The 215,538-nt window shown below is 64.6% G+C and carries 196 protein-coding genes, 2 tRNA genes, 1 pseudogene and 2 riboswitches (1 of these 201 cut by a window edge); of the genes and pseudogenes, 108 read left to right on the top strand and 91 right to left on the bottom strand.

What is annotated here, in order from left to right:
* Positions 1-195: 195 nt before the first annotated feature.
* Together R2N11_RS10605 and R2N11_RS10600 are read right to left on the bottom strand one after the other, a co-directional pair.
* Entirely contained in the window at positions 196-1,056 is an 861-nt protein-coding gene (locus tag R2N11_RS10605; RefSeq protein ID WP_316681072.1) for a CHAD domain-containing protein, read from the bottom strand.
* Positions 1,057-1,180: 124 nt separating this feature from the next.
* Positions 1,181-1,960 (bottom strand): DeoR/GlpR family DNA-binding transcription regulator, encoded by a 780-nt coding sequence (locus tag R2N11_RS10600; protein ID WP_316681059.1) that lies wholly within the window; start codon positions 1,958-1,960, stop codon positions 1,181-1,183.
* Between the two features lie 153 nt (positions 1,961-2,113).
* Between R2N11_RS10600 and glpD the strand changes: the two genes are divergently transcribed.
* The 8 genes from glpD to glpK all read left to right on the top strand — a co-directional run bounded on the left by glpD (position 2,114) and on the right by glpK (position 11,517).
* The gene (glpD, locus tag R2N11_RS10595; RefSeq protein WP_316681058.1) at positions 2,114-3,691 is read left to right on the top strand and encodes a glycerol-3-phosphate dehydrogenase; all 1,578 of its coding nucleotides are present in this window, start codon (positions 2,114-2,116) and stop codon (positions 3,689-3,691) included.
* Positions 3,692-3,769: 78 nt separating this feature from the next.
* Positions 3,770-4,888 (top strand): ABC transporter ATP-binding protein, encoded by a 1,119-nt coding sequence (locus R2N11_RS10590; RefSeq protein ID WP_316681057.1) that lies wholly within the window; start codon positions 3,770-3,772, stop codon positions 4,886-4,888.
* Complete coding sequence (locus tag R2N11_RS10585; RefSeq protein ID WP_316681056.1) at positions 4,875-5,984, top strand: ABC transporter ATP-binding protein; 1,110 nt, start codon at positions 4,875-4,877, stop codon at positions 5,982-5,984. The genes R2N11_RS10590 and R2N11_RS10585 overlap by 14 nt, the downstream gene beginning before the upstream one ends.
* Positions 5,981-6,871, top strand: a complete 891-nt coding sequence (locus R2N11_RS10580; protein WP_021197336.1) for a carbohydrate ABC transporter permease — start codon at positions 5,981-5,983, stop codon at positions 6,869-6,871. Before R2N11_RS10585 ends, R2N11_RS10580 begins: the two co-directional genes overlap by 4 nt.
* A complete protein-coding gene (locus R2N11_RS10575) occupies positions 6,864-7,691 on the top strand; it encodes a carbohydrate ABC transporter permease (RefSeq protein ID WP_316681055.1) in 828 nt (275 codons plus the stop codon). The genes R2N11_RS10580 and R2N11_RS10575 overlap by 8 nt, the downstream gene beginning before the upstream one ends.
* 22 nt (positions 7,692-7,713) lie before the next feature.
* Positions 7,714-7,995, top strand: coding sequence for a DUF2160 domain-containing protein (locus tag R2N11_RS10570; RefSeq protein WP_199032466.1), 282 nt, complete (start codon positions 7,714-7,716; stop codon positions 7,993-7,995).
* A gap of 171 nt (positions 7,996-8,166) precedes the next feature.
* Entirely contained in the window at positions 8,167-9,903 is a 1,737-nt protein-coding gene (locus R2N11_RS10565; RefSeq protein WP_199032467.1) for an ABC transporter substrate-binding protein, read from the top strand.
* 114 nt (positions 9,904-10,017) lie between these two features.
* Positions 10,018-11,517, top strand: a complete 1,500-nt coding sequence (gene glpK, locus R2N11_RS10560) for a glycerol kinase GlpK (RefSeq protein ID WP_316681054.1) — start codon at positions 10,018-10,020, stop codon at positions 11,515-11,517.
* 67 nt (positions 11,518-11,584) lie between these two features.
* Here the strand turns inward: glpK and R2N11_RS10555 are convergent, their stop codons facing one another.
* Entirely contained in the window at positions 11,585-11,956 is a 372-nt protein-coding gene (locus R2N11_RS10555) for a hypothetical protein (protein ID WP_316681053.1), read from the bottom strand.
* Positions 11,957-12,150: 194 nt separating this feature from the next.
* On the opposite strand from R2N11_RS10555, the gene R2N11_RS10550 reads away from it, so the two are divergent.
* The 6 genes from R2N11_RS10550 to R2N11_RS10525 all read left to right on the top strand — a co-directional run bounded on the left by R2N11_RS10550 (position 12,151) and on the right by R2N11_RS10525 (position 15,727).
* Positions 12,151-12,777, top strand: coding sequence for a DUF1415 domain-containing protein (locus tag R2N11_RS10550; protein WP_430715430.1), 627 nt, complete (start codon positions 12,151-12,153; stop codon positions 12,775-12,777).
* A gap of 226 nt (positions 12,778-13,003) precedes the next feature.
* Positions 13,004-13,363, top strand: a complete 360-nt coding sequence (locus tag R2N11_RS10545; RefSeq protein ID WP_316681051.1) for a PAAR domain-containing protein — start codon at positions 13,004-13,006, stop codon at positions 13,361-13,363.
* Positions 13,356-13,952, top strand: coding sequence for a PAAR domain-containing protein (locus R2N11_RS10540; RefSeq protein ID WP_316681050.1), 597 nt, complete (start codon positions 13,356-13,358; stop codon positions 13,950-13,952). The genes R2N11_RS10545 and R2N11_RS10540 overlap by 8 nt, the downstream gene beginning before the upstream one ends.
* Before the next feature lie 232 nt (positions 13,953-14,184).
* Positions 14,185-14,514: a hypothetical protein gene (locus tag R2N11_RS10535; protein ID WP_316681049.1), complete on the top strand. Its 330-nt coding sequence runs from the start codon at positions 14,185-14,187 to the stop codon at positions 14,512-14,514.
* Position 14,515: 1 nt separating this feature from the next.
* Positions 14,516-15,037, top strand: coding sequence for a hypothetical protein (locus R2N11_RS10530; RefSeq protein ID WP_316681048.1), 522 nt, complete (start codon positions 14,516-14,518; stop codon positions 15,035-15,037).
* Positions 15,038-15,271: 234 nt separating this feature from the next.
* The gene (locus R2N11_RS10525) at positions 15,272-15,727 is read left to right on the top strand and encodes an OmpA family protein (protein WP_316681047.1); all 456 of its coding nucleotides are present in this window, start codon (positions 15,272-15,274) and stop codon (positions 15,725-15,727) included.
* Positions 15,728-15,895: 168 nt separating this feature from the next.
* Here the strand turns inward: R2N11_RS10525 and R2N11_RS10520 are convergent, their stop codons facing one another.
* On the bottom strand, positions 15,896-17,521 hold the full coding sequence (locus tag R2N11_RS10520) for an OpgD/OpgG family glucan biosynthesis protein (RefSeq protein ID WP_316681046.1): 1,626 nt from the start codon (positions 17,519-17,521) through the stop codon (positions 15,896-15,898).
* 200 nt (positions 17,522-17,721) lie between these two features.
* On the opposite strand from R2N11_RS10520, the gene R2N11_RS10515 reads away from it, so the two are divergent.
* Positions 17,722-18,981 carry an AGE family epimerase/isomerase gene (locus R2N11_RS10515; protein WP_316681045.1) on the top strand — a complete coding sequence of 420 codons (1,260 nt, stop codon included), beginning with the start codon at positions 17,722-17,724 and terminating at the stop codon, positions 18,979-18,981.
* An 8-nt stretch (positions 18,982-18,989) separates the two neighbouring features.
* Positions 18,990-20,291, top strand: coding sequence for an MFS transporter (tcuC, locus tag R2N11_RS10510; RefSeq protein WP_199030913.1), 1,302 nt, complete (start codon positions 18,990-18,992; stop codon positions 20,289-20,291).
* Positions 20,292-21,232: 941 nt separating this feature from the next.
* Here the strand turns inward: tcuC and R2N11_RS10505 are convergent.
* Positions 21,233-22,420, bottom strand: a complete 1,188-nt coding sequence (locus R2N11_RS10505; protein ID WP_316681044.1) for an ABC transporter substrate-binding protein — start codon at positions 22,418-22,420, stop codon at positions 21,233-21,235.
* Between the two features lie 191 nt (positions 22,421-22,611).
* On the opposite strand from R2N11_RS10505, the gene R2N11_RS10500 reads away from it, so the two are divergent.
* On the top strand, positions 22,612-23,415 hold the full coding sequence (locus tag R2N11_RS10500; RefSeq protein WP_199030911.1) for an AraC family transcriptional regulator: 804 nt from the start codon (positions 22,612-22,614) through the stop codon (positions 23,413-23,415).
* Here R2N11_RS10500 and R2N11_RS10495 read toward each other — a convergent pair.
* Both R2N11_RS10495 and R2N11_RS10490 read right to left on the bottom strand, forming a co-directional pair.
* Complete coding sequence (locus R2N11_RS10495; RefSeq protein ID WP_316681043.1) at positions 23,412-24,710, bottom strand: ATP-binding protein; 1,299 nt, start codon at positions 24,708-24,710, stop codon at positions 23,412-23,414. The genes R2N11_RS10500 and R2N11_RS10495 overlap by 4 nt on opposite strands.
* Positions 24,711-24,713: 3 nt before the next feature.
* Complete coding sequence (locus tag R2N11_RS10490; protein ID WP_199030919.1) at positions 24,714-25,445, bottom strand: response regulator; 732 nt, start codon at positions 25,443-25,445, stop codon at positions 24,714-24,716.
* 201 nt (positions 25,446-25,646) lie between these two features.
* On the opposite strand from R2N11_RS10490, the gene R2N11_RS10485 reads away from it, so the two are divergent.
* Positions 25,647-26,468: a MipA/OmpV family protein gene (locus R2N11_RS10485; RefSeq protein ID WP_316681042.1), complete on the top strand. Its 822-nt coding sequence runs from the start codon at positions 25,647-25,649 to the stop codon at positions 26,466-26,468.
* A gap of 12 nt (positions 26,469-26,480) precedes the next feature.
* Here R2N11_RS10485 and R2N11_RS10480 read toward each other — a convergent pair whose 3' ends face one another.
* Positions 26,481-27,422 (bottom strand): alpha/beta hydrolase family protein, encoded by a 942-nt coding sequence (locus R2N11_RS10480; protein WP_316681041.1) that lies wholly within the window; start codon positions 27,420-27,422, stop codon positions 26,481-26,483.
* A gap of 114 nt (positions 27,423-27,536) precedes the next feature.
* Here R2N11_RS10480 and R2N11_RS10475 point away from each other — a divergent pair, with 114 nt between their 5' ends.
* Complete coding sequence (locus tag R2N11_RS10475; protein WP_316681040.1) at positions 27,537-28,463, top strand: helix-turn-helix domain-containing protein; 927 nt, start codon at positions 27,537-27,539, stop codon at positions 28,461-28,463.
* Between the two features lie 90 nt (positions 28,464-28,553).
* Positions 28,554-29,366 carry a PepSY-associated TM helix domain-containing protein gene (locus tag R2N11_RS10470; RefSeq protein ID WP_316681071.1) on the top strand — a complete coding sequence of 271 codons (813 nt, stop codon included), beginning with the start codon at positions 28,554-28,556 and terminating at the stop codon, positions 29,364-29,366.
* Between the two features lie 12 nt (positions 29,367-29,378).
* On the opposite strand, the gene R2N11_RS10465 is transcribed toward R2N11_RS10470, so the two are convergent.
* The gene (locus tag R2N11_RS10465) at positions 29,379-30,242 is read right to left on the bottom strand and encodes a MurR/RpiR family transcriptional regulator (RefSeq protein WP_199030907.1); all 864 of its coding nucleotides are present in this window, start codon (positions 30,240-30,242) and stop codon (positions 29,379-29,381) included.
* A 262-nt stretch (positions 30,243-30,504) separates the two neighbouring features.
* Here R2N11_RS10465 and R2N11_RS10460 point away from each other — a divergent pair, with 262 nt between their 5' ends.
* On the top strand, positions 30,505-31,551 hold the full coding sequence (locus R2N11_RS10460) for a porin (protein ID WP_316681039.1): 1,047 nt from the start codon (positions 30,505-30,507) through the stop codon (positions 31,549-31,551).
* A 280-nt stretch (positions 31,552-31,831) separates the two neighbouring features.
* On the opposite strand, the gene R2N11_RS10455 is transcribed toward R2N11_RS10460, so the two are convergent.
* Positions 31,832-34,090, bottom strand: a complete 2,259-nt coding sequence (locus tag R2N11_RS10455) for a mechanosensitive ion channel family protein (RefSeq protein WP_316681038.1) — start codon at positions 34,088-34,090, stop codon at positions 31,832-31,834.
* 87 nt (positions 34,091-34,177) lie between these two features.
* Positions 34,178-35,455: an MFS transporter gene (locus tag R2N11_RS10450; RefSeq protein WP_316681037.1), complete on the bottom strand. Its 1,278-nt coding sequence runs from the start codon at positions 35,453-35,455 to the stop codon at positions 34,178-34,180.
* Between the two features lie 111 nt (positions 35,456-35,566).
* Here R2N11_RS10450 and R2N11_RS10445 point away from each other — a divergent pair, with 111 nt between their 5' ends.
* Positions 35,567-36,283, top strand: a complete 717-nt coding sequence (locus R2N11_RS10445) for a glutathione S-transferase (RefSeq protein WP_199030903.1) — start codon at positions 35,567-35,569, stop codon at positions 36,281-36,283.
* Between the two features lie 65 nt (positions 36,284-36,348).
* Here the strand turns inward: R2N11_RS10445 and R2N11_RS10440 are convergent, their stop codons facing one another.
* Positions 36,349-36,576 carry a hypothetical protein gene (locus R2N11_RS10440; RefSeq protein WP_199030902.1) on the bottom strand — a complete coding sequence of 76 codons (228 nt, stop codon included), beginning with the start codon at positions 36,574-36,576 and terminating at the stop codon, positions 36,349-36,351.
* Positions 36,577-36,634: 58 nt separating this feature from the next.
* Complete coding sequence (locus R2N11_RS10435) at positions 36,635-36,856, bottom strand: hypothetical protein (RefSeq protein ID WP_199030901.1); 222 nt, start codon at positions 36,854-36,856, stop codon at positions 36,635-36,637.
* A 281-nt stretch (positions 36,857-37,137) separates the two neighbouring features.
* Between R2N11_RS10435 and R2N11_RS10430 the strand changes: the two genes are divergently transcribed.
* Entirely contained in the window at positions 37,138-38,355 is a 1,218-nt protein-coding gene (locus R2N11_RS10430) for a hypothetical protein (protein WP_316681036.1), read from the top strand.
* Here R2N11_RS10430 and R2N11_RS10425 read toward each other — a convergent pair.
* Positions 38,352-39,497, bottom strand: coding sequence for a cation diffusion facilitator family transporter (locus tag R2N11_RS10425; protein WP_199030899.1), 1,146 nt, complete (start codon positions 39,495-39,497; stop codon positions 38,352-38,354). The two genes, R2N11_RS10430 and R2N11_RS10425, sit on opposite strands and share 4 nt — an antisense overlap.
* Positions 39,498-39,725: 228 nt before the next feature.
* Between R2N11_RS10425 and R2N11_RS10420 the strand changes: the two genes are divergently transcribed.
* From R2N11_RS10420 to R2N11_RS10395, 6 genes are all read left to right on the top strand, one after another.
* Positions 39,726-40,394: a response regulator gene (locus R2N11_RS10420; protein WP_199030898.1), complete on the top strand. Its 669-nt coding sequence runs from the start codon at positions 39,726-39,728 to the stop codon at positions 40,392-40,394.
* Positions 40,395-40,442: 48 nt separating this feature from the next.
* A complete protein-coding gene (locus R2N11_RS10415) occupies positions 40,443-44,765 on the top strand; it encodes an ATP-binding protein (RefSeq protein WP_430715435.1) in 4,323 nt (1,440 codons plus the stop codon).
* A 153-nt stretch (positions 44,766-44,918) separates the two neighbouring features.
* Positions 44,919-46,541 carry a flavin-containing monooxygenase gene (locus tag R2N11_RS10410; protein ID WP_199030896.1) on the top strand — a complete coding sequence of 541 codons (1,623 nt, stop codon included), beginning with the start codon at positions 44,919-44,921 and terminating at the stop codon, positions 46,539-46,541.
* Between the two features lie 30 nt (positions 46,542-46,571).
* Positions 46,572-47,462: an SDR family NAD(P)-dependent oxidoreductase gene (locus tag R2N11_RS10405; protein ID WP_199030895.1), complete on the top strand. Its 891-nt coding sequence runs from the start codon at positions 46,572-46,574 to the stop codon at positions 47,460-47,462.
* 43 nt (positions 47,463-47,505) lie between these two features.
* On the top strand, positions 47,506-48,525 hold the full coding sequence (locus tag R2N11_RS10400) for an alpha/beta fold hydrolase (protein WP_316681070.1): 1,020 nt from the start codon (positions 47,506-47,508) through the stop codon (positions 48,523-48,525).
* Entirely contained in the window at positions 48,522-49,418 is an 897-nt protein-coding gene (locus R2N11_RS10395) for a metal-dependent hydrolase (RefSeq protein ID WP_199033156.1), read from the top strand. Before R2N11_RS10400 ends, R2N11_RS10395 begins: the two co-directional genes overlap by 4 nt.
* Positions 49,419-49,509: 91 nt before the next feature.
* Here R2N11_RS10395 and R2N11_RS10390 read toward each other — a convergent pair whose 3' ends face one another.
* Positions 49,510-50,331, bottom strand: a complete 822-nt coding sequence (locus R2N11_RS10390; protein ID WP_316681033.1) for a MerR family transcriptional regulator — start codon at positions 50,329-50,331, stop codon at positions 49,510-49,512.
* Positions 50,332-50,418: 87 nt separating this feature from the next.
* Here R2N11_RS10390 and R2N11_RS10385 point away from each other — a divergent pair, with 87 nt between their 5' ends.
* Together R2N11_RS10385 and R2N11_RS10380 are read left to right on the top strand one after the other, a co-directional pair.
* Entirely contained in the window at positions 50,419-51,570 is a 1,152-nt protein-coding gene (locus tag R2N11_RS10385) for a hypothetical protein (protein ID WP_316681032.1), read from the top strand.
* A complete protein-coding gene (locus tag R2N11_RS10380; RefSeq protein WP_316681031.1) occupies positions 51,567-52,640 on the top strand; it encodes a DUF2993 domain-containing protein in 1,074 nt (357 codons plus the stop codon). Before R2N11_RS10385 ends, R2N11_RS10380 begins: the two co-directional genes overlap by 4 nt.
* 7 nt (positions 52,641-52,647) lie before the next feature.
* Here the strand turns inward: R2N11_RS10380 and R2N11_RS10375 are convergent, their stop codons facing one another.
* Together R2N11_RS10375 and R2N11_RS10370 are read right to left on the bottom strand one after the other, a co-directional pair.
* Positions 52,648-53,070, bottom strand: a complete 423-nt coding sequence (locus R2N11_RS10375; protein ID WP_430715429.1) for a surface-adhesin E family protein — start codon at positions 53,068-53,070, stop codon at positions 52,648-52,650.
* A 171-nt stretch (positions 53,071-53,241) separates the two neighbouring features.
* The gene (locus R2N11_RS10370; RefSeq protein WP_316681030.1) at positions 53,242-54,123 is read right to left on the bottom strand and encodes a c-type cytochrome; all 882 of its coding nucleotides are present in this window, start codon (positions 54,121-54,123) and stop codon (positions 53,242-53,244) included.
* Between the two features lie 367 nt (positions 54,124-54,490).
* Between R2N11_RS10370 and R2N11_RS10365 the strand changes: the two genes are divergently transcribed.
* The 4 genes from R2N11_RS10365 to kdpE all read left to right on the top strand — a co-directional run bounded on the left by R2N11_RS10365 (position 54,491) and on the right by kdpE (position 57,265).
* Positions 54,491-54,566 (top strand) — tRNA-Arg (locus tag R2N11_RS10365).
* A 193-nt stretch (positions 54,567-54,759) separates the two neighbouring features.
* Positions 54,760-55,827, top strand: a complete 1,068-nt coding sequence (gene hisC, locus R2N11_RS10360) for a histidinol-phosphate transaminase (RefSeq protein WP_316681029.1) — start codon at positions 54,760-54,762, stop codon at positions 55,825-55,827.
* A gap of 346 nt (positions 55,828-56,173) precedes the next feature.
* Entirely contained in the window at positions 56,174-56,485 is a 312-nt protein-coding gene (locus R2N11_RS10355; RefSeq protein ID WP_021197298.1) for a high-potential iron-sulfur protein, read from the top strand.
* 75 nt (positions 56,486-56,560) lie between these two features.
* Complete coding sequence (gene kdpE / locus R2N11_RS10350; RefSeq protein WP_199030645.1) at positions 56,561-57,265, top strand: two-component system response regulator KdpE; 705 nt, start codon at positions 56,561-56,563, stop codon at positions 57,263-57,265.
* A gap of 13 nt (positions 57,266-57,278) precedes the next feature.
* Here the strand turns inward: kdpE and R2N11_RS10345 are convergent, their stop codons facing one another.
* Positions 57,279-58,277 carry a Bug family tripartite tricarboxylate transporter substrate binding protein gene (locus R2N11_RS10345; protein ID WP_316681028.1) on the bottom strand — a complete coding sequence of 333 codons (999 nt, stop codon included), beginning with the start codon at positions 58,275-58,277 and terminating at the stop codon, positions 57,279-57,281.
* 146 nt (positions 58,278-58,423) lie between these two features.
* A complete protein-coding gene (locus R2N11_RS10340) occupies positions 58,424-59,554 on the bottom strand; it encodes a porin (RefSeq protein WP_199030643.1) in 1,131 nt (376 codons plus the stop codon).
* Positions 59,555-60,052: 498 nt separating this feature from the next.
* Here R2N11_RS10340 and R2N11_RS10335 point away from each other — a divergent pair, with 498 nt between their 5' ends.
* On the top strand, positions 60,053-60,337 hold the full coding sequence (locus R2N11_RS10335; protein WP_199030642.1) for a hypothetical protein: 285 nt from the start codon (positions 60,053-60,055) through the stop codon (positions 60,335-60,337).
* A gap of 211 nt (positions 60,338-60,548) precedes the next feature.
* Here R2N11_RS10335 and R2N11_RS10330 read toward each other — a convergent pair whose 3' ends face one another.
* A complete protein-coding gene (locus tag R2N11_RS10330; RefSeq protein ID WP_199030641.1) occupies positions 60,549-61,859 on the bottom strand; it encodes a M20/M25/M40 family metallo-hydrolase in 1,311 nt (436 codons plus the stop codon).
* A gap of 196 nt (positions 61,860-62,055) precedes the next feature.
* Between R2N11_RS10330 and R2N11_RS10325 the strand changes: the two genes are divergently transcribed.
* Both R2N11_RS10325 and R2N11_RS10320 read left to right on the top strand, forming a co-directional pair.
* Positions 62,056-62,850: a DUF1835 domain-containing protein gene (locus R2N11_RS10325; protein WP_199030640.1), complete on the top strand. Its 795-nt coding sequence runs from the start codon at positions 62,056-62,058 to the stop codon at positions 62,848-62,850.
* A 169-nt stretch (positions 62,851-63,019) separates the two neighbouring features.
* Entirely contained in the window at positions 63,020-63,784 is a 765-nt protein-coding gene (locus tag R2N11_RS10320; RefSeq protein WP_316681027.1) for a cellulose 1,4-beta-cellobiosidase, read from the top strand.
* Positions 63,785-63,811: 27 nt separating this feature from the next.
* Here the strand turns inward: R2N11_RS10320 and kefC are convergent, their stop codons facing one another.
* Together kefC and kefF are read right to left on the bottom strand one after the other, a co-directional pair.
* Positions 63,812-65,752 (bottom strand): glutathione-regulated potassium-efflux system protein KefC, encoded by a 1,941-nt coding sequence (kefC, locus tag R2N11_RS10315; protein WP_199030639.1) that lies wholly within the window; start codon positions 65,750-65,752, stop codon positions 63,812-63,814.
* Between the two features lie 38 nt (positions 65,753-65,790).
* On the bottom strand, positions 65,791-66,348 hold the full coding sequence (gene kefF / locus R2N11_RS10310) for a glutathione-regulated potassium-efflux system oxidoreductase KefF (protein ID WP_316681026.1): 558 nt from the start codon (positions 66,346-66,348) through the stop codon (positions 65,791-65,793).
* Between the two features lie 398 nt (positions 66,349-66,746).
* Between kefF and R2N11_RS10305 the strand changes: the two genes are divergently transcribed.
* The 9 genes from R2N11_RS10305 (at position 66,747) to R2N11_RS10265 (ending at position 73,371) form a co-directional block, all read left to right on the top strand.
* Entirely contained in the window at positions 66,747-67,442 is a 696-nt protein-coding gene (locus tag R2N11_RS10305) for a GNAT family N-acetyltransferase (RefSeq protein WP_048933405.1), read from the top strand.
* A 277-nt stretch (positions 67,443-67,719) separates the two neighbouring features.
* Positions 67,720-69,339: a methyl-accepting chemotaxis protein gene (locus R2N11_RS10300; RefSeq protein WP_430715434.1), complete on the top strand. Its 1,620-nt coding sequence runs from the start codon at positions 67,720-67,722 to the stop codon at positions 69,337-69,339.
* Positions 69,311-69,997: an adenylyl-sulfate kinase gene (cysC, locus tag R2N11_RS10295; protein ID WP_430715433.1), complete on the top strand. Its 687-nt coding sequence runs from the start codon at positions 69,311-69,313 to the stop codon at positions 69,995-69,997. Before R2N11_RS10300 ends, cysC begins: the two co-directional genes overlap by 29 nt.
* The gene (locus R2N11_RS10290; RefSeq protein ID WP_199030637.1) at positions 69,994-71,100 is read left to right on the top strand and encodes a sulfotransferase family protein; all 1,107 of its coding nucleotides are present in this window, start codon (positions 69,994-69,996) and stop codon (positions 71,098-71,100) included. Before cysC ends, R2N11_RS10290 begins: the two co-directional genes overlap by 4 nt.
* Positions 71,101-71,455: 355 nt before the next feature.
* On the top strand, positions 71,456-71,875 hold the full coding sequence (locus R2N11_RS10285; RefSeq protein WP_316681068.1) for a VOC family protein: 420 nt from the start codon (positions 71,456-71,458) through the stop codon (positions 71,873-71,875).
* Between the two features lie 26 nt (positions 71,876-71,901).
* Positions 71,902-72,069 carry a hypothetical protein gene (locus R2N11_RS10280; protein ID WP_233176935.1) on the top strand — a complete coding sequence of 56 codons (168 nt, stop codon included), beginning with the start codon at positions 71,902-71,904 and terminating at the stop codon, positions 72,067-72,069.
* The gene (locus R2N11_RS10275; protein WP_316681023.1) at positions 72,060-72,482 is read left to right on the top strand and encodes a hypothetical protein; all 423 of its coding nucleotides are present in this window, start codon (positions 72,060-72,062) and stop codon (positions 72,480-72,482) included. Before R2N11_RS10280 ends, R2N11_RS10275 begins: the two co-directional genes overlap by 10 nt.
* A gap of 17 nt (positions 72,483-72,499) precedes the next feature.
* Positions 72,500-72,949, top strand: coding sequence for a hypothetical protein (locus R2N11_RS10270; RefSeq protein ID WP_316681022.1), 450 nt, complete (start codon positions 72,500-72,502; stop codon positions 72,947-72,949).
* 32 nt (positions 72,950-72,981) lie between these two features.
* Complete coding sequence (locus tag R2N11_RS10265) at positions 72,982-73,371, top strand: SgcJ/EcaC family oxidoreductase (RefSeq protein ID WP_316681021.1); 390 nt, start codon at positions 72,982-72,984, stop codon at positions 73,369-73,371.
* A gap of 303 nt (positions 73,372-73,674) precedes the next feature.
* On the opposite strand, the gene R2N11_RS10260 is transcribed toward R2N11_RS10265, so the two are convergent.
* Together R2N11_RS10260 and R2N11_RS10255 are read right to left on the bottom strand one after the other, a co-directional pair.
* Complete coding sequence (locus R2N11_RS10260) at positions 73,675-74,613, bottom strand: 5'-nucleotidase (RefSeq protein ID WP_199030632.1); 939 nt, start codon at positions 74,611-74,613, stop codon at positions 73,675-73,677.
* Positions 74,614-74,636: 23 nt separating this feature from the next.
* Positions 74,637-75,125, bottom strand: a complete 489-nt coding sequence (locus tag R2N11_RS10255; RefSeq protein ID WP_021197282.1) for an Lrp/AsnC family transcriptional regulator — start codon at positions 75,123-75,125, stop codon at positions 74,637-74,639.
* 170 nt (positions 75,126-75,295) lie between these two features.
* Between R2N11_RS10255 and hppD the strand changes: the two genes are divergently transcribed.
* Positions 75,296-76,402 (top strand): 4-hydroxyphenylpyruvate dioxygenase, encoded by a 1,107-nt coding sequence (hppD, locus tag R2N11_RS10250; RefSeq protein WP_021197281.1) that lies wholly within the window; start codon positions 75,296-75,298, stop codon positions 76,400-76,402.
* Positions 76,403-76,462: 60 nt separating this feature from the next.
* On the opposite strand, the gene R2N11_RS10245 is transcribed toward hppD, so the two are convergent.
* From R2N11_RS10245 to R2N11_RS10225, 5 genes are all read right to left on the bottom strand, one after another.
* A complete protein-coding gene (locus tag R2N11_RS10245; protein WP_316681020.1) occupies positions 76,463-76,771 on the bottom strand; it encodes a nitrogen fixation protein NifQ in 309 nt (102 codons plus the stop codon).
* A gap of 12 nt (positions 76,772-76,783) precedes the next feature.
* On the bottom strand, positions 76,784-77,047 hold the full coding sequence (locus R2N11_RS10240) for a hypothetical protein (RefSeq protein WP_316681019.1): 264 nt from the start codon (positions 77,045-77,047) through the stop codon (positions 76,784-76,786).
* Positions 77,048-77,055: 8 nt separating this feature from the next.
* Positions 77,056-77,475, bottom strand: a complete 420-nt coding sequence (locus R2N11_RS10235) for a TOBE domain-containing protein (protein WP_316681067.1) — start codon at positions 77,473-77,475, stop codon at positions 77,056-77,058.
* A 163-nt stretch (positions 77,476-77,638) separates the two neighbouring features.
* Positions 77,639-78,241: an EF-hand domain-containing protein gene (locus tag R2N11_RS10230; protein WP_199030630.1), complete on the bottom strand. Its 603-nt coding sequence runs from the start codon at positions 78,239-78,241 to the stop codon at positions 77,639-77,641.
* Between the two features lie 140 nt (positions 78,242-78,381).
* On the bottom strand, positions 78,382-79,065 hold the full coding sequence (locus R2N11_RS10225) for a type II secretion system protein N (protein ID WP_316681017.1): 684 nt from the start codon (positions 79,063-79,065) through the stop codon (positions 78,382-78,384).
* Between the two features lie 175 nt (positions 79,066-79,240).
* Here R2N11_RS10225 and gspG point away from each other — a divergent pair, with 175 nt between their 5' ends.
* The 12 genes from gspG (at position 79,241) to gspF (ending at position 92,598) form a co-directional block, all read left to right on the top strand.
* Positions 79,241-79,720 (top strand): type II secretion system major pseudopilin GspG, encoded by a 480-nt coding sequence (gene gspG, locus R2N11_RS10220; RefSeq protein WP_199030628.1) that lies wholly within the window; start codon positions 79,241-79,243, stop codon positions 79,718-79,720.
* Positions 79,721-79,746: 26 nt separating this feature from the next.
* Entirely contained in the window at positions 79,747-80,247 is a 501-nt protein-coding gene (locus tag R2N11_RS10215; protein WP_199030627.1) for a GspH/FimT family pseudopilin, read from the top strand.
* A complete protein-coding gene (gene gspI, locus R2N11_RS10210; RefSeq protein ID WP_199030626.1) occupies positions 80,244-80,663 on the top strand; it encodes a type II secretion system minor pseudopilin GspI in 420 nt (139 codons plus the stop codon). Before R2N11_RS10215 ends, gspI begins: the two co-directional genes overlap by 4 nt.
* On the top strand, positions 80,644-81,384 hold the full coding sequence (locus R2N11_RS10205) for a PulJ/GspJ family protein (RefSeq protein WP_316681015.1): 741 nt from the start codon (positions 80,644-80,646) through the stop codon (positions 81,382-81,384). Before gspI ends, R2N11_RS10205 begins: the two co-directional genes overlap by 20 nt.
* A 1-nt stretch (position 81,385) precedes the next feature.
* The gene (gspK, locus tag R2N11_RS10200; protein WP_316681014.1) at positions 81,386-82,456 is read left to right on the top strand and encodes a type II secretion system minor pseudopilin GspK; all 1,071 of its coding nucleotides are present in this window, start codon (positions 81,386-81,388) and stop codon (positions 82,454-82,456) included.
* A gap of 164 nt (positions 82,457-82,620) precedes the next feature.
* Positions 82,621-84,048, top strand: coding sequence for a type II secretion system protein GspL (gene gspL, locus R2N11_RS10195; protein ID WP_316681013.1), 1,428 nt, complete (start codon positions 82,621-82,623; stop codon positions 84,046-84,048).
* 10 nt (positions 84,049-84,058) lie between these two features.
* Positions 84,059-84,625 (top strand): type II secretion system protein M, encoded by a 567-nt coding sequence (locus tag R2N11_RS10190; protein WP_316681012.1) that lies wholly within the window; start codon positions 84,059-84,061, stop codon positions 84,623-84,625.
* Between the two features lie 10 nt (positions 84,626-84,635).
* Positions 84,636-85,487 (top strand): type II secretion system protein N, encoded by an 852-nt coding sequence (locus R2N11_RS10185; protein ID WP_316681011.1) that lies wholly within the window; start codon positions 84,636-84,638, stop codon positions 85,485-85,487.
* 37 nt (positions 85,488-85,524) lie between these two features.
* Entirely contained in the window at positions 85,525-87,939 is a 2,415-nt protein-coding gene (gene gspD / locus R2N11_RS10180) for a type II secretion system secretin GspD (RefSeq protein ID WP_316681010.1), read from the top strand.
* A 21-nt stretch (positions 87,940-87,960) separates the two neighbouring features.
* A complete protein-coding gene (gspE, locus tag R2N11_RS10175; protein WP_199033075.1) occupies positions 87,961-89,520 on the top strand; it encodes a type II secretion system ATPase GspE in 1,560 nt (519 codons plus the stop codon).
* A gap of 191 nt (positions 89,521-89,711) precedes the next feature.
* Positions 89,712-91,370 carry a DUF4153 domain-containing protein gene (locus tag R2N11_RS10170; protein ID WP_316681008.1) on the top strand — a complete coding sequence of 553 codons (1,659 nt, stop codon included), beginning with the start codon at positions 89,712-89,714 and terminating at the stop codon, positions 91,368-91,370.
* A gap of 16 nt (positions 91,371-91,386) precedes the next feature.
* The gene (gspF, locus tag R2N11_RS10165) at positions 91,387-92,598 is read left to right on the top strand and encodes a type II secretion system inner membrane protein GspF (RefSeq protein ID WP_316681007.1); all 1,212 of its coding nucleotides are present in this window, start codon (positions 91,387-91,389) and stop codon (positions 92,596-92,598) included.
* Between the two features lie 581 nt (positions 92,599-93,179).
* Here gspF and R2N11_RS10160 read toward each other — a convergent pair.
* Positions 93,180-94,091, bottom strand: coding sequence for a DMT family transporter (locus tag R2N11_RS10160; RefSeq protein ID WP_316681005.1), 912 nt, complete (start codon positions 94,089-94,091; stop codon positions 93,180-93,182).
* A complete protein-coding gene (locus R2N11_RS10155) occupies positions 94,088-94,780 on the bottom strand; it encodes a pyridoxamine 5'-phosphate oxidase family protein (protein ID WP_316681004.1) in 693 nt (230 codons plus the stop codon). The genes R2N11_RS10160 and R2N11_RS10155 overlap by 4 nt, the downstream gene beginning before the upstream one ends.
* Before the next feature lie 93 nt (positions 94,781-94,873).
* Between R2N11_RS10155 and pdxR the strand changes: the two genes are divergently transcribed.
* Entirely contained in the window at positions 94,874-96,349 is a 1,476-nt protein-coding gene (gene pdxR, locus R2N11_RS10150; RefSeq protein WP_316681003.1) for a MocR-like pyridoxine biosynthesis transcription factor PdxR, read from the top strand.
* A gap of 25 nt (positions 96,350-96,374) precedes the next feature.
* On the opposite strand, the gene R2N11_RS10145 is transcribed toward pdxR, so the two are convergent.
* Both R2N11_RS10145 and R2N11_RS10140 read right to left on the bottom strand, forming a co-directional pair.
* Positions 96,375-97,040 carry an N-acetyltransferase gene (locus tag R2N11_RS10145; protein ID WP_316681002.1) on the bottom strand — a complete coding sequence of 222 codons (666 nt, stop codon included), beginning with the start codon at positions 97,038-97,040 and terminating at the stop codon, positions 96,375-96,377.
* Positions 97,037-97,903 (bottom strand): hypothetical protein, encoded by an 867-nt coding sequence (locus tag R2N11_RS10140; RefSeq protein ID WP_316681001.1) that lies wholly within the window; start codon positions 97,901-97,903, stop codon positions 97,037-97,039. Before R2N11_RS10140 ends, R2N11_RS10145 begins: the two co-directional genes overlap by 4 nt.
* A 695-nt stretch (positions 97,904-98,598) precedes the next feature.
* Between R2N11_RS10140 and R2N11_RS10135 the strand changes: the two genes are divergently transcribed.
* Positions 98,599-102,159 carry an indolepyruvate ferredoxin oxidoreductase family protein gene (locus tag R2N11_RS10135; protein ID WP_316681000.1) on the top strand — a complete coding sequence of 1,187 codons (3,561 nt, stop codon included), beginning with the start codon at positions 98,599-98,601 and terminating at the stop codon, positions 102,157-102,159.
* A gap of 68 nt (positions 102,160-102,227) precedes the next feature.
* On the opposite strand, the gene sbcB is transcribed toward R2N11_RS10135, so the two are convergent.
* Entirely contained in the window at positions 102,228-103,667 is a 1,440-nt protein-coding gene (gene sbcB, locus R2N11_RS10130) for an exodeoxyribonuclease I (RefSeq protein ID WP_316680998.1), read from the bottom strand.
* Positions 103,668-103,758: 91 nt separating this feature from the next.
* Entirely contained in the window at positions 103,759-105,279 is a 1,521-nt protein-coding gene (exaC, locus tag R2N11_RS10125) for an acetaldehyde dehydrogenase ExaC (protein ID WP_199030687.1), read from the bottom strand.
* Positions 105,280-105,549: 270 nt separating this feature from the next.
* Between exaC and R2N11_RS10120 the strand changes: the two genes are divergently transcribed.
* Both R2N11_RS10120 and R2N11_RS10115 read left to right on the top strand, forming a co-directional pair.
* On the top strand, positions 105,550-107,430 hold the full coding sequence (locus tag R2N11_RS10120) for a sigma-54-dependent Fis family transcriptional regulator (RefSeq protein ID WP_316680997.1): 1,881 nt from the start codon (positions 105,550-105,552) through the stop codon (positions 107,428-107,430).
* 40 nt (positions 107,431-107,470) lie between these two features.
* Positions 107,471-108,466: a 2-hydroxyacid dehydrogenase gene (locus tag R2N11_RS10115; RefSeq protein WP_199030685.1), complete on the top strand. Its 996-nt coding sequence runs from the start codon at positions 107,471-107,473 to the stop codon at positions 108,464-108,466.
* On the opposite strand, the gene R2N11_RS10110 is transcribed toward R2N11_RS10115, so the two are convergent.
* Positions 108,467-109,090 carry an HD domain-containing protein gene (locus R2N11_RS10110; RefSeq protein ID WP_199030684.1) on the bottom strand — a complete coding sequence of 208 codons (624 nt, stop codon included), beginning with the start codon at positions 109,088-109,090 and terminating at the stop codon, positions 108,467-108,469.
* Positions 109,091-109,273: 183 nt separating this feature from the next.
* On the opposite strand from R2N11_RS10110, the gene R2N11_RS10105 reads away from it, so the two are divergent.
* From R2N11_RS10105 to R2N11_RS10095, 3 genes are all read left to right on the top strand, one after another.
* Positions 109,274-109,966 carry a Crp/Fnr family transcriptional regulator gene (locus R2N11_RS10105; RefSeq protein ID WP_316680996.1) on the top strand — a complete coding sequence of 231 codons (693 nt, stop codon included), beginning with the start codon at positions 109,274-109,276 and terminating at the stop codon, positions 109,964-109,966.
* 110 nt (positions 109,967-110,076) lie between these two features.
* Positions 110,077-111,303: an MFS transporter gene (locus R2N11_RS10100; RefSeq protein WP_316680995.1), complete on the top strand. Its 1,227-nt coding sequence runs from the start codon at positions 110,077-110,079 to the stop codon at positions 111,301-111,303.
* A 106-nt stretch (positions 111,304-111,409) separates the two neighbouring features.
* Positions 111,410-112,312: a ferritin-like domain-containing protein gene (locus tag R2N11_RS10095; RefSeq protein ID WP_316680993.1), complete on the top strand. Its 903-nt coding sequence runs from the start codon at positions 111,410-111,412 to the stop codon at positions 112,310-112,312.
* Between the two features lie 73 nt (positions 112,313-112,385).
* On the opposite strand, the gene R2N11_RS10090 is transcribed toward R2N11_RS10095, so the two are convergent.
* The 3 genes from R2N11_RS10090 to R2N11_RS10080 form a co-directional block, all read right to left on the bottom strand.
* On the bottom strand, positions 112,386-113,486 hold the full coding sequence (locus tag R2N11_RS10090) for a porin (protein ID WP_316680992.1): 1,101 nt from the start codon (positions 113,484-113,486) through the stop codon (positions 112,386-112,388).
* A gap of 497 nt (positions 113,487-113,983) precedes the next feature.
* A complete protein-coding gene (locus R2N11_RS10085) occupies positions 113,984-114,568 on the bottom strand; it encodes a response regulator transcription factor (RefSeq protein WP_316680991.1) in 585 nt (194 codons plus the stop codon).
* Positions 114,569-114,752: 184 nt separating this feature from the next.
* Entirely contained in the window at positions 114,753-116,741 is a 1,989-nt protein-coding gene (locus R2N11_RS10080; RefSeq protein WP_316680990.1) for a methyl-accepting chemotaxis protein, read from the bottom strand.
* 184 nt (positions 116,742-116,925) lie between these two features.
* On the opposite strand from R2N11_RS10080, the gene R2N11_RS10075 reads away from it, so the two are divergent.
* A complete protein-coding gene (locus R2N11_RS10075; protein WP_316680989.1) occupies positions 116,926-117,885 on the top strand; it encodes an alginate lyase family protein in 960 nt (319 codons plus the stop codon).
* Between the two features lie 7 nt (positions 117,886-117,892).
* On the opposite strand, the gene R2N11_RS10070 is transcribed toward R2N11_RS10075, so the two are convergent.
* Both R2N11_RS10070 and R2N11_RS10065 read right to left on the bottom strand, forming a co-directional pair.
* Positions 117,893-120,637 (bottom strand): bifunctional glycoside hydrolase/polysaccharide deacetylase family protein, encoded by a 2,745-nt coding sequence (locus tag R2N11_RS10070; protein ID WP_316680988.1) that lies wholly within the window; start codon positions 120,635-120,637, stop codon positions 117,893-117,895.
* 158 nt (positions 120,638-120,795) lie between these two features.
* The gene (locus R2N11_RS10065; protein ID WP_199030677.1) at positions 120,796-121,584 is read right to left on the bottom strand and encodes an SDR family NAD(P)-dependent oxidoreductase; all 789 of its coding nucleotides are present in this window, start codon (positions 121,582-121,584) and stop codon (positions 120,796-120,798) included.
* Positions 121,585-121,868: 284 nt separating this feature from the next.
* Here R2N11_RS10065 and R2N11_RS10060 point away from each other — a divergent pair, with 284 nt between their 5' ends.
* Positions 121,869-122,366: a MarR family winged helix-turn-helix transcriptional regulator gene (locus R2N11_RS10060; protein ID WP_316680986.1), complete on the top strand. Its 498-nt coding sequence runs from the start codon at positions 121,869-121,871 to the stop codon at positions 122,364-122,366.
* Positions 122,367-122,397: 31 nt separating this feature from the next.
* Here R2N11_RS10060 and R2N11_RS10055 read toward each other — a convergent pair whose 3' ends face one another.
* The 5 genes from R2N11_RS10055 to R2N11_RS10035 form a co-directional block, all read right to left on the bottom strand.
* Positions 122,398-124,899, bottom strand: coding sequence for an ATP-binding protein (locus tag R2N11_RS10055; protein WP_316680985.1), 2,502 nt, complete (start codon positions 124,897-124,899; stop codon positions 122,398-122,400).
* Positions 124,896-125,600, bottom strand: coding sequence for a response regulator transcription factor (locus tag R2N11_RS10050; RefSeq protein WP_316680984.1), 705 nt, complete (start codon positions 125,598-125,600; stop codon positions 124,896-124,898). The genes R2N11_RS10055 and R2N11_RS10050 overlap by 4 nt, the downstream gene beginning before the upstream one ends.
* Before the next feature lie 222 nt (positions 125,601-125,822).
* The gene (locus R2N11_RS10045; RefSeq protein WP_430715428.1) at positions 125,823-126,767 is read right to left on the bottom strand and encodes a S1C family serine protease; all 945 of its coding nucleotides are present in this window, start codon (positions 126,765-126,767) and stop codon (positions 125,823-125,825) included.
* A complete protein-coding gene (locus tag R2N11_RS10040) occupies positions 126,764-127,345 on the bottom strand; it encodes a hypothetical protein (RefSeq protein ID WP_199030522.1) in 582 nt (193 codons plus the stop codon). Before R2N11_RS10040 ends, R2N11_RS10045 begins: the two co-directional genes overlap by 4 nt.
* A 162-nt stretch (positions 127,346-127,507) precedes the next feature.
* A complete protein-coding gene (locus R2N11_RS10035; RefSeq protein WP_199030523.1) occupies positions 127,508-128,116 on the bottom strand; it encodes a TetR/AcrR family transcriptional regulator in 609 nt (202 codons plus the stop codon).
* A gap of 122 nt (positions 128,117-128,238) precedes the next feature.
* Between R2N11_RS10035 and R2N11_RS10030 the strand changes: the two genes are divergently transcribed.
* The gene (locus tag R2N11_RS10030) at positions 128,239-129,693 is read left to right on the top strand and encodes an MFS transporter (protein WP_316680982.1); all 1,455 of its coding nucleotides are present in this window, start codon (positions 128,239-128,241) and stop codon (positions 129,691-129,693) included.
* A gap of 8 nt (positions 129,694-129,701) precedes the next feature.
* On the opposite strand, the gene R2N11_RS10025 is transcribed toward R2N11_RS10030, so the two are convergent.
* Positions 129,702-130,301 (bottom strand): undecaprenyl-diphosphatase, encoded by a 600-nt coding sequence (locus tag R2N11_RS10025; RefSeq protein WP_316680981.1) that lies wholly within the window; start codon positions 130,299-130,301, stop codon positions 129,702-129,704.
* A gap of 295 nt (positions 130,302-130,596) precedes the next feature.
* On the opposite strand from R2N11_RS10025, the gene R2N11_RS10020 reads away from it, so the two are divergent.
* Positions 130,597-131,976: a sensor domain-containing diguanylate cyclase gene (locus R2N11_RS10020; RefSeq protein ID WP_316680979.1), complete on the top strand. Its 1,380-nt coding sequence runs from the start codon at positions 130,597-130,599 to the stop codon at positions 131,974-131,976.
* A 550-nt stretch (positions 131,977-132,526) separates the two neighbouring features.
* Here R2N11_RS10020 and R2N11_RS10015 read toward each other — a convergent pair.
* From R2N11_RS10015 to R2N11_RS26390, 4 genes are all read right to left on the bottom strand, one after another.
* Entirely contained in the window at positions 132,527-133,405 is an 879-nt protein-coding gene (locus R2N11_RS10015; protein ID WP_199030527.1) for a lysophospholipid acyltransferase family protein, read from the bottom strand.
* A 96-nt stretch (positions 133,406-133,501) separates the two neighbouring features.
* Complete coding sequence (locus tag R2N11_RS10010) at positions 133,502-133,714, bottom strand: hypothetical protein (protein WP_316680978.1); 213 nt, start codon at positions 133,712-133,714, stop codon at positions 133,502-133,504.
* Between the two features lie 68 nt (positions 133,715-133,782).
* Complete coding sequence (locus R2N11_RS10005) at positions 133,783-134,037, bottom strand: translation initiation factor 1 (RefSeq protein WP_199030528.1); 255 nt, start codon at positions 134,035-134,037, stop codon at positions 133,783-133,785.
* A gap of 81 nt (positions 134,038-134,118) precedes the next feature.
* Positions 134,119-134,355: an isochorismatase gene (locus R2N11_RS26390; RefSeq protein WP_430715427.1), complete on the bottom strand. Its 237-nt coding sequence runs from the start codon at positions 134,353-134,355 to the stop codon at positions 134,119-134,121.
* A 682-nt stretch (positions 134,356-135,037) separates the two neighbouring features.
* Here R2N11_RS26390 and R2N11_RS10000 point away from each other — a divergent pair.
* From R2N11_RS10000 to R2N11_RS09970, 7 genes are all read left to right on the top strand, one after another.
* The gene (locus R2N11_RS10000; RefSeq protein WP_199030530.1) at positions 135,038-135,241 is read left to right on the top strand and encodes a cold-shock protein; all 204 of its coding nucleotides are present in this window, start codon (positions 135,038-135,040) and stop codon (positions 135,239-135,241) included.
* A gap of 390 nt (positions 135,242-135,631) precedes the next feature.
* Positions 135,632-135,958, top strand: coding sequence for a hypothetical protein (locus tag R2N11_RS09995; protein WP_199030531.1), 327 nt, complete (start codon positions 135,632-135,634; stop codon positions 135,956-135,958).
* A 185-nt stretch (positions 135,959-136,143) separates the two neighbouring features.
* Positions 136,144-136,518, top strand: coding sequence for a hypothetical protein (locus tag R2N11_RS09990; protein WP_316681064.1), 375 nt, complete (start codon positions 136,144-136,146; stop codon positions 136,516-136,518).
* Positions 136,519-136,685: 167 nt separating this feature from the next.
* Entirely contained in the window at positions 136,686-136,823 is a 138-nt protein-coding gene (locus R2N11_RS09985) for a hypothetical protein (RefSeq protein WP_199030532.1), read from the top strand.
* Between the two features lie 127 nt (positions 136,824-136,950).
* Positions 136,951-137,268 (top strand): hypothetical protein, encoded by a 318-nt coding sequence (locus R2N11_RS09980; protein WP_199030533.1) that lies wholly within the window; start codon positions 136,951-136,953, stop codon positions 137,266-137,268.
* 165 nt (positions 137,269-137,433) lie between these two features.
* Complete coding sequence (locus R2N11_RS09975) at positions 137,434-137,718, top strand: hypothetical protein (RefSeq protein WP_199030534.1); 285 nt, start codon at positions 137,434-137,436, stop codon at positions 137,716-137,718.
* A gap of 96 nt (positions 137,719-137,814) precedes the next feature.
* On the top strand, positions 137,815-138,675 hold the full coding sequence (locus tag R2N11_RS09970) for a transglutaminase-like domain-containing protein (RefSeq protein WP_199030535.1): 861 nt from the start codon (positions 137,815-137,817) through the stop codon (positions 138,673-138,675).
* A 15-nt stretch (positions 138,676-138,690) separates the two neighbouring features.
* Here R2N11_RS09970 and R2N11_RS09965 read toward each other — a convergent pair whose 3' ends face one another.
* Positions 138,691-138,951 carry a hypothetical protein gene (locus R2N11_RS09965; RefSeq protein WP_199030536.1) on the bottom strand — a complete coding sequence of 87 codons (261 nt, stop codon included), beginning with the start codon at positions 138,949-138,951 and terminating at the stop codon, positions 138,691-138,693.
* Positions 138,952-139,785: 834 nt separating this feature from the next.
* Between R2N11_RS09965 and R2N11_RS09960 the strand changes: the two genes are divergently transcribed.
* From R2N11_RS09960 to R2N11_RS09950, 3 genes are all read left to right on the top strand, one after another.
* A complete protein-coding gene (locus tag R2N11_RS09960) occupies positions 139,786-140,184 on the top strand; it encodes a cupin domain-containing protein (RefSeq protein WP_316680976.1) in 399 nt (132 codons plus the stop codon).
* A gap of 348 nt (positions 140,185-140,532) precedes the next feature.
* Positions 140,533-140,832, top strand: a complete 300-nt coding sequence (locus tag R2N11_RS09955; RefSeq protein ID WP_316680975.1) for a 2Fe-2S iron-sulfur cluster-binding protein — start codon at positions 140,533-140,535, stop codon at positions 140,830-140,832.
* A 22-nt stretch (positions 140,833-140,854) separates the two neighbouring features.
* Positions 140,855-141,559 carry an NAD(P)-dependent oxidoreductase gene (locus tag R2N11_RS09950; RefSeq protein WP_199030539.1) on the top strand — a complete coding sequence of 235 codons (705 nt, stop codon included), beginning with the start codon at positions 140,855-140,857 and terminating at the stop codon, positions 141,557-141,559.
* Positions 141,560-141,677: 118 nt separating this feature from the next.
* Here R2N11_RS09950 and R2N11_RS09945 read toward each other — a convergent pair whose 3' ends face one another.
* The 15 genes from R2N11_RS09945 to R2N11_RS09875 all read right to left on the bottom strand — a co-directional run bounded on the left by R2N11_RS09945 (position 141,678) and on the right by R2N11_RS09875 (position 151,986).
* Entirely contained in the window at positions 141,678-141,947 is a 270-nt protein-coding gene (locus R2N11_RS09945; protein WP_316680974.1) for a hypothetical protein, read from the bottom strand.
* A 229-nt stretch (positions 141,948-142,176) separates the two neighbouring features.
* Positions 142,177-142,249: transfer RNA gene (locus R2N11_RS09940), tRNA-Ala, on the bottom strand.
* 47 nt (positions 142,250-142,296) lie between these two features.
* Positions 142,297-144,024 carry a thiosulfohydrolase SoxB gene (gene soxB, locus R2N11_RS09935; RefSeq protein WP_316680973.1) on the bottom strand — a complete coding sequence of 576 codons (1,728 nt, stop codon included), beginning with the start codon at positions 144,022-144,024 and terminating at the stop codon, positions 142,297-142,299.
* Entirely contained in the window at positions 144,021-144,530 is a 510-nt protein-coding gene (locus tag R2N11_RS09930) for a TlpA family protein disulfide reductase (protein WP_316680972.1), read from the bottom strand. Before R2N11_RS09930 ends, soxB begins: the two co-directional genes overlap by 4 nt.
* Positions 144,531-144,538: 8 nt before the next feature.
* The gene (soxX, locus tag R2N11_RS09925) at positions 144,539-145,186 is read right to left on the bottom strand and encodes a sulfur oxidation c-type cytochrome SoxX (RefSeq protein WP_316680971.1); all 648 of its coding nucleotides are present in this window, start codon (positions 145,184-145,186) and stop codon (positions 144,539-144,541) included.
* On the bottom strand, positions 145,183-146,013 hold the full coding sequence (soxA, locus tag R2N11_RS09920; RefSeq protein ID WP_316680970.1) for a sulfur oxidation c-type cytochrome SoxA: 831 nt from the start codon (positions 146,011-146,013) through the stop codon (positions 145,183-145,185). Before soxA ends, soxX begins: the two co-directional genes overlap by 4 nt.
* Positions 146,014-146,032: 19 nt before the next feature.
* Positions 146,033-146,488 (bottom strand): DsrE family protein, encoded by a 456-nt coding sequence (locus R2N11_RS09915; RefSeq protein WP_316680969.1) that lies wholly within the window; start codon positions 146,486-146,488, stop codon positions 146,033-146,035.
* 19 nt (positions 146,489-146,507) lie between these two features.
* Entirely contained in the window at positions 146,508-146,819 is a 312-nt protein-coding gene (soxZ, locus tag R2N11_RS09910; protein WP_316680968.1) for a thiosulfate oxidation carrier complex protein SoxZ, read from the bottom strand.
* A gap of 28 nt (positions 146,820-146,847) precedes the next feature.
* Entirely contained in the window at positions 146,848-147,318 is a 471-nt protein-coding gene (soxY, locus tag R2N11_RS09905) for a thiosulfate oxidation carrier protein SoxY (RefSeq protein WP_021197223.1), read from the bottom strand.
* 14 nt (positions 147,319-147,332) lie between these two features.
* Entirely contained in the window at positions 147,333-147,680 is a 348-nt protein-coding gene (locus R2N11_RS09900) for a c-type cytochrome (RefSeq protein WP_199030548.1), read from the bottom strand.
* A 167-nt stretch (positions 147,681-147,847) separates the two neighbouring features.
* Positions 147,848-148,735 (bottom strand): EamA family transporter, encoded by an 888-nt coding sequence (locus R2N11_RS09895; protein WP_199030549.1) that lies wholly within the window; start codon positions 148,733-148,735, stop codon positions 147,848-147,850.
* 267 nt (positions 148,736-149,002) lie between these two features.
* Positions 149,003-150,295, bottom strand: a complete 1,293-nt coding sequence (locus R2N11_RS09890; protein WP_316680967.1) for an NAD(P)/FAD-dependent oxidoreductase — start codon at positions 150,293-150,295, stop codon at positions 149,003-149,005.
* The gene (locus R2N11_RS09885; RefSeq protein WP_316680966.1) at positions 150,292-150,639 is read right to left on the bottom strand and encodes a c-type cytochrome; all 348 of its coding nucleotides are present in this window, start codon (positions 150,637-150,639) and stop codon (positions 150,292-150,294) included. The genes R2N11_RS09890 and R2N11_RS09885 overlap by 4 nt, the downstream gene beginning before the upstream one ends.
* 122 nt (positions 150,640-150,761) lie before the next feature.
* Positions 150,762-151,556 (bottom strand): BON domain-containing protein, encoded by a 795-nt coding sequence (locus tag R2N11_RS09880; protein WP_316680965.1) that lies wholly within the window; start codon positions 151,554-151,556, stop codon positions 150,762-150,764.
* 37 nt (positions 151,557-151,593) lie between these two features.
* The gene (locus tag R2N11_RS09875) at positions 151,594-151,986 is read right to left on the bottom strand and encodes a YraN family protein (protein WP_316680964.1); all 393 of its coding nucleotides are present in this window, start codon (positions 151,984-151,986) and stop codon (positions 151,594-151,596) included.
* 35 nt (positions 151,987-152,021) lie between these two features.
* Here R2N11_RS09875 and rsmI point away from each other — a divergent pair, with 35 nt between their 5' ends.
* Complete coding sequence (gene rsmI, locus R2N11_RS09870) at positions 152,022-152,924, top strand: 16S rRNA (cytidine(1402)-2'-O)-methyltransferase (RefSeq protein ID WP_048935616.1); 903 nt, start codon at positions 152,022-152,024, stop codon at positions 152,922-152,924.
* Here rsmI and R2N11_RS09865 read toward each other — a convergent pair.
* Positions 152,921-153,643 (bottom strand): septal ring lytic transglycosylase RlpA family protein, encoded by a 723-nt coding sequence (locus tag R2N11_RS09865; protein WP_316680963.1) that lies wholly within the window; start codon positions 153,641-153,643, stop codon positions 152,921-152,923. The genes rsmI and R2N11_RS09865 overlap by 4 nt on opposite strands.
* Positions 153,644-153,844: 201 nt before the next feature.
* Between R2N11_RS09865 and R2N11_RS09860 the strand changes: the two genes are divergently transcribed.
* From R2N11_RS09860 to R2N11_RS09850, 3 genes are all read left to right on the top strand, one after another.
* A complete protein-coding gene (locus tag R2N11_RS09860; protein WP_316680961.1) occupies positions 153,845-154,501 on the top strand; it encodes an MBL fold metallo-hydrolase in 657 nt (218 codons plus the stop codon).
* The gene (locus R2N11_RS09855) at positions 154,498-155,214 is read left to right on the top strand and encodes a 3'-5' exonuclease family protein (protein ID WP_316680960.1); all 717 of its coding nucleotides are present in this window, start codon (positions 154,498-154,500) and stop codon (positions 155,212-155,214) included. The genes R2N11_RS09860 and R2N11_RS09855 overlap by 4 nt, the downstream gene beginning before the upstream one ends.
* Before the next feature lie 275 nt (positions 155,215-155,489).
* A complete protein-coding gene (locus R2N11_RS09850; protein ID WP_316680959.1) occupies positions 155,490-155,753 on the top strand; it encodes a hypothetical protein in 264 nt (87 codons plus the stop codon).
* Positions 155,754-155,877: 124 nt separating this feature from the next.
* On the opposite strand, the gene arsC is transcribed toward R2N11_RS09850, so the two are convergent.
* The 5 genes and pseudogenes from arsC to alc all read right to left on the bottom strand — a co-directional run bounded on the left by arsC (position 155,878) and on the right by alc (position 160,789).
* Positions 155,878-156,228: an arsenate reductase (glutaredoxin) gene (arsC, locus tag R2N11_RS09845; RefSeq protein ID WP_316681063.1), complete on the bottom strand. Its 351-nt coding sequence runs from the start codon at positions 156,226-156,228 to the stop codon at positions 155,878-155,880.
* A 232-nt stretch (positions 156,229-156,460) separates the two neighbouring features.
* Positions 156,461-157,712 (bottom strand): annotated as a pseudogene (locus R2N11_RS09840) (IS256 family transposase).
* A 184-nt stretch (positions 157,713-157,896) separates the two neighbouring features.
* The gene (locus R2N11_RS09835) at positions 157,897-159,171 is read right to left on the bottom strand and encodes a M20/M25/M40 family metallo-hydrolase (protein ID WP_316680956.1); all 1,275 of its coding nucleotides are present in this window, start codon (positions 159,169-159,171) and stop codon (positions 157,897-157,899) included.
* Positions 159,172-159,254: 83 nt separating this feature from the next.
* Positions 159,255-159,782 carry an ureidoglycolate lyase gene (locus tag R2N11_RS09830; protein ID WP_316680954.1) on the bottom strand — a complete coding sequence of 176 codons (528 nt, stop codon included), beginning with the start codon at positions 159,780-159,782 and terminating at the stop codon, positions 159,255-159,257.
* Positions 159,779-160,789, bottom strand: a complete 1,011-nt coding sequence (gene alc / locus R2N11_RS09825) for an allantoicase (protein ID WP_316680952.1) — start codon at positions 160,787-160,789, stop codon at positions 159,779-159,781. Before alc ends, R2N11_RS09830 begins: the two co-directional genes overlap by 4 nt.
* Before the next feature lie 333 nt (positions 160,790-161,122).
* Between alc and R2N11_RS09820 the strand changes: the two genes are divergently transcribed.
* Genes R2N11_RS09820 through R2N11_RS09810 form a run of 3 tightly spaced genes read left to right on the top strand, consistent with a single transcriptional unit; the run spans position 161,123 to position 163,791 of the window.
* Positions 161,123-162,463 carry a C4-dicarboxylate transporter DctA gene (locus tag R2N11_RS09820; RefSeq protein WP_316680950.1) on the top strand — a complete coding sequence of 447 codons (1,341 nt, stop codon included), beginning with the start codon at positions 161,123-161,125 and terminating at the stop codon, positions 162,461-162,463.
* Between the two features lie 37 nt (positions 162,464-162,500).
* Positions 162,501-163,196, top strand: coding sequence for a GntR family transcriptional regulator (locus tag R2N11_RS09815; protein ID WP_316680949.1), 696 nt, complete (start codon positions 162,501-162,503; stop codon positions 163,194-163,196).
* Between the two features lie 7 nt (positions 163,197-163,203).
* On the top strand, positions 163,204-163,791 hold the full coding sequence (locus R2N11_RS09810) for an IMPACT family protein (protein ID WP_199030652.1): 588 nt from the start codon (positions 163,204-163,206) through the stop codon (positions 163,789-163,791).
* Between the two features lie 8 nt (positions 163,792-163,799).
* Here R2N11_RS09810 and R2N11_RS09805 read toward each other — a convergent pair whose 3' ends face one another.
* Positions 163,800-164,711, bottom strand: a complete 912-nt coding sequence (locus R2N11_RS09805; protein WP_316680948.1) for a LysR family transcriptional regulator — start codon at positions 164,709-164,711, stop codon at positions 163,800-163,802.
* A gap of 346 nt (positions 164,712-165,057) precedes the next feature.
* Here R2N11_RS09805 and gcl point away from each other — a divergent pair, with 346 nt between their 5' ends.
* The 4 genes from gcl to pyk all read left to right on the top strand — a co-directional run bounded on the left by gcl (position 165,058) and on the right by pyk (position 170,831).
* Complete coding sequence (gcl, locus tag R2N11_RS09800) at positions 165,058-166,830, top strand: glyoxylate carboligase (protein WP_199030654.1); 1,773 nt, start codon at positions 165,058-165,060, stop codon at positions 166,828-166,830.
* 50 nt (positions 166,831-166,880) lie between these two features.
* Positions 166,881-167,663 carry a hydroxypyruvate isomerase gene (gene hyi / locus R2N11_RS09795; protein ID WP_316680946.1) on the top strand — a complete coding sequence of 261 codons (783 nt, stop codon included), beginning with the start codon at positions 166,881-166,883 and terminating at the stop codon, positions 167,661-167,663.
* 629 nt (positions 167,664-168,292) lie between these two features.
* Complete coding sequence (gene glxR / locus R2N11_RS09790) at positions 168,293-169,204, top strand: 2-hydroxy-3-oxopropionate reductase (RefSeq protein ID WP_199030656.1); 912 nt, start codon at positions 168,293-168,295, stop codon at positions 169,202-169,204.
* A gap of 154 nt (positions 169,205-169,358) precedes the next feature.
* Complete coding sequence (gene pyk, locus R2N11_RS09785; protein WP_316680944.1) at positions 169,359-170,831, top strand: pyruvate kinase; 1,473 nt, start codon at positions 169,359-169,361, stop codon at positions 170,829-170,831.
* A gap of 6 nt (positions 170,832-170,837) precedes the next feature.
* On the opposite strand, the gene hemN is transcribed toward pyk, so the two are convergent.
* Entirely contained in the window at positions 170,838-172,322 is a 1,485-nt protein-coding gene (gene hemN, locus R2N11_RS09780) for an oxygen-independent coproporphyrinogen III oxidase (protein ID WP_316680942.1), read from the bottom strand.
* A 238-nt stretch (positions 172,323-172,560) separates the two neighbouring features.
* On the opposite strand from hemN, the gene R2N11_RS09775 reads away from it, so the two are divergent.
* Positions 172,561-173,673, top strand: a complete 1,113-nt coding sequence (locus R2N11_RS09775) for an ABC transporter substrate-binding protein (RefSeq protein WP_316681062.1) — start codon at positions 172,561-172,563, stop codon at positions 173,671-173,673.
* A gap of 71 nt (positions 173,674-173,744) precedes the next feature.
* Here R2N11_RS09775 and R2N11_RS09770 read toward each other — a convergent pair whose 3' ends face one another.
* Complete coding sequence (locus R2N11_RS09770; protein WP_199030659.1) at positions 173,745-175,865, bottom strand: UvrD-helicase domain-containing protein; 2,121 nt, start codon at positions 175,863-175,865, stop codon at positions 173,745-173,747.
* Between the two features lie 459 nt (positions 175,866-176,324).
* Between R2N11_RS09770 and R2N11_RS09765 the strand changes: the two genes are divergently transcribed.
* From R2N11_RS09765 to R2N11_RS09730, 8 genes are all read left to right on the top strand, one after another.
* Positions 176,325-178,967 carry an ESPR-type extended signal peptide-containing protein gene (locus R2N11_RS09765; RefSeq protein ID WP_316680940.1) on the top strand — a complete coding sequence of 881 codons (2,643 nt, stop codon included), beginning with the start codon at positions 176,325-176,327 and terminating at the stop codon, positions 178,965-178,967.
* A 233-nt stretch (positions 178,968-179,200) separates the two neighbouring features.
* Positions 179,201-179,527 carry a hypothetical protein gene (locus tag R2N11_RS09760; protein WP_199030661.1) on the top strand — a complete coding sequence of 109 codons (327 nt, stop codon included), beginning with the start codon at positions 179,201-179,203 and terminating at the stop codon, positions 179,525-179,527.
* Between the two features lie 161 nt (positions 179,528-179,688).
* Positions 179,689-179,786, top strand: a riboswitch (glycine riboswitch).
* Between the two features lie 13 nt (positions 179,787-179,799).
* Positions 179,800-179,930: riboswitch (glycine riboswitch) on the top strand.
* Between the two features lie 127 nt (positions 179,931-180,057).
* Positions 180,058-181,185 (top strand): glycine cleavage system aminomethyltransferase GcvT, encoded by a 1,128-nt coding sequence (gcvT, locus tag R2N11_RS09755; RefSeq protein WP_316680939.1) that lies wholly within the window; start codon positions 180,058-180,060, stop codon positions 181,183-181,185.
* Between the two features lie 41 nt (positions 181,186-181,226).
* Positions 181,227-181,610 (top strand): glycine cleavage system protein GcvH, encoded by a 384-nt coding sequence (gene gcvH / locus R2N11_RS09750; protein WP_199030663.1) that lies wholly within the window; start codon positions 181,227-181,229, stop codon positions 181,608-181,610.
* A gap of 64 nt (positions 181,611-181,674) precedes the next feature.
* Positions 181,675-184,614 (top strand): aminomethyl-transferring glycine dehydrogenase, encoded by a 2,940-nt coding sequence (gcvP, locus tag R2N11_RS09745; RefSeq protein WP_316680938.1) that lies wholly within the window; start codon positions 181,675-181,677, stop codon positions 184,612-184,614.
* A gap of 156 nt (positions 184,615-184,770) precedes the next feature.
* A complete protein-coding gene (locus tag R2N11_RS09740; RefSeq protein ID WP_316680937.1) occupies positions 184,771-185,889 on the top strand; it encodes an alginate lyase family protein in 1,119 nt (372 codons plus the stop codon).
* A 98-nt stretch (positions 185,890-185,987) separates the two neighbouring features.
* Positions 185,988-187,364, top strand: coding sequence for an L-serine ammonia-lyase (locus tag R2N11_RS09735; protein WP_199030666.1), 1,377 nt, complete (start codon positions 185,988-185,990; stop codon positions 187,362-187,364).
* Between the two features lie 170 nt (positions 187,365-187,534).
* Positions 187,535-189,589, top strand: a complete 2,055-nt coding sequence (locus R2N11_RS09730) for an OPT family oligopeptide transporter (RefSeq protein ID WP_316680936.1) — start codon at positions 187,535-187,537, stop codon at positions 189,587-189,589.
* Between the two features lie 11 nt (positions 189,590-189,600).
* On the opposite strand, the gene R2N11_RS09725 is transcribed toward R2N11_RS09730, so the two are convergent.
* The 8 genes from R2N11_RS09725 to R2N11_RS09690 all read right to left on the bottom strand — a co-directional run bounded on the left by R2N11_RS09725 (position 189,601) and on the right by R2N11_RS09690 (position 204,093).
* A complete protein-coding gene (locus R2N11_RS09725; protein WP_199030668.1) occupies positions 189,601-190,734 on the bottom strand; it encodes a YbdK family carboxylate-amine ligase in 1,134 nt (377 codons plus the stop codon).
* A 9-nt stretch (positions 190,735-190,743) separates the two neighbouring features.
* Entirely contained in the window at positions 190,744-191,967 is a 1,224-nt protein-coding gene (locus tag R2N11_RS09720; protein ID WP_199030669.1) for a cation:proton antiporter, read from the bottom strand.
* 201 nt (positions 191,968-192,168) lie between these two features.
* Entirely contained in the window at positions 192,169-193,302 is a 1,134-nt protein-coding gene (locus tag R2N11_RS09715) for a branched-chain amino acid ABC transporter substrate-binding protein (RefSeq protein WP_199030670.1), read from the bottom strand.
* A gap of 130 nt (positions 193,303-193,432) precedes the next feature.
* Positions 193,433-197,419 carry a trifunctional transcriptional regulator/proline dehydrogenase/L-glutamate gamma-semialdehyde dehydrogenase gene (gene putA / locus R2N11_RS09710; RefSeq protein ID WP_316680935.1) on the bottom strand — a complete coding sequence of 1,329 codons (3,987 nt, stop codon included), beginning with the start codon at positions 197,417-197,419 and terminating at the stop codon, positions 193,433-193,435.
* Between the two features lie 191 nt (positions 197,420-197,610).
* Positions 197,611-199,929: a primosomal protein N' gene (locus tag R2N11_RS09705; RefSeq protein WP_316680934.1), complete on the bottom strand. Its 2,319-nt coding sequence runs from the start codon at positions 199,927-199,929 to the stop codon at positions 197,611-197,613.
* A 585-nt stretch (positions 199,930-200,514) separates the two neighbouring features.
* Entirely contained in the window at positions 200,515-201,609 is a 1,095-nt protein-coding gene (gene hemE, locus R2N11_RS09700; RefSeq protein ID WP_316680932.1) for a uroporphyrinogen decarboxylase, read from the bottom strand.
* Positions 201,610-201,691: 82 nt separating this feature from the next.
* A complete protein-coding gene (locus tag R2N11_RS09695; protein ID WP_199032398.1) occupies positions 201,692-202,165 on the bottom strand; it encodes a cupin domain-containing protein in 474 nt (157 codons plus the stop codon).
* Positions 202,166-202,290: 125 nt separating this feature from the next.
* Positions 202,291-204,093: a methyl-accepting chemotaxis protein gene (locus R2N11_RS09690; protein ID WP_316680930.1), complete on the bottom strand. Its 1,803-nt coding sequence runs from the start codon at positions 204,091-204,093 to the stop codon at positions 202,291-202,293.
* A 283-nt stretch (positions 204,094-204,376) separates the two neighbouring features.
* Between R2N11_RS09690 and R2N11_RS09685 the strand changes: the two genes are divergently transcribed.
* The 3 genes from R2N11_RS09685 (at position 204,377) to R2N11_RS09675 (ending at position 206,434) form a co-directional block, all read left to right on the top strand.
* Positions 204,377-204,814, top strand: coding sequence for a hypothetical protein (locus R2N11_RS09685; protein ID WP_199032400.1), 438 nt, complete (start codon positions 204,377-204,379; stop codon positions 204,812-204,814).
* 97 nt (positions 204,815-204,911) lie between these two features.
* Positions 204,912-205,859, top strand: a complete 948-nt coding sequence (locus R2N11_RS09680) for a sterol desaturase family protein (protein WP_316680928.1) — start codon at positions 204,912-204,914, stop codon at positions 205,857-205,859.
* 89 nt (positions 205,860-205,948) lie between these two features.
* The gene (locus R2N11_RS09675; RefSeq protein WP_199032401.1) at positions 205,949-206,434 is read left to right on the top strand and encodes a hypothetical protein; all 486 of its coding nucleotides are present in this window, start codon (positions 205,949-205,951) and stop codon (positions 206,432-206,434) included.
* Positions 206,435-206,444: 10 nt separating this feature from the next.
* Here R2N11_RS09675 and R2N11_RS09670 read toward each other — a convergent pair whose 3' ends face one another.
* Positions 206,445-207,326, bottom strand: coding sequence for a LysR family transcriptional regulator (locus R2N11_RS09670; RefSeq protein ID WP_316680926.1), 882 nt, complete (start codon positions 207,324-207,326; stop codon positions 206,445-206,447).
* A 117-nt stretch (positions 207,327-207,443) separates the two neighbouring features.
* Here R2N11_RS09670 and gstA point away from each other — a divergent pair, with 117 nt between their 5' ends.
* On the top strand, positions 207,444-208,049 hold the full coding sequence (gstA, locus tag R2N11_RS09665; protein ID WP_199032407.1) for a glutathione transferase GstA: 606 nt from the start codon (positions 207,444-207,446) through the stop codon (positions 208,047-208,049).
* A gap of 12 nt (positions 208,050-208,061) precedes the next feature.
* Here gstA and R2N11_RS09660 read toward each other — a convergent pair whose 3' ends face one another.
* From R2N11_RS09660 to R2N11_RS09650, 3 genes are read right to left on the bottom strand one after another with little or no spacing between them, the layout of a single operon-like run.
* Positions 208,062-208,754, bottom strand: coding sequence for an aquaporin (locus R2N11_RS09660; protein ID WP_316680924.1), 693 nt, complete (start codon positions 208,752-208,754; stop codon positions 208,062-208,064).
* Between the two features lie 5 nt (positions 208,755-208,759).
* Positions 208,760-209,254 (bottom strand): arsenate reductase ArsC, encoded by a 495-nt coding sequence (locus R2N11_RS09655; RefSeq protein WP_199032404.1) that lies wholly within the window; start codon positions 209,252-209,254, stop codon positions 208,760-208,762.
* Between the two features lie 13 nt (positions 209,255-209,267).
* The gene (locus tag R2N11_RS09650) at positions 209,268-209,591 is read right to left on the bottom strand and encodes an ArsR/SmtB family transcription factor (RefSeq protein WP_316680921.1); all 324 of its coding nucleotides are present in this window, start codon (positions 209,589-209,591) and stop codon (positions 209,268-209,270) included.
* A gap of 263 nt (positions 209,592-209,854) precedes the next feature.
* Between R2N11_RS09650 and pstS the strand changes: the two genes are divergently transcribed.
* Positions 209,855-210,916, top strand: coding sequence for a phosphate ABC transporter substrate-binding protein PstS (gene pstS / locus R2N11_RS09645; protein ID WP_316680920.1), 1,062 nt, complete (start codon positions 209,855-209,857; stop codon positions 210,914-210,916).
* 194 nt (positions 210,917-211,110) lie between these two features.
* Positions 211,111-211,314 (top strand): DUF3562 domain-containing protein, encoded by a 204-nt coding sequence (locus tag R2N11_RS09640; RefSeq protein ID WP_199032290.1) that lies wholly within the window; start codon positions 211,111-211,113, stop codon positions 211,312-211,314.
* A 7-nt stretch (positions 211,315-211,321) separates the two neighbouring features.
* Here R2N11_RS09640 and R2N11_RS09635 read toward each other — a convergent pair whose 3' ends face one another.
* The 3 genes from R2N11_RS09635 to R2N11_RS09625 form a co-directional block, all read right to left on the bottom strand.
* Entirely contained in the window at positions 211,322-212,281 is a 960-nt protein-coding gene (locus R2N11_RS09635; protein ID WP_199032289.1) for an alpha/beta hydrolase, read from the bottom strand.
* 210 nt (positions 212,282-212,491) lie between these two features.
* The gene (locus R2N11_RS09630; protein WP_199032292.1) at positions 212,492-212,953 is read right to left on the bottom strand and encodes a CoA-binding protein; all 462 of its coding nucleotides are present in this window, start codon (positions 212,951-212,953) and stop codon (positions 212,492-212,494) included.
* A 20-nt stretch (positions 212,954-212,973) separates the two neighbouring features.
* Entirely contained in the window at positions 212,974-214,128 is a 1,155-nt protein-coding gene (locus tag R2N11_RS09625; protein WP_430715426.1) for an RsiV family protein, read from the bottom strand.
* 575 nt (positions 214,129-214,703) lie between these two features.
* On the opposite strand from R2N11_RS09625, the gene R2N11_RS09620 reads away from it, so the two are divergent.
* Positions 214,704-215,538: the start of a DUF6600 domain-containing protein gene (locus tag R2N11_RS09620; protein ID WP_316680917.1), read on the top strand. 1,457 nt of this gene lie beyond the right edge of the window; only the first 835 of its 2,292 coding nucleotides appear in the window; the start codon lies at positions 214,704-214,706; its stop codon lies beyond the right edge, outside the window.

The raw sequence follows: 215,538 nt of genomic DNA, 5'->3' as shown, positions 1-215,538 counted from the left end.
ACCGCGACACCCACCCGATCAACACCACCAATCGGCCGGAAACCCGCACCACATCTACTTCTCCACCGCCTCGACACCACCGCCTCAACCTGCGTTTCGGCGCTGCGTCGTGCAGCGAGGGGCGAACTATATGCAGGTTTTCCGAACTGTGCAAGCCCTTTCTTTTCGTGGGGTCTTTCCGCGCTTTTTAAGGGGCTATGGCGCCGCATGATCGCGTATCCAACGTAGCCGTCGGGCCGCGCGCTTCCGGGCCGAGCGGGCGCGCTTGTGAAACACGCTCACGATAGAAGCTGGTGGCGCACTCCGTGCGACTCCGGCGGCACGCTCCAGGGAGATATCCGCGTCATGCACCTCGCCCAGGGCGTCCTGCAGCTTGCGCAGATGTGCGTGCCAGCGTTTGGGGGCTTGCGCACCGAGCGCCGGATAGAACGCTTCATATAGATAGCGCCATTGCTTGGCAGTGATTCGAGCCCGGTGCAGGCGCGCGGGCGACGCCCGCTTCGGGCCGCGGCCGCGCTGGACGAGCTTCTTTCTGAGCGCCCGCGCCTGAGCATGGGCGAAGTCTACGTATGGGCCCGCCTCAGCCTCCAACCGGAAAGGAACGACGGCCTTTTCCAGATCGGCAAGCGTGCTCAGCACATCCGGCGACGCCAGCTCCACCCGGAGCGATCGCCAAGATCGGCTGCGCGCGGCCTTGGCCTTGGTGACCGCCATGGCAAGCCATGCGCGCCCGACCTCATCCTCCTCGGCCAGAGACTGCTGAGCGGCCGGAAGCCAATCTACTAGAAGGACATCCCATTCGCGCACGGGGCCCGTGGATGCCGCCAGCGCCCGCAGGCGCGGCTTCCACTCGGCGGCAAATGCGTCGGGCAACACAGGGCCAAAGGTCACCCAGGCCGAACGCAGCCGGCGCAGAGTGACTCGGAATTGATGGAGATCCTCGTCGCTGGGCCTGGGTGCCGACAGTTTGGCCAGGACGTCGCGCAACGCGGCGACGTGTTCGGCGACGATGCCCGCAAAGATCGAAAGGATTGCCGCTTGTGAGTGCTCGCTCACGACGCCCCTCAAGGTGACGACCATGTGGATGGCATTGGGCACACGAGGTGCGCGCCCTGTCATTTCACTGTAGTCGACGGCGGCAAGACTGGGCGGTACGCCAGATCAAGAGCGCAAGAGACGCTCAGGGTTGCCCGGCCTCGCTGGCGACGACAACGTCGACTTCAGCGGCGCGGAAGACGTCAGCCATCGGCTCGGGCACCGGTACGTCGGTGAAGAACTTGTCGATCTGCGAGATGTGACCGAGGCGTACCACGGCGCGACGGCCGAATTTGGAGTGATCGGCGGCAAGCCAGACCTCGCGCGACTGCTCGATGATGGCCTGGGCGACGCGGACTTCGCGGTAGTCGTAGTCGAGCAGGGTGCCGTCTACGTCGATGCTGGAAACGCCGATGATGCCGATGTCGACCCGGAACTGCTTCATGAAGTCGATCGTAGCCTCGCCGACGATGCCGCGGTCGCGGTTGCGCACCAGGCCGCCGGCGACGATGACTTCCGCATCCGGGCTGCCCGACAGGATGGAGGCGACGTTCAGGTTGTTGGTGATGACGCGCAAACCCCGTGGTCCACCCTGGCCCACCAGTGCCTTGGAGATCTCTTCGGTAGTCGTCCCGATGTTGATGATGAGCGAGCGGCCCGGTTCGACGTGGCGCGCGACGGCTTCGGCAATGCTGCGCTTGGCGTCGATATGCAGAACCTGACGCTGGTCGTAGTCGATGTTCTCAACCGACGACGGCAGGCCGACGCCGCCGTGGTAGCGCGCGAGCAGGCGCTCGTCTTCAAGCTGGCGGATATCGCGGCGGATGGTCTGGGTGGTCACGCCCAGCACACGGGCAAGCGCGTCGACGGAGGCATCGCCGTGCTGGCGGACGTATTCAAGGATCTGACGGTGGCGGGGAAGCATCAATTCATCAAATGAACACAAACGAACATATGTGAGCGAATTAGGCGATTCCCTATGTTGCTTTATTTTCGCCTTTCACTACACTATCCGCGAACGCGTCACTATTCGCAAGAATTCGCAAACATTGGCGCGCAAATCAACAGATTCCAACCCATGCAACTCTCTGACGCGTCTCATCTGGACTGTGATCTGCTGGTGGTCGGAGGCGGCATCAACGGCGTGGGTATCGCACGTGACGCTGTGGGCCGTGGCCTGTCGGTGGTCTTGTGTGAAAAGGACGACCTGGCTCAGCACACCTCTTCGGCCTCGACCAAGCTGATCCACGGCGGGCTGCGCTACCTCGAATATTACGAATTCAGCCTCGTGCGCAAGGCCTTGCAGGAGCGCGAGGTGCTGCTGCGCATGGCGCCGCACATCATGTGGCCGCTACGCTTCGTGATGCCGCACGACGCAGCCCAGCGCCCGGCGTGGATGATCCGCGCGGGCCTCTTCTTATATGACCACTTGGCGCAGCGGCGCTTTCTGCCGGGCTCGAAGTCGATCAAGCTGGCGCAGCATCCGTCCGGCAAGCCGCTCAAGCCCGGTTACACGCGTGGCTTCGTCTATTCCGACGGCTGGGTCGATGACGCCCGCTTGGTGGTGCTCAACGCCCGCGACGCGGCTGACCGCGGTGCGCAGATCCTCACCCGCACGCGCTGCCTGAACGCCGAGCGCCGCGCCGATGGCTGGCATGCCTCGCTGGCTGGCCCGGACGGCATCCGCTCGGTGCGCGCCAAGGCCATCGTCAACGCGGCCGGGCCGTGGGCGGCGGACTTTGCCCGCGCGGCCCACGCGCTGCCGAGCACGCGCGGCCTGCGTCTGATCAAAGGTAGCCACATCGTCGTGCGACGGATGTTCGACCACCCGTTCGCCTATATCTTCCAGAACCCGGACGGGCGAATCGTCTTTGCGATCCCGTACCAAAACGATTTCACGCTGATCGGCACGACCGACCTGGAATACAAAGGCTCGGTGGACCAGGTGGCCATTGATGCCGGTGAAATCCAATACCTGTGCGACATGGCGAGCCGCTATTTCACGCAGCAGCTCACGCCGGCCGATGTGGTGTGGACGTACTCGGGAGTCCGCCCGCTGCTGGATGACAGCGCGGCCAACGCTTCGGCCATCACGCGCGACTACCTGGTCGAATGCGAGACCGGCGCCGACGGTAAAAGCGCACCGCTCATCAACGTGTGGGGCGGCAAGATCACGACCTACCGCAAGCTGGCCGAAGAGGCGCTGGACCAACTGGCCCCGCACCTGCCTGCTGCAGGCAAGCCATCGTGGACGGCGACCGCCTCCCTGCCGGGCGGCGACCTGGAAGCACCGGGCCAACTCGTCGCCGAATACACCTTCGACGATTTTGTGGCACGCCTGCAAAAACGTTTGCCGTGGCTGCCGACCTCGCTGGCCACGCGCTATGCGCACCAGTACGGCACCCGCGTGAACACGCTGCTGGCCGGCGCCGCACGTTTGGAAGACCTGGGTACGGAGCTGACGCCGGGTCTGTATGAAGCGGAGATCCGCTACCTGATCGAACACGAATGGGCTCGCACTGCGCAGGACATCCTGTGGCGGCGGACCAAGCTGGGGCTGTACGCCAACGATGCTGAACGCGGCCGCCTGGAAGGCTGGTTGATGCGGCATCTGCCGGAGAACGAAGCCGCCCCGGTGGCAGAACGCGCCCCCTGAGGTTAGCGGCACAGCAGCAAACGGGCCGGGGGGCCCGCACACAGATCAAGACGTAGAAGTAAAAGACGGGAGACACAATTGATTCTGGAACTGGACCAGGTTACGGCCATGGTCGGGGCGCAGACACATCTGTACCCGACCAGCCTGCGGCTGGCGCCCGGCGCGATCAACGTGCTGCTCGGGCCGACGCAAGCCGGCAAGACCACGCTGATGCGCATCATGGCCGGGCTGGACCGGCCGACCACCGGCCGCGTACTGGTCGATGGCAAGGACGTGACGGGCGTAGGCGTACGCGATCGCAATCTGGCGATGGTGTACCAGCAATTCATCAACTACCCGGCGATGACGGTGTACGACAACATCGCGTCGCCGCTGCGCCTGCAGGGCACCAACAAGGGCGAGATCGATACGCGCGTGCGCGCAGTCGCCGCCAAGCTGCACATCGAACACCTGCTGCAGCGCCTGCCGGCCGAGCTGTCGGGCGGCCAGCAGCAGCGTTGTGCGCTGGCGCGGGCGCTGGTCAAGCGGGCGCCACTGGTGCTGCTGGACGAACCGCTGGTGAACCTCGACTACAAGCTGCGCGAAGAACTGCGTGCCGAACTGGCCTCGCTCTTTGCCGATGGCGGCACGACCGTGGTGTACGCCACCACCGAGCCGCAGGAAGCGCTGCTGCTGGGTGGCCACACCGTCGTCATGCATGAAGGCCGTGTGCTGCAGTCGGGCCCAACACTCGACATGTACGAAGTGCCGGTGTCGGTCAACGCCGCCGCCATCTTCAACGACCCGCCGATGAACGTGCTGGACGCCACCGTGGCCGAAAGCAACCACATCCGCTTGCCGCAAGGGATTGACGTGCCGTGGACGCGCCCGCTGCCGATGGCGGCCGGCACGCGCTGCCGCATTGGCCTGCGCCCGAGCCATATCCGCCTGGCGCCGCGCAACGGCGGCAGCGTTGCCCTGCCGGGCGCGGTCGAGCTGGCCGAGTTGTCGGGCTCCGAAACCTATTTGCACGTGCGCGCACATGCCGCCGGCCAGCCGAGCAGCATCGGCCTGGTCGCGCAGTTGCCGGGCGTGCACGAGTTCGAGCTGGGTGCGGCGCTGGATGTGTTTGTCGATCCGGCCGAGCTGTTCCTGTTCGATGAAGCGGGCAAGCTGGTGAGCGCGCCCAAGCAGGGAGACGCACATGGCGCGCATTGAATTCCGCAACCTGGGGCACAGCTACCGCCCCAATCCGCAAAGCCTGAGCGACTACGCGCTGCAGCCGATGAACATGACCTGGCGTGACGGCGGTGCCTATGCACTGCTGGGCCCGTCGGGCTGCGGCAAGTCCACGCTGCTGAACATCATCTCGGGGCTGCTGGTGCCGTCTGAGGGCCAGGTGCTGTTTGACGGACAGGACGTCACGCACGCCAGCCCGCGCGAGCGCAACATCGCGCAGGTGTTCCAGTTCCCGGTCATCTACGACACGATGACGGTGTTCGACAACCTCGCCTTCCCGCTGCGCAACCGCAAGACGCCCGAAGCCGAGGTGAAAAAGCGCGTGGAAGAAGTCGCCGAGATTCTCGAGTTGCAGCACGCGCTCAAGCGCCGCGCCTCGGGCCTGGCGGCGGACGCCAAACAGAAGATCTCGCTCGGGCGCGGCCTGGTGCGCAAGGACGTGGCGGCCATCCTGTTTGATGAGCCGCTCACCGTCATTGATCCGCACCTGAAGTGGCAACTGCGCCGCCAGCTCAAGAAGATTCACCAGCAGCTCAAGCTCACGCTGATCTACGTGACGCACGACCAGGTGGAAGCGCTGACCTTTGCCGACGAGGTGGTGGTCATGACCGAAGGCAAGGTGGTGCAGCAAGGCGGGCCGGAAGCGCTGTTCGAGCGGCCGGACCACACCTTCGTCGGCTACTTCATCGGCAGCCCCGGCATGAACCTCTACCCGGTGACGGTGGATGGGGATGTGATTGCGCTGGGCGACCAGCGCCTGTCCGTGAGCCGCGACACGCTTTCCACGCTCAAGAGCGCAAACGGTTCGCTCAAGCTCGGCATCCGCCCGGAGTTCGTGCAACTGGCTGCGCCGGGCGAAGTCGGCACAGTGGCGGCGGATGTACACCAGGTGCAGCAACTCGGTACGCACCAGTTGCTGACAGCAAGCCTCGGCGCGAATGGCGACAGCACGGTCGGCCTCCCCATCAAGGCCAAGCTGCCTAACGAAGTGAGCGTGACCGATTCCCGCGTGTGGCTGCGCCTGGATGCGCCGCAGACGCTGTATTACAGCAATGACGAGAGGATTGGCCGATGAACAAGCCGCTCAACAATAAGGCCTGGTTCCTGATCCTGCCGGTGTTCCTGTGCGTGGCGTTCTCCGCCATCCTGCCGCTGATGACGGTGGTGAACTACTCGGTGCAGGACATCATCAGCCCCGAGCAGCACGTGTTCGTGGGCGTGGACTGGTTCCGCCAGATCCTGCGTGATGGCGATCTGCAAGACGCCCTCACCCGCCAGTTGATCTTCTCGCTGTGCGTGCTGGCGGTGGAGATTCCGCTGGGCATCGGCCTGGCGCTGGCGATGCCATCCAAGGGCTGGAAAGCCTCGGCCGCGCTGGTGGTGCTTGCCATGCCGCTGCTGATTCCCTGGAACGTGGTCGGCACGATCTGGCAGATCTTCGGGCGCTCGGACATCGGCCTGGCTGGCTACTGGCTCAACCAGATGGGCATCGACTACAACTACACGTCGCACTCGTTCGACGCGTGGATCACCGTGTTGATCATGGACGTGTGGCACTGGACGCCGCTGGTGGCGCTGCTGGCGTATGCCGGCCTGCGCTCGATTCCAGACGCGTTCTACCAGGCCGCCGAGATTGACGGCGCAAGCCGCCTGGCCGTGTTCCGCTACATCCAGCTGCCGAAGATGCGTGGCGTGTTGATGATTGGCGTGCTGCTGCGCTTCATGGACAGCTTCATGATCTACACCGAGCCGTTCGTGCTGACCGGCGGCGGCCCCGGCAATGCCACGACCTTCCTGTCGCAGTACCTGACACAGAAGGCGGTCGGCCAGTTCGACCTGGGCCCGGCGGCGGCGTTCTCGATCGTGTACTTCCTCATCATCCTGCTGTTCTGCTTCGTCCTGTACAACTGGATGCAGCGCATGGGCAGTGCCAGCACGGCCGTGGGAGACGACCATGCGTAATCAAAAGAACGAACATCAACGCAAGATCGCACGCGCCATCACACTCGTCGTGTACGTGGCCTTTGCGGTGCTGCCGCTGTACTGGATGTTGAGCATGTCGCTCAAGACCAACGAGGAGACGCTGGCCGGCTTCTCGATCTGGCCGAAGCTCGTCACGTTCGACAACTACAAGGTCATCTTTACCGACCCGTCCTGGTACTGGGGTTACATCAACTCCATCATCTACGTGACGATGAACACGGTGCTCTCGACCGCGGTGGCGCTGCCGGCGGCCTACGCCTTCTCGCGCTACCGCTTCCTGGGCGACAAGCACATGTTCTTCTGGCTGCTGACCAACCGGATGACGCCGCCCGCGGTGTTCCTGCTGCCGTTCTTCCAGCTGTATTCGACGGTCGGCCTGATGGACACCCACCTGGGCGTGGCGTTGGCACACATGCTGTTCAACGTGCCGCTGGCCGTGTGGATTCTGGAAGGCTTCATGTCGGGCATCCCACGCGAGATTGACGAGACAGCCTACATCGACGGCTACAGCTTCCCCGCGTTCTTCCTGAAGATCTTCCTGCCGCTGATCAAGGCAGGCGTGGGCGTGACGGCGTTCTTCTGCTTCATGTTCAGCTGGGTGGAGCTGCTGCTCGCGCGCACGCTCACCTCGGTCGATGCCAAGCCGATCACTGCCGTGATGACGCGCACGGTGTCGGCCTCGGGCATGGACTGGGGCGTGCTGGCGGCGGCCGGTGTGCTGACGATCATTCCTGGCGCGCTGGTGATCTGGTTTGTGCGGAACTACATCGCGAAGGGCTTCGCGATGGGCCGCGTCTAAAACAAGAACGGGAGACACAGCCATGTTCAGCTGGATGGCCTGGACGCCCGAAGTGGCGATCTTCTTCGGCTGCATCGCCCTGATGCTGGCCGGCATGACGATCTGGGAGGTGACCCGCCCGACGGTGGAGCGCAAGGGCCTGCTGCCCATTGCCACCACGCGCGGTGACCGCCTCTTCATCGGCCTGTTGACGGCCGCTTACATCAACCTGGCGTGGGTCGGCCTGGCATCGGAAGACACCGGTGCCTGGGGCGGCTTCATCGCCTCGATGGTGGTGCTGCTGCTCATCATGTGGCGCGGTTGACGCGCAATCGTTGTATTCGCAGTTGCAAGTCCGGAGGCGTCAGTGCGGGTTGACGCTTCCACGCCCACATTGACGTACGGGCACAGGCATTCCATCACGCTCCCCGCGTCGGAATGCCGGATGTTTTCGCTGCGGGGAGAACAACAAGCCAACAAGCACGAGGAGATACCGATGAAAACATCCTGGCGCATGACGCTTCAGTTCAGTGCCATTGCACTGGCAAGCGCCCTGGCGGTCGGCGCAGCACACGCCGGCGAAGCCGAAGCCAAGAAGTGGGTCAGCAGCGAATTCCAGCCCAGCACGCTGTCGCAAGACAAGCAGATGGCGGAAATGAAGTGGTTCATCGATGCCGCAGCCAAGCTCAAGGCCAAGGGCGTAACCGAGATCCACGTCGTGTCGGAAACGCTCGACGTACATGCCTACGAATCGAAGACGCTGGCCAAGGCGTTTGAAGAGATCACCGGCATCAAGGTCAAGCACGACATCATGCAGGAAGGCGATGTCGTCGAAAAACTGCAGACCTCGATGCAATCCGGCAAAAGCATTTATGACGGCTGGATCTCCGACTCCGACCTGATCGGCACGCACTACCGCTATGGCGTGGTGATGCCGCTGTCGGATTACATGGCCGGCGAAGGCAAGGAGTTCACCAACCCGGGCCTGGACCTGAAGGACTTCATCGGCACGAGCTTTACCACGGCGTCTGACGGCAAGCTGTACCAGCTGCCCGATCAGCAGTTCGCCAACCTGTACTGGTTCCGCGCCGACTGGTTCGCCCGCAAGGACCTGCAGGAGAAGTTCAAGGCCAAGTACGGCTACGACCTGGGTGTGCCCGTCAACTGGACGGCCTATGAAGACATCGCCAACTTCTTCACGAACGACGTGAAGGAGCTGGACGGCAAGCGCGTCTACGGCCACATGGACTACGGCAAGAAAGACCCGTCGCTGGGCTGGCGCTTTACCGATGCGTGGCTGTCGATGGCAGGTTCTGCCGACAAGGGCATCCCGAACGGCCTGCCGGTCGACGAATGGGGTATCCGCGTGGAAGGCTGCGCACCGGTGGGCGCGTCGATGTCCCGCGGCGGTGCCACCAACAGCCCGGCTGCCGTGTACGCCCTCACCAAGTACATCGACTGGATGAAGAAGTACGCCCCGCCCGAGGCGACCGGCATGACCTTCAACGAAGCCGGCCCGGTGCCCGCACAGGGCCACATCGCCCAGCAAGTGTTCTGGTACAGCGCCTTCACCGCGCCGATGACCAAGCCGGGCCCGGTTGTGAACGCCGACGGCTCGCCGAAGTGGCGCATGGCACCATCGCCGCACGGCCCGTACTGGAAGGACGGCATGCAGAACGGCTACCAGGACGTCGGCTCGTGGACGTTCTTCAAGTCCACCCCGTTCGAGCGCCGCTCGGCTGCATGGCTGTACGCCCAGTTCGTCACGTCGAAGACCGTGTCGCTCAAGAAGTCGATTACCGGCCTCACGTTCATTCGTGACTCCGATATCCACAGCGACTACTTCACCAAGAACGCAGCCAAGTACGGCGGCCTGATCGAGTTCTACCGCAGCCCGGCCCGCGTGGCCTGGACGCCGACCGGCAACAACGTGCCCGACTATCCGAAGCTGGCGCAGCTCTGGTGGAAGAACGTCGCCACGGCCGTGACTGCGGAGAAAACCCCGCAAGCTGCCATGGACAACCTGGCCAAGGAAATGGACCAAGTGATGGGTCGCCTGCAGCGCGCCGGCATGAAGAACTGCGCGCCCAAGCTGAACCCCGAAAGCGATCCGGCCAAGTGGCTGTCGACGGAGCACGCCCCGTGGAAGAAGCTCGACAACGAGCGTCCGAAGGGCGAGACGGTGGCCTACGACAAGCTGCTGGCGGCCTGGAAGGAAGGCAAGGTCCGTTAATTTCGGTGCCCGTCTGATCGACGCATCCTCGATCAGCGGGCTACCATGCCTGCTTCCGTTTCACCCACCGCCGGGTTGGTTCGCTCCAGCCCGGCGGTCACTTGAATCTGTCTTATGGAATACCTCCTCGCGCTCGACCAGGGCACGTCCAGCTCACGTGCCATCGTCTTCAATCGTGCCGGCCAGATCGTGGCCAGCGCCCAGCAGGAGTTTCCGCAGCAATTTCCGCAGCCCGGCTGGGTAGAGCACGACCCGTTCGACATCTGGAACAGCCAGCTCGCCACCTGCCGCGCCGCACTCGAACAAGCCAAGCTGACGGCCGCTGACATGGCCGCGCTGGGCATCACCAACCAGCGCGAAACCACCGTGGTGTGGGAACGCGCCACCGGCAAACCCATCTTCAACGCGATCGTGTGGCAGGACCGCCGCACCGAGAGCATCTGCGAACGCCTGCGCGCCGAGGGCCTGGAAGACGAAGTGCGCAAGCGCACGGGCCTCGTCATCGACCCGTACTTCTCTGCCACCAAGCTGCGCTGGATTCTTGACCATGTGGACGGCGCCCGCGAGCGCGCCGCCCGTGGCGAACTCGCCTTCGGCACCATCGACACGTGGCTGGTGTGGCAACTCACGCGCGGCCGCCTGCATGTGACCGACGTGTCCAACGCGTCGCGCACGATGCTGTGGAACATCCATACTGGCCAGTGGGATGCGGACCTCATGCGCGCGCTCGACATCCACCCGAGCCTGCTGCCCGAGGTGCATCCGTCGGCGTATCAATTCGGGCAGACCGATGCCGACTGGCTCGGCGCCTCGCTCACCATTGGCGGCATTGCGGGCGACCAGCAATCGGCCCTGTTCGGCCAGGCCTGCTTCAAACCCGGCATGGCCAAGAACACCTACGGCACCGGCTGCTTCATGTTGCTCAACACGGGCGACAAGGCGGTGCAATCGCACAACGGCCTGATCAGCACAGCCGCGTGCCAGAGCAGCACGAAGCGTAGCTACGCGCTGGAAGGCAGCGTGTTCGTGGGCGGTGCGGTGGTGCAATGGCTGCGTGACGGCCTGCGCGCCATCCAGCGCTCGGCTGACGTGGAAGGCCTCGCCGCCTCGGTGCCCGATTCCGGCGGCGTGGTGTTCGTGCCGTCGTTCACCGGCCTGGGCGCGCCGTACTGGGACCCAACCGCACAAGGCGCCATCGTCGGCCTGTCGCGTGGCACGACCATCGGCCATATCGCCCGCGCGGCGCTGGAGTCGATTGCCTTTCAAAGCACCGCGCTGCTGCAAGCCATGACGCGCGACGCCGTCTCCACCATCTCGGAGCTGCGCGTGGACGGCGGTGCCTCGGCCAACAACCTGCTGCTGCAGTTCCAGGCCGACCTGCTGGGCATTCCGGTGGTGCGTCCCGAGATCATCGAGACCACGGCACTCGGCGCCGCATACCTGGCCGGCATCGCCACCGGCTTCTACCGTGGCGAAGACGAGGTCGCGCAGCAATGGCGCGCCTCACGCACCTTCCACCCGGTCATCAGCCGGGATGAGGCACTCAGCCGCATCGCACAGTGGGAAATGGCTGTTGCGCAGGTACGCCTGCCGACGGCTTCGCGCGGGCACTGAGCACCGCACATCGGCACAAAGAAAAAGGCGACCCTCGGGTCGCCTTTTTCATGATGCCGTCAACCGCTTACTTGCCTTCGCTGACCGGCGTCTGGGCTGGGCCACCCTGCTCGCTCATGGCTTCCTTGCGCTTGGCGGTAGCTTCCTTCTTCTCAGCCTTGCGGTTGGACTTGGCAGCCTTCTTTTCTTCCTTGTAGGCGGCCTTGGCTTCGGACTTGCGCGCCTTGTATTCGTCGTTGGCGGCCTTGTCGTCAATGCGCTTCTGCACCAGCGGGTCCGACGATGACGTCATCGGTGCCGGGTTGCCCGGTGCGGTCTGCACCGTCCCCGTGGTTTGCGGCGACGTCTGGGGTGCGGGTGTCATCTGGGCCAAGGCAGCCGACGCGGCGAGCGTGGCAGCCATGGCGAATGCGTTCTTCAGTACACGCGGTTCGATCATGGTTGGGCTCCTTCTCAGTTCGTTTCGAGGGATGAATTAACCACATAAGCGGTGCCCGAGGCACTCCGAAGTGATCTCGACGCGCCTCAAACGCCGCGCGCCGAATATTGCAAGTCACAACACCCTTTGTGTCGCAAGAAACGCTCCCGAGCCATCGACTACACTGCGCGCTGGTTTCCTCCTCCGTGCCCGCTGTGTCCGACCGCCCCCTGCATTTCGTCCTGCTCGATCCACCCGCCGATGCCCTGCCGCTGAGCGAAGACACCGCCGCCAACCATGTCACCCGCGTGCAGCGCTGGCTGGAAGACGCCGTGATCGGCCTGAACCTGTGCCCGTTCGCCAAGGCCGTGCACGTCAAACGGCAGGTACGCTATGTCGTCAGCCGCGCCACGATGGACGGCGACGTGCTCGACCACCTGCGCGCCGAAGCCGACCTGCTGCACAGCACACCCGCCGCCGACATCGACACCACATTGCTGCTCGTTCCCGCACTGGCCGACTTCTTCGATTTCCACACCCTCACCGAACGCGCCGAGGCGCTGCTCGCCAAAGCCGGCTTCGAAGGCGAACTGCAACTCGCCAGCTTCCACCCCGATTTCGTCTTTGCCGATGCCGACCCAGACGACATCGCCAACGCCACCAACCGCGCCCCCGCCCCGATCCTGCATCTGCTGCGCGAAGACAGCATCGCCCGCGCCGCCGCAGCCGTACCCGATGCAGCGGACATCTACGAGCGGAACATCGCGACAATGGAACGGCTGGGGCCCGAAGGCTGGGCGGAGATGGTGGACAAATTCAGCGGGAAGGCGCGTCGCCGTTGATCCAGCGCGCTTTGCCAAGTCCCGCCCTCTCTCGCAAACATCAAGAGCGATTAACTCTGATTTCAGAAACACGAAATCAAGATCGGACGCGCCCTATATCTGCTTGCCATCGTCTCTGAGAGTCTTCTGCGCGGGGTAAAGGGCCGAGGTTGTGCCATCCGCCATGCGGCTTTCAGCACAAGTGAAGACCTGCCCCATCGATGCGTAAAACAACAACGGAGCAACGATGCAGGAACAGCAGACCAACGCAGTGACGCACGCCTTTGCGACCCTCGCCGCAGAGACGAAGCGCGGCGGGCGTGTGAGCAAGCTGAGCACCAAGGCTGAATACCGCGGACTCGCCCTCGCGCGCGTCGGCGATATCGTGACCTATGACGACGGCACCGAGGCCACCAACATTGACAGTGCAGGCTTCGCAGCCGCCTGGGACGGCAAGCCTTTTGCACCGATCGGCTCACGCCTGAGCAACGGCGACAGAATTACCAAGGGCCTACAGAACGGCTTCGGCATCCTCGTCAACGAAGACAAACCCATCGCCGGTTTGCTTGACCCGGCCTATGTCCTGCCGGAGCGCAACCATGCGTAAGGCCGTGGTCAGGCACGGCGACCCAACCACCACGGGTGGGATGGTCTTCGCCTTTTCGTCCACCTTTTCCGACAACAGAAAGCTGATTGCCTTGAGCGGCGACGAGGCAACCTGCGGCCAGTGCAAAGGCACGTACAAGATTTTTGGCACCGGACAGGGCATCTCCGAGAAAGGACGCGACGCTGTGGTAGACGGTGATCTCGTGCTCTGCCCATGCGGCAAGAACCGCGTGATCGTTGGCGCGAATCCGGGGATTTTTCTTGAGTCCAGAGGGTCGGCGGGGACGGTCAGCCCGTCGATGCCGGCATCTCCCAGCGCAAGCGCCAGCCACCTGACTCGCCCTGCGCCGGTCAACTCACGCTATGACCTGTTTTTCCATGCAAAACATGAAAGAACCGGAGAAGACCTCTGCCACGTGCGTTACCAAATCACCCTTGAAGACGGTAGGCAATTCATAGGGGTAACCGACGAGAAAGGCCATACACAGAAGGTTTCTGCTGACACAGCACTAATCGCAAAAATCGAGATTCCCTACTATGACAACAGCGCAGCTCACACCTCAAGCGAACCAGAGCCCTGCAGTTGTTAGTGGGGGCAACGAGCTAAGCGGCTCGCAATGGGTCGCAAGGTTCCCGGGTAGCAATAGCACGTCGGCTCTGACGCCAGAATTCAGTCAATCCGTGGATCGATTCATAGAAGCCATGCGAGACGCTGGCGCCACGATCACGGTTTCCGCGACGTATCGCCCACCACAGCGAGCTTACTTAATGCATTGGTCGTGGAAGATTGCCCACGGAACACCCCCGTCGGCAGTGCCAACGATGGATGGCGTCAATATTGAATGGGTTCACCCAACGCTGGAAGCTTCTGTTCGAGCCGCCAGAGACATGGTCAACGCATATGGCATGCAAAATCTTCAGATAGCAGCGGCTCTGGTTAGCCGGCATACCCAGCGCAAAGCAATCGATATGACGATCGGTTGGTCGGGCAGCTTGGCCATTAGAAACGCCTCTGACGAATTGATCACGATCTCCTCGACGCCGCGAACTGGCATGAACGCTACCTTGAAGCAAGTCGGTCAAAGCTACGGTGTCATCAAGTTTGTTGGCGGCGCCTCGGATAAACCTCACTGGTCAACGGACGGACACTGAAATGCGCCGGCTCTTATTTTCCGCATTGCTGCTCGTGGCCACTGCTTCCTTGGCTGCCCCACCCAGTGCACGACACCTCGGCTTCTTTACCAATCAGAAAACTGTGGGGAGTAACGACGACCCGCACACTGAAGGGTATGCCCTGGATCTTTACCAAGAAGAGCAAAGAGTTTTTGGCAAGTTCTGCGTATCAACCGGAATCGAAACACCCTGCGGCATCATTGAAGATGCCAAGATCAGACCATCGACAGGCATCATCACGTTTCGAGCAAAGTTATCGACTGGCATAGAGTTCACTCGAGACTCTGGTTCGCAAGGACGTCCCTCGCGGGACCTCTTTGAGTTTGCCGGCACGATTTCCAACGATGCCGTAAAAGGTCGCATTACTCACAGAAGCGGTTATGACTCGGCAAGCGAGGTGCGGAGGGAACGCGTTTCTCTACATCGCATCCACGCCGATACGATGCCAACAAACTACGCCAACTGGGCGAGAGAGCCGGCCAACAAACCTGTTGATTGGTGATAGTCAACCCTGCGCGCACTCTGCGATGGACCGGGCTGATTTTTGTGTAACGCTATGGCCACGTGGTCCACGGTGATGAAACTCGCAATGCGAAGCCTATTGGTATGGCGGTCGTAGTATTCCAACCAGTCTATCCGCACCCATGTTGCCGCAGCCCTGAACCGATCAGCAAACAATGAAGAGGAAAGTACACAGAATTTCCCTGTGCGTTCTTTTCCCGCCACCGCAATATTCATGTCACTAGTAAAAAATATACTCCTGATCATTTCCTTCTTCTACGTAACAACGGCAGCACTCGCCTGCAAGCCAAGCGAGCACTTCTACGCCCATTTTCCAGAGTGGGCGGATCGACTGGAAGGCGGCGAGGCAGCAAGACTCGCCTCGTGGGCCGTAGAAATGAAGAAATATCCCAACCATCAGATATTTGTTCTAGTCGGGTTCAAAGACGTGGGTCAACAAACGGAGGATTTGGCTGAGCGCAGAGCCCAATGGGTGAAGAGCTTCTTGGTTGGCATGGGAGAAGACAGCAATCGCATCGTTTTCGGTGGTGCGGAAAAATATCATTCCGACCCCTATTCGGGAGTCACACCGTCAACACTAATGATTGAATTTGGACCAGGCTGCCCCAATGGCTGTTGCACCGCCGATGGAGAACCCACGATTAAACCCGTGGAACCATCAAATCGATAAAGAAAAGTGGGGGCCATGGAAAAGGCATCGCTGTATATCAACACCGCTTACATCGGGATCAACCCGCGATGCCCGCATGCGTGCTGTCCGGGCCCCACGCCAATTCGACGGTAGCAGACTAGCCTCACCCACCGCCCGGCACTCGCCGGGCGCTCTAATTCTTGAACCTCAAACTGCCCGATCCACCGGCGGCGTCCACTGATACATCCAAGTCTCAGAAAGCAACCGCTCCCCCGACTGCAACGTCAGCGACAGCTCAATCGGCGCATTGCTGGCATCGGGCACCACATCAAACATCGCCCGTACCCCGTCGATACTGGCCAGCGGCCGTGCCGAAGCAATCTCCACCCGCCCGCGCGAGGCGCGTATGACCGGCTCGACGGTCGACCCGGCCGTGCTGCGCCCAAGCCGCGACAACTCCCCGCCCGAGAAATCGACCACGAACCGCCAAGAAAAATACTTACGCGGCTGGCCGACCACACCACCGATCCCCGTGCGCGTTGCCACCACACGTGCCAGTGGCGAAGCGGCGGCAGGCTGCGCGCCCCAGGTCAGCCGATAGCCGAACGCCAATTCCTGCCCAGCCTGCGGCGCCACGGCCGGACGCCAGAAGGCGACGATGTTGTCGAACGTCTCATCGTTGGCCGACAGCTCCACCAGCTCGACCGCGCCCTCGCCCCAGCCGTGCGTGGGCTCAACCCACACGCTCGGGCGCTTCTCGTAAAACACGCCGTCGTCCTGATAGTGGTCGGGGTTGCGGTCGCGCTGCAGCAGGCCAAAGCCGCGCGGGTCGTCATCGGCAAAACGCTGGCTGCGCAGCATGGGCGGATTGGCCAGGGGCCGCCAGATCCATTCGCCCGAACCGCGCCAGATGGCCAGGCCATCGGAATCGTGAATCTCGGGCCGCCAGTCCGACGCGCGCCAGCGGCGGGCGGCGCTGTGGCGATCCCCGGCGCGGTCGGTGCGGTCGTTTTCGCCGTAGAGGAACATGCTGGTGAGCGGTGCGATGCCCAGCCGCTCGATCGGTTTGCGCACGAAGAGCGTAGCGCCCACGTCCATCACCAGCGTGTCGCCGGGGCGGATGTCGAAGCGGTAGACCCCGGCCACGCTGGGCGAGTCGAGCAAGGCATACACCCGCAGCGTCTCGGCGTCAGGCGCTGGGCGCACCAGCCAGAACTCGGTGAAATCGGGAAACTCCTCGGGACGCGACAGGCCGGTGTCGATCGCCAGCCCGCGCGCCGACAGGCCGTACTGCCACTGCCCGCCCACCGCCCGAAAGTAGCTGGCGCCCAGGAAGGCGGCCACATCCCGCGTCGGGTCCGCCTTGGTGGTCAGCCGGAAGCCTGCAAAGCCGAGATCGACCGGCAGCGCCTGGTGGTCCAGCCCGCTCCTGCCGTAGTCGAACATGGCCGGGTCATAGGCAATCAGGTGCGCCTGGCCGTCGACCACCTCGTGCATGCGCACGGGCGACTTGAAGAACAACCCCAGGTGGAAGAAACGGGCCTCGAACGGCAGATGCTGCCCGGCCCAGAGGGCGTGATCGGCACGGTAACCGATGGATTGGTAGCCATCCCACCCCAGGGTGGCCAGCGGCGCAGGAAGCTGCGTGCTGCGTGGCCGATATGGCTGGGCGGCTAGCGTACGGGCACGCGCCAGCAGGCGCGTTTCGTCAAACGGTTCGGGCGCGCCGAGCGGACTGCCGGCGCGATCGCCAGAAGCTATGCTGCGGGACAAACCGGGCGCCAGGGCAAGCAGCCCGGCGGCCAACTGCTTGAGCAGGTCGCGACGATGCATGGGTCTAGGCCAAACCAAGGGTGAGCCATCTTCGCATAAACACCCGCCCAGGCAGCATCCAGCAAGAAACCTTTCATTGGACCCACAACCCTTCACCAAAACCGGGATTGGGGCCGATCCGCGTGGCGCCTATTCTTCAATTGGCGCACAATTCACGCCCTACTGGCCCCAAGCCATTCGCCACGATTCTCACGGCGCACATGTTTCCAACGTTTTCCAAGACTTCGCTGCCTGGCACGGGCCAATCGTCCGACATGACGGTCGCCCTGGAGGCGTTCGATCGTTTCTACGACGACGTCCTGCTGCCCATGTGGCTCGGGCCCGGCTGGAACGCCCAGGCGGGGCTCTGCTATGAGGCGCTGATCGCCGAGAACGGCACGCTGGCGCCCACATCGACGTCGCGCTACCGCGCCATGGCCTGCGCGCGGCAACTGTATACATTTGCGCGCGCCACACAGCTCTCGACGCGACACCAGGCGCTGTGCGCCGAGCGCGCCGCCGCGCTGTGTCACGCGCTTGACACACGCTTTCGCGACACCATCAACGGCGGCTGGCTGTTCTCGATCGACAGCGCGCTCGCCCCGCAGGACACCACCAAGGATCTGTATACGCACGCCTTCGTGCTGTTCGCGGCCGCCCACTGGCTAGCCGTGAGCGATGACCCGCGCGCCGCCGCCCTGATGGACGACGCGCACGAGGTGATTGCACGCCGCTTTGCCCGTGCGGGCACGGATACGAATACCGCCGCGCTGCCGGTGGCCGCCATGGATGCGGCATTTGCCGTGCCCCTGGCCGGCGTTGCGCAAAACCCGGTGATGCACCTGACCGAGGCCTACCTGGCCGCCGCCGCGCTGGGCGAACCGCCCGCCTGGGCTGAAGCCGGCGTGCGCACGCTGGCCGAGGGCATCCTCGCGCGCTTCATCGATACGCGCACGGGCAGCATCACCGAATTGCCCGTCGACGAAGCCAGTCCGGACAACCGCATCGAGCCCGGTCACCAGTTCGAATGGTTCTACCTCGTGCGGGCGCATGCCGACGTATTCACCCGCTCCGACGCTGGCCGCCACCTGGCCGAAACGCTCGGCCGCGCCCTCGACACCGCCTGCAGCCTGGGCGTCGACCCGGACACGCAGGGCGTGTGCCTCGCACTCGGCCTGGATGGCGCCATGCGCGACGCCAGCCAGCGCATCTGGGCGCAGACCGAATACGGTCGAGCCCTCGCGCTATGCACCGAAACCCACGGCGCGATGCTCGCGCACATGCTGCCGGCGTGGTTTGCGCGCTTCCTGCACGCGCACGGCTGGCATGAGGTGATCGACGCCGCCACCGGCCAGTGCCTGCGCGCCGACATGCCGTCGAGCACCCCGTACCACATCACCACTTTTTACGAGGCGGCCCGGGCAACGCGCACCGCAGCGCTGCCCGGTTCACCTTCACGTTGTACCCAAGCTGTTGAGTGAGGCACCCCATGCATACCCATAACCCCAACGAATCCAAGGCCCGCGCCATCTTCCGGGTGGTCAGCGGCAACTTTCTGGAGATGTACGACTTCATGGTCTACGGCTACTACGCCAAGGCCATTGCGGACACCTTCTTCCCTGCAGGCAACGAATTCCTGTCGCTGATGCTGTCGCTGGTGACCTTCGGCGCCGGCTTCCTGATGCGGCCGCTGGGGGCGATCTTCCTCGGCGCCTATATCGACCGCCACGGCCGCCGCGTGGGCCTGATCGTGACGCTGGCGCTGATGGCGTGCGGCACGCTGCTGATCGCGCTGGTGCCGGGCTACGCCACCATCGGGCTGGCGGCGCCGCTGCTGGTGCTGATCGGCCGGTTGCTGCAGGGCTTCTCTGCGGGCGTGGAACTGGGCGGTGTGTCGGTCTACCTGGCCGAAATCGCCACCCCGGGCAAGAAGGGCTTCTTCGTGAGCTGGCAGTCGGCCAGCCAGCAGGTGGCGGTGATGTTTGCCGCGCTGCTGGGCGTGTTGATGTCGTTCCTGTTGCCGCCGTCTGAAATGAGCGCGTGGGGCTGGCGCGTGCCGTTCATCATCGGCTGCCTGATCGTGCCGTTCCTGTTCATCATCCGCCGCTCGCTGCAAGAGACGGAGGAGTTCCAGAAGCGCAAGCACCGTCCGGACCTGGCTGCCGTGTTCCGCTCGATGGGCCAGAACTGGCGCCTGGTGGGCGCGGGCACGCTGATGGTGGTGATGACCACGGTGTCGTTCTACCTGATCACTGCGTACACGCCGACCTTCGGCAAGAGCGTGCTGCACCTGTCGGACATGGACAGCCTGATCGTCACGCTGTGCGTAGGCGCTTCCAACTTCTTCTGGCTGCCGGTGATGGGCGCGGTGTCTGACCGTGTGGGCCGCCGCCCGCTGCTGATCCTCTTTACCGTGCTGATGCTGCTGACGGCCTACCCCGCGATGCAGTGGCTGGTGAGCGCACCGTCGTTCGCCCGCATGCTGACCGTGTTGCTGTGGTTGTCATTCCTGTACGGCAGCTACAACGGCGCGATGGTCGTTACGCTCACCGAGATCATGCCGCCGGAAGTGCGCACCACCGGTTTCTCGCTGGCGTACAGCCTGGCCACGGCCATCTTTGGCGGCTTCACCCCGGCTATTGCCACGTGGCTGATCCACGCCACCGGCAACAAAGCAATGCCGGGCGTATGGGTGTCGTTTGCTGCGCTGTGCGGGCTGATCGCCACCCTGGCAATCGTCAAGCCGGCAGGCAAGCACGTGCACGGCGCGGGCACCGCCCCGGCTGCCTGATCACTGGCGCAGTTTGCGGATGAATCCTCCCCCGGGGCTTGTCTCGGGGGATTTTTTTTGTGGTGTATCGCTTGTTTCACCCCCTGCCGGGGCGGGCCCTGGTGGTCCATCCCTTGTTTCATCCCCTGCCGGGGCTGACTCACTTTCTTTGTCTTGCCAAAGAAAGTAAGCAAAGAAAGGCGCGCCCGATGCGGCGAAAGACTCCTTGAATTTCTGTGACCGTGCGGGGAAGGAGCCAAACTCGCTGCGCTCAGACAAGGCTCCTTCCTTTATCCGCACGCTCACAGAAATTCAAGGCGCCGCATAGGGCAGAGGAAAAGCAAACAATCTCTTGCCTGCGCACAACTTCGTCTTGGGTGCCGCTGCGCGCATCGGCGTCACCCCCGCCTTGGCGCTCACATTCGTTGACCGCCGGTTTGGCCTTTGACTTTCCTGCCCTTGATGGCGCCTTGGATTTTTGTAAGCGGGCGGAAAAAAGACGGGGAACTGTCTGAGCGCAGCGAGTTTTTCCCGTCTCCGCCCGGTTGCACAAATCCAAGGGGAAGTCGCCATCTCGGGCGCGCCTTTCTTTTGCTTACTTTTCTTTGGCAAGACAAAGAAAAGTGAGTCGGCCCCGGCAGGGGACGATACCGGGGATGCACCAACACCAGAAACCCCCACCCTCATTCCGACGAACGCGCGCCAACAAGCCCCCAACCCTCACGTTTCACGCTCAGAGCACCGCCTGCCGAGCACTGAACTCGACCTTCGAAGCAAAAAACCTCACACATGGCTCTCCGATATCCATTCGCCGAGCCAAAAGACGCATGGGTCGAGCTGAAAGCCTCACGTGCCGAGTGATGAACGTCACGATCCGAGCCCAAAGCCTCACACGCGGAGTTCCAAGCTCGACAGTCCGAGTTCAAAGCCTCGCGTTTGAGGTTCGAACCTTGCGCGCAGCGTTACTGAATCACCAGCCCGTTCGGCCCGACCACGCCCAGCTCCACATAGTGCGAGCCCGGTCGTGTGCGATCAGAAAAATCCACCACAAACCCGCCGCCCACATCAAAGTTGCGCAGGTTGGCCAGCTCGCGGCGCACCTGGTCGCGCGTGGGCTTGGAGCCGGCGCGGCGCACGGCTTCGGCCAGCACCTTGGCCGCCACAAAGCCCTCCACCGCGCGGAATGACAGGTCGACATCCTTGGCGCCCACGGCCGTGCGGGCGCGGTTGAATTCACGGATGACGGGGTTCACGCTCTTGCCCGGGTTGGGCATCACCAGCGCCAGCGAGTAGCCTCGCACCGCCTCGATGCCCGCCACCTTGAGCAGGATGCCCGGATCGATGGACGACAGCCCAAGCAGTTGCGCCCCGCCCCCGCGCGCCCGGTACTGCTTGACGAACTGTGCGGCGGGCTCCGCCGTGGCCCCCAGGAAGATCGCCTGCACATCGGTACCCAGCAGCTTGTCCACCGCCGGGCCGACGGCGGCCGTGTTGCGCGGGTACGAGGCCGTGGCAGCAATCGTCAGCTTGTAGGGTTTCAGCGTGCGCTCCACGCCCGCCAGCGCCTCCTTGCCCAGCGCATCGTCCTGATACAGCACACCGATGCGCGTGATGCCGATGGTGACCAGCGCACTCACCATCTTGTCCATCTCCTGCTGGTAGCTCGCCTTGATGGGGAACACCCACGGATCGCCCGTCATGGTGGTGGCGCCAGTGGCCGGGCCAACCAGCGGCAGGTTGGCCTCGGCCAGCACGCCGTTGCGCATGAGCGCTTCCACATTGGCGGTGCCCACGATGGTGAGCGCCGCCACCGGGTTGTCGATCTTGGCCATGTCGCGCACGTTGCGCACGGTCTGCTCGACCTTCTGCTCATCGTCGCGGGCGACCAGGCGGATGTATTCGCCATTGATGCCGCCGTCGAGGTTGAGCCAGTCGAAGTACAGCCGGGCGCCAGCATTGAGCGCGCGCCCCGTGGCAGCCTGTGAGCCGGATAGCGGCAACGATTGGATGACGCTGATGTCGGCGCGGGCGACAGACGCCGCGAGCACCGTGTACAGCGTGAGCGAGACCGCAAGCGCGGCGGCCCACGGCCGGCCGCGCCAGGTTCTTCCGCGCGCCCCCCGGCTACGCGTGTGATTTCCCGTTTGCATTGCTAGCACCCTTCACCGTCACATCTTGGGCAACGGCGTTATTGTCGAGGCCGCCTGGGCGGCCCGCTTTGTCGTTCTGGTCGCGCGGAACATCATTCACGCGGGCGATAGCCTGCCATCGCGCAGGGGCTTCGACAAGTCCTGCCGGGGTCGTTTTAGACTCACGCCACCGCTTCTGTCGCAAACCCGCCATGCCACAGCGCCTCCTGCCCACCGATGTCGAAGGCCGCACGCCGCCCTCTCCGGCGCATCCGGTGCGGTTGTACACGCGGCAGATGGACGCCAACACGCGCTTCCCGCGCCATACGCATCCGTGGGCGCAGGTGGCGTACAGCCACAACAGCGTGTTGCGCGTGCAGGCCGGCGACACAGCCTGGGTGGTGCCGCCCTCACGCGCAATCTGGATTCCGCCCGGCATCGAGCATGAGGTGTGGGTGGTCGAGGCAGCATTCCTGCGCACCCTGTACGCCGACCCGTCGCTGGCGACGGGCACGCTGGCGCAGTGCCGTGTGATGGAGGTGTCACCGTTGCTGCGCGAGCTCATCGCGGCGATGGACGTACGCCACCCGCTGCCGCCCGCGCGCGAGCAGGCGATGGGCGCCCTGATCCTCGACGAAATCCGCCACAGCGCCCCGCTGCCGCTGGATCTGCCCATGCCCACCGACAAGCGCCTGCGCGCCCTCTGTGAGCGCGTGATGGCCGACCCCGGCACGCCACTCACCTTCGATGCCCTGGCCCGTGACGTGGGCGCCAGCGAGCGCACGCTGGCGCGGCGCTTTCGTGAGGAACTGGGTGTGAGCTTTTCTCAGTGGCGTCAGCAGGCGGTGCTCGCCAGCGCCATTCCGATGATGTCGAAGGGGGTGCCGCTCGCACGCGTGGCGCAGGCGCTGGGCTACAACAGCCAGAGCGCGTTCTCGGCGATGTTCCGCCGGGCGTTCGGTCAGAGCCCCAGCGCGTTCCTGCATCGGCCGGGCTCGGAAGGGGACGCCGCTTAGATCGGCGGTATGCTCATCGCCGGCAGCAGCATCGCAAAGCGCGCGCCGCCACCCTCTGCGGCATCGAGCCGGATTTCGCCGCCATGTACCAGCGCGATACGCCGAACGATCGCCAGGCCCAGGCCGAAGCCGCCGGTGTGGCGGTCGCGGCTGGCGTCCAGGCGCAGGAAGGGCTCGAACACGCGTGCACGGTCTGGCGCCGGAATGCCGGGGCCGTCGTCTTCCACGGTCAGGAGCAGCGCACCGGCGTGGCCGGTCTCCACCCGAACGGTGATGGTGTTGCGTGCATAGCGCGCGGCGTTGCGGATCAGGTTGAGCAACGCACGCGCCACCAGGCGCGGATCGCACACATGGTGGGTGGGGGCTGCCTCCGTGTGCACGGCCAGCGTGAGCTGGCGGTCCGCCACATCGTTGGCGACGCTGGCGACCACACTGTCGAGCCACTCGCCCACCGCCACGCGCATCAGCACGAGGTGCGTGGCGCCCTGCTCCAGGCGGCTCAGGGCCAGCAGTTCGCTGACCAGTTCGTCCAGCTCACGCACGTCATGGCGCAGGGCGTCCAGGCGCAGGGTGCGCTGCGCCTCGGGCACGGGGGACTGCAGCAGCGCGATGCCGAATTCCAGCCGCGCGATCGGCGTCTTCAGCTCGTGCGAGATGCCGTTCATCATCTCGCGCTGGTGCTGGATCGATCCCTGAATGCGCTCGGCCATCTCGTTGAACTGGCGCGCCAGGCCGTACACGTTGGAGCGCTTGGGCAACTGGGCGCGCGTCGACAGCTTGCCCGCGCCAAAACCGCGCGCCGCCTCTTCCAACGCACGCAGGTCGCGCCAGTGCAGCCAGACCCAGGCCAGCAGGGGCAACAACGCAGCAATGGCGATCAGCGAGTAGGCGATCAACTGGATGCCGAGGTAGTCCATGTCTGCGCTGTAGGCATGCAACACGGTGCCATCGCGCAGCGGCAGGTAGTAGTCCTTGCCGTTGGTCATCAGGATGAGCTTGTGGTCGGCCAGATCGTGCCGCTGCTGGGCGGACAGATCCGGCACGGTATCCGGGTCGACCAGATCGAACTTCTCCCACGCGTTTTTGTTCAGGCGCGCCAGTGCGGCGTCGCGGCCGGCCGGGCCCGCATGGTCCAGGTAGTCCTGCAGCGTAAAGGCATAGCCCTTGCGCACCTCGCGCTCACCATGCGTGAGGGTGTCGTGAAACAACCAGACAAAGGACTTGTTGACACCAATCAGCGCCAGCGCCGCCGCCAGCACCACCATGGCGTAAAGCTTCAATAGGGACTTGAGCACGGCTCAATCCTCCCAGGCCGATGGGCTGAACAGATAGCCGCGCCCCCAGATCGTCTTGATCTTGTGTGGCTCGGGTGAGGCATCGCCAAAGCGGCGGCGCAGGCGCGAGATGCCCGAATCCACGGTGCGGTCCAGCCCGTCGAACTCGATGCCGCGCAGCTGCTTGAGGATGTCGTCACGGCTGAGCACGGTGCCCGCGGCGCGCGCCAGGATCAGCAACAGGTTGAACTCGGCCGTCTTCAGGTCGACCGGCTGACCGCGCCAGCTCACAGTGCGATTGGGCGGCGAGATGGCCAGCTCGCCAAAGACAAGCGTGTCGTCATGGGGCGCAGCCGGTTCCGAATTCGACATGGCCGGCAAAGCGCGGCGCAGCAAGGCGCGGGCCCGTGCCACCAGCAGGCGCGGCTCGATGGGCTTGAGCACGTAGTCGTCGGCGCCAATCTCCAGGCCTGCCACCTGGTCGTAGGTATCCACGCGCGCCGTCAGGATCAGCACCGGCACGCGTGAGAACCCGCGAATGCGCCGGCACACTTCCATGCCGTCCATGTGCGGCAGCATCAGGTCCAGGATCACCAGCGCCGGCTCATGCTCGCGCACGGCAGCCACGGCGATGTCGCCCCGGCGCACCACCTCCACGGCAAATTCGTAGTTGCTCAGGTATTCACTGATGAGCTGCGCGAGACGGTCGTCGTCTTCGATCAGCAGCACCTTGGTCTTGAGCGGCTCGTCGGTCATCGCCGTCATCGCTCATACCCCCGTTTTTCTTTTGATGGGGCGCAGTGTACGGCGGGCGGCTTGCAAGTGGAGGGCCCGGCGAAACTTGCAAACACTCGCGCACAATTGCGCACAACTTCCTGGCAATTTCCAGACAGACGTGCGCGCGGCCTCTCGCCAGACTGCGGACTCTCTCTCAAGAGGTCCAACAAGAGGTCCTACGTGTCGACTCATCTCTCCCTGCGTCTCCCCCAGCGTCTTGCATCCCGCTTCTCCATTCCTTACCTGGTTCTGCTCTCGGGCATGTGGCTGCCGGCAGCGTCTGCGTATGCCGACGAGGCTTCGTACTCGCTGTCGCTCAACGCAGGCGTGGCCCCGCGCTACCAGGGAGGCAAGCAGTACACCGTGACCGCCGGCCCAGGCTTCCGGGCGGATTTCGGCAACGGCTGGTTCATCGACCCAACCCAGGGCGGTGCGGGCTATGCCATCCGCTTCCTGAACGGCATGTTCGCGTCGGCTGCGCTGTCATATGACCCGGGCCGCTCCGACACCAACCGCTATGGCCGCCCCGGCTCGGACTACCTGAAAGGCATGGGCTCGGTGAAGGGCTCGCTGCTGGGCGTGTTCACGGTGGGCGGCAAGATCGTCGGCGAGACCACGGCTACCGCCTCGCTGGAGGTGCCACTCACCAACCGCGAGCGCGGCTGGTCCGGGCACATCGACATGGCAACGCCGCTGGTGAGCTGGGGCACCAGCAAGATCAGCGTGAGCCCGAGCCTGCATTTCGGCTCGCGCAAGTACATGCAGACGTACTTCGGGGTGACGCCGCAGCAGTCGATCAACAGCGGCTTTGCGCAGTACGACGCGGGCAGCGGTCCGCAGGCCGCTTCGGTGACGGTGGCCTGGACACACGCCTTCTCGCGCCACTGGGCCATGCAGACGGCGATCGGCACCACGCGCCTGCTGGGCAACGCCGCCAAGAGCCCGATCGTGCAGAACAAGCAGAGCTACTTTGGCGGCACGGGTGTCGTCTACACGTTCTAAGTTCGCCAGACCTCAGGCGAGGGCGGGCAATGCGTCCAGCCACGTCACCGTTTCGCGCCACCACGATGCACCGGACGACGCGCGGAAGAAGCCCATGTGGCCGACGCCCTTGGCTGGCAGCGCAGCGCCGCCCACCTGCCGGCGCGTGACGCTGGCGGCGGGAAACTGCGCAACCAGCGCATCGATGGCGCGGGCAGGCGCCATCGGGTCGTCATCAAAACCCCAGGCGAGCAGCGGCACCGCGAGCCTCGGGTAGCGCGACGTGTCCAACCCCGCCCCCGGCGCGAACAGGTAGCCGCGCTGCCGGGCAAAGCGCGCCCAATCGCCCAGGATGGTGGCCGGAATCGCCATCGGCCCCATCCCGACGGCAGACAGCGGCAGCATGCCGCCGCGCACACGGGCCGCCATCAGCGGAATCCGCACGCGCAACAGCCACGCCAGCTGCGACCGGCTCAGCAGCCCCCGCCAGGGCCACAGCCGCGCATTGGGCAGCGACACCGCCACATGGACCAGCGCATCGGCATGCACGATGTGCGGCGCCAGCCCGGCCAGTTGTCCGCCCGCGCTATGGCCGAGCACCACCAGCCTGCGCCCGCCACAGCCCTCGGGGACGAGCGTGTCGTGCACCCACTTGAGCACGGCGTCGATGTCCTGCCGGCCCCAATCGGCAAAGCGCGGCGCAGGTGACAAATGCGCAGGCCCGGTGGCCAGTGCGTCCCCAATACCGCGATAGTCGAACGTCACCACGCACCAGCCGGCCAGGCAAAGCCCGCGCGCAAAGGCGCCATAGAACTGGCGCGGCACGCCCAGCGCCGAGCAGATCACCACCGTGCCGTGTGCACCCAGCCCTGGGCTGGTGACAGTCACGGGCAGCAACCAGCCGTCGGCCGTGCGCACGTGGTCCTCACGGGTGGGAAGCGCATCGGCGGGGTAGTCCATCGGTTCGCGCTGCATAGGGCACTCCGCTCGGGGTGTCGAGGATGCTGGCAGTATGGGCAGCAGGGGTGGCGGTCACAATTACGCGACAGGTAATCGCCGCACCTACCCGACTCTGCTTCAATAGGTGCCATGAAACCCGCCCAGCCTCCCTCCGCCGACAGCACCGCCGTGCTGGATGACGCCGACGTCGCCCAGGCCAGCGCCGAGCCGCCCGAAGCCGCGCTGACCCGCTTCCCGCAACTGCTGCGCTTTTGGCGCACCCGGCGCGGCTACAGCCAGTTGGCCCTGGCGCTGGCAGCCGGGGTGTCGCAGCGGCACGTGAGCTTTCTGGAATCGGCGCGTGCCGCACCCAGCCGCAACATGATCCTGCAACTGGCCGAAGAACTGAACGTGCCGCTGCGCCATCGCAACCAGATGCTGCTGGCCGCCGGCTTCGCGCCCGCGTACCCAGAGCAGGGCCTGGCCACGCCATCTGACGAAACCTCGCCGATGATGCAGGCAGTGCGCCACGCGGTGAAGCTGATCCTCGATAAGCAGGCGCCCTATCCGGCCATCGTGCTCGACCGCTTCTGGCACCTGCTCGACGCCAACGCCGCGCACCGGCGCCTAATGCGCTGGGCCATCGGTGACGACCGCTCCGAGGGCGCGCCCGGTGCCGTCAACATGATGAAGCTGGTGTTCGACCCGACCGGGCTGTGGCAGGCGATGGTCAACCGCGAAGAAGTCGGCCGCTACCTCGCCCGGCGCGTGCGGCAGGAACTGGCCCTGCACGCCATCGACCCGGCCACGCAGCGCCTGCTGCACGACATTCGCGCGCTGCAGCCCGCCCTGTTCGATGCGGCGGAAGCGCCGTCGTCGCCCACGGCAGCCGGCACCGGCGATCCGCTGCCCTTCCTGCCCGTGACCGTGCAGCGCGACGGTGTGACGCTCTCGCTGTTCACCACGCTCACCACGCTCGGTACACCGCGCGATGCGGGGCTGCAGGAAATGCGCATCGAGTGTTTCTATCCGGCGGATGAAGCATCGCGGCGGGCGCTGGAACGGATTACGTTGTAAGCGCACACGCATTGCAACGAGAATCATTCTCATTTATATTGACCGGTCGATTTGTCTCCCATCGGCGGCCGCAGTGTCGCCATGTGCCTCATGACCGACCTGTCGCATCCCCCCATTTCGGCCGAACCCGGCGTCAAGCCGGCGGCAAACGCCCGCCCGGCCAAAGCCAAAGCCGAACACCCTGCCAACCACCGCGCCACCCTGGTGCGCTGGCTACGCAAGACACACGGCTGGTTCGGGCTGTGGGGGGCGGTGATCGGGCTGATCTTCGGCGTCTCCGGCATCTGGCTGAACCACCGCGCCGTGCTGAAACTGCCGGTGGCGCAGCAGCGCACGAACACGCAGATCGCCCTGCCCGATCCCATGCCTGCCACGCCCGAGGCCATGGGAGCGTGGCTGCAACAAACGCTAAGCATTTCGGAACCCGCCAACCGCATCCGCGTGGAGAAGGCCAAGCCTGTAGCCTGGGCCGAGCGTCCGGCCAAGGGGGAAGGTCACAAGGAGGCCAAGGAAGGTCAGGACGGGTCGGGGGACAGCGCCGCCAAGACCGAAGGTGACACCCCGCGTGAAACCGCCAAGCCACTGATGCAGCCCGAGCAGTGGACCTTCAGCTTCGGCAATGCCACCACGCAGGTTCAGGCCGAGTACTGGGCCGGCAACCGCTCGGTATCGATTCGCCAAACCGACAACGGCTTCCTCGCCACGCTCAACAATCTGCACAAGGGTGTCGGCATGACAGTGCCGTGGATTCTGCTGGTCGATACGCTGGCCGGCTGCCTGATCTTCCTGTCGATCTCGGGCCTGTGGCTGTGGGTGCTGACCACCAAGCGGCGTACTGTCGGCTGGACGATCTTCGGGCTGGGGAGCGTGCTGACGCTTGGGCTGATCATCGCCCGGCTGTAACGCTTGCCCTTATTAAGGGCGGTCCACGCTCCGTTCTGTGAGCAGCCGCTGGATCGCCCGCATGCGCGCGCGCACCATCTCATCGCGGCGCTGCGCCACACAGGTCATCAGGATCTCGATGACCGTCAGATGCACCAGGTACGCCTCGGTGCCGACCCGCATCACCGCATCTTCCGGCACATCCACCGTCAGCGCGATCTGCGCGCGCTCGGCCAGCGGCGTGCCCGCCTGGGTGATGGCGATCACGCAGGCGCCCTGCTCCGCCGCGTAGGCAATCGACTCCAGCAGATACGGCATGCGCCCCACGTGCGAAAACGCCACCACCACGTCCGATGCACCCAGCGTGGCGGCCGACACCAACTGCAGGTGCGCATCAAAGTAGGCGTTGGACGCCAGCCCCAGCCGCATCAGCCGCGCCTGCATGTCGTTCGCCATGAACGACGAGGCCGCACCGGCCGCATAGCAATCGACACGGCGTGCACGGGCGATGCGCTCGGCGGCGGCGTCGATGTGGGTGGCGGAAAGCGTGTCGCGCAGCCTTGCCAGCGCGCGCGTGGCACCGTCGATGACCTTGCTGGCCACCAGTGCGGGCGGGTCGGCCCGGCCGACGTGGCCCGGCAGCGTCGGCTGCGCGTGCGCCAGTTCGGCAGCCAGCGTGGCCTTGAACTCGCGCAGGCCCTCGAAGCCGAGCGCCTGGCACATCCGCACAATGGTCGGCATCGACACACCCGCGCGCACGGCCAGCGTCTCGACCGATTGTTCGAGCGACAGCTCCGGCGCCTCCAGGATCAACCGCGCCACACCCTGCTGCGCCGGTGAAAGCGCGGGCAACTGGTCACGCAATGCATTGAGTACGGGCACGGAGAGCGAAGGCATGTCGGCGAGCAAGCGAAAACGTCGCCAGTGTAGCGGCAGCCCCGTGCCGCACCGCCGGCCCGAGGGAAAACCCCCAAGAATCTGTAAGTCCGCGGCTTACGCACACCGCACAAAGACCGTGCGCCGCCCCACCCGGCGAGGCGTGCGCGGCGCTTTGCCGGTGCGCGCGTAACTTCAACCCTTACAGACACGACTTGCCTGAGAGTCGGCCCCCGAGCCAATCCGGAAACCCACTCCGGCAATACAACGACAAGGGAGCCACATGACCACTTCGATCCGTTCCATTCCACTGTCCGCCGCCACACTGGCGGCCCTGCTCGCTTGCGGTGCCGCGCACGCGCAATCCAGCGTCACGCTGTACGGCGTGATGGAAACCGGCCTGCGCTACAGCACCAACAACGATGCCGCCGGCCACGGCAAGGCAGAAGAGGTTGGCGGCTACTACAGCGGCAGCCGCTTCGGCATTCGCGGGTCGGAAGACCTGGGCAACGGGCTGAAGGCCGTGTTCCACCTGGTCAGCGGTTTCGCACCGGACACGGGTGTCGGCTCGACCAACGACATGGGCATGGGCGGCTACAAGCCCACCACACCAGCCACGTCGCGCCTGTTCGGGCGTCAAGCCTATGTTGGCCTGGAGGGGGGCTTCGGCTCGCTCACGTTCGGGCGCCAGGAAAACCTGGTCTTCAACACGGCCGGCCAGTACGACGCGCTCGCCATCGGCAACCTGGGAGCAACGGCGTGGCACGTCACCGCCACCGGCGTGCGCATCGACAATTCGGTCAAGTACGTGGGCGATTTCAACGGCCTGCGCCCGGGCGTGATGGTCGGCATGGGCGAACAGGCGGGCGCGTTTTCAGCGGGCAACTACAGCGCGCTATCGCTCAACTACGCCAGCGGCCCGTTCGCCGTTGGCGGCGCATGGGAGCAACAGAAGGACCTGCTGTCGGTCGCCACCCGCACGTGGACGACGGGCGGCAGCGTGCAGGTCGGCCCCGCCAAGCTGATGCTCGGCTACATCAACTACCGCGACGGCACGCCCACCAAGAACGACCTGATCCTGGGCGGCGTGAAGTACGACTTCAGTGGGCAATACAACCTGGTGGTGGGCGGCATGGCCACGCGCCAGCGCAACCCCGACGGCCTGCGCTACACCGCCTACGCGATCATGAACTACGTGGTCAGCAAGCGAACCTGGCTGTACGTCGGCATGGACTACACCCACCAGAAGGACGCCGGCACCGTGCTGGCCGCCGCGCTGCCCAAGTCGTCACAGACCGGCGTGATGGTGGGCATGCGTCACGGGTTCTAAGATCGACGCCCGACCTCCCCGGACATGGCGCTACCGCAAGCGTCTAGACGGTGTGGCCGTACCCTGCCCTAGATGGCGCCTTGAATTTTCGTAGGCGGGCGGAAAAAAGACGGGGAACTGTTTGAGCGAAGCGAGTTTTCCCCGTCTCCGCCCGCTTACGGAAATTCAAGGAATCTTTCGCCATCTCGGGCGCGCCTTTCTTTGCTTACTTTCTTTGGCAAGACAAAGAAAGTGAGTCGCCCCCGGCAGGGGACGAAAAGGGCGCAAACCAACAACGTCCTTAAGCAGTCGCCCCCGCAGGCGGCTCATTCGAGCCCAGCGATACCCTCTCCCCACCCACCTGCGTCATCCACTGCTCAAACGCGGGCGACGTCCGCAACACCGTAGCCGGCGTCGCCAGCGGCATCTTCGCCTCATCAAACGCATCCTTGAGCACGACGTTGAAGGCGCGCAGCACCTCGGCCTGCTTCTGCGGGCGCGTCTTGAAGCGGCCCTTGACGATCATGGCGCCGCCATTGCTGCTGTCAAATCGGTCCAGCCCAAACACTTCGGCACCCCCCAACAGCGTATAGGCAAAGCGCGGCTCGCCGGCAATCTGGTCGGCTGCCGTGCGTACGAGGTCGATCGCCTTCTGCGGATCGGCATCCATGGCAACGCGCACCTCAAAGTCCGCAAACGAGTAATCGCGCGAGAGGTTGCGTACGGTCTTGATCTGGCTGAACGGAATCGAGTGGATCGCGCCCGTGCCGTCCCGCAATCGCACCGTGCGAATGGTCAGGCTGATGACGGTGCCGGTGGCCACCCCCACATCCACCGTGTCACCCACGCTGATGGTGTCTTCCATCAGGATGAAGATGCCGGTAATCAGGTCCTGCGCCAGCGACTGCGCACCAAAGCCCACCGCCAGGCCGATCACCCCGGCGCCGGCCACCAGTGGCGTCACGTTCACGCCCAGGTTGGCCAGCACGCCAATGGCGGCCGTCACGATCAGCGTGACTTTCAGGCCGTTGCGCAGCAGCGGCAGGATCGTGCGCGCACGTGTGCTGGGCTGCGCGCGCGATGTGGCCGGTGACAACGCCCGCAGGATGGCCGTATCGAGCAAGATCCACGCGAGCCATGTGGCAAACACGGTGCTGATCAGCCCCGCCAACGCATCGGCAATGCGCCGCCCGTTTACGGAACTGTGCATCACCTCCACCAGCGTGTGGCCCCACACGCGCAGCACCAGCTCGACAAAGACAATCCAGATGCCGAGCTGCACCAGCGCCGCAAAGAAATGCTTAAGCCGCTCCACGTACGGTGACGTGCTCGTGAGCCGCAGGTGCGAGCGCCAGTTCGCGCGTGGGCGCACCACGGCGGTCAGGAAGAACGCCGCCACCAGCAGCAGCGAGGTCATCACCGCGCGGCGCGAGATGGCATCCACGTTGTCGGGCATGGTGAGCGTGGCCGCCACCGTCACGCCCGCCAGCACCACCACGGGCACCGGCCACAGCGCAGCAATCAACCGGCGGACCTCGTTGCCGGCGTGCTCGCCCTGACGCAGTTCCAACGGCCGGTTGGTAATCAACTGGCCGATCGGGCGCCGTGCCCAAAGCGCGCCCACTGCCAGCATGATCGACGACACCGCATTGCAGACGGTCGACAACAGCAGGCTGAGCGCACCGCCCAGCATCAGCGCCACGCGCGGATCCAGCAGCGCGTCGCCACAGGCGCCAAGGCTGGCGGTCAGGAAGATTGGCCACATGCCGTGCTTGAGCAGGTACTCCACGGCCACACGCCGGTGCGCACTGCCGGCAAACAGCGAGAACAACATCGCCACGCCCGCCGTGATGATCGCGCCCCATACGATGGCATACGCCAGCACCACCGCCAGCACAAAGCCCGGCGTGGCCTCGTGCTCCCATCGCATCAACACGGCAAACGACACCGCCCACGGGCCGATCTTGCGCAGTGCATCGACAAACAAGGCGCGCGTGGTCGGGTGGGCGCCAAGCCCGGCCTGGATGCCGAACATGCGACGCAGCAACCAGCCCAGGCCAAGCAGCCCGCCGGCAATGGCTGCCCAAACGGCGACGGTCCCCACAAAGTCGGTCACGATGCGCATGCGCTTCTCGGGCGCGACGAGCAGGCTGGCGTTGCCGCTGGCGGCTTCGAGGCGGCGCTGCCAGTAGCGCGGCGCGCCGGCTTCCACGTCGGCTTCCACCGAGCCGTTCTCGATCAGCGAGGCCACAGCGCCGAGCAGCCCCGGCGCCTGCTCGGCCTGCACCTTCTGCTGCGCGGTCACGCCATCGCGCAACTGCTTGAGTTCACCCACAAGCGCGGCGCGCTGCTGATCGTTGTCGAGCAGCGTGATGACGGCATCGAGCGATTCGCGTGTCTGCGCGGGTGTGGCCGCTGGCGCAGACGCGCTGCCACTGGAGGAAGGCAGCCCCGCCAACTTGGAGAACGACACTGGCGCCGCATGCGCGGCCCCCAGCATCAGGAGAAACAGCCCGAGCAGCGGCAGCCGCTGCGTCAATAACAGAAGGTGGGTGCGCATGATGAGGAAAGCGATCGTGCAGACACGGAACACTGCACCATACCCGAATTCCCTCGCGCCCTGCCCGTTGGCGCGGCGCCCGAGGCCTCAACGCTTGGCGCCCAGCGGCAGAGGGGCACGCCGCCACAGCCAGGCGGCTGTGGCCAGCGCGCAGAGCATCAGTGCCGACACCAGCGCCACCACACCGGGCCAGCCCCACGGCGCATACAGCTTGCCGCCCGCCGTGCCGATCAGACTGGACCCCAGGTAATACGCCAGCAAATAGAGCGCTGCAGCCTGCCCCTTGGCCCGCTGCGCGCGGCGCCCAACCCAGCCGCTGGCCACTGCATGCGCGCCAAAGAAGCCGAAGGTCAGCAGCGCAATGCCGCCGATCACCAGCACCAGCGGCGCCGCCAGCGTCAGCAGCACACCGGCCGACATCAACACCGTGCCCGTCAGCAGCATGCGGCCGCGGCCATGCCGATCGGCCATGCGCCCAAACCATGCAGACGCAACGATGCCCAGCAGATACACCATGAAGATGCCCCCGAGCGCCGTCTGACTCAGGGAGTACGGCGCATCGAGCAGATGAAAGCTCGCGTAGTTGTAGATCGTGACGAAGCCGCCCATCAGCAGAAAGCCCATGGCAAACAGCGCACGCAGGCCGGGCTCGCGCAGATGCGCGGCAAGCGTGTCGAGCAAATCACCAAGCACCAGACCCTTGCGCGGCACAAAGCGGCGCGACGGCGGCAGCAACCAGATGAAGACCAGCGCAGCCACCAGGCACAGCCCGCCGGTCACGCCCATGGCGATGCGCCAGCCCGTATGGTCGGCCACCACGCCGGTCAATACGCGCCCGGCCATGCCGCCAAAGGCCGTGCCGCCCACGTACAGGCCCATCGCCATGCCCAGGCCCTGCGGGTGCACCTCTTCGGCCAGGTACGCCATCGCCACTGCCGGCACGCCGCCCAGCACGATGCCCAGCAACGCACGCGTGACCAGCAGGTCATGCCAGCCTGGCAGCACCGCCGCCAGCAAGGTGAGCCCGGACGACAGCACCAGAGACCCACCCATCAATGTCTTGCGGTGGATCGACTCCGACAGCAGCCCCGCAAACAGGATTGCAAACGCCAGCAGCAGCGTCGACACCGACAGCACGAGACTCGTCTGCGCGGGCGTGAGTCCAAAATCATGTGCCAGCAACGGCATCAGCGGTTGCACGCAATACAGCAGCGAGAAGGTGGAGAAGCCCGCGGCAAACAGCGCGAGATTGGCGCGCAGATAGCCGGGGTGCCCTCGGACCAGCCAGCGGGCAGGGTCGGCGGGTTCAATGGCGGGCGCAGATGTTGGCGCGGCGGCAGGCGCGCCGGAGGATGGAGCGTTCACAGCGAAAGAATGGGGCAACAAGCGCAAAGTCGACCGCCTATTATCGTTTGCAGTCACCTTTTCTGCTGCGATGCGGCACGCAGCGCTGGCCCTCCCTGACCCGGCCCGACCATGGAAACCACGCTCTATTACTGGCCCGAGATCCAGGGCCGCGGTGAATTCGTGCGCCTCGCGCTAGAGCAGGCGGCGGTGCCGTACACCGACATCGGCCGTGAAGACGAGGCCGCCATCGAAACCTTTCTCGACGATGCCGGCATCACCACACCGCCGTTCGCACCGCCCTTTCTGGTGGCCGGCGAACTGGTGATCGCGCAGACGGCCAACATCCTGCTGTACCTTGGCCAGCACTACGGCCTGGCGCCGCAGGACGAGGCCGGCGGGCTGTGGACGCACGGCCTGCAACTGACGATTGCCGACTTCGTGGTGGAAATTCACGACACGCACCACCCGATCGCCTCGTGCGAGTACTACGAAGACCAGCAGACCGAAGCGCTGCGCCGCGCACAGGATTTCCTGACCAACCGCGCCCCCAAGTTCCTGCACTACTTCGAGCGCGTGCTCGATCGCAATCCCGTCGGCCCGACCTGGGCGGTGCGAGGCGCGCTCACCTATGTGGACTTGTCGCTGTTCCAAATCGTGGCGGGGCTGCGCTACGCGTTCCCGCGTCACATGCAGCGCTATGAACGCAGGCTGCCGCACCTGGTCGCGCTGCGTGATCGCGTGGCCGCGCAGCCAAACATTGCGGCGTATCTGCAATCGCCACGGCGTCTTCCCTTCAACACGATGGGTATCTTCCGCCACTACCCGGAGCTGGACGCGCTGAAATGAAAAACCCGGCGCAAGGGCCGGGTTTCATCCGACATTCTGTGCACATCTACGCACACGCTGGACGCTTACACCCCAATGGGCTCGTCTGCGTGGCCCAGGCAGAAGCCGCGGTGGTCGTGATGCGCGCACATCGGCATGACTTCGTAGCCTGCGGCGCGCAGCAGCACGGCGCGTGCAGCCACCTCGACCGGGGGCAGGGGCTGCCCGGTGTCGGTGTCCCGCACCAGCCGCCCCAGTTGGGCAAACGGCTGGCGCAGCAGATGTTCCAGATCCAGCGAACCGCAGTACCGCATCACATCACCTACTAGAAAACGCCTGTGCAGGCCGGCACGACAAGCCGGCGCGCACAGGTCACATCGATTCGTCGGCCAACTCGGTTTGCACGACCAGCGTCTCGCGCATGCGTGCATAGGCAGCACGCTGCGCCCAGATGGCATCCGTCAGAGCGGCGATGAGTGCCTCGCGCGGCAAACTCTCGGGCGACACGCCAAACTCCTGCCGCACGGTAGAGCGTGCCTCCGCCACTTCACTGCGCCATCGGCGCGTTGACTCACTTGCAACTCGCTGCGTCATGTTGTTCTCGTTGGTCGGTTTTAGCGCGGAGGGCGGCAGGCTTGAGCCCACTCTGACCGTGCTGGGGAAGGGATCGGCGGAATCGGTTCCGCTCTTGCCCATGAGAACGGCAGGCAGGGCCGAAACTTGATTGCCATGGCGAGGAGTTAGGGCCCACCCTCGTCCGAATGGGCTCCCCCGTTCGCGCAGCAACTTCACCATGCGGGCACGGCCCAATGGGTTCCGCGTTTGCTACGCCTTTGCACCCTGCTCCCGATGGAGCGCCGCCTATGGAGCACTGCATGCCCCGACCGACGTCCCTCCCGTTCCGCCTGCGGCACGCGCTGCTAGGCCTGGCCTGCCTGACCTGCACACTGGCCGCCGCCACCCTTGCCCAGGCCAGTGCACCCGACCCGCGCCAGTACATGCACGGCATTGGCGCCGTGCCGGCCACGGCCGCCAACACGTTCAACGTGTTCTTCAGCGCCTCGGGCCTGCCGCCACGCGGTGCCGATCGCAACGGCAGTTGGCCGCACGACGTGTACGTGGCCCAGTGGCATGCCGATACAGGCGTGCTGGACGCGCCGCGCATCTTCATCCAGAAACCCGAGGCGCAGGAGCCGGTCACGGTGGCGCGCAACCGCACCGGACAGGTGATGGTGTCGTTTGAAGACGGCTGGAACGCACCGGAAAACGTCACACAGCGCTATGGCATCTACAACACCGCGCTGCGCCCGATCAAGCCGTACCCGCAGCAGGTGGAATCGGGCGGGCACTCAGGCCACATCACGGCCGTGGGCGATCGTTTCGTGGTGTTCTATTCCGATGGCTGGATCAACGGCGGCGGCGTCGACAACCTCGGCAGCGGCAACGGTGTCTATGTGAAGGTGTACGACGGACGTGGCCGGCGCCTGCACGACATCAACATTGCCGACGAACGCCGCGAATGGTGGCCCATGATCGCGGGCGGCAATACGCGGGCACTGCTCGCCTGGCAGCAGTTCGTGCCTGGGCAGTCCGAAGCCAATCTGAAGATCGCGGTGTTGGACCCCGTCAGCGGACGCGTGACCGGCGAACAGCTCCTGCACAAACATCTGCAGTACTACACCTACAGCGTTGCGTGGTTGCCAGCGGTTGAGCGCTTCCTGCTGGTTGGTGTTGCCAAGGGCAATGGCTTTGCCGACTTGATCGACAGCGAGGGCAAGCTACGCGCATCCATCTCCTGCATGCCGGCAACGGTGCGCGAAGCGGGCATCACCATCTCGGATCGCACCGCCTACACGCCGGCTGCCGATGGCCGCCTGCTGCAGTTCGCGGTGGGGCCGGATTCGCTCACGCTATCCGGCACGCTAATGGAAACGGGTGAGAAACCGGCTCAATGGCGCCCGGTAGGCAGCATCGGGCTGCTGCGCACCTCGGGTTCGCTCGATTGGCTGTCGCTCACAGAAAAAGGGTTGGAGCTGTTGCGCTTTGACCCAGCCAAGGCGCAACCACCCAGCGCGGTCGAGCAGTGCCGTTAGTCAGTGCTCAGCACGCGCAGGCGGACGAGACCGTCCCAGCGCGTTTGCAGCGCAGCGGCAATACGGGCGGGCTCGGCCGCCAGCGCAGCCGGCAAGATCAGGTCCATCTCGACCGCGCCATCCACATAGTGCAGTACACAGTGCCGGGCATCGAGCGGCGTGCCGGCAGGCAGCAGTTGCGCCAGCGCGGCGTGCAACGCATCACGATCGGGTAGCGGCAGCGGATCGGTCGCAATGCGCTCGCGCGGGTCGACGTGGATCTGCACATCGAGCACGGCCATGGCGGTGTGCGCGGCCAGCACACTGGCGCGGGCGCGCACGGCAATAGCGTGACCTTCGCTCACCGACACGCGCGGGTCGACTTCAATGTGGGCATCCACCAGTGCCTGATCGCCCGTCACGCGCGTGCGCAGGTCATGCACGTTGATGACCCCTGGCGTGGCAGCCAGGCTGGCGCGGATGTCCTGCACCTCTGAGGGCGGCAGTGCGCGGTCCATCAGATCGTTGAGCGCTTCCCACGCGAAGCGCAGGCCCACGCGACCGATCATCAGCCCCACCACGCAGGCAGCCAACGGGTCCAGCCAGTGGTAGCCCATCAGGTTGCCCGCCACGCCCACCGCCGCCACCAGCGACGACACCGCATCGGAGCGCGCATGCCACGCATTGGCAATCAGCATGCGCGAGCCAATGCGCTTGGCCACCGCCAGCATGTAGCGGAACAGCCCCTCCTTGGCGGCCAGCGCAATCAGCGCCACCACCAGGGCCAAGCCGTGCACCGGCGCCGGCCCCTGCGGCGAGCGCAGGCTTTCCACAGCCGCCCAGATCATGCCGGCACCGGCGGTCACCAATAGCAGGCCCAACCCGAGCGACGCCGCGTTTTCGTAGCGCGCGTGACCGTACTGGTGATCTTCGTCCGGCCCCTTGTGGCTGTTGCGGTTGGCGATGAAGACGATGCCATCGGCAATCAGGTCCGACAGCGTGTGCAGACCGTCCGCCACCAGCCCCTGCGAGTGCGACCACAGCCCCGCCGCAATCTGCCCCGCGGAGAGCAGGCAATTGACCCCGGCGCTTACGAGCGTGGAACGTTCGGCGCTCTGCTGGCGCGTGGCAGCCGATGGAGTGGTGGGCAGGTTGGGCGTCATGGCGATCGACAGATTTGGAGCGCGTGCATTGTGCCACGCACGAAGGCGTGCCCTCACATAGGACGCGCCACGTCACTTGTGACATGTCTTAACGAATTTGCACCAGAAGCGCGCAGATCGAGGGGCATTAATAAGACTTTTCCGATTTTCCCTCGTTGCTGCTTCAGCGATTCTCGGCAATGCGGCAAACAGGTTGCCGCACGTTACACGCTCTGGAGACTTGTTGACATGCAGCCCCCCATCCAACTCGTGATTGCAGATGACCATCCTGGCGTAGTGGCCGCGGTGCGGCACCTCGTTTCGCGGGTCGACGGCTTCGAGGTGGTGGGAGAAGCGAGCAGCGCCGACGAACTGCTCGCAGTGCTCGGCCGCGTGCGCTGCGACATCGCCATCACCGATTACGCCATGCCAGGCAGCCGCTACGGCGATGGCATCGTCCTGCTCGAATTCCTCGCACGCCGCCACCCGGACCTGCGCATCATGGTGCTGACCATGCTGGAGACGCGCGCGCTGATGAGCAACATCCTGCGTGCCGGCATCAAGGTCATCGTCAGCAAGGCTGACGAGCCGCGCCACATTCTCGAAGGCGTGCGCGCCGCGCTGAGCGATCGCATCTATCTCTCGCCGCAGCTCGACGCCCAGCTCATCCGCCGCACCGTCGCACCGGAACCGGCCGAGAACGACCCGATCAACCTGCTCGGCAAGCGTGAGCTGGAAGTGCTGCGCATGTACGTGACCGGCATGACGGTCAGCGAGATTGCCGTGCGACTGAACCGCAGCGTCAAGACCATCAGCGCGCAGAAGCAGACGGGCATGCGCAAGCTCGCGCTGACCACCGAGGCCGCTCTGTTCGACTTTGCCGTGCGACACGGCCTGCTTGGCACCTCCGAGGGCTGAGCCATGAGCTGGCGCGTGAGGTTCTCCCCCTTGTCGCCCCGGGGGCGGTTGCGTATGGGCATCGGTGCAGGCCTGCTGGCCTGCGCAGTTGCGCTGGCCTGGCTGAGCGGCGCGGGTAAAGCCCATGCGGAGGACGCCGCTCACGCCGTCCAGCTCTTTCACCAGATCCCGCCCAAGCTCACCGTGGGTGTCGTCGGGGAATCGATGATGCCGCTCGAAGGCGTGGCGGGCGACAAGCTCACCGGCTTCTCGGGCGACCTGCTGATACAACTACTGCCGCACGACCACGTGCGGATCACGCCTCGCGTGTTCAGCCGCCGCGACGAGCTGCTCAACGCGGCATGCCGAGGCGAGGTCGACATCATCATGAGCGTAGTGCCGCGCTCTCAGTACGACCGCTGCCTGGAATACTCCGCCCCCTATCTGGAGCGCCCGACTGCCGTGGTCGCACGCAGCGACAACACGCGCGTGGCACAGAATCCGTTCTTCTCCGGCGCGCGGATCACGGTGGAACAGGGCTCGCCGCTTGTGGAAGAGCTGCCGCGCCAGTACCCCAGCGTCCGCATGGTGAGCACACCAACGCCCACCGAAGCGCTCGACGCCGTGCTGCAGGGTGAAGCAGATGCCTATGTGGGCGTCACCTACCCGACGCGTGAGCTGATGTCGCAGCCACGCTACCGGCCCCTGTCGGTTGTACAACTGGTCAACCAGCAAGTCGATGCAATGCACTTTGCGGCGCCAAGCAACCGCGTCGCACTTATCCGCTACCTTGACCGCCATCTCGCACAGTTGCCAGATGCCGCCATAAGCGACCTGCGCACGCGCTGGATCACGCAGGGCGGCGCCAGCACCGTGGCCTTGCGGCTATCCGCCAAAGAACGCTCCATGCTGGCCGCGCTGCCGCCCCTGCGCTACGCAGCCGATGCCGACTACATGCCCTACAGCTTCAACGAGCAACGCGGCGAGTTGCTGGGCATCCTGCCCGAATACCTGAACTTTCTATCGCGCACGCTCGGCTTGCGCTTTGAGCGCGTGCATGTACGTGACTGGGCTGATGCGCTGGCCAAGGCAAGCGCGGGCGAGATCGACATCCTGCTGGGCCTGTCCGATCAGGATTACCACCCGCCCGGGTTCACGTTCAGCCACCCAGTCGACACCACCCCGATGGTCATCGTCGGGCGCAACGATGCGCTGGCGGTGGCCGCACTGTCCGAGCTTGCAGGCAAGGTAGTCGCCCTGCCACGCAGCGATACGCTGGCCGACGTGCTGCGCAGGAACGTGCCGAGAATCCGCATCGTACCGGCCGCCTCGCCCAATGACGCACTGGCTCAGGTGGCCGCGGGGCAGGCCGACTTCACCATTGTCAACCTGCCGGTGGCGGACGCACTGATCCGCCATCACTTCCCTGGCGAACTGAAGGTAACGGGTTCGGCCAACCTGACGGAGAGCATCGGCGTTGGGGTATCGGCGCACTATGCGGCGCTGCAGCCGCTCATCAACCGTGCACTGTTCGCCATGCCGGAGGGTGAGCAGATCAGCATCCGCAACAAGTGGCTGTCGGTGAGCTATCAGTTGGGCCCGTCCGCCTCTGCACTGCTTGCCAGGTTCGGGCCGGTGGTGGCAATCGTGCTGGCCGCACTGGTGGCCTTGTTCATCAAGCACCTGCAACTGCGTCGCGAAAACCGGCAACGTCGATTGGCCGAAGAAACGCTCGCGCGCCAGCTGAACTTCCAGCGTGCGCTGATGGAGTCGGTACCCTTCCCGCTGGCGGCCAAGGATGCGCAGCACCGCTACGTGGCCGTGAACGCCGCCTTCTGCAACATGTTCGACCGCCCGCGCGAGGCGCTGCTGGGCCGCACGCCGGGCGAACTCGGCCTGTATTCCGCGAGCAATATCGCCTACCTGTCCGACATCAATCGGCGCGCCCTGGAAACCGACGAAAGCACGCGCGAGGAAATCGCCATCACCACGCCCGACGGACAATCGCGCAACGTGCTGTATTGGGTCGAGCCGTTCCACCTGCCCGGCGGCCAGCCTGGCGGCATCATCACCTCGGTTGTTGACGTCAGCGAGATCCGCGAAGCCCAGGCGCGCGCCGAGCGCCTGGAGCGGCGCCTGCGCGAGGTGACTGAATCGCTGCCGGCGCTGGTCTACCAGTTCGAGATGGCGCCGGATCAGCCTCCGGGCCGGATGACCTATGCAGCCGGCAAGGCTTACGAGACCCTGGGCGCCCATCCCGACGACCTGCTGACGTATCTGTCCACGCCTGCGCTGCTGATTCATGAAGAGGATCGCCAGCGCATGGAAGAGATGCAGCACGCCTCCGCGCAGCACCTGACACCCTTCGACTTGCAGTTTCGCCATGTCTGCGACGATGGCTCGATCCGCTGGCTGCATGCGCGCTCGAACCCGCACCGGGAAGCGAATGGCCGCATCGTCTGGAACGGCTACCTGAGCGACGTCACCGCAGAGCGGGAACAGGCCGACGCACTGGAAGCCGCCAAGAATGCAGCCGAATCGGCGTTGCTGGCCAAGGATCGTTTCCTGGCCATGATGAGTCATGAGATCCGCACGCCCATGAACGGCGTGCTGGGGCTGGTCGAGCTATTGCAGCAGACCAAGCTGGAGGGCGAGCAGAAGCAGATGGTGTCGCTGGTACAGGATTCGGGCCGCGCGCTGCTGCACATCCTCGACGACATCCTCGACTACGCCAAGATCGAAGCGGGTCGCCTGGACATCCTGCCGGTGGACACCGATCTGCGCGAGCTGTTTGACGGCACGGTCGGCCTGCTGGCCAGCCGCGCGCATGAAAAATCGCTGGCGGTACACGTGGACGTGGCAGCCAACGTGCCGGCCACGGTGTCGGTCGACAGCGTGCGCGTGCGGCAGGTGCTGTTCAACCTGCTCTCCAACGCCATCAAGTTCACGGATCGCGGCAGCATCAGTCTCAAGGCCGAATGCGCCCGCGTTGACGACGGCGCCGCGCAGATCGCCATCCATGTCACCGACACGGGCATCGGCATCACCCCCGAGGTGCAGGCCACGTTGTTCGCGCCGTTTGTACAGGCCGAGCGCTCGACCACGCGCAACTACGGCGGCACCGGCCTGGGCCTGGCGATCTCGCGGCAGCTTGCCGGGCTGATGGGCGGCACGCTCGACATGGACAGCGCCCCCGGGCGCGGCACGACCATCACGCTACGGTTGCCGGTGCCGGTTGTGGCGGCCCGCTATGCGCTGCCGCAGTTGGCCGGCCGCAGCGTTGCCATCGACGTGGACTCGACTATCGATCACCGCTGCCTCACGCAGTTTGCCGAGGCAGCAGGACTGCATGTCACGTCGGGGGCCCGCGCAGACATGCGCTTCACCACATCGCAGCAGGCGCAGCCAGGAGCCATCCGCATCACGCGTGAGGTGCGCTACGCCAAGCGTGGCGCAGTCCTCAGCGTCAATCCGTTGAGCTGGCTTGCCTTCCTGCACGCCTGCGAGCGTGCCCTGCCCCAACCGGAGGTGATGAAGCCGGCCAGCACGCCAGCGCCCGTCGCACCGCTTGCAATGCCCAACCAAGCGCTGGGCGCACACATCCTGGTGGCAGAAGACCACCCGATCAACCGCGAGCTGATCGCCAAGCAACTGCGGTTGCTGGGATACCGCGTCACGCTGGCTGAAGACGGCATCGCCGCGCTCGAACGCCTGCGCGAGGGCCATTTCGATGCGCTCGTGACCGACTGCCACATGCCGCGCATGGACGGATTCGACCTGGCCGCGCACATCCGCAAGACGGAACAGGAACGTGCGGATGGCGCGCGCCTGCCCATCATCGCCATCACCGCCACCACGTTGGCCGAAGAACACGCGCGCTGCCGCGCCGTCGGCATGGATGGCAGCCTGCTCAAACCGACCACACTGGCCACCTTGCAGGAAGCGCTGTCGGCACTCTGGCCGGCCGCGCCAGGCCCCGAGGACGCGCCAGACGCGGGCGCTGCGGCAGACGACGACGCCATCGCCATGTCGCTCGACGATCTGCAGCGCACGCTGGGCATCGGGCCGGCTGCGGACGGATTGGTCGGGATCTTCCTGTCGTCACTGGATGACGATGCGCAGCAGTTGCGCCCACTGTTGAACGCTGCCAACCGTACCGCCCTGCGCCAATGGGCACACCGCACGGGCGGCGCCCTGGCCTTGCTGCGCAGCCCCTCCGTCGATGCCGAAATGCAGGCCTTCCGCCATGCCATCCACAGCGCCGCCGACGCCGACTTGCACACGGCCGGCGAGCGTGTGATGCGGTTGCTCGCGCATCTTCAACGGCTGATGACAGCGCTCGAAACCGCCAGCCAGGGCGTTGTGCACCGCACGCAAGTGACGGATTCATAAGGAAAATCCGTTTCAAGCGCCTGATGCGCCGCTTTTAGATGTTCTTTTCCAATCGGTCGATTGACTCGACCGGGGGCGCCTCCTACGATGACATCGATCAATGTCACATTAAGAGGCGCCCATGATGTCATGTGGTGCCCGCGGAGACACCACGTGAATGCACGGTCCGATTTTCCTCGCGCCGACTCGTCTGCCTCGGCCGCGCACGGCGGCGACGCCCCCGCGCTGGTCGACGTTGCCATCATCGGCACCGGCTTTGCCGGGCTGGGTATGGCCATCCAGCTCAAGCAGCACGGCATCGACAACTTCCTGGTCTTCGAGAAGGCCGGGTCGGTGGGCGGCACGTGGCGTGACAACCACTACCCGGGCTGCGCGTGCGACGTGCAATCGCACCTGTACTCGTTTTCGTTCGCGCCCAATCCAGATTGGTCGCGCATGTATTCACCGCAGCCAGAAATCCGCGCGTACCTGGAGCGCTGCACCGATGAATTCGGCGTGCGCCCGCACGTGCGCTTCCATCACGAGTTGGCGCGCGCCGCCTTCGACGATGCCGCCGGCGTGTGGAACCTGGAGATGGCCGACGGCCGACGCTACCGCGCACGCACGCTCATTTCCGGCATGGGCGGCCTGAGCCGCCCGTCGTGGCCGAACATCCCCGGCATCGAAACCTTCCAGGGCAAGGCGTTCCACTCTCAGTTGTGGGAACACGACTACGACCTGCGCGGCAAACGTGTCGCCGTGATCGGCACGGGCGCGTCGGCCATCCAGTTCGTCCCGCAGATCGCACCCAAGGCCGGCCGCGTCGATCTATATCAGCGCACCCCGCCGTGGATCCTGCCCAAGCCGGACCGCAAGGTCTCGCGTGCCGAGCACTGGCTGTTCCGCCACCTGCCGTTCACGCAAAAGCTGATGCGCACCAGCATTTACTGGATGCTCGAATCGCGCGTGCTGGGCTTTGTGATTCACCCCAAGCTGATGAAGGCGGTGGAGCGCATGGCGCGCAGCCACATCAAGCGCCGCATTGCCGACCCGGTGCTGCGCGAGAAGGTCACGCCCGATTACACCATCGGCTGCAAGCGCATCCTGATCTCGAACGATTACTACCCGGCACTCACGCGGGAGAACGTCGACGTCATTACCACCGGCATCGCACGTGTCGAGCCGAATGCCATCGTCACCACCGACGGCAAGCGGCGCGAGGTCGATTGCCTGATCTTCGGCACAGGCTTTCATGCCACCGATCCGTTCCCGCGCGGCGTGCTGCTTGGCAGCCAGGGCATGGACATCGTCGATGCATGGCGCAACGGGGCAGAAGCGTTCCTGGGCACCACGGTGTCGGGCTTCCCGAACTTCTTCATGGTGGTGGGCCCCAATACGGGGCTCGGCCACTCGTCGATGGTGTTCATGATCGAGTCGCAGGTGGCGTACATCGTCGATGCGCTCAAGTCGATGCGCGCGCATAACGTGGCGACCATCGACGTACGTCTCGACGTGCAACGTCGCTTCAACGACGGCATCCAGAAGCGGCTGTCGAATGCCATCTGGTCGGCCGGTGGTTGTGTGAGCTGGTACCTCGATCCAAAGACCGGCAAGAACACCACGCTGTGGCCGGGCTTCACGTGGCAGTTCCGCCGCGCCACCGCAAGCTTCCGCCTGGCCGACTACCGCACGCGCCCGATGGCCGTGCCCAAGGGCGTACCGCTGCGCGTGCCCGCCCGCACCGTGCCTGCTGCTACCGACACCACCCCCAACGAAGAAGCGCTCGACCGCGCCTGACCTGCGCGCAAGCCTCCCGGAGACCACGTCATGAAGTCATTCAACAACAAGGTTGCCGCCATCACCGGTGCCGCATCGGGCATGGGCCGCACGCTGGCGCTGCAACTGGCGCGCGAGGGCTGCCACCTCGCGCTGGCGGATCGCAATGAAGCTGCGTTGGCGCAGACGCTGCAACTGGTGCGTGCGCATGAAGGCGACCGCATCCGTGTCACCACGCACGCCGTCGACGTGGCCGACCGTGCCGCCGTCTACCGCTGGGCCGAAGAAGCCGCCGCCGCGCACGGCAAGGTCAATCTGATCTTCAACAACGCGGGCGTGGCCCTGTCCAGCACGATCGAAGGCATGGACGACGACGAGCTGGCCTGGATCATGAACATCAATTTCTGGGGCGTCGTGCACGGCACCAAGGCCTTCCTGCCGCTGCTCAAGGCGAGTGGCGATGGGCACATCATCAATACGTCGAGCATCTTCGGCATCTTCGCGCAGCCGGGCATGGGCGCCTACAACGCCAGCAAGTACGCCGTGCGCGGCTATACCGAGGCATTGCGCCAGGAACTGGACCTGATGAACTGCGGCGTGTCAGCCACGTGCGTGCACCCCGGCGGCATCAAGACCAACATCGCCAAGTCGAGCCGCGTATCGCCGAGCATGAACGGCTTCCTGGTGCGCGATGAGCAGCAGGGCAAGGAAGAGTTCGAGAAGTTCTTCATCACCACCGCCGAGAAGGCTGCCGAAGTCATTCTCGATGGCGTGCGCAAGAACAAGCGCCGAGTGCTGATCGGCCCGGATGCCCACGCCGCCGATGTGATGGCCCGCCTGCTGCCCGCCGCCTATCAGGCATTGGTCGTGCGCGAGGCCCGCCGCACACGCAAGAAGGCACTGCGCGACGACGCAGCGCCGGCCACCGCACGCGCCAAGTAAAGACCGGAGCCGGCCGATGAAAACCATCGCATCCACGCCGCCGCTGAACACCGCTTCCGGTGAACTGTTCGCCAGCCCCCCGCGCGCAACGCTGCTCAACGTCGCCCGCGCGATGCTGCGCCCCGGCCGCATCGGCCTGCGCAGCATCGGGCGCGACGTGTTGATCGCCCGTTACGCCAAGCCGCAGTCGCGCTACCTGCCGCTGATGGGCACGCGCGTGCACTACACCGATGAAGGCGCAGCCAACGCCGAGGGCACGCTGTTACTAATCCACGGCTTTGGCGCATCGCTGCACACGTGGGACGGCGTGCTGCCCCAGCTCACGCGCCGCTACCGCGTGATCCGGCTGGACCTGCCGCCGTTCGGCATCACCGGGCCGTTGCGCGACGCACAAGGCCGCCCGCGCGCGATGGAGTTGCCGCTGTATCGCGACTTCATCGACGCGTTTGTCGATTCGCTCGGGCTGTCCAAGCTCACGCTGATCGGCAACTCGCTCGGCGGCATGGTGTCGTGGGACTTTGCGGTGCGGCACCCGGGCCGTGTCGAGAAGCTCGTGCTGATCGACTCAGCCGGCTTCCCGATGAAGCTGCCGATCTACATCGACCTGTTCAACCACCTGAGCGTGCGGCTGACGTCGCCGTGGATGCTACCTGAAGGCATCATCCGCGCCGCCACGCGCGATGTGTATGGCGACCCGTCGCGCGTGTCCGAACCCACGCTGCGCCGCTACGCCGATTTCTTCTATGCCGACGGTGCCCGCCAGGCCATCGGCCAGATGGTGCCGAAGTTCCGCTTTGACGATGTCGATACCAGCGGGCTGGCCGCCATCCGTGTGCCGACGCTGATCCTGTGGGGCCAGCGCGACCGGTGGATCCCGCCCGCGCATGCCGGTGAATTTGCCCACCGCATTCCAGGCGCCACGCTGCGCATGTATCCGGCGCTCGGCCATATCCCGATGGAGGAAGACCCCGTGCGCGTGGGGACCGACCTCTGTGCATTCCTAGACCAGGGCCGCGCAGCAGCGCGCCTTGCAGAAACCACATACCAGGAGAACCGCCCATGATGCCAGTCCGCCGCGACGTGCATCCTCACCTGCCAGCTGATCGCATCAGCAACTGGCACGAGCGAGGCCACCACGTCACCCACTTCCTGAACGCGCTGTCGATCTTCTTCCCGACCGGTGAACGCTTCTTCATGGACAGCGTGCGCAACTACCGGCACTTGGTGACCGACCCCGAACTCAAGCAGGCCGTGGCCGGCTTCATCGGCCAGGAGGCCATGCACACGCGTGAGCACGTGCTGTATAACGACCTGCTCGACCGCGCCGGCCTGCCCGCCAATCGCATTGATCGCTTTGTCGGCAAGTTCCTGAATGTGCTGCGCAAGTACACGCCCAAGTCGCACCAGTTGGCGGTGACAGTGGCGCTGGAGCACTACACGGCCATGCTGGCCAATCAGGTGCTGAGCCACGAAGACGGCCTGGGCCGCAATTCCGAACCCGGCTATCGCCAGGTCTGGCTGTGGCACGCGATGGAAGAGACCGAGCACAAGGCCGTGAGCTACGACGTGTGGAACCTCGCCATCAAGCCAGGGCTGCGTCGCTACATCCTGCGCACCTCGGTGATGCTGACGACCACGGTGCTGTTCTGGTCGATGGTGTTTTACGTGCACCTGCGGCTGATCTTTGCGGACCGCACCTGCAAGAACAAGTTCTTTGGCCTGGGCCGCGCGTTCCACTTCCTGTGGATCCACCCGGCACCGCTGCGCAAGATCATTCCGGAGTTCTTCGATTTCTTCCGGCCATCCTTCCACCCGTGGGATGAGGACAACCGCGCGGCGCTTGAGCGCCTGCCCAAGCTGATCTCGGAGATTGAAGCGTATGCCGCCGCCAATGGCGAGGCGCCGTCGCCGTCGATCCGCCGCAAGTTGTCGGCGGCAAGTGCAGCCGGGTCCTGAGCAGGCATTCAAAACACCTGCGGTACCCACTGCATCAGGATCAAACTAGAAATAGATAAGGCGCGCCCCACGCATGGGCGCGCCGGAGACACTAGCCTTTGTCCGGCGAGTTCGAGGGATTCGGCGACTCGTGCAAATGCTCGATGACCTGCGCCACGCGATCGCCCAGGTACTTGTTGGCGGCGATCTCGAGCGCACGCATCAGCTCGGCCTCGACTGCCACCAGCGCCAATGGGCGGATGCGCCAGATCACGTCGACCAGACGCGGCACATCTTCGACCGGCGGCAGCTGGCCTTCGCCGTACTTGTCGAGTTCGCGCACGACCATGGAGACAAGATCGTCGGCCACGGCCTGCGTATGCGGACGGGCCCGCTCGAGAATGTCGAGCACTTCAACCAACGGGAAACCGGCTTTCGCCATTTGTGCGCCGGCCAGCAACGCCTTGGGGCTGCGGGCCAGATAGCCCAGGCCGTCTGGCTGCAGCATGCCGAGCGATATAGCACGGGCCAGCGCCTGGCGCGACATGGAACGGCCAAACAGCTTGGCCAGCGCCAGCAGCGAGAAGTGCTTGGGCTGCTCATCCGACCACGGGCTGCTGATGGCGGATTCGAGCCCGAGGATGGAGCGCAGGTCGTGGCCTTCGACGATGGCCTTGAGCAATTCCTGGATGTTGGCGAGCGTGTAGCCGCGCGCCAGCAGGTGATTGATGAGCTTGAGCCGCCCGAGATGCGCCTGCGTGTAGATGCCCACGCGCCCGCGCCGCTCAGGCGGGTCGATCAGGCCGCGGTCCTGGTACGAGCGGACGTTGCGGACAGTGGTCTCGGCCGCGCGCGCGAGCTCATCAATGGTGAATTCGCGGGCAGGCGGCGTAACAGGCGGACCGGCATCGCCGGTTGGTTTGCGGGCAGGCATGCAAAAAATTCTACACGAGCGCGGCAACATAGCCGCGCCGGGTTGCCGGACGTATCCGGTGCTTTTCTCACGACGAGGAGACCGTCGATGTGGAACTTGAACTTGGGCAACCGTAGTTGGGCGCTTCGGGCTGCGGGCGTCCTGTGTGCAGCGCTGCTGTTGCAGAGTTGTGCGAGTGCCGGTGACGGCCATGGCGGCATCGAAGCTGCCAAGGCCAAGCAACTGGAAGACGCGCGCCAGCAGGCACGCGCGCCGTTCCAATCGGGCAACCTCGCCACGCGCGAAGTCCGTCCGACCACGCTGCGCGATTCCGGCCAGCCTGATGCGATCTCGTACCTGCGCCATGTCGACTTCCGCTTTGACGGCGGCGTCGGTTTCCTGGTCGACCAGCTCGCGCTGCGCATGGTGCCGCGCCAGCCGGGCGATCCGGTCTGGCTCGACGATGTGTCGTCGTACACGCTGCAGCCCGTCAGTGGCATGGTGCGCGTGAGCGCCGACAGCATGGCCGCGCTGTTCAACACCGTGGTCTTCGCGCGCGGGCCGGGCAGTGATCCGCCCTTGCGGCGCTTCAGCTTCGCGCTGGATGACGGCGTGCTCGACATGCGCGCCGAGATGCGCCGGCGCGGCGCCTGGGTGCCGATCGAGCTGCGCGGCCCGCTCGTGCTGCGCGATTCGCAGACCATCGTGTTCCACCCCAACGTGGTCAAGGTGCAAGGCCAGGATGCCGGCGCGCTGATGGGCGCTGCACATATCGAATTGGCCGATCTGTTACCGGTGTCCACGCCGGCTGTGCAGCTCACCGGCAGCGAGATCGTCATGCAGGTGCCCAAGCTGTTCCCACCGCCCGCGCTGGATCTGAAGGTCTCCGCCATCCGCGTCACGCGCGACGGGCTCGTCATGCAGATCGGCGACGGCAACCCGCAGATGCCGCCGCTGGCCAACGCCGCGGATGCACAGCGCCCCTACATCCTCTTCCGAGGCGGCGACATCCGCTTCCTGCGCTCGATGCCGATGAACGCGCGCATCGACATCATGGTTGCCGACCCGGCCAAGCCCTTCGTGTTCAACCTGTACCGCTATCGGGATCAGCTCGTTGCCGGGTCGCTGCGCTTCTCGCCGGACGGCAGCATTCGCGTGCTGATGCCGTCATTCGACTCGCTCGCCGTGGCGCGTGCAGGCAAGCCTGCGGCCACCTCCGCCAAACCCGCCGTGCAACTCGCCAAGAGGACCGCGCCATGATCGCCCCCGCCATCGCTCTTGCTGCCCTCACGTTGCGCCTGGCGTTGCTGGCGCTGGGGTTCGCCGGTCTGCTGGCCAGTACGCTCACGCGTGCGGCCGAGCCTCCCATGGCCAGCGCCCAGCGCAAGGAACTGAGCATGGTCCGCCAGCAGTGGGCCCAGCGTTGCCAGCCGACCTCCGGTGCGGCCAATGCCAACGGCGCCATTGCGGCGCGCGACTCCCGCACCGCGCCGCCTGTGGTGCAGATGCGCGACGTCGATTTCCGCATCACCGGCGACATCGGCTTCCACGTGCACCAGCTCACCGCGCAGCTCGTGCCGCACACGCTCGGCCAGCCGGTCGACATGGACGACCCGAGCCAGTTCGATATCCGCATCCTCGGCGGCGAGGTAACGGTGCCCAAGGCATCGCTCGACGCGCTGTTCAACACGTACCTGCTGGACTACGCGCCGCGCTCGCTCAACGCGCTGTCGCTCACGCCGGGCGATGGCGTACTCGACGTGTCGGGCGGACTCAAGCTGCGCAATCACTTTCCGGGCGTGTGGCTGCCGTTTGGCATGCGCGGCACCCTCCAGCTCAAGGAGTCACGCTACCTCGTCTACACCCCAAGTGAAGCACGCGTGATGGGCATCCAGACGCTGGCGATGCTCAAGGGGATGGGGCTGGAGTTGTCGCAGTTGGCACCGCTCGATCGTGGCGGCGCCAAGCTGGACGGCAACGCCATGGTGCTGGACCAGACCACGGTGTTCCCACCGCCACGCCTGGTGGGTGAGATGAAGACAGCGCGCGTGACACCCGAGGGCCTGGTGCTTGGCTTCGGCCCGGCGCCGTCCATGTGCGCGCCCGCCCCGACCGACGCCGGCAGCCGCATCTGGATCCAGTCCGGTGACTTGAAGATGTACAACGTGCTGGTGACCAACAGCCGCGTGCTCGTTACCGATACATCGACGCGCGGGCCGCTGCGCTTCGACCTGTACCACTACCGCGAGGCCGCCGCGCGCGGCACCACCCGCATGGATGCAGACGGCACGCTGCGCGTCGACCTGGCGCCTGCAGCGGCCGCGCAGTAACGCGGCCCTACTTCAGCAAACAGACCGCGCGCAGCACGGCCTCACCTTCCGTGCTGGGCGCAACGGGCTCCCACCGGGGGTTGTCGATGTTCTTGGAGAGGATGGTGCCGTGCTGGCTGTCCTGGATCAGCGCGCTGACCGGCAGGATGCGTTCGTTATTGCAGTCGTAGACCGACGTGCGCGAATCGTATTGGTACGCGACGCCATCGGCGAGCTTGCGCGGCGTGTCATAGGCGTCGCGCGAGGTGGCGCGCACAGTGCCATCGTTGTTGCGCTCGATGGAATCCTTGTCCAGGTAGAGCGTGCCGGCATTGTCGGCCAGCGGGGACAGCTTGACCCAGTTCTCGGCCGCCATGGCAGTCGAGGCGCAGAGCATCAGGGCGAACGCCGCCCAGTAGCAGTCGGTCAATGACCCTTGATCCCTTCGCATGGCAACCTCCGTTTGCGTCAACCTGGGCGCGTGCGGAGCGATGCCGCCTGGCTGCATCGGCTCCGCATATCCAGCATAGGTGAGCAATCGGCTTGCCACTGGGCGCCTGCTTTGGCAGGCAACAAAAAAGCCCGCACTGAGCGGGCTTCTTCGCGCAACGAGAGTGATGACTTACTTGGCTGCGGCGGCCATGTAGTCGACGGCAGCCTTCACGTCGTCGTCGGAACCGGCGTAGGTGCCCTTGGGCGGCATCGCGCCCTTGCCGTGCAGCGCGATGTCGTACATCTTGGCCTTGCCTTCGGCAATGCGCGGCGCCCAGGCAGCCTTGTCGCCAAACTTGGGCGCACCAGCCACGCCCGCTGCGTGGCACATCTGGCAAGTCGAGTCGTAGACCTTCTTGCCGACGTCGCCCGTCGAAGCCTGCGGTGCAGCGGCTGCGGCCGGCGCAGCAACCTGTGCCGGTGCTGCTGCGGCAGCGGGTGCTGCTGCGGGTGCCACGGCTTCCGGTGCCGGAGCAGCCGCCGGTGCCGCGGCGCCACCTGCCGGTGCGGCCGGCTCCTGCAGCTTGCCGCCGCCGGAGTTGGCCATGTAGACGATGGCACGTTCGATTTCGTAGTCGCTCACGTCATCAGGCGATGTGCCGCCGCGCGCGGGCATTCCGCCCTTGCCGGCCAGCGCCACCTTGGTCAGGCCGTCCAGGCCCTGCGACAGGCGCGGCCCCCAACTGGCCGCGTCCCCAAACTTGGGGGCACCGGCTACACCAGCGGCATGGCAGGTCGCGCAGACTTCCTTGTAGAGCTGTTCGCCCGTCTTGAAGACGCGCGGGGCGTTCGGGTCTTTCAGTTCGAGCTGCGCGACGGGCTTGATGCGGTCGTTGACGGCCTCTTCGGACATGCCGGAGCTGCCGGCGCCTTCCTTGACGCCCAGGCCAACGTAGTTGGCCAGCAGGATGATGATGAGGATGGGAACGACAAAGGCGGCGATCACCGCGATGATCAACTGCTTGGGGGTCTTGATCAGGGGCTCGTGTTCGTCGTGCTGCGCGTCGCTCATGCTCAACTCTCAGGATGGTGGAACCGCTCTTGAAGCCTCAGAGCGCCACCGGCACGAGTCATGAAAGCATCGCCGGCAGTGCGTGAGGCCCCGTGGGGTCGCAATGAGGGCAGGAAGACCTTGGGACGTGCCCCATTGGCCCGAACAGACCTGTCCCCGCTTTATTTTCTGGCAAATGACGGGCGATTATATCCGCAATGCCAAGCCGTTTGACACGCGGGAGAGCCCTAGGCAGCGCTTTTCGACCTGCGTCAAAAACCACTGGAAACGGCATTGCGTCGGGCGACGCGACCTGGGCGTGATGGACGCCCGAATGCAAATACGGTATCCTGCGGGGCTTCTCTTTCGGCGCGTTCTGTGCCGATATGCGCCCGTAGCTCAATGGATAGAGTACTGCCCTCCGAAGGCAGGGGTTGCTGGTTCGATCCCAGCCGGGCGCGCCAAACATTTACCGAATTGCGCAAATTTTTGCGGCGACACCTCACCTGAATCGCATTTTTGCCGCAGTCTATAGCGCCGCCGCCAAAACGTGGCGCCACGCATGATCAAGCCCCGTGCCCTGCCGTTTTTCGCGATCCCCCATTCCGCTGGTCGCCAATCAGGCACGCCGGAACCCCACCCGTCAGGAGTCGAGCAGTGAGCCGTTACTGGAGCGATGTGGTTCAGCAACTGGTGCCGTATGTGCCGGGCGAACAGCCAGCGCTTGCGCACCCGGTCAAGCTGAACACCAACGAAAATCCCTACCCACCGTCGCCGCGTGTCGTTGAGGCCATCGCCCGCGAACTGGGCGGCACGGGCAACAGCCTGCGCCGCTATCCCGATCCGCTGTCGCGCCGGCTGCGCGAGACGGTCGCTGCCCATCACGGCTTGCAGCCCGAACAGGTGTTCGCAGGCAACGGTTCGGACGAAGTGCTGGCGCACGTGTTCCATGCGCTGCTCAAGCACGACAAGCCGCTGCGCTTTCCTGACATCTCGTACAGCTTCTACCCGACCTACGCGCGACTGTACGGCGTGCAGTGCCAGGTAATTCCGCTGGCTGAGGATTTTTCGATCAACGTTGACGACTATCTGGGCGACGCGGGCGGCGTGCTGTTTCCGAACCCGAACGCGCCGACCGGCCACGCGCTACCGCTGGCGGAGATCGAGCGGATCGTCGCGGCCAACCCGTCGTCGGTGGTCGTGATCGACGAGGCGTATGTGGATTTCGGCGCCCAGTCGGCAATCACGCTCGTCGACCGCTATCCGAATCTGCTGGTCGTGCATACGACGTCCAAATCCCGCTCGCTGGCTGGCATGCGGGTCGGCTTTGCGTTTGGCCACGCGACGCTGATCGAAGCGCTCAACCGCGTGAAGGACAGCTTCAATTCGTACCCGCTGGATCGCCTTGCCCAAGTGGCAGCCCAGGCGGCTTACGAAGACGACGCCTACTTCCGCACCACCTGCGCACGCGTGATCGCCAGCCGCAATCGGCTGACGCAAGCCCTGCAAGCGCTGGGGTTCGAGGTCGTGCCGTCGGCCGCGAACTTCGTCTTCGCGCGGCATCCGGCACACGATGCCGCCACGCTTGCGGCCCGCCTGAAAGCGCAGGAGATCTTCGTGCGTCATTTCAAGCTGCCGCGCATCGACCAGCATCTGCGTATCACCGTCGGCAGCGATGACGAATGCGACGTATTCATCAAGGCGCTGCGCGATCTGCTGGCCTGACCCGTGCGACAAATTGCCATCCCCGGCGGGCAAGCGTCGACTGCCTCGATGAAGGCAGCCCACCCGATGGGGGATGGCAAGCCCCATTGCCGCGTCATTCCTCGGCCACACGGCGTACCGGCCACATGCGCTGACCGCATTACCGACTACCGAAGTCAGTGATTACTGCACGCAGGTATGGGGAACATTGACCAGACGCAGGTGCCTCCAGCCGATTGCTGTGCCAGAATGCACGAGCGGGAAAATGGCGCGCCGACGCCGTCCGCTGTCCCCTAGGGCGAGCCGGTGCTTGGGCGCCGGCGCAGCATGGGACGCCATACAACACACTCCCACAAAAGGAATCAGCATGTCCAATCGTCGTCAATTCCTGAAGAGCATCCCGATCGTGGCCGCCGCAGGCGCCGTCATGTCGATGTCGGATCTGGCACTGGCAGCACCGATGGTGGCGGAGACCGACCCGCAAGCCGCCGCCCTCGGCTACAAGGCCGACACCACCAAGGTCGACAAGGCCAAGTTCCCGAAGCACGCGGCAGATCAACACTGCGGCAACTGCGCCCTGTACCAAGGCGGTACGGCCGCACAAGGCGGCTGCCCGCTGTTCGCCGGCAAGGACGTTGCCAACAAGGGCTGGTGCAGCGCCTGGGCGAAGAAGGCCTAAGCCGCACGGCTGGCAATTCGCCAATGCAAACGGACCCTGCGGGGTCCGTTTTTGTTTTGCTGGCGCCGCTCTACAATGCGTGCCATGCCGTTCACATTCACGCCCACCGTCCTCGTCATCGACGACGAACCCCATATCCGCCGCTTCGTCCGCGCTGCGCTGGAGGAAGAAGGCTGCGAAGTCCATGAAGCCGACCGCGTCGAACGCGGCCTGATCGAGGCCGGCACACGCCAGCCGGATGCAGTGATCCTCGACCTTGGCCTGCCAGATGGCGACGGTATGCAGTTGATCCGCGAGTTGCGCACCTGGACGGAGGTGCCGGTGCTGGTGCTCTCGGCCCGCGTGGATGAACGCGACAAGATCGACGCGCTCGATGCCGGTGCGGATGACTACCTCACCAAACCCTTTGGCGTGGGCGAACTGATTGCGCGTCTACGCGTGCTGTTGCGGCGACACGCCAAGCGCGGTGAAGACGGCGGCAGCGTCATCCGCTTCGGCGAGGTGGAGGTGGATTTGGCGCGCCGCCTGGTCACCCGCAGCGGTGAGGCCGTGCACCTCACGCCGATCGAGTATCGCCTGCTGGCGGTGCTGCTAGGCCGGCGCGGCACTGTCATGACCCACCGCGAGTTGCTGCGCGAAGTCTGGGGCCCCGCGCACTCCGACAGCAGCCACTATCTGCGCATCTACATGGGCCACCTGCGCCACAAGCTTGAGCGCGACCCCGCTCGGCCCGAGTACCTGCTGACTGAGGTCGGCGTCGGGTACCGCTTCACAGCCTGATCGCGCCTGGGCCTTATTGCTCCTTGATGCCCGCAGCGCGCACGATGCGGCCATTGCTGTCGTATTCAGCGCGGATGGCGGCGGCAAACTGCTCAGGTGTGCCGCCGGCCGGCACCACGGCTGCCTGCGTGAGGCGATCACGCAAGTCCGGCGCCACGAGTGCCTTGTTGATCTCCATGTTCAGCCGCGCGATGACCGGTGCAGGCGTCTTGGCCGGCGCAAACACACCGAAGGTCGATGCCATATTGGCCTTGGCATAGCCAAGTTCGGCAAAGGTCGGCACGTTTGGCAGTGCATCGAGCCGGTGCGGCGCACCCACCGCAAGGGGGCGCAGCTTGCCGCTGGCGATATGCTGCATCAACGTCGGGCCAACGTTGGTCGACATCACCTCCACCTGCCCGCCCAGCGCATCCGTCAATTGCTGGCCACCGCCCTTGTACGGAATCAGCGTGATATCAACGCGCGCCTGCGTCTTGATCTGCTCCAGCGCCAGATGCCCCACCGTACCCAGGCCTGATGTTGACCAGCGGATCGAACCCGGCTTGGCGCGCGACTGGCTCAGCATGTCGGCAAAGCTCTTGCCCGTGAACGACGGCGTACCCAGCAGGATCATCGGCGCATACATGACGTTGGCCACGGGTGCGACGTCCTTCTGCGGGTCATACGGCAGTTTGCCGAAATGCGGGTTGAGCGTAAGCGGGCTCACCGAAGAAAACCCCAGCGTGTAGCCGTCGGGCGCAGCCTTGGCCACCGCATCCATGCCGATGCTGCCACCTGCGCCGGCGCGGTTCTCCACGACAACCGGCTGACCAAGCTGTGCCGAAAGCTTCTCACCCAGGGCACGTGCCACGTTGTCGGAAATCCCACCAGTCGGGTAGGCGACGATGATGCGGATCGGCTTGGCCGGATAGTCTTGCGCCCGCACAGGCACCGCAGCAAGCAACGAAACACCGGCACACAGCAGCGCAGCAGAAGCAATCAGACGACGACGGACGGAGCGTTCAGCAGTCATGGGCGCGCACGAAGGGAGGATTCAGAAAGTGCCATTGTAGGCGGATGCCCAGGCAGTCTCGCCCAGCCATATCAAGCAAGACGGCAAGGCAAAAGAAAAGGCGCCCGAAGGCGCCTTTTCCGTTCCCAATCGAGTGACTGCGTCGATTAGAAGATGTGGCGGATACCCACGCCAGCGCTGGTCTGGTTCGACTTGCCAGTGCCGGTTGCGTTGCCGCCACCCGACAGTTCCGGCAGCGCCGCGTCCTTGACCTTGTTGTAGTCGATCGTGCCATACACTTGCGTGCGCTTGGACAGAGCGTACTCGGCCAGCAGCACAGCGGTGTAGCGCTTGCCGTCGTTGCCAGCGGTCAGAGCAGCGTTGCTGATCTTGTCGTAGTAGAACGCGCCCGTCAGAGCCAGTGCCGGGGTGACTTGGTACGTCACGCCGCCCAGGCCAACCTTGTCACGACGCTTCGTGGCACCCGGGGTCAGGCCAGCACCCGTCGTGGCGTTGCCGTAGATGTTCAGGCCGAAAGCGCTGTTGCCAACGCAGTTCGAAGAGCTGTTCACGCAACCGGTGGCGTCGCTGCTGTCGATGTAGCCGAGGTACAGCTTTGCCGGTCCGATGGTGTAGTTACCGCCAATGCTCCACACGGTCTGCTTGTTGCCAGCCACATCCTTGTGTTGCTGGTACAGGCCGCCGATCAGGGCCGGGCCGAATTCATACGACAGAGCTGCGCCCACGTACTGGTTCTGGCTGGCGCTACCCGGCACTTCGCCGAAGCCGTAGCCCAAGCCAACGTACAGACCGTTGATCTTGTTCTCGTACTTCAGCATGTTCGATTCACGCAGGCCGGTCAGACCGTAGAACACCCACGAGTTGCCGTCGTAGTTACCCACGCCCAGCGGGTCGAAGTTGCCGCCCATCGTGAAGCCGAAGTTGTACTGACGACCCAGCGTGATGGTGCCCAGGTCCTTGTTCTGCAGACCCACGAACGACTGACGATTGAACAGCGTGCCCTTGCTGCTCATCGTGCCCGAATCGGAATTGAAGCCGCTTTCCAGCACGAACAGTGCTTTGTTGCCGCCACCCAGGTCTTCCGAGCCCTTCAGGCCCCAGCGGCTGTTCGACACAGCACCGCTTTCCATCTGGGTCACGCTGTTGCCAGCTTGGTTCGCGTTGTTGATGTAGTGAATGCTGGTATCGACAATACCGTACAGCGTCACGCTCGATTGGGCGTAGGCAGAACCTGCGAACAGGGCGCCAACTGCAACCAGAATGGCAGACTTTTTCATGTGGGCTCGTAATAAAAGAGTTGTCTCAAACCGCCCGCCCCCGTGTGCATGAGGTTGGGCTCCTCCGTTCCTTTGCTTCCGTGTCGGAAGTGCCGCGCAAATTTAACAAAAGCCCTTATGCGCGGCAAAGCAATTCACAGAATCGCTCCACCAAGTGTGGTAAGCGCGCATCGCTCTTAATGCGGCGCACCAAAACAGCCTCCGGCAAGGCTTGCCGGCTCGTTGCGCCCTGCTGTGGTGCACCAAGGCTGGCTCGCAGGCTTCCAACACTCCCTGTTTAGGCAAAAAGGTGGAGCCCCACCCCCGACAGTCCCGCCTTCAACGTGTTTATCAGCGTCATTCACGCTGACTTGCATCATTTCGGCGCTCACAACAAACCGTTCGTCGCACCACCGTGGATACAGCCATCCCACTGACCTACGCTTCAGGCCGTGGCAGGACAGTCAAAAGACCACGCCTTAAAACAGCATCGAAAATCAGTTGAAGAAGGAGTTCGCCATGCGACTCAAGCAGATTGGAATGGCCGCGCTGTTGGCGGCAGGTGCCCTGGCGGCAGGCAGCGCTTGGGCGCAGGCCAGCCGCGTGGAGGTGTTCGGTCAAGCCGCTCGTGCCGAACGCTTTGATGTCTATAGCGATGGCGCGCGCACCGGGCGCTTCGACACCTACACAGAAGGTGCGCGCAGCGGCCGTTTTGACCCGTACTCAGAAGGTGCACGCAGCGACCCGGCGGGCCGTTCGCGTGATGGCGGCGGCTCGGTCTACGGGTATCCGGTACCGAGCTGATACGGAGCTCGCGCGTTATCCCGCACGTTTGATCCGTTATCCGATTAAGGGCCGGTCTCCAGGCATCCTCCGTTATTACGCCTTTGGCCCATGCGGCCCCGCTGGTGTTGCGCCAGCGGGGCTTTTTCATCATTGGCGGTGCCCCAAAAAAACGGGACAGTGCCAGTCGACAGCCGTCCCGTTTCTACACCTGTGCGGATCGCGATGATCGTTACTTGGTCACACCCACACGATCGCGCGATACGTCCATCACCATGCGCGTGAGCAGGTACAGGCGCGGCACGATGGAGTTGAGATCCACATACTCGGCGTCATTCGAGTGCGCGCCAAAGCTGGCCAGACCAAAGCGCTCGATCACCGGGGCCTTGGTTTTGGAGGCGGCAAAGGCCGCATCCGTACCGCCACCCTCTGCCTTGTCATCAATCTCCAGCGTCTTGCCAAGCTCGCCGTAGATCTTCTGGGCGTGTTCGGCCAGCGCGCGCGAAGCCGGCGTGGCTTCCAGCGGCGGGCGACGGCGCTCGAACTTGGCGGTCACCTGCGTATCGGGGATCAGCTTGTTCTTGATGCGCTCGTTGACGGTCTCTTCCAGCTTGTCGGCATCGGCCGCGCGCAGCAGACGCACATCCGCCTGGGCGCTGGCGACCGCGGGGATCACGTTACGGTTGGTCCCCGCCTGCGACACCGTCCAGTTGACCTTCAGGCCGGTCTCCGGCTTGGACAGATCGCGCATCTGCAGCACCTGGTGCGACAACTCGTACAGCGCGTTGCGGCCCTGCTCCGGTGCACCACCTGCGTGTGAGGCCTTGCCCTTCACATCCAGCAGGATGGCGCCGATGCCGCTGGTGGCCAGCGACAGTTTGTCGGAGGTCACACGCGTGCCTTCGCACGAGAACACGGCATCCTGCTCGGCACCCAGCTTGGCCTGCATGGCACGCGCGCCCGGCGAGCTGATTTCTTCATCGCCATTGATGAGCACGGTGAGCGTGCCGTACTTCTTGAAGTTGACCGCCTGCAGGATTGCCACGGTGTGCAGGATGACGGCCACGCCGTTCTTGTCGTCGGCGATCCCCAGGCCGTAGGCGCGGTCGCCGTCGATACGGAATGGCTGCTGCGCGAGCATGCCCTTCAGGTACACCGTATCCATGTGTGCGATCAGCATGATGTTGCGCGTGCCTTCACCTTTGAAGCGCGCCAGCACCATCTTGCCGATCTTCTCGGGCGTGTCGGCCATGCGATACGCGTGGTCGCTCGGGTCGATCAGCTTGACGTCGCCACCCAGCAGGCGCAGGCGGTCGGCGATCACGCCGGCAATCTTGTCCAGGCCTTCGATGTCCTTGCTACCCGACTCGATCGACACCAGCGTCTTCATGGTGTCGATCAGTGCGGGCTTTTCCTGCTGGGCGCGCTTGTAGATTTCGGCAGGCGGCACAGCGGCGGCCTGACCCGCGGCCAACGCACCGACCATCGCTAGCGCCGCCAGCATGACTGGCCGCACTCCCCTCACCATCGACTTGGCTCTCATGGATGTTCCCTCACCTGTGTAGTTATGGTCTGCAACAAAATCGCGATTTTCGCACGCTCGCCTGATGGTTGCCTGGAGCCCCTCCCCCTTCTTCAGATAGGGCTCCTGATTCAACGCAAGGGAATATCGGCAGTGCTGCCTGAAAACGCACAAGAAACGAAAGCGCAGCACTAACACTGTCGCTACAATTGCCGCCATGCAATACATCCATGTCGTCAACGGCGATGTTGCCGGCGCCACGCTCAAGCAGGCGCTCGCACAGGCAGGCCGCCCCGATTCCGTCGTAGTGCTGCGCGACGACCTCGCCGTCGGGCCGCTGGCCGACGTCGATAGCGTTGCCATGGCGCGCTCGGGTTTCTGGCAGCGCGTGGCCCCCAACAGCAGCATCGACTTCGCCGCCGAAATGCGCGACGCACTTGCGTCACTGGCCGACGTGCGCGATGCCACGACCGAAGTGGCGATCTGGCACGGCCAGAGTGCGTCGGACCAGCTCATGCTGCGCCGGGTGGCGTTCCACCTGCATCAATCGCCGCAGCGGATCAACGAAGTCGGCATGGACGCCCGCGAGCTGGAAACGCCCAATGGCCAAGGGCCACTCACGGCCATCGGCATGTATTCGGGGGCGCGACTGGCGCGGCGGTTTTCGACCATTGCACCGGTATCGGTGCTGCGCATCGGTCGCCTGGCCTACGAGTGGCAGCAAACCGTGCGCGAGAACGCCGACGTGCGGCTGTGGAAAGGCAACACGCTGGTGCCGGTGTCGTATGCCACCGTCGACGAAGTGATCCTGGAGCACGTGCCGACCGACTGGGCCAGCGCACGCGACGTGGTTGGCAGCATCATGGGCGCCATCGATGGGCTGCTCGCCAGCGACTGGTTCGTCTTCTGGCGCTGCCGCGAACTGGTGGGCAGCGGCCAGTTGCTGCTGCGTGGCGAAGCCGACTCGCTCTCCACATGCGAACTGCGCCGCAATGTGAGTGTGGCGGCTTAGTTCGCGGTATTCAGTTCACCGCAATCGGGCCGTTGATCAGCCTGTCCAGAAGGAGCGCCTCAGAGCGCTCCTTTTTTGTTCACCCCGTCTTCTCAGTGTGTGCCTACAGGCTGGCAGGCTCCGGCCGTCAATCCAGAAGCAGACCAACCATCCCACTTCGGGGGCACACGTGGACATCTCTTCTCTCAGCAGCAGCACATCGCTGTACGCGACGAGCAGCCTCTCGTCGACCAGCGCGACCACCGCAACAACGGCCACCGCCACCAGCGACACGTCCGGCACCACCGGCACGACGCCGGTGCGCCACCATCGTCATCATGGCGGCGGCGGTGGCGGCGACTTCATGCAAGCGATCCAGCAGGCACTCAATCAGGTTGGCGTTTCGGATCCGTCGGCAATCTCGTCGACATCATCCACGTCATCGACAAGCGCGACCAGTGCCACCAGCGGCGTCAGCAGCACAGGCAGCACGACCGCCGCCAACGCCACCGACGGCTCGACCCCGCCGCCTCCGCCGCCCGACGGCGACGACTCGTCGGTCGGCAAGGACATCCACAAGCTCAAGCACGACCTGTTCGCCGCCCTGAAGAGCGCGAGCGGCAGCGACAGCACTTCCGGTACAAGCGGTGCGAGCGGCACCTCGGGCAGCTACGGCAGCGACCTGTCGTCGGGTCTGCAGAACCTGATCTCGCAGCTCAACAGCGGGGATACGTCGTCAAACAGCGCACTGTCGGCGCTGCAGTCGGATTTCCAGCAGCTCGTGGGCAACGTGTCGGGTGGCAGCTCCAGCAGCGCGGGGGCGGGTAGCGGCGGCGCTTCGTCGTCCGACAGCTCGGCGACGTTGCAGAACTTCCTGCAGCAGCTGGCCCAGAACCTGGGCGGTCAGTCCACCGCTTCGGTGGCGGTGGGCAGCAGCATCAACGTCTATAGCTGATCGGCGAATGCTGGCGGCGCGGGGGCGTCAGTCCTCGCGCCGAATGCCAGCGCGTGCCGGGCAATCGATCGGCGTAGCGGGTTCACTGCCGTCGATCTCGTTGGCGAGGTCGGCGTCGGGTTGGGACTCCGCCACATCGTCGTGTTCGTTGCCCTCGCCCCACGGCATGCCCGATTCACGCAGGCGTTTGCGCTGCGTGCGGTCGCGCTGGAACATCTCGGCCAGTTCATCGCGGCCCTGCTGGGCGAGCGACACGAGCTTCTTCTGATCGCGATAGACCGGGTAGACCTGGTCCATGGAGTTGAGCGTGTGACGGCGGAACGTCTGGGCAATGCGGTGCGCCTCATAAGGCTCCTTGCCCAGGCCCTCCAGCACGCGGCGGCCGAGCATCAACGAGCCCTCGAACATCTCCCGCTCGATCACCTCCACACCGCGATCACGCAACTGGTACACGTGCGACACGTTGCGCGCCCGTACGTACAGCGTCAGGTGGGGAAAGCGCTCGCGCACGCGGTCGACCACTTCCAGGTTGGTCTCCATGTCGTCGATGGCGACAACCATCATGCGCGCCTTGTCGGCACCAGCGGTTTCCAGCAGGTCCATGCGCGTGGCATCACCATAGAAAACCTTGAAGCCGAAGCGGCGCAGCATGTCGATCTGATCAGGATCGTGGTCGAGCACCGTGGCGCTGTAGCCTTGGCTGTAGAGCATGCGGCCGACGATCTGCCCGAAGCGGCCAAAGCCGGCAATGATGACTTGGTTGTCCTGCGGCTCAATGGCGTCAGGCGAGCGCTTCTTGCCGCTGGTCAGGCGCGGCACAAGGATCTTGTCGTGGAAGAGCAGCAGCAACGGTGTGGCCGCCATCGACAGGGCCACCACCAAATTCAGCGTGGCGGCCGTCTCGGCGCCCAGCACTTCGCCCGCCACGCTCGGCCCGAACACCACAAAGGCAAATTCACCACCCTGTGAGAGCAGGAACGCAAACAGCCACGCCTGCCCGCGCGCAATGCCAAAGCGCGTGGCCAGCAAGCGCAGTGCGCCAATCTTCACCACCAGGAAGACCACCACCAGCACCACCACCGCCAGCGGCTGGCGCATCAGCACGCCAAAGTCGATCGACATGCCGACCGCCAGGAAGAACAGCCCGAGCAGCAGTCCCTTGAACGGCTCGATGTCGGTTTCCAAAGCATGGCGGTACTCGGAATCGGCCAGCAGCACGCCGGCAATGAAGGCGCCCAGCGCCATCGACAACCCTACGCTGTGCATCAGCAGCGCAATGCCCACCACCAGCAGCAGCGAGAACGAGGTGAACATCTCGCGCATGTTGGTGCGGGCAATCGCACGCAGTACCGGCCGCAGCAGGGTACGCCCGCCAAAGATGACCGCCGCCACGACGCCCACCGCCCTGGCCGCCGCCATCCAATGGTGACCCTCGCCCGACCCTGCTGAATCCACCGCCAGCAGCGGCAGCAAGGCGATCATCGGGATGGCCGCAATGTCCTGGAACAGTAGGATGCCAAAGCTGGCCGAACCCGCCGGCGTGCGCATCAGGTTACGTTCAGTCAGTGTGGCCAGCGCAATAGCCGTGGACGACAACGCCAGCCCCAGCCCTGCCACCACCGCCGCACGCCACGGGTGGCCGACCGCCATCACCGCCAGCCCAACCATCAGCGCGCACACGGCCAACTGCAGCCCGCCGTATCCGAAGATGCTGCGCCGGAGCGACCACAGCCTTGCCGGCTCCAGCTCCAGCCCGATCACGAACATCATCAGGACGACGCCGAACTCGGAGAAATCCAGGATCGACTGCACGTTCGTGATGAGTCGCAGCCCCCACGGGCCGACGATCACCCCGGCCAGCAGATAACCGAGCACCGAACCCAGGCCAAGCCGTCGCGCCAGCGGCACGGCTGCCACGGCCGCAGCCAGATAGATGACGAAGTTGACGAGCAGGTCGTGCGATTGCATGGGCTGGCAAGAAACAGCGAATCGGAGAATCGGGAACGTCAGGCCGGGAAATCAGCGTCGTCCGGCAGCCACGGCTGCAGCGCGGCGCGCACCTGGGCGATATGGGCGTCAATGGCCTCCGGCGACGCATCATCAGCGTCGTGCAGCACGTGGGGCGGCTCCCACTGCATGCCGCACAGCGCGGCGGTCCGCTGCAGCGGCAGCAGGAACATGTCGAACGTGTAGCCGTGGGTGCCGGCCTGGCTATACGAGTGAGCACGGCCGCCCGTCGTGGCCAGCACCATCAGATGCTTGCCGCGCAAGGCGGTGCCGCCCGGCCCGTAGGCCCAGCCCATTTCCAGCACCACGTCCAGCCACTCCTTGAGCAGCGACGGCGTGGCGTACCACTGCACCGGAAACTGGAAGACGATCAGCTCGGCCGCCTCCACCGCTGCCTGCTCGATGCGCACGTCGATATCGAAATCGGGGTAGTGCCAGTAGAGGTCATGCATGGCCACGCCCGGCAGGCTGGCCAGCGCGCGCGCAAGCGGCTTGTTGGCACGCGAACGGCGCGGCGCAGGATGCGCGTAAATCACAAGAATGCGCGATGGAGTCATGGAAAGTCAGTAGACGGGGCGTCTTGAACGCGCATCTTCGCACGGCTATTGTTGAGCGGCGTTACAGGGCCCCGCAGGTGATGGAAGCCACCGGATGCATTTGCGCAAACCAAGCGGTTCCGGCGGCGCTTTTTGTGCAATACAGCAATAGCCGTTGTGAGTACACCACAGGCCTGGAAGCCGCGCTCGTCTGCGATAAATCAATGATTTGCCGGGAAATTCTGGCGAAAGCCTGACGCGAGTCTTACGGGAAATCCCTGATTGCCCTACAATAGCATGGTGCATTGCACAACACCCCGTTGCACCCAACTGCGTGCCCCGGAGGCGCCACCCGCGTCTCCCCTTCATCACCTCGTCGCCCTGCAAACAAGGGCGCATACAGAATAGGAAACGTTGTCGTGAACCCGCTCGAACTGAGCAAGGCCATCGGCGTCGTCACCCAGGACGACATCGACAAGACGGAAGCCGCGCAAGGTGCGCCGCGTTCCACCGTGCTGGTGCGCGAGCTTGCTGCGCACCACCGCTCGCGCCTGCTCAAACACCTGCTCGCACTGGGTCAGGAAGACCGCCTGCTGCGTTTCGGCCAGGTGGTGGGCGATCACGTCATCGAAGCGTACGTCGACAGCATCGACTTCGACCACGACAAGGTCTTTGGCGTCTACAACGAGCGCCTGGAACTGGTCGGCGTCGGCCACCTTGCCTACCTGCGCGACAACCCGCAAGGGCGCGTGGCGGAGTTTGGCGTGTCGGTGTCGGAGTCTGCGCGTGGCAAGGGCGTGGGCAGTGCGCTGTTCCAACGCGCCGCCATGCACGGCCAGAACACCAAGGTGCGTACGCTGTACATGCACTGCCTGTCGCGCAACGCGGCCATGATGCACATCGCCAAGAAGGCCGGCATGCGCGTGCAGTATGCGTACGGTGAGGCCGATGCCTATCTGGAACTGCCGCCCGCCGACACGATGAGCCTGCTGACCGAGGCCATCGACGAGCAAGTGGCCGACCTGGACTACCTGCTCAAGCGCAACCTGCGCGATGCACGCCGCTTCGGCCAGCGCTTCTGGCGCTCGCTGGTGCCGCAAAAGCGCACGGTCTGATCGCACCGTTACCCAGATGAAAAAACGCCCGGCTTTGACCGGGCATTTTTATTTGCGCAACCCGGCAATGTTTTGCGCAACCCAATGCACGTCAATTAATTCAACGCATATCTGTTGAAAATCACGCATTTATCCAGGGCGTAATTTTGTGATTCTCATTCGACGCGCAGATATTGATTTTCAGGATTTTGATTTAGTCCACTCAAGCTCCCGTCAAATGGTTCGTTACAGCAGTCGTTAATCAAACGCGACGGGGACAACCATGCGTTTCTCACACATGAAGGTAGCGACCCAACTGGCGTTGGGATTCGGCCTGACGATGAGCCTGCTTGTTCTCCTCACGGTATTCAGCCTGCAACGCATGTCGGATTTTCGGCGCCTGCTGGAAGAAACCACGGAGATCAACGCCGTGGAGGCCAAACTGGCCGCGCAAATGCATAACAGCGTGACCGAGCGTGCGCTGGCCTTCCGCAATATCGTGCTGCTGGAGCAGCGCGACGAAATCCAGCTCGAACTGAACCGCATTGAAAGCCAGGAACGTGAATACGCCGAGGCTGAAAACCATCTCGGCCGCATGTTCGACACCCTCCCCGATACCACGGCAGACGAGCGCGCCATGTTCACGCAGATCAAGCGCCAGGCTGAACTGGCCGCGCCCTTTATCGCGCGCACCAAGGCGTTGATCCTGGACGGCAAGAAGGACGAGGCCTACAAGCTGCTGCGCTTCGAGTTCCGCCCGGTGCAGCGCACCTGGTGGGATCTGCTCGCCAAGCTGCAGGCCTTTGAAGAGAAGCTCAACGACGAGAACACCGCCAAAGCCCGCGCAAGCTACACCGAAAGCCGCAACTGGCTGCTGGTGTTCAGCGGTCTGGCGCTGCTGGTCAGTCTGACGGCCAGCACGCTCATCACACGCGGGCTGATCCGCAAGCTGGGCGGCGAGCCCGGCACCGTGGCCGAGATTGCCGGGCAGATTGCCGGCGGCAACCTCGCCGTGGTCATCCACACCCGCAGCGACAACCAGGCAAGCCTGATGCACGCCATGAAGCGCATGCGCGACAGCCTGGCCGCGATTGCCGAGCAGGTGCACACCAGCACCGACACGCTGGCCACCGCCTCAGAGCAGATCGCCAGCGGCAACTTCGATCTATCGACCCGCACGCAAGAGCAGGCCTCCGCGCTGGAAGAGTGCGCCGCATCGATGGAAGAGCTCAATGCCACCGTCAAGCAGAACGCCGACCACGCGCGGCACGCCAACGAGCTCGCCACCACGGCGGCCGATGTGGCCTCGCAAGGCGGTTCGGTCGTGGCGCGCGTGGTCAACACCATGGGGTCGATCAGCGAATCGGCGCGCAAGGTGAGCGAGATCATCGGCGTGATCGACAGCATTGCGTTCCAGACCAACATCCTCGCGCTCAACGCAGCAGTGGAAGCCGCCCGCGCCGGCGAACAGGGTGCCGGCTTTGCCGTGGTCGCCAGCGAAGTGCGCGCGCTGGCGCAGCGCTCGGCCGCTGCCGCCAAAGAGATCAAGCTGCTGATTGGAGACTCGGTCAACCAGGTTGCGGCAGGCAACGCGCTGGTCGAACAGGCTGGCGCCACCATGCAGGACGTGGTGACCAGCATCCAGCGCGTGACGGCCATCATGAGCGAGATCATGGGTGCCACCGATGAGCAGGCCGGCGGCATCGACCAGATTCACCACGCCATCGCGCAAATGGACGAAGTCACGCAGCAGAACGCTGCCCTCGTCGAAGAGGCCGCCGCGGCAGCGGAATCGATGCGCGAGCAGACCACCCGTCTGGTGCGCGTGGTGAGCGTGTTCAAGCTGGCCGACCAGACGCAGAACATCGCTCCAGCGCAGCGCGTCGGCTATCACCAGCCCGCATTGCTGCCAGCCTGACGCGGAGGCTGCCGTGAAGCCCACCACCGCCGTCTCCGGCGCCGCCGCGCGCAACGTCTATTGGCACCCCAGTACGCTGGCCGACGATGCCCGAGCCCACCAGTTCGGCCACGCGCCGCTCACGCTGTGGCTCACGGGCCTGAGCGGCGCGGGCAAATCCACCCTCGCCTACGCGCTGGAGAAACGCCTGTACGAAGCACATCGGCATTGCGCGGTGCTCGACGGCGACAACCTGCGCCACCACCTGAACCACGATCTCGGCTTTACCGAGGCCGACCGCACCGAGAACCTGCGCCGCGCCGCCGAGGTGGCGCGGCTGATGAACGACGTCGGGCTCATCGTCATCACCGCGTTCATCTCGCCGCTGCGTAGCGATCGTGAAATGGCGCGCGAGATCATCGGCGCGGATCGGTTTGTGGAAGTGCACGTCTGCACCGCGCTCGACGTGTGCGAAGCGCGTGATCCGAAGGGTCTGTACGCCCGCGCACGCGGAGGACTGATCCCGCAATTCACTGGGGTGTCAGCACCGTACGAACTGCCGGCCGCGCCGTCACTGCGGCTCGATACCGGCGCGCTACCGCTGGCGGCCGCCACCGCCGCCTTGTGTGCGCATCTGGCCTCTTGGCTGGACATCCGTACACTGGAGACCACACGATGACCGCCCGCCCGCGCCCCGTCCTGATGATTCCGCTGCGCCGCTGCGGCAGCCATGCGTTGCGCCTGCGCCTGAACTTCAATCCGGCGTTCTACGCACCGTATCCACTGCATATCGTCGACTTCATGCCGTTGGTGCCGCTGTACGGCAACCTGGAAGACGACCGCGCCTACTTCCGCCTCGTCACCGACGTGGTCGGGCTGCAGGCGGCCAGCATGGTCAAGTGGCCCGGCATGGTGTTCGACCCGGTGGAGATTTTCGAAGCCCTGCGCGCTGAACCGCGCAGCGTGCACCGCGTGGTGTGGGAACTGTTGCTGCGCGCCGGCACCCAACACGGCGCTCGCGTGGTCATGGACAAGTCGCTCGACAGCGTGCACTACGCCGATGCGCTGATGACGCTGTTGCCCGACATGCGCTTCCTGAACGTGGTGCGCGATCCGCGCGCGCAGGTGGCATCCATGAACCGCGCCATCATCCACGACTTCGACACGCTGCTGAACACGCAGACCTGGGTGGCCGCGCACCGTGCTGCCAACGCGCTTATCGCCAAGCATCCGGAGCGCACGCTCACCCTCCGCTATGAAGATTTCCTGACCGATCAGGAAGCCTCGCTGCGCCGCGTGTGCACGTTCCTGGAGATCGAGTTCCTGCCGGACATGCTGGACGTATCGCGCTCGGCCGAAGCCCGGCAGATCTCGCAGCGCTCCGCGCTGTGGACGTCCAACTGCTTTGCGCCCATCACCGCGAACATCGACAAGTTCCACCAGCAGTTATCGCTGGACGAGATCGCACTCATCGAAACGCTCACCGGCGATGAGATGGCGCGCTACGGCTACACGCGCCTGACCGACGGCAACGCCGTCATCGAAACCGATGCGCTGGAAGCCGCGCGCACACGCTCCGAGGCCGCCCGCCAGACTGCCTGGCGCGCACTGGAGCACGATAACTATCGCGACTTCGTGCTGCGCCGCCACCGCGCCGACTTTCTGGCCAGCGTGCGCGAGCGGCTGATGCTGCAGGCCATGACGGCACTGGCCGCCAAACCCAAGCCGCCGTATCGGCTGGACGCGCTGCAGGATGCGGCGGCCTTTGAGGTGACGGACTAATCGTCAGCCAGGGGCAGCATCATTACCGACGCTGGCCGCCTTGCATCAACGCCTTGAGGATCAACTATTCTGGCAACGCGCCATCAAAGGCGCGGGCGGCCACCTTGAATGGCTTGCGCGAGCAGGAATCCGATGGGAACTGACATCGGCTTGATAGCGATATTCGATAGATATCGAATGCGTGTCGTATCGCTTCCATGGCTGCGCACCGCTCTCTCAATCGCTGCACCTCAGACCAGGAGTCACCGTGCAATTTGGATGGATTCGGCTAATCGCCCTTCACGTCATGGCCGCAGTGTTCTGGGCCGGTTCCACCTCCGTCGTCGCCGGTCACGTTGGCTGAAGGAGACTCGCCATAATTGCGCTTGATCACATCAGCCTGCGCGTGCGCGACCTCGCCCGCTCCATCACGTTCTACTCACAGGTGCTCGGCTTCCGACATGAGGGCCAACACGGGCCGTACGACATCATGCGCGTGAACGACGCCTTCACGCTCAACCTGCGCCAAGCCAGCGAACTGCATCACGAACACCTCGCCTTCAACATGGATCCCGAATCGTTCGATGCCGTCTTGGCGCGACTCGTGGAACGTCGCATCCCCTATGGCGGGTGGCCTTCCGAGATGGACAGCGGCATGCTCGGCGAAAGCGTTGGTGCCCGTGGGATCACCGATGTCGCCTACTTTGCGGACCCCGATGGACACACGCTGGAGCTCTGCTTCTACCCCGAACCCTGGAAGCCCCGACTCTTCACCAACACAAAGCAAGCTACGTAAAGGCCCCTTAACACGCGGCCGGCCAGGTGCTGAAGTACCGCAAGGCGGCCATGCGCAAGGTGATTACCGGCTGGCGGCCCATGACAACGCAAAACATTGCCGTGCTGTACAACCACGGCGACGCCGCCTATATCCGGAAGCTCGATTACGTGCTCACGCTCATCCCGAAGAACGGAACCGCTGCATGCAAGTAGGTCGCTCTCTTTTCACTACGATCGCCGTGGCGTTGCTGGCCGCGCAATCGGCCATGGCTGCAGAGTCGCTGACCGGAACCTTCCGTGGTGACGGCCGTGCGTGCTACGGCGCGCTGTTCGTCCGACCCAAGACCATCGAGTGGAATGCCAGCTTCTTCAAATGCGGCCCAACGCACTACAAGGTGATCGAGCAGGACCTGTCAGGCAACCATCCGCGTGCAGCGTTCAAGATTGAAGACCACCGCAAGCGCTGCGGCCTCGCCGTCATCGAGGTCTCCCACTACAGCGAGTTCTCGTGGAGCGTAAAGGGCTACCAGACGCTGGAGGCCTACCAGAAGCGCGAAGAACCCGGCTGGAAAGACTCAGCCGACCCTGCCCGCCAAGTCGCCTTGTGCGGCATGCGCAAGGAATAAGCACACGCGCCGCCGCCATGCAGCCGCTCCAACGCTTCAGCCTGGAGAAACACACCGGTCCGTATGAACAGTGGCCCGCGCGCACGCGCGTGCTCGTCGACGGCGTGCCGCACCCCACGCTCGCCATCCCCGGCTACGACCTGCTGCGGCAGTACAAGACCGATCTCGGCTTCGTGCTCATTACCGAGTACGACTGCCCGTTTGAAGAAGCCGTCTCCATCTCGCTCGTCACGCACGACCTGTCACGCGTGGTGGATACCGCCACCATCGGCGCGCCCTACGCCACGTTCTGGCTGGCCGATGTGCAGTGGATCGACGCCGAGCACTTTCGCCTGACCTGCGAAGGCGCCGTCGGCGACTGGCTGGTCACGCTGCGTGCGCGGCACATTCCGGTGTTGTCGCCGGCGGTTTTTATCAAGCGCCGAGTGACACCGCCGGTCAAGCCTGCGCAGCGCGTAGTAGAGTGAAAGACCTCGCTTTCACTGCCCCACGCACCGCCATGACCGACGACGAACGCGCCATCCGCAACGTAGTGGACACCTGGCTCGCTGCCAGCAAAGCAGGCGATCTGCCCACCGTGCTCAGCCTGATGACCGACGACGTGCTGTTCCTCACGCCCGGTCAGGCGCCCTTCGGCAAAGAGGCTTTCGCGGCCATGTCGAGCGGCATGAAGGATGCGCAGGTCGACGGCACCAGCGATATTCAGGAAGTGCAGGTGTTTGGCGATATCGCTTACCTGCGCAACGCGCTGCGCATTGTCATCACGATGCCTGATGGGAAGGTGGTGCGGCGCTCGGGGCAAACACTGACGATTCTGCGCAAGGAGGCGGATGGGAAGTGGCGGTTGGTGCGGGATGCGAATTTGGTGGTGGCTGAGGCGGCCGACTGATTCGATATGGTCTTCTTAGCCATCACCCCTGAAGGTTTGCAGCACGCGTTGCAACTCGCAAGCGGTTCGAATTTGCCGATTTGGTGCGGATCGGATGCAGTGTCCGATGCCGAGTACAGCAAGCTTGCTGGACGCAATGTCTCGCGGTTTGTCTATCCGCTGCGCGGCGCATCTGCAGAGGTTTTGCAAGGCGCTTTCGATACGATTGCGGAGCACCATCCTGGTGAGCAGGTGTGTCGAACATGCCCCTCGGCCTAGCCATTGATCAACGCCGCGACATCGCCACACGGCGCCATGCAAGAGCTATTGCGAGACCTTGCGATTGGCGATCCCGAAAGGAATGTGCACCATTGGGATATTCGCCACAGAGGACTTCAAGTGACTTAGCTGATCATCGAAATACATGTGGGGCTTCAGAATGGAAAGTATTCTCGCTTTATCCATGCCACCAAGAAAGAAGGATTCATCGGGCGATACTCCCCATGATTTCAAAGTGGTGACCACACGCTCGTGTGCCGGCGCATTGCGTGCGGTCACGATGGCTGTACGCACCAGCTTCTGATAGCCCGGCTCTTCCTTCACTCGCTTTTCTTCGAGTTTCTGCAAGAAAGCAAGCTTCATAAAGAGGTCGGCCAGCAACCCCGGCTGATGGGGTGTCTCCCGATGAGCTGACTCGTGAGCCTGGAATTCGTCTAAGTCGTTATTGCGCTTATATACGGACTCCGCTTCATCGTCGGCGATGACCCCGTCAAAGTCGAACGCAACCCTCAGTTCAGTGTCGAGTGCATCGTCATAGACCGTCGAAGGCAAGACCAAACCCGCCGGATAGTTCGCGTCGATCGACTGCTGAACGTCTGCCTCGTTTGCAGTCAGGAACAAGGATGCATTGAACGCGGGGACATACTCGTATGGAGAGCGCCCCGCCATGAACGCGGCGCGCGTGATATCAAGGCCATAGTGCTTGATGGAGCGAAACACGCGTAACCCAGTCTCCGGCGAGTTGCGGGACAACAGCACAACTTCTACCGGAGATTGCTTGGGGAAAACTCGATTGATGTGAAGGAATCGCCTGATAAACGGAAAAGCCACCCCCTTCGGAAAGGGTACATCCAGGTTCTTCTCTTGGTGTAGCCGATATTGTTCGACACCCTCAGTCCTATAGATCTCATCCGACTCTGCGAGATCAAACAACGCGCTGGACGCCACCCCAATCACTAGTTTTCGTTCTATTGGATAAGCCACTGTGTTGCCCCGCTAACCGCCCCTCAAACCACCACCGGCAACGCCGTCGTATCCTTAATCCGCTCCAGCGCAAAACTGCTCTTCACATCAATCACCGCCGGGTGCGCGAGCAGTTGGTCGCGGATGAACCGCGCAAAGTGGTCCATGTCTTCCACGAACACCTTGAGCAGGTAGTCCATCTCGCCGGTCATGGCATAGCACGTGACCACCTCGGGCCAGGTGGCGACGGCGGCGCGAAAGATATCGCCCGGCGCCTTGCCCTTGGGCGCCCCGCCCTGTTTCTCAAGCCGCACATTGATATAGGCCGACAGCCCCAGGCCGATCTTGCCCGGATCGAGCAGCGCGGCGTACTGGCGGATCACGCCGCTTTCCTCCAGGCGGCGGATGCGTCGCAAACACGGGCTGGGTGACAGGTTCACCCGCTCGGCGACTTCCAGATTGGTGAGGCGGCCGTTGTTCTGGAGGACTTCCAGGATCTTGCGGTCAATCTTGTCGAGTTCCACCTTGCTCATTTTGTTGCTCCGCACCAATTTATTCGGCAATTTTCTTGCGCAAATTTAGCAAGACGGGCACAACTTCGCAATTTTTGCGTAGAAGGACACTTCTACACTGCGAGGATCGTCAAAGCCCTGAGCGCCCTCCTCCTTGCAGTGAAGGCGCCGCCCCTGCAGGAGACATCGCCATGCAATTCACGCCTTGGGAAAACCCGATGGGCACCGCCGGTTTCGAGTTCATCGAATACGCCGCGCCGGACCCCGTTGCCATGGGCAAGCTGTTCGAGAACATGGGCTTTACCGCCATTGCGAAGCACCGCCACAAGAACGTGACGCTGTACCGCCAGGGCGACATCAACTTCATCATCAACGCCGAGCCGGATTCGTTCGCGCAGCGCTTTGCGCGCCTGCACGGCCCGTCGATCTGCGCCATCGCATTCCGCGTGCAAGACGCGGCCTTCGCTTACAAGCGCGCGCTGGAACTGGGCGCCTGGGGTTTCGACACCCACAGCGGCCCGATGGAACTGAACATCCCGGCCATCAAGGGCATCGGCGATTCGCTGATCTACCTGGTGGACCGCTGGACCGGCAAGAACGAAGCCAAGCCGGGCGACATCGGCAACATCAGCATCTACGACGTCGATTTCGTGCCGATTGCTGGCGCCAACCCGAACCCCACCGGGCACGGCCTGACCTACATCGACCACCTGACGCACAACGTCTACCGTGGCCGGATGAAGGAATGGGCCGAGTTTTACGAACGCTTCTTCAACTTCCGTGAAGTGCGCTACTTCGACATCGAAGGCCAGGTCACGGGCGTGAAGAGCAAGGCGATGACGAGCCCGTGCGGCAACATCCGCATCCCCATCAACGAGGAAGGGACGGAGAAGGCCGGTCAGATCCAGGAGTATCTGGACATGTACCACGGTGAGGGCATCCAACACATCGCGCTGGGTTCGACCAACCTGTCGGCCACGGTGGACGCGCTGCGCGGCAACGGCATCAAGCTGCTGGACACCATCGACACGTATTACGAACTGGTCGACAAGCGCATCCCCGGCCATGGCGAAGACGTGGCGGAACTGAAGAAGCGCAAGATCCTGATTGACGGTGCCCCGGGCGACCTGCTGCTGCAGATCTTCTCGGAAAACCAGCTTGGGCCGATCTTCTTCGAGTTCATCCAGCGCAAGGGCAACCAAGGTTTTGGCGAGGGTAACTTCAAGGCGCTGTTCGAGTCGATTGAACTCGACCAGATGCGCCGCGGCGTACTCAAGGCCGACGATCAGCCGGCCTGACGACCCTCACGTCAGGTTTGCTTCCTCCACACCCCGTTGGTTCGCCACCGGGGTGTTTTTTCATGTGCGCCGCGTGTTGTCTGCGGTGAGCACGGGGAAGCAGTGGCCGAAATCTTCGCAGCCGGGGCAACCGGGTGCGGGGCCCGGCAGACGGCCGTGCGCCAGCGCCACTTCCTGGGCGAGGAACGCCTTCCAGCGCAGGTTGGCCGTGTTGTGCGCGACAAGCGCGGGATAGTGGCGCGTGAGCAGATCGGTCACGTCGTCCCGGCCGGAGAGGCCGAGGTCGCGCCAGAGATGATCCGGCCGCAAGCATGCGGCAGCCAGGATGATGGCGAGGCAGCGTGTATCGGCGGCATGCGCCGGTGTCATGGGGTGATCAAACTACTGCAGCAACGCAATCAGTTCGTCCACAAACGGTGGCGCATCGGCCAACGGTTGCTCGGGCAGCGCATCGGCAAGGGTGGCACCGGGAAAGTGCCGCGTCATCAGCGCTGCAAAATCTGCATGGCCGAGGCCGAGCCCCGTCAGGTCACCCGCCTCAAGCCGCACCGCAATCAGGCGGGCGAACAGCCCCGTATCAGGCGCATGCGGATTACGTGCTCCGGCAAGCAGTCGGTTCAACGCGGCCAGTTGCGGTATGGGCATCGCGCGGATCAGTCCACCGCCAGAATCACGCTCGACGCCTTGATGACGGCCGCTGCCGGCTTGCCGGTCGCCAGCCCCAGGCGCGCCACGCTGTCGTTGGTGATGATGGCGGCAATCTCCAGCCCGCCCGCCGAGATGGTCACGTCCGAGTTGACGGCACCGGCCTTGATGCACGACACCGCGCCAACGAACACGTTGCGCGCCGACACCTTGGCCGGGTCCGCATCCACCATCACGATCACGGAAGACGCCTTGATAAGCGCGCAAGCCTTACCGCCCACCGCCAGCCCGAGCGACTTGCTGCTCTCCTGTGTGATGACCGCCACGACCGATGCGTTGCCGACCTTGAGGGTCACTTCGTCATTGACGGCGCCCGACTGGATAGCGGTGATTTCGCCCGAGAAGTGATTGCGCGCGCTGGTCTTCATGGTCGATACCTCTGTTGCATGGTTCAGTGACATTCCACTGTAGCCAAACCGACGCATTGCGGTATCGCGCCGGGCTGATGATGTGGATTGGCGGTGCAAGTGGCGCAGGCAATAAAAACGGCGCCCGAAGGCGCCGTTGGCTGCATGCAATGCGAGAGCGCGCTTATTCGCCCTTGGTGGCCGACGGGCCGCCCGGCATGGCTGCTGCTGCCGGCGTGTTCTTCTGCGCCTTGCGGGCGTCGTGGTGCGCCTTCATGTACGCACGGATCTCGTCTTCCGTGACCTTGCCGTCGTGGTTGGCATCGATCTGGTCGAAGTTCTTGGCCAGGCGCGGCATGCCGGCCTGCATTTCGTCCTTCGTCAGGGCGCCGTCGCCGTTCTTGTCGGCGGCCTTGAACTTGGCGTCGAAGCGCTGGGCCATCTTTTCGCGCATTTCACCGTGATGGGCCTTGCGCCAGGCGGCCAGCTCTTCCTTGCTGATCTGGCCGTCGTGGTTGGTGTCGATCTGGTCGAAGTTCTTTTCCAGCCAGGCGTGGCCCTTGGCCTCGTCGCGGGAGATCTGGCCGTCGCCGTTGGTGTCGAGGGCCTTGAAGCCGCCACGGTGAGCCGGCTTTGCAGCACGGGCGGAGGTACTCGGGGCCTGGGCGGCTGCGGGTGCCTGCGCGGCGGGTGCGCTGGCGTCCTGGGCGCGGGCGTTCATGCCCGACATGGCCAGGAACAGGGCCGAAGTTGCGAGGAAAGCGTGGACAGCACGTTTGTTGGTCATGGTCAGCTCCTTTTCACATGGACTGTGTAACGGATTAGAACCCGACAATGCCGTCACGTTGCCGGGTTTTACACGCTGTTACCCCGATCACACGCGCTGTAATATGCGCGCCCGGTCACGCCAGGCGCTGCTGTGTGGGCTTACTGATCGCCGCCAGGCTGCGGTGTATCGCCCTTGCGGGCGGCAGCGGCAGCCCGATGGCGCGGGCCGGTGATGCCGCCCTGGCTGGCAGCCTCATCGCCCATGTTCATCTGGGCCGGAGCGATGGGCAGCATGGCGCCCGGCATCGTGGTATTGGCCGGGTTGTTGGGCACGGCGGGTGCTGGCGGTGCAACAGGCGTTGCCAGCGGAGCAGCGGCGCCCGACGGCGGCAGCGGTTGAGACGGTGCGTTGCGGTTGGCGGGCGAGATGCCGGCCACGACGGCGCTGGCCGGCAGCGGGATCTCCTGGCGTGCGCCGTTGCGCTCGATCACCACGGAGCGCGCCTTGATCTCCACCAGCTTCAGGTTGGAGGACAGCGACTTGCCGGCACGCACGGCCTGCGGCGGGCCGCCGTCCACCGAGACGATGGCAGCGCCCGTGCCATCGGCCAGATCAGCCACCACGCCGGCCACCTGCACGTCGCGCGGGCCGGTCTGCGGGCCGCCGCCGAAGAGCGTGACCGAGGCGCCGGTCTCCAGCGCGTCGGTCTGCGCAACGCGGGCCTCGCGCGGCACGGACAGCGAGCGCAGCGACGACAGTGTCAGAACCCAGTGCGTCAACAGCGCACACAGGGCAGCAAACAGTACGAGACTGAGCAGGCGGGACGACTGTTGAGCGTTCATGAAACGTGGTGATGCGCCGTGAGAATTCACTGATTCTATCCGCCCTTCATGCCGGTTCGATGAACAGCTTGGAGGGCCCGTTCTAAACGTATGCGCGGCACGACCCCGCCGCACAATCTATGGTCATATGTCACGGATATACTGTGTTCCCACTCTTATTGCCAACTCTCTCGCCATGATGCAAGGCCAACTCCGCTCCTCTTTCCGCCAACGTGCAGGCGCCGCCTTGGGCGCTCGCGCCGCGCGTGGCTTCACCCTGATCGAAATCATGGTGGTGGTGGTGATCCTGGGCATTCTTGCCGCGCTGGTGGTGCCGAAGATCATGAGCCGCCCCGACGAGGCGCGCATCATTGCCGCCAAGCAGGACATTGCCTCCATCTCGCAGGCGCTCAAGCTCTATCGCCTGGATAACGGCCGCTACCCGACCACCGAGCAGGGGATTGGCGCGCTGGTTGCCAAGCCGACCACCGAGCCCATCCCCAACAACTGGAAGGCCGGCGGCTATCTGGAGCGTCTGCCGAAGGACCCGTGGGGCCACCCGTACCAGTACCTGAACCCGGGCGTGCGCGGTGAAGTGGACATCTTCAGCTTTGGCGCCGACGGCCAGCCGGGCGGCACAGGCAACGACGCCGACATCGGCAACTGGGACAACTAAGCCATCGCCCCATCCGCCACATCAACATGAACGGCCATCCGCTGCCCCGCCGGCACGCATTTCGGCACATCGGCGGCTTCACGCTGCTGGAGTTGCTGGTGGTGGTGGTCATCATCGGCATCGTGCTGGGCGTGGTGGCCGTGAACGCCACGCCCAATCCGCGCTCGCAATTGAACGATGACGCGCAGAAGATGGCCCGCCTGATCGAACTTGGCCAGGAAGAAGCACAGTTGACCTCGCGCCCGGTGGCATGGGAAGGCGACGCACAGGGCTGGCGCTTCTATGAATCAACGCCCAACGGCTGGCGCCTGCTCACGCGTGACGTGCTGGCGCCGGGCCACTGGCGGCAGGGCATGGACAGCGTGCAGATCGTCGCCGGTGCCGCGACGGTGCCCGGCGCACCACAGCGGCTGGTGTTCGGCCGCGAGGCGATCGGCCTGCCGTGGCGCGTGGCGCTGACCTCCCAGGGTGCACGCGTGGACATCGTGTCCGACGGCGGCCCACGCGTACTGACCGAAGCACAATGACGCCCTCAGTCAAACCCGCCCGCCACCTCGGCCGCGCGCGCGCGCGTCGTGGCTTCACCCTGCTGGAAGTGCTGGTGGCGCTGACCATTGTGGCCGTGGCGCTCACCGCCACCATGCGCGCCATGGGCAGCATGACCTCGGCCAGCGAATCCTTGCAGACGCGCATGATCGCCACCTGGAGCGCTGAGAACGACCTCGCCAACCTCCGCCTGGCACGCGCCTTCCCCGACCCCGGCTCGCGCGGCTTCTCGTGCCCGCAGGGCGATACCGAACTGTGGTGCGAAGAGACCGTCGCCACCACGCCCAACCCGGTGTTCCGCCGCGTGGAGGTGTCGGTGTATGCGGATGCCGCCAAATCCGTGCGTCTGGCCTGGCTGGTCACCCTGTTGCCCAACGATGCGCGCAATGTCTTCTGAGCACCCCGCCCGCCGTACTGCGCGCGGCTTCACCTTGCTCGAGCTGCTGGTGGCCATCACGCTGCTGGCCATCCTGGCCGTGCTGGCCTGGCGCGGGCTGGACAGCATGACGCGCACGCACGAAGCGCTGGCCCAGCGCGACGAACGCATCGAAGCCCTCAAGACCGCCTACGCCCAGTTCGATGCCGACTGCACGCAACTGGCCGATCCGAATACCTTGTCGCGCTCGCCGATCGAGGTGGACGCCAACCGCGTGCTGCTGGTGCGCGACCGCCGCGACGACGGCCAGCCGCCCGCGTGGCAGGTGGTGCTCTACCGCATCGTCGACAGCCGGCTCGAACGCCTGCAAAGCCAGCCCATCACCAACCGCGGCGACCTGCGCAACGCGCTCGACAACCTGCGCCAGGGCGGCGGCAATGCGGCGCGCTACCAGCTCGCCACCAATATCGACGGCATCAGTGCCCGCGCCTGGATCGAACCCGGCGGCTGGATGGACAACACCGGCGCGCTGTCGGCAGCGCTGTTTCCGGGCGGCAGCAATACGACCACGCTGACGGGCGTGCCGTCGGCCTCCACGCCCAGCGCCTCGGCGCCGTCCGCCAACAATGGCGTGGTGGTGCCGGCTGCCTCGGTGCGCGCGGTGGAACTGGCGCTGCTCGTGCGCATGACGCCGCAAGGTGCGCCGCAGCGCTTCACGCGCATCTGCATGACGGGACTCTGACATGGCGCGATGCTCGTCCAAGCCTCTGCACCGTGGTACGCGCCAGCGTGGCGCGGCCATCGTCACCGCGCTGCTGGTGGTCACGCTGGCCGTGGTGATCGTCTCGGGCATGCTGTGGCGCCAGCAGGTGGAAATTCGCGCGGTGGAAAACCAGCGCCTGAAGGCCCAGGCCACGTGGATCGCGCGGGCGGGCATCGACTGGGCGCGCCTGATCCTGCGCGACGACCTGCGCCGCACCGGCGCTGTCGACCACCTGGGCGAAATCTGGGCCGTGCCCATTCAGGAGACCAAGCTGTCGGACTTCCTCGGCAGCTCGCTGCGCACGGATACGGCCGGCGAGGAGTCGTACCTCTCGGGCCGCATCTTCGATGCCCAGGCGCGCTTCAACCTGATGAACCTGCTGACAATGCAGACGCTGGGCACGCGCACCGTCGTCACCGGCCGCGACAAGGATGGCATCAAAGCTTACGGCTTGCTGTTGCAATCGCTGAACCTCGACCCGAACCTGGCCAACCTCACCGCGACGACCCTGGCGCAGATGCTGGGCGGTATCCAGTCGGTCGAGGGCAGCTCAGGCGGCCAGCAAGGCAGCGGCGATGACAGTGGCGGTGGGAGCGGCGGCAACGGCCCGCGCCCACTCGATGATGTGGATGGCCTGCTGTCCATCCCCGGCTACACGGCAGATGCCGTCCGCAAGCTGCGCCCCTACGTGATCGTGCTGCCCACGCGCACCCAGATCAACGCCAACACCGCCAGCGCCGAAGTGTTGGCTGCCGTCATTCCCGGCCTGAGCGTGGACCGCGCGCGGGCGCTGGTGCAGGCGCGCGACCGCGCCTACTTCCGCAACATCGGCGACGTCACCAACCAGTTGCGCGGCCTGGCGCCCGGTGTGGACACCACGGCCGCATCCAACCTGCTCGACGTACAGACGCACTATTTCCTGGTCTACGGCATGGCCCGCCACGAGCGGGCACAGCTTGGTCAAGTGGCGCTTGTTTCACGTGGCGATCCGGTCAACAATAACGCGACCCGTATTGTCTGGGTCCGCCGCATCGACGGAATTCCGTCATGACGACGCCGCAACACCCCTCTAACTGCGGACATTCCGTCAGTAGACAGACCCTAGCCTTCGCCGTATTGTCATCCGCATCGTTCAGCATCGCGGGTCTTGCGCAGTCCGGTGGCTTTCCCGGTGATTCCGGTAGCTCGCATCAACACTCTCAATAGAGGAGCGGTTTGACGACCTCCCTGTACGTGCGCCTGCCGCACCGGCCCATTCAATCGCCCGAACGCTGGCAAGCGGGTGCGCTCGCGTCCGTGCCGTTTGCACTGGTGCGCGAGGAAGGCGCACAGGGCGCCCAGCGCATCCTGCGCGAAGGCACCTCGCGCACCGACGAGCTGCCCGCGGCCGACCGCCTGATCCTGTTGCTGCCAGCCGCCGACGTCTTGCTGGTGCCCGCCAGCGTACCGCCGCTGGCCCTGCCCAAACTGCGCCTGGCCCTGCCCAACCTGGTGGAAGACCGCCTGGTGCAGGACGCGCAGCAGTGCCACATCGCCCTGGGCCCGCGCCTGAGTGCCGCGCCCGTGCGAGGCTGGCGTGCCCCGCGTGAGCCGCAGTCGCGCACGCTGATGATTACCGACCGCGCGTGGGTCCGCTTCATCCTCGACAACTTTGGCGCGCACAAGCACCGCACATGTCACTTGCTGCCTGCGCAGCTTTGCCTGCCGTTTGAAACACCTGCGGCCATCGCACCCTCTGCGGAGGCAGCCAATGAAGCGGAGCGTACTGAGCCGTCGCTCGAAACTCCCGCCGCACCCGCTGCCACGGAAACAGCAGACGCTGCCGCGGCGGTAGTCGCTCCGGCCACGATTGCACTGGATGCTGCGCCGCCGTCCGATCCGGATGCGCCTGCGGCTGTCGACATCACCGTCCGCACTGGCCCTGCCGAGGGCTACGGCCTGCGCCTGCTGCCCGCCAACGTCGCCAACTGGCTGGCCATTGCGCCCACCCCGGCCAGGCTGATGGTGTCGCCCGCCCTGCGCGAGTTGGCACCCAGCCTGTCTGCCGACCCGGCCGCCGCCACGCTGGACTGGGCAGCATGGGCATCGGGCGCACGCAGCGCACTCGCCTCGGGCGAGGCCGACCTCTGCCAGTTCGACTTCGCCAACGGCGGCATGGCCGGCGTGGACTGGAGCCTGTGGCGCCTGCCGATCGCGCTGGCCGTGCTGCTCGTCATCGTGCAGTTGGTCGGCATGAATGCGCGCTGGCTCACGCTGCGTGCCGAGCAGAAGCGTCTTGATGCCGCCATGCGCACGCAACTGCAGACGGCTTTCCCGAATACGCCGGTGATTCTCGACCCGCCCGCGCAGATGCGCCGCCAGGTTGAGCAACTGCGCCTGGCCGCCGGCAAATCTGCACCGGAAGATTTCCTGCCGCTGGCCGATCGCTTTGCCCAGGCTGCCACAGGTCTCGCGCCCGACGCGCTGCTCGCGCTGGACTATCACGGCCGCGCGCTGACAGTCACACTCAAGGACGGCACCGACACCAACGCGCTGCGCACCGCCGCCCGCAACGTCGGCCTGAACATGGACACCGCAGAGGCCCCACGCGGCGCCGAGGCCACCATCCAGGGCTCGCGCTGGACGGTCTCCATCGCCCAATAACGACTCCTCCATGGCGACTTCCTCCCCCTCCTCCGCTTCTGGCGCCCGCCGCCTGCCGCGCATCGGTGTGCCGGATTCGGTGCGCGACGCGGCCACGACCTTCTGGATGCAGCGCGAGCCACGCGAACGCCGCATTCTTGCCGGCGGCGGCGCAGTCCTCGTGCTGGTCATCATCTATCTGGCGCTGTGGGACCCGGCCTTCGAAGGCCAGCGCCGCATCGAGAAAGCCCTGCCGCAGATGCGCAGCCAACTGGCCGAGATGGAAACGCTCGGCCAGGAAGCACGCGGGCTGTCGGCCATTGCCGCCGCGCCGGTGCCACATGGCGCAGAGCTGCAGCAGGCGCTCAACACGAGCCTCACCAACCACGGCCTGAAGGCCACGCGGATGGCGCTGTCGGGCGAGAGCGTGCAGGTGCAACTGGACAAGGTGCCCTTCGGCGCTGTTGCTGAGTGGCTGCAGGAAGTGCGGCAGGCGCAGCGCATGAAGGTGATCGACGCGAACATCAAGTACGTGGGCGCCACCGCCCTGGTCAACGTGACGGCAACGCTGCAAAGCCCCGCCGCCGCGAGCCGCTGACGCAGCACCAATGGCGATCGAATCACTACCGCCGCTGCGCCTGCGCCGCCGCGACGCGTCTGAACACACCAGCCTGGGCTGGCGCCTGCTGTGGTGCGGTGTTGCACTGCTGGCTGTGGGGGCGACTGTCGTATCGCAGTATCCAGCGGCGTGGGCCGCTGAACGGGTGGCGTCGGCGACCGGGCAGCGTGTGCTGCTGGCCGATCCGCAAGGCAGTATCTGGCATGGCAGCGCCACGCTTGCGCTCACAGCCGGCAACGGTGGCGCCGATGCGACCGTGCTGCCGGGGCGGCTGTCGTGGTCGGTCGACATGCTGCCGCTGCTGACCGGCACCCTGCGGGCACACGTCGCGCACGACCGCGCGCTGGAGCAGCCGGTGGTGCTGACGGTCTCGCCGGGTGCCTGGCAAGCCGAAGCCGGTGCGATGACGCTGCCGGCGTCGCTGCTGGAGGGCATCGGCGCACCGTTCAACACGCTCAAGCTGGACGGCCGGCTGCGCGCGAAATGGACGCCGCTGTCGGGTCAATTCGGCCGTGCGTCGGGACGAGATAGGGGCCAGCCGGACACGGTCCAGGGCGCGCTGACTGTCACGGTTGAGCAGGTATCATCCAGCCTCAGCCGGGTACGGCCGCTGGGCAGTTACCAGGCCGTGCTGTCGTTCGGCGGTGCCGCTGGCGGGCCCATGCAACTGGCCCTGTCGACGCTGGCCGGACCGCTGTCGCTGCAGGGCCAGGGAACGCTCGGACAGGGCGCGCATTTTGACGGTGTGGCCAGTGCCACGCCGGAGTCGGAACCGCAATTGATTGGCTTGTTGAGCCTGCTGGGCCCGCGCGACGGGTCGCACTATCGACTACGCTTTTGATTCTTAAGCCGGCGCGCGAGCCAGTGTGCCGACAACCATGAACGAGACCATGCACAACGCCTCTTCCCGACTCACCGTCCGCGCTATCGTCCTGGCGTGCTGCGCAACGATGGTGGCCGGCTCGATGCCCGTCTTTGCTGCACCGCCCGCCAGTGCGCCGGCTTCCCAAAACGGTAACCCCGGTAGCACGGGCGATGAGGTCTCGCTCAATTTCGTCAATGCCGATCTCGAATCGGTGGTGAAAGCCGTGGGCCAGGCCACCGGCAAGAACTTCATCGTCGACCCCCGCGTGAAAGGCACGGTCAACCTCGTCACCGAGAAACCGGTGACGCGCTCGCAGGCGCTGGAATCGCTGGGCTCGATCCTGCGCATGCAGGGCTACGCGATCGTCGAGGGGAACGGCTTTACCAAGGTCGTGCCGGAAGCCGATGCCAAGCTGCAGGGCTCGCCCACCTCGGTGGGTGCCGCGGGTGCGCGCGGTGGCGAGCAGGTCGTCACGCAGGTGTTCCGCCTGCAGCATGAATCGGCCAACAACCTGGTGCCGGTGTTGCGGCCGATGATCGCGCCCAACAACACCATCACCGCGTACCCGGCCAACAACACGCTGGTCATTACCGACTACGCCGACAACCTGCGCCGCATCGGCCGCATCATCGCGTCGATCGACACCCCGGCGGCTGGCGAGACCGAACTGATCCAACTGAAGAACGCCGTGGCCATCGACGTGGCCGCCACGCTGCAGAAGCTGCTCGACCCATCAGGTGGTGGCGGTGCCGCGGCCGGTGCTGGCGCGGCGCTGTCGGACCCGAGCCTGCGCACCTCGGTGGTGGCCGAGCCGCGCTCGAACAGCGTGATGGTGCGTGCCTCCAGCGCCGCGCGCCTGGCGCAGGCCAAACAGCTGATCGCCAAGCTGGACGTGCCGAATGCACGCCCAGGCAACATCTGGGTAGTACCGCTCAAGAACGCCAACGCGGTGCAACTGGCCACCACGCTGCGTGCCATCGTGGCGGCCGACGCCACGCTGTCAGCCTCCGCATCCACGGGCCCGGGTGGGCAGAGCGCGGCGCAGGGCGCGACCTCGCAACCGACCGGCGGCGCCGCGGGTTCGCAGTTCAACCAGAACACGCAGAACACCAACTACGGCAGCGGTTCCGGCTCCGGCAGCGGTGGCAGCGGCAATTCGTCGTTCCGTGCCTCGTTCGGGCAGAACAACACCCCGACCACCGGCGGCATCATCCAGGCAGATGCGGCCACCAACGCGCTCATCATCACCGCCAGCGAACCGGTCTACCGCAACTTGCGCGCTGTGATCGACGATCTGGATGCGCGCCGCGCTCAGGTCTACATCGAATCGATGATCGTGGAAGTGACGGCGACCAAGGCATCGCAGCTCGGTATCCAGTGGCTGGCCGGCGGGGGTGGGCCCGGCACGTTTATCGGGGGCGGCACCAACTTCGGCACCGGCTCGAATAACGTGCTCAATCTGGCCGGCACGATTGCCGCCATCAGCTCGGGTGGCATTGGCGGCACCGCCGCGCAAGCCGCGCTGAGTAGCCTGAACGTCGGTCAACTCAACGGCGGCAACGTCGGGGTGTTCAACCGCGGCAGCGGGCTGGGCGCGCTGCTCAGCGCATTGGGTTCGGACGGCTCGGTCAACGTGCTGTCCACGCCAAACCTGATCACGCTGGACAACGAAGAAGCCAAGATCCTGATCGGCCAGAACGTGCCGATCACGACCGGTTCGTACACGCAGCAATCGGGCACGGCATCGCAGCCGTTCCAGACCTACGACCGCAAGGACGTGGGTATCACGCTGCGCGTCAAGCCGCAGATCACCGACGGTGGGCTGGTGAAGATGCAGATCTTCCAGGAGTCGTCGTCGGTGGTGAACGGCACGCAAAACGCGCAGCAGGGCCCGACCACCAACGTGCGCTCCATCGAAACCAACGTGCTGGCCAACGACGGCCAAGTGGTCGTGCTCGGCGGCCTGCTGGAAGACAACTATCAAGACGGCGAGCAAAAGGTGCCGGGCCTGGGCGACATCCCCATCCTGGGTGCACTGTTCCGCTCTGAGAGCAAACAGCGCGTGAAGACCAACCTGCTGGTGTTCCTGCGCCCGATCATCCTGCGCACGGCTGAAGCCACCGGCGCGCTGTCGGACAACCGCTACGACTACATGCGCACCCAGCAGCAGCTCTTTGTCTCGCCCAACATGCTGCCGACCACGTCCGACAAGGACACGCCGGTGCTGCCCACGCCCGACACCATGCGCCCCGCACCCAACTACGGTGATGTATCGATCGTGCCGAAGGGCCCCACCGGCACGCAGGTGCCGCCGGGCGCACCGCTGCCGATGCCGCAAGGCACCACGCGCAGTGAGCCGCGCCTGCAGAACTTCGCGGCACCCACCTCGGGCGGCTATGACGGCAACGCGCCGAGGAACGGCGGCTAAAGGCGCCGAGGACAACACACCATGGCAACGACGCAAGCCCTGACCACCGACGTCCAGACGCTGGAGCCGCCCTCGCAATCGGCGGTGCGACTGGTGCCGTACGCGTTCGCGCGCGACGCCCGCCTGCTTGTCGCCCGGCAGGACGTCGACACGCTGGAAGTCTGGGTCTGCCCGGAAACCTCGCGCACCGCGCTGGCCGAACTGGCCCGCGTGTTCGGCGCACTGCACCTGGTGACGCTCGACACTGCTGCACTCTCCACTGCCACACAGACGGCCTACAACGCCCAGGACGGCAGTGCCGCCCAGGTGGTCGGCGAGGTGGAAGGCGAGGTCGATCTCTCGCGCCTGATGCAGGACATTCCCGCCGTGGAAGACCTGCTCGAATCCGAAGACGACGCCCCAATCATCCGCATGATCAACGCGCTGCTCACGCAGGCCGCGCGCGAAGGCGCATCGGATATACACATCGAGCCGTTCGAGAATTCGTCGGTGGTGCGCTTCCGTGTGGACGGCACGCTGCGCGACGTGGTGCGTCCGAAGAAGGCGCTACACGGCGCACTGATCTCGCGCATCAAGATCATGGCGCAGCTCGACATTGCCGAAAAACGCCTGCCGCAGGACGGCCGCATCACGCTGCGCGTGGGTGGCCGCCCGGTGGACGTGCGTGTGAGCACCCTGCCCACCGGCCACGGCGAGCGCGCGGTGCTGCGTCTGCTCGACAAGGAAGCCGGCCGGCTGGACCTCAGCAAGCTCGGCATGGGCGCCGGCACGCTGGCACGCTTTGACCACCTGATCAACCAGCCGCACGGCATCGTGCTTGTCACCGGCCCGACGGGTTCGGGTAAGACAACCACGCTGTACGCGGCGTTGTCGCGGCTCGATGCGGCGTCCACCAACATCATGACGGTGGAAGACCCGATCGAGTATGACCTGGACGGCATCGGCCAGACGCAGGTCAACCCGAAGATCGACATGACCTTTGCCAAGGCCCTGCGCGCCATCCTGCGCCAGGATCCGGACGTGGTCATGATCGGGGAAATCCGCGACCTGGAAACCGCCCAGATTGCCGTGCAGGCCTCGCTGACCGGCCACTTGGTGCTGGCGACGTTGCACACCAACGATTCGGCGTCGGCGGTCACACGCCTGATCGACATGGGGATCGAGCCGTTCCTGCTGTCGTCGTCGCTGCTCGGGGTGCTGGCGCAGCGGCTGGTGCGCCGCCTGTGTGTACAGTGCCGCCGCGAAGAAGTGCTCGAACTCACGCCCGCTGAATTGGAAGCCGTGGCTGGCACACCGGTTGCGGATGGCGTGGTGCCGGCCACACCGGCGCACAAATCGGTGTGGCACCACGTGGGCTGCGAGCGCTGCAGCAACTCGGGTTACCAGGGCCGGACCGGTGTGTACGAACTGCTGACCGTCACGCCCGAAATCCAGACCATGATCCACCGCCAGGCAGCCGAATCCGAGATCAAGGCCCTCGCCATCGGCCAGGGCATGCAGACCATGCGCATGGATGCACAACGCTGGATCGACACGGGCGCGACCTCGCTGGAAGAAGTGCTGCGCGTGACACGCGATTAATGCGCAATTAGGGCGCGACGCGCGCGGCTGGCGCGTCACGGCCCGGCGCGCCATTCATAGTCCGGCCCGGCTGCGCTGTTTGGGCCTGTTGGCCCCTGGAGCCCTCTTAGATGCCGTCGTTGCGGTTGATGCTGATTGCCTTGGTGCAAGGCGTGGTTCTGTATGTGTGCGGGCAGCTGTCCAGCGCTCCCATGACCGACGCACAGCAGGCCATGCTGGCCAGCACTTTCACCCTCTTCGCGTTTGGCCCCACCGCGTACTACCTGTGCGAACACTCTGCCGCGCCGCGCCGCCAGGTTGCGCTGCTGCTTCTCGCTGCCGCATTGATTGCCGCCCTGGCCGGCTACAGCCACTGGATGGGGCAGGCGGGGTCGACATCCGAGCGCTTCAACAGCCTCGGCCGCGTGCAGTTGGTGTCGCTCGCGCTATGGGTATTGGCGCTGCCACTGATCCAGTTGCACGCCGATCGTCGTGCGCTGACCGACTACCCTGCCCTGTTCCGCACCAGCTGGCGCGACGCCATCCTGGTGATCGATGCCGCCGTCTTCACCGGCATCTTCTGGGCCGTGCTATTCCTGGGGGCGCAGTTGTTCGGCGTCATCGGGCTGAGTTTCTTCCGTGATCTGATCCGGAAGTCCGCCTTTGCCTGGCCGGCCACCACGGTGTGCTTTGCCTATGCCGTGCAACTTTGCCGGCGCCATGCCGTGATGGTCGAATCAATCCAGCGGCATGCGCTGTCGGCGTGCAAGTGGTTGCTGCCGCTCACACTGCTGATTGGCGCAGGCTTCGTGCTGGCGCTACCGTTCACGGGTCTGAAGGCGCTGTGGGCAACCCGCTATGCAGCCACGCTGCTGCTGTGGCTGCTGGCGGTATCGGTACTCTTCATCAACGCCGCATATGGTGATGGCAGCGAAGCGCCAGGCTACCCGCGCTGGCTGGCCGCCTTGCTGCGCTTGTTCACGCTGGCGCTGCCGGTGCTTGCCGGGCTGGCGCTCACCGCGATGTGGTTGCGCATCCAGCAGCACGGCCTGACCATCGAGCGCATCTGGGGCGTGCTGGTCGCGCTCACCGGCTGCGTCTACGCGCTGGGCTATGCGCTGGCTGCCTTGCGCGGTGGCGCATGGCTGGGCGGCATCGGCCGCGTGAACGTGGCGGTGGCGATTGGCCTGCTGGTCGCCATTGCACTGCTTGCCAGCCCGGTGCTGGAGCAGCATCGCCTGGCGCTGAACAGCCAACTCGCGCGCCTGGCCGCCGGCAAAGTCTCTGCCGAGAAGTTCGACTACGACGCCCTGCGCTTCGACATGGGCCGTCCGGGCCGCGCTGCACTGGCCAAGCTCGCTGCTGATACCACGCTCGCCAACCACGCCGAGATCAACCGGCGCGCCACACTGGCGCTGGCCAAGACGCAACGCTATGGCGACAACGCCAAGGGCGCCGACTTCGACACCGTGCTCGCCAGCACCAAGCTCTATCCGACAGGCGCCACCCTGCCCGCAGACTTCATCGACTACGCCCGAGCGCACCGCGACAACTTCATCTCGCTTGCGTGCAAGACGAACGACGCCGCCACCTGCGGCCTGATCGTGCTCGACCTTGACGGTGACGGCCAGCCCGAGATCCTGCCCGCCGTGCCGCAGTACCGTCCGCAGATCTACGCGCGCACCGCTGCCGGCTGGCAGACGATCGGCTACCTGGAGATCTCCTTGCGCGGCTGCCACGACACCACCGACGCGGACGCCGCAACCGCCACGGCGGCCAAGCCGCTCTGGAACGACTTGCTCATCGGCCAAGAGCGCTGGATGGTCATTCCCGACCGCGCCGCCGATTGCGACACCAACAAGAAGCCCTGACCGAACACGATTTGCCATGCCAGCCTTCCGCTACGAAGCCGCCGACGCCGCCGGCAAAACCGACAAGGGTGTCATCGAAGCCGACAGCGCACGTCAGGCGCGTACGCTGCTGCGCGCCCGCGGCCTGACGCCGCTGCTGGTTGACGCGCTAGGCGCTCAAGCCACTAGGCGCAGCGGATCCAGCTTCGGCAAGCGACTCTCCGCGCAGGAAAACGCGCTGGTCACGCGCCAGCTCGCCAGTCTGCTGGTTGCCGGTCTGCCGCTGGACGAAGCACTGGCGGCGCTGGCCGATCAGGCTGAACGCGCCTACGTGGGCGAACTGCTCGCAGCCATCCGCGCAGAAGTGGTGGGCGGCAGCTCGCTGTCGGTGGCGCTGGCGCAGCACCCGAAGGATTTTCCGGACATCTACCGCGCACTCGTCTCAGCGGGGGAGCACTCGGGCAACCTGGGCCTCGTGCTCACGCGCCTGGCCGACTACATCGAGAGCCGCAACGCGCTCACCTCGAAGATCAAGCTGGCGTTTACCTACCCGGCCATCGTCACGGTGGTGGCGTTTGCGATCGTGATCTTCCTGCTGTCGTACGTGGTGCCGCAGGTGGTAAGCGTGTTTGCCAACACGAAGCAAAAGCTGCCGACGCTGACCATCGTGATGCTGTGGCTCTCAGACTTCGTGCGGAACTGGGGGTGGCTGGCGGCGATCGTGCTGGTGGTGCTCGGCCTGCTGATTCGCAATCTGCTCAAGCGGCCGGCGCTGCGGTTGTCGTGGCACAAGTGGCTGCTGACGGCGCCGCTGTTCGGCAAGCTCGTACGGGGTTACAACACGGCGCGGTTTGCCAGCACGCTGGCGATTCTGACCAGTGCGGGCGTACCGATCTTGCGGGGGCTGCAGGCGGCGGGGGAGACGCTGAACAACGTCGCGCTCAAGACCAACGTGGAGGATGCGTCCACGCGGGTGCGGGAGGGGACGTCGCTGGCGCGGGCGTTGGCGGCGCAGAATCAGTTTCCGCCGGTGCTGGTGCACTTGATTCGCTCTGGCGAGGCGACGGGGAATTTGCCTGCGATGTTGGAGCGGGCGGCTCAAGGTGAAGCGCAGGAATTGGAGCGTCGTACGCTGTTCCTCACGGGCTTGCTCGAACCGGCGCTGATTTTGACGATGGGTGTTGTTGTGCTGCTGATCGTCTTGGCTGTGTTGATGCCGATTATTGAGATCAACCAGTTGGTCCACTGACTGGCTTTTTTGTTGGTGGTGTGCCCCTTGTTTCATCCCCTGCTGGGGCTGACTCACTTTCTTTGTCTTGCCAAAGAAAGTAAGCAAAGAAAAGCGCGCCCGATGCGGCGAAAGATTCCTTGAATTTCTGTCGCAAGGAGGGGAAGGGAAAAACTCGCTGCGCTCAAACAGTTTCCCTTCCTTTTTCCTCCTTGCAACAGAAATTCAAGGCGCCACATAGGGCAAGGGAAAAGCAAACAATCTCTTGCCAGCGCACAACTTCATCTTGGGTGCCGCTGCACGCATCTCGCGATCGACGTGCTTTAGCGCTCGCCGTTGTATTCCGCCGGTTTGGCCTTTGACTTTCCTGCCCTTGATGGCGCCTAGAATTTTCGTAAGTGGGCGGAAAAAAGACGGGAAACTGTTTGAGCGCAGCGAGTTTTTCCCGTCTCCGCCCGGTTATGAAAATTCAAGGAGGGGGTCGCCATCTCGGGCGCGCCTTTCTTTTGCTTACTTTTCTTTGGCAAGACAAAGAAAAGTGAGTCGTGCCCGACAGGGTACGAAACAGGGATGCACCAACAGGGCCAATACAGAACACAAACCTAGGAACGCCTCCCCAAAGCCCCCACCAATATCCCCCCAAGAATCAACCCCATCGCCCCCAGCAACGCAGCACTGACCACCTCCCCCAGTGCCACAGCAGAGCAGACAATCCCAAACACTGGCACCCCCAACAGCCCCAGCGACGTCGTCGCAGCCGGCAACATCCGATTGACCGTGGTGACCGCCCAATACGCCAGCGCAATCCCAAACACGCCACCGTAAAGCAGTAACCCGATCAGCGAAGGCTGCCAGTCAATCGATGGCACTCCATCGTGCACAAGCGCCAGCGGCACCAACAGCACGGTCGCCAGCAACGCCTGCCAGAACACCAACTCGAACGGCGGCGTCACCCACTTGTGCGACCGGACGTACAGAATGCTCGCCGCCCAGCACAACGCCGCCAGCATCACCAGCCCATTGCCGAACACGGCACGCCCCGCATGCCAATCAAACGTCAGCGGGTTGAAGATCAGCAGCAACCCCAGCAAGCCAAGCCCGACGCCAAGCAACCGTCGCCCGGTCAAGGGCTCGCCGAGCAACAGCCACGCCCCCGGCACCACCCACAGTGGCGTGGTGTACGCCAGCACCACCGAGCGCCCCGCCGGCACGAACTGCAACCCAAGGCTGACCAGCGCCGAAAACGCCGTCATGTGCAGCACGCCAACACTCAGGATGACCGGGATGTCGCCGCGCTTCGGTATCACCAAGCGCCCGCGCAGCAGGCAGATCACCAGCAGCGCAAGCGTGCCGACCGCAGAGCGCAACGCCACCACCCAGATGGGCGGCAGATACGCAAGCATGGCCTTGCCGACCGGCCAGTTGATCCCCCAGGCCAGCGCGACCACGCCGAGCAGCAACCAGGCGGTGCGCGCCGGGCTTCCGGTTGTGGCGGTGCCGACGGCGGTGGTCATGGCGTCACCGCTTCCGCGGGAACACGAGCGGTAACTTTCCACTCGCGCACATAGTCCGGCGTACCGGCCGGTGCGGCGTCCACCACCGGCGGCAGCGGCAGCAATGCCATCGGCAACACGCCGGCCCATACGGGCAAGGCAAGGTCTTCTGCGTCGTCCTTCGGGCCGCCCGTGCGGATCTTGCACGCGGCTTCGTCCAGCGGAATGCGCAGCACGGTGGTGGCCGCCAGTTCCTTGGTATTGCCGGGGCGCGCCTCTTTCGAGCGCCCGGGGGCCAGCGTCTCCATGAAGGTGTCGAGCACGGCCGGCTTCTGTTCGTCGGGCACGACTTCGAACGCGCCGTAGATGACGGCCGACCGATAGTTCATCGAGTGGTTGAACGCCGAGCGCGCCAGCACCAGCCCGTCGATATGCGTGACCGTCACGCACACCTGTGCGCCGCTGGCCGCCAGCTTGAGCATGCGGCTGCCGTTGGAGCCATGCACGTAAAGATGATCGCCTTCGCGCCAGCACGCGGTGGGGATGCAGTGCACGCCATGCTCATCGGCAAAGGCCATGTGACAGACGTAGGCCGCGTCCAAGATAGCGTGCAGCGTTGCGGCATCGTAGTGGCTGCGGCGGGCGACACGGTTCACGCGCGTGCGATCGGTCGGTGGGGTGGCGGTGGCCGGCGTTGTGGTTGTCGTCATGGCAAGGACCTGAACAGGAATTTGATCTGCCGACGATAAAAAAACCGTGGCACCATGCGTAGACCCACAGAAACACAGAACCTTGGAGCCAGGATGGACTACGGCGTCTTGCTGTCGAACTACGAACGGACCGCCCCACGCGGCAAGGCGGAGGGCGGCGCACGGCCATCGCAGCAGCACCGGCTGTACGCCTGCCTGCGCACCGCCATCCTGAGTGGCCAGATTGAGGAAGGCACGCGGTTGGCTTCATCGCGCTCATTGGCGGAAGAGCTGGGCATGGCGCGCAACTCGGTGCTGTATGCGTACGAACAACTGGCAGCAGAGGGCTTTGTGCTCAGCCGCCGACAAGGCACGGTGGTCGCACGCGTTGGCTTGCAGCAGGCCCCGACGCAAGCACCGGAAGCGCCACCCGCGTTGTCGCACCGCGTTGCTGGGTTGGCACGCCCGAGCGGCGAGATGAGCGATCTGCTGCCCTTCCTGCCGGGCACACCCGCGCTGGATGCGTTTCCGCTCGCGCAATGGCGGCGCTGCATGGAGCGAGCGTGGCGCCACATTGGGCCGGCACAGATGGGCTATGGGCAGGTGGAAGGCAATGTGGCGCTGCGTCAGGCCGTGGCGGAGTATCTGCGCGTCTCGCGCGGCGTGCGCTGCGAAGCCGCGCAAGTGTTCATCACCGATGGCACGCAGAACAGCCTGGACCTGTGCGCCCGCGCCCTGGCCGATGCCGGCGACATCGCCTGGATCGAGAACCCCGGCTACTACGGTGCACGCGCCTCCATGCAGGCGGCCGACCTGCGGCTGGTGCCGATCGGCATTGATGCCGATGGCCTTGCTCCGCGCCCGGAAGACTGGCGCGATACGCCACCCAAGCTGATCTACATCACGCCGTCGCACCAGTACCCGCTGGGCTCGGTGATGAGCCTGGAGCGCCGCCTTGCGCTGATCCAACAGGCACGTGCCGTGGGCGCGTGGATTATCGAAGACGACTACGACAGCGAGTTCCGCCACAGTGGTGCACCGCTGTCTGCCGTGCAGGGGCTCACCGCCGATGCGCCGGTGGTCTACCTCGGCACCTTCAGCAAGATGCTGTTTCCGGCGCTGCGTCTCGGCTACATGGTCGTGCCGCCGGCACTGGCCACCGTGCTGCGTCCGGCGGCAGGTGCGCTCATGCTGCGCGGGCGCGTGGCTGATCAGCTGGCGCTGGCAGAGTTCATTGAAGCAGGACATTTCACACGGCATCTGCGGCGCATGCGGCGTCTATACGGCGAGCGCCGTGATGCGTTGCAGGCCGCGCTTGAGCGGCACCTGCACGGTGTGGTGACCGTCTCGGGCGGCGCTGGTGGCATGCACCTGTCGACGCGGCTCGATGCGCCGGCGCGCGACCTGGATGTGAGCGTTGCCGCCCGCGCACAGGGCATGGTGCTGCGGCCGCTGTCGCGCTTCTGCCTGCCGGGCACGCTGACCCCGCAATACAACGGCCTGGTGCTCGGCTACGGCAATGTGCCGGCCGAAGCGATGGACGGGTTGGTCTTGCAGATGCAGCGCGTGATTGAGGCGGTCGCCGCATAGGATCTGCTGCGCATCAGGCACCCAGTCAGACGACCATCCTTGTGGCGGCGGCCAGTTTGGCCAAGCTCCAGCCCGCCCCCAGCAGCACACGCCGCGTGTGCAGGGCCTCCAGCACAACATCGTCCACATGGTCGCCCAGATAGCGCAGGCGCTTGTCGCACACCTCCACATACCCCGATGGGTAGCGCCTGGCGAGCGACTGCCACACCCCATGCACCCCGACGGACTGACGCGCGCCGCTCATCAGACACATCCCACCGTCGAGCGCGCGCCGGAATACGGTCGAGGCCAACCCGCGCCGCTGGTACGCCAACGCGTACTTCGAATGCGGCGCACGCAGATAGCGATCCGCGCGCTTGTCCAGCTCAATCAAGCGGTTGAAGACCGTGTAGCCTGCCAGGCGCCGCGCCGCCACGTCTTCGACATAGACATAGGTCTCGCCATCGGCCTCGCGTGTGTGCAGGCGGAAGCCCGGCAAGGTGCCGTCGTCGAACGTCATGCCATGCAGCGGCGTACCGGGCGTTTGCATGCGTTCATACAGCGTGTCGAGTTCGCGCTCAATGTCTTCGTTGTTGAAGTCGACGTCGGTGCGCAGGCCAAGCGGTGCAAGCCACCGACGCAGCGATTGCACGGTCGATGCCAACGTTGGCAAAGCCGGTGATGGCACGGGCAGGGTCAGTACGGCGCTCATGCAGCCTCCATCCAATAGCCGCTGATGAGGCGTGCGGGCTGTTCGACCGCACGAATGCACGCACTGGACGGCCAATCATCCATGCGTACGCTCAAGCCCGCGTGGATGCCATAGCCCGGCCCGGCAACGATCACGCCACCCGCCTCAACGCCCTCGCCTGCGCGGATGGCGCCGCCGGCTTCGATATCGCCCGAGGCCTTGATGCCCCAGCCGGCCTCCAGGTGCGTATTCGCGCGTAGGTCAGCGCCCACGAGAATGCCGTTCGCGCTCACGATGCCGGCCTCGCTGACCACCTCGCCGCCAGCGCGCAACCCCTTGCCGACGCGCACGTTGCCGCGCGCAGCCAGCGCTTCGCCGATCAACAAATCGTCAGCGACGTCGAGATCGGCGTCGCAATGCAAGTCGCGGTGCACACGCGCCGTGCCGCCACAGTGCAGCGCACCGGCGGCTGTTACGCTCCAACCGACCCGAAGGTCGCCACCCAGGTGCACGGTGCCGTCGCAGTACAGACCCGCCTTGGCTTCAAGGTCGCTGCCCGTGGTAATGGATTCGCCCGCGCGCACACCGCCGCCCGCGCGGATCGCCAGCCCCGCGCGCAACACACCATCGACGTGGATGCCACCGCGCACGATGATCGTGCCGGCAAAGATGAGCGCATCGGCCTCGATGTCGTCGGCTTCGAGCACGGCATCGGTTGGGCCGAAGTTGTCGAGCAGCCAGATGGCATCGGTAATGCGGCCCTCGCGCACGAGGCTGTCGAGCAGGTGTTGGTAATCGGTGCCGTTGTGGCGGTTACGGATGTACCAACGGTAGCCCGCCGCGCAAGGCTGTTTGGCCTTGATGAAGTTCTGTGTGAGTTCCATGGCAATTCCTGCGCCCGGCAACGCGGCGATCAACGATCTGCCGGCAGATGGCGGACGAACCGGTGCCGACACCGCATCACATCGATGCCGTGTCGAACCCGTGTTAAGAGGCGAGACTGAGTGGAAGTGGCCGTGCGGGGCAGAGGCGCCAGATGGGCGGCGCCCCGCACGGCTTACGAAAGCCGGGCGAGCAGGAAGTGCCGAAGGGCAGCGTGCGCGGGCGGAAGGTCATGTGCCGCGCCACAACGCACGCGCGTGCAGGCCACCGGCAGTGCTTGCCGGCGCGGAGCGCGAGTGGGTTGGGTGCGGGACATGGTCAGGAATGGGGTTTTCAGGACGTAACCGCGCAGGATGGCGGCGACGCTGAGGAAAGTCCAGAGACAAGGTGACGCACGCCTTACTTCTTGACTGAAGTTTGCCAATTCGCGTCGTACGCAGCGGGTGCGCCGCCCAACTTTGCATGCGGTGCAACATGCTTATCGTCGGCTCGATCCATGCGCCACATCTGTGCCGCAAGCGCCGCAACCTCGGGAAAACCCCGCCCCATTCTTGCTGCGTTGCACGGTGTTGGGAATGTCACGCAGTGCTACGATGCCCCGACCCACGGCTGTCTGCCAGTTTCCACAAGAAGCGGCGCGGACGGCACCAAAAGAGACCTGCTGTCGGTGATCCCGGCACACCCACACGGAGCACGCATGAATGCCCCTCTGAACGACGCGCTACGCCGCGCGCTCGAAACCGTTTCCCTGGACGACAAGTACACGCTCGAGCGTGGCCGCATCTATATCAGCGGCACGCAGGCCCTGGTGCGTCTGCCGATGCTGCAGCAAGAGCGCGACCGCGCCGCTGGGCTGAACACGGCAGGCTTCATCTCCGGCTATCGCGGCTCGCCGCTGGGGGCGCTGGACCAGGCCTTGTGGAAGGCCAAGAAGCATCTGGCGGGGCACAACATCGTCTTCCAGGCGGGGCTCAATGAAGACCTGGCCGCCACGGCGGTCTGGGGCTCGCAGCAGGTCAATCTGTATCCGAACGCCAAGTTCAGCGGCGTGTACGGCATGTGGTACGGCAAGGGCCCGGGTGTGGACCGCACGATCGATGTGTTCAAGCACGCCAACTCGGCCGGTTCATCCGCACACGGCGGCGTGCTGGTGCTCGCAGGCGATGACCATGCCGCCAAGTCATCCACGCTGGCGCACCAGTCGGAACACGTGTTCAAGGCCGCCGGCATTCCGGTGCTGTATCCGTCGAACGTGCAGGAGTACCTCGACTACGGCCTGCACGGCTGGGCAATGAGCCGCTACTCCGGCCTGTGGGTGTCGATGAAGTGCGTGACGGACGTGGTGGAATCGTCGGCCTCGGTCGACGTCGACCCGCACCGCGCCGAGATCATCCTGCCGGAAGACTTCGCCATGCCGCAGGGCGGCCTGAACATCCGCTGGCCCGATCCGCCGCTGGTGCAGGAAGCCCGTCTGCTCGACTACAAGTGGTACGCCGGCCTGTCGTACGTGCGTGCCAACAAGCTCGACCGCGTGGTGCTCGATTCGCCGCAGGCGCGCTTCGGCATCATGACCGCCGGCAAGGCGTACCTGGACGTGCGCCAGGCGCTGGTCGACCTCGGCCTCGACGAGGAAACCTGCCGCCGCATCGGCATCCGCCTGTACAAGGTCGGCTGCGTGTGGCCGCTCGAAGCGCACGGCGCGCGTGCGTTTGCCGAAGGGCTGCAAGAGATTCTGGTGGTGGAAGAGAAGCGCCAGATCCTCGAATACCAACTCAAGGAAGAGCTGTACAACTACCGCGACGACGTGCGTCCGCGCGTGTACGGCAAGTTTGACGAGAAGGACAACGCCGGCGGCGAATGGTCGGTGCCGATGGCGAACTGGCTGCTGCCCGCACATTACGAACTCTCCCCGGCGCTGATCGCCCGCGCCATCGCTACACGACTGGAGAAGTTCGAGCTGCCGTCGGACGTGCGCTCGCGCATCGCTGCGCGTCTGGCCATCATCGACGCCAAAGAGAAGGCGCTCGCCAAGCCGCGCATCACCGCCGAGCGCAAGCCGTGGTTCTGCTCGGGCTGCCCGCACAACACGTCGACCAACGTGCCGGAAGGCTCGCGCGCGCTGGCCGGTATCGGCTGCCACTACATGACCGTGTGGATGGACCGCCGCACCGACACCTTCAGCCAGATGGGCGGCGAAGGCGTGGCGTGGATCGGCCAGATGCCGTTCTCGAATGACCAGCACGTATTCGCCAACCTGGGCGATGGCACGTACTACCACTCGGGCCTGCTGGCGATTCGTGCGTCGATCGCAGCCAAGGTGAACATCACCTACAAGCTGCTCTACAACGACGCCGTGGCCATGACCGGCGGCCAGCCGGTGGACGGCCCGCTGTCGGTACCGCAGATTGCCGCGCAGGTCCATGCAGAAGGCACGTCGCGCATCGTGATCGTGACGGACGAGCCGGAGAAGTACAACGCGGCGATCAAGCTGCCGGAAGGCGTGACGATTCACCACCGCGATCGCCTGGACGCGATTCAGCGCGAACTGCGCGAGGTGCAAGGCACCAGCGTGCTGATTTACGACCAGACCTGCGCCACCGAGAAGCGTCGCCGCCGCAAGCGCGGCACGATGGCTGACCCGGCACGCCGCGCGTTCATCAACGACGCCGTGTGCGAAGGCTGCGGCGATTGCTCGGTCAAGTCGAACTGCCTGTCGGTCGAGCCGCTGGAAACGGAGCTGGGCACCAAGCGCAAGATCAACCAGTCGTCGTGCAACAAGGATTTCTCGTGTGTGAACGGCTTCTGCCCGAGCTTCGTGACGGCGGAAGGTGCGCAGGTGCGCAAGCCGGAATCGCGCGGCATCGGCATGGACAGCCTGCCGCTGCTGCCGTACCCGGAACTGCCTGCCATCCAACGCGCGTACGGCGTGCTGGTGACGGGCGTGGGCGGCACGGGCGTGGTGACCATCGGCGGGCTGCTCGGCATGGCCGCGCACATCGAGGGCAAGGGCGTGACCGTGCTCGACATGGCGGGCCTCGCGCAGAAAGGCGGCGCGGTGCTCTCGCACGTGCAGATCGGTGAGCGTCCGGATTCGATTCACGCCACGCGCATCGCCATGGGCGAAGCGGATCTGGTGATCGGCTGCGATGCGATTGTCTCGGCATCGGACGAAGTGCTGTCGAAGGTGCAGCACGGTCAGACGCGTGCCATCGTCAACAGCACGGCATCCCCCACGGCCGATTTCATCAAGAACCCGAACTGGCGCTTCCCGGGCAGCTCAGCCGAAGCCGACATCCGTGCGGCCATCGGCGATGCCTGCGCGTTTGAAGACGCCAACACGCTGGCCGTGCGCCTGCTGGGCGACGCGATCTACACCAACCCGCTGGTGCTGGGCTTTGCGTGGCAAAAGGGCTGGCTGCCGCTGACGTACGACGCGCTTATCCGCGCGATCGAACTCAACGGCGTGGCGGTCGAGAAGAACAAGACCGCGTTCGAATGGGGCCGCCATCTGGCGCAGGACCGCGATGCCGTGCTGAAGCTGGCGGACGATGCACCGCGTGCCAAGGCCGATGTCATCGCCCTGCCCTCGCTGGACACGCTGATCGCCCGTCGGGTGGATCTGCTGACCGCGTACCAGAACGCTGCGTACGCTGCCGAGTTCCGCTCGGTGGTCGAGCGCGTGCGTGCAGCAGAAACGGCGGTGGTTGGTGCTGGCCAAGCGCTCACGTTCACGGAAGCCGTGGTGCGCAACCTGTCAAAGCTGATGGCGTACAAGGACGAATACGAAGTCGCCCGCCTGTACACCGATCCGGCCTTCCTCGACAAGCTGCGCGCGCAGTTCGAAGGCGAGCCCGGCCGCGACTACCAGCTCAACTTCTGGCTCGCACCGCCGACGACGGCCAAGCACGACGACAAGGGCCACCTGGTCAAGAAGCGCTTTGGCCCGAACACGATGCAGCTGTTCAAGCTGCTGGCCAAGCTCAAGGGCCTGCGCGGCACGGCGTTCGACATCTTCGGCAAGACAGAAGAGCGCCGTACCGAGCGCGCGCTGATCGGCGAATACCGTGCGCTGGTGGAGGAACTGGTGAAGGGGCTGAACGCGCAGAAGCTGGCGCAGGCCGTGGAACTGGCGCGCCTGCCGGAAGACATCCGCGGCTTCGGCCACGTGAAGGACGCCAACCTGGCGGCGGCACGCATCCGCTGGAACAAGCTGCTGACGCAGTGGCGTGATCCGGCCTCGGCGCAACGTGCAGCCTGATCGCTTCGGCATCACCATGAAAAAACGGAGGCTTCGGCCTCCGTTTTTCTTTGCGTGTGTATGCGTTGTTAGCCGGGCACGATCTGCTGCGCGTAGTCGTACAGGTCCTGCAGGATGTTCTGCGCGCGCGCATCGCCACTCTCAGCGGCCTCGGCGCCCAACTGCTGAAGCCGCTCGCCAAAGGCTTCGAACGTCAGATAGCCGCCACCGCCCTCGAACAGGCGCTCGGCACGCAATTGCTCCCACTGCTCGTATTCCTCTTCGGAGAGCGTGTCAGGGAAGTTGCGTGCGCGATAGTGGAACAGCAGTTCGGGCAGGCGCTCATCGGCGAAATCCGCGTTCAAACGGGCAAGCTGTTCGCCGCTGAGGGTACGTAGTTCGTTGAGCGTGCGGCGGTCGTCATTGCTGACGAAGCCGCCGTACAGGTTCTGGTCCACATCGTCGATCGGCTCCAGCTCGCGGGCATAGACCTGCCGCCAAGTCTCACGCATGTCGGGCGCGCCTTGGGCGATGTGGGCGTGTTGCTCGATGGCGGTGAAGTCGATGCCCCAGCGCTCGGCCTGCGCAGGCTGCAGCGTCTTCATGTTGCTGATGACGATGGGCGACTTGTTGATGTGGATCGACTTGATGGGCAGGCGCGTCGTGCCTTCGGCCAAGTCTGCGGTACGCGTGAACATGCGCTCACGGATCGTGGCGACATCCATATGAAACAGCTCGGAGGGGTCGAACGCCAGGTCCCACACGATCAACTCATTTTTGTTGGTCGGGTGCCAGCCCAGCGGCCACACCACGGCCATGCAGCCGCGCTCGACTCCGTACATGCCGGAGATGTGCAGCAGCGGTCGCGGTGCATCGCCAATCTCGGCCAGCACGCGGTCTTTCTTGCGCAGTGCCAGGCAGAAGTCGAACAGGCGCGGCTGCGCGTTGCGGATCAGTCGCGCCAGCGCAATCGTCGCGCGCACGTCGGACACGGCATCGTGCGCGGCATCGTGCACCAGGCCGTTGGCCTTGGACAAATGCTCCAGCTTGAAGCTCGGCTTGCCATCTTCGTGTTTCGGCCACTGGATGCCATCCGGGCGCAGCGCCCACGTGGTGCGCACCACGTCCAGCAAGTCCCACCGCCCGCACTCGTTCTGCCACTCGCGTGCGTACGGGTCGATCAGGTTGCGCCAGAACAGGTGGCGCGTGACTTCGTCGTCAAAACGGATGGTGTTGTAGCCCACGCCGATGGTGCCGGGCGTGCCCAGTTCGCGCTCGATGGCCTGCGCGAATTGATATTCCGGCACGCCCTGCTTGGCGCACTGCTGCGGCGTGATGCCGGTGATGAGGCACGACACCGGGTCGGGCAGCCAGTCATTGGAGGGCTGGCAGAACAGCTCGACCGGCTCGCCAATCTCGTTGAGCTCGGCATCGGTGCGGATGCTCGCAAACTGTGCGGGGCGATCGCGGCGTGGCACGGCGCCGAAGGTTTCGTAGTCGTGCCAGAGGAAGGTCTGGGTGACGGGCAAGGGAATTGCTCGCAGGAAAAGGCTGAAGATGCCGGCATGCTAACAGCCTTGCCGGCACCCCCGCCCAAACAGCCAGCCCCAGCCGCGCAGGTCAGAAGAAGCCCAGCGGCTGCGTGTCGTAGCTCACCAGCAGGTTCTTGGTCTGCTGATAATGGTCGAGCATCATCTTGTGGGTCTCACGGCCCACGCCCGATTTCTTGTAACCGCCAAAGGCTGCGTGCGCCGGATACAGGTGATAGCAGTTGGTCCACACACGCCCGGCCTTGATGGCACGGCCCACGCGATAGGCACGGTTGATGTCGCGCGTCCACACGCCGGCACCCAAGCCATATTCGGTGTCATTGGCAATCTGCACGGCCTGCGCTTCGTCCTTGAAGGTGGTCACGGCAATCACCGGGCCGAAGATCTCCTCCTGGAACACACGCATGCTGTTGTCGCCCTTGAGCAGCGTCGGCTTGATGTAGTAACCGGTGCCGAGCTTGCCGGGCAGCACTTCGGGCTCGCCGCCGACCAGGCACTCGGCGCCCTCTTCCCGCGCGATTTCCAGATACGTGCGGATCTTGTTGAACTGCTGCTCGGAAGCCTGCGCGCCCACCATCGTTTCCGTGTCGAGTGGGTCGCCGCGCTTGATGGCGGCGACCTTGGTCAGTACCGCATCCATGAAGCGGCCGTAGATGGACTCCTGCACCAGCGCGCGCGAGGGGCACGTGCACACCTCACCCTGGTTGAAGAAGCCGAGTACCAGGCCTTCGGCGGCCTTCTCGATAAAGCTCGGCTCGGCCTGCATGATGTCTTCGAAATAGATGTTGGGCGACTTGCCGCCCAGCTCCACCGTCGACGGAATGATGTTCTCGGCCGCGCACTTGAGGATATGCGAGCCCACCGGCGTCGAGCCCGTGAAGGCAATCTTGGCGATGCGCTTGCTGGTGGCGAGTGCCTCGCCGGCTTCCTTGCCGAAGCCGTGCACAACATTGAGCACGCCGCGCGGCAGCAGATCGCCAATCAACTCCATCAGCACGTTGATGCCCAGCGGCGTCTGCTCGGCCGGCTTGAGCACGATGCAATTGCCGGCAGCAAGCGCGGGCGCCAGCTTCCACGCGGCCATCAGCAGGGGGAAATTCCACGGGATGATCTGGCCGACCACGCCCAGCGGTTCGTGGATGTGATACGCCACAGTGTGCTCGTTGATCTCCGCCGCCGAGCCCTCTTGCGCGCGGATGCAGCCGGCGTAGTAACGGAAGTGATCCACCGCCAGCGGAATGTCCGCATTGAGCGTTTCGCGCACGGGCTTGCCGTTGTCCCACGTTTCCGTCACGGCCAGCAGTTCGAGGTTCTGCTCGATGCGGTCGGCGATCTTGAGCAGGATCAGCGAGCGATCCTGCACCGAGGTGCGGCCCCAGGCGTCTGCCGCAGCGTGCGCGGCATCGAGTGCACGGTCGATGTCTTCCGCCGTCGAGCGCGGGAATTCGGCAATCGCCTCGCCCGTCACCGGCGTGGTGTTGGTGAAGTACTGACCTTTGACTGGCGCAACAAACTCGCCGCCGATGAAGTTACCGTAGCGCGACTTGAACGAAACGATGGCGCCGGACGTGCCGGGATGGGCGTAACGCATGATGGGTTGTCTCCTGATGTGATTTGGGCGGCGCAGGCGTCATAGGTTGCGCCGCGTCCGGGAGTGCTTCTGCAAGGTGCGGGCCATGTCCGGCCCCCGACGGCAAACCTGCATGCCGTGCGGTTTTCCTCGAGAAGCGGCCCTTGCGGCGGATCAACCGCGCGTGTCACCCCCGATACGTTGTCTCAGGACACTGTGCTATTTTCGGTACGCAGCGAAAACGCACAATTCGTCGACCACGGCGGACACGAGGCGAAGGAGACACAGGCGATGCAAGACCACCGCATGTCGCATCACACCGGCCAGGTGCTGACGCTCGCGCAGCAGAATGCTCCGCTGGCAGGCCCGGCGGCCGATCCGTCCATCGCACGTTCGTGGCTGCGCTGCCTACAGCAGCATCGGCTGGACCCAGCGCACGCCGATGCGCCTGCCGTGCTGGAAGCGGCCCGCATCCGCGAGCGCCGTGAGCAGCTCCAACCCATGCTCAGCATTGCCGGCGGCGAGATGCACAGCCTGCATCGCCAGCTTGCCGGCGGCCACGTGGTGGCACTGACCGATGCGGATGGCGTGATCCTTGACTGTGTGGCCGGCCATCCGGAGCGCTCGCTGTTCGAGCAGGCCGGCCTGTGGTCCGGCGCCGACTGGAGCGAGGCCGCTGAAGGCACCAACGGCATCGGCACCTGTGTGGTCGAACGACAGGCGCTGACGATCTATCAGGAAGAACATTTCCGCAGCCGTCATATTCAACTCGCCTGCTCGGCCAGCCCGGTGTTCGATCCACACGGCAACCTGCTGGCCGTGCTGGATGTGTCGTCCATCCGCCGCGAGATGTCGCGCCAGGGGCAGTTCCACACCACCGCGCTGGTCAATCTCTCCGCCAAGGTGATCGAGGGCGGCGTCTTCCTGCAACATTTCGAACGCGACTGGCTGCTGCGCTTCCACGCCCAGCCGGAATACGTCGGCCTGTTCAGCGAAGGGCTGCTGGCCGTGGGCGGCGATGGGCGCATCCGCGCGGCCAACCAGAGCGCGTTGAACCTGTTGGGGGCCACGCGCCAATCGTTGCTCGGGCAGCCGGTGGATACGGTATTCGACGTGTCGGCCGATGCGCTCCTCGCACGTGCCACGCAAGCCTCCGGCGTGGCGTGGCCGCTGCACACCCACCAGGGCCGCACGCTATTCGGCCTGCTGCGCGCGCCGCGCCCACGCCCGGTGGCCGACACGGCCCTCACCTCCAAACCGGTGCAGGCCACCCCGGGCCTCTGCCTGCAAACCGACGGGCTACGTACCGATTTCCACCGTGCGCTGCGCGTCTACGAGCACGATGTGCCGCTGCTGTTGTACGGCGAAACCGGCACCGGCAAAGAGGCGTTTGCCAAGGCCGTCCACCAGGCCAGTTCACGCACCGCACAACCCTTTGTTGCCATCAACTGCGCGGCGATTCCCGAAGCGCTGATCGAAAGCGAACTCTTCGGCTATCGCGGCGGCAGCTTCACCGGCGCACGCAAGGAAGGCATGCGCGGCAAGCTGCAGCAAGCCGATGGCGGCACGCTGTTCCTCGATGAGATCGGCGACATGTCGCTCATGCTGCAGACCCGGCTGCTGCGCGTGCTGGAAGAGCGCACGGTCGTACCACTGGGCGGCGAGGCGCAACCCGTGGACGTACGCATCATCAGCGCCAGCCACCGGGATCTGGAGGCGCGCGTGCGCGAAGGCGCCTTCCGCGAAGATCTGTACTACCGCCTGAACGGTCTGCGCATCACGCTGCCGCCGCTGCGTGAGCGCGCCGACAAGGCTGCGCTGCTTGCGGATCTGCTGGCCGAAGCGTCTCGCGGACGCGTCATCCGCCTGGACGACGATGCACGCGACACCCTGCTCACCCAACCCTGGCCTGGCAACGTGCGCCAGTTGCGCAATGTGCTACGCACGCTGGTGGCGTTGTCAGATGACAGCCGCATCCGCCTGCGCGATCTGCCCGCCGAACTGCAGCCCGCAGCCGAGGCGCCCGCACCGCTGGAAGACGCAGAGAAGACCGCCCTGCTCGCCGCGTTGAAAACGCACGACTGGCGCATGGCCCAGACCGCCGAAGCGCTCGGCATCAGCCGCAACACGCTGTACCGCAAGCTGCGCAAGCACGGCATTTCGCGGGAGTAAGCTAGCGCGGCTGCCAATACCGCTGTCCCAGCCAACGCCCATGCGCATCCTTTTCTTCAGCAGCCACCGCTACGACGAAGACAGCTTTCGCGCCGCCCTCGCGCGCGGCGGGCATCACTTCGATCTTGTCTTCCAGCGCGCGCACCTCGATGCACAAACGGCATCGCTCGCGGCGGGCTTTGAGGTGGTCTGTCCGTTCGTGAACGACGCGCTCGATGCCGAGGTGCTGGCCGAACTGGCGGCGGGCGGCACGCGCCTGATCGCGCTGCGCTCGGCCGGCTTCAACCATGTCGACCTGGCCGCTGCGCAGCGCCTGGGGCTGACGGTGGTGCGCGTGCCGGCATACTCGCCACATGCGGTGGCCGAACATGCGGTGGGCATGATCCTCACGCTCAACCGGCGGCTGCACCGCGCCTGCAATCGCACGCGCGAAGGAGATTTTTCACTGGATGGGCTGCTCGGCTTCGACCTGGCCGGCAAGACCGTTGGCGTGGTCGGCACGGGGCAGATCGGGCAGGTGTTCGCGCGCATCATGGCGGGCTTCGGCTGCCGGGTGCTGGCCTTCGACCCGTTTCCGCAGGCCTCGCTGACGGCGCTGGGTGCGCACTACGTGCCGCTGCCGGCGTTGCTGGCGCAGTCCGACATCGTCAGCCTGCACTGTCCGCTGAACGCCGACACCCACCACCTGATCGACGCCACGGCGCTGGCCAGCATGAAAACCGGTGCGATGCTCATCAACACCAGCCGTGGCGGCCTGGTCGACAGCCCCGCGCTGATCGATGCGCTCAAGACCGGCCAGCTCGGCCATCTGGGGCTGGACGTCTATGAGGAAGAAGCGGACCTCTTCTTCGAAGACCGCTCTGCCGATGTGCTGCAGGACGACGTGTTCGCGCGGCTGCTGACGTTTCCCAATGTCATCGTCACTGCGCACCAGGCGTTCTTCACCCGCGAGGCGCTGGCGGGCATCGCCGATACGACGCTCGCCAACGTGGCGGCGTGGGCTGCCGGCACGCCCGTGAACGTGGTGAAGCCCTAGTTACGCCGCCTCGGCCTTTGGCTTGGACAGTTCGCGCTCACCTTCTTTCACGTAAATGGAGTTGCGCGGCTGGGCGAGCACGCGGCGCACCATCGGCTCGAAGAACGACAGCGGCAGGTTGTCGTAGTCAGCCATGAAGGCGGCGGCGTCGTACTTGGCGCAGAACTCGGCGGTGCGCTCGAACAGCTCGGGCTGGCTGCGGTATTGCTCGCGCAGGTTGCGGTCCAGGCCCAGGTGGTGGAAGAAGTAGTAGCCCTGGAAAATGCCGTGCTTCTCGACCATCCACAGGTTTTCAGGGCTGACGAAGGGCTTGAGGATGGCCGCGGCGATGTCTGGGTGGTTGAAGCTGCCCAGCGTGTCGCCAATGTCGTGCAGCAGCGCGCAGACCACGTATTCCTCGTCGCGGCCGTCGCGGTGCGCCAGCGTGGCGGTCTGCAGCGAGTGCGCGAGGCGGTCGATGGGGAAGCCGCCGCAGTCGCCGTCGAGCAGCTTCAGGTGCGCGAGCACGCGGTCGGGCAGCGCACGGGCAAATGGCATGAACTCGGCCGAGATCGCGGCCCAGTCCTCGCGGGTGCCGTGCTCCATATGGGAAAACGTCGCGCGCGGGGCGGTGTCGTGCGTCATGGGGTGTCTCCTTCGTCGCCTGAATCGGTCTGGGATGCCGCGTCATGGGTGCGCAGCTTGTTGTGGATAACTGCTGTGGATAACTGCTGTGGATAACACTGAGCCATTCTCTGCCCGGGTCTTGCGCGCAGACTGTCAAGCATTTGACAATGAGCCGCGCCCCCTTCGCCGCATTCTGCCGACATGCCTGCCGAAGCCTCCCACACGATCCCCGCTCCTACCCCCGCGCAACTCGCGCAGGGCTGGCTGCGTGACGCCCCCGCTGACCTGCTGGCCGAGATCGCGCCCGCCGCGCGCCTGATCACCTACCCCGACGGCGAATGCATCCACCCCCACGGTGGCCCGGCACAGGGCATGTTCCTGATCGTGCGTGGCCGCGTGCGCATCAGCCGCACGACCGATGGCGGCAGCGAACTCGTCTATGGCGTGCTGCGTGCGGGCGAGTGGTTCGGGGAAATCGCCCTCATCGACGGCGGCGGCCGTACGCACAGCGCGCATGCCCAGGGGCCAACTACGCTCATCCTGTTGGGCAGCGCCGCGTTTGCGCGCGTGGTGGCCGCTTATCCGGCCGGCATGTGGGCGCTGATGCAGCAGCTCTGCCAGCGCATCCGCCTGATCTTCGACGAGTTCGAGCACGCCAGCGAGATGCCCGCCGATGCGCGCCTCGCCCAGCGCCTGCTGCAGCTTGCCCGCGCGGGCGATGGCCGCACCGTCGCCGCCAGCAACGAAGAACTGGGCCGCATGCTGGCGCGCTCGCGGCAGACCATCTCCAAGTACCTGCAGGCATGGCAGCGCGCGGGGTGGATCCGCTGCCACTACCGGGCGGTGGAGATCGTCGATGCGACAGCGCTGCGTGGACTCGCCGGCAGCCACTAGCTGAGCGCCCCCTTCGACCGGGGCACGCGCACCCAGGCTCGCGCCGCTAGAATGGTCCGCACACTGTGCGCAGGCTCACTCGTGGCCTGCTACCCACCGCTTCAGCCTCCATGACACCCATGTTCTCGCTGGCCTCACCCGAGGGCCGGCGCCTTGTGTTGCTGCTCGGCCTCGCGCAAACGGTCTCGTGGGGCACGCTGTACTTCACCTTCACCGTCTTCCTTGCGCCGATGCACGACACGCTCGGCTGGGCGCGGCCGTTCCTGGCGGGCGGGTTCTCGCTTGGGCTCCTGGTGTGGGCGCTGTGCTCGTTCTGGGTCGGGCGTGCGCTGGACCGCTGGCCGGCGCGCCGTGTGATGGGCATGGGCTCGGTACTGGCCGCAGGCAGCCTGCTGGCCTGGTCGTACGTTTCCGGTGAAACCACGTTCCTCCTGCTCTGGTTGCCGATGGGCATCGCGATGGCCACCACGCTCTACGACCCCGCATTCGTCGTGCTGCGCCAAGCGTTTGGCGATGCCTACCAGCGCCCCATCATCGGCCTCACGCTGATTGCGGGGTTCTCCAGCACGATCTGCATTCCGCTGGCGCAATGGGGCGTGGAGCACATTGGCTGGCGGCACACGCTGCAACTGTTTGCGCTGGCCCATCTGCTGATTTGCCTGCCCATCCATGCGCGGCTGCGCGTACGGCCGCCCGCGCACGCGCCGGCAGAAGCGACCAGCCCAACTGTGCCTGCGCAGCCTTCCGCGTGGCGCATGGCGCTGCGCATGCCGGTGTTCTGGGCAGTGGTGCTGGCGTTCGTGGCCGTCGCCCTGACCAACACGGTGCTCGGGGCACACCTGATTCCGCTGCTTTCCGAGAAAGGGGAGCCGACCAGCCGCCAGTTGCTGATCGCGGCGCTCATTGGCCCGGCCCAGGTGCTTGGCCGGCTGGCGATGATGCGCTTTCGTCTGGCGCATCCGGTGCGCATTGCCCCAGCCACGTATGTGGCGATGGCGCTCGCGCTCGTGGTGCTGACGCTCTCCACCGGCCCACTGCTGATCGTCTTTGCGCTGGTCTACGGTGCAGCCAATGGCATCAACACCATGCTGCGCGCGATTGCCATGCCGGAACTGGTATCACGCCGCCAATACGCCACGCTCAACGGCCTGATGATGACGCCCGTGCTGCTGGCCCAGGCCAGCGCGCCGTGGCTGGGCGCGCTGCTGTGGAAAGCCTCCGGTGGTTACGCGGCAGTCGAATGGGCGATGGTGGCGGCGGCAGTTATCGCGCTCGGCGCCTTCACCTACGGGTTGCGGCACGCACGGGCCCACCCGATGCGCAAAACACCCGAGTGACGCAATCGCCATAGTCTCAGTGCCACTTTGTACGCAGAAGATTGCTTATAGGAACCTTTATTGACGCAAAAGTGTCTTGAAACATGAGACGTGATGTTTCATTCTCATGCTAAGGCGGCCGACTTCTTACGGCTCCGCCAACGGAGGACGTGCCGTGTCACAGGTTCATCTGGAAGCAGGATCCGTCAGCGAACAACTCCCGTGGACAGTCCACGAGATCGCCTACGGCAGCATCGATGTCGCACGCGTGCGCGAGAACCGCACGCTGTTCTATCTAGTGGTCAGCGCCTCGTTTGTCGAGAGCGGCTCTGATCTCTACGCAGGCAATCTTGCCCAGTACTACGCAGATCGCCCTGAAACCGCCCACTGGCTCATCGCCCACTGGGAGCGCGAAGAACTGCAGCACGGCCTCGCCCTGCGCCGCTACGTTGAAACCGTCTGGCCCGAGTTTGACTGGGAGCGCGGCTACGCCCGCTTTTTCGACGAGTACTCCGTCACCTGCTCGATCGACCAATTCGAGCCGACGCAGGCGCTGGAAATGGTGGCGCGCTGCGTGGTCGAGATGGGCACCGCCACCTTCTACCGCGCCATCGCCCAGGCCGCCGCAGATGCCGACGAGCCCGTGCTGCGCGACCTCGCCAGCCGCATTTCGGCGGACGAAGTCCGTCACTACAAGCACTTCCTGCGCTTCTTCAACGAGTGCAACGCCCGCGAGGGCGTCGGCCGCGCGCGCGTGCTCAAGGCACTCGCCTCACGCCTGCGCGAAATCAAGAACGAAGATTCGATGATCGCCCTGCGCAACGTGCTACGCATCGAACGCGATCAGGAAGACGTGCCCGAAGCCGACGTACGCGCCCTCAACTCGCGCGTGAGTGCGCTGGTGCGCTCGCACCTGCCGATCGACATGGCGGCCAAGATGCTGCTCAAGCCGCTGCGTTTGCGGCCGGTCATCGAACGCTCGATCCGCCCGCCGCTGGTGGCGCTGGTGCGGCGCGTGGTGCTGCACTGAGTTCTGCCGCAAGCGCCCAAGAAAAAACCCGAGCCTCGGCTCGGGTTTTTTCATCTAGCCGACTCAGCGTCGATTAGAACTTGTGGCGGATACCGACCATGGCACCCATTTGGTTGCCGCTGCTGGTGGTACCGTCCGGGGCCGAGAACAGAGGTGTCGTGTCGCTTGCCACACCCACCGGCAGGAGCGCGTTGCTGCTGTTCTTGGCATAGGCCAGGTTCAGATAGGCGTCGGTGCGCTTGGAGAGCGCGTAATCGCTACCCACCACGAACAGCCACGGGTTACCCGCGCCGGTGACCTTGTAGTTTTGATAGTAGGCAGCGCCCGTCAGCGACAGCGCCGGCGTTGCCTGGTACGCGGCACCCAGCCAGTACAGGTTCGAACGCGTTTCCGATGCAGTGGCAGCAATCGCCGCCGGCAGACCCGTCACGTGGCCCCAACGGTAGCCAGCAAACAGCTTGGCCGGACCGAAGGCATACGTACCAGCCAACGTAGCGCGTTGCGTCTTGATGTCGGCCGTGGTGACGTCATTGCCGTTCGTTTGGTCATAGACAGCGCCAACCGAGAACGGGCCTGCGGCGTAGTTCAAACCAGCGCTCCACTCGCGGCCGACCTTGTTGTTGCCAGCGATCTCTTGACCATCATTACGCATGGAGTACAGCGCCGACGCTGTCAAGCCATTGAACGTGCCAACGTACTTGATGGCGTTGTCAGCACGGCCACCCATAGCGGCGTCTTGCGAGACGATCGAGTAACGCGAGGTCAGCGCCATCGGGTCGTACTGGGTCGTGAAGTCGTATAGCAGGTTCGTCTGACGGCCCAGGGTCACTTGACCCCATTGGCCTTGCAGACCAACGTAAGCGGCACGGCCGAACAGACGGCTGTCTTGGCTCTCGCCACGGCCGATGTCAAAGCCGCTCTCCAGGTTGAAGATACCCTTCAGGCCACCGCCCAGGTCTTCAACGCCGCGCAGGCCCCAACGCGAACCGGTCATGGCGCCATTGCCCGACTGCATGGACACACGCGAGTTGCCTTCCGTGCCGGCTGTGTTCGGCACCTTGTTGGCCCACTCAATGCCAGCGTCAGCCACGCCGTACATCGTCACGCTCGATTGCGCGGAGGCGCCTGCGGAAACCAGGGCTGCGGCAGCAGCCGCAAACAGCTTGATCTTCATATCGTTGTCCTTGAAAAACACTATCGCGGGGATTTGCGATGTAGTAATTATGTATTCCATGGACACTCACTCACCAATGGACGAAATTTCTCTGTGGCAAATACGATACCTAATCCAAAATTATAAAATTATTCATATAAATCAACGCCCTACACAAGTCACCCAACCAGCATAAGCAAGGCTTACAATAATTTAATCCACAATCCTACGCTGCACCATCCAAATATCTCAAAGAATAATCCAGTGGATGACGAAAATTAAACTATTGCGGATCAATGGTTTTGGATTATGATTCGATCGAAGCCTGAATTACAGTTTCACAGCTTCATATCGACTTTAAAGGCCGCTTGAAAAAGCGGCCTTTTTTTTACGCGTGTGCCAACGCACCCGATAGCTTTACGGGTATCGCTGCGAACTGGTGGTGTCGAAGGGATTGGGCGCCCAGGCAGCCGCAGGAAAGCGTGTCTGCCAGCGCGCTGTCGTCTAGATGTCGGTGGTCAGGCTGCGAGCCCGATCTTCCTAGAGATGCGGTGCTTGAAGGTCGAGACCGTCTTCGGCGAGATACCGAGGCGCTGGGCGATCTCCGTGTTCCCGTAGCCTTGCGTGAGCAGTTGGTTCACGCGCAACTCCCGTTTGGTCAGCGTTGCCATGCCTGCGCCTTCTGCGGGGCCCATCGCTGCATGGGGAAACGAGAGATACCCGCGCGCAGCCAGCAGGAGGGCCGCCGACAGGACGGAAGTGGCTTCCGATTTCTCGACGTAGGCATTCGCGCCGGCCAGGAAGGCCAGCCGCGCATTGTCGTCTGCGCTTTCCGACGAGATCGTTACGATGCCGATGTCCTGGCGCTGTGCGCGAACCCGCCGCACCAGCTCAAGGCCATCCAGGCTGGGCAGATTGATGTCGATGATCGCCAGCTTGGGCCGCGCCGAGCGGATCAGCTGCAGCCCTTCCGCCCCATCAGCCGCTGTGGCGACAAGGCGCAGATACGGTGACCCGGCAAGCAGCGCTTGAATGGATTCCAGAACGAGCGGGTGGTCGTCGATCGCGACCACAGAATGAAAGGCTTGACCTACGGAGGACATGGACTGAGGCGCGCAAGCTCCGGGGCATCCCATCACGTTGCGTTGCAAATGGCTGACAGATTGTGTGGTGCGAGTGCCTGAGCTGGACGCGAGTTCCTCAACGTACAGGTTTGCACAGATTCCCCGCATAGCTGTGTGCCAACTGCAACATTTCCTCAACCTTCTGCAACCCTCCGTTGCGCGCTCAAGCCAGCCGGAACACATCCACTGCGCCGCGCAGTTCCTGGGCCTGCTGACGCAGGCTTTCGGCCGCGGCGGCAGCTTCTTCCACCAGTGCGGCGTTCTGCTGCGTCACCTCGTCCATCGACGTCACCGCCTGGTTGACCGCTTCAATGCCCTGCGACTGCTCGCGCGAAGCATGGCTGATCTCGCCCATGAAGCCGGCGATGCGCTCGACGCGCGTGACGATGTCCTGCATGGCATCCCCCGCACCGCGTGCGGCTTCGTTGCCGGCCTGCACTTCCTCCACCGAGCGGTTGATGAGCACCTTGATCTCCTTGGCTGCCGCCGCGCTGCGTTGTGCCAGGCTGCGCACCTCGCCCGCCACCACGGCAAAGCCGCGGCCCTGTTCACCAGCGCGGGCGGCTTCCACGGCGGCGTTCAGCGCCAGGATGTTGGTCTGGAAGGCGATGCCGTCAATGATGCCCGTGATGTCGGCAATCTTCTGCGCGGTAGTGTGGATGCCCGACATCGTGCCGACCAGGCGCTCGACGGTCTGCCCACCGGCATTGGCCGCCTGACTGGCGGACTGCACCATGTCGTGTGCATGCTGCGCGCTGTCGGCGTTCTGGCGTACGGTGGCGGCCAGCTCCTCGATGCTCGAGGCGGTGCGCTCCAGGCTGCCGGCCTGCGCCTCGGTGCGCGCAGAGAGGTCAGCATTGCCCGCAGCGATCTGGCCGGTGCTGGAGGCAATGGTGGACGCGCTGGCACGCACCTTGTCGACGATGCCCGAGAGGCCATCGCCAACGCCGTTGATGGCACGCATCAGCTGGCCGATCTCGTCACGGCGCGTGGCGGGCAGGCGGTGCGTCAGGTCGCCGGCGGCCACGCGCTCGGCCACGGACACCACTTCGGCCAGCGGCAGGCTGACTGCGCGGCGCAGCATCCACCACAGGCCGGCGGCCAACAGTGCGCCCAGCGCCAGACCGAGCAGCAGGAAGCGGTTGCGGGCAACGACCAGATCGGCTTCCAGTTCGTCTACGTAGGCGGTGCCGGCGATCACCAGCTTCCAATCAGGGTATTGCGAGAAGACGGTGAAGCGCTCGCGCGCGGCGCCACCCTCGGTGTCGGCCAGCGCATGGCGCAGGATGCCGTCGCGGCGCTCGATCATCTCGCGCACCCAGGCCTGGCCGGTAGCGTCCTTGGCATCGAGCAGGTTCTTGCCTTCGCGCGCCGTGTTGCGGTCGATCAGCACCTTGCCCTGGTCGGCGCCGGGCTTGCCGTCAATGACGAAGTAGCCACCGGTCTTGCCGATGGTGTGCGCGCGGATCTTGTCCTTGAGCAGCGCCAGTTCAGTCCGCACATCCACACCCACGTACAGCGCGCCGACGACCTTGCCGGAGGCATCGCGCACCGGTTCGTACTTGCTCATGTAGGGCACGCCGAACAGCCACGCAAGACCGCGGAACGGCTCGCCGGCCATGAGCGCCTTGTAGCTGGGGTGGGCGCGATCGAGCAACGTGCCAATGGCGCGTTCGCCGTTTTCCTTCTTGAGCGAAGTCGTCACACGTACGAAGTCGTCGCCGGTACGGGCAAACACGGTGGCGATGGTGCCGCCGGTGCGGGCGAAAAATTTATCCGGCACGGTGTAGTTCAGGTTCAGCACCGTGTCGCCGCTCCTGAAGGTGGGCGTGGGCTTGCCGGCCACTTCTACGGTCTGCACCGGGTCCACGCTGTAGGGGCCGGGGGCGGCATCGGCAAAGGCGGTGAGGAAGCGGTCCGCCTCGGTGCGCATGGCGCCGTCGAAGAGCGCGATCATGTCACGCATGGCGGCCTCCTGGTCGCGCATGGCCGATTGTGCGTTGGCTTCCAGCGTGCGCAGGCTCGAATGCGAGTTCGCCAGCGCAAAGGCACCAAACACCAGCACCAGGGCAATCAGGCCGATGACTGCCAGCCGCGTGCCGAGGCTGGTGGCGGGTTGTTCAGAGGCGGAGTGGCGAGGAGGCGTTCGCATACTTTTTCCTGGTGATCGACAGTCGGGTTAACAACGGATCACCGGCGAAAAGCTTGAGCGCAAACGTTTAACAGTCGTCATTGTCCGAAAAATCAGACAATGTCCGACGCACCGGACAGCGGGCGGCCACCCGCCTAGAATGCTCTGGCCGCTCCCTTCCGCCCAACACGAGCCAGGACACGACATGCGCATTCTCCAGCCGCTATGCCACGGCATCACCTTCGCATTCACCGCCGCAGCCTTGCTGTGCGCGATGCCGACCGCCCAGGCCGCCTGCGTGGTACCGCCTGCCGAGCACACCATCGACCCACCCGGTTTCTACGACGATCCGGCCGGGTACCAGCAAGCCGTCAAGCCGATGCGCGCCTACATCGACCGGCTCAACAAGGCCGCGGAGGCCGGCGACTGGGCCTGCACGATCGATCTGCTTGAGGGCTGGGCGCAGGGCGACGCGTTGATGGGGCCGATCACCGGCTACCAGGGCTACTACGAACGCTCGTGGGCAGGGACAGATTTCGCGCTGGTACGCATGCGTGCGCAAAAGCTTGGGCGCCTCGATGCGTCGCGCGCCGCCATCATCGACAACTGGCTCACCCGCATCGCCATGGCCACACGCGATGCGCAAGAGATCAACAGCCTGCACAACAACTTGACCTACTGGGCCGGGCTCAACCTGGTTGCCATCGGCACGGTGGCACGTCGGAGTGACCTGGTGGACGATGGCGTCGCCCGCGTGCGTGAAGGCATCCGCGACATCGGCCCGCACGGTGAACTGCAGCGCGAGCTCAAGCGTGGCAATCGCGCACTGCACTACCACACGTTCGCGCTGCTACCCCTGGTATTCGCGGCCGAGCTGGTCAGGCCTCGCAATATCAACCTGTATGCCGAAAACCAGCACGCGATCGGCCGACTGGCAGACCTGGTCACGCGCGCGGTGCAGGACCCGGACAGCTTCCGCGCCGTAAGCCCCATCAAGCAAGACCTGTTTCCGTGGACTTTCCAGGACGAGCTGTCGTGGATGGAGCCCTACTACGCCAGCCAGCACGACTCGCGTCTGCCAACGCTGATTGCGGCACGGCGCGCTTTCCATGAATGGCGACTGGGCGGCAACGTCACACAGGCGTGGGGCGTGACGTTGCCTTAGCGCCGCGCTACGCGCCGCAGGTCAGCTCCACGCGCTGCGGCACCAGCTTGGCCGGGTTGCCCGCACCCAGGTCGATGCGCCAGTCGGCGCCGTGCGTGCCGGTCACCTCGCGGCCATCCACGGTGGCGCGGCAACGCGCGGCGTTGGCAAAGCGGATGAACGGACGCGTATAGCCCGCCACGTCGACAGACAGCGAACGGCCATCCGCACTGCGCTGCCAGTTCGACAGCCGACCACTGGCATCGCGCACGTAGGGCTGCGTTTGCTGGGCGCTGTCCAGCGTGAAGCGCGCCGAGCCGCTCGTCAGGTGGATGTAGGTGCCACCCGGGCGTGCCGCGTAGCCCGCTACGTCACGTGCATCGGCCAGGCGCGGTGCGCCGGCGCCAGCCCAGCGCACGGTTCGGAGATCACCGTTGCCGCGCACCACCCAGGCGTCGCCATCACGCGCGACGGCAAAGCTGCGGAAATCGAGCACCTTGTGGATGTAATCCGATGCGTAGATCGGCATGACCGGTTGCGTGAGCGCCCAGTCGTACACCTGTCGCAGCGCGCTCAGTGAAGCGAGCTTGGTGCCGGAATACATGTGGTAGTAGATCCCGATCGGCTTGAAGCGATAAGGCTTGTCGGTCAGCTCGAACGTTTCGATGGCGCGCGAGAAGCCGTAGTACGGGCCGTGCCAGAGGTTGGTATAGATGTTCTCGTTCTGCTCGGGTGCGAACACCTGGAACAGGCCATTGCCCTTGTCCACACCCAGCGGCGCCACGGCCGTCCAGCTCGGGTTGGAGCGCGTGATGTACGTGTCGCCGCCGTTCATGTTGAGCACGCCGGCCTCGGTGGCCTTCTGCACCGCAATCGGCGGCACCTGACCGTTGCCGCTCCACAGCAGCACCTCCACACGCTTACCCGCAGGCGCCAGCTTCGTGTTGATGTAGCTGATCGAGCCCGCGATCTCGCGGTCGAAGCTGAAACGGTAGTTGGGGATGTTCAGTGCGAAAGAATCGTTGCCTTCAGGCGCCTTGTCATCTGACGGCTCGAGCGGGTTGGTCGTGCGCAGCCAGTTGAACGGGTGCGAGAACGTATGGCTTGCCAGCTCCACATACGGCTGCGCGAAGATGGCGCGCGCGATGGGCTCCAACTGCGACGTGAGCTTGGGATACATGCCGTCGGACGCTACCTCGCCCTCGATGATCGACACGGTGGTCGGCACCTTGTAGCGCTCGAAGATCTCGCGCAGCAGTGCTTGGCCCGAGAACTCGCCCGGCGGAAACTCGGTGCGCGAAGCAAAACCGTCGCCGTCGATATGCACGGTCATCAGGCGGCGGCCGTTCTCGGTGGTGGTGTCGGGCACCGGCATGACAGGCAACGCCAGCGCGCGGCGCAGGAAATCTAGCGGCTGGATCACCCAGCGCGCCTGGTCCACGTCGGGCATGCGGAACACGCCGAACGGCTGCAGTACGTAACCGCCCCACGGCGTGATGGCCGCCGCGTCATAGGTATAGCTGCCCGCCGACAGGCGCAGCAACGATTGCATGCCGGCCACGCTTGGGTCCACCTGCACCCCCACGGCGGTACGCCGATCAGGATGCGGCTGTAGCTCGAAGCCGATCATCGGGTCGCGCGAAACGATGGAGAGCGGCCCCTGCGGCGTACCCGATACGGTCTTCAGGCCAAGCGTCTGCGCCATCGACGCATCCATGCTCATGCCGAACTGGTTGAACATCGCCACGCGCACGCCGGCGCCCACGGCACGCCGAAGCCAGGATGCCCAGGCGCCCGGGCGCGGTGCGTTGGCATCAAACCAAGTAACGACACCTGCGTAGCGATCGGGTGTGACAGGCGGGAGCGGCTTGTAGGCGTCAGCAAATTCAACGCGATAGCCAAGGTAGTTGATCGGCATGGCCAGATACAGGACCGACGGCGCTGTATTGGCACTGGTGCTCGGCTCTTGTGGCTCGACCAGCAGCACACGGCGCGGCATGACCTCCAGGCGACCGATGCCGATGAAATCCACGCCGGGTGTGGTGGCGTAGCTGGTGACGCCCGCGGCGCGCGCCACATTGGCGGTCTCGCGCAGGCAGGTGCGGTCGTAGCTGGCGCAATAGTCCAGCGCAACGGCGGGCAGATGGTACTGCGCGCCAATGCTGCGCAGCGTGGCAACGCGGGCAGTGCGATCAGCATCGCTCACATCTTGCAGGCCTTCGCCGCCGATGCGCTCACGCACAAGGCCGGGCGTGACCACGCCGGACAACTGCGGCGCCAGCGTATCGAGCCACGCGGTGCCGCCCGCCAGGAGCTTGGCCTGCGGGGCACGCGCATGCAGCGCCTGCACCAGTGCCGACACCGTGCTGTCGGCATTCGGGGTCTTGGCCGCCAGCGTATCGAGCCCATCGAGCAGGAACCCCTGATAGCCCTGCGCAAGCAACGGCGCAAACACGTGATCGAGCACGTTGGCCGGCCATGTGCTGTCGCGCATCGCCTCCACCTGCTGTGTCAAATCAACGCGCGCGAGCCACAACGTGGGCGATGGCTGCTTCGGGTCGAAGGTGCCGGCTGCCACCGGATCGAGCACCACCCAGTCAAAGGCCTGCAGTTCGGGGGCCGGTACATCGCGGCCGTAATAGAAGGCGATCTGCGGATCAGGGCTGGTGGGCTGCGCGTGCGCGACAGCAGCCCCACACGCCAACGCAACGGCACCTAGCCATGCGGACCAACGCCATTGCCGATTGCTCCTCACCGCCCGCCTGCTCTGCATCCCGATCCTCAAGCATTGATCCTGCTTCCATTGTGTCGGGCTGGCGTGCGATTGCAACGTTTCTTGGTCGCTGCACATCGCCCGTCGAGTTGTCTTGGCAACACACGGCGGGCGATGCGCAGCGAGCAGCCGACGACGGTGTCACCGGAAAACGCAGCCTAGAATGCCGACTTCACCACCCCGCCATCCACACGCAGCGCTGCACCCGTGGTGGCGGCCGACAGCGGACTGGCAACATAGGCAACCAGGTTCGCCACTTCCTGCGGCGTGGCAAAGCGCTTGATGAGCGAAGTGGGCCGCGCGGTCTCGAAGAACGTCTTCTCGAACGCTTCGAAGCTCTGGCCACCCGAAAGCTTGCCCACGAATTCATCCACGCCTTCAGACCGCGTCGGCCCTGGCAGCACCGCATTCACGGTGACGGCGGTGCCAGCGGTCACTTCGGCCAGCCCGCGCGAGAGGCCCAGCAGCGCCGTCTTCGTCACGCCGTAGTGGATCATCTCGGCCGGAATCTGCACGCCGCTCTCGCTGCTGATGAAGATGATGCGGCCCCAGTTCTGCGCCTTCATTGCGCCCAGGTAGGCACGCGAGAGCCGCACGCCGCTCATCACGTTGACGTTGAAGAAGCGCTGCCATTCGGCATCGTCAATCTCTTCAAATGGCTTGGGGTCGAAGATGCCGAGGTTGTTGACGAGCACGTCGACCTTGGGATAACGGGCGAGCAGTGCCGCCACCTGTTCGGGGGCAGACAAATCTCCGGCAAAGGACTCGACTTGGGCGTCAGGCACCTCGGCACGCAGGCGGCTGATGGCATCGGCCACCGAGGCTTCGGTACGGCCGTTGACGATGACGCGGGCGCCTTCGGCAGCCAGTGCTACAGCAATGGCATGACCGATGCCCTTGGTGGAGCCGGTGACGAGGGCAAGCTTGTTCTGAAGGTGGAGGTTCATGGCAATAGAAAAGGGAATTTGGAGGAGAACGAGCACGTCACGCCACTTGGGTTGAACCCGCTGCGGCCCTGACGTTTCAACCATGATACGAACCACCGCACCCCTTGGCAGCCGCAATCGTTTTGCAGCGATATCCAATGTGATTTGACGATCGGCCTTGGTGTCGATCCCGGCTTGACGGCCTGGGCAAGCGCCGATTAGTGTGCAATGAAGCACGCTCCGCGTTACGGGAACGCATGGCGCGCCTTACAAGCCGGATCACCGGTAGAACGGGGAGCATCACCATGAACACCGACGTACAAATTCCACCAGAGGCCACCGCCATGGGCGGCGGCACGGGCGAAGGCGCCTATCAGGTCGACACCATGGATCGCGACACCAACGTCGGCCGACTCGTGCATCGGGTCCGGCATGCGCTGGTGACGCATATCGATAGTGCACTGGCATCGATTGATCTGACCGCCGCGCAGTGGATGGTGGTCATCTATCTGGCCGAAGACCTGGCGACCACACCGGCCGAACTCTCGCGCCTGCTGCACTACGATCCGGGTGCGATGACGCGGCTGATCGATCGGCTCGAGAAGAAGAACATCGTGAAGCGTGCACCGAGCGATGCCGATCGCCGTTCGGTGGTGGTCACGCTCACGGAGCAAGGCCGCGCGCTGTATCCGGAGATCCGGCCCTTGATCATCGATGTGCTGAACCACTTGCTGCGCGGGTTCTCGCAAACCGAAGTCAAGCAACTGGAAAACCTGCTGCTGCGCGTACTGCACAACGCCTGAGCGCGCTGCGCACGGCAAACGGCAGGACGGGTCAGCCGACGGTGCTATCGGCGCGGAGTTGGTCGCGCTGGCCGCGCAGTTCGGCCAGCGCTGCGGGGGCATCGGCCGGAATCGCGCCGGCCTGCGCCAGCGCCGCCTCAAGCACGCGCGCGCGCTCGGCAATCGCGGCCTGCTCCACCGTCAGCGCCGCGCCCTTGATCCGGTGCGCCACGTAGCGCGCTGCGGTCGGGTCGCGCGCATCCAGCGCGTGGGCCAGGCTTTCCAGATCGTCATCCAGCGAATCCAGATAGATCGACCAGAGATCGCGGTCTTCCCCAGCCGGGGCGGGTGTGACCGCGCGCAGCGTGTTCTGGCTGTCGTCGCTGCCGGCGACATCGCACCATAGATCGATCATGTCGCGCAGCGCATCCAGGCGGATGGGCTTGGTCAGCATGCCGTCCATGCCGCTTTCCATCACGCGCTGCTGGTGCTCCTCATCCACCGCGGCGGAGATGGCGAGGATGGGCGTATGCGTGCCGGCACCGGCCTCGCGCGAGCGAATGCGCGCCGTGACCGCATAGCCGTCAATATCCGGCAGGTAGCAGTCCATCAGGATGAGATCGAACGTCTGCGCCGCAGCCTTCTCCAGGGCCTGCGCGCCGTCAGCGGCGAGTTCGGCATCGCAGCCGAGCGTGTTCAATTGGTCTTCGATCACCATCAGGTTGGTGGGTTGATCGTCGACCACGAGCACGCGCGGGCGCGGCTTGCCGGTTTGCGCTGTCACCGACACCGTCTGAGGCGGCGCCGTTTGCGGCTCGGCATCGGGCAACCCGACAGGTTCGGGCGCGATCGTGGTGGTGCGCGCATCGGTAACGGGGCGTGCCGCCGCGGCTTGCGCCTCCTCCATCGTCGCCACCTCGGCTGGCAGGATGACGGTAAAGACCGTGCCCGCCCCCGGCGTGCTCTGCACTTCGATCCTGCCGCGCATCAGGCGCACGAGTTCGCGAGAAATGGACAGGCCCAGCCCCGTGCCGCCAAAGCGCCGCGTGGTGCTGGAGTCAGCCTGCTGGAACGCCTTGAAGATGGTGCGCTGATCTTTCTGCGCAATGCCGACGCCCGTATCGGCCACGTCGATCGTGAGCGTACCCGCCGCGCCCCGCTTGGCTGCCGGCACGTAGGACATGCGTACCGTCACCCCGCCGTGCTCGGTGAACTTGACCGCGTTGGACAACAGGTTCAGCAGGATCTGCCGCGTGCGTGTCGGATCGATCCGCAGACACAGAGACGGATCGACACCGCTCATGAACGTGAGCGCCAGACCCTTGCGTTCGGCACGCCAGCGCACCACGTCCAGGGCATCGTTGATCCAAGGCAGGATCGGCGTGGGCAGCAATTCAAGCTCGACCCGCTGGGCTTCCAGCTTGGAGATGTCGAGCACGTCATCCAGCAGCACCAGCAGCGTCTGCGAGGCGGTGGTCGCCACATCGGTCAGGCGCTTCTGCCTATCGTCAAGCGGCGTGCGCTGCAGCAGCTCGACCGATGAGAGGATGGCATTCATCGGCGTGCGGATCTCGTGGCTCATTACGGCCAGGAAACGGGTCTTCTCGCGTTCACTGCGTTCGGCGCGTTGGCGCTGCACCCGCGCGCGCCATGCCAGAAAGAGGATGCCGGCAATCGCTGCGGCCACCAGGGCCAGCTCGCGCGCCCGATAGCGCAGGATCGAGCCGTAGGAAGGCGCGCCATAGTCCACAACTTCGAGCCAGTGGCGCTCAAAGACGTCGGTGTCCGCCGCGGTGAGCGAATGTAGCGACTTGTCCAGAATCGAGCGCAGCAGCGGCTGGTCCGTGCGCACGCCCATGAACAGCGGCACCGGCAGATCCGTGAGTACACCCGAGACATGCAGCGCGTTGGCAAAGCGCCGGCGCAACAGCGGCTCGGCGGCGTAGTTGGTGGCGGCGGCAACGTCGGCCGAGCCATCGGCGACGGCCTGCAGGGCCGCATCCGTCGAATCAAACAGCAGCAGGTGCGCACGAGGCAGCTTCTCGCGCATGAGGATCTCGGTAGCGCCGCCGCCAATGATCGCCACCGTCATGCCGTCCAGTTCATTCAGATGGAAGATCGTGCGCTGCGAGGCGCGCGCCACCGCCAGCGTGGCCCCCATGAAATATTGGTCGGTCAACAGCAACTGCTGTTTGAGCGAATCAGACGCAGCGAGCGTGGAGAGACTCGGCAGCAGGTCGACTTCGCCCTTGAGAAACGCGTTGCGGCTTTGGGCCCAGTTGTTGATCGGCACCGGCTCGAAACGCAATCCGCTGACACGGCTAATCGCATCGAGATAACTGGACGCCAGCCCTTGCGGCTTGCCCTGCTCGATGTACTCAAAGGGTTTCCAATTCTCCCGGTACGCAACCCGCACAACCGGATGCTGCGCAATCCAGGCCCGCTCTTGCGGGGTGAACTGGGGTGTTTGCTGCGCAGCAGCCAAGAGCGGCCAGCCGGCAACCACCAGAGCGCAAGCGGTGAGGCAGCGTGCAAGGCGCCGCCGCAAGCTCACTGCCCCTCCAACTCGTGCTTGATCTTGAAAAGTTCGGTATCGGTACGGATGCCCAGCTTGCGATAGGCGGACTGCTTCTGCGAGCTGATGGTCTTGATGCTGCGCGCGAACTTCTCGGCAATATCGGACACGGACATGCCGTCCAGACAGCAGCGCAGCACTTCGCGCTCACGCGGGCTCAGTTCGGGGCGGTCCACCAGTGCGGAGAGCTGGTTGCCATCCACTGCGGATGTCGGGGCCGGCGCGTCGGCGGCCAGCGCATCGCGCTCCATCTCGGCAGCCAGCGTGGCATTCAGGCGCTTGCCACCCGCCGCCACGGTGCGGATGGCCCGCACCAGTTCCGACAGTTCTTCTTCCTTGCCCACAAAACCGCGTGCACCGGCGTGCATCACCAGCCCGACCGTCGCTTTGTTGTGATGTGCGGAAGCCACCAGGATCCTCAGATCCGGGTAGCGCACGCGAATCAGGCGGATCAGGTTCAGCCCATCGATCTCGGCAGGCCCGAGCGAATAATCCATCAGCAGGATGTCCACCTCGACGGCGTTGTCCTTGAGCGCCTGCACGACCTCCCGGCCCGACGCGAACATGCCGCTGACCTCGATGTCGGCCTCCTGCTTCAGGCGCGCGGCCAGGCCGTGACGGACGACCGCATGGTCATCGAGCACGACCACGCGGATCGGTCGGGTCGCGGTCCAGTTCATGTTGGCAGATTCCTATTCAGCTTGTTTGGGATGGTTGCGCGGGGGCTGACTTTACTGCGCCGCAGCACTCAACGTTGCGACACAAATTTGAGCCATCGCGGGTCGGGCCTTCGATTGACTCAATCCGAGGCTACCCTAGCTCCAGACGACACAAACGATCACAAATTTAATGTCTTATTGTCTGTGATAACCGCCGTGGACACCAGAAAACATGGCCTGGCGTCACTTTCCCTCGACGACCGTATCGTCGCGGGCATAGATGGAGCAGTTCTGATAGCGCTCCTTGCACCACGACACCGCGCGGAACTCCGCGTTCTGGCCCCATTGGTAGATGAACTCATCGCCATCGGCCGCCACGAACACCTTCGGCCAGGGCTTGCGCAAATATTCAGCAAAGCCGGCCTGCGCTTTCGGGCCAAGTTCGCCGGACTTGCGTGGGGTTGCAGTAGCCGGTGTGGTGCCCGACGGGGGCGCCGCTGCCGCCTTGGCGGTGGACAGCGCAGCCGCCCGCTCGGCCAGCGCCTTCTGCGCCCGCGCCGGCACGTCGTTGATCCAATCGGCCGGGGCCGCAAAGTTCAGATTTTGCCCGTACGCGGCCGACACCATGCGCGAGGTGATGCCCACCAGCCGCGCATTGCTGTCGAACAGCCCGCCGCCGCTCGACCCCTGCGAAATGGCGGCGGACGTCTGGATGGCCCGGAGTTGTCCGCTTTCGTCGTGCCGCAATGAAGAAATCAGCCCTTCGCTGATGGTGAGATCAAACCCCAGCGGGTTGCCGATCGCATAGACCTTCTGCCCGGTCACCAGCGTGCTGCTGGGGGCGATGGTGACGGCCGGGTAGTGGAAATCGGCGATGCGTAGTTGGCACAGGTCGCGCTCCACATCGGGATACAGCAGACGCGCACCAAAGGTGGCGTTGCCGCGCTTGACGCTCACCTGCTTGCCGCCGCGCAGCACGTGGCAGTTGGTAATGGCCAGCCCGTCGCCGATCACCACCGCACTGCCCAGTGCGGTCGGCCGGCCAGTGGCGTCGGCCACAAGCACCTCCCAGATGCTGGGGGCGACCTTGGCGAAGACATGGGCCGGCTCCAGCGCAGCGGCAGGCATGGCGCTCAATGCCGCAGCAGCGGCGAGGCACGCGCGAAGAATCAGGGTGCTACGGCTCATTGTGGGGTCAGCAGATCGGAAAGGTCGCTCAGTGTGGTGGAGCCATCTTCGGAGCGGGTCTTGTCGCGCAGGAAGGCGACATCGGCATCCGTCAGGTCGGGGCAACTTCCGGTGCCCCAGGCCGGGTTGATGTGGTACGCGCGGTAGCGGACATTGAGGGCGTGCCACGATTTGCCGTCGTCCGACTCCGCCACGCCGGCGCGGCAGACGTGGGCGTTGGCCGGGTAGCTGGCCGTCATCTTGTACTGCTTGCCCGGCTGCGGCACGAACGTTGCCGTGACGCCGCAGCGGTAGGTCATCGTGCCGGCCGTGCGGAAGAAACTGGCGCCCAGCGTGGTCGGCACGCCAGCCAGCACGCGGATCGGCCGGGTCGCATCATTGGGCTTGAGTGCGGTGCGCGGGCCGCCGCAGGACTTGGCCTCATCAAAGGTAAGGATCGTGGCGTTGGTGCTGGACAGTGGCCGGATGAAATCCACCGTGGCGGTCTTGGCGCCGGCTGGCGGCTCGTTATAGGGCATTGCGCAACCGGCCAGCCACAGCGCGCCCCCTGCTACCGCCGCGATCGTTCGGATCGTCATGCGCCCCCCCGGCACTCTTCAATTGGATTGTTCGATGTGATTGGCTGATGCGGGCTTGGAAGCCCGCAACGCCATGCATCGCGCAAGTGTAACCAAAGGTGGAGACACGGGAACGGCGCGCCGCAAGGACGTCGCATCCGCGCGTCGCCCCTGGTGCCGGACCTACGCGAGAGCCGCGTCGATGCGCGCCTGCGTGCTGTGCCGCGCCCGCTCGAATACCGCCATGTCCCCCATCAGGAAGGCAACATTGGCGTTGGAACGGAAGGATTCGATCTCGAAAACGAGCTGCTCGACGTCAAGATCGGCGCGCAGTTCACCCGCTGCCTGGCCGGCGATGATCACCTCGCGAAAACGGGCACGCACCGCCTCACGGTGGCCACGCACGCGATCCTGGATGATGCCGGGTCGGGCGCGGTATTCGTAGCTGGCCGCGCAGACAAAGCAACCACCGGGCGACTGCCCACCCGCAACGTAGTCGAACCAGCCTTCGGTCAACGCACGCAGGCGGGCGAGCGGGCTCTGCAGCGCCAGCGCCGGCTGCACCACCGCGCTCAGGTAGTGCACGACGCCGGCGTCGAGCGTGGCGAGCTGCAGCGTCTCCTTGTCGCCAAACAGCACCTGGATGTTGCCCTTGCCCACGCCCGCATCGGTGGCGACGCGGCCAATGGTCAGGCCCTCCAGCCCGTCGGTGGAGGCGATGGCGGTGGCGTGTTCCAGCACTTGGGCGCGCGCACGCTCGCCGCGCACGCGCCGGCCGTCGGTCTCGTTCATGGTGATGCCCTCTGTGTTCTCGAAGCCCGATCTGTGAGTAAGGTCAACGCAATCAGACCTTGACGCGGGGAAACTGCTCTCTAGTATACGTACGACCGTATATTAATAACTGAGATCACCCCATGTCAACGGAATCCCTCGCGGGCAGCCTGGCTGCCGCGTCCACCTCGCCAGCGCGACGCTGGTCCGCGCTGGCTGCGCTGCTGACCGGCAACTTTGTCACCATACTCGACCTGTTCATCGTCAACGTGGTGATTCCGGACATCCGCACCGGGCTGCACGCCAGCTTTGCCGAAATCCAGCTCATCATGGTCGGTTACAGCGCCGCCTATGCGGTGTTCCTGCTCAACGGTGCGCGCCTGGGCGATCTGTTCGGGCGCAAGCGCATGTTCCTGGCGGGCATGGCGGTGTTCACGCTGGCATCGGCCCTGTGCGGGCTGGCAACGAGCGCGTGGATGCTGATTGCGATGCGCGTGGCGCAGGGCCTGGGCGCCGCCATCCTGATGCCACAGGTGATGGCCACCGCGCGCGTGTTGTTTGATGGGGATGAGCGTCGACGCGCGTTCGGGGTGATGGGCGCGGTACAGGGCGCAGCCGCATCGCTGTCACAGCTTGCCGGCGGCTGGCTGATCGGGCATCCGCTGGCGGCAGACATTGGCGGCTGGCGCATGGTGTTTCTGGTCAATGTGCCGATCGGCATTGCAGCGCTGCTGGCAGCGCGGGTGTTTGTTACGGAATCACGTGCCCCGGTGCCAGCGCGGCTGGATGTGCACGGCGCGCTGGCCGGCGCGGTGGCGCTGGGCATGCTGCTGGTGCCCATCATGCAGGGCCGCGAGTTTGGCTGGCCGTGGTGGTCATGGGCGGTGCCGCTGGCCTCGTTGCTGGTGTTCCGGCATTTCGTGCGGTATGAGCAGACGCTGTCGGCCGCGGGCCGCGTGCCCATCATCGAGATCGCGCTGTTTGCCAACCGCAGCTTTGTGATGGGCGTGCTGGCGATCTTCCTCATCTATACGGCCATCAGTTCGTACTTCCTGGCGCTGACGATGCTGCTGCAGTTCGGGCACGGCATGAGCGCCCTGGTGGCCGGAATGGTCTTCACACCTGCGGCCATTGCGTTCTTCACGGGCTCGCTATCCGGGCCACGCCTGACCGAGCGCATCGGACAGCGCGCACTGCTGCTGGGCGTGGCGATCTTTACGGTGGGGCTCACGCTGTCGGCCACGGTGGCGCAGGTGGGTGGCCCGCTGCCGTTGCTGATCGTGGCGCTGGTGCTCAACGGCTTTGGGCAGGGCATGGTGCTGCCGCTGTCGCTCAACACGATCCTCAGCAGCGTGCAGGCCTCGCAGGCCGGCATGGGCGCGGGCGCGGTGACGACCATGCAGGCCGTCGGCAATGCCGTGGGCGTGACCGTGGTGGGGGTGCTGCTGTTCTCGCTGCTTGGTCATGTGGAAGGCGGCAGCTCTGCCGAGCACATTGCACGCTACGGCCATGCATTCGCCCGAGCGACGCTGTACAACGTGGGGGCCACGGCGCTCGCCTTTGTGCTGTTCTGGCGCGCGTGGCGCCGCCATGCGTAGCAGCAGCCTTACTTGCGCACCCAACCGCGCCGCACGCATGGCGCCAGCACCACGCCATGCACCGCCAGCCCGAGGCGGTGCAGCGGCTCTGACAGCGTATGCGCCACGCGGCCGCTGCCTAGCCAAGCGCTCAGCGTGGCCACACCGGCGGCGCCCAGCATGTCGAACGGATAGTGCACCCCCAGGTAGATGCGCGCCCAGGCCATCGGCAGGCCCAGCAGCGCCAACCAGACGCCCACGCGACGCAGACGCGCGTCCCACATCAGGCTGAACGCGACCGTCCACCACACCGTCAAGTGGTCGCTCGGAAACGAGGAATCCGCCGCATGCGGCAGCAGATTGGTCCCCAGACCGATCTCAAACGGCCGCGGGTGATACCAGACCAGGCTGAATCCCGCGCTGATGAGCAGTGCCAGAGCGGTCGCCAACGCGGTCTGCAGCGCACGGCGGCGCGACGTCGGCTCGCCCCACAGCCAGCAGGCCACAAGCGTCAGCGGCGCCAGCCAGATCAGGTACTCCGCAAAAGACATCGCTAGCCAGAACGTCGTGGGGGCTGGGTCGGTTGGGGCGTTAAGCCAGAGAAACAGGGTGTGATTGAGTGATTCCATACCGCATCGGCCTGCAGGCCGGGTTGATTCGACAGCTCCGGTTTGTCCCGCGCACAGTACGGGGCGTTCCCTTCAATTCCCTTGGAGCCTGCCTGCCCGTAAGGCTACGGCGACAGACTTAGGCAAATCACAGGGCTACCCAAATCGCTGCCTAGGCTTTTCGCCCCGCCGGCCCGTGCCTATGATGGAGACTCCCAGGCAGCACGCACCCATCGCCGATCGCCACCCCGGCACCGCTGGAGCACACAGCGGGCAACGGACCGAGCGGACACCGATGACCAAACCGGGGGGTTGGATGGAAAGTTTCCTGATCCAGCGGGCCACGCGCCGGCAGTCAGCCTTTGCCGGCGTGATTGCCTTGCTGATCCTGCTGACGCTAGCCGTGGCCGCGCCCCGGGCCGGCCTGCCATGGCCCGCCATCACCCCGTTCATGCCGATGTGCGCATTGACGGTCTTTACCACCGCCTGTATCGCCGCCTTCCTGTTGGGGGCCCAGTTCACCGTCACGCGCCAGCCGATGCTGGGCGCGCTGGGCGGCGCCTATGCCTTCACCGCGCTGGCCGTGGCCCTGCAGTTGCTGATGTTTCCGGGCGTGTTCTCGCCCACCGGCCTGTTCGGCGCCCGCCCGACCAGTTCGGTATGGATGTGGGTGTTCTGGCACGGCGGCTTTCCACTGTTCGTGATCCTGGCGGTGCTCACGCGTGACCGGTTCTCGCGCGATGCGGTCTCTACCCGGTACGTGGCCTTGTGGGCATGGCTGTTGATCGGCGGGCCGGTGGTCGTTGGCGCGCTGCTGTGCGGCGTCGCCCTGATGGCGAATCTGCCGCCGCCGTTGGCGTCATCCACAGGAGGGGCGATTGCCAGCAACCCCGTCGCGGTGGTCCTGTGGGCGATCAACGCGATTGCCGTGCTGGCGGTGCTCGCGAGCGGCCGCCTGCGCGCCGTGCTGGACGTATGGCTGGCGATTGCCGCGCTCGCGTGCTTTACCGATACGAGCCTGAACCTGCTGAGCTCAGACCGCTTTACCGTGGGCTGGTACGTGGCGCGCCTGTTCAGCATGCTCGCCCCTGGGGTGCTGGTGTGCGTGCTGGTGTGGGAAGTGACGGCGCTGTACCGGCGGCTGTTCGAGGCGCACGTGTCGTTGCGGCAGGCCTCCATGCATGACGCGCTCACCGGTCTGTACAACCGCAGCTACTTCAGCGAACAGATCGGCGTGCGTATGGGCACTGCCAAACGCAACGGGCAACCGCTGTCGCTCATCATGGTGGATGTGGACCACTTCAAGCGCTACAACGACGCGTTCGGCCACCTTAAAGGCGATGCCTGCCTGGCGGCCGTGGCGGCCGCACTCTCGGGCGTCGTGCGCCGCCCCGGCGATTTCATCGCGCGCTACGGCGGCGAAGAGTTCGTCATTGTGTTGCCCGACACCGGTCCGACCGACGCACAGGCATTGGCCGAGCGCGCGCGTGAAGCGGTGATGCGCCTGCGCATCGAGGCTGCTGCGCCTTCACGCTATGTCACGGTCAGCGCCGGCTGTGCCACCGCCACGCCCGGCAGCACAGCCTTCTCCACCGATACGCTGATCGAGACGGCCGATGCGGCGCTGTACCAAGCCAAGGCGGCGGGACGCAATCTCGTCATCAGCGCACAGGCCATGGCCACCGCGGTGATGTGACCCTGAAACGGCAGGCCACCGAAGACACAGAACGCTGCCTGTTCGATTTCCTCGATCGCGCATTGCAGGTCAAACGTCCTTGCGTTGGTCGCCTGCAATCAAGGCGCACACTCACACGCCTGCTTTCTGTCTCTGTTTACTTCTTTCTTTATATAAAGATAGTAGTAGTAGATAACGGTGGATAAGTTCTGTGGATAGGTGCAAAAACTGCTTTTGCATCAATGCCTTGCGAAATGCACAACCGTTCGGACAGCATGTGCCGTTACGTGGATGAGTTCGGTAGATCGCGTCGCACCCTGTGCAACCGCGCAGAAGTTATTCCTGTGCTGTGGACAACCTAACCCCGGAGAGCCAACACGCTTTTCCCTTGAGTTTTCCACAGCGGGAGGTGGGAGTTATCCACATTGCGGCATGGCTCAGCTGCGAACCTGCGGTGTATTGAAGATGCGTTGCGATGCTTCGAGTCGCTGCCAACTACACGAGGCTTGCCTCTTTCGACTGGAGCGCAGACACGATCGGCGCAGTTGGTGAGGCAAAGAATGCAATCCGCTTATGCGGTGCCCGTAGGAGCAGCTGGCGCACCAGCGGGCACCTTGTATCGGTTGTAGCCCCATAGGTACTGTTGAGGAAAGCGCCTGACCATCTCTTCCATTTCGGCATTGATCCACGCAGCCTGGGCTTCGGCGCTCTGGGGAAGCGGCCCCGTCAGGCGCTTCACGTGCATCCGCCAGCCACGCCCACCGGGCAGCCGCTCGCCGGCGGCCACGATCAGGGCCGCGTTCGTCTGCTGAGCGAGCTTGCCTGGCAACGTCATGGTGTACGCCAAGCGGCCAAAGAATGGGACCCACACACCGTCGCCCTTCGGGGCTTGATCAGGAAGAAGACCAACCGCGTCCCCCTGTCGCAACGCGCGTACAAACGATCGCACACCTTGCGCTGTTGCTGGCACCGTCTTCAAGTTCGACGTTGCGCGTACGGCATCCAGCAGGCCGCGCAGCATGGCTTTGCGATGCGGGCGAAACATGATCGTCAACGGAATGCGTTGCGCCGCATAGCGAGCAGCCAGTTCAAAGCAGCCAAGATGGGGGGTGAGCATGATGAGCCCGTTGCGCTCGGCCAAGGCTTGCTCGATGACGTCCCAGTCCTCACAAATCACCTGGGTCATGCACGCTTCGCTCTGAAACCAGACACGTGCCAGTTCGCTCATCATTGCGCCGGTTTCTGCCGCTGCCTGCCGTGCAAAGCGGGGCTCTTTAAATCCAGCCTGCGCAGCATTGCGCTGGACATGGCGGCGATATCCACCCGGTATGGCATAGACGATCCGACCGAACGCGCGTCCGATGCCATGGATTACAGGCAGTGGCAGTGAGGAGAACAGCCTCAAGAGCGTCGGCAGCGCGCGCTGAGCAAGCTGGGAAGGGCGATGCATGGTGTTGCACTCCGGGAGTGAGTTGCCTGACGCGCCGCTAAGCGTTACGCAAGGCGTCAGCTGAAACGGCAGAGGCTAGCGAACCAATGAAGACGCCTACTGATCAAGCGACCATCCTGGGTTGGGCACGTTTTTCCCTTCGCGATAGGTCCAGCTCGCGCCGCACGTGCGGCATGTGAATGTGCTCACCGTGACGGCCGCTGTCTTGGAAGCTTTGATGCGCTGGGTATCGGTGATTCGTAGGAAGGCATGGCCCGATGCACCAAGTCGGTGGACTTCAATTGCAAGGCAAGCGTGGCAGAGTGTCATGCCAACTCCTCTCTCAAATAACGTGGAACCGATGTAGCGCGCGGGCATTCGTCCGCTTCGTCTTCGGTCTAGACGCCAAAGACAGGAGCGCCATACTTCAACAGCAATTGCTCGATCTGGCTCATGTCATCGATGCGCGGTGTTCTGTCTTCTGTCACGCGTGACGGGCCGCCATACACGGCAGCCACATGTCTGCGCACCGTCAGTACATCATTGGCCGGTGGCGCGACGATGACGGCATCGCCAGGCTCGTGCCGGTAGCTGCCATCTTTCCAGCCCTCGGGCGTGAGATGCAGCTCTTCCCATTCATCACTAACAGACATCGTGATTTCCTTCTCGTTGATTCTGGGGTGGCGCCTGCCGGTGCAGCAAGCGGAAAAGCCGCCAGAGGCGGCTTGTGCGATTCAGTTCTTGTCACGGGGGGCTAGACGTGCGATGGCTGCTCTTCCTGCAAGCCGGGCCGCATGTCTTGCGAGTGCTTCTGTGCGATGTACGTTGTGGCGCATCGAGACGTTGGCGAGGATGCGCTCGACGCCATCGCTGTACTCATTGATGAGATAGGTGGCAAACCAGACGCCTGGTTCTTGCTCAATCGGGTACACGGACACCGTGTAGGGGGATGGGACTTGGACTTGGTTCAATCGACTGCTAGGTTTCGGGCGAAAGCTGATAGCAAGCGTGGTGAGACAAGGCAAACCACTTCTTGCTGATGACGTACGCCACGATGGGTAAGGCCAACGCCGTTGTGCCATGCGTATAGGTGCATGGCGCAAGCATTGGCGGCGAGGTGACCGTACTTGCGTACGCTGGCACGCCTAGTACATGCGTGCCGGATACGGAGCGGATAAGCCGCCGGTCTGGTAGGTGGTGGGCTACGTGGCCCAGGACGATTCGGGTGTACGCCCGACGGGTAGCCGGGGCTGTGTCGTCTTGTTTTGCCCGGCCCCCGGCCCGATCGATTCGAGAAACGGGCAAAGGTGGCACATGGTAACAGTTTCCCGCAACCACTGCTTCGTGCGAGCCTGGTGCGTCTGCCTCAAACGGTGCGCTCGCTCCCTGATGTGCAAAGGCTGCGATGCATGCGCAACATGGGGGCGAGCGACCAAGCGCGGTCGCAACCACATTCATGCGCTATTTCGAGGTTGATTGTCTTTTTCATTGACAAAACCTTGCGATACCGGTAGAAGTGGCAGCGCAGGCTTTTCAAGCAGTTACTCCGATGTTTTGGGTTGTCACGTCGAGCGACACCTTTTTCTCTTTGTGCTTCCTTGATCGTCATGCCTGGTGAGCACGAGCTCATCCAGAATGTTTAAGGAATCCAACATGGAAACCGGTATCGTAAAGTGGTTCAACGACTCCAAGGGCTTCGGCTTCATCACTCCTGACGCGGGCGGCAACGATCTGTTTGCGCATTTCTCTGAAGTTCAGGGCAATGGGTTCAAGTCGCTTCAAGAAGGGCAGAAGGTCAGTTTTGTATCAGGCGTCGGCCAGAAAGGCCCGGTTGCGACCAAGATTGCACTGATCTGATCGCTCTCGCCAGCCAATAAAAAACCCCGCCACGCGGGGTTTTTTTTTCGTATCCGCATATGGCCGCGTACCCGACATGCAGCGCACGCAGTGGGTACCGTGGGTGGCTGTCTTGAACGACACGCCCGGACCGCACCTGCTCAATTGCAGTGCTTCGGAAGATAGTGACGTCGTCGTGCAGTTATGGGAGTACAGTGGGGCACCAACAATAGCGCGCCGGATCTTGCATTCGTTGATACGAAAGCATTGTTATCCGCACTTGCAATCACAGCGCTCGGTGCCGCCTCCTCCGCTGGATCAAGCCTTGCACGCTGTCATCCTCGCCTGTTCCGCACACGGACGCTTGCCCGTTGATGCTCTGACTCGCGATGTCGGTCATGGAGACCCGTGATGCTCGATCTTGTCGCGTTTACCAAGCCGGTGCTCGATGAAATTACCGGGCAGGATGTACGGACCTGGAACGCCAGCCCGAGCGTGCTGGCAGCAAACTGGCAGGTACCTGAACTCGACAGCCGCATCTGGCGTGTGAGAACGCTCACGATCGCATTCACGCACGATGTCATGAATCAGTTGCTGCACGCGGACCGCCAAGACCTTTGTCAGCTGCAACGCATGCTTGACCGCGTTCTACGGGCACGCCTGGGCGTGCATGCCCAGACAGACCTCGGAAGTCGGGCGCTCACGCTTACCGTCGATCGTCTTGGGGGGGATTCCTAGCCGCCCGGGCCACTCAACGGAATCGCCATTCACAGTCACTGTCGGCGCCTTGCCGGGCATCGGCCGTGCCCACGACCAGTTGGAGCCATGCATGAATGCAAGCCCGTCAGCTACGTACAAAGGTTTCGACCTGTTGATCTTGCGTTGGAGAGGAGTGTTGTGTGCATGACCAGTCCGGAAACAAAATGACTCATACGTCGGACAAGACGAGCTTTCTTTGCACACTGCCTGGAGCAGCCAAAGGCATGGCGTATTCCATCACCGTTGGCTTTATCGAGACTGGGCACCCGAACTGTGTGCAATTCACCAGTTTCGTAGGTGAAGGAAGGCGATCTTTCAGGGTGTTGGCAAGCGCGTCGGATATGCCATTCGCAGCTACGCGCAGCGTTGAAAGCTTTTGTCGATTGGCGATCGGGCAAGTGATCCGGGACAGCCTCTACGCTAAGACTGTCGAGGGTGACCATATTCTCGACATGTGCGCACAGCCCTGGGAAGGCGAGCTCAGGATCGCGGGCTCGAGGCGCTCGCAAGGGCCGCTGCGCCCGCAATCACTGGGCTGACGCGCATTGTCGGCCCAATGATCGCCGCAGGCGCCCAGTAGGCGTGAGGTGCCTTCGGCAAGCATTGCCAATCGCATCACACCCTGCGGAAGATATTCCCCTTTGCCGAGGGTGAAGCGCGTATGCTGGGGCTGCCATCTGGCAAGCAATGCAACAGGAGTACCACCATGGCCAAGAGTCAATTGCGCGGCAACCGCGAAGTGAAAAAGCCTAAGCAACCGAAGAAACCAGCGGTGCCGGCGACTCCGTTCAGCACAGTTCAATCGCGGGTCGCCAGCGAGGTTGCCACCAAGAAGAAGACGTAGTCGCGTTGGCCGCAGACCTGTCATGCAAGGCCGATGCGGGCCGATACGTCAAGCGTGACGCTTTTTATCGCGACGTTAACCATCTGCATTGAACGTCAAAAGCGCAGACCGACTCGGGAGGCGCACCATGATCCACCGCGACACACATCAGACATTCCGGGGGCTTCCGCTAACAACCGAGCAAGAAGCGGAAGTCCGTCATTACTTGAACGTGCAGCGCCGGCTGGGCAAACCATGGAATACCCCTGAGTTGCGGGCGATGCTCAAAGATATGCTTCTGCCACCCAGTACCGAGGACGACGGCCGGAGCGCCGCCACGCAGGAGGCATCGGCCGCTGCGGAGCGCGCAGCCACGCTCGTGGACGAGGCCATGGAGCCCATTGAGGCGTACGAGGAATGGATCGCCGCCATGGAAACCGAGAACATGAAAAAAGATGCGCACTAGGTGCGCGCATCGGCGAGACTCAGGCCAAGCGCGATAGCTTTGTGACAGCAAGGGGGCATCCGCGTTGTCGCGCAAAGCCCGATGGCTTACCACCGGGCGACGGATAGTTCGATGGCGCGCGCGGAAAGAGCGTACAGTGGGCTACCTCTTTCAGTGGAGATTGCTGTGGATGCCTATCCAACTTGTCGCTACAAGGGGTTCGATGTTTATCCCCTGATCTACCTGTTTGACCCGCCTCGTGAATGGCATGAGCGGCGTCCGGATCGGACTTACAGCGCCTCCGTGTTGATCTGCCTGGCAGGCGAGCCGCCGAGTACAGAACACTCTCGCATCTTCCCGCTGCAGGCGATCCAATGGGAGAGCATCGGAACGGCCAAACGTGCAGCTGCAAAGATGGCCGAAGACATCATCGATGGATTTGTGCCAGGCCAATCCATGATTGCCGAGTAGCTGCACCAGACCTGCGGCCAGTGCCGGTGCTGCGTCGCCCATTACCTGCCTTCGCCGACAACCAAGCGATGCTGGAGACAGGCAGCAGGAGGTCGTATGGTCCGCATGCGCTATGCGGTCGGTTTGACTTATGAGGTGCGTGACCCGACCGCCGACTTCATCTTCAATTTCCACGCCGCACAAACAGCGCGCCAGGCGGTCATCACCGAGTCATTGCAGTTGACCCCGGCGTTGCCAGTTGAGCCCCACACGGAACCCACGCTGCTCAATCGACGCCTGCGTGTGCGGGCGCCCAGGGGGCACTTCTCTGTCAGCTACGCTGCAACCGTCAACATCGACCATCTGCTGACACCCCCTGAGCAGTTGTTCGAAGTCCCCATCGCAGATCTCCCGCTGGATGTCATCACATACCTGGCCCCCAGTCGCTATTGCGAATCGGATCGCCTCATGGAATTTGCGCTGCGGGAGTTCGGTGGTTATCAACGTGGGTACCCGCTTGTCATCACGATTCGGGACTGGGTCTGCGGCTACGTGCGATTTTCCCCTCACTCTACAAACGAGTGCACGTCTGCTGTGAGCACGCTCGTTGAGCGCAAAGGTGTGTGCCGGGACTACGCACACCTCATGATCGCCCTGTGCCGCGCACTGAGTATTCCGGCGCGCTTTTCGAGTAGCCTCGACTACGGTGCTGATCCGCTGATGGGTCCACCGGATTTTCACGCGTTTGTAGAAGTGTTTCTGGGGCATCGATGGAATTTGGTCGATCCATCGAATGCGTCAATGCCCATGGGGCTACTGCGAATCGGTACGGGGCGTGACGCAGCGGATGTCCCCATTTCCATGGTCTTCGGCAATGTCAAACCATCGCGACCGCTGGTGGAAATTCAGGCCATTGCATGCGATGCGCCAGGATTCAGCATGCCAATCGACACGGCACAGGGGATCAGCACATGGTGAGGGGGCGATCGTAGCTCACCACTCATCTGTTGCAGGCGGCGTCTCTTCAACACCAAGGATCACATCGATCGCCGCTCGCCCAGCCAACTCGCCAATCAGGTGCGCCCAACGTCGAGAAAAGGGGCCGCCGTGGACTTTGATGCGTTTACCAATGGCTGCGACGCCGGGCGACTGTACCGGGCCTTCGATACAAAACCATAAATCAAACATGCCCTCGGATGCGCCTACAAGCTCCATGTGAATTTCGTAACCACGGTACTTGGTCGTACGAGTCATCGCGCTACTCCCGTTGCTGGTCGCGATCGCATGTGCAAGAGTAGGGTCCAGAATTTTTGGCCGCAATGACTTTTACGATATAAGCCACGAGGGTTCTGTTGTGTCGAGACACGATCAACGTGGAGCAACTTGCAGGCCGAGCGGTTCAGCGATTCTGATTCTGCGGATTGGGCTCTGAGCGCCGATGGCTGCGGGCAGACCACGCATCGCGACCCAGTGCGCACGGCATTCGAGTCTCGGTCCTGCAGATCTGGGGCATCGGCCCGCGCGGTTGCTCCATGGGCCTCCGAGCACCGCAGTTTTCGGTTCGTATGTCGCCCTCAAACACCTGATGTCGGAAAAGGCGCTTCTGCTGATTCGTACCGCATCATGAGGAAGCTTCCGTCACTAAGTGGTTCAATCTCGATCTTCTTGGTCGTGCCTGGGCCCGAGCCCCGACCGTCAAGGGACTTCCGTGTTGGCGCCCAAATCAGCATAAGTAACTCCCATCCGTTTTGGTACCCGGCAATCGCGGCTGTTAGGTTGGCTAACGGCGGCTCCTGGCTGCGGATTCAACCGGTCGATGGCAGCTCTCGACCCCGAAGCTGACCTTCAAGCTCGCCGAAAGCGGTCATTCAACTCACTCAAGGCGCGCTGTGGCTTATTGATTAGGGCTGCAAGTTCCGGGTTGTCGCCCCACCCCGTCCTCAGCAGGGGCGTTGCGCTGCGATCGCGATTCGTTCCAGCGTATCGCCAAGGTGTTGCGCGAAAGCATGCGCTCTGGCGCTCATGTCGCCACGCGATGGGTGGACGAGGTAGAGACCCTGCAGAGTGGCGTCCTGCAGCGGTGGGTGAATGCAGACCCTCGTTATCGCCGGAACGGCCGACACAGACACGGGCGGTATCGACGCTCCATACACTGTGATGGAAATGCGAATCGGAACACGCGGAGGTGCACCTGCGCATCGCTCACTGGACGAGGACAAGACCTTTGTCGTGCTGGAAGGCTTGCTCGAATTCCAGATCGGCGAGACCGTTCAGAACGTATCCCCGCGAGCAGTGGTTACGGTCGCGCGCGGCGACGTACACGGCTTCAACAATCAGGCAGACGTGGACGCGCGCATGCTGCTGATATCCGCGCCGGCAGGTCATGACGCATTCTTTCGCGCGATGGCTGCGCTGCCGACGCCCCACGATATCGAGGCAGTGCGGCGCATCTGCGAACAAAATCGGCAGGTGATCGTGGGCATATGAGCACGGATGCCGAAACAGTGGTGCCTCGGCAAGAGGCTGCGCTCACAGAACAACAAAAATTGAGGGGCTATTGTGCAGCGTGCCCCCGCCCTGCCAGTCAGACGCGCGATTTCACGGACGTGAAACTCCTTATCCGGCCACAGCAGGAGTAAACCCGGCACGCGACGCCGGTAGTGGCTGAAAAGGAAGGGAGCGAGAGCTTGTCGCACAACCGGCTACGATTGCAGCTGAAATAGCGACATCTGCTTGGGCTATTTCGATGGGCACAGATGCTGCCTGACGCACTCGCCGTTTCAGTTATCCTTGCCGCTTCGCGTTGTCACCCGCCCGTCGGCCTTTGCCCGCCGCATGACCGAAACCGATCCATCCCACCGCGTCCGCGTCGAACCGCTCGGCGTCAGCTTCGACGCGCCGGAATCGCTGACTCTGCTCGAAGCCGGTGGCTTCGCTGGTGTGTCGCTGCCGCGCTCGTGCCGCAACGGCACCTGCCGAAGCTGCCTCTGCCGGATCGTCAGCGGCACCGTCCGCTACACGATCGAATGGCCGGGCCTGAGCCGCGAGGAAAAAGCCAAAGGCTACACGCTGCCGTGCGTCGCGATCGCGACGTCTGACGTCATCGTCGACGTGCCCGATGCGACCGTGGTGTAAGTCCGCAGCCTCCATTACGCTCATGACGAATCCACCCGCCAGCCCGCCGCCCCTCCTCCCGCGTCATGTCGCGGTGATCGGCGCAGCGGGCGGCCTCGGCCAAGCCATCCTGCGCATCTGCCGCGCCGAGGGCATCCGTTTCACCGCCATCGTCCGTTCCAGGCCCGAGCGGATCGCCGACGTGCCGGCCGGCTGCCGCGTCGCCGTCGTCCGTTCGCTCGCGGACCGCGCCGCGCTCACCGATGCATTCGCCGGCACCGACGCGGTGCTCACCGCGCTCGGCGTCACGCCGACGAGCGACGATCCATCCTCGCGGCTTTCCGCGAATATGGACACGGTAAACGCGTCGATGCGTGCAGCGGATGTCGACCGCATCGTCGTGGTCAATACGCTGCTGACAGCGCCGCCGGGCGAACCGCCGAGTCGCGCGATCCGGTTCTTTTCGCACGTACCCGGCCGGATCGGCCGAGGCGCGGCCGAATTGCAGGCCGTCGTCGACGCGCTCGGCAACGGCGCGTTCGCGTCGCTGCGCTGGACGCTCGTGCGCGCGGCCGTCAATGCGCGCGGCAAGGACGAACGCCCGGCCGCGTCGGTAGACGCGAACGGCACACGCAACAACAGCCTGATGCCGGTGTCGTATGACGCAATGGGAAGATGGATGCTCGAAGAAGCGGCGGCGAACGCGTTCGTACGCCAGGCGCCGAAGGTGTCGCGGCAGCGAAACTGATCTCGCGTTCGGAGCGAACGCGGGCCGCCGGGGGTGTCAGGTTTTCCGTGCCATCCAGCAACGCGCATAGCGCCGTTAGTTTCTCCGGTCCCGAGTTGACACGCGAGAACCGCCTCGTTCACCTCGTTACCGGCGACCGGCTTTCACTGACTGCGGGCTCTTCCACATTAAGACTCAAATTCAGATCGTCGCCAATCAGGAACGTGAGAGAGTGGCCGACCGATGCCTCGTGTTCGTCGCTGATGTCTGCGGCAAGATATTCAGGCCCGTTGTAACGCATCCTTGTCTTCAGCACGAGCAGGATGCCATTGAGTGCTGCACGGTCCGAGACCGGCAGACGCCCAACCGCACAGCAAGCGGCTGTTGATACCGGTTGGCGCGTCGCCATTCGGTCTCCAGCGCACTGTCAAATGCGCGTCGTGTCGCCAAGCCGCCGCTGCCGCGGAGGCATTGGAGGAGCAGGCGGACGAGCTACGCCGTGGGGTGGCAGTGTTCCGCGTGACGGTATAGGAAGCCCTTTCTTGAGAGCGATTGCACGGTCCGGCGAAGAGCATTTCTTCGTCGGGCCCCGTTCTTTGCTCTCTGGGTCAGGAGAACCGTTGGGCTTCAGGGAAGTGTGGACCGAAGGAGGATCGAACTCCCGACCTCCGCATTGCGAACGCGGCGCTCTCCCAGCTGAGCTATCGGCCCGTGAAAAATCAGTCTACTCGAAATTTCGGGGCGCCTTCAATCGCGGGTCAACCCGCCCCCGACTCCATCCCCGGGTTGTTCTCCATACCGACGATGCGCGGCGTATTCAGGGGCCGTGCGCTCACTTCGCGTTGGTCGCGCAGCCAGTCGGCCAGCACATCCCACACCGGGCGGCCGCCGGCCTTGCGCGCTTCGGGTGACACGGCGGCCCAGCCGGCCACCTTGTAGCGGCGGTCGGCATCGAGCGGCGTGTCACCCAGGCGCATGTCGGTAATGCGCTGGCCCATCGGCTTCATCGGATCGATGGTGTAGCGCAGGCCACCGGTGCGCACCATGTCGCCGCCTTGCTGGTAGTACGGGTCGGGGTTGAACAGGTTGTCGGCCACGTCTTCAAGCACGGTCTTGATGGTGGCGCCCGTCATCTCGGTAAGCGTGGTGGCCGGGTACGTGATGGCGGTCTGGGCCATCAGCGCTTCCATCGTCAGCGCTTCGCCGGGCAGTAGCGTGGTGCCCCAGCGGAAGCCGGGCGAGAAGGCAATCTCCGCGCCCTGCGCGTGCATCAGGCCGTCGACGATGAGCTGGTCGAACGTGCCGTTGAAGTTGCCGCGCCGGTACAGCAGGCCGCGGTTGACGGCGAGCGTCTCACCCAGCTTGTTCTTGTACGGCGCACGCACGCGCTCGATGAGCGCTGACATGGCCGGATCGGGCGGCAGCAGATCAGCGAAGACGGGCAACAGCGTGTAGCGGACGCCCTGCACCGCACCGCCACGCACATCCAGATCGAGCACGCCGACAAACTTGCCGTTGGCACCCGCGTTGGTGACCAGCGTCACGCCGCCAGGGTTGCTGACCTTGACCGGCGCCGGCACCGCATCGTGCGTGTGGCCACCGAGGATCGCATCCAACCCACGCACGCGCGAGGCGAGCTTTAAGTCGACATCCATGCCGTTGTGCGACAGCAGGACGACCACCTTGGCGCCCTTGCTGCGCGCCTCGTCAATCATCTTCTGCAGCCGTTCTTCCTGAATGCCGAAGGTCCAATCGGGCGTGAAATCGGCCGGATGTGCAATCGGCGTGTAGGGGAATGCCTGGCCGATGATGGCGACCGGCACGCCGTTCAGCTCGCGCAACACGTACGGATCGAACACCGGATCGCCAAAGTCGGCGGTCTGGATGTTCTGCGCGACGAAGGCGACTTTGTTCTTGAAGTCGTGATCGACCACGTGGCGCACGCGATCGGCGCCGTAGGTCATTTCCCAGTGCGGGGTCATGACGTCCACGCCGAGCGCGAGGGCCGCATCGACCATGTCCTGACCGTTGGTCCACAGCGATGTGGCCGAGCCCTGCCACGTGTCGCCACCGTCGAGCAGCAGCGCATTCGGGCGCGTGGCGCGCAAGCGTTTGATGAGCGTGGCCAGATGCGCGAAGCCGCCCATGCGGCCATAGCGGCGTGCGGCTTCGGTGAAATCGAGCGAGGTGAAGGCGTGCGCAGCCCGTGTGCCGGGCGTAATGCCGTAATGCTTGAGCAGCGCGTGCCCGACCAGATGCGGCGGCTGCCCGGCCCATTGCGCCACGCCCAGGTTCATGTTGGGCTCGCGGTACTCAATGGGCAGCAACTGCGCGTGGCAGTCGGTGAAGTGCAGCAGGTGGACGTTGCCGAAGCGCGGTAGGTCGTAGGCAACCTCAGCGTCGACATTCGCGGCGTGGGCGTCGGTCAGGCGCAAGCCGGCGGCTGCGGCTATCGCCAGGGCTTGAACGAATTCGCGGCGGTTCATTTCTTGTTGTTGTGCGCCGGGTGGGCGTACTGTGCGAGGTCGGCTACGTCGTCTTCGAGCATCTCGCCGACTTCCTTGCGCACCACGCGGCCGTTGCCGTCGAGCACGAGCAGCTCCGGCAAGCCCTTGCGCGGGCCGGTGGCGGCGCACAGTGCGTCGGTTTCCATCGTCACCGGAAAGGTGAAGCCGCGCTTGGCGACGTAGTCTTTCGCGAGCTGCGGGTTGGCGTCGATGCTGATGGTGAGGATGCGCAGGTCGGTGCCGCGCGTGGCGTCATACAACTTTTGCAGGCGCGGGTTCTGCAGCGCGCAGAACGGGCACCACGACGCCCACGTGGCGATGATGACCGGATGCCCGCGCCATGCGTTGCCCGACACACGCGTGCCGTCGAGCAATTGCACGTCGGGCATCGTCACCACATCACCCACTTCGACGGCTTGTGCAGTGCTGGCGGCAAACGCCATCGCCACTGCCAGCCACACCATGAACCGTCGAACCGTGCGCATGATGGGTCCTACTGATTGACCGGCGAGGCCGGATCAAACAACAGCGCCATCACATCGCGGATCTGCTGCTCAGTGAGGATGCCTTTGTGCCCGAAGCGCGGCATGTTGGAGCACGCCGCATACGCGTTGGAGTTGTAGATCTTGCCCCATGTGTAGCGCAGGATCGCCTCCGAATCGCCACGCAGCTTGCCGTACTGGTACAGCGACGGGCCAATGGTGCCGTACGACACTTCGTCTTTCGACAGGCGGTGGCACGCATAGCAGTTGGCCCCGTTGACTGTGCCGGCCGGGTCGGAGAACTGCATGCCGCGGCCGCTCTGCGCGGTCTTCTCGCCTTCCTTCCAGTCACCCAGCCACTTGTTGTCAGCGGGGTAGTGGATGGTCTTCGTCTGCGCGTCTTCCAATTTCTTGGCGACGGCAGCCGGCACCGCGTTGCGATCAGCGAACTGGCTGCAGATCTTCTGCACGTCGTCGCGCTCGATCACGCCTTCCACAGTGGCCGGGCCCTTGGAGACAAAGCTTTCGTGGATGACCTTGGCGAGTGCGGCGTCGGCCTTGGCATCCGGTTTGGGCGGCGTAATGGCATCCGCAGCGTGTGCGGTGCCGGTAACGAGTGCCAGTGCGATGAGGGTCGTTCGGAACATATGCAGCCTCATCGTTTGATCGACGGCGCGTCCATCTTGCCGCCGTTGGCGTTGCGGGCGAGGAACAGCTCCAGCGCGGTGATGACCTCGCTGCCATAGAGCGGTTCTGGAAAGCGCTGCTGGCGCAGGCAGTCGTACAGGCGGTGCTGCATCGTGCGCACCTCGCCTTGCGAGACGCGATAGCCGGGCCATGTGGAATACGCGAAGCGCGCACCCTCCGCCGTCAGCAGATCGGGCAGTTCCTGCAGGCGGATGCGCAAACCCGGCTGGGCGTGGCAGGTGGCACAGGCAAAGTCATACGCGCCCCCGCGATAGAAGAACATGCGGCGGCCGAGTTCGTACACGCGCTTTTCTTCCGGATGGGCGAGCGGAATGTCGATGGCCGCGCCGCGCGATTCCGAGGTGATGTACGCCATCAGCCGCTCGATGTCCGACGACTTGCCCGGCGATGAGAACGGGCGGGCCGAAGCCTCCTCTTTCGTCAGCCCCTGCAGCGTCATGCGGCAATACATGAGGCGCTGTTCGGCATCCATCACGCGGCCGGTGTCCTTGAAGAGGCGCGGCAGCTTGGCGTAGGCACCCTTGACCACGCCGGGGCCAAGGCCTAGGTCACACGCTTCGAGCGATGCCTGTTTGGGGCCAGCGGGCTTCTTCCAGAGTTCTTCGCCAGCGGCTTCCCAGAGTTCGGCCGGGTTGCCGTCGGCCAACATCTCGCGGTACTGCGCGATGCCGGCGGCGACGCTGTCCTTCTGGTCCTTTGCGTCCTGCGCATGTGCCACCAGGGCAATGCTGGCCGCCAGCGCCGCGGCCAGCGCGACGATTCGTTTGGTGCGTTTCACCGTCCCCTCCGTGGGTCGCCTACGGTTTGATATAGGCGAAACCTTCTTCTTGCTGCAAGCGGGTGATCTCCACCACACCGGCGGGCACCACTTTGGCTTCGAGCAGCAGCTTGTCTTCCGGCACCTTGAAGGCCATCAGCGAGTTGTGGCACACGCGAAACTCCACGCCCATGCTGGCCAGCGCGGCGACGGGTGCGTCGAACGGGCGGCCCTGTGCGTCCTTGGCCCCTTCGACGAGGAATTCGATGCCGTGCCCCAGCGCCACCACCACGATCTTCGTGCCGGGTGCGCCGTTGAGGTGGTTGCGCAGGTTACCGATCGCGCGCATGGCTTGGTCGATGCCTTCGCTCAGTTGGTACACCACCTTGTAGCGGGCACCAGCGCCGCCGGCACGGGGTGCGGTCTGCGCGGCGGCCTTGCCGGCCACGCCCAACGCTGCCAGCGCAGCGGTCACACGGAAGAAACTGCGTCGCATGGCAGCCTCCTGAAAAGCGTTATTGGATTGCGGTCTCGTCGGTGCGCTTGTCGCCGTGGTTGTCGACCCACGTGACCGTCACCTTGTCGCCCTTGGCGCCGCCCTTGAACTTGAAATTGAGGAACGGATCCTTCGACACGGCCGGGCCGAACTGCCCATCCAGCACCGTCTTGCCGTTATGCTGCACCGTCACGTTGGTGATGTGCCAGGCCGGCACGATCTTGCCGGCGGCGTCTTTGCGCTGGCCGGTTTCCATATCGTGCTTCATCAGGATCTTCACGTCGGTTGTGCCGCCGTTTTCCATTGCGCGAATGCGCATCGGGTCTGCCATGGTGTGCTCCTTGTCCTGATCCTGATTCTTAACCGCCGCAGCCACCAAGGGTGACCTTCACTTCCTTGCTTGCGAGCACCCACTTGCCGTTGGCACGCACCGCTGCGTAGACCATCGAGGTCTCGCCCATCTTTACGCGCGTGCTCACAAACGGGTCGGTGCCGGCAGGAATGGCAAACGTGGCGGCCAGCGTGTTCGGGTTCTTTTCCACCAGGATGGCAATCAGGTCCGTGCCCGGCAGCGTGCTGGTCACCACCAGCGGCACTACGGCGCCGTTCTCGGCGATGTCCGGCGCGGTGAGCTGGATACCAGCGCCACCCTTGTCCACAGCGCCGCCGCCCAGTTGCTTGAGCACGTCGTTCACGCCCTTGATGGCGAAGGCAGTCTTGTTCCACTCGGCGGCCTGTGCCGGGGTGGCGAGGCCGGCGGATACGAGCAGCGCCATCATGGCACCCGCGCGCAGCACATCTCGGCGGGAGAGGTTCACAGAATCGGTCATTGCCCTGTCCTCGCTCACTTGGCCGGGGCGCCCGCGAGCACCCAGTCAATCACGGTCTTCAGATCGGCGTCGGCGATCTTCGGGTTGGCCGGCATCGGGATCTGGCCCCAGTTGCCCATGCCGCCCTCGCGCACCTTCTTGATGAGCTTGGCTTCGGCCCCGGCATCGCCCTTGTACTTGGCGGCGACATCCTTGTAGGCCGGGCCAACGAGCTTGCGGTCCACCGCGTGGCAGCCCATGCAGGCGTTCTGGTTGGCGATGGACTGCGCGCGGGCAGCATCGACGGCAGCCAGCGCAGGCGCGGCGGACAGCGCCAGGCCGGCCAGCACCGCAGCAGCGGCGAGCGTGGGGGCGAACTTCATGTGGTCTCCAGAGGGTGGGGCTGCCCGCATGCGTGTGCGGGCCAATGGTCGCAATGGCCAGAATGGACCCGATATTGTGCCCGAAGTGGGCCAAAACCGAAGTCGCCCCAAAAGCAAAGCGCCCGGAACCTTACGGCCCGGGCGCCTGTTCGGCAGGGAGTCGACGCTCAGGCCATCGCCCGCCGCGCAGCCAGTCGGCCGCCGAATACGTTGAGCAGCAGGCCTGCCATGACCACCGCGCCGCCCAGCCATTGCGCCGGCACCAGCCGCTCGCCCAGCAGCACGGCGGCCGAGATCAGCCCGACCACCGGCACCAGCAGCGTGAGCGGTGCAACCTGGCTGGCCGCGTATCGGCCCAGCAGGCGGCTCCACAGGCTGTAGCCGAAGATGGTGGCACCAAAGGCTAGGTAGACGATCGCGCCAATGCTCGACCAGCCGATGTTCGTCAGGCTGTGGACAATCTGCTCCGGCCCTTCCATCCAGTACGACAGCAGCAGGAACGGAATGGGCGGGATCACCGCGCCCCAGATCACCAGGCTTACCACGTTCACCTTACCGATGCGCTTGGTGACGATGTTGCCGCTGGCCCAGGAAAACGCTGCGCACAGCGTCAGCAGGAAGCCGACAGTGGTCATGCCGGTCGCCACGGCACCGCCGGCCATGCCGATAATCGCCAACCCGCACGCGGCAACAGCCATGCCGGCCAGGTGAAACCAGCGGATCGGCTCGCGCAGCACGAACGCGGCGATCGTCAGCGTAAAGAATGCCTGCGACTGCAGCACCAGCGAGGCCAGCCCCGCCGGCATGCCCACATACATGGCCGAGAACAAGAAAGCGAACTGCCCAAAGCTGATGGTTGCGCCGTAAGCGAGCAGCCATTTGAGCGCAATCTTCGGGCGCGGCACGAACAGCACGGCTGGGAATGCGACCAGCGCAAAGCGCAGCGCACCCAGCAGCATGGGCGGCACGCCATGCAGACCCACCTTGATGACGACAAAGTTGACGCCCCACACCAGCACAACGGTCAGGGCCAGCAGCAGATCCTTGGGAGACATGATGATCGGAATGCTCAGACGGTCAGCGGCCGCCCGCGCGGCCATATGACGCACTGTAGGCGCCGGCCGCCTACGCGACTTGCACAATCTTGCGCATTGTTTGTGCCTAGTCCACTGAATCATTGAAATTGGTCGGTGCCTGCCATGCCATGCGGGCGCATCGCGTCGTTGCAAATGCTCGCAATAGCTCGCTATTGCTACGCTTTGCGCCTAGCGCTGCTTCCCGCATGACATGTCCTTCACCTCCCATTTCAATGATTCAGCGGACTAGCCGAGCATGTCCGACCAGATCGCCCGACTCCAGCCCTGGGCCAGTTTGCCCTCCGCTACGGAGGGGCCATCCGACAGCCCGCCCGCGCCTTGCACCGTCACCATGGTGCGCTCGGCCGGGTCATAGCGGTGCACGGTTGCCACATGCATCGCCTCGTCGGGGGTGATGAAGCTGTAGCAGGTGTTGGCGTACAGCGGTGATGCATCGGGCGCGTGCCCGGCGAGCATCGCTACCACGGCGGCGGCGGCCACCTTGCCGTGCTGGTTGGCCATGTGCCCGGATTTGGGCATCAGCGGTGCGGTCTGGATGGCGTCGCCAATCACATGTACACCCGGCGCCACCTTCGATTCGAACGACAGGAAATCGACTTCGCACCAGCGCCCGTTGGCGGTCGCCAGCTCTGCTTGCACGGCAATGGCTCCGGCGCGCTGCGGCGCAATGAGGTTGACCACATCTGCCTGCACGTCGTCCTGCACGTCGAACTTGAGCACGCGGCCCGTAGCGTCGATGTCGACCGCGTTGTATTGCGGGCGATATTCGATGTGCTGTGGATAACGTTCCGCCCACACGCGCTTGAACAGCGTGCCCTTGGAGGTCACGTCGTCGTTGGCATCGAGGATCAGCACGCGCGAGTCCGGCTTGGCGCGCTGCAGCCAGTTGGCGATCAGGCAGGCGCGCTCGTACGGCGCGGGCGGGCAGCGGTACGGCGCCAGCGGAATGCTGATCGCCACCGTGCCGCCGTTGGGCATCGCCTCCAGCCGGTGACGCAGCGCGAGCGTCTGTGTGCCGGCCTTCCACGCGTGCGGCGCCTGCGCGGCGGTGGCCGCATTGGCGAGACCGGGAATCGCCCCCGGTACGAAGTCGATACCGGGCGAAAGGATCAGCCGGTCGTACTCCAGCGTGCCGCCCCCGGCCAGGCGCACCTGCTTCGCGCCGATGTCGATGGCCGAGGCGCGGTCGCGTACCCAGCGCACGCCGTGGCGCTCGACCAGCGCGTCGTACGGCACGGTGATCGAGGCGAGATCGCGGTCACCCGACAGCACGAGATTCGACAGCGGACACGACACGAATGCGGCATTGGGCTCGACCAGCGTCACGTCGACATGGTTGCCGGAGAACACGCGCACGTACTTGGCGGCCGTCGCGCCGCCGTAGCCTCCACCAACCACGACGACTTTGGCATTGCGCGTGCCCGACAGCGAAGCGCATGCGGCCAGCGGGCCAGCCAAGGCCGTTGCCCCAAGCGCACGCAGTACAGCGCGCCGGTCCTTGCGCAGGGTCTCGTTCATGGCGCCTCCTGCGGTTGGCGTGAAAGCCAGCCGGCAATCGCGGTGATCTGCGCATCGTCATAACCACGCGCGAGCTGGCCCATGACCGTGGACGGACGTGTGCCGTTGCGGAACGCCTGCAGCGTGTCGATCAATTCAGACTGCGAGCGGCCGGCCAGCGAGGGCAACATCTGTGCGGCCGACTTGGCGCCAGGGGCCGTATCAGCGTGATGGCAGCTTGCGCATGAGGCAGCCCAGGTGCGGGCCTGCGCGTTGGTGGGTGGGCGATCGGCCGCTTGGACGGCATGGGCCGAAGACAGCGCCGCAAGCAAAGCGGCGACAGCAAGTCGGTGAGCGACGGGCATGGGGGGGCTGCGAAGTCACGGAAGCGTCATACGCTAACACGTCCGCCTTGCCATGTGCCGTGCGCGCGGACAACAAAAAACGCAGCACGGTGGCTGCGTTTTTTGTGATGCGTTGAGTGGCCTCAGGGCAGTTGCTTGCCCGGCGGCAGTGCCGGCGTGTTGGTCGGCGACACCGTCACGCCCGGCGATGCCGAGGTCACCGGTGCCGGTGCCTGCGTGGCCGTCGGGGTGCCCTGCACCGGTGCCGGCGTACCCGGCGCGGTCTGCGGATTGCTCGACGACGCGTTCGTGTCCAGGCGCTTGCGTTCGTCTTCGGTCACGTAGTCGAACACCTTCACGACCTTGTTGACGCCGCCCACGGTGCGTACGGCCTCGGTGGCCTTGTTGCCTTCGGCCTCGGTCACCACGCCCAGCAGGAAGACGGTCTGGGCTTCGGTGGTCACCTTGATGGAATTCCAGGGCACGCCTTCCGTGCCGGCCAGCACGCTCTTCACCTTGGTCGTGATGTACGTATCGTTGGTGCGCGAACCGAACGTGCTCGACTCTGGCGTCACCACGAGCTCATTGACGACCTCACGTGCGTTCTCCAGCTTCTGCGCGTATTGGCCAATCTCCTGCTTGGTCGCCTCGGTACCGGCTTCGCCGGTCAGCAGCACCTTGCGGTTGTAGACCGTCACGTTCACGTGGGCACGGCCGTCGTAGCGCGCGATCAGCGTGTTCTCGGCTTCCATCTGCAGGCCGCGGTCGATGGTCTGGGTGGCGGTCGGGCGGCGGTCGGTGGCAAACGCCACGCCACCGGCCACAGCACCGGCAAACAGCGGGAAGCAGGCGGTCAACTGCGTGGCGGTGACACCGGCCAGGGCGGCCAGCACGACAATGCGGCGGGCGCTGGCAAACGTAGGCGACGAGAGTTTCATGCTGTCCTTGAAGAGAGTCCGGAAAGAAGAGCGAGGTTTACGTGTCAGCGCCAAAGGCATCGCGCATCCATTCGATACGCGCGCCGTCGATGGCGATGACGTCAAAACGGCAGGCGGGCACATCATCGGCCTGCCGTGCGAGAAAATCTTCCGCCGCGGCGATCAGGCGGCGCTGCTTGGCGGGCGTCACGCTTGCGGCCGCACCACCAAAGCGCTGCGTGGACCGCGCCACGCGGGCGCGCACCTCCACAAAGATCACCGCGCCGGCGGCATCGCGCATCACCAGATCAATCTCGCCGCCCTTACAGCGATAATTGCGGGTGACCACCGACAAACCGCGCGCCTGCAGATAGCGCAGCGCGCGGTCTTCACCGGCCTCGCCGGTTGTAGCGTTGTCGTGTGACACAGGAACGGGCTGCGGCGCGTGCATTTGCAGTTTGAAGCAACTGACTAAGAGAAGTTCTCGTGAGTGATCCTGACTGGACCCTGCTGGCGCACGACCAGCACTATCCCGCCGGCGCATTATATGTGGTGGCCACCCCCATCGGGAACGCCGCCGACGTGTCGCTGCGGGCGCGTTACGTGCTCGGCATGGTCGATGCGGTGGCCTGCGAGGACACGCGCAACACCGGGCAACTGCTCAATCGCCTGGGCCTGTCGCGGCCGATGCTGGCGGCGCATGAGCACAACGAGCGCGAGGCTGCGGCACGCATCGTCGCGCGTCTGGCGCAGGGCGAGCGCATCGCCTATGTGTCCGATGCCGGCACGCCGGGCGTCTCCGACCCCGGCTCACGCATTGTCGAGGCCGTGCGCGCGGCCGGGCAGCGCGTGATTCCGCTGCCGGGGGCGAGCGCGGTGGTGACGGCGCTGTCCGCTGCCGGCGAATTGCTCGACACGTCGGGCGGGAAATTCACCTTCGTTGGTTTCCTGCCGCCCAAGGCCGGGCAGCGCGATGCGGCCATCCGTCAATGGGCAGCGCACGAGCCGGCGTGGGTTCTGTATGAGGCACCGCATCGCATTGATGCCACGCTCGCGGCGCTGGCTGAACATCTGCCTGCACGTCGCCTCCTCATCGGTCGCGAGTTGACCAAGCTGTTCGAGCAGATCGTCGTGTTGCCTGCCGCCGAAGCACCTGCTTGGCTGGCCGCCGATGCCTCGCACGGCAAAGGCGAATTCGTCTTGGTGGTGGAAGGTGCGGGCGCGCAGGACGCGGCCCCGACGGCAATGGCCGCAGATCAAGTGCTGCGCCTGCTGCTGGCCGAACTGCCCGCCAAGCGCGCCGCCAAGCTGGCCGGGGCGATCACGGGCGCGCCGGTCGACGCGCTGTATCAAAGCGCGCTGGCGTTGAAAAACGACGGGAAGGATTAACGACGCGCCTTCGCGCGGCGCTTGGTCGCCTTTTTCTTCGGCGGTGCCGGCTCGTCGGCGCCGACGTCGGCGTCTCCGTCATTGCTGGCGAGATCGGTCTGCGTGAGCTCCGGGCGCAGCGCTTCGACTTCTGCGCGCGAGAGGCGGCGGATCTCCACTTGCGTTGAACCACGCTTGACGAAATCCAAGCGTTTGGCCGCGGCGTACGACACGTCGAGAACGCGCTTGCCGTGGTAAGGGCCACGGTCCGTTACCTTGGCCACGACCACGCGGTCGTTGGACAGGTTGCGCACCAGCACCCAGCTTTGCAGCGGCAGCGACGGATGCGCCACCGTGAAGGCATTCATATCGAAACGCTCGCCACTGGCCGTGCGGCGGCCGTGGAACCCGCGGCCATACCAAGATGCGACGCCGCGCTGCTCGAACGTGCCAAGGTCTGCACGCAGACCCGGTTCGGTATTGGCGTTCTCGTCGAGCTTGAGGCTGCTGGAATCCGGTACGCCACGGAACGACAGTGCGCCCCAGGCATCCGGGTTGTCGCGCGCGTCCGGCACCTTCAGCGCAGGCGCTGCTGACTTGTCGGCATTGGCGTTGAGCGGGGGCTCACCCGGCACGGCAGCACAACCCGCCAGCACCAGCAAAGCGGTGCCATGCGTCAGCCAGGCACGCAGCGTGCGGCCGGCCGGAAGGCTGGAGAACAAGGGGGAAAGCTTGAGCATGGGCGCGAGTCTAACACGCACGTTCTCCCCGATTATTTACATTTCCTATTAAAACGGTCACATCATGCAGGCATCTTGCATGAACTTTGTAATATTTTCCGCCGGATGTAACAGAGCACCCCGCCAGCCCAATGCTGGCGCGGGCTTGGGCCGTTACAATTGCCTCATCCACCTTCCGCATGAAAGTGCGCAAAAAACCACATGAAAGTCGTTGTCGTCCCCGTTACGCCGTTTGAACAGAACTGCACGCTGCTGATTGGCGACGATGGTGCTGCTGCCGTCACCGACCCGGGCGGCGACATCGAACGCATCCTGGCAGCCGCCCAGCAGCACGGCGCGCGCATCGAAAAGATCCTGCTCACGCACGGCCACGTCGACCACTGCGCCGCTGCCGATGCCCTGCGCACGCAACTCGGCGTACCCATCGAAGGCCCGCACAAGGACGAAGCGTTCTGGATCGACCAACTCCCGATGCAGAGCCAGCGCTTCGGTTTTCCGCCCGCCAACGCCTTCGTGCCTGACCGCTGGCTTGACGATGGCGATACCGTGGAGGCCGCCGGCCGCACGCTGCAGGTTTTCCATTGTCCGGGGCACACGCCCGGCCACGTGGTGTTCTTCAGCGCGGAAGACCGCATCGCCATCGTCGGCGACGTGCTGTTTGCGGGCTCGATCGGCCGCACGGATTTCCCGCGCGGCAACCATGCAGACCTGATCCACGCGATCCGCACCAAGCTCTGGCCGTTGGGCGACGACGTCACCTTCGTGCCGGGCCACGGGCCGGTCTCCACCTTTGGCGATGAGCGCGCAACCAACCCGTACGTTGCCGATCGCCTGTTTGCCAACGAAGGCACGTCATGAGCGACGACACCGGCGATACCAACGACAGCGACGACATCTTCGCCGACACGGCTCCCGCTGCACCGGCAGACAAGCCGCGACGCAAGCGCGGCAACCTGCCGCCCGACACGCGGCCCGAGATCTACGTCAGCACCGACATCGAAGCCGATGGGCCCATCCCCGGGCCACACTCGATGCTGAGCTTTGCGAGCGCGGCGTACCTGGCCGACAAGACGCTCATCGGCACCTTTGAAGCGAATCTCGAAACGCTGCCCGGCGCAGAAGGGCACCCGATCCAGATGCAGTGGTGGCAAACGCAGCCCGAGGCCTGGGCTGCATGTCGCAAGAATCTCGAAGCGCCTGAAGTGGCCTTGCCGCGCTACGTGGAATGGGTCGAGAGCCTGCCCGGCAAGCCGGTGTTCGTGGCGTTTCCGGCGGGGTTCGATTTCACGTACATGTTCTGGTACATGATGCGGTTTGCCGGGCGCTCGCCGTTTGGCTGGGCCGCGCTCGACATCAAGACGCTGGCCTTTGCGCTCACGGGCCTGCCGTACCGGCGCAACGTCAAAGCGCTCTTCCCCGAGCACTGGCACGACCCGCTGCCGCACACGCATGTCGCGCTGGATGACGCGAAGGAGCAAGGCGCCCTCTTCTGCAACATGCTCGCCGATCTCCGCAAGCGCGAAGCCGAACGCGCCGCCGAACCAGTACCCCAGCAACCTGCTCAGGATTGAGCGCCGCTCACATCACGCATTGCGCGAAGAGCCGCTGTCCGTTTGCGTTTTGCCCGCGTGATGCGCGCACCATGACGCAACGCAACTTGCGGCGCCGCAAACCCGCGTCTACGCTGGGCTTGTGCGAGGCGACCAGACGACTGCGCCACCCGGCGCCGACAAGCAAAGCCACTCGCATACGCCATTTGCTTGTCGTATCGTTTTCGGGCCGCACGTACCCCCGACGCCGGTGCGTGCCGGCGTCGGCTTGTCAGCTAACGACGGGAGGTGCCGCGATGCGATTTTCCCGTGACGCGTTTGATACGCAACACTTGCGAGCGATGACGGAGCGCTTGCACTGGCATCGCAAAGCAACCGCCAAGGCGATCCCGCTGAGCGCGCACACGCATCTGCATCGTGCCCGCGGCGACGAGAGCGACGACGCGGAAGTGATGAAGGTCACAGTGGTCTCCACCGCTGTGGCGCTGGCAGTGGTGCTGGTTGCCCTGCTGGCAGTTGGATTCGGGTCAGAAATGGCCCGATTGATGGGCCTGGAATGATCCGGTGCCCTTGCGCGTCTTGACGGACGCAGCCCCGGCCCTCGCGCAAGGCGATACGGCCACCCCTGAACGGCCTGTCCGATGGAAATCGGCAGGCCGTTCAACTTTTTGGGGCGCGTGTTGATTACTTCAGGAACGCGTCGAGGGCTTCGGGTGTGCGGCCGATGGTGGCTTTGTCATTGCGGACCAGTACGGGGCGTTGCAGCAGCTTCGGGTGTGCTGCGATGGCCTTGAGCAGGGCTTCGTCTGATGCGTTGGCCAAGTTCAGTTGGGCGTACTCATCTTCGTTCTCGCGGATGAGACTGCGCAGCGGTGTGCTGAGCTGGGCTGCCAGCTTCTTCAGGTCGGCCAGCGTGGGGGGCGTGTTCAGGTATTCGATGACTTCGAGTTGTTCGCCGTTCTTTTCTGCGAAGGCTTGGGCTTGTTCGAGAGCGGTGCGGGATTTGGAGCAGCGGGGGTTGTGGTAGATCTGCATGAGCTTCGGGACTGGCTTGATGGAACGTGGTGCCATCTTAAGCGCAGCTGTGCGGGTTGCTGGTTTCGTGGTTGGTTGTAGGGGGATTCGTGGGTTTTTGATGTTGGTGGTTTGCTGCTGTTTCGTCCCCTGCCGGGGCGGGTTTTGTTGGTGTGCTCCTTGTTTCATCCCCTGCCGGGGCTGACTCACTTTGGGAGTGTCAGGATTTCCGTGTTCAAGGCGTGATTGAGATTCACACGGATGGTCGAGCGAATCGATCCTCGTAGAGGATAGCGAACTGGTTCATGGCCTGCTTCCAATCGTGAGCGGCACGGCTCCACCCCGCCGTGATGTTGCGCAGTGCCAGCCAGATGAGCTTGGTCGCGGCCTCGTCACTCGGGAAGTGGCCTCGGGTCTCGATGATCTTGCGTAATTGCGCGTTGATGTTCTCAATGGCGTTCGTCGTGTAGATCACCTTGCGTACCGCCGGTGGGAACGCAAAGAACGGAATCACGCGATCCCAGGCGTTGCGCCAGGCGGTACTGACCGTTGGGTATCGCTGCCCCCACGGGCCGCCGGCAAACGCATCGAGTTCGGTCTGCGCGGGCCTCTGCGCTAGGGGCTGTGTAGATCGGTCGAATCGCGCCAGCCAACTCACGACGGTCCTTCCAGCTCGCATAGTCCAGGCTGTTGCGGATCAGGTGGACGATGCAGGTCTGCAAGGTAGTTGCCGGGAACACGGCTGCCAGCGCTTCGGGCATGCCCTTGAGGCCGTCCGTTACGGCGATCAGGATGTCGCCCACTCCGCGCGTCTTGAGATCGTTGAACACCTTCATCCAGAACTTGGCACCCTCGGTGTTTTCGATCCACAGCCCCAGGATGTCGCGCGTGCCGTCGGGCAGCACCCCCAGCGCCAGATAGACGGCCTTGTTGCGGACCACGGCATCTTCCCGGATCTTGACCCGCAGCGCGTCGAAGAACACGACCGGATACATGGGATCAAGTGGCCGGGCCTGCCATGCGGTGACTTCGGTCATCACCTCATCGGTGACCGAGCTGATGAACTCGGGGGAGACTTCCGTTGCATACTGCTCCAGCAGGAAGCCCTGGATCTCACGCACGGTCATACCCCGGGCATACATGGCGACGATCTTGTCGTCGAAGCCCTTGAAGCGCCGCTCGTGTTTGGGAATGAGCAGCGGTTCGAAGCTGCCGTCACGGTCACGCGGCACCGCAATGCGGATCGGGCCGTCCTCGGTCAGCACCGTCTTGGTGCCTGTGCCGTTGCGCTGGTTGCTGACGGTGGCCGGCTTGGCCGCACCTGGCGGGTAGCCGAGATGGTGATTCATCTCGCCACCCAGCGCCCGCTCGATCAGGGCCTTCTTGAGGGCCAGTGTCGCGGCATTAATGGCTTCGGCCGTCATCGGGCCGCTGCCGAATTGTTCAAGCAGTTCAGCAGGGATCGCCGGCAGGTCCGCCGGCTCGGGCTTAGGTTTGCGAGGCATAACGTCTCCTTGAGAGCATGTTATGCCTTGAACACGAAATTACTGACAGGCCCCTCACTTTCTTTGGCAAGACAAAGAAAAGTGAGTCGTGCCCGACAGGGTACGAAACAGGGATGCACCACCAACATCAAAAAGCAAAAGGGCCGACAAACGCCGGCCCCAGAAGCAAAACATCAAACAGCAATCAACCGCCCAACAACTCCGCCACAGCGCAACCAACCACAACCGTAGCCCCCCGCAGATCATTCAACCGCAGGTTCTCATCCGTGTTGTGCCCCCGCGCTTCCATCAACGTACGCGGGCCTGCGCCATACAAAACCGTCGGTACACCATGCGCCGTGTAGTGACGCGCATCGGTGTACAGCGGCACGCCATGTACCGGTACATCGCCACCAAATACCGCCTGGGCGTTGCGGCGCAACGCGTCAATCAGCGTCTGCACACCTGGCAATTCAGCCAGCGGTGCAGCCAGCAAGATGCGCTCTACCGAAACCTCGATCCCCGGCCGCTCAACGGCAGCACGCTCAATCACGGCACGCAGTTCACCTTCCGCATCACGCCCTGCCTCTTCGGGAATCATCCGACGGTCAATGCGGAACGTCACCAGATCCGGCACGACGTTGGTGTTGATACCACCCTGGATCAAACCGACGTTGAGCGTCGCATGGTCAATGCCGGAGACGCTCGACTTGCGCGTCGCCAGTTCCGCGCGATACGCGTACACAGCCTGCAGGATGTGCGTGGCTGCCTCGATGGCGTCGATGCCCGTGTGCGGCATGGCAGCGTGCGCCTGCTTGCCACGCACCGTCACCTGCACGTGCAGGCAGCCGTTGTGCGCCGAGGTGATGCCATACGCAAACCCAGCCGAGATGGCGTAGTCAGGCTTGCTCAGGCCTTGATCCAGCAGCCACTTCGGGCCGATGTCGCCGCCGGTTTCTTCGTCGTACGTGAAGTGCAGTTCCACCGTACCGTTGAGCTTGGCCCCACGCTTCTCGGCGTCGATCAGCGCGAGCAGTGCCCATGTGTAGGTCGCGAAATCCGATTTGGAAACTGCCACGCCGCGGCCAAACATGGTGGGGCCATGTTCGGTCTCGACGATCTCGCCGCCGTACGGGTCATGCGTCCAACCCAGGCCGGGCGGGACGACATCGCCGTGCGCGTTCATGGCAACCGTAGGGCCGCCGCTGCCGAACGTGTGCCGCACGATCAGGTTGGTGGCGCTGACCATGCCGACGGCGCGCACTTGCGCCTCCGGCACGGCGTGTGCCTCGACCGTCAGGCCCAATGCCTCCAGCAGCGCCTTGGCGCGCGCTGCGTGCGGGGCGCAGTCGCCGGACGGATTGTCCGACGGCACCTTCACCAGCTCACGCAGGAAATCGATCTGCTGCGCGTGTGCAGCTTCGACAAACGCGCGGATGTCCGCGTCGATACCGGGGTTGGTGAGTTCAGCCTGCGTCATGTCGATGGTCTCCTTGTAGGTTTTGAATGTGACTGAGCCCCCGTTGTGCGGGGGCTCAGTGTTGTCACCGATTCAGCGGCAGCTTACTTGGCGGCTTGCATCGCCTCAGCGGTCAACCACACCGATTCGGGCAAGTCCTGCTCGTCGCAGTTGTGGCCTTCGCCACCGCGGTCGACGACGAGGAAGTCGCTGACCTCGCCCAGTGCCAGCAGCGGGTGATGCCACACGCCGCGTGCGTAGTTCACGCCCTGCCAGCCGTGCGAGACGAACGCGCGCAGCTTGCTCGGGTCCAGCTCACCGGCCGGCGCCACGACCACCAGGTACGGCTTGTCGTTCTGAGGGATGAAGGCCTGGCTGCCACGCGGGTGGCGCTCCAGCATCTTCACCTCGAACGGCAGCGTACGCGGCTGGCCACGGAACAGGCTGATCAGCGCCCGGCCGCCCTCGCCCACGTCCACGTTGGCGAGGTCATGAAAGCGAATGGTCGTGCCCTGGTTGATGGGGAACTGCTTGGCCCCTTCCAGTTCGATCACGTTGCCGAACGGCGCGAAGGCTTCGCGCGTGAGCGGCTCGATGGTCAGTGCGATACGTGCGGCGGCGTCTTGGCTCATTCCAGAACTCCCCACAGACGCAGACGCGACACGCCACCGTCCGGGAACATGTTGAAACGCACGTGCGTGACGATACCCAGGTCCGCGATTTCTGCTTCGTAGTAGTGCTGCAAGTCCATCTGCAGCTTTTGCTCGGGCAGCAGCGTTTGCCAGAACATGGCTTGCGTCTTCAGCGAGCTGTCGGTACCACCCACCACGCGTGCGGCCTGGATGGAAACGCGGTCAGCAAAGTTGCCCTTGAAGTGCGCGGTATCGACTTCGATCTTGCGGATGCGGCCCGGGTTGGCCAGTGCGATCACGCACCAGTCGTTGCCCGGCTCGCGGCGGCGGCGCGTTTCCCAGCCGTCACCCATGTTCACGCCACGGCCCGGCATCAGCATGCGCGAGGCCGGCCCGAAGTGTTCGTTGTTGGCTTCGACCACGTAGGCGCCGTTTTCCATGGCGGCCAGGTCGATCAGCTTGGTGCGGTCGGCGCCCTTCCAGTCGACTTGCGGCTGGCCGTACACGCGCAGGCGTGCAATACCGCCGTCCGGGAAGATGTTCACGCGCAGGTGCGTGAAGGCTTGCGTGCTGGTCACGGCCACGTAGGCGTGGCTGTTGCCCTGCAGGGTGGTCGACGGAATGATTTCGGTCCACTGCGTGGCGTCGGTCGGCTCGCCGTCCGGCAGGTAAGCGGCTTCGATCGATGCAGCCGGCGGGAAGTTGCCGGTGAAGTGGCTGGTGTCGATATCGACACCCTTCACCACGCCCGGGCGGGCCAGCTTGACGATGCAGTGGTCGTAACCACCGTTGCGGCGACGGCGCGTTTCCCAGCCGTCCATCCACTTGCCGTGGTCGTCGTACTTGCCGGGGATGAAGACAGCCGGCTCGGGGTTGAGCATGCGGTCTTTCGGAGCGAAGAACTCGTCGGTCGCGAACGTGGCCACGGCACCCAGGCGCGGATCGGCCAGGTTCGGATAGCGGCGGGTGAAATCAGGGGCGTTGGGATCGAGCGTAGGCAGCGCCATGGGGGAACTCCTTGGTGTTTGTCTCTGGATGTTATACGGCAGGCCCATCGAACAAAAACGGCGAGTAAAAACACTCGAAACTCTGGCGACGGGATTACCGGAAGTGCAGCGTAGATGGCGGAACCACAAGGGTTCGCGGGACTGCATGAACCGATGCTAGCATGTGAATTCAAAAATTGCATACAAAAATTGGATCGCCTATGATGCCGTCACCGCCCAACAATTCGCGACAACAATTTGCTGCGATGCAATGAGCGAAACAAAGCCGTGACGACAATCGCAATAGACGATCCGCAGGGCTTGAGACACCTGAAATCCAAAGGAGGATTCACCATGCAACGCTTTACGCGCCCGTTGTTCGGGCAGGTTTTGATTGCCCTGGCAATTGGTATTGCGCTGGGCGTCTGGGCGCCGGAATTTGCACAGAAACTGCAGCCGCTCGGCGACGGTTTCCTGAAGCTCATCAAGATGCTGATCGCGCCGATCGTGTTCTCGGTGGTGGTGGTCGGCATCTGCGGCGCCGGCGAGCTGAAGAAGGTCGGGCGCGTGGGCGGCAAGGCCGTCATCTACTTCGAGATCGTCACGACGATCGCGCTGGCGCTGGGCATTGCGCTGGCCTACTTGTTCGGGCCGGGCCACGGCATGAATGTGGACCCGAAGACGCTCGACCCGGCAGCCATGGCGTCGTACATGACGACGGCCAAGCAGGTGGAGTCGACCGGCGTAGCCGCCTTCTTCCTCAAGCTGATTCCGGATACGTTCGTCAGCGGCTTTGTGAAGGGCGACATCCTGCAGGTGCTGCTGGTGTCGATCCTCTTCGGCTGCTCGTTGTCACTGCTGGGTGAGCGCACCAAACCGCTCGTCTCGCTCATCGATCAGCTCTCGCACGTGCTGTTCCGCATGATGGCGGTGATCATCCGCCTGGCGCCGCTGGGCGTGCTGGGCGCGGTGGCCTTTACCGTGGGCAAGTACGGTGCCGGCTCGCTCAAGCAGCTGGGCTTCCTGGTGCTGCTGTTCTATGCGGCCGTGGCGATCTTCGTGGTGGTGGTACTGGGCACCATCCTGCGCCTGGCGGGCTTCAACATCTTCAAGCTGATCCGCTTCCTGCGCGCCGAGCTGCTGGTGGTGCTGGGCACGGCGTCGTCCGATGCGGTGCTGCCGTCCATCATGAACAAGCTGGAGAAGATGGGCATCAAGCGCTCGGTGGTGGGGCTGGTCATCCCGACCGGCTACTCGTTCAACCTTGATGCGTTCTCGATCTACCTGACGCTGGCCGCGGTGTTTATCGCCCAGGCCACCAACACGCCACTGTCCATGCATGACCTGCTGCTGATCCTGGCGGTGGCGCTGGTGACGTCCAAGGGCGCGCACGGTATTCCGGGTTCGGCCATCGTGATCCTGGCGGCCACGCTGTCGGTCATTCCTGCCATCCCGGCGATTGGGCTGGTGCTGGTGCTCTCCGTCGACTGGTTCATTGGCATTGCCCGTGCGCTGGGCAACCTGATCGGCAACTGCGTGGCCACGGTGGTGATTGCCGCGTGGGAGAAGGATATCGACCGCGTGCGCGCCAACGCGGTGCTGGACGGCAAGATCGACATTACTGAAGAAGGCGAGGCGATTGCGCAGGGCCATGCCGCACCTGCGGCCGCAGCGCACTCCGTGCCGCATGCCTGATGTCGGTGTCCCGTCGGACGGCGGTAAAATCGGCGCCATGACCGAAACCACCGCCGCCGACATCTCCTCCGAAGGCATTGCCGACGACATCGCCCAGGCGATCGTCGCGCACCGGCTGCCGCCCGGCACCAAGCTGCGCGAAGAAGCGCTGGCGAAGGTCTACGGCGTCAGCCGCACCAAGATTCGCGCGGCGCTGCTGATGCTGGCCAAGGACAAGCTGATCCGCATGGAGCCGGACCGTGGCGCCTTTGTGGCCAAGCCGGACGAGACCGAGGCACGCGAGGTGTTTGCCGTGCGCCGTGTGCTGGAAGTGGCACTGGTGCGCGAATTCATCGCCAAGGCCACGCCGGCTGATTACAAGCGACTGGAAAAACATCTGGCCGAAGAACACCAGGTGGCGGCCAGTGGCAGCATCGCCGACGTCCCGCGCCGCAACCGCCTGATGGCCGACTTCCACCTGCTGCTGGCTGACGTGGTCGGCAACAGCGTGCTCAAGGAAATGCTGCGCGAGCTCTCCGCGCGCAGCTCGGTCATCACGATGATGTACCAGTCCACCTACGACGCCGTGCGCTCGTCCGACGAGCACACCGCCTTTCTGGAAGCCGCCAAGCGTGGCGACGTGGAAGGCGCCATCGCCCTGATGGAAGAACACATGGCGCACACCGAGGCCTCGCTCAAGTTCGAATCACCGGGCGGCCGCGCGACGGACCTCGTTGCCGCCCTTCTCGCCTGACACGCGCGTGCCGACGTATACGCTGCGCGCGCCAGTCTCTGTCGAGCTGGAAATCAAGAAGAGCCGTTTCATTGGATGGGCCGTGCCGGTCGAAAACCGGGCTGCTGCCATGGAGGTCGTTGCACGTCTACGCGCTGAGCATCCGGCAGCCACGCACGTCTGCTGGGCGCTGCTGGCCGGTGGGCAATCCGGCATGTCCGATGATGGCGAACCGTCTGGCACCGCGGGCCGCCCCATCCTCGAAGTCCTGCGCCATCACGACCTCGATGGCACGCTGGGCGCCGTGGTGCGCTACTTCGGCGGCGTCAAGCTGGGCGCGGGTGGCCTGGTGCGCGCTTACACGGATGCCATTGCCACCGCCCTCATGCAAGCCGAACGTGTGGAGCGCATCGCCAACACCACCCTCACCCTGGCCACCGATTACGCCGATGAAGCACGCATCCGCCGCTGGATCGACGACGGCGGCTATGCGTTGGTCGATGCCGGCTACGATGCAGGCGTGACGCTCACCGTGCGGCTGCCGGTGACGGATGAGGCAGCGGCGCGCGTCACGTTGCGGGATCTGACGCAGGGACGCGTCGTCATTGCGGACTGAGCGGCGCGTCAGCTAGCGCGCGACCAATACCCCGCCTGCCCATACACCGCCTTCAGGTGTTCGATAAAGAACCGAATCTTCGCCGGCACCGGCCGCTGTTGCGGATACACGGCGAGGATGTCGTAGTCGGGCAGTGCGTAGTCATCCAGCACCGTCATCAGCGCGCCGGATTCCAGCTCGGGCTGAATCTCCCACGTTGACCGCCAGCCGAGGCCCAGGCCCTCGCCCATCCAGCGGTGCAGCAGTTCGCCGTCGTTGCAGTCGAGGTTGCCGCTCACTTTGACGGTGACCGCCTTGCCGTTCTGCTGAAAGTACCAACCACGCTGCTGGCCACCCTGCAGGTTGAAGGCCAGGCAGTTGTGCTTTTCCAGTTCATCCAGCGTGCGGGGTACGCCGTGCTTGGCGAAGTACGCTGGCGTGCCGCACACCACGCGCTTGTTCGACGCCAGGCGGATCGCCACGAAGTTCGGGTCGATCGCCCCGCCGATGCGGATGCCCACGTCGTAACCCTCACGCACGAGATCGACCACGCGGTCGGTCAGGTTGAACGAGCAGCGCACGTCCGGGTTGGCGCGCAGGAAGTCCGGCGCATGCGGCGCAACGTGCTTGCGGCCAAACGCAGCCGGTGCGGAGACGATCAGGTGGCCCGTCGCCTTGTGGCGGCCTTCGGCCACCAGCAGCTCGGCGCGGTCCAGTTCGCCCAGTGCCTTCTTGCACTGTTCCATGAACACCGCGCCCTGCTCCGTCACCGCAATGCGCCGCGTGGACCGATGCAGCAGCTTCACGCCCAGGCGCGCCTCCAGCGCGTTGATGCGGCGGCCGATCATGACGGGCGTCACGTCCTGCGTGAGCGCGGCGGCGGCCATGCTGCCGTGCTCCACCACGGCGATGAACGCTTCGATCTGCTTGAGCTTGTCCATTCCATCATTCCAGTTCGCAATGTCAGACCATTTTATGAAGGATTCCGTACGCGGATTGGTGCTATCCAGCGCATATCACCTGTGACGAATGACTGAAATGACTGTCAGTGATGTGATCAATGGTTACGCGCGCCATTGAAATTTTGCGTTGCACAAAATCGGGTGAAATTGGCTTGGGAATGGGTGTTTCCGACAGGTTGCCTGCCTGCCGATTGCTGCGGCACGCAAAATCATTCGATATGCAGAGTTAGCAATCAACTGACGAAAGCTGCGTTTATCCATATCGGCATGCGGGAATAGGATCAGCTCAAACCTATTCCCACCTTCCCCTTCCTGGAGACACACCATGCCGAAGATGAGAGCGATTGATGCCGCAGTTGCGGTGATGGAAAAAGAAGGCATCACCACCGCCTTCGGCGTGCCTGGTGCCGCCATCAACCCGTTGTACTCGGCCCTGCGTAAGGCCGGCAACATCGACCACGTGCTGGCCCGCCACGTTGAAGGCGCCTCGCACATGGCCGAAGGCTACACCCGTGCCGAACCCGGCAACATCGGCGTGTGTATCGGCACCTCGGGCCCCGCAGGCACCGACATGATCACCGGCCTGTACTCGGCCTGGGCGGATTCGATTCCCATCCTCTGTATCACCGGCCAGGCCCCGCGCGCGCGCCTGTACAAGGAAGACTTCCAGGCCGTCGACATCGAGTCGATCGCCAAGCCGGTCACCAAGTGGGCCGTGACCGTGCGTGAGCCGGCACTGGTGCCGCGCGTGTTCCAGCAAGCGTTCCACCTGATGCGCTCCGGCCGTCCGGGCCCGGTGCTGATCGACCTGCCGTTCGACGTGCAAGTCGCCGAGATTGAATTCGACATCGACACCTACAGCCCGATGCCGGTCTACAAGCCCGCGGCCACGCGTGCCCAGGCCGAGCGCGCCATCGAGATGCTGTGCGCAGCCGAGCGCCCGTTGCTGGTGTGCGGTGGTGGCGTGATCAACGCTGACGCAGCCAAGCTGATGGTCGAGTTTGCCGAACTGGTGAACGTGCCCGTAGTCCCGACCCTGATGGGCTGGGGCGTGCTGGCCGATGATCACCCGCTCAACGCCGGCATGGTCGGCTTGCAGACCTCGCACCGCTACGGCAACGCCACGCTGCTGGCGTCGGACTTCGTGTTCGGCATCGGCAACCGCTGGGCCAACCGCCACACGGGCAGCGTCGACGTCTACACCAAGGGCCGCAAGTTCATCCATGTCGATATCGAACCGACCCAGATCGGCCGCGTGTTCGGTCCGGACCTGGGCATCGTGTCGGACGCAGGCGCCGCACTGGAGAAGTTCATTGAAGTCGCTCGCGAGCTGAAGGCCGCCGGCAAGCTGCCGTGCCGCAAGTCGTGGAACGCTGACGTGCAGAAGCGCAAGCGCACGATGCTGCGTCGTTCGGACTTCGACAACGTGCCTGTCAAGCCGCAGCGCGTGTACCGCGAGATGAACCAGTTCTTCCCGCGCGACGTACGTTACGTGTCGACAATCGGCCTGTCGCAGATTGCTGCTGCGCAGTTCCTGTCGGTCAACCAGCCGCGCCACTGGATCAACTGCGGTCAGGCAGGCCCGCTGGGCTGGACGATCCCCGCCGCAATCGGCGTGAAGGTGGCTTCGCCCAACAGCGACGTGGTGGCCATCTCAGGTGACTACGACTTCCAGTTCATGATCGAAGAAATGGCGGTGGCCGCGCAGTTCAAGGTGCCGTACATCCACGTGGTGGTGAACAACTCGTATCTGGGCCTGATCCGCCAGGCACAGCGCAACTTCGACATGGACTACTGCGTCCAGCTCGCCTTCGACAACGTGAACGCCCCTGAGCTGAACGGCTACGGCGTGGACCACGTGAAGGTGGTGGAAGGCCTTGGCTGCAAGGCGATCCGCGTGTTCAAGCCGGAAGACATCGAACCGGCCTTCGCGCAGGCTCGCAAGCTGATGGCCGAGTTCTCGGTGCCGGTGATGGTGGAAGTGATTCTCGAGCGCGTGACGAACATCGCCATGGGCACCGAGATCGACAACGTGGTCGAGTTTGAAGAGGTGCTCGACCTGGAAGACACCGTCGCTGAAGAAGGCGCCACCGCGTAAGACAACGCGAGACGACACGCCTTTCCCTCACCGTCCGATAAGGAGAAAACATGACAAAGCTGGCAGCCAACCTGACCATGCTCTTCAACGAGCAGGCCTTCCTCGACCGCTTCGAAGCCGCCGCGCGTGCGGGCTTCCGCGGTGTGGAGTTCCTGTTCCCCTACGCGTTTCATGCAGACCAGATTGCCGACAAGCTGAACAGCTACCAACTGGACCTGGTCCTGCACAACCTGCCGGCCGGCAACTGGGACGGCGGTGAGCGCGGTATCGCCGTGCTGCCCGATCGCGTGAGCGAGTTCCAGGACGGCGTGGGCGAAGCCATCAAGTACGCCAAGGTGCTCGGCGTGAAGCAACTCAACTGCCTGGTGGGCATTCGCCCCGAAGGCGTGAGCGAAGACGTTGCGCGCAAGACGCTGGTGGAGAACCTGAAGTTTGCAGCGAAGGCACTGAAGGCCGAGAAGATTGATCTGCTGATCGAGCCGATCAACACGTTTGATATTCCGGGCTTCTACCTGAACCGCACGCAGCAGGCACTGGACCTGATCAACGACGTGGATGCGTCCAACCTGTACGTGCAGTACGACATCTATCACATGCAACGGATGGAAGGCGAAGTGGCGAACACGCTCAAGCGCCATCTGGACAAGATCAAGCATGTGCAGTTGGCCGACAACCCGGGCCGCAACGAGCCGGGCACGGGCGAGATCAATTACCAGTTCTTGTTCCGTTGGTTGGCTGAGATTGGCTACAAGGGCTGGATTGGGTGTGAGTACAAGCCTAAGGCTGGGACGGTTGAAGGTCTTGGCTGGCGTGCTGCTCACAACGTTGCTTGATTTGGTTTTTGCCTTGTTCCGGCGGGAGGGGTGCATCCCCTGTTTCATCCCCTGCCGGGGCTGACTCACTTTTCTTTGTCTTGCCAAAGAAAAGTAAGCAAAAGAAAGGCGCGCCCGAGATGGCGAATACCCCTTGAATTTATGTCGCAGAGAGGGAGCGCAGGCAACTCGCTTCGCTCAGACAGGCCTGCACTCTTTTTCCTCTCTGCAACAGAAATTCAAGGCGCCATCTAGGACAGGAACGTCAAAGGCCAAACCATCGAAGCACGACCGCAGTAGCAGCAGTAAGCAGCACAACGCGAAGCGAAGCGAGCAACAACAGCACCAAACAAGAGCCACCTTGGGCAGCACACAGATTGTGTGGCCGTACCCTGCCCTAGATGGCGCCTTGAATTTGTGTAAGCGGGCGGAAACAAGAAGGAGGCTTGTCTGAGCGCAGCGAGTTTGGCTCCTTCTCCGCCCGGTTACACAAATTCAAGGAAGGGGTCGCCATCTTGGGCGCGCCTTTCTTTGCTTACTTTCTTTGGCAAGACAAAGAAAGTGAGTCGCCCCCGGCAGGGGGTGAAAGGGAGTGGACCACCAAGGCCCATCCAACACACAAACCATCAACCCCAAGGAGATCCCTCACCATGGCAAACGCACTCAACCTCGGTTTCATCGGTCTCGGCATCATGGGCGCCCCCATGGCAGGCCACCTGCGCGCCGCTGGCCACACGCTGTTCGTGCACGACGTCAACCCGGCCCCGGCCACGCTGGTGGAAGCTGGCGTGACGGTCTGCACGAGCGCCGAGGAAGTCGCCAAGCGTGCCGACATCATCTTCGTCATGGTGCCGGACACCCCGCACGTTGAAGCCGTGCTGTTCAGCGAAAAGGGCGTCGCCAAGGCGCTGAAGGACGCCGGCAAGGAGGCTGCTGCCGGCAAGATCGTGGTCGACATGAGCTCGATCTCGCCGATCGCGACGAAGGACTTCGCTTCGCGCATCAACAAGACCGGCGCGCAATACCTGGACGCCCCGGTGTCGGGTGGCGAAGTGGGCGCCAAGGCTGCCTCGCTGACGATCATGGTCGGCGGTGAACAAGCGGCGTTTGATCGCGTGGTTCCGCTGTTCCAACTGATGGGCAAGAACATCACGCTGGTCGGCGGCAACGGCGATGGCCAGACCACCAAGGTGGCCAACCAGATCATCGTGGCGCTGAACATTCAGGCCGTGTCGGAAGCGCTGCTGTTTGCATCGAAGGCCGGCGCCGACCCCGCAAAGGTGCGTCAGGCACTGATGGGCGGCTTTGCCAACTCGCGCATCCTGGAAGTGCATGGCGAGCGCATGGTCAAGCGTACGTTCGATCCGGGCTTCCGCATTGAACTGCACCAGAAGGATCTGAACCTGGCGCTGCAAGGTGCCAAGGCGCTGGGCGTGGCACTGCCGAACACCGCGACTGCACAGGAGCTGTTCAACACCTGCTCCGCTAACGGTCTGGGCAAGCAGGATCACTCGGCGCTGTGCCGTGCGATTGAGATCATGTCGAACCACGACATTGCCTAAGTTGTGAATGCTGCCGCTGCCTTCGGGTAGTGGCAGTTTTGTTTTAGCGTTGGTAGTGCGCCTCCCTTTCGTCCCCTGCCGGGGCTGAAACCAGAGATGGACCACCCAGGTCCGCAAACGCAGCAAGCACCAGCCCACACCGGAGCAACAAGCAATGCGCCGATTCCGCAACACCAAAATCCTCGCCACCCTCGGCCCCGCCAGCAGCGACAAAGACACCATCCGCGCCCTCTTCGACGCCGGTGCAGACGTCTTTCGCCTGAACTTCAGCCACGGCTCGCACGAAGATCACCGCAAGCGCTACGACGCCGTGCGCGCAGTGGAAGCCGAAACCGGTCGCCCCATCGGCATCCTGGCCGACATGCAAGGCCCGAAGCTGCGCATCGGCACGTTTGCCGAGGGCCGCGTCACGCTCAAGAACGGCGAGCGCTTCGTGCTCGACCGCGACCCGACGCCGGGCGATGTCACCCGTGTGCACCTGCCGCACCCCGAGCTGTACGCCGCTGCTGCGCCGGGCCAATCCCTGTTGCTCGATGACGGCAAGATCCGACTGGCCGTGGAAGCCGCTGATCCGACCGCTATCGTCACCCGTGTGGTCGACGGCGGCCCGCTGTCGGATCGCAAGGGTGTGAACGTGCCCGATGCGGTGATCCCCATCCCCGCACTCACCGAGAAAGACCTGCGCGACCTTGAGTTCGCCTTGTCGCTGGGCGTGGACTGGATTGCGCTGTCGTTCGTGCAACGCGCCGAGGATGTGATCGCCGCGCGCGAGATCATCGGCGACCGCGCCGGCCTGCTCTCCAAGATCGAGAAGCCCGCCGCGCTGCTGCACCTGGAAGACATTGTGCAGGCCTCCGACGCACTGATGGTGGCGCGTGGCGACCTGGGTGTGGAGTTGCCGCCCGAGCGTGTGCCCGGCGTGCAGAAGCGCATCCTGCGCCTCGCACGCCAACACGGCAAGCCCGTGGTCGTGGCTACGCAGATGCTGGAATCGATGATCGAAGCGCCGGTGCCAACGCGCGCCGAAGCATCCGATGTGGCAACCGCTGTGTACGACGGCACCGATGCGGTGATGCTCTCGGCTGAATCGGCCAGCGGCAAGCACCCGGTGGCAGCGGTCAGCATCATGAACCGCATCATTGCCGAAACCGAGCGCGATCCGCTGTACCGCAACCTGATCGACGCACAACATCAGGCCCCGTTACCGACGCGCCAGGACGCCATCTGCGCGGCCCTGCGCGACGTGACGCACATCCTGGGCGCGGTGGCCACGGTCACCTACACGTCCAGCGGCAAGACCAGCCTGCGCGCCGCACGCGAGCGGCCGCTGGCGCCCATCGTGAGCATCACGCCACGTCTGGATACGGCGCGCCGTCTGGCAATCACCTGGGGCGTGCACAGCACCGTAAGCGCCGACGTGCACAGCGTGGATGAAATGGTGGATGCGGCCTGCCGTGCTGCCGCCCGCGAGGGCTTTGCCGTGTCGGGCGACCAGATCGCCATCACGGCGGGCATGCCGTTTGGTCAGGCAGGTTCGACCAACCTGCTGCGTCTGGCCGAAGTCTGGCCGCAGACCGTCGCGACGGCACAAACGGAAACGACTGCGCAGGAACCAGTAACGGCTTAAGGTCGATCAGACCACCTTGGAGTAGCGCGGAACGAAGGCGACGGGCTTGCCCTCCGCCTCGACCGCGCGCTCGGTGCCAACGGCGCGCAGATGCGCGTCGAACACCATGGCGATGCGCCGCACCAGCAGCCGCCCTTGCGGCGTGATGAGGATGCGCTCGTCACCCACCTTCACCAGGCCCGCCTCTTCCAGCGGCGCCAACGCCTCCAGTTCTTCGGCAAAGGTCCCCTTGAAGTCCAACCCGTGCGTGGCGCCGAACGCGCGCATGTCCAACTCGAACCCGCACATCAGTTCACCAATCAGCGCACGCCGCACGTGGTCGTCCGGCGAGAGCGACAGGCCGCGCAGCACCGGCAGCTCGTTGGCGTCGATGCGCGCGTAGTACGCGTCGAGATCCTTTTCGTTCTGCGCATACACGTCGCCCACGCGGCTGATGGCGGACACGCCAAAGGCCAGCAGATCGCAATCGGCATGCGTGGAATAGCCCTGGAAATTGCGCTGCAGCCGCCCTTCGCGCTGCGCAATCGCCAAGGCATCGTCCGGCCGCGCGAAGTGGTCCATGCCGATGTAGACATAGCCCGCGTCCACCAGGCGCTCCACCGTCATGGCCAGCAGGTCGAGCTTCTCGTCGGCCGTCGGTAGCGCAAGGAGGTTGATGCGGCGCTGCGGCTTGAACAGGTGCGGCAGATGCGCGTAGCTGTAGACAGACAGCCGATCCGGCGCCATCTCCAGCACGCGGTCCAGTGTCGCGTTGAACGTCTCGGTACGTTGATGCGGCAGGCCGTAGATCAGATCGAAGCTGATCGATTCAAAGCCGAGGCGGCGCGCGCTGTCCACTACGCGGCGCGTGTCTTCCACGTGCTGGATGCGATGGATGGCCCGCTGCACATCCGGGTCGAAATCTTGAATACCGAGGCTGGCGCGGTTGAAGCCGAGATCAGCGAGCACCGCCAGCGTGGCGTCGTCTGCGTGCCGTGGGTCGAGTTCGACGGAGATTTCCGCGTCAGGCGCCAGATCGAAATGCGCACGCGTGGCGGCCATCACGGCGCGCATCTCATCGTGCGTGAGGAAGGTCGGCGTGCCGCCACCCCAGTGCAGTTGCTTCACGCGGCGCAGTGGGCCGATGTGCTCGGCCACGAGCGCCATCTCCTGTGCCAGGGCGCGGATGTAGCGCGCACTGCGCGAGTGGTCTTTGGTGATGACCTTGTTGCAACCGCAGTAGTAGCAGAGGTTCGCGCAGAACGGCAGGTGCATGTACAGCGACAGCGGCGCATGCAGCGCCGGCGCAATCGCGGCCCGTCGGTGCAGTGCGTCGAGGTACGCCGCGTTGCTGAAGCCGTTGTGGAAGCGGTCCGCTGTCGGGTACGACGTATAGCGCGGACCATGCGTGTCGAAACGCTGCGCCAGCGCCCGCACCTGCGGGGCAGACCAGCGGAAGGCGGTGTCATTGGCAGCCGCATCCTGGGCGGCCGGTTGAGCAAAGGGGAACATGGGGCGGTGGGGTGCGAGGGCGACGGTTGATGCTATTCCTGCACTCCCGGCAGCGCGTTGATATGTGTCAACGTCGGTCAATGCGGGTTCAAACGCGCCGATCCCTCCATCGGGAGGGGCGTAACTTCACTGATCTGTCACGTTCAGCCGCCTAACATCGACGATTGGTGCGCACCTGCCTGCCAGGCCGGTCATAACAAGAGCAACGCGCCGTCGATTCGTCTTTGGGGGAAGCATGATGTGGCAGACACTGGCACGCCGCTGTGCGTGCGTATTCGCCTGCGCAACCGCCGTTGTGACGCTGACGGCGCATGCGCAAGGCAATTCCACGCTTGTCGTCGGGCAGTTGGTTGAGCGCGGTGGCGCCCAGGCCGACTACGCGCGCGACTTCATGGCTGGCGCCAAGGTCGCGTTTGATGCGGCCAACCTGAGCGGTGGTATCAAGGGCCGGCGCATCAGCCTGATCCGCCGCGAAGTCGAACAGGCCGAAGCCGTGCAGCAAGCCGTCGACATGATCGAGCGCGATCGCGTGGAAGTGCTCTTCGGCGTGAGCGAACGCCTGTTGCCCGGGCTGAGCGCTTCTCCGGAGATCGCGCGGCGCAATGTGCCGCTGCTGGCGCCGCTCTCGGGTGCCACATCCGCCTCTGACAACGTCTGGTTCATTCGCCCCGACTACGACCGCGAGATCATCGCCGCCCACAACCGCCTGCGCCAGTTCGGCATGCGGCGCATTGCACTGGTCACCACCGCGGGGTTCGATCCGCAACTCGGCGCGCGCCTGCGCAACACGCTCGCCGGCGCGACGTCCGCGAAAGGTGAGGCAGCGGAAGCGCTCGACCTCTACACGCTCACGGGTGATCCGGGTGAACTGGCCGCGCGCATCGCCCCGACCAAACCGACCGCCATCATCGTCGCCGGCGATACCCTCGCCTATGCCAGTGTCGGTCGCGCGCTGGCGCAGCACGGGTGGTATGGCTTCCTGGTCGGGCTCTCGTCGGTCAACCCGCAGGTGGCACGCGAGATTCTCGGCACCGGCTACAGCGGCGGCATGCTGCTCGCGCAAACCGTACCCAACCCCGCTGTCGGCAACACGAGAATCACGCGCGAACATATCGCACGCATGAAGCAGTTTCTGGATGAGCCGCCGTCTGGGGCCACATTGTCAGGTTATATCGCCGCGACGTATCTGATTCAGGCGATGAATGCAGTGGGCGGGAAGGTGGCGGGTGCTGAACTGCGGCGCGCGTTGCAGACGCGGGTGGATGTGGGGGGATTTACCTTGGATTTCACTCGGGGGAATCGGGGGAGTGAGTTTGTGGATTTGAACTACATCCAGGGGGCGGGGAATTGATTGAGGCGCTTGGTGGTCAGCCCCCTTTCGGCCCCTGGCTGGAGATGAATAGGGGGTGGGCCGCCTCCGGTTCAAGTCGCCACGGGTTTTTTAGCCGCCAGCAACCCCTTCAACGCGCCCAACCGATCCTTAGGCGACATCGCCGGCATGGAGTCCTCAGGCGTTGGCCCAGCATCATCGCCAAGCTTCATCTCCGCGATATAGCGCGACGGCTCGCACACCACCGTTTCCCGCGCCCGCTTGCGCTTCTTGCACCAGCTGATATGCAGGCTGCGCTGCGCGCGCGTGATGCCCACATACATTAGCCGGCGCTCTTCCTCGATCTTCTCGTCGGTCAGATCATCGTCTTCACGGCAGTGCGGCAGGATGCCTTCTTCCACGCCAACCAGGAACACGTGCGGATACTCCAGCCCCTTGCTCGCATGCAGCGTGGACAGGCGCACCGCATCCGGGTCCTCTTCCCTGCCTTCGAGCATGCTGATCAGCGCGATGGTCTGCGTGAGTTCGAGCAAGTTCTTGCCTTCGTCCATCAAACCATCGGCATTGTCGAAACCGGTGGCCTCTTCGCTGTCCTGTTTCTCCGGCTTGGTGCCCTTGCGCTTGAGCCAGTCGAGAAACTCCAGCACGTTGGTCCACTTGTTCTGGGCCTGGCGCTCGTCGTAAGTGTCGTACAGGTAGGCCTCATAGTGGATGCCTTCCATCATCTCGTCGAGCAGCGTGCCGGCGGGTTCCTTTGCGGCGCGGTCCGACAGCCGCACGATGAATTCGCAGAACACGCGCAGCGGTTCCAACTGACGCGGCGCGAGCTGTGCCTCAATCCCGCCCATCATCGCCGCCTCGAACAGCGACACCTTGGCCTGCCCCGCGAATGAACCCAGCACCTCCAGCGTCGCATTGCCCACGCCACGCTTGGGCGTGGTGATCGCGCGGATGAACGCGGGGTCGTCATCCGCATTGGCAATCAGCCGCAGGTACGCACACAAATCCTTGATCTCAGCCTTGTCGAAGAAGCTCTGCCCGCCCGAGAGCACATACGGAATGCGCTCGCGGCGCAGGATCTGCTCGAACAGCCGCGCCTGGAAGTTTCCGCGATACAGGATCGCGTAATCCCGGAACTGCGCGCGCCGCTCGAACTTGTGCGCAGAGAGTTTGAAGACCACGCTCTCGGCCTCGTGCTCCTCATCGTTGGCGCTGATCACGTTGATGGCATCGCCCATGCCATGCTCGCTCCACAGCGTCTTCTCGAATAGCTTGGGGTTCTGCGCGATGACGGCGTTGGCGGCATTCAGGATGCGCACCGTGGAGCGGTAGTTCTGCTCCAGCTTGATGACCTTGAGGTTTGGGAAATCCGTCTGCAGCAGTTTGAGGTTGTCGAGCGTGGCGCCGCGCCAGCCGTAGATGGCCTGGTCGTCGTCGCCCACGGCCGTGAAGGCCGGCGCACGCAGGTGCGAGCCGCCCGCCAGCAGCTTCAGCAACTGGTACTGGCAGGCGTTGGTGTCTTGGTATTCATCGACGAGGAAGTAGCGCAGGCGGTTCTGCCACTTCAGGCGCACGTCTTCATTGCGCGCGAACAGCTCGGCAGGAATGCGGATCAGGTCGTCAAAGTCCACCGCCTGATACGCATGCAGCGTGGCGACGTAGTTGCGGTAGACCAGCGCGGCCTGGTGGTCATCCACGTTGTTATTGGCCAGCGCCTCGGCAATCGCCTCTTCCGGGTCGACCAGACCGTTCTTCCACAGCGAGATCGTGCTTTGCACGCGGCGGATCAGTTGCTTGTCGGTGGTGGCCAGCTGCTCCTGAATCATGCCGAAGCAATCGTCCGAATCCATGATCGAGAAGCGCGGCTTCAGGCCCACATGCTCGGCCTCAGCCCGCAGGATCTGCACACCCAGCGAGTGGAACGTACACACCGTCAACTGCTTGATGGGGATGCGCTTGCCGTCGGCGCGCGTCTGGCCCTCCATCAGCTTGGCCACGCGCTCCTGCATTTCCTTGGCCGCTTTGTTCGTAAACGTGACGGCGGCGATGTGCTTCGGCTCGAAGCCCTTGTCGAGAATCAGGTGCGCGATCTTCTGTGTGATCACGCGCGTCTTGCCGGAGCCCGCCCCGGCCAGCACCAGGCAGGGGCCATCGAGGTAGTGCACACCTTCGGATTGGGCAGCATTGAGCCCGTGGGCGAGACCAGAAGACATGGGGACAGGCGGAGAAAAGCGGGCGGGAAGGTACAGCGGAAGGCGATGGTAGCACGCAGGGGCGTTACGACTGGCAGCGTTACCGGAGGCCATGCGTGCATCAAGAACATCGATGATCACGCACTTTTAAGTCAAATTTTCCCATGTTCAATACAACGTTGATTTATTGGTCAGCGTCAAATTTGAAAATAAGAGTTTTCCCATATTTGAGAATTTTTGTGTCGGAAGGTCGGCCGGTTTACCAATGGCACATTACATAAAATCTTCGATCTCACATAAAGTGAGCTTCACAATACCCGGCTCCACATGGGAATTTTCTGATTTCATGAATTCCATAACTTATTGCGATACACACATAAGTCAACGGAACTGATTTATCAATTTCGACAGACTCTGCGATCGTCGATAGACCGTTCTACCGACACCGAATTTCACTTCTACTTTTGCAGAGTTATTGACATGAACAAGGCATATCGTGTTGTTCGCAACAACGCCACCGGCGTATGGACGGCGGTTTCGGAAACCGCACGTGGGCACGGCAAGGGACGTTCCGTTGTGCGAGCAGTTGGCGCCGCGCTGATCGCGAGCGCAGCATTGCTTTCCGCGCCAGGGGCGATGGCGCAAACTCTGATTGAGCAGCCGGACGATGGGGGGGCGATCAATATTGGTCGTAGCGTTACCGGCACGGTGGTCGATTTCACAAGCGGAGCCAACGACAATCGTCGCCTTACTGGCATCGCAAATGGCCTTAATCCAGCCGATGCCGTATCCGTCAATCAACTCAATGGCACGCTCACCGCGCTCGGTGGGCGTATCAACAGCCTGACAGGTGCAGTTGTTGCCCCGGTCTACACGCTAGGCGCAGACAGCAGGGGAGGCACAACGTACTCCACCGTGCCAGGCGCGCTGGGCAACTTGGACGACCGGATCAAGGGTAACGCCGCCAGCATCGTCAACAACACCACCAACATCACCAACCTGACCAACGGCACGGCCGGCATGGTCCAGCAGGCCACGGCTGGCGCTGAGATCACCGTAGCAAAAGACACCGATGGTGACGCTGTGAACTTCGCCGGCAAGGACGCGGACGGCAACACCATCACCCGCAAGCTGTCCAACGTTACGGCAGGCACGGATGACACCGACGCCGTCAACGTTGGCCAACTCAATGGCGTCAGGACTACGGCTGAGCAAGCCGCGAGCGACGCCAACCAAGCTCAAAGCCGTGTCGGCAACCTGGAAGCCACCGCCGTTACATACGACGACGCCAGCAAGGGCACCGTGACGTTCAACAGGGGTGGCGAGGCAACGCAGCTCAAGAACGTCGCTGCCGGCACCGATGACGCCGACGCCGTGAACGTGCGCCAGCTCAAGGACGCAGGCCTGGTTGATGACCACGGTAACGTGGCCAATGCGGTGATCTACGACGACGCCAGCAAGTCGACCATCACGCTCAACAGGGGCGGTGATGCGGTTCACCTCAAGAACGTGGCGGATGGTGTCGACAACACCGACGCCGTCAACGTTGGCCAACTCAATGGCGTCAAGACCACGGCTGAGCAAGCCGCTTCGGACATCGCGGCGGCCAACACGCTAAACGCCTCCAACGCAACAGCGGTGTCGAATGCACTGGGTGGTGGCTCGACCGTCGGCGATGACGGCAAGATCACTGCGCCAACCTACTCGCTGGCCACCAGCACCACTGATGCAACCAAGCAAGACTTCAACAACGTTGGTGACGCACTGAATAACCTGGATGGCCGTACCAGCCAGAACACCACGGACATTACGAACCTGAGCACGCAGATCGGCAACGGCTCGATCGGCCTGGTGCAGCAAGCGGATGCCACATCCGACATCACGGTCGCCAAGGACACCGCCGGCGCGAACGTGAGCTTTGCGGGCAAGGATGCCGACGGCAACACCATCACCCGCAAGCTGACCAACGTTACGGCAGGCACGGATGACACCGATGCTGCTAACGTCAGCCAGATCAAGGGCGTGCAAGGCGCGGTTGACGCACTGGCCAGCACCGCTGTGCAATACGACGACGCCAGCAAGGGCACCGTGACGTTCAACAGAGGTGGCGCGGCAACGCAGCTCAAGAATGTCGCTGCCGGCACCGATGACACCGATGCCGTGAACGTGCGCCAGCTCAAGGACGCAGGCCTGGTTGATGACCACGGTAACGTGGCCAATGCGGTGCTCTACGACGACGCCACCAAGACCAGCGTTACGTTCAACAATGGCGGTGCGGCGGTGCGGCTGCAGAATGTGGCGGATGGCATGGTAGCCACGGATGCCGTCAACCTCGGCCAGCTCAATACCGTCGCTGGTGCACTTGGCGGCGGCGCGTCGTTTAGCGGTGGTGTGTGGACTGCGCCGACGTATTCATTCCTTGATGGCTCGACACATAACAGCGTGGGCGATGCGCTCTCCAATCTGGACAATCGCCTGTTCTCGCTGGCTGATGGGGGGCGTGGCATTGGCCAAGATAACCCCAAGTTTGTCGGTACGGGTGCTGGCGGCAACGCTAGTGTGAAGGAAGATGCGTTGGCCTCGGGCAACTACGCCACGGCATCAGGTGCCAACGCGGTAGCCAGCGGCCAAGGCTCGACGGCAACCGGTGCGAACGCTGTGGCCAAGGCTGATAACAGCGTGGCCCTGGGCGCCAATTCGGTGGCCGATCGCGCGGGTACGGTGTCCGTCGGCTCACTCGGGAGTGAGCGCATCATTACCAATGTGATGGCTGGCACGCAAGACACCGATGCCGTCAACAAGGCTCAGCTCGATCGCGTAGACGCGAAGGTTGCCGACGTTCAGAGCAGCGTTGGCAATCTGCAGAGCCAAGTGGGCCAGTTGGATACCAAGGTGAACCGCCTGGGCGCCATGAACGCTGCCATGTCCACCATGGTGGCTAGCGCGGCCGGTCTTCAGACCGACAACCGCATGGCGGTCGGTACGGGTGTGTATCGCGGACAGGCTGCCTTGGCGATTGGTTACCAACGCAAGATTGGCTCGCGCGCCACAGTGACGATTGGCGGCTCCACCGCCGGCGGCTCTGAGTACAACGTTGGCGTGGGCGCCGGCTACGGCTGGTAAGTCACCTACGTCGTCATGTGAAGTGAAACGGGCGCGCGGCCTCAACCGCGCGCCCGCTTTTTTTTGAGGGTACAGCCTCACATGGCCGCCGCATTCGTTTGCGCCCCTCGTTTCGCTCGCGGCCGTTACACGGCTTACGCATGGTTACACGATGGCGGTAAGCTTGCGGCCCAAGCGGTTCGTTATAGACAGGACAGCGGCTGAATCCGTCAGCCGCCCACCGGAGGAAAATCATGAACCGCATCGTCAAAGTCCTGGCCGTGACGGCCGTCGCCCTGTCCGCTACCACCGGCGCCTTCGCACAAACGCAGTGGCAGAAGGATCACCCGCGTCGTGCTGAAGTCAACCACCGCCTGGCCAACCAGGACAAGCGCATCCACAACGAAGTGAAGGAAGGCGAAATCACCAAGGGCCAAGCCAAGGCCTTGCACAAGGAAGACCACCAGATCCGCCAGGAAGAGCGCGACATGGCCGCCCAGAATGGCGGTCATATCACCAAGCAAGAACAGCGCACCCTGAACCAGCAGGAAAATAAAGTCAGCCGCCAGATCGGCAACTGATCACGGTTTTCCAACGACCCGCACACCGGTCACACCCGGGGCAAGGCGAGACTGCCGATGCCCAAGGGGGTGGCCGTTGTCTTTGGGGCTTTCGTTTTCCCAGGGTGAATGCCCCCTCTCCTCCCCTAATTGACAATCCCAGCCCCCTTCCGTAAATTCCGCCCATCCATCCGGGAGAGCGTGCCCGCCGCACACGGCAAGGCGCCGCCGAAGGGGTAGCACCCGAAAACTCTCAGGCATCCAGGACCGGGTGGATCGGCCGGACATGCGTCTGACCGCACTCTGGAGAGCTGGCGCTGCACGACCACTGCAGGCGCCCACCGAAGGGGCTCACGAGCCGGCGCACACCGCTATGTGCACCGCGCCTCGCAATCTCTCAGGTACCAAGGACAGAGGGGCCATCTGCGCAGCTTGCATCTTCATGGCGTCACCATGAGGCATCAGGCTGCGCGGGTGGCCTTTTTGCTTTTCTGGTCCCGAATAACGCGCCGCGCCCGGCCACAGTGGCGGCGCTTCAGCCGAGAGATTCCATGACGCTCCAACACACGCCGCTCAATGCCATCCACCGCTCGCTGGGCGCCCGCATGGTCGACTTTGGCGGCTGGGACATGCCCGTCAACTACGGCTCCCAGATCGAAGAACACCACGCCGTGCGCCAAGACGCCGGTATCTTCGACGTCTCGCACATGTGCGTGGTCGACCTCACTGGCGCGCGCGTGCGCGATTTCCTGCGCGGGCTGCTCGCCAACAACGTCGACAAGCTGCAAACCCCGGGCAAGGCGCTCTACAGCTGCATGCTCAACCCCAAGGGCGGCGTGATCGACGACCTGATCGTCTACTTCTTCCGCGAAGACTGGTTCCGCCTGGTCGTGAACGCCGGCACCGCGCCGACGGATCTCGAATGGATCGTCGCTCAGAACGAAGCCGCCGGCACCGGCGTGACCATCACGCCGCGTCGCTCCGACAATAACGCTGGCGCCGAGCCGCTGGGCATCCTGGCCGTGCAGGGCCCAAACGCCCGCGCCAAGACCTACGCCGCGCTGCCCGGCACGCAGGCCGTGGGCGAGGCGCTCAAGCCGTTCAACGCGGGCTTCGTCACCGTGGATGGCGCGGGCGAAATCATGGTCGCCCGCACCGGCTACACCGGTGAAGACGGCTTCGAGCTGGTGGTGCCCGCCGCGCAGATCGCCGGCGTGTGGGAGCGCCTGCAGCAAGCCGGTGTACGCCCGGCGGGCCTGGGCGCGCGCGACACGCTGCGCCTGGAAGCCGGCATGAACCTCTACGGGCAGGACATGGACGAGCATGTCTCGCCGCTGGACGCGGGCCTGGCCTGGACGGTTGACCTGCAAAGCGAGCGCGACTTCACCGGCAAGGCTGCGCTGCAAGCCGGCGGCCAGCGTGAGCAGTTCGTCGGCCTGATCCTGCGCGACAAGGGCGGCGTGCTGCGCGCCCATCAGAAAGTCATCACGCCTGCCGGTGATGGAGAGATCACCAGCGGCACGTTCAGCCCGAGCCTGTCGCTGTCCATTGCACTGGCCCGCCTGCCCAAGGATGTGACCATCGGCTCCGACGTGCAGGTCGAGATCCGCGACCGCAAGTTGACCGCGTCTGTGGTTAAACTGCCGTTCGTGCGCAATGGCAAGGCGCTGGTCAGCTGAACCCGAATTCCCATCATCCCAATCTTCCGGAGAAACCTTTCATGAGCAATCTGCCCGCCGATCTGAAGTACACCGAGTCCCATGAGTGGGTCCGCGTTGAAGCCGACGGCACGCTGACCGTTGGCATTACCGACCATGCACAAGATGCACTCGGCGACATCGTGTTTGTGGAAGTGCAGGCAGTTAGCAAGGCCGTGTCCGCTGGCGATACGGTCGCTGTCGTTGAGTCGGTCAAAGCAGCGTCCGATATTTATGCACCGGTCTCGGGCGAAATCATCGAGGCGAATTCCGCTGTGTCCGATGCTCCCGAGTCGATCAACGGCGACGCTTATGGTGCTTGGCTGTTCAAGGTCAAGCCAACCAACATCGACGATGTGAGTGCCCTGCTGTCGGCTGACGATTACGCAAAATCGATCGGCGCGTAACGCCTCTTCAGCCGATGCGCCTGACCCGTGCATCGGCTTTTTGCCTGAATTTCGAGCCCTTGCCATGAACGCTCCGCACCCCGCTTCCTCGGCGCTTGCTGCCGAACGCCCCACCTTGGCTGACCTGGAGGCGCGCGACGCCTTCGCGCACCGCCACATCGGCCCGTCTGCCCAAGAGCAGGCCGCCATGCTCAGCACGCTGGGCTACGCCAGCCGTGCTGCGCTGATCGACGCCGTAATCCCGCCCGCCATCCGCCGCCAAGACGGCATGCCGCTGGGCGAATTCACGCAGCCGCTGACCGAAGAAGCCGCACTGGCCAAGCTGCGCGGCATCGCTGGGCAGAACCGCGTGGTCAAGAGCCTGATCGGCCAGGGCTATTACGGCACGCACACGCCGGGCGTGATCCTGCGCAACATCCTCGAGAACCCGGCCTGGTACACGGCCTACACGCCGTACCAGCCGGAAATCTCGCAGGGTCGCCTGGAAGCGATGCTGAACTTCCAGCAGATGGTGATCGACCTGACGGCGATGGATATCGCCAACGCATCGATGCTGGACGAAGCCACCGCCGCTGCGGAAGCGATGACGCTGCTGCAGCGCATCGGCAAGTCGAAGTCGACCGTGTTCTTCGTGGCCGACGACGTGCTGCCGCAGACGCTGGAAGTCGTGCGCACGCGCGCCGAGCCGATCGGCGTGCAAGTGGTGACCGGCCCCGCTGCTGACGCTGCCAAGCACGATGCCTTTGGCGTGCTGCTGCAATACCCGGGCGCCAACGGTGCGCTGCTGGGCGATCTGGCGACGTACCAAGCGCTGACCGACGCCGTGCATGCTGCCGGCGGTCTGGTGGTTGCCGCGGCTGACTTGCTGGCGCTCACGCTGCTGGCCGCGCCGGGCGAATGGGGCGCTGACGTGGTGATCGGCAACACGCAGCGCTTTGGCGTGCCGTTCGGCTTTGGTGGCCCGCACGCCGGCTACATGGCCGTGCGCGATGCGTTCAAGCGCTCGATGCCCGGTCGCCTCGTTGGCGTGACAGTCGATGCGCAAGGCAACCCGGCGTATCGCCTCGCGCTGCAGACGCGCGAGCAACACATCCGCCGCGAGAAGGCCACCTCGAACATCTGTACCGCACAGGTGCTGCTGGGCGTGATGGCATCGATGTACGCCGTGTACCACGGCCCGCAAGGCCTGAAGCGCATCGCCCAGCGCGTGCACCGGCTGACCGCCACGCTGGCCGCCGGCCTGCGCGCGATCGGCTACACGCTGGAAGCCGATGCCTTCTTCGATACGCTGACAGTCGCCACCGGCCCGCGCACCGCCAACCTGCACATCGCCGCGCAGGCGCACGGCATCAACCTGCGCCAGATCGACGATGCACGTCTGGGCATCTCGCTGGACGAGACGGTCACGCGCGCCGATGTGATTGCGCTGTGGGACGTCTTTGCGCACGCGGCCCACGCCACCGCACCGGATTTCGACAAGACCGAAGCGGGCGTGGCCGATGCCTACCCGGCTTCGCTGGTGCGCCAGAGTGCGTACCTCACGCATCCGGTGTTCAACGCGCACCACTCCGAGCACGAAATGCTGCGCTACCTGCGCAGCCTGGCTGACAAGGACCTGGCGCTGGACCGCACGATGATCCCGCTGGGCTCGTGCACGATGAAGCTCAACGCCACCGCTGAGATGCTGCCGGTGACGTGGCCCGAGTTTTCGAACATCCACCCGTTTGCACCGGCCGACCAGACCGTGGGCTACCGCGAGATGATCGACCAGCTCGAGCAGATGCTGTGCGCCGCCACCGGCTACGCCGCCATCAGCCTGCAGCCGAACGCCGGCTCGCAAGGCGAATACGCTGGCCTGCTGATCATCCACGCCTACCACGCCAGCCGCGGCGAAGGCCACCGCGACGTGTGCCTGATCCCGTCATCGGCGCACGGCACGAACCCGGCGTCGGCACAGATGGCCGGCATGCAGGTCGTCGTGGTCGCCTGCGATGAGCGCGGCAACGTGGACTTGGCCGATCTGGAGAAGAAGGCCGCCGAGCACAGCAAGAACCTCGCGGCCATCATGATCACGTACCCGTCCACGCACGGCGTGTTCGAGGAAGGCGTGAAGCGCGTGTGCGAGATCGTGCACAGCCACGGCGGCCAAGTGTACGTGGATGGCGCCAACATGAACGCCATGGTCGGCACCGCCGCACCGGGCCACTTCGGCGGCGATGTCTCGCACCTGAACCTGCACAAGACGTTCTGCATTCCGCACGGCGGTGGCGGCCCGGGCGTCGGTCCGGTGGCCGTGGGTGCGCACTTGGCACCGTTCCTCCCGGGGCGCGCGGCTTCGGGTGAAGACGCCAGCCAGAACATCGGCAACGTGTCGGCCGCTGCGTTCGGTTCGGCGTCGATCCTGCCGATCTCGTGGATGTACATCGCCATGATGGGCGCGGCGGGCCTGACGGCTGCGACCGAGACGGCCATCCTGTCGGCCAACTATGTCGCCAAGCGGCTCTCGCCGTACTACCCGGTGCTGTACACGGGGGCGCACGACCTCGTGGCGCACGAGTGCATTCTCGACATCCGTCCGCTGCAGAAGGAATCGGGCATCAGCAACGAAGACATCGCCAAGCGCCTGATGGACTTCGGCTTCCACGCACCGACGATGAGCTTCCCGGTGCCGGGCACGCTGATGATCGAGCCGACCGAGAGCGAGCCGAAGGTGGAACTCGACCGCTTCATCGACGCGATGATCGCCATCCGCGGCGAAGTCGACAAGGTGATCTCGGGCGAATTCGACCGCGAAGACAACCCCCTCAAGCACGCGCCGCACACCGCCAACGTGGTGATGGCCGATGACTGGCAGCACAAGTACACGCGCGAGCAGGCCGCCTACCCGGTGGCATCGCTGCGCGCGCGCAAGTACTGGCCACCGGTCGGCCGTGCAGACAACGTCTACGGCGACCGCAACCTGTTCTGCGCCTGCGTGCCGATGAGCGAGTACGCGCAAGACTGAAGACGGGCCTGAGGTGATGCGGCAACCGGTGCTCTAGCCGGTTGCCGCGTCACATGTCACTGGGCGCAATCGCTGTCACCCGTTCTCACAACCGACGCTTTCAGGCGCCTCGGCAAGTCAGGTGACGACCGTTCACCTGATCGATGAGGCCCTTCCATGCCGATGCTCCACCGCGCCCCGCTCCTTCGCCTGCTTGCCTGTGCTGCCGCTGTTGCGGTGTGCGGTGCGTGCTCGCCGACACAAGCGGGAGCTGCTGCATCTGTGTATGCCGGTGCACATGGCCCGATAGGTTCGGTGCGCGACTGGTGCAGCGTTTCGCCTGCGCAGTCCGGTGACCCCGCTGCCGCCAAACTGATCGCCCGCGCGACGCAGCACCTTGGGCAGACTCCGCATCCGCTGCCGCGCCTGCATACCGAAGGCACGCTGCCGCACCAGGGCATCTACGATGAATCCGTTGTCGCCGCGCGTGATTTTCCCGTGATGCGCGATGCCGCGCTGGCCTGGCGCCTCACCAGCGACAAGCGCTTCGCAGAGCAGGTCGACATTTTCCTGCACGCGTGGGTCGGCACCTACGTGCCGAGCTTCAACCCGATCGACGAAACCAAGTTCGATGCGTTGATCCAGACCTACACGCTCGCACGCGACGGCCTGACGCCGGGCACGCGTGAAGAGACGCAACGCTTCCTGCGTACGCTGGCCGAGGGCTACATCTCGCGCACGGAGGCGGCTCGCCAGCCGCTGTCCCACACGTGGATCAACAACTGGCAGAGCCACCGCATCAAGCTGATGGCGATGTCGGCCGCCGCGCTGGGTGACCACGCGCTGATCGAACAGACACATCGCCTATTCCTGCAGCAGCTTGCCAACAACGTTCGCCCCGACGGCTCGGTGGAGGACTTTGAAGACCGCGATGCGCTGCACTACGTGGTCTACGATCTGGAGCCGCTGACCATGGCCGCGATTGCCGTGCAGCCATTCGGCCAGCATTGGCTGCGCGAGCGGGCGCGCAACGGCGCCACGCTCGCTGCCGCCATCGACTGGCTCGTGCCGTATGCGGACGGCAGCCGCACGCATGAGGAATACGTCCACTCGCACGTCGCGTTCGACAAGAAGCGCGCCGATGCGGGCCTGCCCGGCTTCTCCGGTACGTGGGAGCCGAAGAGCGCCGGCACGCTCTACTGGCAGGCCGCGCGACTGGACCCGAACTACCGCCCGCTGGCCGAACGGCTAGCCGCCACTGCGCCCGATTGGCTGGCGCTGTGCGCGGCACGCTGATCGGCGCATCATTGCCGGTGACAACGGGCACACAACCACCCGGCGCAAGTGGCCACAAGCCGACTTGCCCTCTTTAACGCCCCCCGGAGCCTTACCCCATGGCTGTTTCTGTTTTCGACCTCTTCAAGATTGGCATCGGTCCGTCCAGCTCGCACACCGTCGGCCCCATGCGTGCCGCGCTGATGTTTGCTTCCGGCCTCGAAGCCGATGGGCTGATGCCGCAAGTGGCCAGCGTGCGCGTGGAGCTGTACGGCTCGCTCGGTGCCACCGGCAAGGGCCACGGCACGGATCGCGGCGTGATCCTCGGCTTGATGGGCGAGGCGCCGGACACCATCGATCCCGACACCATCGACACCAAGCTGGCCGCGCTGCGCGCTGCGCAGTCGCTGACGCTGCTGGGCCGTCACGCGGTGCGCTTTACCGAGAAGGAGCACATCGCGTTCTACCGACGCGAGGCAATGGCCGAGCACCCGAACGGCATGAAGTTCCACGCTTTCGATTCGGCTGGTGAGCGGCTGCGTGAGGCGCGGTATCTGTCAGTGGGTGGTGGCTTTGTCGTCACGGCCGGTGCGGCGAATACGCAAGTATTGTCGGCGCATGACCAACTGCCGCACCCGTTCCGCAGCGGCAAAGAACTGCTCGCGATGTGCGAATCGACGGGTAAATCGATCGCCCGCCTGATGCTGGAAAACGAACTGACCTGGCGCACCGAAGCCGAGGTACGTGCTGGTCTGCTCAACATCTGGCACGTGATGCAGGCATGCGTAGCGCGCGGTTGCCGCACCGAAGGGGAGCTGCCTGGGCCATTCCACGTGCGCCGTCGCGCGGCTGAGTTGTATTCACGGCTCACGGGGCAGGCAGAGCGCACACTGTCCGACCCGCTGTCGGTGATCGACTGGGTGAACCTGTACGCCATCGCCGTCAACGAAGAGAACGCTGCAGGTGGGCGTGTGGTGACGGCGCCGACCAACGGTGCGGCGGGCATCATCCCGGCGGTGATGCACTACTACGACCGCTTTGTGCCCGGTGCGAACGACAACGGTATTGTGGATTTTCTGCTCACGGCTGGCGCGATCGGCATGCTCTACAAGATGAACGCGTCGATCTCCGGTGCCGAGGTCGGGTGCCAGGGTGAAGTGGGCGTGGCGTGTTCGATGGCCGCAGGGGCACTGGCGGCGGTGTTGGGGGGTACGCCGGCGCAGGTTGAGAACGCTGCCGAAATCGGTATGGAGCACAACCTCGGTCTGACGTGCGACCCAGTGGGCGGACTGGTGCAGATTCCCTGTATCGAGCGCAATGCAATGGCTTCCGTGAAGGCGGTGAACGCCGCGCGCATGGCACTGCGCGGGGATGGCACGCACTACGTGTCGCTCGATTCCGTGATCAAGACGATGCGGGAAACGGGGGCGGACATGAAGACCAAGTACAAGGAAACGGCGCGGGGTGGGTTGGCTGTGAATATTGTGGAGTGCTGAGTTGGTGTTCTGACCTTGGTGGCCGGCACCCCTTTCGCCCCGGGAGCGACGGCACCGGGATGCGCCACAATCAGAAAATTAGAGGAAGCACAAAACAAAAACGCACGAGCCACTGCATCCTGCCCCTCCTATAATCCGGGCCACAAAAACCCTCATCGGAGACCCGCAGGATGCAATCTCCTCATTCTCTCAAGCACGCACCGGCAGCGACCCTGCCAGAGCTGACGCTGCGCGGCATGATCCTCGGTGCCATCATCACCGTGATCTTTACCGCGTCCAACGTATATCTGGGCCTTAAAGTCGGCCTGACCTTTTCGTCGGCGATTCCCGCTGCCGTGATCTCGATGGCCGTGCTGCGCATGCTCGGCAGCACCAACATCCTCGAGAACAACATGGTGCAGACGCAGGCCTCTGCGGCCGGCACGCTGTCCTCCATCATCTTCGTACTGCCGGGGCTGGTGATGATCGGCCACTGGCAGGGCTTTCCGTTCTGGCAGACGTTTGGCGTGTGCATGGCCGGCGGCATGCTGGGCGTGGTGTTCACGATCCCGCTGCGTCATGCGATGGTGGTGCAGAGCGATCTGCCCTACCCCGAAGGCGTGGCCGCGGCGGAGATCCTTCGCGTCGGCAGCGGCCGGACCACCGACGGCACACAGGCGGCCAATGGCGACGCCGTGCCCGCGGCCACCGGCATGCGCGATCTTGCTGCAGGCGGCATCGTTGCGGCCATCGTTGCGTTTGCGACCAGTGGCCTGCGCGTGCTGGGCGAAGGCGCGAGCTGGTGGTTTGCCGCCGGCGCCTCGGTGGTGCGCCTGCCACTGGGCTTTTCAACGGCACTGCTGGGAGCCGGTTACCTGATCGGCCTGATGGGCGGGCTGGCCATGCTGGTGGGTCTGGTGATCGCCTGGGGCATTGCCGTGCCGTATTTGACGGCCATTACGCCGATGCCAGAGGGCAAGGCGCTTGCCGCCTTTGGCGCCGACGTCTGGCGCACACAGGTGCGCTTCATCGGTGCGGGCGTGATTGCGGTGGCGGCCGTGTGGACGCTGGGCACGCTGATCGGCCCGGTGGTGCAAGGCATCAAGCGCTCGTTCGGCAGCCTGCGCCCACAAGGCGACGCCCGCCAGCGCACCGAGCAGGACATGGCGCCGCGCTGGATTCTGCTGGTCACGCTGGCAATGGTGGTGGTGCTGGTCATCACCTTTGCGGCCTTCCTGGCGCCGACCATGCTGTCGGCCGGCTCGCGCTGGACGCTGATTGCCTGCGCGGTAGTGTTTGCGGTGGTGTTCGGCTTTCTGGTGGCGGCGGCGTGCGGTTACATGGCCGGGCTGATCGGTTCGTCCTCAAGCCCGATCTCGGGGATCGGCATGATCGCCATCACGCTGGTGTCCCTGCTGCTGTTGGCCGTGGGCGCAGACAACGGCATCGTGGGTTCGCCCGAGGCCAGCAAGCTGGGCATTGCGCTGGCGATCTTCACGACCTCGGCTGTGGTGGCGGTGGCGACCATCTCCAATGACAATCTGCAGGATCTGAAGACCGGCTGGCTGGTCGGGGCCACGCCCTGGCGCCAGCAGGTCGCGCTGCTGGTTGGCTGCGTGGCGGGTGCGGCGGTCATCTCGCCGGTGTTGGAGTTGCTCTACAACGCGTATGGCTTCCCGGGTGCGCTGCCGCGTGCGGGCATGGACGCCGCGCAGGCGCTGTCCGCACCGCAAGCCACGCTAATGACGGCCATTGCTACCGGCATCTTCACGCACAAGCTTGAATGGAACATGGTGATTGCCGGCACCATCATCGGTGCCATCCTCATCGCCATCGACTGGGGGCTCAAGCGGCGCGGCGGTGCAGCACGACTGCCGGTGCTGGCTGTGGGCATCGGCATCTACCTGCCGCCGACCGTGAGCGCGCCGTTGGTGATCGGTGCGGTGCTGGCGTGGGTCATCGAGAAGATTCTCGCCAAGCGCGCCCAGGCTGCCGGCGTGCCATACGAGCGCTACGCAGAAGTGCCGAACCGCCACGGCGTGCTGCTGGCCTCGGGCCTGATTGTGGGCGAAAGCCTGGTGGGCGTGCTGATGGCCGCCATCATCGGTGCCACGGGCAGCGAGGCGCCGCTGGCGATTGTCGGCGCTTCGTTTGAAGGCGCCGCGCAATGGCTGGGGCTGATCGTGTTCGCGCTGATCTGCTGGGTGTTTGCGCGCCGTGTGCTGGCGGTGCGCCCCGCCCACTGATGCGTCGCTGACTACGCAGGCTGCGTCGCTGCCTGCGTCCAACGCCCGCAACCACGTCGCACGGTCTCGTGCAGGTTGCGGGTTTCGTTTTGGGCTTTGCGGATCCACTCGGCATCCGTATCGCGCCCTTCCACCACCTCCCGCACCATGTCGAGCGCACCTTCGGACGACAGCGCTTCGGCATGCTGTGACAGCACCTTGCTGGTTTCCAGGATGTGATCGGCCAGCGCGCCACGGTTGCCGGTGGCCGGATCCACATATTCGCCCACCAACCCGAAGCGGCACGCCTGAAAGCGGTTGAAGGTGTAGACGAGGTAGTCATCTTCTACCGGCGTAAACGGGCGCTCCAACAGCAGCCAGCGGCCCAGCGCCTGAATATAGGCAGCAATGGCGGCGGCGCGCTCGACCGTCAGCGGGGTGTCCATCACGCGGACTTCGATGGTGCCGAATTCGGGCTTGGGACGGATGTCCCAGTAGAAGTCCTTCATGCTCTCGATCACGCCGGTGGCGCGCATCTTCTCGAAGTACGTCTCGAAGGCGTCCCAGGTGAGCACGAACGGCGCACGGCCCGACATCGGGAAGGCGCTGACGGAGTTCATGCGTGCCGAAGCAAACCCCGTATCCACGCCTTGCACGAGCGGCGACGACGCTGCCAACGCAATGAAGTGCGGTACGTAGCGCGACATGGCATGCAGCAGGTACAGCGCGTCGTCCGGGCTCGGACAGCCGATGTGCACATGCTGCCCGAACACGGTGAACTGCTTGGCGAGGTAACCGTACAGCTCCGAGATGTACTGGTAGCGCGGCGACTGCGAGATCGTGCGCTGACTCCACTGCTGGAACGGATGGGTGCCGCCGCCGCAGATGCCGATGTTCAGCGCCGTGGCCGCTTCGGCCATGCGGTCGCGCATCTCGCGCAACTGCCATAGTGCTTCATCGTGGCTATGGCAGATGCCGGTGGAGATCTCGATCATCGAGTCGGTGATCTCCGGCTTGATGTCGCCGGGGTACTCCTTGCCCTTGAGCATGCGCAGGAGGTCAGGCGATGCCGAGGCGAGGTCGTAGTCGTGACGGTTGACAAGCTGCAGCTCCAGCTCGACGCCAAACGTCAGGGCTTCGGATTTCGAGAACGGTTCGAGCGACATGCCTACCTCTTAGCGATTGTCGTTGTCCTGACGCACCTCACCGGCCCAGCGCAGCGACCGCGCGGTCAGGATGGGCGCAGCAATCTGCTGGATCGCCAGCGTGCACAGGATGATGGCTGCCAGCGGTGCGCCGGTCTGCGGATACAGCGCTGCCGTATCGTGCATCAGCAACCATGACAATCCCGACATCGGCCCCAGCGCCAGGCCCAGGGCCACGCTCTGGCGCATCGACAGCCCCGAGAACGAGCCCAGCGCCGTAGCACCCGCCAGCTTGGCAGCGAAGCGCGCCAGCACGAGCGCCACTGCCGCCACCCCGCCGATTGCCCAGTCCGATGCGGTGATCGGCAACCCAAGCGACACAATCATCACCACAATCAGGATGCTGCCCGCGCTGCCAAAGTGCGACGGCCACACACGCGGATGCGCGTCCTGGTGCTTGAACACCACGCCCGCCAGCAACAGCGTCAGCGGCACCGACAGCTTCAGCAGCTTGGCCATCGCCAGCGCAAACAACACCAGGCCCACCAGCACCAGGAACGCGTAGTGATCGTCACCCGCCATGCGGTGATACAACGCATGGCCAGCCTTGCCGACCACCCAAGCGAGTAGCACAGAGCCTGCCAGCAGATAGAGCGGGTGGATCAGCGCGGCGGCCCAGTGACCGTATTCGCTGTGCAGCCAGCCGGCGGTGAGTGGCACCAGCACGCTGGCGTAGATACTGTTGAGCGCACCCAGCGAAAGCAACCGTTCGGTCACCTGGCCTTCGGCGCGCAGTTCGTTCTTCAGTTGTAGCAGCACCGTGGGCGAGGTCGCCACCGCAATCGCACCGGCCGCCACCGCCACCGGTGTTGCCACGCCAAATAGTTGCAGCACCCAGGTGACGAGCCCCCAGGTCAGCAAACTTTCGAAGCCACTGGTGAGCAGCAGCCAGCGGTTGGCGCGCAGCCACTCGAACGAGAGCCGATGCCCCAGCTCGAACAGCGCCAGCGCCAACGCCATCTCGATCAGGATGTGGGTCTGGTCGAGCATGTCAGCGTCGATCAGCGGGCGGCCGAGCACCCCGGCCGCCAGCCCCGCCACCGCATAGCCGACGATGCGCGGCAGCTTGAGCGCCACGCGCGCAAACTCGCCGCACAGCGCTGCACCCACCAGCGCCAGCCCGATCCAGAACAGGCCACCCGGAGTGGGAGGCCACGAAGGGAAGAGATCGTGAAGTCCTGTCATGGGCGACATGGTACCCGAAGCACCCAAACGGGAAAGTCGGCCAAGCACTGACACGCGATGAGATCGCGTTATGCGATATTTGGCACCAGATCAAAGCGGTTTGAAGAAATTCGCGGAATTGGTGTGTTTGTGTCAGCCGGCGCCGGACAAAAAAAACCGCCCCGGAGGGCGGTTTTTATCACGCAACCGGCGGAAAGCCGGTCGGTTGGCTTACTTGCCGCCGACGCTTTCCAGCGGTGCCCACTTGCCGTTGGTGACCTTGTAGACGGTGATGCCGCCGTCCTTCAGGTCGCCCTTGTCGTCGTAGGCGTAGTGCTTGGCGGTCACGCCTTGCGAGTTGGTGGCGGCCAGGATCGGCAGGTACTTCTGCGGATCGGACGAGCCGGCTGCAACCATCGCCTTCATCAGGGCCATCGCGCCGTCGTAGGCGTACGGCGAGTACGTCTGCACCGGCGTGCCGAAGCGCTTCTCATAGCGCTGCTTGTAGCCAGCGCCGCCCGGCATCTGCTCCAGTGGCAGGCCAGCCAGCGATGCCACCATGCCTTCGGCTGCTTGCGGGCCGGCCAGCTTGATGAAGTCGTCGGTCTTGGACATTTCGCCCGACATCAGCGTGGACTTGATGCCCAGTTCGCGCATCTGCTTGAGCAGCGGAGCCGATTGGCCTTCGGCGCCACCGTAGAACACGGCGTCCGGGTTCTTGCTCTTGATCTGCGTCAGGATGGCCTTGAAGTCGCTGGCCTTGTCGTTGGTGTACTCACGACGCACGATGGTGGCGCCGGCAGCCTTGGCAGCCTTCTCGAACTCGTCAGCCAGACCTTGGCCGTAGGCGGTGCGGTCGTCAATGATGGCGATGTTCTTGTAGCCCAGCTTCTTGACGGCGAACACGCCGACCACCGAACCCTGCTGGGTGTCGGAGGTCATCATGCGGAAGGTCGTCTTGTAGCCTTGCTTGGTGTATTCCGGGGCCGTCGCCATGGCGATCTGCGCGATGCCGGCCTGGTTGTACACGCGCGACGCCGGGATGCTGGTGCCCGAGTTGAAGTGGCCGAGCATGCCCTTGATGCCGCTATCCACCAGCTTCTGTGCGACGGCAGTGCCCGTCTTCGGATCAGCCTGGTCGTCTTCGGCCATGAGCTGGAACTTGACTTCCTTGCCGGCGATCTTCGGGTGCGTGGCATTGAACTCTTCAATGGCCAGGGTCGCACCGTTCTTCATGTCCGTGCCGTATTGCGCTTGCGGACCGGACATCGGGGCCGCAAAGCCCAGCTTGATGACTTCCTGGGCCGATGCGGCACCACCCAGCGCGCACAGTGCGGCGGCCAGACACAGTTGCTTCAATTTCATTTGTGCGTCTCCTAGTTCAAACGCAATTTGGATCAATAGCGCGACGGGATCACCATCGCCCTCCTCCCGCTTCGCGCTCCATCCGTACGCGTCGTGCGGATGGTGCTGCGAATCCTGCTCGTGCTCCCCGTCAGCCGATGGTCATCAGGCTGGCGTTGCCACCCGCCGCGGCCGTATTGACCGACAGCGAACGCTCGATCAGCAGGCGCTCCAGCGCCAGCCCTTCCCCGCCGTGCGGCAGGCCTTGCACCCCCACGATCGGGCCGGTGCGTCGTGCCAGCCCTTCGCAGATGGCGCGCAGATGGTCCGAGTCGCCATGGTGCAGCACCGCGTCGAACTCGGCCCCATCCAGGGCCGGCACCACACGGACGCGCGATTGTACTGCCGGCGGCAACTCCCGCAACACAGCTTCCACAGCAGGGTTTTCCAGCACCACGGCCATGCTGCCGACCGCCAGCACAGCGGCCAGTTGGCGCAGCCAGTCGGCCGGATCCACTGCCACACACAACACGGCTTCACGCGGCAGCAGCGTGTAAGTGTTGCGCTCGCCGGTCGGGCCCGGCAGCGTTGCCGTGGCACCGGTTGCCGTGGCAGCCGCCAGGCGTTCGCACAGCGCGGCAAGGTTGGCGGACTGCGCCACGGGCGACTTCTTGCCTGCCCACTCGGCCAGCGCATCGAACGGCGCCAGCAGCGCGCGACGCGCATCGGTTTCGACTTCGGTGCCAGCGCCGGCCGTCAGCGACAGCGCCGTGCGCATGCCGTCCTGCGGGCACGTCGACAGCAGCCGCAGCAGATACAGCGGGCCGCCCGCCTTCGGGCCGGTGCCGGACAGGCCCTCGCCGCCGAACGGCTGCACGCCCACCACAGCGCCGACAATGTTGCGGTTCACATACAGGTTGCCGACATGCGCGCGGTCGACCACGTGCGCGATCGTCTCGTCGATGCGCGTGTGGATGCCCAGCGTCAGGCCGTAGCCCGTGCCGTTGATCTGCTCGATCAGCTTGGTCAGGCCGGCATTGTCTGCCGAGCGCTTCCAACGCACCACGTGCAGCACCGGGCCGAAAATCTCGCGCGTCAGGTCCGACAGGCTGTCGAGTTCGATGATGGTCGGTGGCACGAAGGTGCCGTGTGCGCAAGCTGCCGGCACTGGCGCCTGATGCACGCGCCGACCCTTGGTGCGCATGGCCTCGATGTGGCCGACGATGTTGTCGCGCGCTTCGGCGTCGATCACGGGGCCGACGTCGGTCGCGAGGCGATCGGGATTGCCCATCGCCAGTTCGGCCATGCCGCCCTTGAGCATGGCGAGCACGCGGTCGGCCACGTCGTCCTGCAGACACAGCACGCGCAGTGCGGAGCAACGTTGGCCCGCCGAATCAAACGCGGACGACAGCACATCAGCCACCACCTGCTCCGCCAGCGCGGACGAATCGACGATCATTGCGTTCTGGCCACCGGTCTCGGCAATCAGGGGGATCGGCGCGCCGTTTGCATCGAGACGACCGGCCAGCGTGCGTTGCAGAATGCGCGCGACTTCGGTCGAGCCGGTGAACATCACGCCCTTGGTGCGCACGTCCTTGACCAGCGCAGCGCCGACGGTCTCGCCGCGGCCCGGCAGCAGTTGCACAGCGCCAGCCGGCACGCCTGCTTCGCGCAGGATGCGCACGGCCTGGGCGGCAATCAGTGGGGTCTGCTCAGCGGGCTTGGCCAGCACCGGATTACCGGCGGCCAGCGCCGCGCTCACCTGGCCGGTGAAGATCGCCAGCGGGAAATTCCACGGGCTGATGCAGACCACCGGGCCCAACGGGCGATGCGTGTCGTTTGAGAAGCCACCACGGACTTGCGCTGCGTAGTAGCGCAGGAAGTCCACGGCTTCACGCACTTCAGCGATGGCGTTGGACAGTGTCTTGCCCGCCTCGCGGATGATCAGCCCCATCAGGTGCTGCATCTCGCCTTCCATCAGGTCGGCAGCGCGATCGAGCAGCGCGGCGCGTGCTTCGGGCGGCGTCGCCTGCCAGATCGGGGCGGCAGCAGCGGCGGCGGCGAGTGCGGCATCAACATCGGCCTCAGTGGCCTCGGTCACGTGGCCGACCACATCACGCAGGTCAGCAGGATTGCGCACCGGCTGCGGCGTACCACCTGCATAAGGTGCATCGCCGATGGTCGGCGCGGCAGCCCAGACGGTGCTGGTGCCGGCAAGAAGGGCGGACGACAACGACGCCAGGCGCTGCTCGTTCGCCAGGTCAATGCCCGACGAGTTTGCGCGTACATCGCCGTAGAGGTGGCGCGGCAGCGGAATTTTCGGATGCGGCATGCCGAGCGTCCCTTCATCGGCGTGCATCCGTTCCACCACCGCCACCGGATCGGCGACGAGGTCGTCCAGAGGAATCGACTCGTCCGCAATGCGGTTCACGAACGAGGTGTTGGCGCCGTTTTCCAGCAGACGGCGCACGAGGTAAGCCAAGAGCGTTTCGTGCGTGCCAACCGGCGCGTAGATGCGGCACGGGCGGTTCAGCTTGCCCGGCTTGTTGCCGACGACCTGCTCATACAGCGGCTCGCCCATGCCGTGCAGGCACTGGAATTCGTATTGGCCGGGGTAATAGTTCTGGCCCGCCATCTGATAGATCGCGGCCAGCGTGTGCGCGTTGTGCGTAGCGAACTGCGGGAAGATCGCGTCCGGTGCGGCCAGCAGCTTGCGGGCGCAAGCCAGGTACGACACATCGGTGTAGACCTTGCGCGTGTAGACCGGGTAGCCCTCCAGGCCGTCGACCTGGGCGCGCTTGACCTCGCTGTCCCAGTAGGCGCCCTTCACCAGGCGGATCATCAGGCGGTGCTTGCTGCGGCGGGCAAGATCGATGATGAAGTCGAGCACGAATGGGCAGCGCTTCTGATAGCCCTGCACCACAAAGCCGATGCCGTTCCAGCCGGCCAGCTCGGGCGCGAAGCACAGGCGCTCCAGCAGGTCGAGCGACAGCTCCAGGCGGTCGGCCTCTTCCGCGTCGATGTTGATGCCGATGTCGTACTCACGGGCCAGCATGGCCAGCGCCTTCACGCGCGGGTACAGCTCGTTGATCGTGCGGTCGTACTGCGCGCGGCTATAGCGCGGGTGCAGCGCCGATAGCTTGATCGAGATGCCCGGCCCTTCATAGATGCCGCGCCCGCCCGAGGCTTGGCCGATCGCACGGATGGCCTGCTCGTACGACGCGAGGTAGCGCTGCGCGTCTTCCTCCGTCATGGCGGCCTCGCCGAGCATGTCGTAGGAATAGCGGAAGCCTTCGGCCTCGAACTTGCGCGCATTGGCCAGCGCTTCGGAAATCGTCTCGCCGGTGACGAACTGCTCGCCCATCAGGCGCATCGCCATGTCCACGCCCTTGCGGATCAACGGCTCGCCGCTCTTGCCGATGATGCGCGTGAGCGCCTTCGACAGCCCGGCTTCGTTGTGCGTGGCGACCAGCTTGCCCGTCAGCAGCAGGCCCCAGGTAGCGGCGTTCACGAACAGCGACGGGCTCTGGCCCAGGTGCGAGTGCCAGTTGCCGTTGCTGATCTTGTCGCGGATGAGTGCATCGCGCGTGGCCTTGTCCGGAATGCGCAGCAGCGCCTCGGCCAGGCACATCAGCGCCACGCCTTCCTGGCTCGACAGGGAGAATTCTTGAATCAGGCCCTGCACCAGCCCTTCACGGCCGGTGCCGACCTTCTGCGTACGGAGCTTGCCGGCAAGATCACGTGCAAGCTGCTTGGCTTCCGAGGCGAGCGCGGCCGGCAGGCGGGCCTGCTCCAGCAGCATCGGAATGGCTTCGGTTTCCGGCCGGCGATACGCGGCGGTGATGGCGGCGCGCAGCACCGATTGCGGTTGCACGCTCTGTGCGAATTCGAGGAACGGTTGCACCGCGGGCTCCTCACCCTCGTGCACGTCCGAGACGGCTGCGGCGGCGGACGGGAGGCCATCCGCCGCCGGGCCGTTTGCATCATTCGGCAGCTGCCCCCGCTCCACTTGATCCAGATACGTGAAGATCGCCTGCTTGATCAGCCAATGCGGCGTGCGGTCAATGGACTGTGCGACGCGCTTGAGGCGTTCACGCGAAGCATCGTCCAGCTTGACCCCGAGGGTGGTTGTAGCCATGTGGGTTCCTATCCGTAGCTGCCATTGCCAAAGCTTGTGGCCGGCAAATCGGAGCGGATCATACGCCCGGGGGATTCGAAGGTGCAACCTAGTAAAACCCCTTGCATCGAAGGGGGTAGATTTGGTGCAACCGCACGTGACGCGTGCTTGGTTTTAGGGCAGTTGGCGGCCTTTGGTGGTGCGTGTTGGCGTCAGATCCGCAGCGGATCGATCTCCAACTGCCACCGCACGCCTTTCACGGTCTTCGTAATCTCACCAAACCGCTCGGTCCACGCAGACAACAGCTTCTGCAGCGCGGCGCGAGAGGCCGATTCCACCAGCAGTTGCGCCCGTTCGCGGTTGGCCAACCGCACCATGGTCATCGGCACCGGATCATGCAGAAACACCGGCGCCCCCAGTTCTGCGACCAGGGTTTCGCCCAACGCCCGCGCGGCCGCCAGAAATTCCAGCGCCCGAGCCACTTCCTTGTGCTCGGTGGTCAGCAGCGCCTGGTACGCAAACGGCGGCAACCCCGCCTGCTTGCGCTCACGCAAAAGCTGCCGCGCAAAGCCGCCATAGTCGTGCCGCACCAGCGCCTGCAACGCGGGGGCGTCCGGATAGCGCGTCTGGATCAGCACCTCCCCCGCCAGCCCGGCGCGGCCCGCGCGTCCCGCCACCTGCATCAGCGAGGCAAACAAGTGCTCCCCGGCGCGAAAGTCATGCGAGAACAGCGATGGGTCCGGCGCGACCACGCCCACCAGCGTTACGCGCTGGAAGTCGTGCCCCTTGGCGACCATCTGTGTGCCGATCAGGATGTCGACACTGCCTTCGTGCACGGTGTCGAACAGGGCCTCGGCGCTGCCTTTGCGACGCGTGGAATCGGCGTCGATACGGGCAACGCGTGCCTGTGGGAACAGCTCGCCCAATGTCTCTTCGATGCGCTGCGTGCCGCGCCCGAGCGGGGCGATATCGACATTGCCGCAGTCGGGACAGTGATGCGGGATGCGCGATTCGTAACCGCAGTGGTGGCAGCGCAGGCGCCGCTCCGGCTTGTGCAGCACCAGGTACGCCGAGCAGCGCGGGCAACCCGACAACCATCCACACGCATCGCACGACAACACCGGCGCATAGCCCCGGCGGTTGAGGAACAGCAGGCTCTGCTCGCCGCGTGCGAGGCGATCGGCAATCGCATCGACCAGCGGCTTGGACAGTCCATCGCGGATTTCGCGCCCGGCGCGACGCTCCAGCGTCAGGTCGATGAGCGACACACGCGGTAGCACTGCCTCGGCCTGCGCGCGCTGGGACAGTGTCAGGCGCGTGGTGGCGCCTTGCTCTGTGCGCCACCACGTTTCCAGCGACGGCGTGGCAGAGCCCAGCACGACGGGGATGTTGCGCTGCTTGGCCCGCCACAGCGCCAGATCACGCGCGGAGTAGCGCAGGCCCTCCTGCTGCTTGTAGGACGTGTCGTGCTCCTCGTCGACGAGGATAAGCGCCAGGTTGGGCAGCGATGCCAGCATTGCCAGCCGGGTGCCGAGCACGATGCGCGCCTCGCCACGATGGGCCGCCAGCCAGTTCAATGCGCGTGGCTGCTCGGCCAGGCCGCTATGCAGCGCGGCCATGGGCACGCCGGGAAAACGCGCCGCGATGCGCGCCTCCAGGTGCGGCGTGAGGTTGATTTCCGGCACCAGCATCAGCACCTGGGCATCCGGGTTGCGAGCCAGCGCATCGGCAATGGCGTGCAGGTAGACCTCGGTCTTGCCGCTGCCGGTCACACCGTGGAGCAGGAACGGGCTGAAGGTGCCGCTCGCCCCGCCCTGTGCAATGGCGGCCACGGCGCTCGCCTGCTCCACATTCAGCGCGGGCGCGACGGAGGGCTCCGGCAAGTCCAGCGGTTGCGGCAGCAGCGCCTTCGGTCGCTGTTCTACGCGCAGCCAGCCGACGGCGGCCCAGTCGCGCAGCTTGGCGACCGCCTGCCCGTGCAACGCGACCGCGGCGCTGGTGGAAAGCTCGCCGTCGCCGGTCAGCGCTTCGGCCAGCCGCATGGCGCCGGTCGCGCGCTTGGGCACGCTGTCGAGCAACGCGGCGCCGACGGTCGATGCCGGCTCCTGCATCACATAGACGGTTTCGGTGGCTTGGCGCGCGAGGTTGTCCCAGCTGCCGGGCGTGCGCCACAGCGGCGGCAGCGCTGGCAACGTCACTTCGCCCAGGGCGCGGTGGTAGTAACCGGCGGCAAAGTCTGCCAGCGCGCACCATTCGGCATTGAGCGGCGGCACCCAATCGAGCACGCGCTCCACATCGCGCAGCTTGTCTTGCGGCACGTCGGTGGAGGTGGCGGTTTCCATCACCAGTGCCACCACGCGACGGTTGCCGAACGGCACGACCACCAGTTGCCCCGGCAACACCGGCTGCGCACACCGGTAATCGAACACGGCATCGAGTGGCGTGTCGATGACCACCCGCGCAATGGCGGCCGCAGTCTCGGTGCCTGCCGCGGCATCGGGAAACACGGTGTCGGCTTGTGCAGTGGTCATCCGAGAGGCAAACGGTTGAATTGCAAAGGAATTGTTGCGGTGCAGCGGCGCATCATGCACCTAGCAAAAGCGCGGCGCCCGTCTCACCTTGCCCGCACAGTGATTGCCGTGTCTGGTTCAATGTTCAAGTATCACTTGAGGTTTGTGCAGTGGCGCCCTGATCGGCGGCTGGTTTTTCGGTCTATCCACACAGGCTGTGGATAACTTTGTTGAAAAGTCGTCCGCAGCGCCCTGGAAAGCCGATGAATCCGCCATTTTTCTGGCTTGCGCGATTTCGTCGCACTCGCCATTCCCTCAAAAAAATCAAACACTTATGCGATGGGCGCACAAACCCGACTGTGTTGCGCCGCGAGAAAAACCAGCCGCAACAGCTTTGTGCATAAGTCAAGTCTTGACAGTTAAGTTACGCACCAAAGTGCGCGAAATAAATCGCTTGACACCCCCTTGGGGCCAATCTGCGCGCCCAGGCATGCGAGTAGACGCTCACCCTCTTTGCACCAAAGCGGCGAGCGTTTCACCCATGGGCTCTGCTCCGCGCACTGCGATGGCTCAATTCAAACGCCATCGCACTGCAGCATGCCGCTGTTATGCGGCTTTTTTGCGCAGTGCACGACTGAAGCGATGCACCTCGTCCACCAGCACCGTCACCGCCTCGGGCGGCGTGAACTGCGAGATGCCGTGGCCCAGGTTGAAGATGTGGCCGTCACTATCGCCGCTGGCAGCGTAGTCTTCCAGCACGCGGCGGACTTGCGCGCGAATGGCGTCAGGCTCGGCAAACAGCACGGTCGGGTCCAGGTTGCCCTGCAGGGCGACACGGCCGCCGGTGCGCTGGCGGGCGAGTTGCAGGTTGACCGTCCAGTCCACGCCCAGTGCGTCGGCGCCGGTTTCAGCCATGGCTTCCAGCCACAGGCCGCCGCCCTTGGTGAACAGGATGACCGGCACGCGCTGGCCATCGGCCCCGGCGCGGATGCCTTCCACCACACGCTGCATGTAAGCCAGCGAGAACTGGTGGTAGATGCCATCGGCGAGCGCGCCGCCCCAGGTGTCGAACACCATCACGGCCTGGGCGCCGGCCTCGATCTGCGCGTTCAGATACTGAATCACGGCCTGCGCGTTGATCTCCAGGATGCGGTGCATCAGGTCCGGGCGCGCGTAGAGCATCGACTTGACGGTACGGAAGTCATCCGAGCCGCCGCCTTCGACCATGTAGCAGGCCAGCGTCCACGGGCTGCCCGAGAAACCGATCAGCGGCACACGCTGGCGGCCGTCCTGCACGAGTGCGCGGCGGATTTCCGCCACGGCGTCAAATACGTATTGCAGCGACGACATGTCCGGCACCGACAGTGCGGCCACATCCGCTTCAGAGCGCACCGGTTTGGCAAAGCGCGGGCCTTCGCCCTGCGCGAACGACAGTCCCAGGCCCATGGCGTCGGGCACGGTCAGGATGTCGGAGAACAGAATGGCCGCGTCCAGCGGATAGCGGTCCAGCGGCTGCAGCGTCACTTCCGTCGCATACGCTGGCGACTTGGCCAGGCCCAGGAAGCTGCCTGCGCGGGCGCGCGTGGCGTTGTACTCCGGCAGGTAGCGGCCCGCCTGGCGCATCAGCCACAGCGGCGTGTAGTCGGTGGGCTGGCGGCGCAGGGCGCGCAGGAAGGTGTCGTTGGCGAGCGGTGCGGACATGGCGTTGGACTCTTGATGAGGGCGCCATTGTAAGGGATGGGGTTTTTATCCCGGGCTGATCCACGCCAATACTCGGCACAGCTCAGGGTACCTTTTGCGTATCTCCCGCCCGCTGCGGCGGCAGCTTGATCGCCATGGACTTGAAATCCGGGCTGGTAGTCAATGTGCCATGCACCACTCCGCGCGGGATGACGATCAAATCTCCCGCCCGCACCTCACGTGGCGCGTTGTCGAGCCAAACGGTGGCTGTGCCTGCCATGACGTACTGAATCTCGTCCGAATACGTATGCGTGTGCTTGGCGACCGTACCCACCTGAATGCCCACGGTGCCGTTGGCGGCGTTCACCAGCGTCTTGGTGCGCAGCGTGCCCATTTCGGCAATGACGGGGCCAATCTCCTCCGCCGTCATGCTGCCCATGTTGATGAGCTGTGGCGTAAGCGGCGGCGGTGCCGGCGTTGCAGCAGGTGCTGAAGCTTGCGCAAAAGCGCCGGTGCACCCGGCACATGCAACGGCGACAGCCACACGCATGACAGCAACTGGACGATGACGATGCATGATGCCTCCTCTTAGTGCGGCAACGCTTGGCGAATCGGTGACCAATCCGCGGCGATTGTCGCACCGGCGCGCCGGCACCGAGACCTAGGGCGATTCCCGAGAGCGCGCCGTGACAAGGCGGTGGCTCAGCCCATGCGCAGCTTGAACAACCCCACCGTGCGCGCCAGGCCCTGCGCATGTTCGTTGAGCATCGCCGATGCAGCCGTCGATTGCTCCACCAGCGCCGCGTTCTGCTGCGTGGCCTGGTCCATCTCGGCAACGCTGCGGTCGATCTGGCTGATGCCGCTGCTCTGCTCATGCATCGCACCGTCGATCTCGCCGATGATGCGGGCGACACGCTCGATGCCGGACACGATCTCCTGCATCGTCGCGCCGGCTGCCTGCACGCGCTGCGCGCCGGTCTTCACGCTGGCTTCGGACGCCTGGATCAGGTCCTTGATTTCGCGCGCAGCGGTGGCGCTGCGTTGCGCCAGCGTGCGCACCTCACCGGCCACCACGGCAAAGCCGCGGCCGTTCTCGCCGGCACGGGCGGCTTCCACGGCTGCGTTGAGCGCCAGGATGTTGGTCTGGAAGGCAATGCTGTCGATCACGCCGATGATCTCGGTGATGCGTGCGGAGGACTTGGCAATCTCGTCCATCGTGCTGACGGCACTGGAGACCACCTCGCCGCCACGCGTGGCGGCATCGCTGGCATCACTCGCCAGGCGCGTGGCCTGCACGGCCGCATCGGCGGAGTTTTTTACGCTGGTGGTCAGTTCGGTCAGCGCAGCAGAGGTTTCCTGCAGGTTGCTGGCCGAGACTTCGGTGCGGTTGGAAAGATCGCGGTTGCCCATTTCGATCTCGCTGGTGGCGGACTTCATGCTGTCGACGCTGGCACGCACTTCCAGCAGCACTTCGCCAATCTTGTCGATGAAGGTGTTGAATGCCGCGCTGATCTGCGCGACCTCGTCATTGCCGACCACGGGCAGGCGGTGCGTCAGGTCTCCACCGCCAGAGCCGATCGTCTCCATTGCATCGCGCACCTGCGACAGGCGGCGGAACGACTGCGACGTGAAGAATGCGGCGATCCCCACGGCAGCCAGCGTCAGCAGCACCATGGCCACGGCAAGTGCTTTCACAACGTTGCGCAAACCGGCGGTGGCCTCGGCCTTGTCCAGGGCGATCACCAGATACCAGTCGGTGCCCTGCACGGCCTGCGCCTTGAGCAGCTTGGGCGCACCCGCGAGTTCGAGTTCGAGCGGTGCGGAGGCCTTGGCAAGGGTTGCCAGCGCATCGGCGTTGAGCGAAGCGGCCACGTCAGTCACCGGCTTGAGCATCAGCTTGGCGTCGGGGTGGGCGATCACCTGGCCGTCCTTGGCAACCACAAAGGCGAGGCTCGACGGCGTCGGATGAACAGCAGCCACCACCTCGCGCACGCCATCAAGCGGCACAGCGCCCGAGATGGCACCGGTCGTTTCACCGTTGTGCACCAGCGGCGCGGCAAACGACACGTACTGCACACCGGTCGACACATCGCCGTAGGGCTTGGTGACGGTCAGCTTGCCGGCTTCAATGGCCTGCTTGTACCAGGGCCGCACCGTCGGGTCGTAGTCCTTGGGCGTAGTGGAACTGGTGGAGAAGAACGTCTTGTCGGTCCAGCCGATGGTGATGATCGGGAAGCCGTTGGCGTTACCCATGTGCTTGCCAAAGCCCTGCGGGTCGCCGTGCTCGACCACCTCGGCGGTTGCCTTCACAGCCTGGGCCTTGGCGGCGACCCACTTGTCGATGGCGAGCGTGTTGCCGCTGGCGATGGCCGCGAGGTTCTGGTCGATGGATTCCATCGTATTGCTGCGCACGATGGAGTACGTGGCGGCGCCAGACAGCGCCAGAGCGCCGATCACGGTGGCCGACGAGATGAGGAGAATGCGGGTCCGAAGAGAGGAGATCATGATTCTTCTAGGTGGAATGTCCTGCGTGAATCAGACTGCGTGCTGCATACAGCGCTCGGCGCTACCGTTGCGCCCTGCAGAACGCCTAGTCCTTCCGGCGGTCGAGGGCCACTGAGCAAGCTACGGCACGGTGTGCGCGAACTTGAGGGCACCCAGGCCGCCCATCCGAGGGGGCGGCTGCTATAACGAGACAACTCGCCGGACAACCTGCTCGATCCTCCCGTCCTTGCCCAGGCACATCGGCAAAACGATGCCGAGCCCGCACGCTCTCTCCACGAACCGCATGAATGACGTCATCCATATCGACCCCGCCACGGGTGAAATCACCTTGGGCGGCTTTTGCCTGACCCCGCAGGCGCTGCCGGATGCCCTGCCCGCGCGTTTCGTTGTCGGACCGCGGCGGCCGGTGCTGGTTGAAGGCAAGGCCGTGCCCTGTCAGTTCGCCACGGCCGCCGTGCTGGACGACATCACCCCGGTAACGATCAATCTGCGCTTTGAGTCCGGCGCGCTGGTGAGCACGTTCCTTGAGCTGGTCCAGCCGGCCAGCTACAACGACATCACGGCAGCCGAACAACGCCACCGCAAGTGGATCGCCAAAAAGCTGGGCAAAGACCCGGGCGCCATGACCATCTACCCCTGGGGCAGCGCGGGGGTAGCGCAGGACAGGAACGGCGGCGTGCACATCTATCTGCATAACCGGAACAACACCTGGGCACGCTGAACGGGTTGTAAGAGACGCTTCCGTCAGCCCTAATTGCCGCGCCATTGCGGTTGCAGTACCGTCACTGCGTCCCCAATGGCGCCAGGAGCCTGACGCGATGGCCGTACTGTTCACCATCCTGAAGATTGCCGTCGTGATCGTGCTGGTGTCGTCACTGGCCGAGGCACTTGCGCTGTCGCTCCTGCGCGGCTGGAGCAACTACGACTGGAAAGCCGCCGGCGTGTCGGTGGTCGATTTCCTGGTACGCGAGTACCCACTACGCTGGCTGGTGCCGATGGCGTTCTGGTTGCACGGCCTGGACTGGGTCTACCAGCACCGCCTGTGGACCCTGCCAATGGACAACTGGACCGGCTGGGCCGCCTGCTTTCTCGGCCAGGAGTTCTGCTACTACTGGTATCACCGCGCCGCGCACCGCGTGCGCTGGTTCTGGTGCACCCACGCCGTCCACCACTCGCCCAATGATCTGAACCTGTCGGCCGCCTACCGCTTCGGCTGGACGGGCAAGCTGACCGGCACCCTGCTCTTCTTCTCGCTGGCGCCGCTGCTGGGCATGCCGCCGCGCATCGTGCTGATGCTGCTGTCGCTGAACCTGCTGTACCAGTTCTGGATTCACGCCACGTGGATCCCCCGCCTTGGGCCCCTGGAGTGGTTCCTGAACACGCCGTCGGCGCACCGCGTGCATCACGCCTCCAACCTGGAATACCTCGATGGCAACTACGGCGGCGTACTGATCATCTTCGACCGCCTGTTTGGCACCTACATTCCCGAGCGCAAAGAGGTGCCCTGCCGTTACGGTCTGGTGCACCCGATGCGCACGTACAACCTGCTGACGATCGAGTTCAGCCAGTGGCGCGGGTTGTGGCAGGACCTGAAGACGGCCCGCTCAGCGCGCGACGTGTTCGGCTACCTGTTCCGCCCGCCCGGCTGGCGGCCCGATGGCAATGGTGAGACCACGGAGGACCTGCGCCGCCGCGCCGCGCTTACCGAAGGATTCCTGCCAAGCACCTCTTCTGGGCCAGGCGAGCGGGCCGTTGCGTCTTCGTGACACCCCCTCCTTCAGCCCCCGAGGCACCCCAGGGTGGTTTCTGCTAGCCTCAAGCGCTGCATTCATCATCCCCACCGTTCACTCACACCATGCCGATCACCCTTCGCCGCTCGTGGCGCCATACCACTGCTGCGGCCGCCATTGCCACCTTGCTGCTCGCCTGCCATGTCACCACATTTGCCGCACCGGTGGTCACCGATCTGCCTGTCAAGCTGGGCGACTCGGTCGATGACGTCAAGCGCGCGCTGGGCACCTCGCTCGATCCCGAGCAGATGGACCAACTGGCCCCGAACCTGCCCAAGAAAAAGCAGTTGCGGCTCAAGACGAAGGGCATTTGGGTGTTCTTTGAAAAGGACCGCGTCACGACCTACCGCGTAGATGCGCCGTTCAAGGGCAGCGTGGGTGGCGTCCATGTCGGCGACGATGTCGTCACGCTCACCAAAGTGCTCGGGAACCCCGTCAAGACCGGAATGTTCGGCAACAAGACGACCTACACGTATTATTTTGACGACGTGACGACGACGGATTTCGTACTGAGCAACGACGTGATCGAAACCATTTTCTTCATTAAGTAGGTCGCACCGCTCACGGCATACGCAGCACCTGCGCGAGGTGCCCGTACACCGTCGCAATCCGCCGCAGATGGCGCGACTCCGGATGCGTCAGCAGCCACAGCTCTGACTGGTTCGCGTCCCGCAAATCGCGCAGCAGCACCAGATCGCTGCGCGCCTGCGCCATCACCACCGGCAGGATGGCGATGCCCGCCCCCATCGCCACCATCTCAGCCGCGATCTGCAGGCTGTTGACGAAATACGTGGGCACTACCTTCGGGAAGTGCCGCTTGCGCCAAGCCACCGAGGGGTGCTCCGGAATCGCATCGTCGATGGCGATCCACGGCGCACGGCCCGCCTCCACATCGGCATAGGTGATGCCGCGATCGCGCCCCGCATACAGCCCCACGCGAATCGACCCCAGGTGCTTGCCGACCAGATGCTGCGGCGGGCGGCGGGTGGCGCGCACGGCGATGTCGGCATCGCGCCGAGTCAGACTCGCCAGCTCGTTGCTCACGCGCAGGTCATAGGTCAGGTTCGGGTGCTGGGCCTGCAACGCCTGCAACGCGGGCGCCACCAGGCCGACCAGGATGGTGTCGGTGGTGGTGATGCGCACCGTGCCCGACACCTGATCCGGCGCGGCGTGCACGGCAGAGCGCGCATCCTCCAGCGCGGCCTCCACCTGCTCCGCTCGCTCGGCCAATGACTGCGCCAGATCGTTGGCCAGATACCCCGTGCGTGAGCGCGCAAACAGCGATTGCCCAAGCCCCCGCTCAATGCGCTGTAACGACCGGAATACGGTGGACGCATCCACGCCCAGCCGATCGCCCGCCGCCGCCAGTGTGCCGGTACGCGCCATCGCCAGCACGACTTCCAGATCGGCGGCGCTCAACCTGTATTGCGTTTCTGCATGCATGGTTTTCTCTATCGCTTATTTCATTAGCGTGCACGCAATCCTACAGTGTCGACACCGCTGCCGCTGGCATTCCATCGCAGTCGGCAGCTTCCCAACCTGATGGATGAGAAAACGATCATGAAGCTCTATTACTCCGCCGGCGCATGCTCGCTGGCCGTGCACATCGCCCTGCGTGAAGTGGGCGCCAAGTTTGACGTGACCTCGGTCGACCTGACCAAGCACCTCACCGCCGACGGCACGGATTTCTACACGATCTCCCCACGCGGCTACGTGCCGCTGCTGGAGCTGGCTGACGGCTCACGCCACACCGAAGCCGCCGCGCTGCTGCAATACGTGGCTGATCTCGACCCGACCCAGGCGTTCATCGGCAAGGCCGGCAGCGCACGCCGTCTGGCGGTAATCGAATGGCTGACCTTTGTCAGCACCGAGCTGCACAAGGGCTTCGGCCCGCTCTGGTACAAGGACACGCCCGACGTCACGCGCCAAGGCGCCAAAGACAAGCTGGCCAAGCGCCTTGCTGAACTGGATGCCCGTCTGGCCAAGCAGCCGTATCTGGCGGAGGACTACAGCATGGCCGATGCCTATGCCTTCACGGTGCTGAACTGGGCGAACTTCCTGGCGCTGCCGATGGGCGCGTATCCGAATGTGCAGGCGTACATGGCGCGTGTGGGGGCACGGGCCGCGGTGCAGGAGGCGATGAAGGTGGAAGGGCTGGTGAAGTAAATGGCGCGCAGCTCAGTCACCTGAGCGTTCCATCGCGCTGGGCTGTGCGCTTGGCACCGTGCGCGGCTGCAATGCACGGTGCAGCGCCAGCCCGATGATTGCACCGATGCATTCAGCGGCAATGAAGCCCGGCACGCTCGATGGCGCGATACCGGCAAAGCCGTTGCTGAACATCCGCCCGAACGCCGCGGCCGGATTGGCAAACGAAGTTGACGCCGTGAACCAGTAGGCGGCGCCGATGTAGGCAGCCACCATGGCAGACGCCTTACCCTGCGGCGCGCGCAGGATGACCAGCAGCAAACCGGCTGTCGCCACGGCTTCGGCCATCCATTGGCCGGGGCCGCTGCGCAGCTTGGTCGAGAACTGGATGAGCGAGAGATCAAACATCGCGTGCGCCAGCCATGCGCCCAGCACGGCGCCAACGAGTTGCGCGATCACGTACGGCACCAAGTCAGTCAGGGGCAACTCACCTTGCACCACCATCACCGCACTGACTGCCGGATTGAAATACGCGCCGCTCGTCGGGCCGAACACCTCGATCAGCACGTAAAGACCGCCTACCGTGGCGGCCGTGTTGGCCTGCAGCGCAATCGCCACGTTCCCGCCAGCCAGCCGCTCGGCCATGATGCCCGAGCCGATCACGACGGCCAGCAGCAGCGCCGTTCCCAATGCTTCGGCAAGCAGGCGGGTTCGCAGGTCAGCCATGGCGATCAGCTTTGCGAGATGCAGTCGAGGTAGGCCTGCAGCTCGGTGTTGCTCAGCGTGTCGAGCGGCAGCATCAGCAGTTGCAGCATGCGGTAGCCGATGGCCTGGCGCGTCATCTCGAAAGCGTGGCGCTTGCCCTCATCACCGCCCGGCGCGTTGGATGGGTCCGCATAGCCCCAATGCACCTTGACCGGGCTGCCGGGCCAGTACGGGCATTGCTCGGCGGCGGCGCTGTCGCACACGGTAATGACGACGCGCATCTGCGGCGCGCCCTCGGCGACAAACTCATCCCAGCTCTTGCTGCGATAGCCCACCGTATCCACCCCCGCGTTGGCGAGTGCTTCCAGCGCGAATGGGTTGACGCGGCCGCTTGGCGCACTGCCCGCGCTATAAGCGCGCACATCTTTGTTCAGCATGCGTGCCCAGTGATTCAGCATGCCCTCGCCCAGTACGCTGCGCGCGGAGTTGTGGGTGCAGAGGATCAAGACGTTGGTGGTCATCGACAGGCAGGCTTCAACATTTGCAGGCAGTGGGCGGGGTATCGAGGCAGGCCTCGCCCTGGCAGCAGTTCTCGGTCAGGAAGCCGAGCAGCGCGCTCATGTGAGCAAACGCGGCCCGATAGATCAGGTTGCGGCCGTCGCGCTCCTGCGTCACGAGCTGTGCGTGCATCAGCTCCTTCAGATGAAACGACAGCGTGGCGCCCGGCACGTCGAGTTGCTCGGCAATGGCACCCGGCGTCAGCCCCTCGGGCCCAGCGACTACGAGCATGCGGAACACGCGCAGACGCAAATTGTGCGCAAGCGCGGCCAGGGAGCGGATAACGATGTCTTCTTCCATATTTCCAATATAGTGGAAATATGGAATCCAAACAACCTTGACCTCGGTAGTACGTTGGAAAGCGCCCTCACCACATGGCTCCCACAGGGCCTGTCTGTCGCCATCTGCCATGCAGGAGCCCCCCTACTCTGCCCAACGTTTGCGGAACGTCTTACAACACATCGCCTTGTTGTAGATGGGCTCTATCAGCGCGGCATGCCGCGTTGTCACGCGTGCATCGCTACAATTTCGGGTTTCGCCCTTCGCTGTCCGCAGGTCTTTCCATGTTCAAGCACGCTGTTCTGGCCCTGGCCGTTGTCGCCGCAGGCTTACCCGCTCTCGCTCGCGCTGAGGTTCGTGGAGCGGGATCGACCGCCGCCGCACCGGTCTATCGTGTCTGGTCGGCGGGGTATGCCGCGTCGTCGGGCATCACGCTCAGCTACGATGCCGTGGGCTCGGGCGAAGGCATCAAGCGTATCCGCGCGGGTTCGGTGGATTTCGGTGCGTCGGACGTGCCGCTGTCTTCGGCCGATGCGGCCAAGGCGGGCCTGGTGTGCGTGCCGTCGGTGGTGACGGGCGCGGTGCCGTTCATCAACGTGCCGGGCGTGGCGCGCGGCCAGCTCAAGCTGACGGGCGACGTGCTGGCCCGTATCTTCCTGGGCAAGATCGATAGCTGGGACGCGCCCGAGCTGCGCACGCTGAACCCCGGCATGGCGCTGCCCAAACTGAAGATCCGCCTCGTGGTGCGTGCCGATGGCTCGGGCACCACGTACCACTTCACCGATTACCTGAGCGCCGTAAGCCCCGACTGGAAGACCACCTACGGCACCAAGTCGACGATCGCCTGGCCGGCTGACACCATCGGCGCCAAGGGCAGCGGTGACGTGGTCAAGGCTGTGCAGGCCACCCCCGGCGCCATCGGCTATGTCGACTACAACTATGTCCTCGACAACGACCTGAACGCCGTGCAGTTGCGCAACGCGTCCGGCCGCTTTGTCAGCCCGCAGGTAAGCGGCTTCCGCGAAGCCGTGGTGCAGAGCGCCTGGAACCGCAAGGGTGAGTTCACCGCGCCGCTGGTCAACCTGCCGGGTGCAGACACGTGGCCGATCACCATGGGTACCTTCATCGTGGTGCCGGCCGTGAGCCAGTCCGGCCCCCGCACGCTGGCGGCGTTGAAGTTTCTGACGTGGGGCTACTTCCACGGTGACGAACTGGCCGCCAAGGCCAAATTCGTGCCGCTGCCCGAGCGTGTGCAGGCGATTGCGTACCGTGAGCTGGCCCGCATTACCGATGCGTCGGGTGCCGCCATCGGCCTGCAGAGCATGCCCGCAAACTGGGGCAAATAGGCGGCAAACGCTTCTTGCCGGTGCAGTCTTTGCACTGGCAACGGTCTCGCAATAGCACCGTTTTGATGCTGCGCAGATAGCATGCAGAAAGCTTTGCAACAGGGCTGGATTGTTCCTGCGCGTTACCTATAGTGGACACTCGTTGCGCGAACCAACCGCGCATGTCACTGCCACAGCAACGACGGGGAACCGCAATGGGCACCGCCATCGCAGACCAGGACGAACAGATCGACAAGATCGCGCACGACACCGGCGCACCTGCTGATCTCGTGCGCGTTCAGTACCAGGAAACCATGCGCGCATTGTCGGCAGACGCCAGCGTGCACGACTACCTCTCGCTGTTCGTCACACGGCGCGTACTGGCAGCGTTCCGCCCGCACCGCGCAACACAACGCTAGTTCCTGCTTATTCTTCGCTGATCATCCCGACGAATGCGTGCGCCGCGCGGCGCATCCATTCGCGTGCGCGCTCGACGTCGGGTTGAACGCGCGCAAAGCCGTGCGTCATGCCTGACGCTTCAATGGTGATGACCTGCGCACCGTGCTGCACGAGGTAGTCGGCGTACTGCAGGCCGTCGTCGCGCAGCACATCGTGTGCAGCCACGATGACCACCGTGTCGGGCGGCGTGTACTTTGGCGGCTGCGCCATCAAATAGATGCGCCCGTCCTGCTCGGCCAGCGATTTGGTCAACGCTTCGGCGCCGATAAACTTTTCCCAGTACCAGCGCATCTCGTCGCGCGTGAGGCCAGGGCCTTGCGCGAAGGCGTTGTAGCTCTCGCTGCCGAAGGCCGGTGTGGTGACGGGGTAGACCAGCAACTGCGCATTGACGAGACCCGGGCGCACGGTTGTGTGCACAGACTGCGTGGCCTGCACAGCGAGGTGGCCGCCCGCACTGTCGCCACCAACGGCCAGAAATGCCGTGTCGCACCCGAGGCTCATCCGCTGCTCGGCCAGGTACGCGAGCGCATCGCGCGCGTCATCCGCGGGCGCAGGAAACGGGTGTTCGGGGGCGAGGCGATAGTCCACGCTGACGACCGCACAGCCGGTGTCTTGCGCAAGCAGCGCTGCCAGCATGCGGTGCGTCGTGCGCGGCGCGCCCACTACCCAGCCGCCGCCGTGAAACCACACCAGCATGCGCGGCGTGGTCACGTGCTTGGGGCGAAAGACGATCGCATCCAGCGTGCGCCCCGGCAGCGGCAGGCTCAGGTCGGACGCTTCAACGCTGTCCGGATCAGGTCGATCGGAGAGCGCGGCAATCGCCTCGAAACGCTCGCGCTGGGCGGGGGCATCTTCGGGTGCAGGCAACGCGCCAAAGCGCTCGGCAATGCGTTGATGGAACTGCAGGATCTGCGGATCGACGGCCATGGTGCGGATGCGTTGTGCAAGTTTCGATGACCGTCGAAGTGTAGCGCGTGGGCTTGCGCTTCCACGATAGGCCGAGAACCCGAGCGCGCTGAACAGCAGCGGCCCGGGCGATGGCCGAAATCCAGTATCGGATGACATGGGACTCCGTCAGAAGTTGGAGCCCTAAGCCTAGGTGGCGCGCATGCTCCCGACCGTCACAATCGTGCGCCGTCAGGAGTGCTCGCCAATGCCGAGTCGCCAGTGCTCGATCTTGGTACAGCGATCCTGCACGGCGGGAATGCCAGCCGCGCGCGCGGCGGCCATTGCCTCATCGTTGACGATGCCAAGCTGCACCCAGATACCGCCCACCCCCACGGCAATGGCTTCCTGCACAACGGGCAGCACCTGCTCTGCGCGGCGGAAGATGTCGACCAGATCGATGCGCTGGCCGGCGGCCGCCAGTGTTGTCGCCGCTTCGGCCAGCGTGGCGTAGCACGGCTCGCCGAGCACATCTTCGCCAGCGTGCTGTGGGTTGACCGGCACGATGCGATAGCCGGCCTGCTGCAGATAACGCGCCACGTCATAGCTCGGCCGCGTGGGGCGCGGCGACAGACCCACCACGGCGATGGTCTTGCCGGACAGCAGCCGGCGCATGGTGGCTTGTTCGTCGACGTAGGAAGGATTGGCGGACATGGCGGTTGGATAGCGCGTGTTCAGGTAGTGGGCCGCCTGCACGCGGCACCCAGATCATCGACCCGCACGGCGGCACGGAAAGCCCCCGACGAATACGGGCCCACTTCATACGGCCCGTAGTGCACGACGACGCGGTCTCCTTGGAGCGTAAACGGAAACGCCGGGTTACGCAGGTCCTTCTCTTTGAGCACGCCGCGCGTGGCTTCAGGCGCCCCTTCGCGCTTGAGTGCGCCGACGACCTGCGTGTTGAAGCTCTGTAGGCAGGCGGATGTGGGGTTCAGTACATCCGCCAGGGTGATCGGCTGGAAGCCCTGCGCGCCGCGTCGCCAGTTGCCCGCCGTAAAGCCGTAGTTGCCGTGCGCACCACCGCTGTACGCCCAGACCATGCGCAGCAGGCTCACCGTGTCGCCCAGGCCGACGGCGCTGATGCGGATGACGCATTCGGTGTCGTACTGATCGCAGCGGTTGATGCGCAGTGATTGCACCAGTGCATCTATGGCCGCATCGCCGGTCACGGGGTAGCGCTCGGTGATGGTGGCCTGGCCGGCAGTGCCGGTGATTTCTCGATAACGCGCCGCGCGCTTAAGGGTGAAGGGCTGGCTGCGGCCGCCGTCGCTCCAGGTGCCGGTGGCGGCAGTGCCGTCCGCAGACAACGCGCCGGAGAGCGTACCGCCCTCGCGCACCATGGGCTGGCCGCTAGGGTCGAGTGCATCGGCGCGCTCACGCCACACGAAGCGGCGTTCGGGCGCGTTGCGGCCTTCGATGGTCCACATGGTGCGACCTTGGGGGCGGTCGTCGTAGGCGTCACCGGTGAGCGTATCCGCAACCGGGTCCTTGTCTTGGTCACGCGCCTTGGGAGGCGGGTCGTACACGCTCAGCCAGACGTTCCAGCCGGGGTTGTCGGCACCCTTGCCTACCGTACCTTGCCAGAACGTGCCGGCGTGGCGCTCGCGTGGCTCCTGCGGTTTTGCAAGGGGTGTGGTTGGCGTGGAAGCAACAGGTGCGGAGGCTGCAGGCGCACTTGCGGGCGCCGTAGACGGCGCGGAGGCCGCTTCGCCCGCGGCATGTGCCGAACCGACCGCGCAGACTGCCGCCATCAAGGTAACAAAAACGCCGCCTCCGGCCGATTTCCATGCCGCCGAATGCGTCAAACAATGCACCGTCTGCCTGTGCATGCTTCCCTCCTATGACCCAACACCCCAGACTGGTCCGCGCGTGGCAGGCCCGCCTATCCTCAAGCCCCGCGCCACTGCGCGGCAAAGTCGTGGGACTGTGCAGGTGCAGCAGACGTTCCCCAGAGCATGTTTTCAAGCGCTTTTTGCATCACGCCCGGTGGGTTCTTACAGCACTTGCATTCGATTGCAATCCGACACACTTTGTTACGCCTTGGGGTTCCCTCGTCGCCCACAATGCCTCGGCACGCGACGTCTTTGTGTCCAATTGTTGTGCGCCAGCCGGGTTCTCTTTCCAGCAATGCGGCGCGCGCCACACACGGTTGCGTTGCAAGGTTACCCCTCCCTTTCGAATTGACCCCTCGAAGGGATTTCCCGTCCGCGCGGCGCTCCCCGGCCCGCGCGCTTTTTTTTGCCTGCACGATCTGCGCAGCACCCTCACGCGTGAGCACGGTCCGTGCCGCCGCATGGTCACCCCCGATACACGCCCTTACAAAACCAAGTCGGCCCTTCGCCGCCTGCGGCGTTTAATGGAGACATCCACGCGGCGCGTGCCGCCATAAAAACGAGGGCTCATCATGTCCACTCCATCCCGTCGTTCTCTCCGCCTCACCGGTATGCGGCTGCCGCACGTGCTGCGCGCCGTGGGTATTGCTGCAGTGCTGCTGGTCTGCGGCTCACGGGCAGCGCTGGCCGCCGACCCGGCTTCGCGCGTCGCGCGGCTATCTGACTTCTCCGGTGCGGTGAGCTTTGCGCCGGCCGGCTCCGACGACTGGGCCGGCGCCACGCTCAACCGCCCGTTTACGACGGGCGACCGTCTGTGGTCCGACCAAGGCAGCCGTAGCGAACTGCACGTCGGCTCCACCGCGCTGCGCCTGGGGCAGAACACCGGCGCCACGCTGGTCGACCTGGACGACCGCAACACGCAGGTCAAGCTCACACAAGGCGCATTGTCGGTTCGCGTGCGTGCGCTGCCACCGGACCAGACTGTTGAGATCGACACACCCAATCTAGCCTTCACGCCGCAGGCACCGGGTGAATACCGCCTCGATGTCGCGCCAGACGGCTCCAGCACCACCGTTACCGTCTGGCATGGCGACGGCACGGCCTACGGCGACGACCGCTCCGTGCCGTTGGGCGCGGGCCAGCAGGTCCGCTTTGGCGGCACCGACCTGGCCGAAGCCGGTGGCACGGACAACCCCAACCGCGATGCCTTCGACCACTGGGCCGAGTCACGCGACGCCCGCGAAGACGCATCCGTCTCCGCCCGCTACGTCGGCCGCGAAATGACCGGCTACGAAGCTCTGGACGACAACGGCACATGGCGCGAGGAAGACGGCTACGGCGCCGTGTGGGTGCCACGCGCAGTGCCAGCCGGCTGGGCGCCCTATCGCACCGGCCATTGGGCATGGG

It is taken from the genome of Ralstonia flaminis, from assembly GCF_958415495.1.
GTDB classification, from domain to species: Bacteria; Pseudomonadota; Gammaproteobacteria; order Burkholderiales; family Burkholderiaceae; genus Ralstonia; species Ralstonia flaminis.
Note: the sequence above shows the minus strand (reverse complement) of the source record. Positions and strands in the feature narration are given on the sequence as shown.

Excerpts from the sequence above, each read along its gene's own strand:
- R2N11_RS10010 (WP_316680978.1), bottom strand. The coding sequence starts at position 133,714 with ATGACACTCTGCCACGCTTGCCTTGCAATTGAAGTCCACCGACTTGGT.
- gcl (WP_199030654.1), top strand. The coding sequence starts at position 165,058 with ATGCCGAAGATGAGAGCGATTGATGCCGCAGTTGCGGTGATGGAAAAA.
- soxY (WP_021197223.1), bottom strand. The coding sequence starts at position 147,318 with ATGACCGATTCTGTGAACCTCTCCCGCCGAGATGTGCTGCGCGCGGGT.
- R2N11_RS10085 (WP_316680991.1), bottom strand. The coding sequence starts at position 114,568 with ATGTCCTCCGTAGGTCAAGCCTTTCATTCTGTGGTCGCGATCGACGAC.
- R2N11_RS10525 (WP_316681047.1), top strand. The coding sequence starts at position 15,272 with ATGTCACTAGTAAAAAATATACTCCTGATCATTTCCTTCTTCTACGTA.
- R2N11_RS10470 (WP_316681071.1), top strand. The coding sequence starts at position 28,554 with ATGACCGACCTGTCGCATCCCCCCATTTCGGCCGAACCCGGCGTCAAG.
- R2N11_RS09980 (WP_199030533.1), top strand. The coding sequence starts at position 136,951 with ATGATCCACCGCGACACACATCAGACATTCCGGGGGCTTCCGCTAACA.
- R2N11_RS09715 (WP_199030670.1), bottom strand. The coding sequence starts at position 193,302 with ATGAAATTGAAGCAACTGTGTCTGGCCGCCGCACTGTGCGCGCTGGGT.
- R2N11_RS10555 (WP_316681053.1), bottom strand. The coding sequence starts at position 11,956 with ATGATCGAACCGCGTGTACTGAAGAACGCATTCGCCATGGCTGCCACG.
- R2N11_RS10065 (WP_199030677.1), bottom strand. The coding sequence starts at position 121,584 with ATGAACCTCCACCTTCAGAACAAGCTTGCCCTCGTCACCGGCTCCACC.
- R2N11_RS10115 (WP_199030685.1), top strand. The coding sequence starts at position 107,471 with ATGCGCATCCTTTTCTTCAGCAGCCACCGCTACGACGAAGACAGCTTT.
- R2N11_RS09955 (WP_316680975.1), top strand. The coding sequence starts at position 140,533 with ATGACCGAAACCGATCCATCCCACCGCGTCCGCGTCGAACCGCTCGGC.
- putA (WP_316680935.1), bottom strand. The coding sequence starts at position 197,419 with ATGGCTACAACCACCCTCGGGGTCAAGCTGGACGATGCTTCGCGTGAA.
- R2N11_RS10535 (WP_316681049.1), top strand. The coding sequence starts at position 14,185 with ATGGATGGCGTCAATATTGAATGGGTTCACCCAACGCTGGAAGCTTCT.
- gstA (WP_199032407.1), top strand. The coding sequence starts at position 207,444 with ATGAAGCTCTATTACTCCGCCGGCGCATGCTCGCTGGCCGTGCACATC.
- R2N11_RS09860 (WP_316680961.1), top strand. The coding sequence starts at position 153,845 with ATGAAAGTCGTTGTCGTCCCCGTTACGCCGTTTGAACAGAACTGCACG.
- R2N11_RS10425 (WP_199030899.1), bottom strand. The coding sequence starts at position 39,497 with ATGACGCCCAACCTGCCCACCACTCCATCGGCTGCCACGCGCCAGCAG.
- R2N11_RS10300 (WP_430715434.1), top strand. The coding sequence starts at position 67,720 with ATGAAGGTAGCGACCCAACTGGCGTTGGGATTCGGCCTGACGATGAGC.
- R2N11_RS10040 (WP_199030522.1), bottom strand. The coding sequence starts at position 127,345 with ATGACGATCCGAACGATCGCGGCGGTAGCAGGGGGCGCGCTGTGGCTG.
- R2N11_RS09875 (WP_316680964.1), bottom strand. The coding sequence starts at position 151,986 with ATGCACGCGCCGCAGCCCGTTCCTGTGTCACACGACAACGCTACAACC.
- R2N11_RS10290 (WP_199030637.1), top strand. The coding sequence starts at position 69,994 with ATGACCGCCCGCCCGCGCCCCGTCCTGATGATTCCGCTGCGCCGCTGC.
- R2N11_RS09650 (WP_316680921.1), bottom strand. The coding sequence starts at position 209,591 with ATGGAAGAAGACATCGTTATCCGCTCCCTGGCCGCGCTTGCGCACAAT.
- R2N11_RS09675 (WP_199032401.1), top strand. The coding sequence starts at position 205,949 with ATGCCGATCACCCTTCGCCGCTCGTGGCGCCATACCACTGCTGCGGCC.
- kdpE (WP_199030645.1), top strand. The coding sequence starts at position 56,561 with ATGCGTGCCATGCCGTTCACATTCACGCCCACCGTCCTCGTCATCGAC.
- hemN (WP_316680942.1), bottom strand. The coding sequence starts at position 172,322 with ATGTTCCCCTTTGCTCAACCGGCCGCCCAGGATGCGGCTGCCAATGAC.
- R2N11_RS10230 (WP_199030630.1), bottom strand. The coding sequence starts at position 78,241 with ATGACCAACAAACGTGCTGTCCACGCTTTCCTCGCAACTTCGGCCCTG.
- R2N11_RS10140 (WP_316681001.1), bottom strand. The coding sequence starts at position 97,903 with ATGGAACTCACACAGAACTTCATCAAGGCCAAACAGCCTTGCGCGGCG.
- arsC (WP_316681063.1), bottom strand. The coding sequence starts at position 156,228 with ATGCAGATCTACCACAACCCCCGCTGCTCCAAATCCCGCACCGCTCTC.
- R2N11_RS10475 (WP_316681040.1), top strand. The coding sequence starts at position 27,537 with ATGAAACCCGCCCAGCCTCCCTCCGCCGACAGCACCGCCGTGCTGGAT.
- kefC (WP_199030639.1), bottom strand. The coding sequence starts at position 65,752 with ATGCAATCGCACGACCTGCTCGTCAACTTCGTCATCTATCTGGCTGCG.
- R2N11_RS10235 (WP_316681067.1), bottom strand. The coding sequence starts at position 77,475 with ATGAAGACCAGCGCGCGCAATCACTTCTCGGGCGAAATCACCGCTATC.
- R2N11_RS10330 (WP_199030641.1), bottom strand. The coding sequence starts at position 61,859 with ATGAGAGCCAAGTCGATGGTGAGGGGAGTGCGGCCAGTCATGCTGGCG.
- R2N11_RS10375 (WP_430715429.1), bottom strand. The coding sequence starts at position 53,070 with ATGCGAAGGGATCAAGGGTCATTGACCGACTGCTACTGGGCGGCGTTC.
- R2N11_RS10240 (WP_316681019.1), bottom strand. The coding sequence starts at position 77,047 with ATGCCCATACCGCAACTGGCCGCGTTGAACCGACTGCTTGCCGGAGCA.
- pdxR (WP_316681003.1), top strand. The coding sequence starts at position 94,874 with ATGGACTACGGCGTCTTGCTGTCGAACTACGAACGGACCGCCCCACGC.
- R2N11_RS09815 (WP_316680949.1), top strand. The coding sequence starts at position 162,501 with ATGACCGAAACCACCGCCGCCGACATCTCCTCCGAAGGCATTGCCGAC.
- R2N11_RS09625 (WP_430715426.1), bottom strand. The coding sequence starts at position 214,128 with ATGCACAGGCAGACGGTGCATTGTTTGACGCATTCGGCGGCATGGAAA.
- hppD (WP_021197281.1), top strand. The coding sequence starts at position 75,296 with ATGCAATTCACGCCTTGGGAAAACCCGATGGGCACCGCCGGTTTCGAG.
- R2N11_RS10570 (WP_199032466.1), top strand. The coding sequence starts at position 7,714 with ATGTTCAGCTGGATGGCCTGGACGCCCGAAGTGGCGATCTTCTTCGGC.
- gspI (WP_199030626.1), top strand. The coding sequence starts at position 80,244 with ATGACGCCCTCAGTCAAACCCGCCCGCCACCTCGGCCGCGCGCGCGCG.
- gspD (WP_316681010.1), top strand. The coding sequence starts at position 85,525 with ATGAACGAGACCATGCACAACGCCTCTTCCCGACTCACCGTCCGCGCT.
- gcvH (WP_199030663.1), top strand. The coding sequence starts at position 181,227 with ATGAGCAATCTGCCCGCCGATCTGAAGTACACCGAGTCCCATGAGTGG.
- R2N11_RS09865 (WP_316680963.1), bottom strand. The coding sequence starts at position 153,643 with ATGCTCAAGCTTTCCCCCTTGTTCTCCAGCCTTCCGGCCGGCCGCACG.
- R2N11_RS09820 (WP_316680950.1), top strand. The coding sequence starts at position 161,123 with ATGCAACGCTTTACGCGCCCGTTGTTCGGGCAGGTTTTGATTGCCCTG.
- R2N11_RS09885 (WP_316680966.1), bottom strand. The coding sequence starts at position 150,639 with ATGCCCGTCGCTCACCGACTTGCTGTCGCCGCTTTGCTTGCGGCGCTG.
- R2N11_RS10245 (WP_316681020.1), bottom strand. The coding sequence starts at position 76,771 with ATGACACCGGCGCATGCCGCCGATACACGCTGCCTCGCCATCATCCTG.
- R2N11_RS09775 (WP_316681062.1), top strand. The coding sequence starts at position 172,561 with ATGTGGCAGACACTGGCACGCCGCTGTGCGTGCGTATTCGCCTGCGCA.
- gspE (WP_199033075.1), top strand. The coding sequence starts at position 87,961 with ATGGCAACGACGCAAGCCCTGACCACCGACGTCCAGACGCTGGAGCCG.
- R2N11_RS09950 (WP_199030539.1), top strand. The coding sequence starts at position 140,855 with ATGACGAATCCACCCGCCAGCCCGCCGCCCCTCCTCCCGCGTCATGTC.
- R2N11_RS09760 (WP_199030661.1), top strand. The coding sequence starts at position 179,201 with ATGAACCGCATCGTCAAAGTCCTGGCCGTGACGGCCGTCGCCCTGTCC.
- R2N11_RS10440 (WP_199030902.1), bottom strand. The coding sequence starts at position 36,576 with ATGCGGTACTGCGGTTCGCTGGATCTGGAACATCTGCTGCGCCAGCCG.
- R2N11_RS09880 (WP_316680965.1), bottom strand. The coding sequence starts at position 151,556 with ATGAAACTCTCGTCGCCTACGTTTGCCAGCGCCCGCCGCATTGTCGTG.
- R2N11_RS10575 (WP_316681055.1), top strand. The coding sequence starts at position 6,864 with ATGCGTAATCAAAAGAACGAACATCAACGCAAGATCGCACGCGCCATC.
- R2N11_RS10035 (WP_199030523.1), bottom strand. The coding sequence starts at position 128,116 with ATGAACGAGACCGACGGCCGGCGCGTGCGCGGCGAGCGTGCGCGCGCC.
- kefF (WP_316681026.1), bottom strand. The coding sequence starts at position 66,348 with ATGACTCCATCGCGCATTCTTGTGATTTACGCGCATCCTGCGCCGCGC.
- R2N11_RS10070 (WP_316680988.1), bottom strand. The coding sequence starts at position 120,637 with ATGCAGAGCAGGCGGGCGGTGAGGAGCAATCGGCAATGGCGTTGGTCC.
- R2N11_RS10465 (WP_199030907.1), bottom strand. The coding sequence starts at position 30,242 with ATGCCTTCGCTCTCCGTGCCCGTACTCAATGCATTGCGTGACCAGTTG.
- R2N11_RS10185 (WP_316681011.1), top strand. The coding sequence starts at position 84,636 with ATGGCGATCGAATCACTACCGCCGCTGCGCCTGCGCCGCCGCGACGCG.
- R2N11_RS09725 (WP_199030668.1), bottom strand. The coding sequence starts at position 190,734 with ATGTCGCTCGAACCGTTCTCGAAATCCGAAGCCCTGACGTTTGGCGTC.
- R2N11_RS09660 (WP_316680924.1), bottom strand. The coding sequence starts at position 208,754 with ATGGCTGACCTGCGAACCCGCCTGCTTGCCGAAGCATTGGGAACGGCG.
- R2N11_RS09945 (WP_316680974.1), bottom strand. The coding sequence starts at position 141,947 with ATGGCGACGCGCCAACCGGTATCAACAGCCGCTTGCTGTGCGGTTGGG.
- R2N11_RS09930 (WP_316680972.1), bottom strand. The coding sequence starts at position 144,530 with ATGCGCACGGTTCGACGGTTCATGGTGTGGCTGGCAGTGGCGATGGCG.
- R2N11_RS09740 (WP_316680937.1), top strand. The coding sequence starts at position 184,771 with ATGCCGATGCTCCACCGCGCCCCGCTCCTTCGCCTGCTTGCCTGTGCT.
- R2N11_RS10090 (WP_316680992.1), bottom strand. The coding sequence starts at position 113,486 with ATGAAGATCAAGCTGTTTGCGGCTGCTGCCGCAGCCCTGGTTTCCGCA.
- R2N11_RS10045 (WP_430715428.1), bottom strand. The coding sequence starts at position 126,767 with ATGAGCCGTAGCACCCTGATTCTTCGCGCGTGCCTCGCCGCTGCTGCG.
- R2N11_RS10385 (WP_316681032.1), top strand. The coding sequence starts at position 50,419 with ATGTGGAACTTGAACTTGGGCAACCGTAGTTGGGCGCTTCGGGCTGCG.
- R2N11_RS10030 (WP_316680982.1), top strand. The coding sequence starts at position 128,239 with ATGTCAACGGAATCCCTCGCGGGCAGCCTGGCTGCCGCGTCCACCTCG.
- gcvP (WP_316680938.1), top strand. The coding sequence starts at position 181,675 with ATGAACGCTCCGCACCCCGCTTCCTCGGCGCTTGCTGCCGAACGCCCC.
- R2N11_RS10080 (WP_316680990.1), bottom strand. The coding sequence starts at position 116,741 with ATGCGAACGCCTCCTCGCCACTCCGCCTCTGAACAACCCGCCACCAGC.
- R2N11_RS09695 (WP_199032398.1), bottom strand. The coding sequence starts at position 202,165 with ATGCATCGTCATCGTCCAGTTGCTGTCATGCGTGTGGCTGTCGCCGTT.
- R2N11_RS10020 (WP_316680979.1), top strand. The coding sequence starts at position 130,597 with ATGGAAAGTTTCCTGATCCAGCGGGCCACGCGCCGGCAGTCAGCCTTT.
- R2N11_RS10420 (WP_199030898.1), top strand. The coding sequence starts at position 39,726 with ATGCAGCCCCCCATCCAACTCGTGATTGCAGATGACCATCCTGGCGTA.
- R2N11_RS10060 (WP_316680986.1), top strand. The coding sequence starts at position 121,869 with ATGAACACCGACGTACAAATTCCACCAGAGGCCACCGCCATGGGCGGC.
- R2N11_RS10520 (WP_316681046.1), bottom strand. The coding sequence starts at position 17,521 with ATGCATCGTCGCGACCTGCTCAAGCAGTTGGCCGCCGGGCTGCTTGCC.
- R2N11_RS10265 (WP_316681021.1), top strand. The coding sequence starts at position 72,982 with ATGACCGACGACGAACGCGCCATCCGCAACGTAGTGGACACCTGGCTC.
- R2N11_RS09995 (WP_199030531.1), top strand. The coding sequence starts at position 135,632 with ATGCTCGATCTTGTCGCGTTTACCAAGCCGGTGCTCGATGAAATTACC.
- R2N11_RS10155 (WP_316681004.1), bottom strand. The coding sequence starts at position 94,780 with ATGACGACAACCACAACGCCGGCCACCGCCACCCCACCGACCGATCGC.
- R2N11_RS09730 (WP_316680936.1), top strand. The coding sequence starts at position 187,535 with ATGCAATCTCCTCATTCTCTCAAGCACGCACCGGCAGCGACCCTGCCA.
- R2N11_RS10095 (WP_316680993.1), top strand. The coding sequence starts at position 111,410 with ATGCTAAGGCGGCCGACTTCTTACGGCTCCGCCAACGGAGGACGTGCC.
- R2N11_RS10355 (WP_021197298.1), top strand. The coding sequence starts at position 56,174 with ATGTCCAATCGTCGTCAATTCCTGAAGAGCATCCCGATCGTGGCCGCC.
- R2N11_RS10340 (WP_199030643.1), bottom strand. The coding sequence starts at position 59,554 with ATGAAAAAGTCTGCCATTCTGGTTGCAGTTGGCGCCCTGTTCGCAGGT.
- R2N11_RS10015 (WP_199030527.1), bottom strand. The coding sequence starts at position 133,405 with ATGCATCGCCCTTCCCAGCTTGCTCAGCGCGCGCTGCCGACGCTCTTG.
- R2N11_RS10580 (WP_021197336.1), top strand. The coding sequence starts at position 5,981 with ATGAACAAGCCGCTCAACAATAAGGCCTGGTTCCTGATCCTGCCGGTG.
- R2N11_RS10545 (WP_316681051.1), top strand. The coding sequence starts at position 13,004 with ATGCAGGAACAGCAGACCAACGCAGTGACGCACGCCTTTGCGACCCTC.
- R2N11_RS10225 (WP_316681017.1), bottom strand. The coding sequence starts at position 79,065 with ATGAACGCTCAACAGTCGTCCCGCCTGCTCAGTCTCGTACTGTTTGCT.
- R2N11_RS10345 (WP_316681028.1), bottom strand. The coding sequence starts at position 58,277 with ATGACTGCTGAACGCTCCGTCCGTCGTCGTCTGATTGCTTCTGCTGCG.
- R2N11_RS10530 (WP_316681048.1), top strand. The coding sequence starts at position 14,516 with ATGCGCCGGCTCTTATTTTCCGCATTGCTGCTCGTGGCCACTGCTTCC.
- R2N11_RS09900 (WP_199030548.1), bottom strand. The coding sequence starts at position 147,680 with ATGAAGTTCGCCCCCACGCTCGCCGCTGCTGCGGTGCTGGCCGGCCTG.
- R2N11_RS10005 (WP_199030528.1), bottom strand. The coding sequence starts at position 134,037 with ATGTCTGTTAGTGATGAATGGGAAGAGCTGCATCTCACGCCCGAGGGC.
- R2N11_RS10335 (WP_199030642.1), top strand. The coding sequence starts at position 60,053 with ATGCGACTCAAGCAGATTGGAATGGCCGCGCTGTTGGCGGCAGGTGCC.
- R2N11_RS10100 (WP_316680995.1), top strand. The coding sequence starts at position 110,077 with ATGACACCCATGTTCTCGCTGGCCTCACCCGAGGGCCGGCGCCTTGTG.
- R2N11_RS10480 (WP_316681041.1), bottom strand. The coding sequence starts at position 27,422 with ATGCAGCGCGAACCGATGGACTACCCCGCCGATGCGCTTCCCACCCGT.
- R2N11_RS10160 (WP_316681005.1), bottom strand. The coding sequence starts at position 94,091 with ATGACCACCGCCGTCGGCACCGCCACAACCGGAAGCCCGGCGCGCACC.
- R2N11_RS09835 (WP_316680956.1), bottom strand. The coding sequence starts at position 159,171 with ATGACGCAGGCTGAACTCACCAACCCCGGTATCGACGCGGACATCCGC.
- R2N11_RS09805 (WP_316680948.1), bottom strand. The coding sequence starts at position 164,711 with ATGGACAAGCTCAAGCAGATCGAAGCGTTCATCGCCGTGGTGGAGCAC.
- R2N11_RS10540 (WP_316681050.1), top strand. The coding sequence starts at position 13,356 with ATGCGTAAGGCCGTGGTCAGGCACGGCGACCCAACCACCACGGGTGGG.
- R2N11_RS09770 (WP_199030659.1), bottom strand. The coding sequence starts at position 175,865 with ATGTCTTCTGGTCTCGCCCACGGGCTCAATGCTGCCCAATCCGAAGGT.
- glpK (WP_316681054.1), top strand. The coding sequence starts at position 10,018 with ATGGAATACCTCCTCGCGCTCGACCAGGGCACGTCCAGCTCACGTGCC.
- R2N11_RS10380 (WP_316681031.1), top strand. The coding sequence starts at position 51,567 with ATGATCGCCCCCGCCATCGCTCTTGCTGCCCTCACGTTGCGCCTGGCG.
- R2N11_RS10460 (WP_316681039.1), top strand. The coding sequence starts at position 30,505 with ATGACCACTTCGATCCGTTCCATTCCACTGTCCGCCGCCACACTGGCG.
- R2N11_RS09670 (WP_316680926.1), bottom strand. The coding sequence starts at position 207,326 with ATGCATGCAGAAACGCAATACAGGTTGAGCGCCGCCGATCTGGAAGTC.
- R2N11_RS09965 (WP_199030536.1), bottom strand. The coding sequence starts at position 138,951 with ATGACTCGTACGACCAAGTACCGTGGTTACGAAATTCACATGGAGCTT.
- R2N11_RS09720 (WP_199030669.1), bottom strand. The coding sequence starts at position 191,967 with ATGTCGCCCATGACAGGACTTCACGATCTCTTCCCTTCGTGGCCTCCC.
- R2N11_RS10395 (WP_199033156.1), top strand. The coding sequence starts at position 48,522 with ATGATGCCAGTCCGCCGCGACGTGCATCCTCACCTGCCAGCTGATCGC.
- R2N11_RS10205 (WP_316681015.1), top strand. The coding sequence starts at position 80,644 with ATGCGCGCAATGTCTTCTGAGCACCCCGCCCGCCGTACTGCGCGCGGC.
- R2N11_RS09850 (WP_316680959.1), top strand. The coding sequence starts at position 155,490 with ATGCGATTTTCCCGTGACGCGTTTGATACGCAACACTTGCGAGCGATG.
- R2N11_RS10255 (WP_021197282.1), bottom strand. The coding sequence starts at position 75,125 with ATGAGCAAGGTGGAACTCGACAAGATTGACCGCAAGATCCTGGAAGTC.
- R2N11_RS10145 (WP_316681002.1), bottom strand. The coding sequence starts at position 97,040 with ATGAGCGCCGTACTGACCCTGCCCGTGCCATCACCGGCTTTGCCAACG.
- R2N11_RS09765 (WP_316680940.1), top strand. The coding sequence starts at position 176,325 with ATGAACAAGGCATATCGTGTTGTTCGCAACAACGCCACCGGCGTATGG.
- R2N11_RS10270 (WP_316681022.1), top strand. The coding sequence starts at position 72,500 with ATGCAGCCGCTCCAACGCTTCAGCCTGGAGAAACACACCGGTCCGTAT.
- gspG (WP_199030628.1), top strand. The coding sequence starts at position 79,241 with ATGATGCAAGGCCAACTCCGCTCCTCTTTCCGCCAACGTGCAGGCGCC.
- pyk (WP_316680944.1), top strand. The coding sequence starts at position 169,359 with ATGCGCCGATTCCGCAACACCAAAATCCTCGCCACCCTCGGCCCCGCC.
- R2N11_RS10500 (WP_199030911.1), top strand. The coding sequence starts at position 22,612 with ATGCCACAGCGCCTCCTGCCCACCGATGTCGAAGGCCGCACGCCGCCC.
- R2N11_RS10370 (WP_316681030.1), bottom strand. The coding sequence starts at position 54,123 with ATGAGCGACGCGCAGCACGACGAACACGAGCCCCTGATCAAGACCCCC.
- R2N11_RS10455 (WP_316681038.1), bottom strand. The coding sequence starts at position 34,090 with ATGCGCACCCACCTTCTGTTATTGACGCAGCGGCTGCCGCTGCTCGGG.
- hyi (WP_316680946.1), top strand. The coding sequence starts at position 166,881 with ATGACAAAGCTGGCAGCCAACCTGACCATGCTCTTCAACGAGCAGGCC.
- pstS (WP_316680920.1), top strand. The coding sequence starts at position 209,855 with ATGTTCAAGCACGCTGTTCTGGCCCTGGCCGTTGTCGCCGCAGGCTTA.
- hemE (WP_316680932.1), bottom strand. The coding sequence starts at position 201,609 with ATGTCCGCACCGCTCGCCAACGACACCTTCCTGCGCGCCCTGCGCCGC.
- R2N11_RS09630 (WP_199032292.1), bottom strand. The coding sequence starts at position 212,953 with ATGTCCGCCAATCCTTCCTACGTCGACGAACAAGCCACCATGCGCCGG.
- R2N11_RS10490 (WP_199030919.1), bottom strand. The coding sequence starts at position 25,445 with ATGACCGACGAGCCGCTCAAGACCAAGGTGCTGCTGATCGAAGACGAC.
- tcuC (WP_199030913.1), top strand. The coding sequence starts at position 18,990 with ATGCATACCCATAACCCCAACGAATCCAAGGCCCGCGCCATCTTCCGG.
- gspF (WP_316681007.1), top strand. The coding sequence starts at position 91,387 with ATGCCAGCCTTCCGCTACGAAGCCGCCGACGCCGCCGGCAAAACCGAC.
- R2N11_RS09640 (WP_199032290.1), top strand. The coding sequence starts at position 211,111 with ATGGGCACCGCCATCGCAGACCAGGACGAACAGATCGACAAGATCGCG.
- gcvT (WP_316680939.1), top strand. The coding sequence starts at position 180,058 with ATGACGCTCCAACACACGCCGCTCAATGCCATCCACCGCTCGCTGGGC.
- R2N11_RS10170 (WP_316681008.1), top strand. The coding sequence starts at position 89,712 with ATGACCGACGCACAGCAGGCCATGCTGGCCAGCACTTTCACCCTCTTC.
- glxR (WP_199030656.1), top strand. The coding sequence starts at position 168,293 with ATGGCAAACGCACTCAACCTCGGTTTCATCGGTCTCGGCATCATGGGC.
- soxX (WP_316680971.1), bottom strand. The coding sequence starts at position 145,186 with ATGAGGCTGCATATGTTCCGAACGACCCTCATCGCACTGGCACTCGTT.
- R2N11_RS10025 (WP_316680981.1), bottom strand. The coding sequence starts at position 130,301 with ATGGAATCACTCAATCACACCCTGTTTCTCTGGCTTAACGCCCCAACC.
- R2N11_RS09890 (WP_316680967.1), bottom strand. The coding sequence starts at position 150,295 with ATGAACGAGACCCTGCGCAAGGACCGGCGCGCTGTACTGCGTGCGCTT.
- R2N11_RS09635 (WP_199032289.1), bottom strand. The coding sequence starts at position 212,281 with ATGGCCGTCGATCCGCAGATCCTGCAGTTCCATCAACGCATTGCCGAG.
- R2N11_RS10325 (WP_199030640.1), top strand. The coding sequence starts at position 62,056 with ATGCAATACATCCATGTCGTCAACGGCGATGTTGCCGGCGCCACGCTC.
- R2N11_RS09915 (WP_316680969.1), bottom strand. The coding sequence starts at position 146,488 with ATGCGACGCAGTTTCTTCCGTGTGACCGCTGCGCTGGCAGCGTTGGGC.
- R2N11_RS09895 (WP_199030549.1), bottom strand. The coding sequence starts at position 148,735 with ATGTCTCCCAAGGATCTGCTGCTGGCCCTGACCGTTGTGCTGGTGTGG.
- R2N11_RS10430 (WP_316681036.1), top strand. The coding sequence starts at position 37,138 with ATGCCCCGACCGACGTCCCTCCCGTTCCGCCTGCGGCACGCGCTGCTA.
- R2N11_RS10120 (WP_316680997.1), top strand. The coding sequence starts at position 105,550 with ATGCAAGACCACCGCATGTCGCATCACACCGGCCAGGTGCTGACGCTC.
- R2N11_RS09655 (WP_199032404.1), bottom strand. The coding sequence starts at position 209,254 with ATGACCACCAACGTCTTGATCCTCTGCACCCACAACTCCGCGCGCAGC.
- exaC (WP_199030687.1), bottom strand. The coding sequence starts at position 105,279 with ATGCGTTACGCCCATCCCGGCACGTCCGGCGCCATCGTTTCGTTCAAG.
- R2N11_RS09990 (WP_316681064.1), top strand. The coding sequence starts at position 136,144 with ATGACTCATACGTCGGACAAGACGAGCTTTCTTTGCACACTGCCTGGA.
- R2N11_RS10110 (WP_199030684.1), bottom strand. The coding sequence starts at position 109,090 with ATGACGCACGACACCGCCCCGCGCGCGACGTTTTCCCATATGGAGCAC.
- R2N11_RS09985 (WP_199030532.1), top strand. The coding sequence starts at position 136,686 with ATGGCCAAGAGTCAATTGCGCGGCAACCGCGAAGTGAAAAAGCCTAAG.
- R2N11_RS09960 (WP_316680976.1), top strand. The coding sequence starts at position 139,786 with ATGCAGACCCTCGTTATCGCCGGAACGGCCGACACAGACACGGGCGGT.
- R2N11_RS10585 (WP_316681056.1), top strand. The coding sequence starts at position 4,875 with ATGGCGCGCATTGAATTCCGCAACCTGGGGCACAGCTACCGCCCCAAT.
- R2N11_RS10135 (WP_316681000.1), top strand. The coding sequence starts at position 98,599 with ATGAATGCCCCTCTGAACGACGCGCTACGCCGCGCGCTCGAAACCGTT.
- R2N11_RS10190 (WP_316681012.1), top strand. The coding sequence starts at position 84,059 with ATGGCGACTTCCTCCCCCTCCTCCGCTTCTGGCGCCCGCCGCCTGCCG.
- R2N11_RS09685 (WP_199032400.1), top strand. The coding sequence starts at position 204,377 with ATGAATGACGTCATCCATATCGACCCCGCCACGGGTGAAATCACCTTG.
- glpD (WP_316681058.1), top strand. The coding sequence starts at position 2,114 with ATGCAACTCTCTGACGCGTCTCATCTGGACTGTGATCTGCTGGTGGTC.
- R2N11_RS09690 (WP_316680930.1), bottom strand. The coding sequence starts at position 204,093 with ATGATCTCCTCTCTTCGGACCCGCATTCTCCTCATCTCGTCGGCCACC.
- R2N11_RS09680 (WP_316680928.1), top strand. The coding sequence starts at position 204,912 with ATGGCCGTACTGTTCACCATCCTGAAGATTGCCGTCGTGATCGTGCTG.
- R2N11_RS10215 (WP_199030627.1), top strand. The coding sequence starts at position 79,747 with ATGAACGGCCATCCGCTGCCCCGCCGGCACGCATTTCGGCACATCGGC.
- R2N11_RS09970 (WP_199030535.1), top strand. The coding sequence starts at position 137,815 with ATGGTCCGCATGCGCTATGCGGTCGGTTTGACTTATGAGGTGCGTGAC.
- R2N11_RS10435 (WP_199030901.1), bottom strand. The coding sequence starts at position 36,856 with ATGACGCAGCGAGTTGCAAGTGAGTCAACGCGCCGATGGCGCAGTGAA.
- soxB (WP_316680973.1), bottom strand. The coding sequence starts at position 144,024 with ATGAACCGCCGCGAATTCGTTCAAGCCCTGGCGATAGCCGCAGCCGCC.
- R2N11_RS10075 (WP_316680989.1), top strand. The coding sequence starts at position 116,926 with ATGCGCATTCTCCAGCCGCTATGCCACGGCATCACCTTCGCATTCACC.
- R2N11_RS09735 (WP_199030666.1), top strand. The coding sequence starts at position 185,988 with ATGGCTGTTTCTGTTTTCGACCTCTTCAAGATTGGCATCGGTCCGTCC.
- R2N11_RS09830 (WP_316680954.1), bottom strand. The coding sequence starts at position 159,782 with ATGAGCCAAGACGCCGCCGCACGTATCGCACTGACCATCGAGCCGCTC.
- R2N11_RS10565 (WP_199032467.1), top strand. The coding sequence starts at position 8,167 with ATGAAAACATCCTGGCGCATGACGCTTCAGTTCAGTGCCATTGCACTG.
- R2N11_RS09705 (WP_316680934.1), bottom strand. The coding sequence starts at position 199,929 with ATGACCACTGCACAAGCCGACACCGTGTTTCCCGATGCCGCGGCAGGC.
- R2N11_RS10505 (WP_316681044.1), bottom strand. The coding sequence starts at position 22,420 with ATGCAAACGGGAAATCACACGCGTAGCCGGGGGGCGCGCGGAAGAACC.
- gspK (WP_316681014.1), top strand. The coding sequence starts at position 81,386 with ATGGCGCGATGCTCGTCCAAGCCTCTGCACCGTGGTACGCGCCAGCGT.
- R2N11_RS10405 (WP_199030895.1), top strand. The coding sequence starts at position 46,572 with ATGAAGTCATTCAACAACAAGGTTGCCGCCATCACCGGTGCCGCATCG.
- R2N11_RS10050 (WP_316680984.1), bottom strand. The coding sequence starts at position 125,600 with ATGAACTGGACCGCGACCCGACCGATCCGCGTGGTCGTGCTCGATGAC.
- R2N11_RS10105 (WP_316680996.1), top strand. The coding sequence starts at position 109,274 with ATGCCTGCCGAAGCCTCCCACACGATCCCCGCTCCTACCCCCGCGCAA.
- R2N11_RS10600 (WP_316681059.1), bottom strand. The coding sequence starts at position 1,960 with ATGCTTCCCCGCCACCGTCAGATCCTTGAATACGTCCGCCAGCACGGC.
- R2N11_RS10000 (WP_199030530.1), top strand. The coding sequence starts at position 135,038 with ATGGAAACCGGTATCGTAAAGTGGTTCAACGACTCCAAGGGCTTCGGC.
- R2N11_RS09855 (WP_316680960.1), top strand. The coding sequence starts at position 154,498 with ATGAGCGACGACACCGGCGATACCAACGACAGCGACGACATCTTCGCC.
- R2N11_RS10515 (WP_316681045.1), top strand. The coding sequence starts at position 17,722 with ATGTTTCCAACGTTTTCCAAGACTTCGCTGCCTGGCACGGGCCAATCG.
- R2N11_RS10275 (WP_316681023.1), top strand. The coding sequence starts at position 72,060 with ATGCAAGTAGGTCGCTCTCTTTTCACTACGATCGCCGTGGCGTTGCTG.
- R2N11_RS10445 (WP_199030903.1), top strand. The coding sequence starts at position 35,567 with ATGGAAACCACGCTCTATTACTGGCCCGAGATCCAGGGCCGCGGTGAA.
- alc (WP_316680952.1), bottom strand. The coding sequence starts at position 160,789 with ATGGCGCTGCCTACGCTCGATCCCAACGCCCCTGATTTCACCCGCCGC.
- R2N11_RS10390 (WP_316681033.1), bottom strand. The coding sequence starts at position 50,331 with ATGCCTGCCCGCAAACCAACCGGCGATGCCGGTCCGCCTGTTACGCCG.
- soxZ (WP_316680968.1), bottom strand. The coding sequence starts at position 146,819 with ATGGCAGACCCGATGCGCATTCGCGCAATGGAAAACGGCGGCACAACC.